The organism is Amycolatopsis ponsaeliensis (genome assembly GCF_030182635.1).
Taxonomy (GTDB): Bacteria; Actinomycetota; Actinomycetes; order Mycobacteriales; family Pseudonocardiaceae; genus Amycolatopsis; species Amycolatopsis ponsaeliensis.
This window is the reverse complement of record NZ_JAPZLD010000002.1, coordinates 1-223,350: the sequence shown is the minus strand read 5'-3', so window position 1 is coordinate 223,350 and position 223,350 is coordinate 1. Positions and strand designations below refer to the sequence as shown.

The following is a 223,350-nucleotide window of genomic DNA, read 5'->3' as shown; positions in this document are numbered from 1 at the left end:
CGTGGTCCGACAGCATCGCGCCGGCCGCGTCGAGGAACGCGCGGTGCTCGTTGTTGTAGTACGTCGCGTCGAGGGTGATCTGCTTGCTGCCGCGGTAGAGCACCTTGTCGACGACTTCGCATGCATTGGTGACCGCGTTTTCGTCGCACACCAGGGGATCGCTGCCCGCGGCGGGCGGGACGCCGCCGCGTTCGAGCCGGACCCACGCGTCGGTGAGGCCGTTGGCGGCCGCGAACGCCCGGATCGTGTCGGCCGCCCGGGTGTAGCGGGTGTTGGTGTCGCCCATGACGAGGACGGCGTTGCCCGCCGAGTGCGTGGCGATGTAGGCCGTGAGCTGCTCGAGGTTCGCGGCGCGCGAGACCTGGTCGCCGTCGTTCGTGCCCGCGTTCGTGTGGATGTTGTACGTGTCGACGTAGACGCCTTCGGCGAGCCGGAGCCGGGTGAAGGTGAAGCCCTTCGGCGTCAGGCAGTCGCCCGAGTCGAACTGGCACGAGGTCCAGCGGACTCGCTCCAGCTCGTCGACGGGCAGGCCGGACAGGCTGTTCAGGCCGCTCCCGATCCCGGCACCGCCGCTGGTCGGCGTCCGGTACGGGTGGGTGTCGGCCGCGTAGAGGTTGGCGTGGTAGTTGAAGTCCTCCTGGACGTGCACCAGGTCGTACGGGCCGAGGCGCTGCCCGATGGCCGTCGTGCTCGACGCGCGCGGGGTGGGGGCGCTGGAAATGCCCTCGGGCAGCCCGGCGACGTTGTAGGACAACACGCTGAAGGTGCCGCCGGCGGCGTGGGCGGCGGGAGCGGTGACGGCGAGCCCGGACGCGGCCAGCACGGCCGTCGCGAAGGCGGTGAACACTCTGCGCAAGGCGGTGTTCCTTCCGGAGCGGAGGAGCCGACTCTATCGTGAAGGATTCTCACGTTAGCCCGTTGTTCGCGCTCACACAACCGCCTCAGGCACCAGGGTGGCCGCAGGCGTAGACGTTCGCCGAAGCCAGCCGGACGCACGCCGGGCACGTGTTCACCGGCCGGTCGCGCCGGCCGTAGTACGAGTGCCGGGCGCCGCACAACGCGATGAGCACTTCGCCCGGCTGCGGGTCGGGGTGGCACCGCGGGCAGAAGGCGTGCGCGGCGCGTTCGACGTCGGTGCTCATGTCCGCTCGGGTACCCCCGGTTCCGGCGTGCCAACCCGCCGGAACCACGTGGTGACCGACCGGCCGCCGGTGAAGCACCAGATCGCGATCACCGGGTCGCAGAAGGCGCAGCCGAACGACGAGTCGTGCGCGAACGGCAGGATCGGCTGGCCCTTCAGGTGGTGGACGACGTCCCAGCCGGTGTGCAGGAGCCAGCCGATGCCGATGAACGTCCACGAGTCGAGCCCGCGGAACGCGACGTACGCCATCACGGCGCAGAACACCAGCTCCCACGGCCCGAGCGCGCCGCCGGAGAGGTAGGCCGCGCCGGCACCGCCGACCATGACGGCGTTGAACTTCCGCCGGTGGGGCTCGGCGATCAGGGACGCGAGCACGACGTAGAGGAGGCCGATCAGGATCGGCGCGAGCACTGCGATCATGATCGACCACGCTAGGAACGGCGGTCCCGGGTGGCCAGTGGCCGTTCTGCCAGGCTCCGCCGATTTCTCGCCAGCGCGGCGGCTCCGTAAGGTGGGGGGCCGGTGGATGATCAGGTGGTTGTGGACATGAACGTGAAGGCGGCCCGCGCGAGTGCGACGCGGGAAAGCATCCTGGTGACGGCGGAGCGGCTGTTCGCCGAGCACGGGGTGCAGGTGGTGTCCAACCGGCACATCAGCGAGGCCGCCGGGCAGGGCAACAACGCCGCCGTCAACTACCACTTCGGCACCAAGGTCGACCTGGTCCGCGCGATCGTCCGCAAGCACGTCGAGCCGATGGAGCGGCTGCGCGCGGAGCTGGTCGAGGGCATCGACGGGGACGCCGGCCTGCGCGACTGGGTGGCCTGCCTGGTCCGCCCGAGCACGACCTACCTGCGGGAGCTGGGCGCGCCGACGTGGTTCGCCCGGTTCAGCGCCCAGGTGATGACCGACCCGGCGCTGCGGGAGATCATCGCGGAGGAGTCGCTGGCGTCCCCGGCCCTCGCCCGCGCGGTCGAGGGGCTGAACCGCTGCCTGGACGGCCTGCCGCCGGACGTCCGCGCGGAACGCGGCGACATGGCCCGGCAGCTGATGATCCACATGACGGCGGAGCGCGAGCGGGCGCTGGCGGAGGGCACCCCGACACCACGGGCGACCTGGGACGACGCCGGGACGGGCCTGATCGACGCGATCACCGGCCTGTTCCTGGCACCCGTGACGCCGGCTTCCTGACCGGACTCGCGTTCGCCGCCCGGATAGCTTCGGCAGGCGCGGGTCGGCGGTCTCGTCGGCGGTGTCTTGAATGAGTCATTCAGGTCTTGCGAGGTCCTGAATGACTCATTCAAGACGTTTGCCGGGGCACCACGCCGGCCTGACGGGTTCGTCCGCGCGGATCAATCCCGCCGCCGCGGTTCGTCGGCGCGCACGAACGGCACCGCCCGGAATCCTCCTAACGTCAGCCCGATGCGGACACTCTTGCGGGCGGGCCGGGTCGTGGATCCCGGGAGCGGCTTCGACGGCATCGCCGACGTCCTCCTGAACGGCGCCCACGTCGAAGCCATCGGCCCCGATCTCGACGCCCCGGACGCCACCGAAGTCGACGTCGGCGGGCTCGTCGTCGGGCCCGGGTTCGTCGACCTGCACAGCCACGTGCACTCCATCGCCGGGCAGCGGCTGCAGGCCATGGACGGCGTCACCACCGCCCTCGACCTCGAAGCCGGCCTGATGCCCATCGACCGGGCCTACGCCGAGGCCGCCGCGGCCGGACGTCCGCTGCACTACGGCTTCTCCGCCTCCTGGGGCGCCGCCCGGGCGCAGGTCCTCGCGAACATCGCGCCCGACGCGAGCATCGACAGCGGGCTGGCGGTGCTCGGAAACCCTCAGTGGCAACGGAGTTCGTCGAAGCAGGAACTGACCGCGTGGCTATCCCTGCTCGAAGCCGAACTCGCGAAGGGTGCCTTGGGCATCGGCGTCCTCATGGGTTACGCGCCCGCGACCGAGCCCGGCGAGTTCCTGGCCGTCGCGCACCTCGCCGCGAAGGCCGGCGTGCCCACCTACACCCACGTCCGCGAACTGGTCGAGGTCGACCCCGCGATCCCGGTCGACGGCTCCGTGGAGGTCGTCGCCGCGGCGGGCGAGACCGGCGCCGCGATGCACCACTGCCACGTCAACAGCACCTCCGGCCACCACATCGACCGCGTTCTCGCCACCCTCGACACCGCCCGGCGCGAAGGCTCGCGCGTCACCGTGGAGGCCTACCCGTACGGCGCGGGCAGCACGGCCGTCGGTGCCGCCTTCATCGACCCGGATCGCTTGCGCCTGAAGGGGTTGAAGCCGTCGAGCGTCGTCATCCTCGAGACGGGGGAGCGGGTCCGCGACGAAGGACGCCTGCGCCAGTTGCGGCAGCAAGACCCCGGCGCGCCGTGCCTCCTCGAGTTCCTCGACGAGACCGACCCCCGCGACCGCGGCCTGCTGCACCAGGCGCTCGCCTTCCCCGACGCCGTCGTCGCCAGCGACGCCATGCCCGTCTACTGGACGGACGGCCGCACCGAGAGCACCGAGTGGCCGCTGCCCCCGGGCGGCACGACGCACCCGCGGACCGCGGGCACCTTCGCCAAGACCCTGCGCCTGATGGTCCGGGAAGCCGCCGAATGGACCTGGCTCGAAGCGTTCCGCCGCTGCTCGTACCTGCCGTCGCGGCTCCTCGACGACGTCGCGCCCGGCGCTCGCGGCAAGGGACACCTGGGCGTGGGCGCCGACGCCGACCTCGTCGTCCTCGACCCGGCCCGGATCACCGACAGCGCCACCTACACCGACTCGACCCGCCCGTCCGTCGGCGTCCGGCACCTGTACGTCGCCGGAGTTCCCGTGGTCAGCGAAGGAAACCTGGACACCGGCGCGCTGCCCGGCAAGCCGCTGCGAGGTGAGCCGCGATGATCGACGACATCGAGACGCTCGTCCGCTGCGAATCGCCGTCGCACGACCACGACGCCGTCGCGCGCAGCGCCGAAGCCGTCGCCGGGATCGGGCGGCGCCTGCTCGGCATCGAACCCGAACGCCTCGTCACCGACGGCTGCACCCACCTGCGCTGGCGGTTCGGCGACGGACCGCCGCGCGTCCTGCTGCTCGGCCACCACGACACCGTGTGGCCACTGGGTTCCCTGCGCACGCACCCCTTCGAAGTCCGCGACGGCGTCCTGCGCGGACCCGGCTGCTTCGACATGAAGGCCGGCGTCGTGATGGCCCTGCACGCCGCCGCGGCACTGCCGGACCGGGACGGGCTTTCGATCCTCGTCACCGGCGACGAGGAAATCGGCTCGCCGCTGTCCCGCACCCTGATCGAGGACGAAGCCAAGACGTGCGACGCGGTCTTCGTGCTCGAGGCCTCGGCCGACGGCGGCGCGCTCAAGACCCGCCGCAAAGGCGTTTCCCTGTACCGGATCGAGGTCGAAGGCCGCGCCGCGCACGCCGGGCTCGAACCGGAAAAGGGGGTCAACGCGGGGATCGAGGTCGCCCACCAGATCCTCGCGGTGGCGGCGCTCGCTGACCCGGCCCGGGGGACCACCGTCGTCCCGACCGCGCTGAGCGCCGGCACGACGACCAACACCGTGCCCGCCGCGGCGAGCGTCGCGGTCGACGTGCGGGCGTGGGACGCGGCCGAACAGCACCGCGTCGACGCGGCCGTGAGAAGCCTGACACCGGTGCTGGCCAACGCGCGGATCCGCATCGCCGGCGGCATCAACCGGCCGCCCCTGGAAGCGAAAGCGTCGTCGGACCTCTTCGCCCTCGCGAACGAACTCGCGGCCGGGACGCTCACGGAAGCGGCGGTCGGCGGCGCGTCCGACGGCAACATCACGGCCGGACTGGGCATTCCGACGCTCGACGGCCTCGGCGCGGTCGGCGGCGGCGCCCACGCCGACGACGAACACGTCCTCGTCGCTGAGCTGGCCAGCCGCACCGAACTCCTCGAGAAACTCACCGAAACCGTGCTGACGCACCGAAGTTCGTCCGCCCCGACGAACGCGCGGGGCGAATCCGGTGCGGGACAACGGTGACCCGCCGGCGGCGTCCGGACAGGATCGGAGGCGTGACAGAAGTCGTGACGAACACAGCCCCGCCGCTGCGGGACGAGGCGGCCGCCACGGCGACCGCCGCCGCCACGGCCTCGGGGGTCCAGGTCCGGACCCTGGCCGAGGTCGCCGACCTGACCGCCGTGACCCGGCTCTTCGAGTCGATCTGGCGCCCGGCTCCCGGCAACCAGCCCGTGACGTCGGAACTGTTGCGCGCCATGGTTTCGGCGGGCAACTACGTCGGGGGCGCGTTCGACGGGCCCGACCTGCTCGGCGCCTGCTTCGGGTTCTTCGGCGGTCCCGCGAAGGGGGGACTGCACAGCCACATCGCCGGGGTCGCCACCGCCGGGCACGGCCGCGGCATCGGCTTCGCGCTCAAGCTGCACCAGCGCGCGTGGGCGCTGAGCCAGGACGTCCCGGTGATCTCGTGGACGTTCGACCCGCTGGTGCGGCGCAACGCCCACTTCAACCTGACCAAGCTCGCCGCCCGCGCGGAGCAGTACCTGCCGGACTTCTACGGCCCGATGGAGGACGGCATCAACAGCGGGGGCGACACCGACCGGCTGATGGCCGTCTGGGACCTGGCGAGCCCGTCCGTGCGGGCGGCCGCCGAGGGCGAGCCGGCCCGGCTCGACGCGGCCGCGCTGCGAGCCCGGGGCGCCGCGGTCGCGCTGGCCGCCGGCGCCGACGGTGGCCCGGTCACCGGCCCCGCCGACGCGCCGATCGTGCTCGTCGCCGTGCCGCCGGACATCGAGGCGCTCCGCCGCGCCGACCCCGGCCGGGGCCGGGCGTGGCGGGTGGCGCTGCGAGAGGTGCTCGGCGGCCTGCTGGCCGGCGGCGCCTCGGTCGCCGGATTCGATCGTGCCGGCTGGTACGTGGTCACGAAGGAGGAGTCGTCGTGAAACTCACCGGGGTGGAGCTCCTGCGCGTCCGGATGCCGCTGGTCTCGCCGTTCCGGACGTCGTTCGGGACGCAGGCCGAACGCGAGCTGCTGCTCCTGCGCGCGGTGACGTCCGAAGGCGAAGGGTGGGGCGAGTGCGGCGCGATGGTCGACCCGCTCTACTCCTCGGAGTACGTCGACGGCGTCGAGCACGTGCTGCGGACCTTCCTCGTGCCCACCCTGCTGGCCGCCGGCGACCTCACCGCGAACAAGGTCGCGCCGCTGCTGGCGAAGTTCAAGGGCCACCGGATGGCCAAGGCCGCGCTGGAGATGGCGGTGCTCGACGCCGAGCTGCGCGCCCACGGCGTGTCCTTCGGCACGGCGCTCGGGTCCACCCGGGACTCGGTGCCGTGCGGGGTTTCGGTCGGGATCATGGACACCATCCCGAAGCTCGTGGACGTCGTCGGCGGCTACCTCGACGCCGGGTACCTGCGGATCAAGCTGAAGATCGAGCCCGGCTGGGACGTCGAGCCGGTGCGCGCGGTCCGGGAGCGCTTCGGCGACGACGTCCTGCTGCAGGTCGACGCGAACACGGCGTACACGCTCTCGGACGTGCCGCAGCTGCAGCGGCTCGACCCCTTCGAGCTGCTGCTGATCGAGCAGCCCCTCGAAGAGGAGGACGTGCTCGGCCACGCCGAGCTGGCCAAGCACATCCGGACGCCGATCTGCCTGGACGAGTCGGTCGTCTCCGCCCGCTCGGCGGCCGACGCGATCAAGCTCGGCGCGTGCCGGATCGTCAACATCAAGCCGAGCCGCGTCGGCGGGTACCTGGAGGCGCGGCGGGTGCACGACGTCTGCGCCGCGCACGGCGTCCCGGTGTGGTGCGGCGGGATGATCGAGACCGGGCTGGGCCGCGCGGCCAACGTCGCGCTCGCGTCGCTGCCCGGGTTCACCCTGCCCGGCGACACCTCGGCGTCGGACCGGTTCTACACCGAAGACATCACCGAACCGTTCGTGCTCGAAGACGGCCGGCTGCCGGTGCCGTCCGGGCCCGGCCTCGGCGTCACCCCGATCCCGGCACGGCTCGCCGAGGTGACCACCGCGAAGTCGTGGCTCACGTCATGACCACAGTGGACAGTCAGCGGGCCGGGGAGCTCCGGACGGCCCAGCGGGCCGAGCGGTTCACCTTCGCCTGAGCAGTCCACAACGGACGGAGTTCCCATGGAGACAGCCGAAGAAGCGATCACCCGCCGCGTCGCGGAGGCCCGCGTGTGGGTCCGGCAGTACGCGGTCCGGGCGGCGGTCACCACGTCGAAGGTCCGGATCCGGGTCGCGGTGGGGTACGCGGCGGCCCGGTCCGCCCTGCCCCGGCGGCTGCGGTGATTCGTCCGCCGCGATGAAAGTTTCGCCGGGTCTCGTCGGTTTCGACGAATCGGCCGCCCCGGTCCCGTCCTAGCATCCCCGCATCGCCGGTTCCCCAGCGTCGGACGAGAGGCAACCATGTCGAAGCTCACCGAACTCTCCGCCTGGCTCGAAAGCCGGCTCCCCGCCCTCTTGGCCGAGCACCACGTGCCCGGCGCGTCCGTGGCCGTGTACGCCGGCGGCGAGATCATCGACCACGCGGCCGGCGTGCTCAACAAGGGCACCGGCGTCGAGGCCGACGCCGCCTCGCTGTTCCAGATCGGCTCCATCACCAAGATCTGGACGACCACCCTGGCGCTGCAGCTCGTCGACGAAGGCACGCTCGACCTCGACGAGCCGGTGCGGACGCACCTGCCGGAATTCAAGCTGGGCGACGAAGACGCCGCCGCGCGGATCACCGTCCGGCAGCTCATGTGCCACACCGCCGGCTTCGAGGGCGACATCTTCACCGACACCGGCCGCGGCGACGACTGCGTCGAGAAGCTCGTCGCCACCCTCGGCGACGTGCCCCAGCTGTTCGCCCCCGGCGAGATGTTCTCCTACAACAACGCCGGGTTCTGCGTGCTCGGCCGCGTCGTGGAAGTGCTGCGCGGCAAGTCCTACAACGACTGCCTGGCCGAGCACCTGTTCGTCCCCTTGGGACTGACGCACGCCGCCGCGAGCCCGTACGAGGCGATCCGCTTCCGCGCCGCGCTGGGCCACGTGGCGCCGGAGCCCGGTGCCGAACCGGAACCCGCCGGCATCTGGGCACTGGCGCCGTCCAACGCCCCGGCGGGCTCGATGCTCGCGATGCGCCCGCGCGACCTCGTGACGTTCGCCGGCATGCACCTGCGCGACGGCGAAGGCCCGGACGGCACCCGCGTGCTGAGCGCGGAGAGCGCCCGCGCCATGCGGGCACGCGTGGTGGAGCTGCCCGACCTCGGCCTGATGGGCGACGCGTGGGGCCTCGGCTGGTCGCTGTTCGACTGGGCGGGCGGCGAGGTCGTCGGCCACGACGGCGGCACGATCGGCCAGTCGTCGTTCCTGCGCCTCGCGCCGGGGCACGACGTCGCCGTCGCGCTGCTGACCAACGGCGGCGACCCGGTCCCCGTCTACACCGAGATCGTCGGCCACCTGCTCAAGGAGCTGACCGGCATCGCGCTCGCCGTGCCGCCGGTGCCGGATCGGGCGGCGCCGCGCATCGACGCCACGCGGTACGTGGGGGAGTACGCGTCGTCGGTCGCGGACATCACGGTCAGCCAGGACGACGACGGCCGCGTCTGGGTCGAGCGCGTCCCGAAGGGGATCTTCGCGGAGCTGGCCAAGCCGGAGAAGACCGAGCTGGTCGCGATGAACGGCGACACGCTGATCCTGGCCGAGCCGATGCAGGGGATGTACCTGCCGCACGCCTTCGTCGGCGACGACGGCACCGGCCGCGCGCTCTACCTGCACACCGGCCGGGCCGATCGGCGGGTGAGCGTGTGAGCCTCGTCGAGACGGCGATCGCCGACATCTTCACCGAAGCCGGCGCGCGGGGTTTCTTGCACGCGCGGGAGGTCGGCGGCGGCCCGGAGATCGCCGTCGGCGCGGACGACCCGGTGGTGCTCGCGTCGGTGTTCAAGATCCCGGTCGCCCTCGCCTACGCCCGCGAGGTCGTCGCGGGCCGGCTGGACGAGACCGCCCGCACCCGCGTCGGGAAGCGCTACCGCATCGGCGGGATCGGCACGGCGGGGTGCGCCGACGACGTCGAGATGACGTGGCGCGACTTGGCGCTGTTCATGCTGACGATGAGCGACAACGCCGCCACCGACGTGCTCTTCCACCGCGTCGGGCAGGACGCCGTCGACCGCGTCCTCGCCGACCTCGACCTGCGCCGCACCCGGCTGATCGGCTGCTGCGAGGACCTCTTCGCTTCCGTGCTGGCCGACCTTGGCGCGGCCGAAGACGCCGATCTCGACGCCGTCTTCGCCGCCGCGACGCCCGAGCAGACCTGGAAGCTCGCGGTGCTCGACCCGGAGCGCACGTCGGCGTCGACACCCCGGGAGATCACCACCCTGCTCGACGCGATCTGGACCGACCGCGCCGGCGACCCGGCGGCGTGCGAACGGGTCCGGTCGATGATGGCACGCCAGATCTGGCCCCACCGGATCTCGTCCGGCTTCCCCTCCGACGTCGCGATCGCGGCCAAGACCGGCACGCTCCCGGCGGTCCGCAACGAAGCGGGCGTCGTGTCCTACCCGGACGGTCGCCGGTTCGCCGTCGCCGTCTTCACCCGCGCGGACTCCCTCGCCGAGCGGCAACCCGCCGTCGACGCCGCGATCGGCGAGGCCGCCCGCCTCGCCGTGGATCACCTGCGGAAGGAAACCCCATGACCAAGACAAGGACCGCGGCGGTCTTGCTCGGGGTGCTCGCCCTGACCGCGACCGCCTGCGGGGGATCGGGCAGCGGCTCGGGCTCCGGCGACGGCACCCCGGTGGACGGCAAGACGTTCAGCCTCGGCGTCGGCTCCGACCCCGGCAGCCTCGACCCGCACATGACCGTGCTGTCGGTGGCCATCCAGGTCGACCGGTTCCTCTACGACACGCTGCTGAACCTCGACGGCGACGGCAAGCCGGTCGCCGGGCTGGCCGCGAAGTGGGAGGCGTCGACGACGACCGCCTCCTTCACCCTGCGCCCGGGCCTCACGTGCGCGGACGGCAGCCCGCTGACCGCCGCCGACGTCGCGGCCAACCTGAACTTCATCGGCGACCCGGCGAACAAGTCGCCCATCGCCGGCCTCTACGTCGCCCCGGGCACCAAGGCGACCGCGGACGAGGCGACCCGCACGGTCAACGTCACCAGCGGGAATCCGGACGCGTTCCTCGCCCGCAACGTCGGCGGGGTGCCGATCGTCTGCGCCAAGGGGCTCGCGGACCGCAAGTTGCTCGCCAAGGGCGACAGCGGCACCGGGATGTTCACCGTCACCGAGTCCGTGCCCAACGACCACTACACGTTCACCCGCCGCAAGGACTACACGTGGGGTCCCGGCGACTGGAAGGCCGAGCCAGGTCTGCCGGACAAGGTCGTCGTCCGGGTCGTCCCGAACACCACGACCGCGACGAACCTGCTGCTGTCGGGCGAGCTCAGCGCGGCCCAGATCAACGGGCCGGACCGGCAGCGCCTGGAGGCGCGCAAGCTCTTCCACGGCGACTTCACCGCGCCGATGGGCGAGATCTTCTACAACCAGGCCTCCGGGCGGCCCGGGCAGGACGAAGCCGTCCGCCGCGCGCTCACCCAGGCACTCGACCTGCCCCAGCTCGGCAAGGTGCTGACCAGCGGGGCCGGCAAGCCGTCGCAGGGCATGATCACGAACGAGCCGAAGGTGTGCCCGGGCGACACCGTCGGCGGCAACCTGCCGGCGCACGACCCGGCCGCGGCGGCGGCCGCCCTGGACGCGGCGGGCTGGAAGGCGGGCCCGGACGGCGTGCGCGTGAAGGACGGGAAGAAGCTCGCGCTCACCGTCCTCTACGGCACCCAGCTCGGCCCGACGATGGCGCCGACCGCGGAGCTCGCGCAGCAGACGTGGAAGTCCCTCGGCGCCGACGTGACGCTCAAGGCGGTCGACAGCCCCGGCCTCAGCCAGGTCCTGTTCGGCACCGGCGAGTGGGAGGTGTCCCTCGGCCCGGTCGGGTTCTCGCTGCCGAGCCAGCTGGTCCCGTTCGTCTCCGGCCCGGCCGCGCCCGACGGCACGAACTTCGCCCACGTCGGCAACCCCGGCTACGACCAGGGGGTCCGGCAGGCGGCTTCCAAGGCCGGTGACGCCAGCTGCGCGGACTGGAACGCGGCGGAGACCGCGCTGGTCAAGCGGGTGGACGCGGTGCCCTACTTCGACTCCGTCGTGCCGACCTACGCCAGCGGCGCGAAGTTCGAGCTCAGCCAGGGCAGCGTGACGCCGGCGTCGATCCGGATGTACGCGAAATGACCACGGCGGCGGCGCCCGCCGGCCTGCGGGGCAGCCCGTGGCCGGCGTTCGCCGCGCGTCGGCTCGCCCGGTTCGCCGTCTCGCTGTGGGCGCTGCTGACCGCGGCGTTCCTGATGATCCACCTGGTCCCCGGCGACCCGGTGCGCGCCGCGCTCGGCCTCACCGCGCCCGCCGGCCTGGTGGCGGCCAAGCGGGCGGAGCTCGGCCTGGACGACCCGCTGTGGGTGCAGTACGGGCACTACCTGCGCGGCCTGGTCACCGGCGACTTCGGGACGTCGATGGCGAGCGGGCAGCCGGTGACGCAGGTGATCGGCGACCGGCTGCCCGCGACCCTCCAGCTGGCCCTGCTCGCCTTCGCCGTCGTGATCGTCGTCGCGGTCCCGGCCGGGGTCGGTTTCGCGGTGCTGACGCGCGGCGGCCGCCGCCGGGGCGCGGAACTGGGGTTCACGTCGGTGAGCGTGTTCGTCGCCGCCGTCCCGGAGTTCCTCGTGGCCGTCGGGCTGGTCGCGTTGCTCGCCGTCGGCCTCGGCTGGTTCCCGGTGGCGGGCAGCGACGACGCGAGCGCGTACGTGCTGCCGGTGGCCGCGCTGGCGGCCGGGCCCGCGGCGGTGCTCGCCCGGATGATCCGGGTGGAGCTGCTTTCGGTGCTGGGCGCCGACTTCGTGCGCACCGCGCGGGCGAAGCGGCTGCCCGCGCGGCTGGTCTACGTCCGGCACGCGCTGCCGAACGCGCTGACCGCGACGCTCACCCTGGGCGGGCTGATGCTGACCGGGATGGTCGCGGGCACGGTGCTGGTGGAGAACGTGTTCGCCTGGCCCGGCCTCGGCTCGACGATCGTCCAGTCGATCGTGCAGAAGGACTACCCGCTGGTGCAGGGGATCGTGCTGGTCTACGGCGTCGGCGTGCTGCTGGTGAACCTGCTGGTCGACGTCGTGCTCGGGCTGCTCGACCCGCGCTCGGCCATTCGGGAGGCGTGAGATGGCGCGACGACGCGGTGCGGTCTGGGTGGCGGCCGTGCGCACGCCGGTGGGCGCGTGTTCGGCGGTGCTGCTCGCGGTGGTCGTCGCGCTCGCGGTGCTGGCCCCGCTGTTCTGGGGCGACGCCGCCGCCGCGATCGACACCGACGCGATCGGGCAGGGCCCGTCCGGGGCGCACTGGTTCGGCACCGACTCCCTCGGCCGGGACCTCTTCTTCCGCACCCTGGTGGCGACCCGGCTCTCGATCGGGCTCGCGGTGCTCGCGACCGCGATCGGCGTCGGAGCCGGCGTCGTCCTCGGGACGCTGCCGTCGGTGCTGCCCCGGCGGGCGGGCCGGCTGGTCACCGCCGTGGTCGACATCGCGGTGGCGTTCCCCGGGCTGCTGCTGGCCCTGTTCTTCGCCGTGATCTTCGGCGTGGGCACGCAGGGCGCGGTGCTGGCGATCGCGTTCGCGATGGCGCCGGCGTTCGCCCGGCTGGTGCAGACGCTGTCCGCGTCGGTGGCCGGGCGGGACTTCATCGCCGCGGCCCGGGTGTCCGGCGTCGGGCGGATCCGGCTGCTGGCGCGGCACGTGCTGCCCAACATCGGGGAGCCGCTCGTCGTGAACGCGACCATCGGGGCCGGCTCGGCGCTGCTGGCCTTCGCCGGGCTGTCGTTCCTCGGGATCGGCGTGCAGGCACCGGACTACGACTGGGGCCGGCTGCTGCGCGAAGGCCTGGACGGCATCTACGTCAACCCGGTGGCCGCGCTCGGGCCGTGCGCGGCGGTGGTGCTGGCCGGGCTGGCGTTCAACCTGGTGGGGGAGACGGTCGCCGGTGTGGTCGGGGTCCGGACGCGCGCGTCGCGGCGGGCGGCGGGCCCGCTGCCGGCGCCGAAGCCCGCGGCCGCCGGTGCGGTCGCCGACGACGCCGTGCTCGTCGTCGAGAACCTCCAGGTGGCGTTCCCGGGCCCGGGTGGGTGGACCGTGCCGGTGCGCGGGGTGAGCTTCAGCGTCCGCGCCGGGGAGGCGATCGGCGTCGTCGGCGAGTCGGGCTCTGGCAAGAGCCTGACCGCGCTCGCGGTGTCCCGCCTGATCGAAGCGCCCGGCGTGGTGACCGCGGATCGCCTGGAGTTCGCCGGGACGCCGCTGGCGGCCGCGTCGGACCGCGAACTCGGCACGTCGCTCGCCATGGTCTTCCAGGACCCGATGACGTCGTTCAACCCGGCCCGCCGGGTCGGCGGGCAGCTCGCCGAGGTGTCCGAACAGCACCACGGCCTGTCGCGGCGCGCGGCGTTCGCCCGCGCGGTCGACCGGCTGGCCGCGGTGCGCGTCCCGGCCGCGGCCCGGCGGGCCCGGCAGTACCCGCACGAGTTCTCCGGCGGCATGCGGCAGCGGGCGATGATCGGGATGGGGCTGATGGGGCAGCCGAAGCTCGTCATCGCCGACGAGCCGACGACCGCGCTCGACGTCACCGTGCAGCGGCAGGTGCTGCGCCTGCTGGCCCGCACGCGCGAAGCCGAGGGCGCGGCGATCCTGCTGATCAGCCACGACATCGCGGTCGTTTCCCAGACGTGCGAACGGATGCTGGTGATGTACGCCGGGCGCGTGGTGGAGGACCTGCCGACCGGGAGCCCGCCGCGGCACCCGTACACGCGGGCGCTGCTGGCCACGACGGTGGACCTCGACACCGACCGCGACGAGCCGCTCGCCGTGATCCCCGGTCGCCCGCCGGAGCCCGACCAGGTGCCGCCCGGCTGTGCCTTCGCCGCCCGGTGCCCGCTGGCGACCGACCGCTGCCGGGACGAGGATCCGGTGCTGGAGCCGACCGCCGACGCGCACCGGGTCGCGTGCTGGCACCCGCAGGTCAGTGTCCTTTCCGGACAGTCACGGGAGGAAGGTGCCGCATGAGTGCGCTGGAGTTCGACTCGGTGCGGGTTCGCTACGGCAAGCTGACGGCGGTCGACGGCGTCAGCCTGACCGTCCCGTCCGGACAGGTCGTCGGCCTGGTCGGCGAGTCCGGCTCGGGCAAGTCGACGCTCGCCCGGGCGGCCGTCGGGCTCGCTCCGGTCAGCGCGGGCCGCGTGCGGCTCGACGGCGTCGACGTCCGGAAGCTGCCCCGGCGCCGCCCGCTGCAGATGGTGTTCCAGGACCCGTACTCGTCGCTGGACCCGCGGATGGCGATCGGCGAGTCGATCACCGAGGCCATGCCCAGGGACACCTCTCGCGGAGCCCGGCGCGAAGAAGTCGCGAGGCTGCTCGACCTGGTCCAGCTCGACCCGGAACGCGCCACGATGCTGCCCGGGCAGCTCTCCGGCGGGCAGCGCCAGCGCGTCGCGCTCGCCCGGGCGCTGGCCGGGAACCCGAAGGTGCTGATCGCCGACGAGATCACCTCGGCGCTCGACGTCTCGGTGCAGGGCGCGGTGCTCAACCTGGTCCGCGACGTGCAGCGGCGGCTGGCGCTGTCGATGCTGTTCATCTCCCACAACCTCGCCGTGGTCCGGTACGTCAGCGACGTCGTCGCGGTGATGTACCTCGGCCGGATCGTCGAGGCCGGGCCCGCCGAGCAGGTGCTGACCGACCCGCGGCACCCGTACACGCGGGACCTGCTGGCCGCCGCGCCCTCGGCGCACCGCGGCCTGCTCGACGACACCGCCGACGACCCGCTCGCCGACACCGAACCCGCCGACCCGCACCACCCGCCGCCCGGGTGCCGCTACCACCCGCGGTGCCCGATCGGCCCGCTCGTGCACACCGACCGCACGCTGTGCGTCAGTGCCGACCCGGCCGACGACGCCGCCCACCGGCCGCACCGCGCGGCCTGCCACTTCGCCGCGTGAGACCGTTATCCCACAAGGAGACCCGCATGACCCGCCGTATCGGCATCGACGACCTGTACGCCCTGGAGTTCCCCGAGCAGCCGGCGATTTCGCCGGACGGCACGCGGATCGTGTACGCGCTGCGCACCACCGACCGCGACAAGGACGAGGACACCCGGTCGCTCTGGCAGGTCGCCGTCGACGGCGGCGAGCCGCGCCGGCTGACCCGCGGCACCGCCGACGCGGCCCCGTCGTGGTCGCCGGACGGGACGCGGATCGCGTTCCTGCGCGCCCAGGACGGCCCGGCGCAGCTGTGGCTGCTGCCCGCCGACGGCGGCGAGCCCGAGCAGGTCACCCAGCTGCCGCTCGGCGCGGGGACGCCGGTGTGGCGCCCGGACGGCGCCGAGATCGCGTTCAGCGCCCCGATCGACCTCGACGCCGAGGAGGGCGAAGACGACGGCGCGCAGGGCCGCCGCGCGAGCGCCCCGGTGGTCGCCGACCGGCTGGACTTCAAGGCCGACGGCGCCGGGCTGCTGCGGACCCTGCGCAAGCACGTCCACGTCCTCGACGTCGCCACCGGCGAGGTCCGGCGGGTGACGTCGGGGGACTGGCACGCGGGCGACCCCGCCTGGTCGGCGGACGGCTCGAAGCTGGCCTTCCCGGGTGCCCTGGACGCCGATCCCGACCTGACTTTCCGTTCGGGCGTCTACGTTCTCGAGCCCGGTGACCGCACGGCGGAGCCACGCCTGGCCGGCTCGGCCGAAGGCATGAGCGGGACCGTCACGTGGACCGCGGACGGCGAAGCCCTGCTCGTCATCGGCCGCCGCGACACGGCGGCGGGCCACGCCGGGCTGCTGCGCGTCCCCCTGGACGGCGGCGAGACCACCGACCTCGCCGCGTCCCTCGACCGCAACGTGATGGCGGGCGGCCCGGGCTACCCCGGCGCAGTCCCGCTGCTCGTCGGCGACGGCTCGACGGTCCTGTTCTGCGTCCGCGACCGCGGCTGCACGCACCTGTACGCCGTCGACGTCACCGGTGGCGAGCCGCGGCGGGTCCTCGGCGAGGCCGGGACCGCCGTGGACGGCCTGAGCGTCGCCGGGACCACCGCGGCGGTCGTGCTGTCCACGCCCACGTCGTTCGGCGAGATCGCGACGGTCGACGTCACCGGGGGAGCGGCGCGGGTGCACACCGCGCACGGCCCCGGCGACGTCGAGCTGTTCACGCGTGAGGAGCGGGAGTTCACCGTCTCCGACGGCACGGTCGTGCAAGGGTGGCTGCTGCGCGACCCCGCCCGCACCGGCCCGCTCCCGCTGCTGCTGGACATCCACGGCGGCCCGCACAACGCGTGGAACGGCACCGCCGACGCCGTGCACCTCTACCACCAGCGGCTCGCCGCGCGCGGGTGGGCGGTCCTGCTGCTCAACCCGCGCGCCAGCGACGGCTACGGCGAAGCGTTCTACACCGCCGCGGTCGGCGCCTGGGGCGTGGCCGACGCCAAGGACTTCCTTGAGCCGCTGGACCAGCTCGTCGCGGAAGGCGTGGCGGATGCCGGACGGCTCGCGGTGACCGGCTACAGCTACGGCGGCTTCATGACCTGCTACCTGACCAGCCGCGACGACCGGTTCGCCGCCGCGGTCGCGGGCGGGGTCGTCAGCGACGTGGTCAGCATGGCCGGCACGTCCGACAGCGGCCACTACCTGGGCGTCGCCGAGCTCGGGGCCGTCCCGGCGGAGAACCGCGCGCACTACGCGGCGCTTTCCCCGCTGGCGCAGGTGGAAAAGGTGCGCACGCCGACGCTGGTCGTGCACGGCGCCGCCGACGACCGGTGCCCGGCCGGCCAGGCCGAGCAGTGGTTCACCGGCCTGCGCGAGCAGGGCGTGCCGACTCGGCTGGTGCTCTACCCGGGCGCGTCGCACCTGTTCATCCTCGAGGGACGCCCGTCGCACCGCGCCGACTTCAACCGCCGCATCGCCGACTGGGTGGAGCAGCACGCGGGCGAGCCGGGCCAGCCGGTCCGGGTGCCGATCGACGCCGCGCACTGGCGCCGCCGCCTCGCCGAGCTCGCGCGCAAGCACCGTGTTCCCGGTGCGGCGCTGGGCATCCTGCGGCTCGACGGCGACGAGGTCGTCCAGGTGAGCCACGGCGTGCTGAACAAGGCGACCGGCGTCGAGGTCACCGACGACTCGGTGTTCCAGATCGGCTCGATCACCAAGGTGTGGACGGCGACCGTCGCGATGCAGCTGGTCGACGAAGGGCTGCTGAAGCTCGACGCGCCGATCACCGACGTCCTGCCCGAGCTGCGCCTCGCCGACCCCGACGTCACGAAGAAGGTGACGCTGCGGCACCTGCTGACGCACACCAGCGGCATCGACGGCGACGTCTTCACCGACACCGGCCGCGGCGACGACTGCCTCGAGAAGTACGTGGCGGTGCTCGACCAGGCCGCGCAGAGCCATCCCCTCGGCGCGACGCTGTCCTACTGCAACTCGGGGTTCGTCCTCGTCGGCCGCGTGATCGAGAAGCTCACCGGCAAGACCTGGGACGCGGCCCTGCGCGAGCGGCTGTTCACCCCGCTCGGCCTTAAGCGCACGAGCACCCTGCCGGAGGAAGCGCTCCTGCAGCGCGCGGCGGTGGGGCACGTCGCGGCGGGCGACGCCGAGCCGCAGCCGGCGCCGGTGTGGGGGCTGCAGCGCTCGGCGGGCCCGGCCGGGCTCATCTCGGCGTCGACCGACGACGTCCTGGCGTTCGCCCGCCTGCACCTGACCGGCGGCCTCGGCCCGGACGGCTCGCGGGTGCTCTCGGCCGCGTCCGCGCAGGCGATGACCGAAGAGCAGTTCGAGATGCCGGACAAGGACACCCTCGGCGACTCCTGGGGCCTGGGCTGGATCCGCTTCGGCTGGGACGGCCGGCGTGTCTACGGCCACGACGGCAACACGATCGGGCAGGCGGCGTTCCTGCGGGTCCTGCCGGAGCGGGGGCTGGCGGTCACGCTGCTCACCAACGGCGGCAGCACCCACGACCTCTACGAGGAGCTCTACCGCGAGATCCTCGCCGAGCTGGCGGGCGTGGCGATGCCGCGTCCGCTCGAACCGGCCGTGCCGCCGCCCGCCGTCGACGCGTCGGAGTTCCTCGGCGTCTACGAACGGGAGTCGGTCCGGATCGACGTCCTGGAGCGTGACGGGAAGCTGCTGATGCGCCAGACCGTCACCGGTCCGCTCGCCGAGCTGGTGCCGGAGACGACGACCGAGGACGAGCTGGTGCCGGTCGGCCCGGCCCAGTTCGCCTTCAGTCCCGCGGGCATGCGGGGCTGGATTTCGGTGACGTTCTACTCGTTGCCGACGGGGGAGCGGTACCTGCACTCGGGCGTGCGGGCGACGCCGAAGGTCAAGGAGTGACGACGAGGCGCTGAGTGCTGCCGGTGTCCCTCCAGGCGGATTCGACGTCCTGAAGGGGCACCGCGCGTGCGTCGATCCGGAAGGTGCCGATCTCCTTCACCAAGGCGTGCAGCTCCGCGACGATTTCCTTGGTCGGTACCGAACCTTGGCCGCTGCCGACGAGCTGCAGGCGCGCCGCCCGGAGTGCGGCGGAGGGGAGCTCGATCGTCCGCCCGGCCACCGAGCCGATCTCGACCCAGGTCAGCGGGCGGCCGCGGTCGGAGCGTTCGGTGACGATGGTGCGCAGCGCCTCGGCGGTCGGCGGGCCCCAGACGTAGTCGAGGACGACGTCGACGTCGGCGGCCTTGCCGAGTTCGTCGAAGGTGAGGGCTTCGTCGGCCGGCACCTCGGCGAGCCGCCCGGCGTCGCGGCCGGCGGCGATCACCCGGCCCGCGCCGAGGTGCTTCGCGACCTGGACGGCGAGCCGGCCGGCGTTCCCGGTGGCGCCCAGGACAAGCACGTCCTGCCCGGCGGCGAACTCGATCCGCCGGCGCAGAGCGACCCAGGCCGACATCGCGGGGTTCATGCCGGCGGCGACGAGCACCGGGTCGGCGTCTTCGGGCAGGACGACGCTGCGCCTGGTGTCCACGACGGTGCGTTCGGCCATAGCGCCCATCGAGGTGTCGGGCAGGACGAAGTACCGCAGCGTGCCGTCGGGGCACCGGCCGACGCCGTCGATACCGGGGACGAGCGGAAGTTCACCCGATTCGGTGTAGTGCGAACCGTCGGCCTGCGAGCGGACGCGGGGGTGCAGGCCCGCGGCGACGACGTCGACGAGGACCTCGTCGCCGGTCCCGGGCTGCGGTTCGGCGAACTCCCGGCAGGTCGGCGGAGTCCCGAACTCGGTGACGACAGCGGCGCGCATGGTGGCTCCTTTTAGTTGGTAATGCCCACTACTTTAGATGGCATCACCAACTAGTTCAAGGTAGTCTCGGAGCATGACCGAACCCGACGACGTGCTGGACAACCTGGCCCAGGTGTCCTTCGCGGTGATGGCGCACCTGAGCCAGGTGGCGGCGGCGCACGAGCTTTCCCTGACACAGCTGCGGGTTCTGGGGATCCTGCGCGACCGCACGCCGAAGATGGCGGAGCTGGCGACCCACCTGGGCCTGGACCGGTCCTCGGTGAGCGGGCTGGTCGACCGAGCGGCCCGCCGCGGCCTGGTGTCGCGAGAGGCCAGCCGCGACGACGGGCGTTCGGTGCGCGTCAGCCTGACCCCGGAGGGGCATTCACTGGCCGCGGAGCTGACGGCGGAGGTGTCGCGGGCGATGGCCCCGCTGACGTCCGGACTGGGCGCGGCGGACCGCACCCGGCTGGGCGTCCTCCTGGGCCGCATGCTGGCATGAGCCCGGTCACGTCGGGAACACCGGCGGGCGCAGGACGTTGTAACGGGTGTCGGTACGGAGGAGTCCCCGGGCCTCACCCAATGCCTTCACGGAGTGCCAGTCCGGCTGGAGCCGTGTAGCGCCACTCGCCGCGAGGCGACCCCCGTACCGGCCTCGAACTCCCGCTTTCGCTCGCAGGTCTCCCCCCAGCCTTCGCTGAGCGGAAGCGGGACCTCATCCGTCCGAAGTGGACAGGGCTGCCGGCGGCCGCAATGTTGTGGACGAGTCGTCCCCTCGCCGGCGACAAGTGTGGTGCCCCGGCCCAACGTCTTGAATGAGTCATTCAGGACCTCGCACGCCCTGAATGACTCATTCAAGACAACAGCCCGCGAGGCCGCCGACCTGCGCCCGCCGAAGACATCCGCCGGTACCCGACTTTGCCGGGACGTCCGACGCGGTGAAAGAGTCGTTCATGACGTCGGGCTACCGTCCGGAGTGCGGCGGTCTCGCCGGAAGCAGCCTCGCCGTCAGTGCTTCGGCGCGGTCGCCGCTCCCGGCGTGGACTTCCGGAGCAGCCAGGTCGCCCCGAACGCCAGCAGCCCGATCACCCCGGCCACCACGAACGCGGCCCGCAGCCCCGAAGCGTCCGGCCCGGCTGCGGCGCCGTCCGCGCTCCACACTGTCGCCACGCTCACGAACAGCGCCGTCCCCAGCGCGCCCGCCACCTGCTGCAGCGTCGCCAGGATCGCGCTCCCGTGCGAGTACAGGTGATCCGGCAGCGAACCCAGCGACTCGGTGAACAGCGGCGTCATCATCAGCCCGAGCCCGGCCATCAGCAGCACGTGGATCCCGATCACCGCGATCAGCGGCGAGCCCGCCCCCAGTGTCGTGAACAGCCACAGTGACACCGCCATCGCCGCCGCGCCCGGGATCACCAGCGGGCGCGCACCCACCTTGTCGAACAGTGCCCCCACCGGCCGGCCCAGCAGGCCGAGCACCAGGCCGCCGGGCAGCACCGCCAGGCCGCTCACGAACGTGCTCGTGTGCAGGACCGTCTGCAGGTACAGCGGCAGCAGGATCGCCGCCGCGCCGATCAGGCACACGAACAGCAGCGCCGTCAGCACCAGCGCCACCACGAAACTCCGGTGCGTGAACGGCCGCAGGTCCAGCAACGCCCGGTCACGACGCTGCAGCCGCAGCTGCCGCCACGTGAACACCACCAGCGCGACCACGCCCACGACGATCGGCACCCACGCCGGCACCAGCGGCTCCGCACCGGCCTGCTCACCGGTCGACGACAGCCCGTACAACACACCGCCGAACCCGATCGCCGACAGCAGCACCGACGGCACGTCCAGCGGCACCCGCCGCGTCTCGCTCTCCAGGCGCAGCTGCAGCGCGCCGGTCACCAGCGCCGCGATCGACAGCGGCAGCACGATCCAGAACATCCACCGCCAGCCCAGCGACGACAGCACCGCGCCACCGATCGTCGGCCCGATCGCCGGCGCCACCGCGATGACGATCGTGATCGTGCCCATCGTCGCGCCACGCCGCTCCGGCGGCACCAGCCGCATCACCGTCGTCATCAGCAACGGCAGCATCACCGCCGTGCCGCACGCCTGCACCACCCGCCCGGCCATCAGCATCCCGAACCCGGGCGCGAGCGCGCACAAGAGCGTCCCGAGGCTGAACGCCGACAGCGAGAACAGGAAGACCGTCCGCGGCGAGAACCGCTCGAGCAGGAACCCGGTCGTCGGGATCACCACGGCCATCGTCAGCAGGAACCCGCTGGTCAGCCATTGCACGGTCGTCGTCGGCACCCGCAGGTCGACGGTCAGGTCACGCAACGCGACACTCAGGATCGTCTCGTTGAGGATCATCACGAACGCCGACAGCACCAGGACCCCGATGAGGAGCCCCGGGCGCGCCGGAGCGCGATCGACGTCGGCAGGCGGGGTGGACACGGTGTCGGTCACGGTGTGCGAGCTCTCCTGGGTTCGGCGCACCGGGCGTCCGGCACGCTGTCTTCTTGCAGTCTGCCCGTTTCGGAGCCTTCGTGTCACGGCGGTTTCCGCAGTGCCACCCGTCACAGGGGACCCCCTGCTGACGCTCCGAAACCGTCCGATATGCTTCAGCAAGTACGGAGTTCCGCAGCGCGCGATTAGCTCAGCGGGAGAGCGCTTCCCTGACACGGAAGAGGTCACTGGTTCAATCCCAGTATCGCGCACCACGAGCCCACCCCCGGGACCTCGTGGAAGTTCGTACGACGGGCGATTAGCTCAGGGGGAGAGCGCTTCGTTCACACCGAAGAGGTCACTGGTTCGATCCCAGTATCGCCCACGAGATTCGCGGGAGAGCCGTGCTTGCGGAATGCGCAAGCACGGCTCTTCTCGTTCGGTGTCTTGTGGGGGTCGAACCCCCACACCCCCGCCGGGGGCACGCCCCCGGACCCCCAGGCTGGTTGCGTTTCGTTGTTGGCCAGACTCTTGTCTACTTTGGACTTTTAGAGCAGCTTGCGCTGGAGCACGTCTGCCATGGTCGTTTGGACCAGCTTTTCCAGCTCTGTCTCGTCCGGGAGCGTGTGGCGGGGGCGGCCTGCGAAGTGCAAGTGGCTTGCTCCGATCAAGGACAGGGCCAGGGAATCCACCTTTGCGTCCGCCGCTATGCGGCCCTGGGCTCGCTCTGCTGTCAGGTAGGACGACAGCATCTCCCTTGCCTCCGCCAGGAACGGGAGGCCGTCGCCTGGGCGGCGTAGGCGGGTGCGGAGCTCGTCGCGGAAGAACACCAGGCTGGTCAATGCCACCGATACCGGGTCGAACAGCTCTGTCAGCGCGTCGACCACGTTCTCCGGCACTGTGCGGGTTCCTGCCGATGCTTCCAGGATTGCCGACTGGTCTTTCAGACGGGCGATGCGGTCCTGCACCAGCTCGGCCAGGAACGCGTCGAAGTCGGTGAAGTGGCGGTGGAGTACGCCCTTCGCCACGTCGGCTTCCGCGGTGACCGCCCGGCTCGTCAGGGCGTTCGGGCCGTCGCGGAGCAGGACTCGCTCCGCCGCCTGGAACAGCTGCTGGCGTACGTCGCGTAGGTGAACTCCGGTCGGCATGGCTTCATTCTCCGTTACGCCCGCCGCGAACGGCCATGTGGTTGTCCTAGTGGGCGGGTGCCCATTAGAGTGGGCGCATGCCCACTAAGCCTCATGAAGCTCGCTCCTTCGCTGAATCCTTCGGGATCGACGCCGAACGCTATGACCGTGCTCGGCCGGAGTATCCCGCCGAACTCGTCGATCGTGTCGTCGCCGCGAGTCCTGGTCCCGACTTCCTCGATGTCGGCTGCGGTACCGGGATCGAGGCTCGGCAGTTCCGCGCCGCCGGGTGCCGGGTGCTTGGCGTGGACCCCGATCCGCGGATGGCCGCCTTCGCCAGGAACACCGGTGTCGACGTCGAAGTCGCGAAGTTCGAAGACTGGGACAGTGCGGGGCGGACCTTCGACGCCGTCGTCGCCGGGCAGGCCTGGCACTGGGTCGATCCCGTCGCCGGTGCGGCCAAGGCGGCCGCGGTCCTGCGTCCCGGTGGTCTGCTCGCCGTGTTCGCGCACGTCTTCCAGCCGCCGGACCCGGTGGCGGACGCCCTTGCCGAAGGCATTCGGCGGGTGCTGCCGGACTCGCCGTTCGCGGGGGAGCGGAGAAGTGCCGCCGAACTCTACGAAGTCATGTTCACCAAGTTCGCCGACGGGATCCGGGAGTCGGGCTCCTTCGGTGAACCCGAGCGGTCGTCCTTCGCGTGGGAGCGGACCTACACCCGCGACGAGTGGCTGGATCTCCTGCCCACTACCGGCGGCCTGACCCGGCTCGCGCCGGACGCCCTGGCGGACGTCCTCGCCGGCGTCGGGGCCGCGATCGACGCGCTCGGTGGTGGCTTCACGCTGTCGTACACGACGCTGGCGGTCGTTGCGACGAAGTCTTGACAAAAAAAGTTGTCGGTGAGACCTTGGTGGCGAGCAGGACAGACCGTAGAATCGTCGGCCCGAACCGGGAGTCACCATGTCTTTTCAGGCCTACCTCGACAACGCCGAGAAGCAGACCGGCATCACGCCGCGCGCGTTCCTCGGCCTCGCCGCCGAGAAGAAGCTCACGAAGCACGGGGAGCTCGTCACGTGGCTGAAGACCGAGCACGGCCTCGGGCACGGCCACGCGACGGCGATCGCGCGGCTCGTCACCAAGGGCCCCGAGTTCGTCGCCGAGCACCACACCGGCGGCGTGCTCCACCTCGACGGCGTGGCCGCCCGGGCCTGACCCGGGCGGCCGGGCCCGCTCAGGCGATCGGGCCGAGGTACGTGCCACCGGAGACATCGAGGGTGCGGCCGGTGATCCAACGGCCGCCCGGTCCGGCCAGGAACCCGACGACGTCGGCGACGTCCTCCGGCTCGCCGATCCGGCCCAGCGCCGTCATCGCGGTCAGGCCGGCCGCCGCCTCGGGGATGGCCAGCAGCGGCTCGGTCAGGTCGGTCCGGATCGGGCCGGGCGCGACCGTGTTGACCGTGATCCCGCGGTGGCCGAGCTCGTTCGCCAGCGTCGGCGCGAGCGCCTCGACCGCGGCTTTGCTGACGGTGTAGGCGATCTGGCTCCGCACGGCGATCCGCGAGGCCATCGAGCCGACGGTGACGACCCGGCCGCCGTCGTTCAGCATCGGCACGAGCCGCTGGAGCAGCAGCATCGGCGTCTTGACGTTGACGGCCAGCAGCCGGTCCAGCTCTTCCTCGGTCACCTGGCCGAGGGTGCTGTGCGAGCCGATGCCCGCGTTGTTCACCAGGACGTCCAGCCCGGCGTCGCCGAAGGCCTCGGCGACGGCGTCGGCCAGCCGGTCCACGGCGCCGGCTTCGCCGAACCGGGCCGACACGGCGAATGCGCGCCCGCCGGCGTCTTCGATCAGCGCGACGGTCTCCTTGGCCGCGACCTCGTTGCCGCCGTGGTGCACCGCGACGACGGCCCCGTCGGCGGCCAAGCGGCGGGCGATCGCGCGGCCGATCCCTCGCGAAGCCCCGGTCACCAAAGCGTTCTTCGTCATTCCGGCTCCTCCGGGTCGGTGCCGGGCCGTGGTGGCCCGGCGACGACCCCGAGGTTCGCGCCCGGCGCTGACCGGACACGCACCGCGCGCGAACCGCCTCGCGAACCGTCGGTCAGCGACCCACCGCGGCGGCCGGTTTCGGGCTCTTCGCAGCCGGGGCCGAATGCCGGGGCAGGAAGGCGGCGACGGCCAGCGCGATGAGCGCCGCGGCCGCGCCCATCCCCAGCACGAGCCGGAAACCGTTCTGCGACGGCAGGTCCACCGGTCCGAACCGGACGGTCAGCCGCGCGAGGACCAGGCCGGCCGTGGCGCTCGACACCGACGTCCCGATCGAGCGCATCAGCGTGTTGAGGCTGTTCGCCGCCGCGGTCTCCGACACCGGCACGGCGCCCATCACCAGCGACGGCATCGCGCCGTACGCGAGCCCGATGCCGCCGCCGATGACGCTCGAGACCAGCACGAGCTGCCAGGTCGCGCTCATCAGGAAAATGCCGAGCGCGTACCCGGCCGCGACGACGACCGCGCCGAGCATCAGCGTCGTCTTCGGGCCGCGCGTGGCCGTGATGCGCGCGGACACCGGGGCCAACGCCATCATGACCAGCCCCGACGGCGCCATCACCAGGCCCACCACGAGCATCGACCGGCCGAGGCCGTACCCGGTGGCGGCGGGCAGCTGCAGCAGCTGCGGCAGCACCAGCGACATCGCGAACATCGCGAAGCCGAAGACCGCCGACGCGATGTTCGTCAGCAGCACCTGGCGCCGCGCGCTCGTCCTCAGGTCGACCAGCGGCCGCGGGGTGCGCAGCTCCCACCGGCCCCACAACACCAGGACCAGCGCCGCCGCGGCGACCAGGCCGAGCGTGGCCGCGCTGCCCCAGCCCCAGTCGGCGCCCTTCGAGATCGCCAGCAGCAGGCACACCAGGGCGATCGAGAGCCCGGCCGCGCCGAGGACGTCGAACCGGCCGCCGGTGCGCACCGGCGACTCCGGCACGAGCGCGACGACCAGCGCGGTGACCACCAGGCCGAGACCGGCCGCGGTCCAGAAGAGCACGTGCCAGTCGGCGTTTTCGGCCAGCAGTGCCGCCGCGGGCAGGCCCAGCGCGCCGCCGACGCCGAGGGACGCGCTCATCAGCGCCGTGGCCGAGCCGAGGCGCTCGGCGGGCAGCTCGTCGCGCATGATGCTGATCCCGAGCGGGATGACGCCGGCGGCCAGGCCCTGCAGCGTCCGGCCCGCGACCATCGGCACGAGGGTGTCGGAGAGCCCGCCGATCGCGGAGCCCACCACGAGCGCGCCGAGGCTGACCAGCAGCATCCGCCGTTTGCCGTACATGTCGCCGAGGCGGCCCATGGTCGGCGTCGCCACGGCGCCCGCGAGCAGGGTGGCGGTGATGGCCCAGGTGGCGTCGGCCGCGGAGGCGTGCAGCAGCCCGGGCAGGGCCGGGATCAGCGGGATGACCAGCGTCTGCATCAGCGAGACGGTGATGCCCGCGAGGGCGAGGACCGCGACGACGACGTTCGCGCGCGGCGACGTCTCTCTCGCGGGCGGGGATGGGTCGAGCACGGGGCGGTCCTCCGGATGTCCGAATTAAATCAGTCGCTTGACTTAGCGTAGCAGTCTTCGGTTGACTGATCACGAACTGACGGCCACCGCGGAGGAACGATGACGAGCACCGCCGAGATCCCGGAGTTCCCGATGACGCGCGCGGCGGGCTGCCCGTTCGACCCGCCGCCCGCGGCCCGCGCGCTGCAGGGGGAGACTCCGCTGTCCCGTGTGCGGCTGTGGGACGGCAGCACGCCGTGGCTGGTCACCCGCTACGCCGAGCAGCGCGCGCTGCTGGCCGATCCGCGCGTCAGCGCCGACATCACCCGCCCCGGCTACCCGAGCCCGGCGCCACTGCCCAAGGGCGGCACCGGCATCAGCTTCATCCTGATGGACAACCCGGAGCACGCGCGGCTGCGGAAGATGGTGACCGCGCCCTTCACGATCCGGCGCGTCGCCGCGATGCGCCCGGCGGTGCAGAAGATCGTCGACGATCTGGTCGACGAGCTGCTGGCCGGTCCGAAGCCGGTCGACCTCGTCGAGGCGTTCGCGCTGCCGGTGCCGTCACTGGTGATCTGCGAGCTGCTCGGCGTCCCCTACGCCGACCACGACTTCTTCCAGGAGAACAGCAAGCTCATCACCGGCGGGACGCGAAGCCCGAGGAGCGGGCGGCAGGGCACCAGGCGCTCGTCGGGTACCTCGACCGGCTGATGGGCAAGAAGCTCGAGGCGCCCGCCGACGACCTGCTCTCCGGGCTCGCCGCCCGCGTGAACGCGGGGGAGCTGTCGCGCACGGAGGCGGCGCAGATGGGCGTGCTGCTGCTCATCGCCGGCCACGAGACGACGGCGAACATGATCGCGCTCGGCACCCTGGCCCTGCTGGAGCACCCGGACCAGCTGGCGCTGCTGCGCGACGGCGACGACCCGGCGCTGGTGGCGTCGGCGGTCGAAGAGCTGTTGCGGTACCTCAACATCACGCACAACGGCCGCCGCCGCCTCGCGCTGGAGGACATCGAGATCGGCGGCGAGACCATCCGCGCGGGCGAGGGCATGATCATGGCCAACGACGTCGCCAACCGCGACCCGGCGGTGTTCCCGGACGGCGACCGGCTCGACCTCACCCGCGACGCGCACCGCCACGTCGCGTTCGGCTTCGGCGTCCACCAGTGCCTCGGCCAGCCGCTGGCCCGGCTGGAGCTGCAGGTCGTCTACAGCACGCTGTACCGGCGGATTCCGACGCTCGCGCTGGCCACCGACGTCGAGCGGATCCCGTTCAAGCACGACGGGTCGGTGTACGGCGTGTACGAGCTGCCGGTCACCTGGTGATGCGCGTCAGACGCTCCGCAGCACCGACACGACCACGCCCAGGATCGCCGCCCGGTCGCCGTCGATGACGTCGTAGGCGGGGTTGCGGGGCTCGAGGTACACGTGGCCGTCGCGGCGGCGGTAGACCTTGACCGTCGCCTCCTCGTCGATCATGGCCGCGACGATCTGCCCCGAGTGGGCCTCGCTCTGCTGCTTGACCACGACTATGTCGCCGTCGCAGATCGCGGCGTCGATCATCGAGTCGCCGCGCACGCGCAGGCCGAAGACGGTGCCCCGCCCGGTGAGGTCGCGCGGCAGCTTGAGGACGTCGTCGACGTGCTCCACGGCCGAGATCGGCGTGCCGGCGGCGATGTCGCCGACGACCGGCACCGGGACGGAGTCGCCGTCTTCGCGGGCTCCGCTGCCGTTCAGGAACGCGCGCACGTCCATCGGCCGCGACACGCCCGTGCCGCGACGCAGGAAGCCCTTGTCCTCCAGGCTCGCCAGGTGCTTCGACACCGACGACGTCGACTGCAGGCCGACGGCCTCGCCGATCTCGCGGGTGCTGGGGGAGTAGCCGTGGTGGACCACCCAGTCCCGGATGGCCACCAGGATCTTCTGCTGTCGTTCGGGCAGGGCCGCGGCGTCGAGGTGCTCGAACGTGTCGTCGTAGGTGGTCACCGGCGGAATCCTAGAGGCAGGCCCGGCGCGTGGTGCGCCCTGGTCGCCCCGGCGGGTCCCGCTGACCGGAACACCGGGTGACAGTTGGCGTCTTACCAACATGAGCCGAGAGTTCGCGATCTATTGACTCAGTGTCCGATTCGTCTTATGGTCTAGACCACAATTTCCTTCGCTCGAACAACTTCCCGACGCGGCGGGCGTGCTCGCCGCGACTTCGTCGTACCCGGCGGCGGGAAACCGAGCCTGTCCCCGAAGGAGCTGGTATGAACCGCAAACTGGTCGCGGCCGCGGCGGGTGCTGTCCTGGCCCCCGTCCTGGTGGTGGTGAGCCCCGCCGGAATCGCGAGCGCGCACGGCTACGTCAACTCCCCGGCGAGCCGGCAGGCGCAGTGCGCGCAGGGCACTGTGTCGTGCGGCGACATCACGTACGAACCCCAGAGCGTCGAGGGGCCCAAGGGCCTGAAGTCCTGCGACGGCGGCAACGCGAAGTTCGCCGAGCTCAACGACAACGGCAAGGGCTGGCAGGCGTCCCCGGTCGGCACGACGGCGACGTTCACGTGGACCTTCACGGCCCGCCACCGCACGACCGACTACGAGTACTGGATCGGCAACGAGAAGGTCGCCGACGTCAGCGGCAACAACGAGCAGCCGCCGGAAACCGTTTCGCACGAGGTGAACCTGAGCGGCCACCCGGGACGCCAGACGGTGCTGGCGGTGTGGAACATCGCCGACACGACGAACGCGTTCTACTCCTGCATCGACCTGCAGGTGGGTTGAGTCCCCGTCCACCCGGGAGCGCGCGGCTCCCGGGTGGACGGTCATCCCGCGGCGCTGACGAGCCCCGTCCGGTAGGCCAGCACCACGGCCTGGACCCGGTCCCGCAGGTCGAGCTTGGTGAGGATCCGCGAGACGTACGTCTTCACCGTCTCCACGCTCAGCACCAGTTCGGCCGCGATCTCGGCGTTCGACAGGCCGCCGGCGATCAGTTCCAGCACCTCCCGCTCCCGCGGCGCCAGCCGGTCCAGCGGACCGTCGGCGGGAGCGGCCGGCTGGATGCGGTCGGCGTAGCGGCCGATCAGCATCCGGGTCACCGCCGGGGAAAGCAGCGATTCGCCGCGCGCGACCGTGCGCACGCCTTCGGCGAGCTCGGCCAGGGGCGCGTCCTTGAGCAGGAACCCGCTCGCCCCGGCCCGCAGCGCGTCGTAGACGTACTGGCCGACGTTGAACGTCGTCACGATCAGGACCTTCGCCGGCACCTCGGCGTCGGGTCCGGCGACGCGGCGGGTCACCTCGATCCCGTCCAGGAACGGCATCTGGATGTCCATCACGACGACGTCCGGGCGCAGCCTGCCGATCTCGGCGAGCGCCTCGCGGCCGTTCGCGGCCTCTCCCACCACCTCGAGATCCGGCTGCGCGCCGAGCACGGCCACGTACCCCGCGCGGATGAGCTGCTGGTCCTCGCAGATCAGCACCCGGATCGGGCCGTCGGTCATCGGTCGCTCCTCAGCGGAAACTCGGCCGTGGGGAACGCGGCGCTGACGCGGAATCCGTCCGCCGACGGCCCGGCGGTGAACCGGCCGCCGAGCGCGTCGACGCGGTCGCGCAGCCCGGTCAGCCCGCGTCCGCCGGAGCCGAGAACGCCGGCGTCGGTCGCCGGACCCCGGGTGGTCACTTCGATTTCCAGGAGGTCGGCACCGTAGCCGACGCGCACCGTCGCGGGACGGCCGGCGGCGTACTTGGCCGCGTTGGTCAGCGCTTCCTGCACGATCCGGTACGCGGTGAGCTCGGTTTCCGCCGGCAATGCCGTGCGTTCGCCGGACTCGACCAGCTCGGCGTCCCGGCCCGGCTGTTCGACGAGGCCGCGCAGCGCGCCCAGGCCCGGGGTGCGCGCGCCGGTCGCTTCGAGGACGCCGAGCAGGAACCGCAGTTCGGTCAGGGCGTCGCGACCCGAGCCGGTGATGGTGGCGAGCACTTCGGGAAAGCGTTCTGGCGGAAGGTATTGGGCCGCGTCGGCTTGGACCACCATGGCCGTCACGTGGTGGGTGACGACGTCGTGCAGTTCGCGGGCGAGCCGCGCCCGTTCGTCCGCCGCCGCGGCCCGCGCGGTGAGCCGCCGCCGTTCGGCCTCCTGCCGCCGCCGTTGCCGCACCAGGGCGCCCAGCGACCAGAACAGGGCCAGCACCGCGTAGTAGACGACGTAGGTCAGCAGGTCCGACGGGGATCCGCGCAAGGTGACCAGGACCGCGAAGACGACGTACCCCGCCGACACCGTCGCGGGCAGCGCCCGGCGGAACCGCTCCTCGCGCGCTCCGGCCGAATAGAGCGCGAAGTACAGCGCCAGACTGCCGATCGTCGGGGGATAGGCGAGCACTTCGTGTGCCGCGAAACAGGTCGCGACGATCGCGAGGGTCAGCGCGGGCCATCGGCTGCGCACCGCCAGCGGGAGCGTCTGGCCGAGCACGAGCACGATCGCCGCGAAACCACCGGCGTGCCTCGGCAGATCGCCGAACTGGGCCCCGATCATGTCGAGTCCCGGCACGAACGCGGCGGCCGTGACGGCCGCGGCGAGGGCCCGGTCGCGGACGTCCGGAGTCACCCCGGCCCATCGGTTCCGGAGACGTCCCAGCGTCGGCATGCGCGGGAGCCTAGCGAGGCCGGGCCTTTCCCGGGGCGGTGGGCATCGCCGGACGTCGTGAAGGGCACCCTCATGGCCTTTACGGCCATGAGGGTGCCCTTCACGACATTCGGGCCGGAGCCGTCACTGCCGCGTGACGTCGGTGCAGTCGAGGTCCTTGTCCGGCAGCCGGCCGGTGTCGAGGAACGCCACGGTGGCGTTGTCGGCGCAGGCCGAACCCTCGTGGTAGACGTAGTGCCCGCCGTTGTCGACGCCGACGAACGCGGCGCGGTTGCCGAGTGCGTGGCGCAGGCCGATGCCGGAGTCCCACGGCGTGGCGTGGTCGCGGCGGTTCTGCAGGATCAGCGTGTTGCGCGTGCCTTCCGCGGTCACCGCGACCGGCTTCTCGGCCGGTTGCGGCCAGAACGCGCACGGCCAGATGTTCGCCGGCATGCCCGCGGTCAGGGGCCAGGTCTTCCGGTCCGCGGCGGTGCGCTGGGCGTAGCTGCCGACGTCGTGGGACCACTCGGCGTCACCGCAGGTGAGAGCCAGGAACATGGTCGCCTGGTTGTCCGCGGGAACGCCCGGGGTGGCCGGGGAGTCGGCGAACACCTGCGTGAGCACCTTGCCGTCGGCTTCGGTGACGTGACCGTCGGCCAGGTCCGTGGCGGCCTTCCAGACCTGGGCGAGCACCGGCAGGGTGTCGTTGTGGATCAGCAGCGCGTAGGTGACGCTGCGCAGCATCGCCCCGCTCAACGACTGCGGCGTGCCGGGAACCGGCGCCGGCCGCTGGTCGAGCCGATCGACGAGTGCGAGGTAGGCCTGGGTGACTTCGGCGGGGGTGGCGCCGAGCCCGAGAGCGCTGTTCTGCGAGGCGGCGACGGCGGCGGCGTCGGGGAACCGTTCGGCCATGCCCTTGCCCCAGCTCTCCGCTTCACCGGCCCAGACGTGGGCGGGATCGACGTTGCCCTCGAGGATCACGTGATCGGCCCGGTCCGGGTAGAGCGCGTTGTAGACGGCCCCGAGGTAGGTGCCGTAGGACTGGCCCCAGTACGAGATCTTGGCTTCACCGAGGGCATCGCGGACGCGGTCGAGGTCGCGGGCGGTGTTGGCGGTGGTGAAGAAGCGCAGGTTCTCCCCGGCCTGGGCGGCGCACTTCCCGGCCGTGGCGCGAGCGGCTTGGACGTTCGCGTCGATCGAGCCGTCGGCGGCGGGGTAGGGGAAGAGCGCGGCGACACTGGGGTTCTCGAGGCCGCAGCTCTGCGGGGTGCTGGTCCCGACACCGCGCGGGTCGAAGCCGATGAGGTCGTAGCCGTCCAGGACGGACTTCGGCAGCGTCGGGGCCATCGCGCCGGGCGTGTCGAGCCCCGCGAGCGCCGGGCCGCCGGGGTTCAGCAGCAGGACACCGTGGCGCTTCGCGGGATCGGCGGCACCCAGCCGGGAGATCCCGACCTCGATCGTCGTGCCGTCCGGACGGCCGTAGTCGAGGGGGACTTTCACTTTCGCGCAGGTGAGCCGCGGATCCCGGGTGACACCCGGCGCCGCCGCCGGGCACGGTCCCCACGCGAGCGCCGCGGCGGCCGGGGTGTCTTCGTCGTCCGCGCTGTCGCACGCGGCCACGCCGAGAACGGTCAGCGTGGTGACCGCCAGGGCCGCGGCGAACCGATGGCCCCGTAACCCGCGTGTCTTCCTCATGGTGCTCGCCCTCCGATTCCGGCGGCGGCGGCCCTGGTGGCTCCCCGCCTGCCTCGAGGCGACGAAGCTACCGAGATCAGGAGTGCGGAAACGTCACCCCGGAGCGAGCAGGCCGGGTAGCTCGCAAGGGGGACAAAAGCTCATGCGGGCAGCGGTGACCAGTGGCGTCCGACGTGGATGGGAGAGCCGGTACGAAGGGCTGGGGGCACCGATTCACCGGACAGATCGGCTGAATTCCGATGGTTTCGCGGTGTTCCGTCAAATGGATCTACTTTGGGGAATTGTGACCTGGTTCCTCGATCGGGGATTTGATCACGTTGAGGTGCTGAATGATCGGATTGGTGCTCGAAATTGAGTTATTATGGATGGCTTCAAGCAATCCTGGGGGCATCCGATGGCCAAGCGAACAGCCGGACATCCTCGCCGCTCGCCACGAGTGGCGGGGCGACGGGTGAGCACAGTGGTGCAAGCCAGGTCGAGGTGGCAATGGCTGAAAACCGTGAAGGTGGGGATCTTGGGTGCAGGGGCGATGGCTGCCGCCATCAGTGCCGTTGTTGCGTTGTGGCCGGCACGTGATGTAAACGACAGTGCGGCGGTGGCGGTTCGCGCGACATCGGGCATCCCGTTGAGTGAGTATCAGCATCGTAATGGGGGTGGTAGCCCTCAAGGAGCGGGAGTCGGTGGAACGGCTTCTCCAACGCCACAGACCAGCGCGAGCAGTAGTGATCCGCAGTCAACTGCCAGTCGGACGGAGCCGACGATGACCTCGCAGTCGGCGCACTCGTCGACCGTTCAGCCGTCGACAAGCGTGACTATCACGAGCGAGTCTGCCGGTCGGCCGCAAACACACCTGAAACTTCCGGGTGGGCTTGATGACAAGGCGGTTCGTTCTGCTGCAGATGAGGTCATGAAGGGCGCCGGTTCTGACGTGCCGGTCGATCTTGTGTTGTTGCCTGCAATCGTTGGCTACTCCACGGATCTGGCCGGAAACCGCGTGCCGCCCGACCAAGTGGCGGAGCGAGTACTCAAAGTGCTCTCGGACGCTCGGCACACGGATGATGCTCGAGAACCGGTTGGTGTTGCGCTCAGTGCCGATGTCGAATTGAGCGGGCTTCGCGGTAAGACGGTGGTGCTTACTTGGGAGATGTGGCAGGTCGACGGGAAGTTTCGGCTTCATGGTGACTGGCTGAACACGAACCTCGCTTATGAGCTGCGGCCGTCGACTGACCATGATACGACGTCGGTTGACCTTTGGGTGCCGCTCCCGAAGGATCCTGGGGAGTACAAGGTCCACGTCGATCTCACTCTCGACGGCCGGAACGTCGCAAGCAATGAGAGTCCGCCGTTCAAGTGATAATCGCACGCTTGCGGGTGCCGATCAGTCCGCTGATCGCGGTTTTTTGCCGTGGGTGGCGATGAAGCGGGCTTTCTTCTGGCGATTCCCGCACGTGTTCATGTCACACCATTTGCGGGTGCGGCTTTGGCTGGTGTCGAAGAAAGCGGCTTGGCAGGTCGGCGATGCGCACAAGGCCAGTTTCCCGTCGCGTTCGCCCGCGATGATGCTGATCGCGTCGGCGGCGATCACGCCCAGGGCGTCTTCCACGCGGGAAGCCGAACTGAGCTGCCAGCGACGCTCACCCTCGGGCGTCAGGACGGCCGCGGCCCGGCCTTGAGCGCTGCGGTCGTTGATGACTTGCACAGCGGACGCGGGGAGAGCGTCCTGGGTCGCGGCCGCTGTCGCGGCGGCGTGGATCGACTCCCTCAGTTCCCGGGCGAGGTCGAGCTGAGCCGGGGTGCAGGAGTCCACGGCGAGGCCGTACACCGCCAGCCAGTCGATGAGCCGGTGCGGTGTGGGAATGCGTTCCACGGCTTCGCCATGACGCTCCGACAGCGTCCCCGTGAAGCTGGTCGCCAGCACGGTACCGAGGCGAAATTCCGGGAACTCGACGCGCATGGAACCAGCTTAGCAGGTTGCCGGAAGGTAAGAAGGCATGTTAGAACCGTCTAAGCCGGTTCGCAGCAGGGCGTAGCCGGTTCCGCGACGGCCAGGAGGTCTCATGCCCCGTCCCACCAGCGACGTGCAAGCATTCGAAGCCCACGCGACCGACGCCGACCTCGACGATCTGCGTGCGCGGCTGGCCGCGGCGCGGCTGCCGGAGGCCGAGACGGTCCACCGCCCGGCGTCCGGCCCTCGGCGATGGGACCAGGGCGTTCCGCTCGCCGACCTCGTCGAGGTCGTGGACTACTGGCGCACCGGGTACGACTGGCGGCCGTTCGAAGCGCGCCTCGACCGGATCGGCCAGTTCCGCACGACCATCGACGACCTGGGCATCCACTTCCTGCACCGCCGATCCGCGCGCGCGGACGCCACCCCGCTGCTCCTGACGCACGGCTGGCCGGGCAGCATCGCCGAGTTCGTCGACGTGGTGGACGAGCTGGCCGATCCGGAAGACGCGGCCGCGCCGGCGTTCCACGTCGTCGTGCCGTCGTTGCCCGGCTTCGGTTACAGCGACAAGCCGGCCACCACCGGGTGGGGAACCGAAAAGATCGCGGCCGCCTGGGTCGAACTGATGGGCAGGCTCGGCTACCGCAGGTTCGCCGCGCACGGCGGCGACTGGGGAGGCAACATCACCACGGTGCTCGCCGGCCGGTTCCCGGCGCACGTTCTCGGCATCCACACGACGTTCGCGGAGGGCCCGCCCGGGCTGAGCACGGACAGGTTGACCGCGCTCGAGCGCAAGTGGACCGAGGAAACCCGCGACTTCTGGCACCACCGCGCGGCGTACGCGAAGCAGCAGGCCACCCGGCCGCAGACCATCGGCTATTCGCTCGTGGACTCCCCGGTCGGGCTGCTCGCCTGGATCCTCGACAAGTTCGCCGAGTGGTCGGACACCGAAGACAGCCCGTTCGAGCGGATCTCCCTGGATCGCATTCTCGACGACGTCACCCTGTATTGGCTGACGCGCAGTGGTGCGTCGGCGGCGCGCATCTACTACGAAAGCCACAACTCGCTCGACCCCGAACTCCGGGTCGACGTCCCGGCGGCCATCAGCATGTATCCCCGCGACATCGAGAAGTGCCCGCGCCCGTGGGCGCAGGAGCGGTACCGGCAGATCGTCCGGTGGAGGGCGCCCGAAGCCGGGGGACATTTCCCGTCGCTCGAGGTCCCCGGATATTTCGTCGAAGATCTGCGAGCGGGCCTCGCGGCGGTGCTGGCCGCCGGTCGGTGACCGGGCTCGGCGCTGTCGCCGGATTGTCGACGGGCCGTGTCACGGTGGCTTCCTGTTCCGGTCGACCGACATCGGCGACAGCCGGTTGGGGAGGACGAAAATGAGAGTTTTGCGCATGGGCGGGCTCGGATCGCGGGGCCTGCGGGTGGCCACGAGCCTGGTGGTGGCCGCGGGAACGTGCGTCGGGCTGCAGGTGGCGACGGCGGCGCCCGCGGCGGCGGTGGGCACGGTGCAAGTGGTCGTGGGGCCGCTGTCGGCAGGCAACTCGCAGTCGCCGAAGTTCGCGCCGTCGGCGGTGTGCCCGGCCGGTACCAAGGTCCTCGGTGGGGGTGGCTGGGCGCAGGTCCAGGCGACGACACCGGAGTCGGAGCGGGTGGTGCTGTCCGAGATGCGCCCGGCACCCTCGACGACCGGCGGCCGGGACAGCTACGAAGCGGGCGCGTTCGAGCTGTCGCCGGGGACGACCGCCGACTGGGCGGTGCAGGCGTTCGCGATCTGCGCGCCGCCGATCGCGGGGATGCACCTGGTCGTGGGCCGCTCGATTTCGTCGAACTCCACGCAGATCGCCCGGGCGGACTGCGGGTCGGACAACGAGGCGGTGCTCGGCCTCGGCTCGCAGATCCTGGGCGCCGACGGGCAGGCCACGCTGGTCTACGAGTTCGCCGAGACCTTCCGCGTGGCACAGGTGAAGGCACTGGAGGACGCCGACGGGTTCGGCGGCATCTGGGAGCTCGACGCGTTCGCGGTCTGTGCTCCCTTCCCCCGCAACTACGGGACCAGTTTCGGGCTTTCGTTGCCGACGACCCCGAACTCCGACCCGGTCCAGGTCGCTTTTTCCCGCTGTGGCAACGGGAACGGCAGCAAGACGCTGGGCATCGGTGCCGCGATCAACGTCCCGCTTCCCGGGACCGGCCTGCAGGTGGTCTTCCCGGGCAGCCAGCTGGAGTCGGCGGCGGTGGAGGCGACGCCGACCAACGCCACCTGGGGGCCGACGGCGGTACAAGGGATCTGCGGCGACTGATCCCCGGGCCGGCGCCACTTTCGGCGCCGGCCCGTCACGTCCGTCGCTCGGCGGTAACCCGCTCACGGAGCCCGGCGGCCAGGCCGGCGACGGTCAGCAGATCCAGGAGCCCGCCGCCGTACTCGGCCAAGCGCCGGCGGCGGACTCCGGCCAGGCGGAAGCGAAGGTGGACGCGGGTGCCGTCGCCGTCCGCGACGAGGTGGATGGCCCAGCTGAGCTCGAGCCGCCCGCGGGTGGAGCGGTGGACGAGGCTGTGCGGCGGGTCGTGGGTGACGATCTCGAAGGTCGCGTCGCGGCCGCCCCAGTCGTCGATCACGTCGCCGGGCCGCAGGTGCTGCAAGGTGGGGTCGATCCGGCGCAGGGCGCGGCGACGGCGGGGGAGGAGCGCTTCGACCCAGGTGGGCAGATACCAGCCGGCGCGGTTCTTGCCGAGCTGCGCGAACCACGGCCACACCCGCTCGGGCGGGGCGGGCAGGGTGAAGCCGCGGTCCATCACGACATCGGGGTGCGGCACGAGATCGTCACCGGCCGCGGCCGCGGAGATTTCCGTGGAGCGGGGTGCGACTCCGAGGCTGAACACCATGGTCCATTCTCACTCAGGACGGCGGCACCCGCCGCTCATGTCGTGGCTATGCGCGGCGATGCTTGCCCGGTGGTGTGGTCAATGTGGTGCGGACGGCTCGTTCGACCAGGATCGGGACGAACGCGTGGATGCGGGCGCCGGTGAACCGGGCGCGTTCCCGGCTGACGAGGTCGTGCAGCCGGGTCCGGGTCACGTCGGTGTAGTCGTGGCTGAGCCGGTCCTCGAGCTGGCCGAAGTGGATGTCGAGCTGTTCGGTGGCCAGTGTGTCCAGGGTCGGGGTGCGCATCGCGATCCTTCCTGCCGACTGGGGCCGTCTGCGGTGGGGTGCCCCGGGGAAGCGACCAGAGGGTGAACCTGAGGTGAATGCCGCATGGCGGGCGGTTTCGGTGCCGCGGTGCACGATCGGCAAGGCGGCGTCATCCGGTCTCGTGAGTCCTTTCCCTTTCGGGGCGCGCGGTCACGGAATGCCGCGCGCCTGCGGCTGCGGAGGGTGGCGATCACCGTTCTCGGCCGGGGACGGCAGGTCCTGGCTAGCGTGGCGCGCTCCGGCTCTTCCCGAACGAAAGGACTTCGATGTCCCAGGACCTCCTCGAACGCAAGTGGTCGAACTTCTTCCGGCACTTCGACGCCGATGGCAACGGCTTCATCGAGCACGACGACTTCGTGCTGCGGGGTGCTCAGGTGGCCGCCGCGTTCGGGTACGCCACCGAGACGCCCGCGGCGCAGGCGGTCACGTCGGGTTTCCAGCGCGTCTGGGAGTCGCTGGCCGGCAACCTCGACACCGATGGTGACGGCCGGGTGTCGCGCGAAGAGTTCACCGGTGGCATGACCGTCTTCGCCGACGGGGATCGCTACCAGGACCTGTTCCAGCCGGCCATCGACGCGCTGCTGGCGATGGGCGACGCCGACGGCGACGGGCAGCTCAGCCAGGCGGAGTGGGTGCGCCTGCAGATGGGTTACGGCACCTCGGAATCCGATGCCGAGTACACGTTCGGCCTGCTCGACGCCGACGGCAGCGGTTACCTGACCCGCGATGAAATTTCGGCTGCCACCCGGCAGTACTTCACCAGCACCGACCCGGAGGCTCCGGGCAACGGCCTGTACGGCCCGCTCGCTTGACGACCGCACCGCACCGGCCGCCGCGTGACGGTGGCCGGTGCGGTCGGTCGCGAACCGGCGGTGGTCAGGCAGGCGGCCAGTTCCGCAGGGCGACGTCGGCCACCTGCAGGAGTTCATCCCGTCCGGCGCCGCCCGCGGCTTGGACGGCGATGCCGTTCGCCACCGTCATGAGGTACCGGGCGAGCAGCCCCGGATCGGCTCCCTCGGGCAGGTCGCCTTCGTCGACGGCTCGCCGGAACCGGTCCTGGAGGTGCAGTCGGCCCTTGTCGCGCCAGTCGGTGAGGGTGTCGCGGGCGGTTCGCCCGGCCTCGCCCGCGGCCAGCGAGCCCTGGACGCCCAGGCATCCGGAAGGGCAGCCGGGGCGGGTGGTCGCCCCGACCGAGCCGGCGAGGAACGCCGTCGCGACCTCTCGCGCCGTCGGCTGCCGCAGCGCCCGGGCCACGTAGGCCGCTGGGCCTTCCTCGTAGCGCTCCAAGGCTTTGCGGAACAGGTCCTCTTTGTTGCCGAAGGCGGCGTACATGCTCGTCTTCGTGATGCCCATGGCGGCGGTCAGTTCGGTCAGGCTGGCGCCTTCGTACCCCTGCTCCCAGAAGACGACCATGGCCCGCTCGAGCGCCGCGTCGGCGTCGAACCCGCGTGGCCGGCCGATCGGTGTCTTCCCGGCGGTGTCCATGGCTCCGATCATACCCCTTCGGTACCGGTCGGTCTGGAAGTGCTACGGTCGAAATCTGTACCGATCGGTGCTGAAATCTGCGGAGGTTCGGACATGGGAAAGCTGCAAGGAAAGACCGCCGTCGTCACCGGCGGCGGCACGCGGGGGATCGGCCGGGCCACCGCCGCCCGGCTGGTCGCCGAAGGCGCGCACGTGTTCATCACCGGCCGGCGCAAGACCGAACTCGACGAGGCCGTCGAGATCATCGGCCGGGACGTCACGGCGGTGCCGGGGGACATCACGGACCCGGCCGACCTGGACCGCCTCTACGACGCGGTCCGCGATCGCGGTCAGGGCCTGGACGTGCTGTTCGCGAACGCGGCCACCGCCGCCTTCGCGACGCTCGAGCAGGTCACCGCGCAGGAGTACGACCGGATCTTCGACGTCAACGTCAAGGGCACGCTCCTCACCGTGCAGAAGGCGCTGCCCCTGCTCAACGACGGCGCCTCGGTGATCCTGAACGCCTCCACCGCCGCCGACAACGGCACCCCGGCCTTCGGCGTGTACGCGGCGTCCAAGGCCGCCGTCCGGTCGTTCGCGCGGACCTGGGCCCACGAGCTCACGGGCCGGGGCATCCGCGTCAACGCCGTCTCGCCGGGACCGATCGACACCAACGGGATCACCGAGCTGGTCGGCGAGGAGAACGAGGACGAGTTCAAGGCGAAACTGGCCGGCGACATCGCGATCGGCCGGATGGGCCACCCGGACGAGGCGGCCGCCGCGGTGGTCTTCCTCGCCTCCCCGGACAGCAGCTTCATCATCGGCAGCAACCTGTACGTCGACGGTGGCGAGAACCAGATCTGACGGCGTCGCGGCGCGGCTCCCGGCCACCGTCACTGTCCGAAGTGGACGAGCCTACGCTCGCGTGAACCCGTGGCTCCGCTCCACTTTGGCCACGTGCAGCGTGTAGCTCCGGTACCACTCGTCCCGCCTGCGCCGCGCGGTGCTCGGTGTCGGTCCGCCACCGCGTGAGGGCGTCGGCGTCGCGGAAGTACCCGACCGTGATCGACAGCCCGCCGGGAGTCTGCGCGTGGTCCATCCCCAGGTACCCGGGGACCTCCTGCACGAGCTCTTCCATGCGCGCGTTGGTCTCGCGGTAGCCGCTCTGCTCCTCGGTGCGCACCGTGGTGAAGACGGCCACGTAGTAAGGGGGTTCGAAAGCCTCGACGGGCGCCGCCGGGTGATCGCTCATTTCGTCACCGTAAGGTGGGATGCGCCGGACGAGCCAGCGCATTTCCCGGGCGGCGACCTCGGATCGGACGAAGGAGACCCAGACCTTGCCCTTGGTGCACGCTCTGTGGTCGCCGGGCCGGGGTCTGCTGCTCTGGGCCGAGCAAGACCGGCGCCCGGCCGGCACGTCGAGCCGTTCGGCGCGGATGGCGCTTCCACATCCGTTCGCCGTCTCCAGCGCGCGGCTGACCGCGCTGCACCCCGGCAAACCCACGTCGGCGACGTTGCTGCTGCCGTCGCGGGCGAACCGGCCGCTCGCCTCCACCGAGCCGGGCGGCAAGCGGCGTGGCCCGGCGCCGTCGTTGCGGCCCTGGTCGGTGCCCGCGTTGATCGTGGACGCCACCGAGCTGGACGACCTCGACGACTCGGCCTCCTACGGTGCTTCGGTCACCTACCTGCGGGCGGTGGCCCGCCTGGCCACGGATCTGGTGGGGCGTGGACGGGTCCTGCCGACGCTGGTCCGCCAGGGCGACGCGGCGGAGGCCCGGTGGCGCCCGGTGCTCCAAGGCGTGGACTTCGTCGCGTTCGACGCACTGGTCGCGGCCATGCCGCCGGTCGGGCGGGCCGAGCAGGTCGCGCCGCTCACCGGGGCCTCGCCGCGCGCGCTCGTCACCGATGCCCTGCACACCCTGGTCGACGCGACCGTCCGGGACCGGCTGGCGCGCGCGGATCCGCCCGTCGACCTGCGCGGAGGCCGGGGCACGGCCGGGGTGTGGCTGGCCGCTTTGCAGGGCGGTGCTCCCCGCGTCGAGCTGCCGCTGGCCGAGCTCGGTGTCCTGGCCGACGCCGTCGCCAAGTGGGACGAGGTCGCCGACACCGACGTCGTCGACGGCCGCGCGTGTTTCCGGCTGGCCGAAGTCGGCACCCTGCGGCCGCCGGACGCGGACGACCCCGACGACCAGACCGGCGACAGCACCAAGTGGCAGCTGCAGTTCCTCCTGCGGGCGACGGCCGATCCGAGCCTGCTGCTGTCGGCGGGGCAGATCTGGTCGGGCGAGGCGCACGGGCTGGTCAGGGACCCGAAGGGACTGTTCGTCGCCGAACTGGGCCGGGCCGCGCTGGTGGAACCGATGCTGGCGCCGGCGTTGCGCCGGACCCAGCCGTCCGAGTACGACCTGACCGTCGAGGAAGCCGAACAGTTCCTCACCTCGGGCGCGACCCGGCTGGTCGAGGCCGGGTTCGAAGTGCAGCTGCCGGCCACCTGGGACGGCCGGCGACGGCTCGGGCTGCGGCTCTCCGTCCACAGCACGCCGTCGGAGCAGGTCGTCACCCGCAGCCGGGTGGGCCGCGACGAGCTGGCCGCGTTCCGCTGGTCGATCGCGGTGGGCGACGTCGAAATCAGCGAAGAAGAGCTGCTCAGGCTCGTCGCGGCGAAGACGCCGCTGGTGCGGTTGCGGGGCCGGTGGATCAGTGTCGACGCCGACCGGCTCCGCGCCGGTCTCGAGTTCCTGCGCCGCGACCCGCACCGGCACGCCCAGGGCATCACCGCGGCCGAGCTGCTGGAGCTCGTCCACGTCGGGCAGGAGACGCCGCTCCCGGTCACCGGCGTCAGCGCCGGCGGCTGGGTCGGGGACGTCCTGGCCGAGCGGGTCCACCAGGAACTGCGGCCGGTCGCGCTGCCGCCGTCGTTCCGGGCCACGCTGCGCCCCTACCAGCAGCGGGGCGTTGCCTGGCTGGCTTTCATGTCATCGATGGGGCTCGGCGCGTGCCTGGCCGACGACATGGGCCTCGGCAAGACCGTCCAGACGCTGGCGCTCGAGGCCGTCGAGCGGGCGGACGACGATCGCGGGCCGACGTTGGTGCTGTGCCCGATGTCGCTGGTCGGCATGTGGCAGCGGGAGGCGGCGAACTTCGCCCCGGGCCTGCGGGTCCACGCCCACCACGGCAGTGCCCGCGCGCACGGGGACGCGCTCGCCGAGCAGGTCGCCGCGGCCGACCTCGTCGTCACGACCTACGCCACCGCCGCCCGTGACGCCGACGAGCTCGAGAAGTTCACCTGGCGACGCCTGGTGCTCGACGAAGCGCACGCCATCAAGAACGCCGACACCGCGACGGCCAAGGCGGTGCGGCGGTTCACGGCCGGGCACCGGCTCGCGCTGACCGGCACCCCGGTGGAAAACCGGCTGGCGGACCTGTGGTCCGTGCTGGACCTGCTCAACCCCGGGCTGCTCGGCAGCAGGTTCGAGTTCCGGCAGCGGTTCGCGGCCCCGATCGAGCGCGGCGGCGACACCGCGACGGCCGCCGAGCTGCGCCGGCTCACACAGCCGTACCTGCTGCGCCGGGTGAAGACGGACCCCGCGATCGTCCCCGAGCTCCCGGAAAAGCTCGAAATCCGGCAGGAGTACCGGCTCACCCGCGAACAGGGCACGCTCTACAGCGCGATCGTCGACGAGATGATGAAGAAGATCGAGAACAGCCAAGGCATCAAGCGCCGCGGCAACATCCTCGCCGCGATCACGAAACTCAAGCAGGTCTGCAACCACCCCGCGCACCTGCTGCACGACGGCTCCCCGATCGGGCAGCGCTCCGGCAAGGTCATCCGCCTCGAAGAGATCCTCGCGGAAATCCTGGCGTCGGGCGATCGGGTCCTGTGCTTCACGCAGTACACGGAATTCGGCCACCTGCTCGTGCCCCACCTGTCGGATCGGCTCGGCACCGAAGTCGCGTTTTTGCACGGTGGTCTGGCAAAGGGGGCGCGGGACGCGATCGTGGAACGTTTCCAGGCCGGCGACGGGCCGCGGATCCTCTTGCTCTCGCTCAAAGCAGGCGGCTCGGGGCTGACGCTGACCGCCGCCAGCCAGGTCCTGCACCTGGACCGCTGGTGGAACCCGGCCGTCGAGAACCAGGCCACCGACCGGGCGTTCCGGATCGGGCAGGGACGGACCGTCCAGGTCCGGAAGTTCGTCTGCCCGGGCACCATCGAGGACCGCATCGACACCCTGATCGCCAGGAAACGCGCGCTGGCGGGCATGGTCGTCGGCGAGGGCGAAAGCTGGCTCACCGAACTGTCCACGGACGCACTGCGCGGGGTGCTCACCCTGGGGGAGGACGCGATCGATGACTGAGCCACTCCCGTGGTGGGCGACCCGGTTCATCCGGGCGTTGACAGCGATCGGCGTGCTCCTGCCTGCGAAGGCCCAGGGGCGCGTCGTGTCGTTGGAGGTCGGCGCCGGGCGCGTCGACGCCGAGGTGCAGGACGATCGCCCTTACCAGGTGCGGATCGGGCTGACGGCGTTCGGGAAAGCGGACTGGGCGACGATCACCCATGCGCTCGCCGCGAAGGCGTCGGCCACGGTCCAGCTGCTCAGCGGCGAACTGCCCCGAGACGTCGAACAGATCTTCAAAGCGGTCCGGCTGCCCTTGTTCCCGTCGTCGGCGCGGGAGGTGTCACTGGACTGCACCTGCCCGGACATCGAGGTGCCGTGCGGCCACCTGAACGCCGTGTTCTCCGCGCTCGTGGCGCAGGTCGGCGACGATCCGTTCACGATCCTCGCGCTGCGCGGCCGGGACCGCGAAATGCTGCTCGAGGAGTTGAAGAACCGGCTCATCTCCGCCGAGCCGCTCGATCCCGAAGACCGGTCTCCGGCCCTGACCGAAGTCATGGACACTTTCTTCGACTGCGGCCAGGCGCCGGGCCTGGGCGGCGCGGCGCCGTTGCACGGGTCTCGGACGGCGTGCGACGCGCTGCTGGACCAGGCCCCGCCGTTCGCGATCACAGCGGGCGGCGAAGACGTCGCCGAGCTGCTCCGGCCGGTGTATCGGGCACTCGCCGGTGCGTCACTTCCCGGGCACGGGGTCCCGGGGTGCGCGCACGTGTGATCGGGCGTGCGTCACCGCTTCCTCGAAGCTGGTGAACAGGTGGTCGCCGTGGCGGAGCTTGCCGAGGGCGCCGGTGGCGGTCAGCAGGTGCCGGTGGTGCTGCCGGATGCCTTTGACCAGAACGGTGACACCGCGTGCCTCGAGCTCTTCGATGGTTTCGCCGAGGGCTCTGGCCCCGGTCGCGTCGAGGATGTGCAGCCCCGACAGCCGGAGCACGACGACGTCGACGCCGTCGGCGGTGCCGGAAAGCTCGGTGAGGACGCGTTCGGAGGCGCCCCAGAACATGGCGCCCTCGAACCGGAACACCGCGATGTGCTCGTCGCTGGCGGTGGCGGGTCCCGGCAGGGGTTCGCGCCGGGCCTGCGCGGCGCCGGCGAGGTGCCGCAGGGCGAAGAAGGCGGCGACGAGCAGGCCGATCTCGACGGCGAGGATCAGGTCGGCCGCGATGGTCACGAGCGCGGTCGCGCCGAAGGTCACGGCGCTGGACCGGCTCGCGCGGACGACTTCGCTGATCGCGGCGCGCGGCACCATCCGCAAGCTGGTGACCATGAGGACGCCGGCCAGCGCGGCCAGGGGAATCCTGGACACGAGCCCGGTCGCGGCGTAGATCACCGCGAGGATGACGAGGGCGTGGGTGATGGCCGAGAAACGGGTGCGGGCGCCGGAGCGGACGTTGACCGCGGTGCGGGCGATCGCGCCGGTGGCGGGCATGCCGCCGAAGAGGCCGCTGGCGATCGAGGCGAGTCCCTGCCCGACGAGTTCGCGGTCCGGGCGCGTCGGGCCGACCGGTGGGCCGCCGCGGGTCATCGTCGCGGCCACGCGGGCGGAGAGCAGGGATTCGATCGCCGCGAGGGCGGCGACCGCGACGACGGCTCCGGCGAGGTCGCGGACCGCGCCGGGGGTGAACGACGGCAACGCGGGGGTCAGCGCGCTCGGCAAGCCGCCGATCCGCGGGACGGGCGCGTGGAGGATCTCCGCGGCGACGGTCGCCACGGCGACCGCGATCAGCGACGCCGGTATTCCGCGGTGCAGCTTCGGCAGCGCGAGCATGAGCACCGCGACCAGCGCGACGGTGGTCGTCGTCCAGACGGCGGCGCCGTCCCCGGTCACCGCGTGCGCGACGGCCTTTCCCGCGGCCAGCAACGGGTTCTCGCCGGCTGGCGCGGTCGTGCCGACGGCGGAGGGGACTTGCTGGAGGAAGATGATGCAGGCGATCCCGAGCGTGAAGCCTTCGACGACCGGCCAGGGGAGGTAGCCGACCAGCCTGCCGAGCCGGGCGGTGCCGGCGACGAGCACGACCAGCCCGCCGAGGACCGCGACGAGGGCCACCGAGGACGCGCCGTGGGCCGCGACGATCGGGGCCAGCACGACGGCCATCGCGCCGGTCGGCCCGGACACCTGGACCGGGGAGCCGCCGAAGACCGCGGCCACGATCCCGGCCACGACGGCGGTGACGAGCCCGGCCGCGGGGCCGGCACCCGAGCTGACCCCGAACGCCAGTGCCAGCGGAAGGGCCACGACGCCGACGGTGACCCCGGCGAGGAGGTCCGCGCGCAGTACCGGGGGACGGAAGTCGTAGTCGTCCCGGCCGGGGAGCAGGTCCCGGGCCGCGGCGAGGACGCTCACGCCCGGTGCGCGATCGCGTCGAGCACGGCCTGGGGGCTCGCGCCGGGCAGCGGCGGCAGCTCGCGGGCGGCGGCCAGCTGGTCCGAACCGGGCCGCAGACTCGCCAGCAGGAACGCCCGCGCCACCACGAGGAGCTCGGCGACCAGCGGCTGCGCGAGCCAGTATTCGACGGCGTTCCCGCTGCGCGTGGACGTGACGACCCCGGTGCGGCGCAGGACCGCGAGGTGCTGGGACAGCTGCGAGGCTTCGCAGCCGGTCACATCGAGCAGCCGGGTCACCGGCGCGCCCTCCTCGCCGGCCGCGGCCAGCACCTCCAGGACCTGGATCCGGGTCGGGTGGGCCAGGCATTTGAACAGGTCGGCCTTGATCCGGTAGAGCGGCTCGGTCGTGCGGGACCTCGCGGGCATGGGCACCTCCTGGATTGATGATTCTATCAATCCATCAATCCGGTCTCCGACCGCACCTGCTCGCGGCCGCGTCGCGCTCGGCTCGATGTCTTAGGTCCCATCGCACGAGGTCCTCGGGCACTGCCCGCCTCCGACGGTGAAGGGCGAGAGTGGGCTGATCGAGCGGGGCGGCAAGTGCTGCCCGGACGGAGGCGTGTCGTGCGGTTGGGTGTGGCGGGTGCTCTGGTCGGTGGCGCGTACCGGCGCGGCGATGTCGAAGTGGACCGGGAAAGCGGTCTGGTGACCGCGATCGGCGTGGCCGGTCCCGGCTCGGGGATCGCCGTTCCCGGCCTGGTCGACCTTCAGGTCAACGGATTCGGCGGCGTCGACTTCCTCAACGCCGACGTCGATGGGTACGCCCACGCGAGCATGGCCCTGGCCCGCACGGGGGTGCTGGCCTACCAGCCCACGCTGATCACCAGCCGGCCCGAGCAGACCGTGGCCGCCATCGAGACCGCCGCCAAAGCACAGGCGGCGCCGGGCGGTGCGCGGATTCTCGGCGTGCACCTGGAGGGGCCGTTCCTCTCGCCCGCCCGGCCCGGGACCCATCCGGTCGCTCTGCTGCGGGCGCCGGACACCGCACTGCTGGGGCGGTTGCTGGCCGCCGGGCCGGTCACACAGGTGACCCTGGCCCCGGAACTGCCCGGCGCGCTCGACGTGGTCCGCGCCTGCGTCCGGGCCGGTGTGCTCGTGGCCTGCGGGCACAGCGATGCGACGGCGGCCGAGGCGCACGCCGCGTTCGACGTCGGCGCGCGGTCGGTGACGCATCTGTTCGACGCGATGCGCCCGTTCACCCATCGCGACCCGGGCATCGCCGGTGCGGCGCTGACTCGCGACGACGTCTTCGTCGGGGTGATCGCCGATCCCAGCCACCTCTCCCCGGAAGCGGTCCGGCTGGCCTTCCAGGCGGCGCGTGAGCGGGTCGTGCTCGTCACCGACGCGCTGGCCGCCGGTGGTTGCCTGGACGGCCATTACCGGCTCGGCGACGTGGAGTTCGACGTGTCCGGTGGCACGGCGCGGCGTGCTGACGGCACGCTGGTCGGCACCACGATCACGTTGCTCGACGCGGTCCGCGACGCCTGCGCGGCGGGGATATCACTGGAGATCGCGGTCAACGCGGCGACCCGCACCCCGGCCGAGCTGTTCTCGCGAGGCGACATCGGCTTGCTGCGTCCGGGAAACCGCGCGGACGTCCTCGTGCTCGACGACTCGCTGGCCCTGCGCACCGTCTTGCGCCAAGCGCGAGAGCTGTGAATCGCTAGCCCTTCAGCGGGAGGGCGATGGTGAATGTGCTGCCCCCACCCGGTTTTGAAGTCGCGGTGACCGTGCCGCCGTGGGCGGTGACGAGTTCCCGGACCACGGCCAGGCCGATGCCCGCCCCGGCGATCGACATCCCGGCGCGGCTGCGCCACAACCGCTCGAACACGTGCGGCAGTTCGTCGGCGGGGATTCCCGGGCCGGTGTCGGAGACTTCGATGGTCGCGTTGTCGCCGGTGGAGTGGGTCCGGATGGTGACGTTGTCGCCGGGCCGGGCGTAGCGGGCGGCGTTGCCGAGCAGGTTTCCGACCGCTTGGTGCAGCCGGTCGGGATCGGCCCGCACCGGGATGTGCCCGGCGAGCTCGGTGCGGACGTCGAGCCCGGCCGCGCGCAGCCGGGCGCTGTGGGCCGTCACCACTTCGCCGATCAATGCGGTGAGGTCGAGGTCGGTGAGCCGCAGCGAGACGGCGGCGTCTTCCGCGGCGGTCAGGTCGGCGAGGTCCTGCACGACCCGGCCGAGCCGCAGCGCCTGGTCGTGCAGGCTGGTCAGCCGTTCGACGTCGGGTGGTTCGAGCCCGTCGCGCAGCTCCTCCAGCCCGGCCTGCAGGGTGGCGAGCGGGGTCCGCAGTTCGTGGGCGACGTCGGCGGTGAGGTTCCGCCGGGCGCGGTCGGCGCGGGTGACCTGGTCGGCCATGTGGTCGAAGGCGTCCGCCAGTTCACCGAGTTCTCCGGGGGCCCGGAGCCGGGCGCGGGCCGAGCGGTCGCCGGCGGCGATGTCCTTCGCCGTGGTGGTGAGCCGGAGCAGGGGAGCGGCGATGCGCCGGCTGACGAACCAGCTTGCGGTCACCGCGAGCAGCAGCGCCACCGCGGCCGCGAGGACGATCCAGCCCCACGCGACGTCCTTGGCCGCGGACGCGGTGGACGTGCCGAACGCGAGTTGCACTGACCCGACGGTCTCGCCATCGACGACGACGGGTGCGTCGACGCGGCCACCGCCGAGCGCGCCGGCCATCGGGTTGCCCATCCCAGGCATGCCATGGCCTCTTCCGGTGACGGGCGACCCGCCGGTGTCGCGCACGACGAGCCGGGCCCCGGCACCGGTGGCGATCGCGGTGGCCGCGTCCAGGTCGGCGCCGGTCCAGCTGCCCGCGCGCGTGTAGGCGGCGCCCGCGGCGGCGGCCACCTGGCCCGCGGCCTGCTCGCGGCCGGCGCGTTCCGCGGCGGCCAGGCCCCGGTCGGTGCCGAGCAGCGCGGCACCGGTGAGCACCAGCACGGATGACAGTGCCACCAGGACGAAGGCCGCCAGCAGCCGCCAGGCCAGCGGTCCCCAGCGCGGGTGGCGGTCAGTGGTCACGGCGCAGCCCCAGCCGGTAGCCGACGCCGAGCACGGTCTGCACGACGTCCGCGCCCGCGGAGCCGAGCTTGTGGCGCAGGTTCTTCACGTGGGAGTCGATGGTGCGTTCGTAGCCTTCGAATTCGTAGCCGCGGACCCGGTTAATCAGTTCGTAGCGGGAGTACACCCGCCCGGGCACGGCCGCCAGGGTGGCCAGCACGCCCCATTCGGTGGGCGTGAGCTCCAGTGAGTCTCCGTGCCAGCGAACTTCGTGCCGTGACTCGTCCAGGCATAGCAGGCCGTCTCCGTACGACGTCGTGGCCGGGGCGGGGGAGCCGGTCGTGCGATTCAGCACGGCCTGGACCCGCAGCACCACTTCGGTCGGGCTGAACGGCTTGGTCACGTAGTCGTCCGCGCCCAGCTCGAGCCCGTGGATCCGGTCGTCGACGGAGCCGCGGGCGGTGAGCACCACGACCGGCACCCGGCTGTCGGTGCGGGCGGCGCGCAGCACCTCCAGGCCGTCGATGTCCGGCAACCCGAGGTCGAGTACGACGATCTCGGCGGCGTGGGCGGTGAGCATCGTGAGCGCCTGCGCACCGGATCCGGTGGTGACCACGGCGAAGCCGGCGCGTTCGAGGTACCGGCGCAGCAGTTCCCGGATCTCCTTCTCGTCCTCGACGACCAGCACGGTGGCACTCACACCGGCAGGTCTACCCGGGGCGGCACGGGCGGATCGAGGGTCCAAGGTCCCCGGTGCCCGTCTCCACGTCATCTCCACACCGATCACACGGGATCTCGCCGCGCGGGACCCACCCTGACGGTGTCCGAGGAAAACCGGAGAAGGAGGAGTCATGAGGACCCGCACACTGATCACCACGATCGCCGCGGGTGGCATCCTGAGCGTGGGCGCGCTCGTCGCGATCCCCGCGTTCGCCGGTGGACCGCAGACCGGTGCCGGACTCGGCGGTGCCCCTGGATCGGGCTTCATGGTCCGGGGCGGGATGAACCGGGGTGGCGGATGCCTCACCGGTGTCGCCGACCCGAGCGGCACGCTCAGCGAGGCGCAGCGCACGACGCTGGCGGCCAACGCGGAGGAGGAGAAGCTCGCGCACGACCTCTACACCGAGTTCGCCGGCCGCTACGACGTGGTGGTCTTCGACCGGATCGCCGGGGCGGAGACGGCTCACCTGGACGCCGTGCGGACGCTGATGACCCGCTACGGGGTCACCGATCCCACCGCCGGTCAGGCGCAGGGCCACTTCGTCACCCCGGCCGTGCAGGCCACTTACGACAAGCTGCTGGCCCAGGGCGCGAGCAGCGAGGTCGCGGCGCTCGAGGTGGGACGCACGGTGGAGACGACGGACATCGCCGACCTGCGCACGTCCCTCGACGGGCTCACCGCGCCGGACGTCCAGCGGATCTACCAGCACCTGCTGATGGCTTCGCAGCACCACCTTGCCGCGTTCGAGAACTGACCCGGGCGATGAGTAGCTAGCCCGTCCCGGCGATGGCGATGGCGGTGACGGCGAATCCGAAGTGGACCACCATCGCGGCGACGCGGATCCAGTCGGTGCGCAGCAGCCGCGCGATTTCCCGGCGGTCGGCGCTGTGCCGGATGCGCAGCTGGATCGGCACCTGGATCACGGCCGCCGAAACCCAGCCGGCGGTCAGCGCCGCCAACGCGGCCCAGACGGGCCAGCGCGGAAGGCCGTCCGGTGCGGCGACGAGGATGGCGATCACGAGCGCGGTCAGCACGGTCTTGGGGAGCACGTAGACGATGCCGCTGCCGTGGCCTTGAGCCGTTTGGACGGACTTGAACTCCGCGGAGCCGACGGCCGGCCAGCCGGAGAAGACCGCGAAGTGCTCCATGAGGCAGCCGGCCAGGCAGTAGGCGGAAAACATTCCGTAGAGCAGCACCCAGGTATCGGTGGACAAGGGAGATCTCTCCTCAGAAGACTGCGACGGTCCGGCCGGCGTGGGCCGGGTTCTCGATTTCGCCGACCATTGCCGCGGCGACGTCGGCACGAGCGATCCGGGGCGGCATGAATCGCCAGGAACGCTCGAGCGCGTCGAGGGCGACGACGCGTGTCGTGTTCGCCGCGGGTTTGCCGGTGAGCATGACGGGGTGGAACACCGTGCTGTGCGGGCCCGCGACAATTTCGTCCGCGGCTTCCTTGTCGGCGAAACCGTCGCCCAGTACGCGGCGGAGGGTGAAGTCGTACAACGGCCCGGCGCGGTGCCGGGAAGCTCCGGCGCCGAAGCTGCCCATCCAAGCGAGGCGGGGCGGCTTGGCGTCGGCCACGGCGCGGGCGCCGGCCGAAAGGGTGTCGGCCGGCCCGCCCTTGCTGATGCCGAGTGCGCTGATGACCGCGTCCACGTCGCGGCAGGCCGAGGTGATCGTGTCCGGGGCGCGCACGTCGGCCTTTTCGGTCGTCAGGCGGTCGTGCGCGAGGTCCGACAGCGCGTCCGGGCGCCGGGCGAGCGCGACGACTTCGTGGCCTCGTTCGAGCGCGATGGCCACCACGTGGCGGCCGGTGGCTCCGGTGGCGCCCAGTACGGCGATCCGCATGGTTCTCCTCGATGACATTCTCTGAGACTTCTGTCTCGCAGAATGCGAGATTGGCACAGAAGCACACTGTGAGTCAACTGTCTCAGAGAATGCCGGCGAACTATGCCGATCGCGTCAGACGCGCCAGGTCCCGATGCTGTCGACGAGCCGGTCGACGAGGTCGCCGGAGACCGCGTCCCGCTGCATGGCCGTGCGATAGACGATCGGCCCGATCAGCATGGCCGTCAGGTCCGCCGGTTCGACGTCGGACGCCAGTTCACCGGAGGTGACGGCCGAGCGGACCGCGGCGTGGATCCGTTCGGCGATCGTCTTGACCGACTCGTCCTGCCGGTGGGCGATCTCCGCGTCCCAGAGCGCCGACTGCGCCAAGGTGAGGGCGGCCGCGGCGACGGCCGGGATGGCGAGCTCGTCCGCCATCCGCCGAAGCTCCCGCCGCAGCCACGGGCGGATCGGCGCCTCGGGACTCTTGAAGAGCGGCAGGTCGGCGCCGCCCATCGCATCGAGCAGCAACTGATCCGGCTGTGGCCAGTGCCGGTAGACGGTGGCCCGGCCCACGCCGGCCCGCTGAGCGACTCGCCGATGGGTGACCGCGCCGGGCCCCTCGCCCGCCAGCAGCTGCCGAGCGGCGACGAGCATCGCCTCCCGGCTGCGTTCCGCCCGCGGATCGCTCGAGTAACTCACCGTCACATCCTACGAGACAACTGCCTCAGCGGCACCGGCGTGCTCCAGGCGGGCTCAGGCTGCTCGGGTGCGTCGCCGTGAGGGGTGTCGAGCGGAGTGCGCGCCCTCGATGCGATGAGCGATGGGGGTTGCGGCGTCGCGGTGACGCCGATCTGCCACGCCTGCCCGGCCTCGTCATCGCCTGGGCCGGTCCGTGCACGGGCGACCCGGCCGTCTCCGCGCTCATCGACTGTCTTCCCGGATCGGTGACGGACTGCCCGGGGAATCGGGACTTTGGACTCCTCACGGCGCGAGCCGGCCGGGGCAGGCTGGTGCTGCCGGAAAACCGGTAACCCGCCCGAGGTACCGGACTGGTGGCCAGGCCCGCAGGTCTGGATCCCGATGTCGCAAGACGGGGCGTTCCGCCCCCGGGCAGGCCTTCACACCTCGGGTGCTGCGTCGTCGGCGCGGCCCCGGTGGTGTTCGCGCGATGCGGGGTCGAGATGCGGTGTTTGGATTGTGCGGTGTCCGGTCTCGTGGCGGAGGCCTCAGCGGTCTGCGTGGATTGCGGCGCCGGGTTGTGCCGCAACCACCTGGTTCTCGGACATCGTGAGCGTGCGCAACGCTCGCCCGAGGGGTTCGAAACCAGGATGGACGAGCGTTGGAGCCGGGCCGCGCGCTGTAACGAGTGTGCGCGAACGTGCTCTGGGCAGGACGCCGTGCCCTGGCCGGCCGCCCACGAAGGCGAATCGGGGTAACGGCCGGCACCAGTGTGGTGCCCGTGCCGTTCGACTGCGGCGCTGCCTCCGAGCCACGCGAGCGAGATCCGTCAGTGACTGTGTGCCTCACGCGGCCGGCCGGCCGGAGTGATGATGGTGCCTTCGGCGCCGCGGAGCATCGCGGCGGGGGAGTCGAGTGCACCGATCGCTGCGACGTTGCCCGTGAGTTCGACGAAGCGGCAGGCGGCGTCGACCTTGGGACCCATCGAGCCGGCCGGAAAGTCCCGGGACCGCAGCTGCGCCGGTGTGGTGCGGTGGATGGGAGTGGCCTGAGAAGTGCCGTAGTGGTCGACGACCGCGGGTACGTCGGTGAGCAGCAGCAGGGCGTCGGCGTCGAGGGCTTCGGCGAGCAGCGCCGCAGTCTGGTCCTTGTCTACGACGGCTTCGACGCCGCGCAGCCGCCCGGTGTGTTCGTCGCGCACCACGGGAACGCCGCCCCCGCCGGCGCAGACCACGATCGTGCCCGCCTCGACGAGTGCGCGGATCACCCGGGTTTCCACGACGCGCTGCGGGCGGGGCGACGGGACGACCCGGCGCCACGCCGGGCCGTCCTGTCGCACCGTCCAGCCGCGTTCGGCGGCGAGCGAGGCCGCCTGGTCCTCGGTGTAGACGGGGCCGACGAACTTGGTGGGGTCGGCGAACGCGGGATCGGCGACGGAGACGAGCGTCTGCGTCAGCAGCGTCGCGACCTGTCTGCCGGGCACGACGTTCCGCAGGGCCTGGCCGAGCAGGTAGCCGATCATGCCCTGGGTCTGGGCGCCGAGGACGTCGAGGGGGTACGGCCGGGTCAGCGCGGGGTCCGCGGCACTTTCCAGGGCGAGCATCCCGACCTGGGGGCCGTTGCCATGGGTGAGCACGACCTCGTGCTCGGCGGCCAGCTCCGCGATCGCCTCGGCGGCGGCGAGCACGTTGACCTGCTGCAGGTCCGCGTCCGGCCGTTCGCCGCGGCGCAGCAGCGCGTTGCCGCCCAGGGCGACCAGGATCCGCACGGCTCAGCCGCCCAGGGTGGCGACCAGGATCGCCTTGATGGTGTGCATCCTGTTCTCCGCCTGCTCGAACACCAGCGACGCCGGTGACTCGAAGACCTCGTCGGTGACCTCGACGCCGTCGAGACCGAATTCCCGGAAGGCTTCGGCGCCGACCTCGGTGTCGCGGTCGTGCAGGGCCGGCAGGCAGTGCAGGAACCGGACGCCGGGATTGCCGGTGGCCGCCAGCGTCTTCGCCGTGACCTGGTAGGGCGCCAGCAGCTCGACCCGCTCGTGCCACGTTTCCGCGGGTTCGCCCATGGACACCCAGACGTCGGTGTAGAGGAAGTCCGCGCCCGCGACGGCCTCGTCGACGTTGTCGGTGACGGTGATCCGGGCGCCGCTGGTCGCGCCCACCCGCCGGCAGGCCGCCAGGTGCTCCTCATCGGGGTGCAGCGCGCGCGGTCCGGCCAGCCGGACGTCCATGCCGAGCTGCGCGCCCATCGCGAGCAGGGAGTTCGCGACGTTGTTCCGGGTGTCGCCGAGGTAGCAGAACGCGATGTCCCGCAAGGGTTTGCCGCTGTTCTCCCGCATGGTGAACACGTCGCACAGCGACTGGGTCGGATGACAGGTGTCGGTGAGTCCATTGTAGACGGGCACGCCGGAGAACTGCGCGAGCTGTTCGACGGTGCGCTGGTCGTGGCCGCGGTACTCGATCCCGTCGTACATCCGGCCGAGCACGCGGGCGGTGTCGCGGGCGGATTCCTTGTGCCCCAGGTGGGTGTCCTGCGGGCCGAGGTAGGTCGTGGTGGCGCCTTCGTCGGCCGCGGCGACTTCGAACGCGCAGCGGGTGCGCGTGGACGCCTTCTCGAAGATGAGCGCCAGGTGCTTGCCCGCCAGCCGGTGCCGGGTCGTTCCGGCGTAGGCGGCGGCCTTGAGCCGGCCCGCCATGTCCAGCAGGAAGACGAGTTCGTCGCGGGTGAAGTCCAGCTCGGTCAGGTAGCTGCGGTTGCGCAGGTTGAAGGCCATTCCGGTTTCCGTTCAGCTCGGGTCGCGGTCGATCGGGCAGGTCATGCAGCGCGGGCCGGAAAGGCTGACGTGTACGGCGAGCGTGCCGCGCCGGCGGTGGCGCCGATGCGGCCGATGGACCCTTCGGGGAAGGACTTCGGTGAGTCAGCGTGGTCGGGCGTGACGACATCCGCTGACCAGCGGGGCGGTGGTTGCTGATCGGCGTCGAGGCGGGAGTTGTCGTCGTGCCCGGGGCGACGTGGTGTGGTGAAGGTTCCTCGACGGTAGCCCTGTCGCTGTGGCGGGTCTACGCCCCTTGAGCGTGGTGTCGACGGGACTCGACCACCGTGGCCCGGCCTCGGCCGGAGGGCCTGAGGTCCTGGGAAACGGTGACTTCCGGCCATTGCTGTGCCAGTACCAGAGCGCTTGACTTGGATCACGGCCGCCGGACGGCGGCCGTCCGCCTGGACTCCGGGACGAGGACGCCGGCCCGCCGGCACGTCGTCACCGGGAACCGATCGGCCGAGCCAAGACCCCGCTCGGGCCGGCGCGCCGCGGGTGCGCCGACCGGTGCCGGTCGACGGCGGTGCCATCGGGCCACCGGGCGAATCCTCGGCTGGTGAGCCGGATGGACGTGGTGCGGCCCGCGGCGGCAGGCACGTCAGGAACCGCCGGAAGACTTCCGGCGGCCGGGTTACACCAGAGACGGGAAATTCGTCATGAATGGCTGGATCATCGCCGCGATCGTCGTGGCCGTGCTGCTCGTGCTGGCCTTGGCGATCAAGATCGTGAAGCAGTACGAGAAGGGTGTGTTGTTCCGGCTGGGCCGGGTCATCGGCGTGCGCGAGCCGGGGCTGCGGTTGATCATCCCGATCGTCGACGTGCTGCGGCAGGTGTCGCTGCGGATCGTGACGATGCCGATCCAGTCGCAGGGGATCATCACCCGCGACAACGTGAGCGTCGATGTGTCGGCCGTGGCGTACTTCCGGGTGGTCGACGCGACCAAGTCGGTCGTCGCGATCGAGAACGTGTACTCCGCGATCGACCAGATCGCGCAGACCACCCTGCGGAAGGTCGTCGGGCAGCACACCCTCGACGAGACCCTGTCGGAAACGGACGCCATCAACACCGACATCCGCCAGATCCTCGACGTCACCACAACCGAGTGGGGCGTGGAGGTAACGCTGGTGGAGCTGAAGGACATCCAGCTGCCGGAGTCGATGAAGCGGGCGATGGCGAGGCAGGCCGAGGCCGAGCGGGAGAAGCGAGCCAAGATCATCAACGCGGAGGGTGAGTCGCAGGCCGCGGCGGCGTTGGGTGACGCCTCGGACACGATGATGGCGCATCCGCTGGCGTTGCAGCTGCGGAACTTGCAGAGCCTGGTGGAGATCGGCGTGGACAAGAACACGACGGTCGTGTTCCCGGCGCCGTTGATGAGCACCATCGGGGAGCTGGGGACGTTCCTGGCGCGCGAGGCCGCTTCGGCTACTGCCGCGGTCCCGGCCCGGCCGGACGCCGTTGTCGTCCCGGCGCGGGAAACGCCGGCCAACGGCGGCGCACCGGCTCCGGCCTCGGCCTAGCGCACCGCACACCGGGTCATCAGGAGAAAGAAGAGGATGGACATGGAAACCGTTTATGTGTCCCGTTACGAGCAGCGCGTGAAGCTCGTCGAGGACGTGGTGAAGGACAATTCTTCGTTGTCCGGCGAAGAAGCGCGCGCGCTGGCCATCCGGCTGCTGCGGACGCTCGAGGAGATTCCCGAAAAGGTCCGCTGAGGCTGTCATGGGAAACGAGACACTCGTCGAGACGAGCTCGGAGCACCGGACGTCGCGGCTGTCGGTGAAGCCGGCCGGTTCGCCCGCCGGTTTCGTGGACGGCGCCTGGTGGCCGCGGACGGCCGGCCTGGCCGCCGAGCTGCCGGACCTGCTCGCCGCCCTGACCGGCCGGCTGGGGCTCGCCGAGCGGGTCACCTACCACCTGACGGCCTGGGATCCGCCGGGCCGCCGGCTGGTCATCGACGGCAGGGCGGTGCGGCCGGAAGGGTTCCGCTCGCAGCACCCGGACACGCTGACGGTGATCGGGGCCGGCGGCCGGCGCCGGCTCACGCTGTTGACGGTGCCGCCCGGGACGGAAGCCGCGATCGCCGGGCAGGTGCTGCGGACGGCCTCGGAGCCGGGCAACGTCGAGAGCCCCGAGGCGCTGCTGGGAGCCGACGGCACGGCATCGGCCCGGCAGCGGTGGGAAGCGGAAGGCGGCCGCCTTCGGGCGCCGGCCTGAATCACGATCGGGAGGTCGAACCATGGACTCTGTCGCGTCTTCGACTCAGCGGGAGTCGGGTCCGCGAGATCGGCGCACCCCTGCGCGCCGAAGACGCGCGGAAGAAGGGCCATGCGCCGAGCAGGTGAAGACCAGACGGGCGCGAGCCCGTTGACCGACAACACATGCGGCGGAAAGACTTCCGCCGCCGAGGAGGTCGTCATGATGATGCCGTTGACAGCAGCGCGGCACGAGCACTACCCGACATGGCCATCCCCCGGAAGGAAAGAACAGCGTGTCTTGGAGAGCACCTGACGACGAGAGCTGGCGGCGGAGCACCCTGATCACCCATCACATGGATCACCCGCCCCAGGTCAAAGCCCTCGTCGACGAGCTGTACGCGACGCTGTCCGAGAAGGGGCGCCGCGACTACGAGACCATGATCGCCGCTGAGTACGCCGGCCCCGGCGAGCAGGTCGAGCACTACTCCTACGGTAGCGGTGTGCTCAGCATGATCGCCCTGCCGTTGCCTGACGCGCATACGCTGCGGCTGACTCATCTGGTCTACGGCGGCTGCACCGCCCACGAGATCCGGCAGGACCTGGTGGCTCGTGGTCTGGGTTCGCTGGCCATCACCTGGGTGTACCCGCCGGACACCGCCCTGCCCGGGGACGACGACTAGGTCGGCGCGGGGGTTGTGACCACGCGCTTGGTTCCGCAACGAGGTGAAAGCTCGACACAGGGGCCTTCACCGACCGTGACCTGCAGTTCGGCGAGGAGGTCGGTCGCCCGGGCAAGCCGACCCGGCCAGAGCTGCTCGTCGATCCACGGGTTCCGGCCGCGGTCGGGGAGGAGGCGGAGGTGGTCGGAGCCGCAGACCGTCACCGGGCGCCGGCTGTCGCACCCCGGATCGAACGGGTCCACGAGGAAGCGCGCTTTCCTTGGCGGACCAGAAGAGGTTCGCCCGCAGGAAGCGCTCACGGGTCGTCTCCGCGGCGAAGACCGCATCCCGTTCGCGGTCGGTGAACCAGGTCCGCACGAAGGCGTCCGACCGCGGTTCCATCAGTTCGAGGTCGCAGCCCAGCCCAGTCCGCGCGATCGGTCAGCGACGCCGACACGGGCGCGGGCACTTCGCCGTGGAAGACGACGGGCGCGCCGTCCACCGCGACAACCGCAGCTCGGACCGCCGCTTCGGGTGGCGGAACTCGGCCAGCCGCATCGACTCGGCCGGCGACAGCCAGTCGCCGGCGTCGGAGACGCCGGGCATCCCGCACGCCAGCCAGCGCCGGGTGCCGGTCACGGGGAAAGCCTGCCGCGCATCGCCGACCTTTTCCGGGGTCACGGTCCTCGCGGCGCGCCGGTCCGTCCAGGGCCGGAAGGCACCAGCCGGCCCGGAGACGCGGCAGGAGCGGGGACTTCGGACTCTGGCCGGGCGCTCGCCGCGACCGGTCGACTGGAGCCATGCCCCGGAGCAGCCCGTCCCCGCCGCCGGTCGTCGACCGCGCGAGCTCCGCGGATCGCGCGTTCCTGGCCATGGACACCGGTGCCGTACCCGAGCAGTTCGGGGTGCTCCTGGACCTCGGCCCGGCCACCGCGTTCGACCTGGCGCGAGCCCGGCAGCTGGTCGCCGGGCGCGTCCCGGCCGTTCCCCGGTTGCGCCAGGTGCTCGTCCGGGCGCCGTTCGGCGGTGGCGGGCCGGTCTGGGTCGACGACGGGAGCTTCGACGTCCGCCGCCACGTCCGGGCCGTGGTGTGCCCGCCGCCGGGGGACCGGCGGGCGCTGCTGGACACCGCCGTGGACCTGGTCGAGACGCCATTGCCGCGGGATGCGGCGTTGTGGTCGATGGCGTTCGTGACCGGTCTCGCCGACGGCCGGGTCGCGCTGGTGATCGTGCTGCACCACGTCCTCGCGGACGGCGTCGGCGGTCTCGCGGTCCTGGCCGATCTGGTGGACCAGGGCACCGGGACGCCGGAGGTGTCCTTTCCCCGGCCGCGGCCCACGGCTGGAGCTTTGGCCCGGGACAACGTCCTCGCGCGGATGCGGGCGCTGCGCCGGTGCGGGCGGGCCGTCCGGGCGCTGCGTGCCTCCATGAGCGCGGCCGGGGGCCTGCGCCCGCCGCGGGCGGCTCCGTGCTCGCTGATCCGGCCCACCGGGCCGCGGCACCGGCTGGCGGTGGTCCGCACCGAGCGGCCGGCGCTCGCCGCGGCCGCGCACCGCCACGGCGCGTCGGTCAACGACGCCGTCCTGGTCGCCGTCGCCGGGGCGCTGCACCGGCTGCTGGTGACCCGCGGCGAGTCCGTCGGCACGTTCGCGGTCGCCGTACCGGTGTCCGGCCGGCGCGCGAGCCGCGGTGGCGCGCTGGGCAACATGGTCAGCCCGATGCTCGTCCAGGTCCCGGGGACCGGCGACGTCGCCGGGCGGCTCGAGCGGGTCGCGGCCGAGGTCCGGGCGGCCAAGGCCGCCGCGACCGGACCGCCCCCGATCGCCGTGCTGGGCGGGCTCTTCCGGCTGCTGGCCGCGGTCGGCGGCTACCGGTGGTACATGAGCCACCAGCGGCGGATGCACACGCTCGTCAGCCACGTGCGCGGCCCGGCCGAGCCGGTCACGTTCGGGGGGATGCCGGTCCGCTCGGCGATCCCGGTCGGCGTGGGCGACGGCGGGAACCTGACAGTGTTCTTCGAAGTGCTGTCCTACGCGGAAACGGTGACGATCTCGGTGGTCGCGGACCGCGACCGCTTCCCGGACCTCGGCACGCTCGCCGACGGCTTGCGCGCCGAACTCGGCCTCGTGCTCGGCTCGTGGCCGGGAAAGCCTTGCCCGACCAAGGAAAGGTGACGTCGTGACCACTTCCGCCGACCGCTCGGAGCGGTGGGGCGCGGCAAGCGGGTTCGCCGTGATCGTGGTGAGTGCCGCGGCGATGATCTTCGAACGCGGCGCGGTCCGCCCGGCCGATTCCGCCGAGGCGGTCGTGGCCCACTACACTGGTAACCAGGGCGCGATCTTCGCCCAGAGCATGCTGTTCCTCGCCGGCGCCGCGATCTACCTGTGGTTCCTGGGCAGCCTTCGCAGCTTTCTGCTCCGCGCCGAAGGCGGTACCGGCCGGGTGTCGGCGATCGCGTTCGGGGCCGGCGCGGTCTGGATCGGGCTCAGCATGATCGCCCAGGCTTTCCAGATCGGCCTCGCCGCCGCACCCGCCGCGGCGGCGCTCCCGGCCCTGATCGCCACGATGAACGCCGTGTTCACGATCTCCGCCCTCCCGCTGGCCGTGCTGCTGGCCGCGGTCGCGGTGGTGACGGTGCGGCACCACGCGTTCCCGGCCTGGCTGGGCTGGGTCGCGGTGGTGGCCGCGGGCGCGCAGCTCCTGCTGTGGGGCAGCACGGTCGTCAGCAGCGGGCCCCTGGCCTCGGACGGCTGGCTGAGCTACGCGCTCTACCCCACGTTCCTGTTCTGGCTGGTGCCGGCGACGATCGTGATGACGGGCCGCCGTCGCCGGGCGTGAGGCACCGGAGCCTCGTCGCGGTCAGTTCTCGCCGCTGCCGCGTTGCACGGCCCGGACGCTCAGCAGCCGCTGTCCCGGAATGACCTTGGCGCAGGCTTGGGCGTCGGCTTGGGGCAGCAGCACGGAAACCGTGTTGCCCGGCGGGTACACCCGCAGGCCGGTCACCGGCGTCGGGCCGCACTGCGCGGGGTCGAAGAGCCCGGGGTTGAGCTGGTCGACCCACGCCGAGGCGGACTGACCGCGCTGCAGCACCACCGCCGGTGTGGAACCCGCGTCCCGGGTCGCGGCTTCGCCCACCTGGTGGTGGTCGTCGCCGGCGTAGAAGGACACCCCCGGGTAGCCGGTGATCCGGCAGGAGCCGCCGGTGTTGGTGAAGACGATGGGGGTGTAGCGGTGCCCGGCGGCGCCTTCGCTCGTTCCGAGATTGACGGCGAGGGCGGCCGTCGTGCACTGCCCGACCGGCATCGCGGGGGTGGTGGTGCCCGGCTTCCCGGTCGTGGCCGGAGCTGGTGGCGCCGTCGTCGTCGGGGTCGGTGGTGGCGCTGTTCCCGTGGTGGGGCTCGGTCCGGGGGAACCGGGTCCCGAGCCGCATGCGGCCACGGCCAGGAGTGTCAGGGCGGTCAAGGCCGCCGGGCGGGTGCCGAATCCGAACTTGCCCACGATGTTCTCCTCCAAGGTGTGCGGGTACCGGGACCTCAGGCCCTCTTCGCCTGCGCCAGAAAGGTTTCGGCCGGTTCGCGGGCCAGCAGGCGGAGTGCTTCGGTGTCGTCCACCGGCTCGAAGTCGGTGTACCAGGCGCCGACGGAGTCCAGCCGGGCCAGCGGCAGGGCGCAGACGGTCTGGTCGACGGTCGCGGAGAGCGAACGCAGGACGGCGAGCGGCGCGACCGGCACGGCGAGGATGATCCGGCCCGCCTGCCGGGCCCGCAGCACCCGGATCGCGGCCCGCACGGTGGCGCCGGTCGTGATGCCGTCGTCGACCAGCACGACGGTCCGGCCGGTGATCCGCAGCGGGTGGTGGCCCTGCCGGTAGAGCGCCGCGTGGCACGCGAGATCGATCTTCGCCGACCGCGTCGCCCGGCCGAGCTCGCCCGGGGTGACCCGGAACGCCCGGATGGCCTTCGGGTTGTGCACGACGACTTCCCGCTCGCCGACCGCCCCGAAGACCGGTTCCGGCCGGCGGGGGATCCTGATCTGCAGCACCGGCAGCGCGTCCAAGGGGGCGTGCAGGGAGTTGGCGACCTCACGGGCGACGACCACGCCACCGCGGGGCAGCCCCAGCACGATCGGCTCGTGCCCGCGCAGGTAACGCAGACGTGCCGCCAGGATGCGGCCGGCTTCCCGCCGGTCCCGGAACCGCATGGGGCCCTCCCGTCGTCGGCTGTACCGCCACCCTGCCCGGACCGGTCGCCGGCGGACAGAGCTGGAAGTCACGGGCCCCGAGGACCTTCGGACGGTTCGGCGGAGCACGGGTGGAATCACTGCGGCCACAGGGGGAATGATCATGGCGAGCCGGACGCACCTCGCACTACGGGGTGGGCGGCACCGGGCCGCCGGTGCTTTTCCTGCACGGCTGGGGAATCGTGGAGCCGCCCTGACTGCGCTTTCCCGGCGCCGCTCGCGCCGGTCACAAAACGGTCAAATTACCGGGGCAAGTGCAACTGACGGCCTTCGGCGGGCGATACATGACCGGCTGGGAAGGGGGCCGTCATGGCCTTGGGAAAACTTCGAGCACTCCGCCACGCCTTGGTCGCAGCTGTGCTGACCGGGGCAATGCTGCCTGTCGTGTCCACGGGAGTGGCAGCGGCGGCGGCTCTCCCGCCGGGCTTCGTCCTGCGGGACACCGACACCGGGCTGGGGCAGTATCAGCTGACCGACTTCGCCTATCTGCCCGACGGTTCCGTCCTCGCCACGGCGAAGGACGGCCGGGTCCGCTGGCTGCCCGTGACCGGTACCGGCAAGACGATCGCGACGCTGCCGACCCGGTCCGTCAGCGACCTCGGTCTGGTCGGCGTCGCCGTGACGCCGGATTACCCGACGTCGCACGCGATTTACCTGACGCGCTCGCTGAACGTGGGCAGCGGCTGGGTGATGCGGCTGTCGAAGTTCACGGTGGGCCTGGACGCGGCCGGCGCGCCCGCGTCGCTCGTCGGTGAGCAGACGCTGTTCGAAGTGCCGGGCTTCTTCGATGTCCACGGCATCAACAGCGTGATTCCCGCCGCGGACGGGACATTGTGGTTGTCCATCGGAGACAGTGGCGATTTCACGAAGGTGGACGCGGGTGCACTGCGTTCGCAGGACATCAACCAGCCGTACGGCAAGATCTTCCACCTGGCCGCGGACGGCAAGGGTGTGCCGGGCAACCCGTATTACGACGCGGCCAACCCGGCTTCGAGTGCCAGCAAGGTTTTCGCGCGCGGGTTCCGCAACCCGTTCCGGATGACCATCGACCAGTACTCCGGCCTGCCGGTCGTGGGTGACGTCGGCTGGAACACCTGGGAAGAGGTCGACGTCGTGCAGAGGGGCTCCAACCAGGGCTGGCCGTGCTGGGAGGGCAACCACCCGACGCCGGGTTACAGCACGCTGGCGGGCTGTGCGGGTGTGGCGAACCAGGCTCCGATCTTCGAGTACCAGCACGGTAGTGGCCCGATGCAGGGCAACAGCGTCACCGGCGGGATCGTCTACAACGGATCCAGCTACCCGGCGGCCTACCGCGGCTCGTACTTCTTCGGCGACTACGTGACGCACAAACTCTGGACGATGAAGTACGACGACCAGGGCAGGCTCACGCAGGCCCCGCAGAACCCGCCGGTCTTCACCGACGTCGGCGGCCCGACGAAGTTCGCGGCCGCCGTCAACGGCGACATCGTCTACGCCGACATCCTGTCCGGGAAGCTGCGCCGGCTGAGCTACTCGGCCGGGAACACCGCGCCGGTGGCGAACGCTTCCTCGACCACGAACCCGGACACGCGGACGGTGTCGTTCGACGGCTCCACGTCGGTCGACTACGACGGCGATCTGCTGAAGTACGACTGGGACTTCGGCGACGGCGCCACGGTGGCCGACGCCGGTCCGAAGGTGAGCCACGCCTATGCGGCGGGCACCGGGTTGTTCACCGCGAAGCTGACGGTCCGGGACCCGTTGGGCGCCAGCGGTTCGACGACCATTGCGGTGGCGCCGGGCAACCACACCCCGCAGCTCGTCGTGACGACGCCCGGGGACACCGCGACGTTCGCGGTGAACCAGCAGGTCAGCCTGAGTGCCACCGTGACGGACGCCGAGGACGGCACGCTGCCGATTACGTGGACCACCGCGGTCCGGCACTGCCCGAGCGAGGCGACCTGCCACTCGCACCCCGGTATCGGCGGGACGGGGGCGAGCTTCGCGCAGCCGTTCACCGAGCACCCGGACTCCCGGATGGAGTTCACCGCGACGGTGACCGACAGCGCGGGCGTCACGACGTCCAAGACGTACACGGCGATGCCGCGCCAGCACCGGATCACCTTGCTCAGCACGCAGCCCGCGGCGCTGAGCATCCCGGTCGAGGGCGGCGTCAACACGGCGCTGGTGACCGAGGGCGCCAGCTTCGACGTCGAGGCCGCGCCGCTGGGCACCGACGGCGTTTCGAAGTTCGCCGGCTGGCAGGGCGGTCCGACGGACACGACGTGGGTCGTCACGGTCGGTACGAGTGACCTGACGTTGACGGCGAACTACGACACCCCGATCGACCAGCGCTACAACGCCGACCCGGCGTTGCGGACGATGCTCGGGGCCCCGACGGGCACCGAGGTCACCGACGGCATCGTCCACTACCGGGCCTACGCCAACGGGCGCCTGTACTGGAGTGTCGTGGGCGGGACGAAGTTCCTCACCGGCCCGGTGCTGGACAAGTACCTCGCCGTCGGCGGTCTCACCAAGCTCGGCCCGCCGGCCACCGACACCGCGACCACAACGGACGGTGCGCAGTTCAACGACTTCACCAACAACGGCAACCTGGGGTCGATCTACTACACGGCCGCGACGGGTGCGCACACGATCTACGGTGAGATCCGGAAGAAGTGGGCGGCGCTCGGCTACGGGCAGATCCTGGGCTACCCGACGAACGACGAGGACGGGACGCCCGACGGCGTCGGCCGCTTCAACCACTTCATCAAGGGCAACAACGTCGGTTCGATCTACTACACGCCCACGACGGGCGCGCACGCGATCTACGGCGAGATCCGGAAGAAGTGGGCCGCGTACGGGTACGAACGCGGTCTCGGCTACCCGACGAACGACGAGGACGGGACGCCGGACGGCATCGGCCGGTTCAACCACTTCAGCCTCGGCCACTCGATCTACTTCACGAACGCGACGGGCGCGCACGTGATCAAGGGCGAGATCCGCAAGCGCTGGGCGGCACTTCTCTGGGAGAAGTCGTACCTGCGGTACCCGACGACGGACGAGTACGTGACGAGCGGGGTGTACCGCAGCGACTTCCAGGGTGGCTACATCACGTACACGCCGGCGACGGGGGCGGTCGACCACCGCTGGTGACCGGGCGCCGAACGACGACGCGGGCCGTCTCTGGACCTCCGGAGACGGCCCGCCTCATGCCGGGCGCCGAAGCGGGGAGCCGGGAGCCGGGAGGGAGCGTGCGGCGCTGGGTTCGGCCGACGAAGCAGTTGACTTGCTTGTCGAGAGGATGCGTGACGTCCGTCATTGCCGACCCGTTCGGCCGGGCCGAAGCCACCGCCCACGAGTGGCTTGCCGTGGTGGGCCGGGAACTGGGGACCGCCGACCGGGTGCTGCGGGCGTGGCTGCACGCGGCCCGCGACCGGCTGCCGGTTGGGCTCGCCGTGCACTTCTCCGCTCAGTTGCCGACGCGATCGCTGCGGTCAGCACCGCCGTGGACACCTTGTGCTCCGCGGGGAACCTCGACCACGTGCCGGCGGCGCTGCCGCACCCCCTGCGGGCGTTGCTCACCCCGGTGGCGGTCGAGCCGAGCTGACTCGGTCAGCAGCGGATCAGCGGATCAGTTCCGCTGCGTTCCGCCGCGAACGGAGCGAGCAGTTCGACCAGCTCGGCGGCCGACAACGCGCCGTGCGGGCGGTGCGGCGCCGGCGGTGCGGCTTCGGCTTGGTCCAAGCCGAGCATCGCCAGCAGCTCGGCCTCGTCGTGCCCGTCGTGCGCGTGCCGCTCCACCACGCGGACGGCGCGGCGCCGCTCCTCCGCGGTCAGCGGCGTGACGTGTGTGATGCCGGGCATTTCGATCCCCTGTCGGTCACCGTACTTCCGAACCGATCGCCCTTCCACCATGCCGGTCCGCCGCCGGTTCCGCTCAGGGCATTTGGTCACCGGGGCTACGGACTTGTGGTCCCCTTCGGCGACGGCATCGCGGTCGGTGCCGACGGGGTGGACCGGCGTTGCGTGTGCGGAAGCTCGAGAGCGTGCTGGAAAGCAAGGCCCCGAGGCCGGGATCGGTCTCAGCCGGCCTGGTTCTCCGCGACGTCGAGCCGGTAGCCGGGCACCAGACGCGGGTGGCCGGGGTTGAACTCGACCCAGATCGAACCGGGCCGCAGGTCGGGGGTGCGGTCGACGACGACTCCGGTCCGGCCGGTGAACTGGCCGCCGTGCGCGCGTACGTGCAGGCCGGCGGGAAACCCGCCCTCCCTCGTGGGGCCGAGGTGCCGGGTGGCGTGGGCGAAGCGCATGTCAGCCTTCTTTCCGGAGGAAGGTGCCGGAGGTCCCTCTCGATGGTGCCGCCCGGCGGGCGGAGCCGGCAGAGGAGAAGGGCAAGTCCGGGACGGGCCGATCTTCCCGCCCGGCCGGGTAGTTGTGCCCACGACGAGCGGCCCGGACGTGTCGGGTTCGGGCCGTTGGACCCTGCTTCCGGATGCTTTACGCCCTCCCGCGCCCGGCCGCCGGAGCGCGACCATCGACCGGGAAGCCGGGATCGGCCCGGTTGTTCTCCGGACGGGCACGGGGGTACGGCGTGGCGAGCGCACAGACGGTGGGCCGGGCCTCCGGTCTCACGACCGCGGAAGCCGAACTGGCCTTGCGCCGTGACGGGCCCAACACGCTGCCGGCTCCGCGCGGGCGCAACCCGGTGTTCGTGCTGGCGGGCCAGATGGTCCACTTCTTCGCCCTCATGCTGTGGGCCGCCGCGGGGCTCGCGCTGCTCGCCGGCATGCCCGCGCTGGCGATCGCGATCGGGGTCGTCGTGGTCCTCAACGGCGCGTTCTCCTTCGCCCAGGAGTACCGCGCCGACCGGGCCGCCGAGCGGCTGCGGGACCTGCTGCCCGTCCGAGCCACCGTGCGCCGCGACGGCAGCGCGGTCGTCATCGACGCCGGCGAGCTCGTGGCCGGTGACCTGGTGCTGTTCGAAGCGGGCGACCGGGTGTGCGCGGACGCCACGCTCGTGGAGAGCGGGCGCCTGTCGGTCGACGAGTCCATGCTCACCGGTGAGAGCAAGCCCGTTCGCCCGGAGGAGGGCAAGCCCGTGTACGCGGGCACGTATGTGACCGAAGGTCACGGCGCCGCGGTCGTCACGGCGACCGGTGCCCGCACGCGGCTCGCGGGGATTTCCGAGATCACCGCGAGCGCGGTCCGCCCGCGCAGTCCGCTGGCCGCGCAGCTGCACCGCGTCGTGCGGGTCGTGGCGATGATCGCGGTCGCCGTCGGTGTCGTGTTCTTCCTCGCCGCGCTCGGTCTCGGGCGGACGAGCACCGACAGCCTGCTGTTCGCGATCGGCGTCACCGTCGCCCTGGTTCCCGAGGGCCTGCTGCCGACCGTCACGTTGTCGCTGGCCCGCGCCGCCCAGAAGATGGCGGGACGGCACGCGCTCGTCCGCCGGCTGGAGTCGGTCGAGACGCTGGGGGCGACCACCTTCATCTGCACGGACAAGACCGGCACGCTGACGCGCAACGAGATGTCGGTCGTGCGGGTCTGGACCCCGGCCGGTCCCGTCGAGGTGACCGGCGAGGGCTACGCGCCCACCGGTGAGCTGACCGGTTCCGCCGAAGCCGTCGCGGCCGCCGCAGTGCTCGCCGACAGCGCGGCGCGGTGTTCGCCGGACGCGCATGCCTTGGCGAAAGCCGGGAAGTGGCTCCCGGTCGGCGATCCGATGGAGGTCGCGCTGCACGTGCTCGCCGCGCGGGCGGCAGTCCCGGCGCCGCCCGAGCCGGCCGCCCGGTACCCCTTCGACCCGCACCGCCGGCGGTCGTCGCTGGTCGACGCGGACGGTCTGCACGTCACCGGCGCGCCGGACACGGTCCTGCCCCTGTGCCCGGGACAGAACGGTGAAGCCGACGCGGCCGTCACGGCGATGAGCGGCCGCGGCCTCCGCGTGCTCGCCGTGGCACGGCGCCGTGGCGCGCGGCCCGCCGACGGCAGCGCGGTGGAAGAGCAGGAGCTGGAGCTGCTGGGCCTGGTCGGCCTGCAGGATCCGCCGCGGCCGGACGTCGGCGCGGCCATCGCGGCGTGCCGGCAGGCCGGGATCAAGCTGGCCATGATCACCGGGGACCACCCCGGCACGGCCGCCGCGATCGCCGCGGAGGTCGGGCTGCTGGGCGAGCACCGGCTCGTCCTCGAAGGCAAGGACCTGCCCGAGTCGGACGAGGAACTGGGCGAGCTGCTCGATGCCGACGGGGTCGTCGTCGCCCGCGTCGCGCCGGAGGAGAAGCTCCGGATCGCCCGGGTGCTGCAGCAGCGCGGCCACGTCGTGGCCATGACCGGGGACGGGGTGAACGACGGCCCCGCGCTGCGGACGGCCGACATCGGGGTCGCGATGGGCGCCTCGGGCAGCGACGTCGCCCGCGAGGCCGCCGACCTGGTGCTGCTGGACGACCACTTCGGCACGATCGTCTCCGCGATCGAGCTCGGGCGCGCGACGTTCGCCAACATCCGCCGGTTCCTCACCTACCACCTCACCGACAACGTCGCCGAGCTCACGCCGTTCGTGGTGTGGGCACTCTCCGGCGGGCAGATCCCGCTGGCGATCACCGTGCTGCAGGTCCTCGCCCTCGACATCGGCACGGACCTGCTGCCGGCGCTCGCGCTCGGTGCCGAGCCGCCCAACCGCCGCACGATGTCGGGACCCGCGCACGGCGGAAACCTCATCGACGGCCGGGTGGTACGCCGGGCGTTCGGCATCCTCGGTCCGGCGGAGGCGGTGGCGGCGATGCTGGCGTTCCTGGCGGTCCTGCTCGGCGGCGGCTGGAAGTTCGGGGCGGTACCGGACGGACCGTTGCTGGCGATCGCCTCGGGCACGGCGTTCGCCGCGATCGTGCTGGGCCAGCTCGCCAACGCCTTCGCCTGCCGCAGCGAGTCCCGCTGGATCGGCCGGGTGGGCTTCGGTGGCAACCCGCTGCTCGGCTACGCGATCCTGTTCGAAGCGGCGATGCTGGCGGTGTTCCTGCTCGTGCCGCCGTTGCCCGCGCTGCTCGGCGGTACGCTGCCCGGGCTGTCGGGCTGGCTGTGGGCGCTGGTCTCGGTCCCGGTGGTGTGGCTCGCGGACACCGTCCACAAAGCACTGCGCGCCCGCCGGCGGCGGTGACGCCCGCCCGCCGGGGCGGCCGGAAGCCGCGCCCGGCCGCGCGGGTTCAGCCGTTCGGGGTGCGCGGCGCCGGCGTCGAGCTGAACTGGCCCTGCCAGCTCGCTTGCGCGCCGGAGTCGCCGATGCGGTAGATGTCGTAGAACGTCGCGCCCGCCGCGAGGACCGCCAGCACCGAGATCACCACGGTCACCGTGGTCGACGCGGGGGCGAGGAAGATCCGGCGGCGGGTGGCGACCGCGGTCGAGCCGGTGCCCGCGACGTCGGCCGCTTGGCTCCGAAGACTTTCGCGGCGCCGCCACCACACCACGACAGCGAGGACGGCGACGGGGATCGCGACGTAGAGGGCGGTGTCGCCGAGCTCGGTGTGGGTGCGCACCAGCGGGGTCCGGGCGACGCGGCGTTCGAGCCACTCGCCGGCTTCGGTCGTGACCGGCACCAGGGCCAGGACGAGCACAGACAGGATCGCGTTCGGCCCGGCGAGCTTGGCGCGGGCGGCGGGCCACAGCGCGCTGAGCACGAGAAGCAGCGCGGCGAGTGGCAGCAGGACGACGATGGCGTGCACGAGCAGGATGTGGGCGGGCAGGCCGTTGACGGTGGTCATGGTGTCCTTTGTGGAGTATCGGTCGAGGAGCCGGTGCGGAGCGGCACGTCAGGGAGCGCGGGCGAGGGCCGCGACCTCGTACCCCGGAGCCCGGGCGGCGACCCAGCGGGCGACGTCGCCGCCGCGGGCGAACGCGGCGGTGGCGAAGACGTCGGCCCACCGCAGGGTCGGGCCGGTGACCGTGACGGCCAGCAGGCCGCCGGGATGGCTGCCGGTGTGCGGATCGACGATGTGCGGGCCACGTGCGGCGGAGCCCGACGTCGCCAGGCCGCCGGTCCGCAGTTCGAGGACGGCGAGGAAGGCGGCCGGGTCGGCGGGGTCTTGGACGCCGACCCGCCACGCCGGGGCGCGGGAACCGTGGACGCGGGCGGTGATGTCGCCGCCGGCGTTGAGGTAGTGGTCGTATCCGCCCAGCCCCGCGAGCCGGGCCGCGGCCTTCTCGGTGGCCCAGCCCTTCACGAGCCCGGACGGGTCGAAGCCGCCGGGCAGGCGCCACGGGTCGAAGTAGCCGTCGGTGCGGTCCCGGGCTTCTTCGCACAGCGCCACGACTTCGGCCACCCAGGGGTGCCGGCGGTCGCGGGGGAGCTCCCCGCGGCGGATCGCGCTGACCTGGCTGCCGGGCCGGTAGGTGCTGAACAGCTCGTCGGCGGCGCGCAGGTCCCCGAACGCCGCCGCGACGGCCGGTTCCACCGCGGGATCGGTGTCCACGCGGTCGCCGCGCAGGTGGAGGCTGACCTGGGTGCCCATGACGGGCCGGGTCCAGGCCCGTCGTCGCCGGGACGCGGTCATCCGTGGGCCGCGTCGATCGCGGACTGGAGGGACTGCTGGTAGCCCTCGGAGGTGTAGGTCGCACCGCTGACGGTGTCGATCTGCGCGCTCTGGGCCTGCAGCGCCTCCTGGTTCAGTTCCGGCACGGCGGCGGAGTTGATCCGGACGTCCCGGCCGCTTTCCTGGGGGTACTGGACGGCCTGGGCGTCGGTGATCTTGCCGCCGCTGACGGTGATCCGGACCTGCACGGGGCCGTAGCGGGTGTCGGCGGCGTCGCCGGTGAACGTGCCGTCCCCGCCGCTCGAACCCGGCGTGGCGGGTGCGGCGGGGCTCGTCGTGCGAGTCGGCTGCGTGCCGCCGCCACCGAGGGGACGTCCGGTGGCGACCGGGGTCTCGTCGGTGCTGGTGCGGTAGCTGAACAGCAGCACCACGACCGAGACGGTCGCGGCGAAGGTGATGGCGATCCTGCGCATCGGAAGTCCTTTCCTACCAGCCGAACCGTTCGGAATGGACGCGACCGGCGGGGACACCCGCGCGGCTTGCGCTGTCGAGCACCGCTTCGGTCCAGGCGTCCGGGCCGCAGACGTACACGTCGTGGTCGGCGATGTCGGGCACCAGGTGGCGCAGCACCACGTCGTCCGGCACCGGCGCGTACCCCGCCGGCAGCCAGGACGAACGCTCGCGGGCGCGGCGGCCGAGCAGGTAGTGGATCCGGATTCCGCGCCGCGCCGCCAAGTCCTCGAGCTCGGCGCGGAACAGCAGGTCTCGCTGCCTCCCGGCGCGGAGGAACAGCACGGCTCCGCCCGGCCGGTAGGGCAGGTCCTCCAGCAGCGCGCGCAGGGGCGTGATCCCGATGCCGGAGGCGAACATCGCCAGCTTCGGTCCTTTTCGGACGGTTTCGGTGAGCGTGCCGTAGGGGCCTTCGAAGAGCGCGGGGGTGCCGGGTCGCAGGGTGGCGAGCCGACGGCTTCCCGGCCCGAGGTCCTTGGCCGTGATGCGGAGCCGGCGCCCGTCCGGTGCTGCCGACAGGGAGAACGGCTTGCCCCGCGTCCAGCCCGGGCCGGACCGGAACCGCCAGACGAAGAACTGGCCCGCCGCCACGGGCAGCCGCTCGAGCCACCGGCCGGTCAGGTACACCGAGACGACGCCCGGGCCCTCCCGGACCACCTGGTCGACGACGAGGCGGTGCCGCACGTTGAGCCACACCGGCAGCCCGACCCGGAAGACGAGCACCGCACCCGCCGCCGCGGCGTAAGCGCCCCACCAGAAGAAGGTCGCTACGGGCGAGGCGGTGAACTCGGCGCCGGTCCACAGCTGGTGCGGCAGGGCGAGACCGGCGCCGAGGTAGGCGTAGAGGTGCAGCAGGTGCCAGGACTCGTAGCGCAGCCGCCGCCGGGCCGCGCGCACCGACGTCACCACGACCATGCCCAGCGCGGCCGTCCCGGCGGTCGCCAGGAGCATGCCCGGGTAGGTCGTCACCAGCGCCCAGGCCTCGGCCAGGACGCCGGAGCGGTCGGTCGCGGCGTAGCCGAGGGTGATGAACACGAGGTGCGCGGCCAGCAGCGTGATCGAGGTGAACCCGGCCAGCCGGTGCCGGCGGGCCAGTTCGTCCTGCCCGTAGCTGCGCTCGACCCAGGGAATCCGCGCCATCAGCAGCACCTGCAGCAGCAGGAGGTCGGCCGACACCAGCCCGGTGAGCCGTCCGGCCGAGGTGAGGAACCCGGCGGGGGAGGCGAGGTCCTGCAGGCCGCGGCCCGACACCCACAGCGCGACCACGAACAGCACGCTCAGCCACGCGGTCAGGCCGGCGGCGTCCCGCCACCACGCGCGGACCGCGGGCCGCGCGACGCGGCGGACGGCGAGAGTGGTGGACATCGGGCTCCTCGGGGGTGATCGCTTCGGACCAACCCTTCCGGAGCCCGGTTAGCCGTCGACGTGACCAGGGTGAGAAATCGGTAAGAGAAGATCGGCGCCGACGGTGAACCCCACCACCGCGCCGCCGCCGGGCCGCGGCTCGGCGAACACGGAGCCGCCGTGGGCGAGCGCGATTTCCCGCACGATGGCCAGGCCCAGACCGGATCCGGGCAGGCCCCGGGCACCGTCCGCGCGGTGGAACCGGTCGAACACGCGGGCCGCGTCCTCGTCGCCGATGCCCGGTCCGCGGTCGAGCACCTGGACCCGGCCGTCCCGCACGACGACCTCGATCGGCCCGTCCGGGGCGAACTTCACGGCGTTCTCCAGCAGGTTGGACACCGCGCGCTCGAGTGCCTTCGGCTGGCCGGTCAGGGCGGACGCGTCGGCTTCGACGGTGATCGCGCGGGCCGACCGGCGCCGGACGCGGTCGGCGGCGCGCTCGGCCACGTCACCCAGTTCGACCGGCGTCGGTTCTTCGGCCTCGTAGCGGCGGGTGGCGAGCTCGACGAGCTCGTCGATCAGGTGCGTCAGCTCGCGGGCTTCGCCGTCGACGTCGTCGAGCAGCCGGACCCGGGCGTCGGGCTTGAGCTCGGCGAAGCGGCGCAGGACGCTGGCGTTGGTGCGCAGGCTGGTCAGCGGGGTCCGCAGCTCGTGGGCGGCGTCCTGGACGAGCCGCTCCTGGTCGGCGCGGGCGTCGGCGAGCCTGCCGAGCATCCGGTCGAACGACGTCGCGAGCCGGCCGACCTCGTCGCGCCCGCCGACCGGGACCGCCACGTCGGCGAGGCGGCCGTCGCCGACCTGTTCGGTCGCCTGGGTCAGCCGGACCAGCCTGCGGGTGATCTGCCGGGCCAGCAGCCAGCCGGCCAGGGCCGCCCCGGCGAGGACGAGCGCGCTGACACCGGTGATCCGGGCGGCCAGCTCGCCCAGGACGTGCCGGGACTCGTCGACGTCGATGCCGAGCTGGAGTGCGCCGCGATCGCCGCCGAGCGCGACGGTGATGACCCGGTAGTCGTCCGGCGCGACGGTGAAGTCCTGGTAGCGGCGGTTCCCGAACGAGCCGGTCGCGGCGAGCGCGCGGTCGGCGTCGTCGACGGCGAGCCGGACGTGCCGGCCGCCGACCGGCCGGACGCTGCCGTCCGGGGCGATCGCCTGGGCCACCATCGGCTGGGCCTCGTCGTGGTCGTCGTCGTCCGGGCCGCGGGTGACCGGGCTCGGGGCGAGCACCTGCGTCGCCCCGGCCGCGACTTCGGCCGACGTCGTCAGCAGGGACCGGTCGAGTTCGGCGCCGATCCGCTGGGAGGCGGCCTGGTAGCTGAACACCCCGACGAGGATCGCCGCCGCCGCGCCGACGCCGGCGAACGCGATCGAGAGCTTGCTGCGCAGGTTCACGCCGGCCGCACCGAGTAGCCCACGCCGCGCACGGTGTGGATCAGCTCCGCCGCGCCTGCCTGCTCCAGCTTGCGCCGCAGGTAGCCGATGTAGACGGCGAGGTTCTTCGACTCGGAACCGAACTCGTAGCCCCAGATGCGCTGGTAGATCGTGGTGCGGTCGAGCACGATCCCGGCGTTGCGCACCAGCAGTTCCAGCAGGTCGAACTCGGTCTTCGACAACGTGATCTCGGTGCCCTGCCACCACGTGCGGCGGCCCGCCGGGTCGACCGCGAGCTCGCCGAGGCGGAGCGTCCGCTGGGCGGCCGTCCCGGACTCGGCGGAGGTGCGGCGCAGCAGCGCGCGCAGCCGGGCGAGGAGCTCGTCGAGCTCGAACGGCTTGGGCAGGTAGTCGTCGGCCCCCGCGTCCAGCCCGGCCACCCGATCGGGGGTCTCCACCCGGGCGGTCAGCATGAGGATCGGCGTCTGGTCGCCCTCGGCGCGCAGGACGCGGCACACGCCGAGGCCGTCGACGCCGGGCATCATCACGTCGAGGATCAGCACGTCGAAAGCTTCGCGCCGGGCGGTGGCCAGCGCGCTGACGCCGTCGGTCACCTCGGTGACGTGGTAGCCCTCGAGGTCGAGGGCCCGGACGAGGGACTCGCGGATCGCGCGGTCGTCGTCGGCGAGCAGGACGCGGTGCGGCATGGCCGCCATCATGCCCGCGCGCGACCGCCGGGTCGCGTCGGGTTTTCGTGGTGCCCGTGGAGGGTTAGCGGAAGGCAAAACCGGCGGTCACCGCTTGCGCCGGGCACTTCGCCCGCGGGCGAAGCCCGGGCCGTGGAAGACACTGGCCGCGATCACGATGCCGAGCACGAAACCGAAGTCGTACCAGTGACCGTTGTTGCGCACGGCGTAGACCCCGACGTGGTCGTTGAACAGCGACACGAGGAAGCTGATCGGGCAGATGAACCCGTGCCACAGGCCGGGCCAGAAGCCGGGCTGGGCAACGCTTTCGGCGAAGGTGTTCGCGGCCGGAGCGCACGCCGCCAGCAGCAGGCCCAGCGCGGCGATGACACCCGCGAGGACGGTCCGGCGGCGGAGGTCGCGGTGCTCGTTCACGATTTCCCTCATTCGGTCGTTCCGCTCTCGCCGGGATGCGCGATCAGCCGCCCGTCGATCCGGCCGATGGCGATCCGCAGCAAGCGGTCCCGGGGTGGCGGGGCCCACGAGCGCAGGTCGTTACCCAACTGACCGGCCACCGTCTCGATGTCGGTGGCCAGGGTGGCGATCCCGGTGACGATCACGCTCCAGCCCGTCCGGTCCGCCCGGTCGTAGCCGTCGACCTCGAAGGTCACCGGCTGCCCGCTGATCCGGTCGGCCCACGAGTTGCGGCCCGCGCGCAGGTAGATCGCGTCCTCGGCGACGGTGAAGTTGACCGGCCTGATCACGGGCAGCCCGTCGTGGACGAAAGCCAGCCTCCCGAGCGGGACGGATTCGAGCAGCACGCGGCAGTTACCGGTGCTCACCTCGCGCAGTTCCGTTTTGCCCACTGGCCGTCCCGGTGCCGGATGCTTGCTGACCAAGGAATCCTCGGCCGGCGGTGCCCGTCCCGGCCAGGGGCCGAGGTCACTCGGCGGTGGGACCGAAGTCCGCTCTGCCGAGGTGCGTTCACCGGTCGAACGCGTGCGCGCCCGCGGTGGAGCGCCCATTGCGGCGGCTCTCTCGACAGCGACTATTTTCGTATTCCGAAAATCTCCGGCGAATCCTCCTCCGTTCGGCGGCTTCGTTCACCGGAATCCGGATGTCAGCCTGGACGGGTCGCCCGGGTTCGACCGCCCCCCGGCTCGGATGACACACCCGGGAAACTGCTGCCGGCGGCCTCGCCCCGCGGGTCGCCGGCAGCACCGTGGTCCGGACAGGTCGGTGCACGATCGCCGCCGGGGGCGACCATGTCGTGCGGCGGTTCCGCGACGAAACGCATCCCCTGCTCGCCACGCTGACCAGCTTTTCCCATCTCGACGACGATCCCGCGTGCGTGCCCCGGTCGTCTTCACCGGCGGCGGTGCGGCACGAGGTGCGGGCGGTTCCGGTCATCGCCGAGTCCCCGTCCCGCGCGGCCGACGACGACCAGAACGGAAACCGTTAACCCGGACCGGGGCTTCGCCGCGGCGGCGAAGTGGGAAATTCGCTTTCGTGCTTTCCTCCTCGACACGAACCGTTTCGCCGCGGAATATCACGGAAACGAAGAGGTACCGCTCGGCGCGGGCTATTGCTCCGCCGGGCCGCGGTCCACCAGAGTGGGCCGGGCGCACCGGACGGTGCGCAGGGGAGTGGCTGTGGTGCGCGAGAAGGGGACGCGGCGGCGTCCGGGCCGCATCGCTCTGTGGTGCGCGGTGGCCGGCGGCGGGTACGCGGCCGGTTCCCAGCTGGCGTTCACGGTGCTCGACGCCACGGGGGCGGGCCCGACCTTCTTCCCCTCGGCCGGGCTGAGCTTGGCGCTCCTGTGCCTGCTGCCTCGGCGGGCCTGGCCGTTCGTCGCCTCGAGCATCGCGGTGGCGGAGCTCGGGGTGGACCTGATCGAGGGCCTCGGCCCCTTCGCTGCCATCGGGTTCGCCGTCGCGAACACCGTCGAGCCGCTGCTGGGCGCGTTCCTGCTCACGGGCACCCGGCCGGGCAGCGTCCGGATCGGCACGTGGGGTGGTCTGACCAGGTTCCTGGCCGCGGCGGTGCTCGCCGCGCCGGCCGTCGGGGCGCTGCTCGGCGCGACGACCGTGGTGTCCGCCGGTACCGGCCGGACCGGCTGGTGGGAGATCGCCGGCCGGTGGTGGCTCGGGGACGGGCTGGGTGTCCTGGTGATCGGCACGACGCTGCTGGTGTGGGGAAGCCGTGGCGCCGGGAACGACCGGAGCCGATGGCCCGGGCCGGTCGCGGCGGCGGTCGTGATGAGTGGCTTCGCGGTCCTGGTGTTCTGGGCCGGCGTGGTCGAGGCCGGGTACGTCGGCGTGGTCGCGCTCGTCTGGGTGGCGTTGCGGTGGGGGCTGCGGGCCGTGACGGCGGGCGGGGTCGTGATCGCCTTCGCCGCGACCGCGGCGACCGCCACGGGCCACGGGCCGTGGGCCGGCGCCGAGGCCGCTCCGGAACGGGGCCTGGTCCACTTGCAGCTGGTGCTGGCCTTGGTCCTGGTGACCATGCTGGTGCTCGCGGTGACGGTGACCGAGCGGGACGCCGCGGTGCGGCACGCGGCCGCGGAGGTGGAGCGGCGGCAGCGCGCGCAGTCGGTGGCCGAGGCGCAGCACGCGGCACACGAACGAGCGCGGCTCTTGCGGGCCGTGGCCGACGCGCTCGGTGCCACGACCGACCTGGCCGAGATCGCTCCCGCGCTGGCGGACGTCCACGAAGGCGTGCTGGCCGCCGCGGCGGTCGGCGTCCTCGCCGAGGGCGACGTGCTGGAGGTGTGGACGTGGGCGGGCGACGGGCCGGGACGGGAACACACGGTGCCGGCCGCCGCCGCGGCACCCGAAGCGGGCGTCGTGCGAGACGGCGAGCCCCGCTACCTGGCCGCCGTGCCCGGTGGGCACGCCGCCGCGATTCTGCCGCTTCGCACTTCCGGGGACGTCTTCGGATTCCTGGAACTGCGGTTCCGTGAGCCTCGTGATTTCCCCCAGGCGCAGCGCACCGTCCTGTTGACGATGGCCGCGCAGGTCGCGCAGGCGGTGCACCGCGCGCACCTGTACGAGGCCGAGCAGCGCCTGCGCCGACGCGCGGAGGACGGCGAACGGCGGCAGCGGCTGATCGGCGACGTGATGGCCGCGATCAGCGCGCCGGGAACCATGGTCGAGCGCGCGCAGGGGCTCGTCGACACGCTCGTCCCGGTGTTCGCGGATTTCGCGGTCGTCGAGTTCGGCGGGGAGGGCGACGACACGCCCGCCGCCGTTTCCGCCCATCGCGACGAGGACGGCCGGGCGGCCTTCACCGCCTGGCGGACCGGAGGCCCGGGTGTTCCCGCCCTGACGACCGTGCTGGCGACCGGACAGGACTTGTTCGTCCCGGACATGGGCCGGGACCCGCTCGGACCGGCCGCGGAAGAGGGCCGGCCCCGCCCCGGTTCCCTGCTCGGAGTACCGATGACGGCGGAGGGCGGTGTGCAGGGAGCGCTGGTTCTCGGGCACGTGGCCTCCGGCCGGCGCTTCACAGCGGAGGATCTGGCGCTGGCCGGCGACATCGCCGCGCGCGCCGTGCTGGTCCTGCAGGCCGCGCACAGCGCCGATCGCGAGCGGTCCATCGCCTTGACGCTGCAGACCAGCCAGCTGCCGCACCACGTGCCCGTCACCGGCAGGGTGTCCACCGCCGCCCGGTACCGGCCCAGCGAGCGGAACCTGTCCATCGGTGGCGACTGGTACGACCTCGTCGCCCTCCCGGACGGGCGGGTCACGGTGACGGTCGGGGACGTCGTCGGGCACGGGCTGGCGGCCGCCGCCGCGATGGGGCAGATGCGCAGCGCGGCGACGGCGTTGATCCTGGCCGACCTCGGGCCGTCGGCGGTGCTGGATCGGCTGGACCTCGTCGCCGCCCGCACCGCCGGCGCCGAGCACGCCTCCGCGCTGGTGGCCGAGCTCGACCCGGCCGGCGGACGGCTCCGCTACGCGGTCGCCGGGCACCCGCCGCCGGTGCTCGTCGCTCCGGACGGCTCGGCCACGCTGCTCGACCAGGCCCGGTCGCCCCTGCTGTGCCTGCCGCCACGGCACGGGCGCCCGCAAGCCGAGTCGGCCGTCCTGCCCGGCTCGATGGTGATCTGCTACACCGACGGGCTGATCGAACAGAACCGCCTTCCGGCGAACGAGGCGTTCGCCGGGCTGCTCGCGGCGGCCACCCGGTACGCCCGGCAGGACCCGGGTGGACTGTGCGACGGCCTCCTCGACGCACTCGTCGGCTCCGCGGCGGCGCGGGACGACATCGCCGTCGTGTGCCTGCGGTGCCTGCCCGCGCCGGTGGCCCGCCGCGAACGCGCCGAGGTGCCGGAGCGGGGGTTCAGCCCTGACCGCGGCATTCCCGGGTGAGGTCGGCGAAGGAGCCGATGACCGCGGGCCGCTGCTCGATGACCGCGAGGGCGTAGGTGAGGACGAGGTGGGCGGTCCGGGCCTGCTGGGTCGCGGCCTCGTCGGTGGCGTCCCGGCCGAGCGCCAGGTTCGCTTCGCGGCGCAGCCAGCGGTTGCGCTCACGGCGGAGGGCGGTGACCTCCGGCTGGGGCGTGAGGGGGTCGGGAAACGGTTTGTCGCGCATCGGTGAATCTCCTCGAAACGACTTTCTGGTGACGATCGTATCCGGGAAATCGGAAATGTGCCGTTCGGTGGTCCCCTTGATGTTCGCCGAGATTTTCGGAAATCAAGGAATTCGGTGTGGAAACGTGGCGCGGGAATGCTTTGGTCGGAAATTGTCGACCGGTATTCCGTGGGGCGGTGGCCGCTCGCCGGCTCTTCGGCGCGCGGTGGCTGGAATCTCGCGCTCGGCAATTCTCGGAAACCGAGATTCTCCGCACTGCGGGGGCTATCCGCATCTTGCCGCCGCCGGCGCTACGTGAATTTCTTCATCAGCGTGGCGAGCTCGTCTAGTATCTAGATTAGCTAGCTTCTTGGTTTCCGATCTTTGTGGTGAGCGACATGGAACGACTGGCTGAGCAGCTGCGAGCGGTGATCGTGGCCACCGACGAATACCGGCGGGCGATGGCGTCCGCGCTCGGTGTGGGTGTGCACGAAGCCGCCGCGCTGGGCGAACTGCTGCACCAGGGGCCGATACCGCCGTCGGCGCTGGTGAAGCGGCTGGGCATCGCGTCGGCGAGCGTGACCGCTCTGCTCGATCGGCTGGAACTGGCCGGGCTGACCCGGCGCGAGCGTCACCCGAGCGACCGGCGCAGCGTCCTGGTGGTGCTGACTCCGGCCGGGCGCGTCGCCATCGAAGGGATGTTCGCCCTCTTCAGTGACGACGTCTACGCGTCCGTCCAGCGGTCGGAGCCCGCGCACGTGCGCGAGTTCACGGTCGTGCTGACCAAGATAGCCGAAGCACTCCGCGACCGGGCCCGGCAGCGGGCGGAGATCACGGCCGCGCTCACCGAGCGGGCCGGGGGTGCGGAGGCCACCCGGTCCTGCACACCGGACGCGGAACGCAGCGGGTAGCGGTTCACCCTATGTTTCGATCGTTGCCGGACGTGCCGTCGCGGCGGGATCGAGGGACTGGCCGCCGGGCAGGGAAGACGCCGAGCCGGGACGGGCCGAATTCCAGGCCAGCAGGCCCTGGAGCTGCTCCGCGGTGAGTGAAGCACGGCGGGCGACGGCGAGGAGGGGCGCGCGGCGCATTCCGGGTTGGGTGCTGGCCCGGGCGAGCCGGCCGAGCCAGAGCTGCTCGTCGATCCAGGCCTCCCGGCCGAGCCGCCTGAGCAGGTGGAGGTGCTCGGTCCCGCAGACCGTCACCGTGCGCTGCCCGTCGCAGGCCCGGTCGAACGCGTCGACGACGGAGGAATCCGGTACCAGCGAACGGATCACGCACTCCGGTGCGATCGCCTGTCCGCACGCGTCACAGTGTCTCGAGTCGCGTCGGGCCGGGGACGTCCCGGCGGCGGGGAGTACCGGTCCTTCGTCGTTCTGCCGTCGTGCTGGTTGCACAGCCGCCTCCACGGGGGGAAAAAGCGGTCCGAGCCCCCAACCGGGGTCCTGGGTGTGCAAGGCTCGAGTCGTTCTGGCCTGACTCGATGAGCATGGCACCTCCGGTGCCGGCCGGCGTTGCCGGTTGGTCACGGTTTTTCACCGGCCGGGATGTCACCGATCGTCGTCCGCCTGCGCCCGGTACTTGAGCTTCGCCAGCCGTGTGGCCGCGAAGAGCGCTGCCACCGCGATCGCGCCGGCCGTGGCCAGCAGCCGGTTGACGTCGACCGCCGGTTCCCAGCGGAGCTTGCCGTCCTTGATGACGTACGCGCCGACCGGTTTGGCCGACAGGCCGAAGCCGCCGCCTTCGCCCGAGCGGCCCTTCTCGTCGCGGCTGTCGCCGCCGCCACCGCCGGTGCCGACCGCGGCGGCCACGATCACCGTGACGCCGTCTTTCTCGTACGGCTCGCCGTAGACCATCTTGGTCTCCAGCCCGTTCTTGGCCTTGGCGAGCAGTTCGTCGACGTTCACGGGCGGCCTCCAGGTGGGTTCGTGGTCGGCCAAGTCTGACGGCGGGGCGGCCCCGGGTCGCTAGGGTCCTTGGTCACCGGAGTTCCGGACGGCCGCCTCGGGAGCCGGTGGCGTTCGGCTGCTGCGGCCGGGGGCCCTCGCGCGATCTGCTGGGCACACCAAGAAATCCGCGATCCCCGGAGGCCGTCATGGTCCACCGTCCGCCACTGGCCGAACTCGGGCTGAACACCGGCAAGAAGGCGCGCCTGCACCGCATCCTGCACGACCACGGCCTGCGCAACGGCACCGCGTTCTTCCTGCCCTACGACCAGGGTCTCGAACACGGCCCGCGCGACTTCTTCGCGAACCCGGCGGCGACCGACCCGAAGTACATCCTCAAGCTCGCCGTCGAGGGCGGCTTCAACGGGATCGCGATCCAGATCGGCCTGGCCGAGAAGTTCTACTGGGAGTACGCGGGTGAGCTGCCGCTGGTGCTTAAGCTCAACGGCAAGACCGAGATCCCCTCCGACGCCGAAGCGCTTTCTCCGCTGCACGGCAGCGTCGAGGACGCCGTCCGGCTCGGTGCCGACGCCGTCGGCTACACGCTCTACGTCGGGACACCGGCGCAGGAGCAGGACTTCGCGCAGCTGCGGCAGGTCCGCGCCGACGCGCACCGGCTCGGGATGCCGCTCATCGTCTGGGCCTACCCGCGCGGCTCGGCCATCGAGGCCAAGGGCGGGAAAGACTCGTTCTACGCGGTGGACTACGCCGCGCGGACCGCGTCCGAACTGGGCGCCGACGTCGTGAAGGTCAACTTCCCGCATCCCACGAAAATCGACAATGTCCCGGCCCCGTATGCGAAGGAGACCACCAGCCAGCAGGCGATCGACGCCGTCGTCCGGTCGGCCGGGCGGACGCTGCTGCTCGTCTCCGGTGGTGGCAAGGCCGGCGACGACGCGATGCTGGAGAAGGCGCGCGAGTCGATGGAGGCCGGTGCGACCGGGTTGATCTTCGGCCGCAACGTCTGGCAGCGCGACCACGACGAGTCCCTGCGGTTCGTCTCCGCGCTCCGGGACATCCTCGCCAAGTACCCCAGCGCATGAGCACGACCACCACATCCTTCGGGGGTCCGGGTGGCGAAGCCCCCGGCCCGGGGCGTAGCCCCGGCATGACGGAGGTCCGCATCCACGGCCGCGGCGGCCAGGGCGTGGTGACCGCGGCCGAGCTGCTGTCGGTCGCCGCGTTCACCGAGGGACGGCACGCGCAGGCGTTCCCCAGCTTCGGCTCCGAACGCACCGGTGCGCCGGTGGTGTCCTTCTGCCGGATCTCCGACCGGGTGATCCGCACGCGCGAGCCCATCGTGCGGCCGAGCGTGCTGATCATCCAGGACGCCACCCTGCTGCACCAGGTGAACGTCTTCGAGGGCTTGCGGCCCGAGGGCTACCTGCTGGTGAACTCGGCGCACAGCTTCGAGGAGCTGGGGCTCGCGGAGTTCGTCCGCGGGTTCCGGCGTGAGCGCCTGCTCGTCGTGCCTGCGAGCGAGCTGGCGAAGAAGCACCTGGGCCGGCCGATGCCCAATGCCGCGCTGCTCGGCGGGTTCGCCGCGTTGACCGGCGTCGTCGAGCTGCGTTCGGTGATCGCCGCGATCTCCGGGCGGTTCACCGGGGCCAAGGCCGACGGCAACATCGCCGCGGCCACCGCCGCTTACGGATTCGTCCGCGCCGAACGGGAGGAGCTGACCGGTGCTCAGGCAGATTGAGGGGTCCCGGGCCGTCGCCGACGCGGTCGCGTTGTGCCGCCCGGAGGTGATCTGCGCGTACCCGATCTCGCCGCAGACCCACATCGTCGAAGGCCTGGCGGAGCTGGTGAAGTCGGGCGCGCTCACGCCGTGCGAGTTCGTCAACGTCGAGTCGGAGTTCGCGGCGATGTCCGTCGCGATCGGCGCGTCCGCCGCGGGTGCGCGGGCCTACACCGCCACCGCCAGCCAGGGACTGCTCTACATGACCGAGGCGGTGTTCAACGCGTCCGGGCTCGGCCTGCCGATCGTGATGACGGTGGCCAACCGGGCGATCGGCGCGCCGATCAACATCTGGAACGACCACAGCGACAGCATGGCGCTGCGCGACGCCGGCTGGATCCAGCTCTACGCCGAGACCAACCAGGAGGCCGCGGACCTGCACGTCCAGGCGTTCCGGATCGCCGAAGCGCTGTCCACCCCGGTGATGGTGTGCATGGACGGCTTCGTCCTGACGCACGCGTGGGAGCAGGTCGACACGCCGGACCAGGGCCAGGTCGACGCCTTCCTGCCGCCGTACGAACCCCGGCAGGTGCTCGACCCGGCCGAGCCGTCGTCCATCGGGGCGATGGTCGGGCCCGAGGCCTTCACCGAAGTCCGCTACCTCGCCCACGCCCGGCTGATGGAGGCGCTCGACGTCGTCCCGGACGTCTCGGAGCGCTTCGCCGAGGTGTTCGGCCGCAACTCCGGCGGGCTGACGCGGTCGTACCGCACCGAGGACGCCGACACGATCGTGATCGCGCTCGGCTCGGTGCTGGGCACGCTCAAGGACACCGTGGACGACCTGCGCGAAGCCGGCCTGCGTGTCGGTGTGCTGGGCCTGACCTGCTTCCGGCCGTTCCCGGCCGACGCGGTCCGTGCGGCGATCGGGCACGCCCGGCGCGTCGTCGTCCTGGAACGGGCTTTCGAACCCGGGGTCGGCGGGATCGTGACGCAGAACGTCGTCTCGGCGGCACCGGCGGCCGAGATCCACACGGTGGTGGCGGGCCTGGGCGGCCGCGCGATCACCCAGGACTCGCTGACCCGGATGTTGCGTACGGACCGGTTGCCGCCGTTGACCTTCCTCGACCTCGACCACTCGCTGATCGACCGGGAGCTGGGCCGGTTCGCCGCCGCGCGGCGCTCGGGTCCGACGGCCGAAAACCTCCTGCGCGACCTCGGTGCGGTCGCCTCACGGATCGGGTGATGACATGGCGGTGACGCCCCTCAAGTTCTACCAGACCGGCAGTTTCGCGGTCGGTGGCCGGCTGCTCGGCGACGACCAGCGCAGTGTGCAGTCCGACCGGGAACGGATCAACTCGATCGACTGCGGGCACCGGGCGTGCCAGGGCTGCGGTGAGGCGCTGGGCGCGCGGTACGCCCTCGACGCGGCCATGCGCGCCACCGGGAACCAGATGGTGGCGGTCAACGCGACCGGCTGTCTCGAAGTCTTCTCGACGCCGTATCCGGAGACGTCGTGGCGGATCCCGTGGCTGCATTCGCTGTTCGGCAACGCGCCCGCGGTGGCCACCGGCGTCGCCGCGGCGATGAAGGCCAAGGGCCGCACCGACGTCCGCGTGGTCGGCCAGGGCGGTGACGGCGGAACGGTCGACATCGGGTTCGCCTGCCTGTCGGGGATGTTCGAGCGCAACGACGACGTCCTCTACATCTGCTACGACAACGAGGCCTACATGAACACCGGCGTCCAGCGGTCCGGCGCGACACCGGCCGCGGCCCGCACGGCGACGACGCCCGCGGTGGGATCGGAGCCCGGCGCGGTGTTCGGGCAGGGCAAGAACGTCCCGATGATCGCGCTGGCGCACGAAATCCCGTACGTGGCGACGGCGACCGTCGCGGACCTGCGCGACCTCGAAGCCAAGGTGACGCGGGCCATGGAGTTCCGCGGCGCCCGGTACCTGCACGTCCTGGTGCCGTGCCCGCTCGGCTGGGGCAGCGCGTCGCACGACACGATCCTGATCGCCCGCCTGGCCAAGGAAAGCGGGATGTTCCCGGTGTTCGAGGCCGAGCACGGGGAGATCGTCGCGACGGCGAAGATCCGGCGTCAGGTGCCGGTCGAGGACTACCTGCGGCGCCAGACCCGGTACGCGCACCTGTTCGGCGACGAACCCCGCACCGACGTGATCGCGCGGATCCAGGCGCAGGCCGACCGGAACATCCGCCGCTACGGCCTGCTCGGAGAGGACTGAGATGGAGCACGAGAAGCCGTTCGCGATCACGCTCGACGTCGGGTCCAGCCGGGCCAACAAAACCGGCGCGTGGCGGTCCGAGCGGCCGGTCTACGTCGACCTGCTGCCGCCGTGCAACCAGGCCTGCCCGGCCGGTCAGGACATCCAGAAGTGGCTGTACCACGCGGAATCGGGCAGCTACGAGGACGCGTGGCGGCGGATCATGGTCGACAGCCCGTTCCCGGCCGTGCTCGGCCGGATCTGCTACCGGCCGTGCGAGAGCGCGTGCAACCGCGGCCAGCTCGACGAGGCCGTCGGGATCAACTCCGTCGAGCGGTTCCTCGGTGACGAGGGGATCAAGCAGGGCTGGTCGATGCCGGTCTCCGCGCCGTCCGGAAAGCGGGTGCTGGTCGTCGGCGCCGGGCCCGCGGGCCTGTCCGCCGCCTACCACCTGGCCGGCCTCGGGCACGCGGTCACCGTCCGGGACGCGGAAGCCGCTCCCGGCGGGATGATGCGCTACGGCATCCCGCGCTACCGGCTGCCGCGCGAAGTCCTCGACGCGGAGATCGGCCGGATCCGGGACATGGGGGTCGCCTTCGAGCAGAACAGCCGGGTCACCGACGCCGCGAAGGCGATGGCCGAAGGCGGTTTCGACGCGGTCTTCCTGGCCGTCGGTGCCCAGCTCGGCAAGCGGGCCCACATCCCCGCGGGCGACTCGGCACGCGTGCTGGACGCCGTGTCGCTGCTGCACGACATGGAAAGCGGCGAGCGGCCGCTGCTCGGCCGCCGCGTCGCCGTCTACGGTGGCGGCAACACGGCGATGGACGCCGCCCGCACGGCGAAGCGGCTCGGCGCGACCGACGCCGTGGTCGTCTACCGCCGCACGCGCGACCGGATGCCCGCGCACGAATCCGAGGTGACCGAGGCGGTCGAAGAGGGCGTCGCGATGCGCTGGCTCTCGACGATCAGCGAGATCGACGGCGAGGGCATCACGGTCGAGAAGATGCGGCTCGACGAATCCGGGTTCCCGCAGCCGACCGGCGAGTTCGAGCGGCTGGCCGCCGACAGCGTCGTGCTGGCCCTCGGCCAGGACAGCGATCTGTCCCTGGTGGACAGCCTGCCGGACGTCGACCACACCGGCGGCGTCGTGCGGGTCGGCACGGGACTGATGACCGGGCACCCGGGCGTCTTCGCCGGCGGGGACATGGTGCCCTCCGGCCGCACCGCGACCGTCGCGGTGGGACACGGTGCCAAGGCCGCCCGCGAGATCGACGCCTGGCTGCGCGAAACCCACGTCCCGGCACCGCCGGACCCGCGCCCGGCGACCTTCGAAAACCTCAACACCTGGTACTACAGCGACGCCGACCGGACCGTCCGGCCGCACCTCGACCAGTCCCGCCGGGTGTCCACCTTCGACGAGATCAAGGGCGGGCTGGACGCGTCGACGGCGTTGTTCGAGGCCCGCCGCTGCCTGTCCTGCGGCAGCTGCTTCGAATGCGACAACTGCTACGGCGTCTGCCCGGACAACGCGGTCGTCAAGCTCGAACCGGGGGAGCGGTACGCGATCGACCTCGACTACTGCAAGGGCTGCGGGATCTGCGTGGCCGAATGCCCCAGCGGCGCCATCGAAATGGTGCCCGAGGAAACCTGAGGAGGAATCATGCGGGAGAAGCGCTGGAACATCGAAGTGATCATCGACGAAGACGAAGGGCGCACGCGGGCCACGGCCCGGCTGCACACCGCCGACGACACCCGGCTCTCCGGGACCGGGACCGCCCGGCTCAACCCGGTCGACCGGAACGTGCCCGAGGTCGGCGACGAGCTCGCCGTGTCACGCGCGCTGAGCGACCTGGCGCACAACTTGCTCGAGTGCGCCGCCGGGGACATCGAAGAGCTGACCCGCAAACCGGTCCGGCTCGAAACCTGAGGAGTGCAGGCATGCGTATCGTCATCGTCTTCGAGTCGATGTTCGGCGCGACGGAGAAGTTCGCCCGTGCCGTCGCCGACGGCATCGCCGTGTCGGCCGGGGCCGAAGTGCTGAACGTCGACGACGCACCCACCGATTTCACCGGCGTCGACCTGCTGGTCGTCGGCGGCCCCACCCACGTGCACGGGATGACCCGCGCCGCGACCCGCAAGTCGGCTGCGGACCAGGTGGCCTACGAGATGCGGTCGAAGACCGGGATCCGCGAATGGCTGGGCTCCCTCGGCCCGCTTCCGCACGACCTCGTCGTCGCGGCGTTCGACACCCGGATCGACAAGCCGCGCGTGTTCACCGGCGCCGCGTCGCTCGGCATCGCGAAGCGGCTGTCCCGGCTGGGAGGCCGCCTGGCGGCGCCCGCCGAGAGCTTCTTCGTCGGCACCGAACCGGTCGACGTCGGCCCGGAACCCGGTGAACTCGCCCGCGCCGAGGCGTGGGGCGCGGCGCTCGGAGCGGCCGTTCTCCGGACCGTGTCCTGAACGGCCGGTCACGTCGGCCGAGGAACGAAAGGCAGCACAGTGAAGACGACGGTCCACCCCGAGGCATGGCACGCCCAGCCGCCGGCCGCCGTGGCCGAACGGCTCGGCGTCGACCCGAGCCGGGGGCTCGGCGCGGACGAAGCGGCGGAGCGCCTGAACCGGTTCGGTGCCAACGCGGTGACCGCGCCGTCCGGGCCGGGGCTGCTGCTCCGGCTGCTCCGGCAGTTCCACGACCCGCTCATCTACGTCCTCCTGCTGGCCGGCGCGGTGACCGCGGCGTTCGGCGGGTACGTCGACGCCGGGGTGATCGGTGGGGTCGTGGTGCTCAACGCCGTGGTCGGCTTCGTGCAGGAGTCGCGGGCGCAACGTGCCCTCGAAGCGCTCTCGCGGATGGTTCCGCTGGAAGCCACCGTGCTCCGCGACGGCGTTCCCCGGCGGCTGCCGGCGGATCGGCTCGTGCCCGGGGACGTCGTCGAACTGGCCGCGGGGGACCGCGTTCCCGCCGACGCGCGGCTCACGGAAGTCCGCCTGGCGGAGATCGACGAGTCGGCCCTGACCGGGGAGTCGGTGCCGGTGCGCAAGACCGCCGACGCCGTCGCCGAGGCGGCCGTGGTCGCCGACCGGACCTGCTGCGCCTACTCGGGGACGCTGGTGACGCGGGGCTGGGCCCGCGCGGTCGTCACCGGGACCGGCGGCGGGACCGAGCTGGGCGGCATCCAGCACCTGGTGGCCACCGCGGAGGTGGTCGCCACTCCGCTGACCCGCAAGCTGGCGCGGTTTTCGCGGCAGCTGAGCGTGGCGATCGTCGCGGTCGCCGCGTTCGCGTTCGTGCTGGGCGTAGTCCGCGGCACTCCGGTACCGGAGATGTTCACCGCCGTCGTCGCCCTCGCCGTCGGCGCCATCCCGGAAGGCCTGCCGGCCGCGGTCGCGATCGTGCTGGCCATCGGCGTGGTGCGGATGTCGCGGCGCGGTGCGATCGTGCGGAACCTGCCCGCCGTCGAAACCCTGGGCGGCACCACGGTGATCTGCACCGACAAGACCGGGACGCTCACCCAGAACCGGATGACCGTGACGACGCTGGCCGTCGCCGGGCGGCCGGCTTCTCCGGACGAGGCCCGGGAGTGCCTGGTCGCCGGCGTCCTGTGCAACGACGCGGAGCTGGAGGAAGGCGACCCGACCGAGATCGCGCTGCTCGAATCGGCGCTCGCGGCCGGCCTGGATCCGCGGGCGCTCCGCGCCGCCGCACCGCGCACGGACACCGTCCCGTTCGAGTCGGAGACCCGCACGATGACGACGGTCCACGGCGACGTCGGGTACCTCAAGGGCGCGGTGGAGGAGGTCGTGGCCCGGTGCGCGGACGAGCTGCTTCCCGGTGGCGGTGTCCGGCCGCTCGACGCGGACGCGCTGGACCGGCTGCACCGGGAGCTGACCACGCGGGGGTTGCGGGTGCTCGCGTTCGCCCGGTTCACCCCGGGGTCCGCGCCGACGTTGGTGGGCCTGCAGGCGATGCACGACCCGCCGCGGCCGGAAGCGGTCGCCGCGGTCGCGGCGTGCCGGAGCGCGGGCATCGACGTCAAGATGATCACCGGCGACCACGCCGGCACGGCCCGGGCCATCGCGGCCGAGGTCGGGCTGGTCGACGACGCGGCGTCGGCGCGGGTCCTGACCGGCGCCGAGCTGACGGACCTGCCGGAGGCGGGTTTCGACGAGGCCGTGGCGGGGACGCAGGTGTTCGCGCGGGTGTCACCCGGGCAGAAGCTCGAGCTGGTGAAAGCGTTGCAGCGGCGCGGCCACGTCGTCGCCATGACCGGCGACGGCGTCAACGACGCACCGGCGCTGCGCCGCGCGGACATCGGTGTCGCGATGGGCCGCAACGGGACCGACGCCGCCCGGCAGGCCGCGGACATGGTGCTGACCGGCGACGACTTCGCGTCGATCGAGTCGGCGGTGCGGGAAGGCCGGAGCGTCTTCGACAACCTGCGGAAGTTCATCGCCTGGACGCTGCCGGCCAACATCGGCGAGGGCATGGTCGTGCTGGTCGCCATCCTGCTCGGCGCGACGCTGCCGATCGTGCCGGTGCAGATCCTGTGGATCAACATGACGACCGCGGTGTTCCTCGGCCTGACGATGGCTTTCGAGCCGATGGAGTCCGGCATCATGCTTCGGCCGCCGCGGCCGCCGAAGCGCCCGCTGTTCACGGCGGCGTTGCTCCGCCGGGTCGTCCTGGTGTCGCTCCTGCTGGTGGTGGCGGCGTTCGGCGCCTACCGCGCGCAGGTGGCGGCGGGCGTGTCGCTCGCGGAGGCGCGGACCACGGCGATCAACGTGTTCGTCGGGGTCCAGGCCGCGTACCTGCTCAGCTGCCGCTCGCTCGACCGGCCGGTCCTGCGCGCCTGGCCGGGCCGGAGCCGGATGTTCGCGCTCGGGATCGGGCTGACGGCCGTGCTCCAGCTGCTGCTGACCTATGTGCCCGTGATGAACACGTGGTTCCACACCGCGCCCGTGGGTGCGGCGTCCTGGTTGTGGGTGCTGGGCGCGGCAGTCGTGGCTTTCGTGGTGGTGGAGGGGGACAAGCTGCTGTGGCACCGGTTCAAGGGTGGCGTAGGGCGTCGCTGAAGGACGATGTCATCGCTCGCCGGCCTCCGGTTCGCGAAGGAGGAAGAAGTACGCGTAGCGCTCGTCGAGTTCGTTGCGGGGCACGAGGTTGACGGCTTTCGGGGTGAACCCGCACCGCTGGGCGAGCTGCCAGAACTCGTCGATCGGGTACGTGGTCATCTCGGCCAGGCCGCTGCGGTAGGCGCGGTGGCGGGACCGGGTGCGCCACCGGCGGTCGGCGTACTTGATCTGGATCAGGGCCAGCCCGCCCGGGGCCAGGAGCTCGAGGGCGATGCGCAGCAGGCGTTCCCCGTATTCGGGGGTGGGGATGAGCTCGAAGACGTAGAACGACAGGAAGACGTCGCACCAGCCTTCGACGCGCGACACGGCGGACTCGGGGTCCGCCACGTCGATCGCGACCGGCCGGAACGGGGTGTCGCACACCGCGCCGACTTGTCTCCGGCACTCGTCAAGGGTTTCGGCGGCGATGTCGACGCCGATGAACTCCCCGGCGCGCGGGGCGAAGTGGACCGCGTTGGCGCCACCGCCGCAACCCCATTCGAGCACCCGGTTCCACGGCCGGTCGAACCCGCACATGCGCGCCCCGGCGTCGAACAGTTCGAGGTGCTCTGCCCCGATCTTGTGCCACAGGCCGGTGTCGCCGAACACCGGAGCGTCTCGCCAGTGGGCGTTGCCGCGCCACTTCGCGTCCGCCTGGTGCTGCCAGTAGTCCTGGGAGTCGGCGGCGATCCGGGACTGGGACTGCCGGGCGCCGACGGTCGCGAGCGCGCGGTGGAACAGTTTCTCGGCTTCGATGGCCGCGCGTTTCGCGCGCTGTATCGCTTTCGGCAGCCGGGCGCGCGCGAGTCTGGCGGGTGTGCTGGTCATGGCGGTCAGCGTAGCCACGTTCGGTAGCCACCGGGTTAGGGTCTTCCGGCCCGGATTGTGGCCCACTTTTCCGCTGTCTACCTGGTGTTTTTCCAACTACGTGATCAAACTGCACTTCGCGGTCCGAAGTGGACGGCTACCGAGTGTGATCAGCGTGCCGGGAACGCGTGGCCAGGACGACCGCCCGGCCGCCGAGGCCGAGGGCGAACATCACCACCCCGGCCAGGACCGACTGCCACGGCAGCGTGGCGACCAGGGTCAGGCAGCCGGCCGCGCCGAGCACGGTGACCCAGCGGGGCCACCGGCGCTGCTCGGCGGGCAGGGTGAACGCCGCGGCGTTGGCGATCGCGTAGTAGATCAGCACGCCGAACGACGAAAAGCCGATCACGCCACGCAGGTCGACCGTGGCCACCAGGACGCTGACGACCACCGCCAGCGCGATTTCGGCGTGGTGCGGGACCTGGAAGCGAGGGTGGACGGCCGCGAGCCCGCCGGGCAGGTCGCGGTGGCGGGCCATGGCCAGGCTGGTGCGGCCGATGCCGGCGATCAGGGCGAGCAGTGCGCCGAGTGAGGCCACGGAACCGCCGACGCGGACGACCGGCGCCAGCCCGCCGGCCCCGGCTGCTTCCACGGCGGTGGTCAGCGGCGCGGCGGAAGTGGCCAGCCGGCTCGGCCCCGCCGCCAGCAACGCCGCGACACCCACCACCGCGTAGACGGCGACCGCGGCCGACAGGGCGATCGGGATGGCCCGGGGGATGGTGCGCCGCGGGTCCCGGACCTCCTCGCCCATGGTGGCGATGCGCGCGTAGCCGGCGAAGGCGAAGAACAGCAGCCCGGCGGATTGGAGGACGCCGTAAGCGCCGCCGGTGCCCGGCCACTCCGTCAGGTTCGCCGCGTCGGCGTGCCCGCCGGTGGCGATCCCGAGCACGACGATCGTCAGCGCCGTCAGGCTGAGGGCGACCAGCACGCGGGTCAGCTGGGCGGTCCTGGTGACCCCGCGGTAGTTCAGCGCGGTCAGGCCCAGCACGGCGGCCACCGCCACAGCCCGTTGTGCCCACCAGGGCCCGGGCACGGCGTAGGAGGCGAAGGTGAGTGCCATCGCCGCGCAGGAGGCCGTCTTGCCGGCGACGAAACCCCACCCCGCCGCGAATCCCCACCAGGGCCCGAGCCGTTCCCGTCCGTAGACGTAGGTGCCGCCCGAGGTGGGGTAGACCACCGCGAGCCGCGCCGACGCCATCGCGTTGCAGTAGGCGATCACCGCCGCGATCGCCAGGCCGATCAGCAGTCCGGCGCCGGCCGCGCGGGCGGCCGGGCCGAACGCGGCGAACACCCCGGCGCCGATCATCGAGCCCAGCCCGATCACCACGGCGTCGCCGGTGCCCAGCCGCCGCGCCAGCGCGCCGGTTCCCGATGCGGCCACGAAGCAGCTCCTTCTATTCCATCAAATCAGATTGATGTATCATCGGGGGCATGGTGCCGTCCGGTCAAGCCGCGCCGACGTTCGTGCGCATGGCAGCCCACCCGCTGCGGTGGCGGCTGCTGACCGAGCTGGCCGGCAGCGACCACCGGGTCCGCGAGCTCACCGAACGACTGGGGCAGCCGCAGAACCTGGTCTCCTACCACCTGCGGTTGCTGCGCGACGGCGGCCTGGTCACCGCGCGGCGCAGCAGTTTCGACGGCCGTGACAGCTACTACCACCTGGACCTGGACCGCTGCTCCGACGCGATGACGACCACCGGCACGGACCTGCACCCCGTGCTGCGCCTGCGTCCGCCTGCACCGCCGGCGCTGCCAGCCGGCGGCCGCGTCCGGGTGCTGTTCGCGTGCACCGGCAACAGCTCCCGCTCGCCGATGGCCGAAGCGCTGCTGCGCCACCGGGCCGGTGACCACGTCGACGTCACCAGCGCGGGCAGCCGGCCCAAGCCGCGCATCCACCCCGACGCGATCCGGGTGCTGCGGGAGAACTTCGGCATCGACCTCGACGACCGCCGCCCCCGGCACCTGGACACCCTCTCCGGTCGCCGGTTCGACTACGTGATCACCGTCTGCGACAAGGTCCGCGAGGTCTGTCCCGAGTTCGGCGACGACCCCCGGCCGGTGCACTGGAGCCTCCCCGACCCGGCGGCCGCCGAGGACACCTACCCGGCCTTCGCCGACGCCGCCCGGGAGCTCGACACCCGGATCGGCCACCTGCTTGCCGTGTTCGCCGCCACCGCACCCCCGGAGGTTCAGCCGTGACCGCACCCGACCAGCTCGCCGGCGTCCGCTACCTCGTCGACGACGTCCAGGCCGCCGTCGACTTCTACACGACCCACCTCGGCTTCACCCTGCGGATGAGCGCCGCCCCGGCCTTCGCGGACGTGGTCCGCGGCCCGCTGCGCCTGCTGCTGTCGGGCCCGGCCAGCTCCGGCGCCCGGGCCACGCCCGCGGACGCGACCGCCGCCGGCCGCAACCGCATCCACCTCATCGTCGACGACCTCGACGCCGAAATCGGCCGGTTGCGCGGTGCGGGGCTGTCGTTCCGAAGCGACCTGGTCGCCGGTCCGGGCGGCCGGCAGATCCTGCTCGCCGATCCGGCCGGCAACCTCGTCGAGCTGTTCCAGCCCGCCGGCTGATCGCTCACAGCCAATCGCGGCGCTTGAACAGGACGTACAGCGTCGTGGAGATGACCAGGATGGCGAGCGTCGACACCCACACGCCGGACGCCTGGCCGAAGCCGGGGTAGGGGATGTTCTGGCCGTAGAAGCCGGTGATCGCCGTCGGCACCGCGATGATCGCCGCCCAGCTGGTCACCTTCTTCATGATCGTGTTGAGCCGGTTGCCCTGGATGGTCAGCTGCGTCTCGCGGATCGTGGCGAGGAGATCGCGCAGCGACTCCGTCCACTCCGTCACGCGCAGGACGTGGTCGTAGACGTCCTGGAAGTAGGGCTGCAGCGAGTCGTCGACCGAGCGGATCTCCCGGCGCATCAAGGAACCGACGATCTCCCGCATCGGGACGGCCAGGTGCCGCAGCCGGCTGAGGCTCTTGCGCAGCCGCAGCGACCGGCGTTGCAGGTCGGTGTGGTCGACGTGGTCGGCGAAGACCAGGTCCTCGAGCTCCTCGATCCGCTCGTCCAGCAGCTGGATCGCGTCGAGGTGCCCGTCGACGAGGTGGTCGAGCAGGCCGTGCAGCAGGAACCCGGCGCCGCTCTTGGCCAGCTCGGGCGTGCTGTCCCAGCGTGCGGTGAGGGCGTCGATGTCGGCGGTGTTGTTGCGGTGCATGGTGATCAGCACGCGGTCGGTGACGAACGCGTCGATTTCGGAAGCGGTGAGCACGCCGTCGTCGGCGTTCACGCGCACGGCGTAGGCGGCGAGGAACGAGTGCCGGTCGTAGTGGACGAGCTTGGGCCGCTGGTGGTCGTCGTCCAGTACGGAGGCCACGGCCAGCGGGTGCAGTCCGAGTGCGGCGGCGAGCACGGCGAGGTCCTGGGGAGCCGGTGCGTCGAGGTCCAGCCAGAGCGTGACCGACGGGTCGCCGAGGTGGTGCGCGGCCTCGGCGGCGGGGAAGTCCTGCAGCTCGAGGACTCCGCTGCGGTACAGCCGGCTACGGGTCACGATCGGCTCAGCGGTCCGAGGCGATGGCCAGGCCGGCGCGGCACGCGCGGACCAGCTGGCGGGTCGCGCGGGTGGCGGGGGTCTCGTCGAAGGAGGGGCAGCGGACCGCGACGTCGCCGGCCGGCTGGTCGATCGCGACGTTCAGCGCGCACTCGCACTTCCGGCACCAGCGCGTCCCGGTGACGATGACGACGTGCAGCGGTGAGGAGACGCAGTCGTGCAGCCAGCGGCGGTGGGTCCGGCAGGTGACGCGCTCCAGCGGGTCCAGACCGTCCTCTTCGGACCGGTCCTCCGCCGTCAGTGCCGTCGCCAGGCGCTGGTCGGCGACGTCGGCGAAGCGGGGAGCCACGAAGTCGGCCGGCTGCAGCGCGAGCCGGTCCCGGCGGTTGCGGCGCGGGGCGATGGGCTCGGCTGTGGTCGCCGGGGCGAATCCGCGGGGGGAGTGCTGGCTTTCCATGGTGTGCCTCGCTTTCGTCTGGTCCCAGACTCCGCCGGGCGGGGCCGGGCGACGAGAGCCGTACCGTCCTCGGTCCCGAGGCCCACGGACACCGGTTCCGGTGGGTCGAAGGCCCACGGGCGCGAGGACTTTCGGTTCCTCAGGAGGTTCGCACGAGGTAGACCGGGCAGGCCGCGTTGTGCAGCAGGGCTTGGCCGGTGGAGCCGAGCAGCAGGCCCGGGAAGCCACCGCGGCCGCGGTCGCCGAGCACGACGAGCTGGGCGGCGCCACTGCGCTCGATCAGCTCGCGCCGCGGGTGGGTCCGGACGACGACGCGATCGATTTCGACGTCACCCGTGTCGTGGCCGGCGAGCCGGTCGGTCAGCAGCCGGTGGCCGGCGCCGGCCACCGATTCGTGGTGCTCGGGGTGGCCCGCTTCGTGCGGTGGCGGGTCGTCGGCCCACGCGTGCAGCACGACCAGCGGGGCGTGGCGGGCGGCGGCTTCGTCGAGGGCGGTGGCGAGAACGCGGCCGCTCGCTTCGCCACCGTCGATACCGGCGAGGATGGGCTGTTTCGCCTGTTCGGCTTCGTCCCAGGTGTCACCGCGGACGATGACCGTGTCGCACCGGGCGTGCGCGCTGACGGCCGAGGCGACCGATCCGGCGAGGAGCCCGGTGAGCCGGCCCTTGCCGGACGACCCGGCCACGAGCAGCGCGGCCGCTCCGGACGCGTCGACGAGGGCCTGGGCGGCGCGGTCGGGGTCGAGCCGGGTCGCGGCGTCCGGAACGCCTTGTGCGGACGCGAGTTCCGCGGCGGTGCGCAGATACCGGTGACCGCGCACGCGCAGCACGTCCTTCATCTCTTCGGGTGGCGGCACGACCCCGCCGGCGAGCAGCGCCGAGAAGTCGAGTGCGTAGACGATCTCCAGCGGCGCACCGCGCCGGCGAGCGGCGCGGGCCGCCCAGCGGACGGCATCGAGCGACTCCGCCGATCCATCCACCCCGACGACGATCGGCTGTGCGGCTGAGGCGGTCATCAGCGGCTCCTGACGTGGTTGTCGTGGTCCGACCGTAGGTGCGCCGCCGGGGGGTCCGCCGCGGCCGGAAGTCCCCGGCGGCGAGGACTTCCGGCATCCTGGAGTGCCGTGACCGAGGAGGCCGTCCGTGACGAACCCGCCGACGACGATGACCGCGTGGCGGGTCGCCCGGCCCGGGCCGATGGCTTCGGGTCCCCTGGACCGGGCGCGGGTGCCGGTGCCCCGGCCCGGGGCCGGCGAGCTGCTGGTGCGGGTGCTCGTGTGCGGCGTGTGCCGGACGGACCTGCACGTCGCCGAAGGTGACCTGCCGGTGCACCGGCCGGGGGTGACGCCGGGGCACGAGGTCGTCGGCGAGGTGGTCGCCGTCGGCGGCGAGGGCACGGGGTTCGCGACCGGCGACCGCGCCGGCATCGCTTGGCTGCGCGGGACCTGCGGGCGCTGCCGGTACTGCCTGCGCGGCCGGGAGAACCTGTGCCCCGAGTCGCGCTACACCGGCTGGGACGCCGACGGCGGATATGCGGAGTACGCCGTGGTCCCGGCGGCCTACGCGCTGCCGTTGCCCGGCGGCTACTCCGACGACGAACTCGCCCCGTTGCTGTGCGCCGGGCTGATCGGCTACCACGCCCTGGAGCGGGCCGAGGTGCCCGAAGGCGGGCGGCTGGGGATCTACGGCTTCGGCGGCAGCGCCCACCTGACCGCACAGGTGGCCATCGCCCGCGGGGCCACGGTCCACGTGATGACGCGCAGCGCCGAGGCCCGCGAGCTCGCGCTCGAGCTGGGTGCCGCGTCAGCCGGGGACGCCGCCGAGCCACCGCCGGAGCCCCTGGACTCGGCGATCCTCTTCGCGCCGGCCGGTGCGCTGGTCCTGCCGGCGCTGGAAGCGCTGGACCGCGGCGGGACGCTTGCCATCGCGGGCATCCACCTGTCCGACGTCCCGCCGCTGAACTACGACCAGCACCTCTTCCAGGAGCGTCAGGTGCGCAGTGTCACGGCGAACACCCGGGCCGGTGCGCGGGAGTTCCTGGCGTTCGCCGGTGAGCACCACCTGAGCGTCAGCACGGTGCCCTACCCGCTGGACCAGGCCGGCCACGCGCTCGCGGACCTGGCCGCGGACCGGGTGAACGGCGCGGCCGTGCTGCGGGTCCGCTGAGACGAGGACCAGCCGGACGGTCACGGCCGCCCCGCCGGTGTCCGCAGGTGCCGGACGGTCGAGATCAGCCACAGCGCCACGATCAGCCCGACCAGCACGGCGAGGGTGCCGCCGTCGCCGGTCACCAGCGTGAAGACCGCGAGCAGCAGGGCGGCCGCACCCAGCGGGGCACTGAGCCACTTCGCCGCGCCGGTCCACGTCCACGCGCCGAGCACGAAGGCGGCCAGGCCCAGTGCCAGCGCGCTCGCCGCCATCGCGCGGGACCCGTGTACCCACCAAGCGGTCCCGTCGTCCAGGTAGTCGACGTACAGGGCGGCGGTGAGCAGGACCGGGACGGTCGCCACCGCGTCTCGCCATTCCCGTTGCATCGCGGGGACACCTCCTCGAGGTCCACGATGCGCCGCCGGCCGGGCGGGCCGGAGCGGCCGAAAGTCACCGGGCCCGGGGACGAACGACCGCAGCGACGGCGCGGCCGCGCGCCCTACCGTCGGTTCGGATGCGCGGTGTGCGCACCGGAACCCGGAGGAAACAGGTCATGAGCGCAACCGGAAACCCGCCGATCGTCGTCGCCGTGGACGGTTCGGAAACCGCGGCGGCGGCCGCGTTGTGGGCGGCCGGGGAAGCAGCCCGCCGGCATGCGTCCCTGCTCGTCTTCACCGCGTACGGCTTCGAAGACGCCGCGTTCGGCGGCAAGATCTACCCGCCGTCGGACTGGCTCGCGGTCAAGGAGGCGGAAGCCGACCAGCTGCTGCGGCAGACCCGCACCACGCTCGAAGCCGCCGTCCCCGGGCTCGAAGTGGTCACCGAAACCAGCGACCGCGGACCCGTCCCGGCGCTGCTGGAGGTCTCGGAAAAGGCCCGGATCCTCGTCACCGGAGAGCCGGTCGGCGCGCTCGCGGGCCTGTTCAGCGGTTCGCCCGACGTCGACCTCGCCGCCAAGGCGCACTGCCCGGTGGTCGTCGTGCGCGGCACCGAGACGGTCGACGGCCCGGTGGTCGTCGGCGCCGACGGCAGCCCGCTCAGCGAGGCCGCGATCGCTTGGGCCTTCGAGGAAGCCTCGATCCGCCACGCCCCGCTCGTCGCGTTGTACACCTGGCACGACGGCGACACCGCCGGCCTGTTCAGCGACGGCAACGTCGCCTTCCAGGGCGAAGGCCTGCAGGACTCCGGTCGACGGCTGCTGGCCCAGCGGCTCGCCGGCTGGCAGGAGAAGTACCCCGACGTCCGCGTCGAGCGCCGCGTCGAACACGACAAGCCCCGCTCCCGCTTGCTCTCCGCGAGCCACGACGCGCAGCTGGTCGTCGTCGGCAGCCGGGGCCGCGGTGGCTTCACCGGGCTGGTGCTCGGCTCGACGAGCCAGGCTCTGCTGCACCACGCGAGCTGCCCGGTCATGGTCGTCCGCACCGAGAAGGAGAACTGAACATGAACGCCGGCAAGGTGTCCGCGGTGATGACCGCCGACCCGATCACCGTCTCCGCGCAGACGCCGTTCAAGGACATCGCCGAACTGCTCACCGGCAACGGGATCAGCGCGGTCGGCGTCGTCGACAAGACGGGCGCGCTCGTGGGCGTCGTCTCGGAGGCCGACCTGCTCCCGCACCTGTGGGAGGACCGCAAGCCCCGGTGGCGCGACCGCCGGCTGGCCCGCAAGGCGACCGCGTGCGTCGCGCAGGACCTGATGACCAGCCCGGCCGTCACCATCGACGCGGACGCGCCGCTCGCCGCCGCCGCGGCGGAGTTCGCGCACGCCGGCGTCCGGCGGTTGTTCGTGCTGCGGGCCGGAAAGGTGGCGGGCGTGCTGTCCCGCCGCGACCTGGTGCGCGTGTTCACCCGCGGGGACGCCGACCTCGAGCGCGAGGTCAGCGACCGCGTGCTGCGCGAGCGGCTGAACCTCGGGCCCGACCGGGTGCGCGTGGAGGTGCGGGCCGGGATCGTCACCGTCGTCGGGCGTGTGGAGCGCCGCAGCGACATCGACCCGGTGACGCGGCTCATCCAGGAGCTGTCCGGGGTGGTCGAGGTGCGCAACCGCCTGGACTTCGTCTGGGACGACGTCGCCTGAGATCTTGTCCCGATGCTTGTCCGGTCGGGTGTTGTGGCCTTCTCCGCGCTTGTGCGACCGTCGAAGCAGGCACAGTCGCCGCGGAAGGGATGGGGCCACGTGGTTCGCAGCGCCCGCGCGTTACTCGTCGTCGTCCTCGTGATCGCTTCGGCCCTCCTCGTGCCCGCCGTCCCCGCGACGGCGGGCACGGCGTGGGAGTACCCGGAGTTCCCCTACCCGGCGACGACGTACCAGGAGCCGTTCCGGGGCCAGTTCCACTTCAGCTCGCAGTCCGGCTGGACGAACGACCCCAACGGGCTGGTGTACGCCAATGGTCTCTACCACTTCTTCTACCAGCACAACCCGCACGGGCTCGAGTGGGACACCATGCACTGGGGCCACGCCACGAGCCCGGACCTGGTGCACTGGACGCAGAAACCGGTCGCGCTGGAGCCCGGCGTGCACCCCGGCATCCTGTTCTCCGGCGGCGGTGTCGTCGACCGGGACAACACTTCGGGGCTGAAGACCGGCCCACTCGACCCGATCGTGGTGTTCAGCAACACCGACGGCGTCAGCATCTTTTACAGCAACGACAACGGCCGCAGTTTCCAGGCCTACGACGGCGGACGCAAGCAGATCGAGATCCCGGCGGAGAGCCGGGACCCGAAGGTGGTCTGGGACGCCGCGCGCCACCAGTGGGCCATGGTCGTGTGGTCGAACCGGGGCGGCAACGGTGTCGACGTCTACACCTCGCCCGACCTGCTCCACTGGACCTTCGCCAGCCGGTACGCGGCGGACTGGCTCTTCGAGTGCCCCGACCTGTTCCCGCTGGACGGTGGCCGGTGGGTGCTCACGTCGGCGACGGGCGAATACGTCGTCGGCACCTTCGACGGCAAGGCCTTCCACACCGACCGGCCGCAGCCGAAGAAGATGAACCTCGGCACCACCTACGCCGGGGGTACTTTCTACGCCGCCGAGACGTTCACCGGCTCGCCGGACGGCCGCGTGGTGCAGATGGCGTGGCAGGGCGGCAACCGCGGCAGCTCCTGGACGGGCAACGCCACGTTCCCCGTCGCGCTCGGGCTGGTGGATTCCCCCGACGGCCCCCGGATCACCCGGACCCCGGTCGCCGAGCTGAGCTCGCTGCGCGCCGACGGCCGGACCTGGCGGAACGAGACGGTGCGCGCCGGCGGGCCGAATCCGTTCGCGGGGATCCTCGCCGACACCTACGAAATCACCGCGACCTTCGACGTCGCGAGTGCGACCGCCGGCCAGTTCGGGTTCGCGCTGCACAGCCGGTCCGACGGCAGCGCCGACCGGACCGTCGCGTACGACCGGGCGGCCGGAACGCTGGACGGCAAGCCGTTGCCGCCCACCGGCGGTGAGGTCACCATGCGGCTGCTGGTCGACCGCGGCCAGCTGGAGATCTTCGACGGCACCGGCCAGTTCTCCATCGCCGACAACGTGAACTTCGACTCCGCCGCGGTCAGCCAGGGCATCCGGCTCTTCGCGACCGGCGGGCAGGTGCGGCTGAAGAACGCGACGTTCACCCGGCTCAGCACGAGCTGGGGCACGGCACAGTCCACGCTGCAGAGCAACCTCGCCGGCCCGTGGCACGCGGCCGGCGGCTCGTGGACCGACGTCGGCGGCGGCAAGCAGGCACAGGTCACCGGCGACGGTTTCTACCTCAGCGCGAGCACCGCGGGCGACGCCGACTACCAGGGCGACGTCCGCCTGGGCACCGCCCGGGCGGCCGGGCTCACCTTCCGGGCGACCGCCGACGGCGCCGGCTACACGGTGAACGTCGACACGAGCGGCGTGGTCAAGCTCTGGCGGCCCGGGCGGGACATCGCGACGTACCCGACGGCCGTCTCCGCGGACGGCACCTACCACCTCCGGGTCCGGACCGCAGGCTCCCGCATCCAGGTCTGGCTGAACCACGGCACCACCCCGGTCATCGACGCGACCGACGACGCCTACGCGTCGGGCCGGTTCGGGGCGAACGCCTACCAGGGGTCGGCGACCGTGCAGAACCTGAACACGGGACCCGCGGGATTCACCGCGTTCACCTCCGGCCCGTGGACGGCGAAGGGCGGCACCTGGACCACGACTCCGGACGGGCTGCGCGCCAGTTCCAGCGGCGACGGCTTCTACCTCAGTGACCGCACCGGAAGCGACTTCACCTACGAAGGCGACGTGTCCGTGACCAACGGCGTGGCGGCCGGGCTGACGTTCCGGGCGATCGCCGACGGCGCCGGCTACACGGCGAACGTCGACACGGGTGGCGTGGTCAAGCTCTGGCGGCCCGGCCGCGACATCGCGACGTACCCCACGCCGATCGTCGAAGGCCGCACCTACCACCTGAAGGTGCAGACGGCAGGCACCCGCATCCGCGTCTGGCTCGGCGACGGCGCGACGCCGGTCATCGACGCGACCGACACCGCTTACGCCGCGGGAAGGTTCGGTCTCAACGCCTACGGCGGGAACACGACCGCCCAGCACCTCACGATCAGCTGAGCTCAGTGGCCGCGTAGCTGCGCCGGTATCGGAAGTCCGGCACCGTAAGGGTGAGGCACCGGCCGCAGGACTTCGCCGATCGGGCGTCGCGGCGTCGCCGGGAGCGGCTCCGCCCCCTCCGGGTGGTAGCCGATGCGCACGACGAGCTGCGGTTCGCCGTGGCCGTCGAGGACGCAGTCGCGGATCAGGCCGCGGGTGCTGGTGAGCTCGAGGGGTTCGGTGTACACGCACGACGCGAGGTTCAGCCGGGTCGCGGTCAGCAGGACCGCGCCGGCGGCTTCTCCCGCGCGGAGGCGATCGAGGGCGCTGTCACCGGTGGTGGACAGCACGGTCAGCACCGCGCCGTCACGGCCCTCGGTGTCGCTCAGCCCCGCGTCGGCGAAGTCGCGGACGCGCAGCTCCCGGGTAGCCGCGTGCGCGAGGACGGCGTTCTGCGCGGGCACACCGTCCGGGGCGTAGTGCCGTCCGCTCCAGGCGGCCAGCTCGATCGCGTAGTCCGGGTCGGCCCGGTGCAGTCCGCCGGCCTCGGCGGCGGCCCTGGTGAGCGCCGTCAGGTGCGGTGCGTCGGTGACGATGCGCAGCGCGGCGCCCTGGTCGGCGGCGCTCTTCCGGAGGAACACCTCGTCCCGCACGAGCAGCGGCCGCTCGGCGAACCGGCGCCGGTCGGACCGGCGGCGCGGGATGGCGGCGGCCAGTGCGATGTCGCCGTCCCGGGTGTCGTGCGGCACCAGGTCGATCCGGGCGAGCAGTCCCGGCTCCGGCAGCCGGTGGACCTGCGCGGCCCAGCCCATGGCCGCCGCGGCGACCGTGAAGTGGTGCAGGGCGCAGCCGCAGCTGACCAGCAGGTCGCGGCCGTCGGGGTCGGCGTTCCTCAGGTGCCGGCGGGGGTCGGCGCGCAGCTCGACCGTGCGGCCGGTGAACCGCCAGTCCCACGGCTGTGAGTTGTGCACCGACGGGGCCCGCACCGCGAGGGCGATGGCCGCCTTCACCGTGTACGCGTCGGGCAGGTTCCGGTTCATCGCTTCCTCCTCGCATCGGGCTGCCCTCATGCTCGTCGCGCCGGGCCGCCGAGCCCCAGGGCCGAAGGACTTCGCCGAGGTGACCCGGTCGAGGCCCTAAGGCCCTTTGCCGGGACGCGCGGGCGGCCGAACCTGGGGTCCCGGTCCGACCCTCGGAGGAGTCATGCAGCACGCGAACGATCCCTTCGCGCCCGCGGAAAGCACCGCCACCGCACCGGACAGGAGACACGAGGAGCGCTCTTCGCGGCTGCGGGAGGTCGCGCTGCTGGGTGTCGTGGTGGTGCTCGTGGCGGCCGGCGGGGTCGCGTGGTGGGCGGGGGCACCGACCGCGGCGGACGTCGTCTGGGCGGCCGCGGACGTGGTCGCACTGGGGCCGGCCGTGGTGTGGGTCGCCGCCGACCTGCGGGCGCGACGCTGGGGCGCGGACCTGCTGGCGGTGCTCGCGCTCGCGGCCACCCTCGCCGTGGGGGAGTTCCTCGCGGGCGCGATCGTCGCGGCGATGATCGCCACCGGGCGGGTCCTCGAAGCCGGCGCCCGGCGGCGGGCGAGCCGGAACCTGACCGCGTTGCTCGACCGGGCTCCGCGCGTGGCGCACCTGCGCACCGGAACCGGCCACGAGACCGTGCCGGTCGACGAGGTGCGGTCCGGCCAGCTGATCGTCGTGCTGCCGGGCGAGGTCGTGCCGGTGGACGGCGTGCTGCCGGACGGCGGGACCTTCGACGAGTCCGCGCTGACCGGCGAGCCCTTGCCCGTGTCCCGGCCCGCGGACGACACCGTCCACAGTGGAGTGGTGAACGCCGGCGCCGCGGTGGACGTGCGTGCAAGCGCGGCGGCCGCGGAGAGCGCCTACGCGGGAGTCGTGCGGCTGGCCGAACAGGCCGCGGCCCGCACCGCGCGGGTGGCCCGGATCGCCGACCGCGTCGCGCTCTGGTTCCTGCCCGCTTCCCTGCTGATCGCGGCTGTGGCCTGGGCCGTGAGCGGCGAGCCCGGCCGGGCGGTGGCGGTGCTGGTGACCGCGACGCCGTGCCCGCTGCTGCTGGCCGTCCCGATCGCCGTGACCGGTGGCATGTCGCGGGCGTCCAAGGCCGGGGTGGTCGTCAAGGACGGAGCCGCGCTCGAAGCGCTCGGCCGGGCCTCGGTGCTGCTGATGGACAAGACCGGCACCGTGACGCGGGGGCGCCCCGAAATCACCGACGTCGTCTGCGCGCCGGGGCACGACATCGCCGGGGTCCTCGAGCTCGCCGCCGGGGTGGAGCAGTACTCGCCGCACGTGCTGGCCGCGGCCGTGGTGCGGGCGGCGGCTTCGGCGGGAGTCACGCCGGCGCCCGCGGACGACGTCACCGAGGAGCCCGGTTTCGGCGTCGAGGGCCGGGTGCGCGGACTCCGAGTCCGGATCGGCCGCGCGTCCGGGACCGGGCGGCCGGCGTGGGCGGCCGGTGCGGCCCGTCGTGGCCGGCTGGACCTGGCTTCGGTGCTCTGGGTCGAGTTCGACAGTGAACCGGTGGCCGCGTTGCTCGCGAAGGACCCGATCCGGCCCGACGCCGCCCGGACGATGCGCCGGCTGCGCGCGGCGGGCATCGGTGAGGTCCGGCTCCTCACCGGCGACCGGGTCGGCAACGCGCGCGAAGTCGCCGCGATGCTCGGTCTCGACGACGTCGACGCCGAGGTGACGCCCGCGGAGAAGGTCCGCGCGGTCGAAGCCGCGAGCGCCCGCGGGGTGACGGTGATGACCGGCGACGGCGTCAACGACGCGCCCGCGCTGGCCGCCGCGGACGTCGGGGTCGCGCTCGGCTCGCGGGGCGCGACCGCGGCCGCGCAGGCCGCCGACGCGGTGATCCTCGACGACCGCCTGGACCGGCTCGCCGACGCCGCCGAGATCGCCCGCCGCTCACGCCGGCTCGCCGTGCAGAGCGCCGTGGCCGGAACCCTGCTGTCGCTGGTGGCGATGCTCGCCGCGGCCGGCGGGTTCCTGGTGCCGGTCGCCGGGGCCCTGGTGCAGGAGGCCATCGACGTCGCGGTGATCCTGAACGCCTTGCGCGCGCTGGGCGGTGCGAAGCGCGGCGGTCCGGCGCCCGCCGAGCTGGTGCGGCGGTTCGAGTCCGAGCACGAGCACCTGCTGCCCGCCCGAGCAGCGGTCCGGCACGCGGCGGACGCACTGGCCGAAGGGGCGACCACCACCGCGGACACCGCCGTCCGGACGGCGGCCCGGCTGGTGGCCGAGCAGCTGCTGCCGCACGAGCAGGCCGAGGAATCCGAGCTGTACCCGGCACTGGCCCCGGCATTGGGCGGCCCCGAAGGCACGGTGACGATGAGCCGCGAGCACGCGGAGATCGGCCGGCTCGCCCGCAGGCTCCAGCGGCACTTGGCGGAGGCGCCGGAGGGCATCCAGCCCGACCAGGTCGACGATCTCCGCGCGACGCTTTACGGGTTGGATGCGGTGTTGACCCTGCACTTCGCGCAGGAGGAGGAAGCGTATTTCACGCTGCCGTCGTCGTGAGGCCGGGAGCGCCGGGTACCGGACGGCTCGCGCCGCCCCTCACCGAGCCGGGCGGTGGGCTTCGGCGCCGAGCGCGGCCAGCTCGAGCGTGCGGGCGACGTCGCCGGGGCTGACGACCCCGGCCAGCACCCCGTTCTCGACCACCAGCACGAGATCCTGCCCGGGCCGGTTCCCGATCCGCCCGAGGACCGCCGGAAGCGGGGTGCCAGGGGAGCCGATCGCCACCGACGGCGGCCGCGTGCAGATGTCCTCGACGCGGGTCGAAGTGCGTGCGGCGTCGGGTACGCGGGCGAGTGCCGCCAGGCTCACCACGCCGACCGGGTGGCCGTCGAACGTCACCACCGGGTAGCTGCGGTAGCGCCCGGACGCGGCCTGCTCGACGAACCCCTGCACGGTGAACCAGCCGGGTGCGGTGACCGGGTCCGGCGTCATGATCTCGCCGAGCCGGATCCGCCCGAGGACCTCGCGCGCCGGGCCGGCCGCGAGCTCGGCCCGGGCGGTGAAGCCGAGGAACCAGCCGATGCCGAACAGCCACAGCCCGGCGATGCTGCCGAACCACAGCACCTCGACCAGCCCCGCCGACGCCAGGACCAAGCCCAGGACGCTGCCCGAGCGGGCCGCCACGGTCTGCGCGCGCCGCTTGTCGCCGGTGAACTTCCAGACGACGGCCTGCAGGACCCGGCCGCCGTCCAGCGGTGCGCCCGGCAACAGGTTGAACACCGCCAGGACCAGGTTCGTCCAGCCCAGCCAGACCAGGGTGACCTCCACGACGGGCGGCACGGCGACCGGGAGCACGACGGCGAGACCGAGGAACCCGGCCCCGGTCAGCAGGCTCGCCAGCGGACCGGCGACGGCGACCGCGAAGGCCGTACCGGGGCTGGGCGGCTCGTCGGGCATTTCCGTGCTGCCGCCGAGCAGCCACAGCGTGATGCGGTCGACGGCGAGCCCGCGGTGGCGCGCGACCAGCGCGTGACCCAGTTCGTGCACCAGCAACGACGCGAGGAACACCACGGACCCGGCCGCGCCGGCCACCCAGTAGGTGACCGGGGACAGCCCCGGCACGGATTCGGGCAGCAGCGACTGTGCCAGGAGCTCGGCCAGCAGGGCCATGATCAGGAGGACGGACCAGTGCGCGCCGACGCGGATACCGGCCGGGCGCCCGAGCGGGAACGTGGCATGCATTCCCGCACCGTGCTCCTCGCGGGCGCGCACGGGGAGGGCCGCACCGCCCCGGTGTGAAGGACCAAAGGCCCCGGCAACGCCGACGTCCGACCGCAGACCGCCTCCCCGGCGGCTTCGTAGCGTCAAGGGCATGGCGGGTAAGAAGAAAGCGCGGATCCCGCGCGAGGTCTACGAGCGGGAGCTGCTGCGGCTGCAAGCCGAACTGGTCAAGCTCCAGGAATGGGTGCGGGCCGAAGGCGCGCGCCTGGTCGTGGTGTTCGAAGGCCGGGACGCCGCCGGCAAGGGCAGCACCATCAAGCGCGTCACCGAGCACCTCAATCCCCGCGTGGTGCGGATCGCCGCGCTGCCCAGCCCGACCGAACGCGAACGCACGCAGTGGTACTTCCAGCGCTACATCGAGCACCTGCCCGCCGCCGGCGAGATCGTGCTGTTCGACCGCAGCTGGTACAACCGCGCCGGCGTGGAACGCGTGATGGGTTTCTGCACCCCCGAAGAGCACCGGCGGTTCCTCCAGCAGTGCCCGATCTTCGAGCGCCTGCTCGTCGACGACGGTGTCCTGCTGCGCAAGTACTGGTTCTCCGTCAGCCTCGACGAGCAGGAGCGCCGCTTCGCCGCGCGGATCGACGACCCGATGCGCCGCTGGAAGCTCTCGCCCATCGACCTGCAGTCGGTGACGCACTGGGAGGACTACTCGCGGGCGAAGGACGACATGTTCGTGCACACCGACACCGCCGACTCGCCGTGGCACGTGGTGGAAAGCGAAGAGAAGCGGCGCGGGCGGCTGAACATGATCGCGCACCTGCTCTCCACCGTCCCGTACTACGAGGTGTCCCGGCAGGCGGTTTCCCTGCCGCCGCGGCCCGAGCCGACCGGCTACTTCCGGCCCGACCGGCGGCTGCAGACCCACGTACCCGACCACGCGGCGACCCTGCTGCCGCACTGAACCGGAGGAGGAGAAACCATGGAAGACAAGGAAAAGGCCGCCATCGAAGCCGAGGCTCGCCGTGACATCGCGGAGCGCGGACATCGTGGCCCGAAGCTGGGCCGCTACCTGCACGCGGTCGAACACCACGCCGTCAAGGAGAACGAGGAAGACGTCGTCCCGGCCGCCGGGGACGCTCCCCGGGAGCCGGCGGGCGAACGTCAGGCCTGATCGGTACGCGCATAGGCCGCGAGTGCCCGCTTCCGGGCGTTCGCGGCCAACGTGCGGATGAGGGCGGTGTGCACCGAGCCGATGACCGGCCGGGCGGCGCGCCAGTGCCGGCGGAACTTCAGCCAGCTTTCCGGGTCGGTCATCCGGACCCGCGTGTGCACCGTCACCAGAGCACGGTGCGGGCCGTAGGGAACCACCGACACCGCGAGCACGAGCTTCCCGAAGCCGGGTTCCTCGAACGCGGTGAAGTCGTCGGCTTCCACCCGCCGCCAGGCGATCACCGGCTTCCAGAACTTGCCCGCGACGCCGAGCGCGAACTCGCTGCCCGGCCGGTCGCCGAGCAATGCCCACGCCGAGCCGGCGTCGAGGTCGTCGATCGTCAGCCGGGTGGGCCGCCGCGGTGGACCGTGCCGACGGCCGTGCCAACGCTCGGGCAGCATCCGCAGCCAGCCGGCCGCGGAAACGACGCCGCCGCGGACGTCGGTGCAGTCCAGTTCGCGCGCCGCGGCATAGGTCTCCTTCACGGGCGCGTCGACGATGGCGGAGCGCACCAGCTCGAAGTGCGGGTGCGGCAGGAAGTGGTCGATGAACAGGTCGGGTTCGGTCATCGTCCCAGCGTGGGTGACGACCCGCCGGGGGACAGGCGGATTTGGTCCCCGGTGAAAAGGACTTCGTGCCCTGACCGGTGAGTATGCGGCCGGTCATGCTGACTCCGAGACCCCCGCAGGAGGAAACTGATGACCGCAACCGCGAACCGGCCGGTGCTCGTCGGCGTGGACGCTTCGGCGGCCTCGTCCGCCGCCGTCCGCTGGGCGGCCAAGGAAGCACGGCGGCGCGACACGACGCTGCGGCTGCTGCACGCGTGCGTCTTCGAAGGCGCGCCCGAGCGAGTGACCGACGATTCCGAACTCCTGCTGGAACACGTCCAGGGGTGGCTTCGCCGCGCCGCCGACGTGGCCCGCGAATGGGCGCCCGGCGTGCGGGTCGAAACCTCGGTCGAGCTCGGCCTCGCCGTGGACATCCTGCTCGCCGAGTCGCCCGGCGCGGCGCTCGTGGTGCTCGGTTCCCACGGCCTCGGCGGCTTGCGCGGGGCGCTGATCGGCTCGGTGGCCCTGCGGGTCGCGGCCGGCGCGTCCGCTCCGGTTGTGGTCGTGCCCGCGCCCGCGCCCCGGCCGGACCGGACCGGGCCGGTCGTGGTCGGCCTCGACCTGTCGGACTCGAGCGAGCACGCCCTGCGGTTCGCCCTCGACGAGGCCGCCTCCCTCGGCGCTCCCGTGCACGTCGTGCACGCGTGGCACGGCGGTGACGGCGCCACCTGCCAACACGACCTGGAAACGCGCATCGCGAGCTGGGCCGGCAAGTACCCGGCGCTGGAGATCACCGCGCACGCCGTGGCGGACCGCAACCCGTCCCGCGCGCTGCTGCACGCCGTCCCCGACGCCCGGTTGATCGTCGTCGGCACCCGGGGCCGCGGCCCCGTGGCGGGCGGAGTCCTCGGCTCGACCGGCAACGCCCTGCTCGCACACGCGGCCTGCCCGGTCGCGGTCGTGCACTGAACCGAAGTGAGGTACCGCCGATGAAGGCACGCGACATCATGACGAGGCCGGTCGTGCGGGTCGGCCCGGGAACGCCGGTCCGCGAAGCCATCGTGCTGCTCACCGAGCACTGCGTCGCCGCATTGCCGGTGGTCGGCGCGGAGGACTCCGTGCTCGGCATGTTCACCGAAGCGGACGCTCTCCGCAGCGGCGTGGCGGGGACGGGACCGGCGCCGGACGTGCTGGTCGGTTCGATGATGACCACGCCGGCCGAAACGGTCGGGCTCGACACCGACGTCACCGAGATCGCCCGGCACATGCTGGGCGACCGGCTGCGCAGCATCCCGGTGGTCGACGACGACGGCGCGCTGCTCGGCATCGTCAGCCGCCGCGACATGCTCAGCCCGCTGGTGCGCCAGGACGACTCGGTCGCCTCGCACCTCCACGCGCTGCTGACCGACTACGCCGGCCACCGCGACCGGTGGTCGATCTCCGTCACCGGCGGGATGGTCACGATCCGCGGCGTCTTCACCGACGAGGCCGAGCGCCGCGTCGTGACCGCGCTGGCGAAGACGGTCTACGGCGTCATGGGCGTGGAGCTCTGGGAAGAGACCTCGGTGACTTTCGGCGAGCCGCGCGAGGTCGTCGGACCCTAAGCCGAGTGGCTCACCGGCGCGACGCTGGAGGAATGAACATCCTCGTCGCGGTGGCCACCCGGCACGGCGCCACCAGGGAAATCGCCGAGAACATCGGCACCGCGGTCGGCTCCGCGCTGACCGAGGCCGGGGTGTGGTCGCTGGTCGAGGTCCGCGACGCGGCCCTGGTGCACTCGGTCGAGGGCTTTGACGCGGTGGTGCTCGGCAGCGCCGTCTACCTGGGGCACTGGCTGGAGCCGGCGCGGAAGTTCGCCGAGTCCTTCGAGGAGGAACTCGGCCGGGTGCCGGTCTGGTTGTTCTCCAGCGGTCCCCTCGGTGAACAGGTCGAACCGGCCGAAGAACCGGTCGTGATCGAGGACCTCGTCCGGCTGCTCGGCGCCCGCGGCCACCGGTTGTTCGGCGGGAAGCTCGACCGCCGCGCCCTGCACTTCCCGGAACGCGCCGTCGTGGCGGCCCTGCGCGTCGCGGACGGCGACAACCGCGACTGGCCGTCGATCCGTGCCTGGGGCCGGGACATCGGCGCCAGTCTGGCCCAAGCCGCGAGGAGCGTGTCATGACGACCCCGAAGACCTATCCCGTCCGGGTCGAGGCGACCCTGGACGAACCGCTGTCGCGCGGGCTCTGGCTCGTGAAGTGGCTGCTGGCCGTGCCGCACTACGTCGTCCTGGCGTTCCTGTGGTTCGCCTACCCCTTCGTCACGATCGCGGCGTTCTTCGCCATCCTGGTGACCGGCCGCTACCCGCGGCCGCTCTTCGAGTTCACCTCCGGGGTGCTGCGCTGGAGCTGGCGGGTGCAGTACTACTCCTACGCCGCCCTCGGCACCGACCGGTACCCGCCGTTCACCTTCGCCGACGTCCCGGACTACCCGGCCCGGCTAGAAATCGCCTACCCCGAACGGCTTTCGCGCGGCCTGGTCCTCGTGAAGTGGTGGCTGCTGGCGATCCCGCACTTCGTGATCATCGGACTGTTCGCCGGCGGCGGGAGCTGGCTCGCGTTCCGCTCCGGGACGGACGACGGGTTCGACTGGGCCGCCGGCGGGCTCGTGGGCGTGCTGGTCGTGGTCGCCGGGGTCGTGCTGCTGTTCACCGGCCGCTACCCGCGGCCGATCTTCGACTTCGTGCTCGGCATGGACCGCTGGGTGCTGCGGGTCGCGGCGTACGTGTCGCTGATGACCGACGAGTACCCGCCGTTCCGCCTCGACATGGGCGGCTCCGAAGCCGGCCACGAACCACCGCACCCGCAGGCTCGCGCGGCCGGACCGGCGGGCTGGACCGGTGGGCGGATCGCCGCCGTGGTGACCGGCGCCGTGCTGGTGCTGGGCTCGATGGGGCTGCTGACCGGCGGCGGGGCCCTGCTCTGGGCCGACCGCACCCAGCGCGACGCCGACGGCTACCTCAGCGCGTCGACCACGCTGACGTCCGGCGGGTACGCGGTCACGACCGACCCCGTGCGGCTGCAGGGAGTGTCGGCGCCGGCGGTCGCCGGAACCGTCGGTGACGTCCGGATCCGGGCCACGGGCGCGGACAGCCGCCCGGTCTTCGTGGGCATCGGCCGCTCCGACGTCGTCGAGCGCTACCTGGCCACCGCCGAATACACGGCGCCGGGTGGCCGGACGCACCCGGGCGGCGCCCCGGCCGGCCAGCCCGGTGACGCCGGCGTGTGGGTCGCGAGCACGTCCGGCGCGGGCACGCAGACCCTTGCGTGGCCGGTGCTCGACGGGCAGTGGACCGCCGTCGTGATGAACGCCGACGCCTCGCGCGGGATCTCCGTGCGCGCCGAGGCCGGCGCGACCGCACCCGTGGTCGGCTGGATCGCGCTCGGCCTGCTGGCCGCCGGGCTCGCGGCGCTGGCCGGTGGCGCCGTCCTGATCGGCGTCGCGGCGCACCGGGCGTCGCGGCGGCCGGAGCAGCCCACCACTCCCGAGCCATCCACTGTGGACATTTGAGAAGGGAAGGACCATGCACGCGAAACCGGGCGACTGGCTCGTCATCAAGGGGCCGCGGGTCGACGCGCCGGACCAGCGCGGGCGGATCCTGGAGGTCCGCTCCGTGGACGGCACGCCGCCGTACGTCGTGCGCTGGACCGCCGACGACCACGTGTCGACGGTCTTCCCCGGCCCCGACGCGGTCGTGCTGACCGCCGCCGAGGAACTGGCCGCCGAAGAGCGGGCCCGCACCCGGTACGACCGGGTCCGGCACCTGATCCACGAGGAGGGCGGCCATGCACGGGTTCACTGACACGACGGTCGTCGCCGGGATCGACGGCTCGAGCTCGGCCGTGCAGGCCGCCGTCTGGGCCGGAGCCGAGGCCCGCCGCCGCGGCCGCCCGCTGCGGCTCGTGCAGGTCTACGCCCTGCCGCAGGTGAAGGCTCCGGTCGCGTTCGGCACCCACGAGCAGGTCCGGGCCGGCCTGGCCGAGCGGGCCGAAGGCTGGCTCGCCGACGCTCGGGACGCCGTGCTCGCCGCGCACCCCGGCCTCGAGATCAGCACGGCCGCGCGGGAATGGAGCCCGGTCACCGCGTTGATCCAGGAGTCCCAGCACGCCGATCTGGTCGTGCTGGGTTCCCGCGGCCTGGGTGGGTTCACCGGCCTGCTGGTCGGCTCCACCGCCGTCTCCGTGGTCGCGCACGCCCACTGCCCGATCGTGGTGGTCCGCGGCCGTACCGCGCACGACCCGCCGCCGGACGACGGCCCGGTGCTCGTCGGCGCGGACGGTTCGCCCGACAGCGACGCCGCACTGGCGTTCGCCTGCGAGGAGGCCCGGCTGCGCGGCACCGGGCTCGTCGCGGTCCACACCTGGAGCGACGTCCTCGCCGACGGGATGCTGCGCGCGCACCCGATGGAGGAGGACCCGGCCGCGATCGAAGGCGCCGAGCGGGACAAGCTCGCCCAGCAGGTGTCCGGCTGGCAGGCGAAGTACCCGGACCTGGCGATCGAGTTCGAGGTCACCCGCGGCCGGCCGGTGCGGACGCTGCTGGAACGCGGCGAGCGTGCGCAGCTGATCGTGGTCGGCTGCCGCGGCCGCGGCGGGTTCACCGGCATGCTGCTCGGGTCGACGAGCCAGGCGCTGATCGCGCACTCGCCGTGCCCGGTGGCGGTGGTACGGCCCCAGCGGACCGGGAGGGCGAGGTGACCACGCTCCGGACCCGCGCCACGATGCGGCTGCTGGCCACGTTCGAGACCCTGTTCGCCGTGAGCGCGGTCTACGGCGGGATCTCGCTGGTCGCCGGCGCACCGGGCTTCACGATGCCGGTCGAGTGGCTGGCCCCGCTCGGGCTGACCAGCTGGGTGCTGCCCGGGATCGCCTTGGCGCTCGGCATCGGCGGCACGCTGGCCTGGGCCTCGGTGTTCGCCTGGCGGATCGACTTCCGCGCCCCGATCGCGGCACTGGCGGCCTGCGCGGTGCTGACCGGCTGGCTGGCGATCCAGTTCGGCGTGATCGGCGTGCGCGCGCCCGTCCAGTGGGTGACTGCCGGCCTGGTGGTCGTCCTGCTCGGCCTGGCGTTGCTGGCCCGGCACCGGGTGGCGGCGCGATGACCACGACGATCACGGACACGCGGTTCTTCGACACGGATTCCCTGCGCCTGCTGAGGAACGGCCTGACGGTGGGCTTCCACGCCGGTGAGTGGCGGCTCGACACCCCGGACGGGCCGGTCCGCTTCGCCGGCTCCGACCACGGTGTCCCGCCGACCCTGGCCCGGCTCGTGCGCGCCTACACCCGGGACGACCGGCTGGTGCCGGTCGCGCAGCTCCACGACGGCGGCGTGGCGGAGCTGCACGCGGTGCTGGGCAGCCGGATCGTGACGCCGGCCCGGCCGCCCGACGACTCGGCGCGAGGCGTGGTCCTCCGGTACGTGCGCACGCAGATCGGCGCGCTCGCCATGGCCGACCTCGCGACCCGGCAGGGCGAGCCGGACGCGGTGCACCGGATGCGCGTGGCCGCGAGACGGCTGCGCGGCGTCTTCTCCGCGTACTCGAAGGTGCTGGGCGGGCGGAAACTCCTGCGGGAGATCAGCGGCTCGCTGCGCTGGCTCGGCGGCGAACTCGCCCCCGCCCGCGACACCGAGGTCCAATGGGCACGTTCGCGCCCCTGGGCGAACGAGCGTTCGGACGCCTACTTCGCGACTCTTACGGAGGAAGCCGAGGTCCTGGTCCGTCGTGCGCTCGACAGCCGTCGCTACGTCCAGCTGCTGAACGCGCTGGACGTGCTCGAGCTGGTGCTGGCCGAAGAGCCGCGGCGCAAGTGGCGGAAGGCGGCCCGCCGTCCCGCCGCGAAGGTACTGCCCCGCCTGGTCCACGTCGTGGCCGCGGACGTCGGCGAGCGGGTGGCCCGGGTGGCCGCGCTGCCCGCCGGGCCGGAGCGCGACCGCGCCGTCCACGACGTCCGGAAGGCCGCCAAACGGCTCCGGTACGCGCTGGAGGCCGCCGGCGCGAAGCCCGCGCCGCACGAGTTCCAGGACCTGCTCGGCGAGTTCCAGGACGCCGTCGTCGCGCGGGAGCACCTGCGCGCGCTGGAGGTCCGGGACGGCCCGGTCCACGACGGCGAGGTCGCCGCGGCCGCCCGGTGCGTCGAGGCCCTGCCGTCGGCGTGGCGCGGCCTCCGGCGGGACCTTCGTCCTTTGTGGACGTGATCCGGCGAAGGGACGTAAGTCCTCACGACCGGTGACCGACGCCAGCGGTGACCCGGGTCCGGCCTTCCTAGGTTGGGAGGTGACACGAAAGGAACTCCCGATGCGCGCACGCGACCTGATGACCACGCCGGTGATCACCGTGCAGCCGTGGACGTCCGCCAAGGAGGCGGCCGAGCTGCTGTCCATGCACGGCTTCACCGCACTCCCCGTGGTCGACGACGACGATGCCCTGATCGGCATCGTCACCGAGGCCGACCTGATCCGCGGCCGGATCCCGGCCGACCCCCGCCACGCCCACGAACACCGCGAAGCCGCGGTCGCGGGCAAGACGGTCGGGGACGTGATGACCAGCCCCGCCACCGCCATGAGCACCGGAACCGACGTCTCGGACCTGTGCCAGGCCTTGGTGGACGCCCGGATCCGCGCGATGCCGATCGTCGACGGCTCGGCCGTCGTCGGGATCGTCACCCGCGGCGACGTCGTCCGCATGCTCGCACGGGAAGACACCGACATCGCCCGGGACGTCCAGCACCGGCTGGAGATCTACGGCGGCAGCGGCCGCTGGAAGATCGACGTCCGCGACGGCTGCGTCCACATCACCGACCAGTACGACGACGACACCGACCGGCACGTCGCCCGGCTGCTGGCGCTCGCCGTGCCCGGCGTCATCGCCGCAGACACCGCCTACGCGGGTGAGGAGCAGAACCGATGACCACCACCGACCCGAGGATCACCGTCGGCGTGGACGGCTCCGCCGGTTCCACGGCCGCCGTCACCTGGGCCGCCGAGGTCGCTGCCCGGCGGCACCTCGAGCTCCGGATCGTGCACGGGCTGCAGCTCGCCGGCCTCTACTACGGCGGCGGCGTGTCCGGTGCGAGCGCCACGGCGCTGTTCGACGCGATCCGGGTCGACGGCGAGCGGGTCATCGCCGAGGCCCGCAGCCTCGCCGCGTCGATCGGCAAGGACCTCGTCATCACGACGGAGCTGCCGACCGAACCCCCGGTGCCGTTGCTGATCGACGAGTCCCGGCACGCCCGGATGCTCGTCGTGGGCCGGACCGGGACCGGCGGCTTCGCCGAGATGCTGGTGGGCGGGACCGCGGCCTCGGTCGCGAGCCACGCGCACTGCCCGGTCGCGATCGTCCGCGGCCGCCACGACACCACGGTCATCCCGGACGAGGGGCCGGTCGTCGTCGGCATCGACGGCAGCCCGAACAGCGAGCAGGCCATCGCCGTCGCGTTCGAGGAAGCGTCACTGCGCGGTGCTCCGCTGGTCGCGGTGCACGCCTGGAACGACGTCACCTACGAGGACACCCGCGCCACCGCCCGGATCCTCACCCAGCCGGAAGCGCTGGAAGAGGACGAGGAGCGGTTGCTCGGCCAGCGGCTCGCGGGCTGGCAGGAGAAGTGCCCCGACGTCGAGGTCCGCCGGCGGCTGGTCCGCGACCGGCCGCGGCACGCGCTGATCGAGGAGAGCGAGACGGCCCGGCTGGTCGTCGTCGGCAGCCGCGGCCGCGGCGGCTTCACCGGGATGCTGCTCGGCTCGACCAGCCAGGCGCTGGTCCAGCACGCCCGCTGCCCGGTGCTCGTCGTCCGCCCGGAGCGGACGAAGTGACCGCGCTCGGCACCCGGCCCGCGGTACTCGGCAGCACCGAGCTCGCCCAGGTGGACGCTCTCTGGCGGGCCGCGAACTATCTCGCGGCCGGCCAGATCTACCTGATGGCGAACCCGCTGCTGCGCGAACCGCTGCGCCCCGAGCACGTCAAGCCGAGACTGCTCGGGCACTGGGGGACCTCACCCGGCCTCAACTTCGTCTACGCGCACCTCAACCGCGCCATCCTCACCCACGACCTGAACGCCATGATCGTCACCGGCCCGGGCCACGGCGGCCCGGCGCTGCTGGCCAACACCTGGCTCGAAGGCAGCTACACCGAGGCGTGGCCGGAAGTCACTCAAGACGGCGGGGGCATGCGGGAGCTGTTCAAGCAGTTCTCGTTCCCCGGCGGCGTGCCCAGCCACGTCGCACCCCAGGTGCCCGGTTCCATCCACGAAGGCGGCGAGCTGGGCTATTCGCTCGCCCACGCCTTCGGCGCGGCGTTCGACAACCCCGGTCTCGTGGTCGCCTGCGTGGTGGGGGACGGCGAGGCCGAGACCGGCCCGCTCGCGACGTCCTGGCACGCCAACAAGTTCCTCGACCCGGTCCGCGACGGCGCCGTGCTGCCGATCCTGCACCTCAACGGGTACAAGATCGCCAACCCCACCGTGCTCTCGCGCATCGCGCCGGCCGAGCTCGACGCGCTGCTGCGCGGGTACGGGTACGAGCCGATCTACGTCGAGGGCAGCGATCCCGAAACGATGCACCAGGCGATGGCCGCCGCTCTCGACTCGGCGGTCGCCGACCTCGCGGTGATCCGGCGGAGCACCACCCGGCCGGCGTGGCCGATGATCGTGCTGCGCAGCCCCAAGGGCTGGACCGGCCCGTCCGTCGTGGACGGAAAGCCGGTCGAGGGCACCTGGCGTGCGCACCAGGTGCCGTTGTCGGAGGTCCGGCGCAACCCGGAGCACCTCCGGCAGCTGGAGGAGTGGATGCGCTCCTACCGCCCGGAAGAGCTGTTCGACGACCGCGGCCGCCCGGTCGCGGACGTCACGGCGATGATCCCGGCGGGGGAGCGGCGGATGGGGGCCAACCCGAACGCCAACGGCGGTGTCCTCCTGCGTCCGCTCACCCTGCCGGACGTCGCGGCCCACGCCGTCGCCGTCCCGGCTCCGGGCGCGACGGCGGCCGAGCCGACCCGGGCGCTGGGCCGGTTCCTGCGGGACGTCTTCGCGTTCAACGCCGACCGGGCGAACTTCCGCCTCTTCGGCCCCGACGAGACGGCGTCCAACCGGCTCGACGCGGTGTACGACGTCACCGCCAAGCAGTGGCAGGCCGCGACCGAACCCGTCGACGAGCACCTTTCCCACGACGGCCGCGTGTTGGAGGTGTTGTCCGAGCACCTGTGCCAGGGCTGGCTGGAGGGCTACCTGCTGTCGGGCCGGCACGGCCTGTTCAACTGCTACGAAGCGTTCGTGCACATCGTCGACTCGATGGTGAACCAGCACATCAAGTGGCTGCGGGTGCACCGGCAGATCCCGTGGCGGCGCCCGGTCGCGTCGCTGAACTACCTGCTGACCTCGCACGTCTGGCGGCAGGACCACAACGGCTTCTCCCACCAGGACCCGGGGTTCGTCGACCACGTCGCGAACAAGAGCTCGGAGGTCGTGCGGATCTACTTCCCGCCGGACACCAACACGCTGCTCGAAGTCGCGGCGCACTGCCTGCGCAGCCGGGACTACGTGAACGTCATCGTGGCGGGCAAGAACGACAGCCCGAACTGGCTCGACGCCGAGCAGGCCGCGCTGCACTGCGCGCGCGGGGTCAGTATCTGGGAGTGGGCGAGCACGCACACCGACCGCGAGCCGGACGTCGTCCTCGGCTGCGCGGGCGACGCCCCGACGCTGGAAGTGCTGGCGGCCGCGCAGATTCTGCGTTCGGCGCTGCCGGACCTGGCCGTGCGCGTGGTCAACGTCGTCGACCTGATGCGCCTGCAGCCGGCGGTCGAGCACCCGCACGGCCTCGGCGACCGTGAGTTCGACGCGCTGTTCACCCCGGACCGCCCGGTGATCTTCGCCTACCACGGTTACCCGTGGCTGATCCACCGGCTGGCCTACCGCCGCACCGGCCACCACGACATGCACGTGCGCGGCTACATCGAACACGGCACGACGACGACGCCGTTCGACATGCTGGTGCTCAACCACATGGACCGGTTCCAGCTGGTGATCGACGTGATCGACCGGGTGCCGGGCCTGGTCGCGACGGCGGGCGTGCTGCGGCAGCGGATGACCGAGGCCCAGGGGCGCCACCGCCGCTGGATCCTCGCGCACGGCGAGGACCTGCCCGAGATCCGCGACTGGGCCTGGGAGGGCTGAGTGTGACCGCCGCGCTCCCGCTGTGGAGGTGGTTCGTGTGAAGGCGTCGAAGACCTGGTTCCTGCCGCGCAACCCGGACGTGCTCGGGCGCCTCCGGGCGTGCCGACGCGGCGATGTCCTCTTTGGACACCGCCGCGTCGAGGACCTTGCATCGGCTGTGCAGCGATTGGGGCGCCGAACTTGGTACGCCGCCCGCGAAAACTCCTGAATGCCCGGCTCCGGTGAACAAGTCACCGCATTGGTGCGCATGACGGCTTGACCTTGCCCCCGGCCGGGGCGGGAGACTGGTTCGACACCACCGCATGGGGCGAACCGGAGTGGTCTATGTGAGCTGGGCAGGCGAAGACCGCGAGAAGCAGGCGGACCCGGAACGGCTGACGTTCCCGGATCTGCCGCGCATGGAGCTGGACCAGCTACTGGGCCAGCTGGTCGAACGCGCCCAGGAAGTGATGGGTACCCAGGGCCGGTTGCGCGGCCTGCTGCACGCGAGCCAGATGGTGACCGGGGACCTCGCGCTGCCGACGTTGCTGCGCCGGATCGTCGAGGCCGGGCGCGAACTGCTGGGTGCCCGGTACGCGGCGCTGGGCGTGATCGGGCCGGACGGCCAGCTCGCCGAGTTCATCCACGTGGGCATGGACGACGAAACCGTGGCGCGGGTCGGGCGGCTGCCCGAAGGCAAGGGCCTGCTGGGTGCCGTGGTGGAAGACCCGCGCCCGATCCGGCTGGCCGGCATCACCGACGACCCGCGCTCGTCCGGCTTCCCCGACGAGCACCCGCCCATGGGCAGCTTCCTCGGCGTGCCGATCCGCGTGCGCGGCGTCGTGTTCGGCAACCTGTACCTGACCGAATGCCGGCACGGCGAGTTCAGCGCGGAAGACGAACAGCTCGCCCTTGCCTTGGCCGCGACCGCGGGGCAGGCCATCGACAACGCCCGGCTCTACGAGAAGGCACGCAAGCAGCAGGAGTGGCTGGCCGCCTCCGGCGCGATCATGCGCGAACTGCTCTCCGCCCGGTCCGGGAGCGCGCTCGCGCTGATCGCCGAGCACACCCTCGATCTCGCGGACGCGGATCTGGTCACGGTGCTGCGCCCGGACGGCGATCGCCTCCGGATCGAGGTCGCCGTCGGGGCCGGTGCCGGCGAGCTGGAGGGGAGCCTGGTCGACGTCGAGGGCACCATGTCGGGGCAGGTCTTCACCAGCGGGGCGCCGGTGGTGGCGTCCTGGGTCGACCGGCAGGGTGAGCTGGAGGGCGCCGCCCCGCTCCGGGCCGATCTCGACGCCGTGCTGGTGGTGCCGCTGACCGGGGCCGGGCAGGTGAACGGTGTGCTCACGGCCGCCCGGAAGATCGGCAGGCCGGGCTTCACGTCCGACGACCTCGAGATGGCGGCCGGGTTCGCCGGCCAGGCGTCGGTGGCGATCGAACTGGCCGACGCCCGCGCCGAGCAGCAGCGCAGCGAGCTCTACGACGAGCGCGACCGGATCGCGGTCGAATTGCACAGCGACGTCGTGCAGCGGCTGTACGCGATCGGCCTGTCCCTGCAGACGACCGCCGGCGCGGCTCGCTCGGAGGTGGTCGGCCGCCGGATCCGGACGGCGATCGCCGACCTCGACACGGTCATCACCCAGATCCGCGAGACGGTGTTCCAGCTGGACGACGTGCTGCCCCGGCCTGCGACCGGCATGCGCGACCGGGTGCTGGAGGTGCTGGCGGAGGTCGGCGCCGAGCTGGGCCTCACCGCGTCGACGGAATTCTCGGGCAAGCTCGACGCGATCGAGTCGGAGGAGCTGGCGGACGAGCTGGTCACAGCGTTGCGCGAAGGCTTGAGACTGATCGCCCGGCACACCGGGGCCGGGGCGGTCGAGGTCTCGGTGCGTTCGGGTGCGGAGCGGCTGACCGTGGTCCTCGCCCACGACGGTGGCCCGCTCGCCGGGGCGCCGGGTGTGGAGCTGACCGGGCTCGCCGAGCTGGCGAGCCGCCGGGGCGGGGTATCGGAGGTGCGTGAGCGCGAGCTGACCTGGTGGGTGCCGTTCTCCTGATGGAGGCGTGCGCCACGGTGGGCGGGGCCGGGCTTTCGCGAACCGGGTCGATGCATCATGATGGCGCCGTCAACGCGGTGGGGCAGACCGCAAAGGATGCGCGTGGTAGTGGATTCGGGCCCTTGTCGTGGTGGGCAGCCGGTGGTGGACGGCGACCCGGCGGCGGTGCTCGGGAGAGCGCGGCGGGGTGACGAGGACGCTTTCCGTTCGTTGTACCGGTCGGTACATCCTGGGCTCTGCCGGTACCTGCGCGTCCTGGTCGGCCAGGATGCCGAGGACGTCGCCTCGGAGGCGTGGCTGCACATCACCCGGGACCTGGCGTCGTTCGAGGGCGACCTCGACGGGTTCCGTGCCTGGACCGCCACGATCGGCCGGAACCGGGCGCTGGACCACCTGCGGCGACAGCGCCGCCGCCCGGTCGCCGACGCGCCGGCCGAGTGGTTTCCCGATCGGCCGGCGCCCGACGACACCGCCGGCGCGGCGATCGAAGCGGCGGCGACCGACGCCGCTTTGGCGCTGATCGCGACCCTGCCCCGTGACCAGGCCGAGGCCGTGATGCTGCGGGCCGTGGTCGGCCTGGACGCGAAGGCCGCCGCGGCGGTGCTCGGGAAGCGCCCGGGCGCCGTGCGCACCGCCGCCTACCGGGGACTTCGCACGCTCGCCGACCGCCTCGGCGGGCAGGTGTGACACTTTCGAGCCGCCCGGCGCTGAAGGGTTTGTGATGGGCAAGCAGCAAGGGCGCCGGATCGATCGGCACACCGCGGAGCAGGCGCTCCGAGGTGCGCGGGTCGATGCCCCGGACGCGTTGACCGGCTTGCTCGCCGCCGCGGCCGCCCCACCGCGCGACGGCGAGCTCGGCGGGGAACGAGCGGCCGTGACGGCGTTCCGCGAGGCGGCCCAGCACGCCCACGCCCCTCGACCCCGGAGTCCCTCGATGACCAAGAGCAGGTGGGCGCGGCTGCTCACGGCCAAGGTCGCGGCCGCCGTGGCGGCGATCTTCGTCGTCGGCGGGGTCGCCACGGCCGCCGTCACCGGCGCGCTGCCGCTCCCGGCAGGCGGCTCGGCACCGGCTCCCTCCGCGTCCCGTCCCGCCGTACCCGCGGCCGGGCCGTCGACCACGCCCGCGACGACGCGGGCACCCGAGGAGAGCGGGCCCGGTCACTCGCCGGTGGCAGCGCCCTCGCTGGTGGGCCTGTGCCAGGCCTACCGGGCCGGCGACAAGGCCGACCACGGCCGGGCGCTGGAGAGCCCCGCGTTCGCGGCGCTCGTCACGGCCGCGGGGGACAAGACCCAGGTCGACGGCTACTGCGAGGGCCTGATCAACGGCAAGGCACCGGCCCACGTCACCGGCTCGCCCGGAGCACCTGCTTCTCCGGGCCGTTCGGAAAACGGTCAGAACCATTCGGCCGGTCCGCCGGCCACCCACCCGACCGGCCCGCCGCCCACCCGTTCGTCCGGACCGCCGGCGCACCCCACGCACTGAGTCCTCACCACCACGGACCGGCGGCGATCCCACCACCCCCATTCCGGGATCGTCGCTTCCGGACGGGCGGCGGCCACAGCCCCCAATCAGCTGGCCGCCGCCCGTTCAGCCACCGGGCCCGGGTCGAGCGCGACGGACGTCAGCGCGGAGAAGTCCGCGGGCCGGTGCGTGACCACGAGCGCCGACCGGCCTTCCGTCGCCGCCAGCACATCGGCCGCCAACGCCGCCGCCGTGGGCGCGTCCAGGTGCGCCGTCGGTTCGTCGAGCAGCAGGATCGGGCGGTCCGACAGCAGGGCCCGAGCCACGCCGATGCGCTGGCGCTCGCCGCCCGAGACCGGGGTTCCGTGGGCGCCCAGCGTCGTGTCGAGGCCGTCCGGCAGCCCGGAGAGCCACCGCCCCAGCTGAGCCAGATCGAGCGCGGCGCGCAGGTCGGCGTCGCCGGCGGACGGCCGGGCCACCCGGAGGTTCTCGCGCAGCGTGCTGTCGAACAGGTGCGTTTCCGGTCCGCACCAGGCGATCCGCTCCCGCACCGAGTCGCCGTCGCACGCCAGCGTGTCGGTGCCGTCCAGCAGGACCCGGCCCGCCGAGGGGTCCAGGTAGCGCATCAGCGCCGCGATCACCGTGCTCTTGCCCGCGCCCGATCGGCCCGTCAACGCGAGCCGGCGTCCCTGTCCGAGGTGGAGGTTCACGTCGTGGACCGCGTCGGTCGTGGCCTGCGGCCAGCGCACCGACAGGCGTTCGGCCGTCAGCTCGGCGGCGGCCGGGGCCGGGCCCGCGGAAACGGTGTGGGGCGTGGGAAGGGCGTCGAGCTCGGCGAGGCGTCGTGCGGAACCGGAGGCTCCGAGCAACCGCTGCGCCGCCTCCGGCAGCCCGGCCACCAGCTCGGCCGTCGCCAGCGGAACCAGGGCCAGCACGGCCAGCGCGGGGCCGGGGATCGTCCCCGCGCGCACCGCCAGGATGCCCAGCGCCAGGCACGCGACGGACGTCAGCCCGACGCCCAGGGTGGCGATCCCGCCGCCCAGCCCGCGCCACGCGGCGGACCGGCGCTGGAGGGACGTCACCGCGAAGTCGAGCTCGCGCAGCCGTGCGTGGCGGCGGGCCGCCGCGTCGTGGGAGATCAGGTCGGCCGACGCCTGGAGCAGTTCCACCGTGCCCGCCGTGAGGTCCGCCCGCAGACGCGCCGTCTCCTGCCGGTCCCGGCGGCCCGCCGCGGCCGCGACGACCGGCGCCAGCACTCCCGCGACCACCAACCCCGAGGCCGCCGCGATTCCGGCGCCGGGCAGGATCACGCCGAGGGTGACCGCCGTCGCCGAGAGGACCACGAACGTCGACACCCCCGGCACCAGGCCGCGCACCAGGACGTCCTGCTGGCTGTCCACATCGGACACGAGCCGGTGCAGCAGGTCGCCCCGGCGCAACCGCGCCGTGCCCGCCGGCCCGATCCGGACCAGCTGGGCCCACACCCGCACCCGCAGCTCCGCCAAGGCGCGCAGCGCGACGTCATGGGACAGCAGCCGCTCGATGTAGCGGAAGATCCCCTTCGCCAGGCCGAACGTCCGCACCGCGACGATCGCCACCATCAGGCTCAGCACCGGCGGGTGCAGTGCCGCGCTCGCGATCAGCCACGCCGATGTCGCGGTGAGCGCGACGCCGCAGCCCAGCGCGGCGGTTGCGGCGAGGCACGCCAGGGCCAGCCGCCACCGGTGAGGTCGGATCGCGTCGAGCAACGGCCGCCACTTCGGGCCGGCCGAGTCCACAATGGATGGCGTAGCGGTGGCCGGCAGGGCGGCGCGCACCGTCGGCCGGGAGACCGCGGACGGCGAACCCGCGGAGGCCGGCACCGAACCGCCCAGGGAGACGACCCGGTCGCAGCGCGCCAGCACCGCGGGGTGGTGGCTGACGATGACGGCGGTCCGCCCGGCGAGCACCTTCGGCAGCCGCTCCAGGATGGCGGCCTCGGTCTCCGCGTCGACGCCCTCGGTGGGTTCGTCGAGCAGGATCAGCGGCCGATCCAGCAGGACCGCGCGGGCCAGTGCGACGCGGCGGCGTTGCCCGGTCGAGAGCCCGGAGCCGAGTTCTCCGACCACAGTGGACAGCGGAACGTCGAGCGCCGCGGTGTCGGCGGCGGCGAATACCGCGTCATCGGTGGCGTCGGGGGAGCCGAGCCGGATGTTCCCGGCCACCGTCCCGGCGACGAGGTGCGGTTGTTGCGGCACCCAGGCGAGGTGCCGGTGCCAGGTGGCGCGGCCGATGTCGGCCAGGTCGGTGTCGCCCACGAGGATCCGGCCACCGTCGGGCCGGCGCCAGCCGAGCAGGAGGTCGAGCAGCGTCGACTTGCCCGCGCCGCTGGGGCCGGTCACCCCGACGATCTCGCCAGGGGGCAAGCGCAGGCCGAAGCCGTCGAGGATCGGGCCGGACCGGCCCTCGACCGTCACGTCCTCACAGCGCAGCGCGACCCGCGTGAGGTCGGGAACCGTACGGGTGCCGGTGTCACCCGCAGGCGTGTCGGCGAGCGCGATGATCTCCTCGGCCGCGGCCAGTCCTTCGGCGCTGTCGTGGAACCGGGCACCGACCGAGCGCAGCGGCAGGTAGACCTCGGGCGCGAGGATCAGCACGACCAGCGCGGTCTGCAGGTCCAGCTCGCCGGCCAGCAGCCGGAGCCCGATCGACACGGCGACGACCGCGACCGACAGCGTGGCCAGGAGTTCGAGCGCGAGCGCCGACAGGAACGCGACGCGCAACGTCCGCATGGTCTGTGTCCGGTACTTCTCGGTGATCTCCCGCAGCGACCGGATCTGCGCGCGGGCGCGGCCGAACGCGGTCAGCTCGGCCAGCCCGGCGACGAGGTCGAGGAAGTGGTTGCCCAGCACCGAAAGCGTCTTCCACTGACGCCGGACGTCGCGCTGGGTGTAGAGCCCGATCAGGATCATGAAGAGCGGGATCAGCGGCACGGTGAAGCCCACGATCACCGCGGCGACCCAGTCGGCGAGGAGGATCCGCACGCCGACCACCAGCGGCACGACCGAGGCGATCAGCAGCTGCGGCAGGTACCGCGCGAAATAGCCTTCGAGCCGGTCGACGCCGTGCGTCGCCAAGGAGGCGACTTCGGCGGGGGAGCGGTCCGCCTGCCGGGGGCCGATCCGCAGCGCCGCGGCGACGACCGTCTCCCGCAGCTGGGAGAGCGCCCGCGCGGCGGCGCGGTGCGCGGTCGTCTCCGCCAGCCAGGTGATCCCGGACCGGGCGAGCACCACCATCAGGAGCATCCCGACCGGGAGCAGGAGATGCTGAAGGGCAAAGCCGTCGAGGAAGGCCCAGGTGATCGTCTTCGCCAGCAGCTCCGCCTGGGCGAGCACCAGCATCGCGGTGAGCACGCCCAGCGCGGCGCAGGCGAGGACGAACGGCCGGACCGCGCTCGCGTGGCGCAGCAGCCGTGGGTCGAGGGGCCTCACGGGCGGCCCGCCGGCAGGCCGCCGCCGGCCGGGATCGAGGCCCGGCCGATCCGCTTGCGGAACACCCAGTACGTCCACGCCTGGTAGATCAGCACGATCGGGGTGAACGCGACGGCGACCCAGGTCATGATCTGCAATGTGTAGTGCGTGGACGAAGCGTTCGTGGTGGTCAGGCTGAACGCCGGGTCGGTCGTCGAGGGCAGCACGTTCGGGTACAGCGACCAGAACAGCGTGAAGGTGACGGCGATGATCGCGCCCGCCGTGCTCGCGAAGGCGAACCCCTCGCGCTGACCGGCGGCGAACAGCACGCCCGCGACCAGCAGTGCCGCGGCGACCAGCGCCGTCAGCCACGCCCAGCCGCCGTGCTCGATCGCGGTGTAGCCGAGGAACACGCCGCCGAACACGATCGCGGCGCCGCCGAGCGCGCGGCTCAGCGTCCGGGCCCGGTCGCGGAGGGCGTCGGTCGTCTTCAGGGTGAGGAAAACCGCGCCGTGGAAGGCGAACAGCGTCAAGGTGGCCAGGCCGCCGAGCAGCGCGTACGGGTTGAGCAGGGTGAAGAACGTGCCGGTGAAGTGGTGCTTCGCGTCGAGCGGGACGCCGTGGACGATGTTGCCGAAGGCGACCCCCCACAGCAACGCGGGGCCGGCCGAGGCGAAGACGATGATCCAGTCCCAGGTGTTCCGCCAGCGGGGACTGTCGATCTTGCCGCGGAACTCGAACGCCACCCCGCGCAGGATCAGCGCGACCAGCACCAGCAGCAGGGCGAGGTAGAAGCCGGAGAACAGGCTAGAGTACCAGAGCGGGAACGCGGCGAAGGTGGCGCCGCCGGCGACGAGCAGCCAGACCTCGTTGCCGTCCCAGACCGGGCCGATGGTGTTGATCAGCACGCGGCGGTCGGTGTCGTCGTGGCCGAGGACGCGCAGCAGCATGCCGACGCCGAAGTCGAAGCCTTCGAGGACGAAGTAGCCGGTCCAGAGGACCGCGATGAGCAGGAACCAGATGTCGGTGAGGGCCATGGCGGGTCTCCGGCGCTTAGTAGGCGAAGGCCGCGGGCCGCGGCTCGTCGGAATCGGTGTCTTCGCTGGGTGCTTCCGGTGGCGGGGGACCGGCCTTGGCGTAGCGGACCATCAGGACGCCGTCGACGACCGCGAGGACGCCGTAGAGCACGGTGAACACGATCAGCGAGGTGAGCACGGTGCCCGCGGGCACCGTGGGCGAGACCGAGTCGGCGGTCTTCAGCACGCCGAACACCGACCACGGCTGCCGGCCCATCTCGGTGAAGATCCAGCCGACGCTGTTCGCGAGGAACGGCAGGGCGATCCCGGCAGTGGCGACGGGGAAGAACCAGCGGGCGCGCGGGGTGCGCCCGCGGCGGAACAGCCACAGGCCGACCAGCGAGATCAGCAGGCAGAGGAAGCCGAAGCCGATCATCAGGCGGAACGTCCAGTAGGTGACGGGGACGTCCGGCCGGTACTCACCGGGGCCGTACGCCTGCTGTTCGGCGGCCTGGAGGTTGTTGATGCCCTCGACCTTGCCGTCGAAGGTGCCGGTGGCCATGAACGACAGCACGCCGGGGAGGCGGATGCTGAACTTCTCCTGGGAGCCGTCGAGCGAGCCGATGGTGAACAGCGAGAACGACGCGGGCGCGACGGTGTCGTAGAGCGCTTCGGCGGCGGCCATCTTCATCGGCTGCTGCTCGGTCATCAGGCGGGCCTGCAGGTCACCGGTGACGATGACGCCGAGGCTGGCGATCAGGACCGTGACGAGCGCGAGCTTCATCGACGGCCGGAACACGTCGGCGGAGCGGCTCTTGCGAAGGTGCCACGCGCTGATCCCGACGACGAACATGCCGGCGGTGAGGAAGCACGCGGTGATGGTGTGGGCGAACGCGCCGACGGCGGTGGAGTTCGTGAGCACGGCGCCGAAGTCCTTGAGCTCGGCGCGGCCGGTCGCCGGGTTCACGATCGAGCCGACCGGATGCTGCATCCAGGAGTTCGCGGCGAGGATGAAGTACGCCGAGAGCACGGTGCCGATCGAGGCGATCCAGATCGTCGCCAGGTGCAGCTTCTTCGGCAGCTTGTCCCAGCCGAAGATCCACAGGCCGAGGAACGTCGACTCGAGGAAGAACGCCAGCAGCCCTTCGATGGCCAGCGGCGCGCCGAAGATGTCGCCGACGAACGTGCTGTAGTCCGACCAGTTCATCCCGAACTGGAACTCCTGCACGATCCCGGTCGCCACGCCCATGGCGAAGTTGATGAGGAACAGCTTTCCCCAGAACTTCGTCATCCGGCGGTACTTGTCGTCGCCGGTGCGCACCCACGCCGTCTGCATCCCGGCGACCAGGAAGGACAGGCCGATGGTCAGCGGGACGAAGATGAAGTGGTAGACGGTGGTGATCCCGAACTGCCATCGGGCGAGGTCCAGGGGGCTCATCCGGTTCTCCTGATCGCGCGGACTTGATCCGCTTTCTGGGGGTCCGGGTGGCGGAGCCCCCGGCTCGGGGCGAAGCCCCGGTTGTCACTGTTGTCTCCGGCAGCATCCGGTTCGCGGGCCCTCGGGCGAGAGGGTCCTTGGTCACTTCCGCGACGGTCGCCGGTCCCTGCCATCCGGGGCCCTGTGGTCGTAGGCTGATCTCCGTCGAACCGTTTCCCGGGAGGTCGGAATGCTCCGCGTATTTCTCGTAGACGACCACGAGGTCGTCCGCCGTGGTGTCGCCGACCTGCTGGACGAGGACGAGAACCTCACCGTGGTCGGCCAGGCCGGCAGCGTCTCGCAGGCGCTGGCCCGCATCCCCGCGCTGAACCCGGACGTGGCGGTGCTCGACGTGCGGCTGCCCGACGGCAACGGCATCGAACTGGCCCGTGAGCTGCGGTCGAAGCTGCCGGAGCTCAAGTGCCTGATGCTGACCAGCTACACCGACGAGCAGGCGATGCTCGACGCGGTGATGGCCGGGGCGAGCGGGTTCGTCATCAAGGACATCAAGGGCATGGACCTGGTCTCGGCGGTCCAGGACGTCGGCGCGGGCAAATCCCTGCTCGACGCGCACGCGGCCGCGGCGCTGATGGCGAAGTTGCGCGACAGCCAGGCCAAGAAGGGCCCGCTCGCCGACCTCTCGGACCAGGAGAAGAAACTGCTGGAGCTGATCGGCGAGGGCCTGACCAACCGGCAGATCTCCGAGCGGATGTTCCTGGCCGAGAAGACGGTGAAGAACTACGTCTCGCGGCTGCTGACGAAGCTGGGGATGGAGCGGCGCACCCAGGCCGCGGTCCTCGCCACCGAGCTGCGCAACCAGAACGGTTAGCACGGTCCGGTATTTCGGGCGTAACAGCCGGTGATGAAATATCGACCTTGGATCCATGGCACCGCGTCCACGATTCATGCACATGGTCGGCGCGTCCCGCGATGAGGCGCAGCTGGCCGTGCGTCTCTACAACGACCCTTCGGAGATCCGTTCGTTCGAGGGCTTCGTCGTCCACATGCACCTAGCCTGGCTCTACCTGCTGCACGCCGAGCTCACGCGGGACGACGTCGACTTCCGATACTGGCGCACCCAGGGACGCGCTCGGCGCCTCGAACGCATCGACGGTGAGCCGAAGCGCTGGGACCTGGCCACCTGTGTGCGGCACCGCTGGTCCGGCGACGCGGACCCGGTTCGAGCCAACCTCGAGTTCTTCATAGCGCTGCGCAACAAGATCGAGCACCGGTACGCCCGCGAGCAGCAAGCTCTCACGGCCGCCGTGGGAGGCCAGAGCCAGGCCTTCCTGCTCAACTACGAAGAGGAGCTGACCGGCCAGTTCGGTCGCGGCTCGTCTCTCGCCACCCGCTTGCGCTTCCCGGTGTTCATCGGGAGTTTCACCGATGAAGGCGAGCGCACGCTGCGGCGGCTGCGCTCGCAGCTCCCGGCATCGCTGCGGACCTTCATCGCCGAATACGACGCCGGTCTCGACGAATCGGTCGGCCGGGATCCGCGTTACGACTTCCGGTTGCGGGTCCTCCAGGAACTCGCGCCCAAGGATCCGGACGCGCTCGCGGTCCAGTTCACCCGCTACGACGATTTGACGGACGAGCAACGTGAGGCCGTCGAAGCGATCGGCAGGAAAGGTTACGTCGTAGTCCGAGAGCGCAAGCGACCCGTCGTCGGACACGGGCTGCTGAAACCGACACAGGCCGCGCGGACGGTCCAGGACCGGATTCCGTTTGGGTTCACCACGGCGCTTTTCACCATCGCCTGGAAGAAGCTCGGTGTCCGGCCGCTGGTCGGCGATCCGCAGCCGGAGAGGACGGACGAGAGGTACTGCTTGTACGACGAGCGGCACGACGATTACGGCTACACCGAGGCCTACATCGCCAAACTGGTCCGGGAATGTGCGACCGAAGCAGGTTTCCGGGCCCTGCTCGGGACGGCGCCGAGGGACAAAGAGACCGGCGCCTGGGTGGGTCCGCCACCAGTCGGTGCAACGCCGCCTTGGAGGCGGTCGAGGCCGCCGGCGGAGCAGGCCGTCGAGGCGAACACGGTGCGCTCAGCCTGACTTGCCCGCCGTCTCACTGGCGGCTCAGGCACTCAGCCGGTCCGCATCCAGCAGGACGTCTTCCAACGACCGGCGCGGGGTCCACGGCACCGGGGCGCCGCGGCCGAGGCGCAGCACGATCTGCGGCCACAGACCACCACCGAGCAGGTGGCGGAGTTCGCCGCGCACGGACGGGACCTCGACCGGCTGCGAGATGAACGACGCGTCGAGCCCGGCGGCGGTGGCCGTCAGCAGGACCCGCTGCATCGCCTGGCCGGCGCGGATCCGGTCGGCGCGCGTGTCGTCGAACGAGCCGATGACCACGACCAGTGGCTCGGAGTGGTCGGTCCGGTCGCGGCGGCGCGAGCCGAAGTCCCGCAACACCCAGCCGCCGTTGTCCGAGGGCATGGCCCCGGCCGCGTACTCGGGGACGCCGTCGCGGCTGCTCCGGTCGCGCGCCGTCCAGCGCTGCCACTCGGCCAGGAAGGCCGGGTCGGCGATCTGGGCCTGGTGTCCCTTGTGCACCAGCTCCCGCAGGTGCTCCCGCTGCTGCGCGTCCAGCCGGGGCAGCCAGGCCTGCTCGACCTCGGCCGCGTGCCGCAGCTCGGCGACCACCGCGGGCGGGATGGCGGCCGCTTCGAACGGCGTGCGGTTGGTGTGACGGCGCGGGATCGCGTCGGCCAGCTCGACCAGCCGGGGATCGGGTTTGCGGACCGCGAACGGCCGGACCACCGCGAGCAACGTGGGATCGTCACGCCGGGGCAGCAGGGTCGTCGCCGGGTGCGCGCCGAGAGCGTGGATCGCGGTGCGCAGGTTGAACAAGGCGGCCCCGCACGAGAGCAGCAGCTCCCGCTGGTCCGCGTCGGCCACCGGCAGCGCGCGGTCCGGATCGGCGTGCAGCTCGAGGCCCGCCGGAGTGCAGCGGAACCGCCAGGGCTGCGTATTGTGCGTCGACGGCGCGAGCACCGCAGCACCGATCACGGACTTCACCTGATCGGAGTCCAGCAAGCCGATCGAGGTGATGGGTAGTGTCATGGTTTCCCCTTGGTGCCGGGGAGCGGCACACTGTCGTTCCGGAAGGCTTCCCGCGACGGTCTCTCGTACCGCAGTAGTGCGGAAAGGGGAGAAAGTCACCAGTGGGGCAGACGATGTGGAGGTCATGATCAGCGAGCCGGGACAGCAGTCGGACACAGGGCAGCGGCGGATGTCGGGCACGCTGTCGGGCCTGCGGCTGCGCGAACTGCTGCGCGACCTCCAGGACCGGATCGAGCTGCTGATCGGCACGCGCGACAAGATGGACGGCCTGCTCGACGCGGTCCTGGCCGTCGCGTCCGGGCTGGAGCTGGACACCACGCTGCGCCGCATCGTGGACGCCGCGATCGAGCTCGGCGAAGCGAAGTACGGCGCGCTCGGGGTGCTGGCCGAGGACGGCTCGCTGTCCGAGTTCATCTACGTCGGCATCGACGACGAGGCCCGCCGGCTGATCGGTGACCTGCCCGAAGGCCACGGCGTGCTCGGGGTGGTCATCGACGAGGCGAAACCGTTGCGGCTGGAGGAGATCTCCGCCCACCCGGCCTCGGTCGGGTTCCCCGCCCACCACCCGCCGATGCACACCTTCCTGGGCGTCCCGGTGCGCGTCCGCGACGAGGTGTTCGGCCGGCTGTACCTCACGGAGAAGAAGAACGGGGAGCCGTTCACCGACGACGACGAGGTCGTCGTCCAGGCCCTGGCCGCCGCGGCCGGCATCGCGATCGAGAACGCGCACCTCTACGAGCAGGCTCAGGTGCGCCAGCAGTGGCTGGCGGCCACGAGCGAGGTGACCACCGAACTGCTCGGCGGCACGGACCCGGCCGAGGCACTGAACACCATCGCGACCCGGGCCCTGGAACTGACCGGCTCCGACGTCACGATGCTCGCGCTGCCGAACTCCGGACGGCTCGACGTCGACGAGGACTGGGGCGACGAAGTCGACGACCTGACGGTCACGGTCTGCGCCGGGACCCGGGCGGCGGAGCTGTCGGGCACCCACATCGACCTCGAAGACAGCGTTCCCGGCGCGGTCTACCGGGACCGGACGCCCCGCAGCGTCGGCGAGCTCGGGCTGCGTGACCACCGCTTCGGTCCCGCACTGGTGGTTCCGCTGCGCGCGGGGGACCGGACGACCGGGGTGCTCATCGCGGCCCGGGAGCCCGGGGCCGGGTCGTTCGAGTCGGCCCAGCTGTCGGTCGTGGCGTCCTTCGCCGACCAGGCGGCGCTGGCCCTACAGCTGGCGGCGCAGCAGCGGGCCGCGCGCGAGCTGGACGTGCTCGGCGATCGCGACCGGATCGCCCGAGACCTGCACGACCACGTGATCCAGCGGCTGTTCGCCGTCGGCTTGTCGATGCAGAGCACGCAGCGCCGGACGAAGTCGCCGGAGCTGCAGAAGCGGCTCGGGGACAGCATCGAGCAGATGCACGAGATCGTGCAGGAGATCCGCACGGCGATCTTCGACCTGCACGGCGGCGCGGCGGGGGAGACGGGGCTGAGGCTGCGGCACCGGCTGCACGACGCGGTCGCCGAGCTGACCGATGACGCGCCGGTGCACCCGACGGTCAGCATGTCCGGGTCGATCGACACGCTGCCCACGCAGCTGGCCGAGCACGTCGAGGCGGTGGTGCGGGAGGCGGTCAGCAACGCCGTCCGGCACGCGGAAGCCTCGACGCTGTCGGTTTCGGTCGCGGTGAAGGACGACGTGATCCGCGTCGTGGTGCTCGACGACGGCCGTGGGCTGCCCGCGGACGTCTCGCCGAGCGGGCTGGGCAACCTTGGTGACCGCGCCGAAGCCTCCGGCGGCTCGTTCTCGCTGGGAACCGGTCCCGAGGGTGGCCTGAAGGTGGAGTGGTCGGCGCCCGTCGGCTGAACGCGCTCCGGGTTGCGGTGAATCGAACAGGTGTTCTAGTCTGGCGTGAGTGCCGGGCGAGGTGGGGAAGACCTCGCCCGGCACCCACCGCCGTGGCACGGATGATGCCTCGCGTAGCGTCGGGCCCGCGGGCCGGTGCGCTCCCTCCCCCCTCGGCGCGCTGCCCCGCGCCCGTCCGTAGCCCTCAGGTGCTCCACGCCCGGCCGGCTTCGTCCTCCAGCTCCGTCGTCGCGGCCTCGACCAGCTCTTCGGTGAGGTCGGACATGGCGCGGCCCAGCGCGAGGTAACCCGCGATCCGGGCGTGCGCGGCCCGGTGGGCGAGGCCCACCCCGGAGAACTCGTGTCCCTCCGGCGTGTGCAGCACGATCTGCGCGCGGGTCCGGTTCGGCCCGTGCTCGACCGCGACGTCGAAACTCCAGGTTTTCGCTGGCTGGTCCATCTCCTGCTCCGTTCTCCCCGGACCGCCGACGGTGACAGCGGGGCCGGAACGAGTACCAGAGCCGTTGGTCCCCGAGCGGGCTTCGGTGACGAAGGTCCTCGCGGTTCGGGCAGTCCGGCCGCGTCGCCGCACCCGTCCCGCGAGGTCTCCTTGTCCTGCGACGCCCGTCGTCGCGAGAAAGGAGAAACACGATGACTGCCCTGGTGCCGGGTTCACGCCTGGCGTTGCCGAGCATCGCGGCATGGCTGGAGAACCCCTGGCCGTTCGCCGAGCACAACCCCGTGCGGATCGAGGAGTCGACCGCGGACGGCAAGTTCCTCGTGCGTGCGGAACTGCCCGGCTTCGACCCGGAGAAGCACATCTCCGTGACGACCCACAACGGGCTGCTGACCATCTCCGCCGAACGTGAGGCGAAGGAAAACGCCGAAGGCCGTAGCGAGTTCTTCTACGGCACCTTCAGCCGCACGGTCAGCTTGCCCGCCGGCGCCGACCCGGCGAAGGTCAAGGCGACCTACACCGACGGCATCCTCGAGATCACGATGCCGGTCTCGGAGCACCCGCGCGACAAGCACGTCAAGATCCAGGTCACCAAGGACTAGGTGGCCACCGCGGTGGGCGCGGCCCCTTGGCCGGTCGCGCCCACCCCCCGTGCCCTGAGGAGAACAGATGAGCGTGGTGGCGGGCTCCCGGGCCCTGCTCTCCGGCGGCGACGTGGTGCTCGTGCGCCCGTTGCACCCGGCCGACACCGCCGAGGTGCTCGGCCTGCACACCCGGCTCACCCAGCAGGACACCTACTTCCGCTTCTTCGGCGCACCGTCCGGTTTGGACAAACTGGCGGCGGAGATGACGGCCGACCCCGGTCCGGACCACTACGCAGTGGGGTGTTACCGGCGTGGCGAGCTCGTCGGCGTCGCGAACTACGAAGTCCTGAAGGAATCCACGGACGCCGAAGTCGCCCTCGTCGTCGACGCGGCCGTACGCACCCAGGGCGTCGCGACGCTGCTGATGGAACACCTCGTTTCCCACGCGCGGAAAGCGGGGCTGAAGCGGTTCCTCGCCGAGGTGCTCGCCGAGAACGCCAAGGTGCTGCACGTCTTCTCCGACCTCGGCCTGCGGTTCGAAGCCAGCATCGGCGGGCCCGAGCGCGACGTCGTCATGATCCTGGACGAGGATGCCGCCTACCTCGACGCCGTGCTGGAGCGCGATTCGGTCGCCGACGCGGCCAGCCTGAAGCACCTCTTCGAGCCGTCCTCGATCGCCGTGATCGGCGCGGGACGCCGGCCGGGCTCGGTCGGCCACGCGGTCCTGGCCAATCTCGTCGCCTCCGGTTACCCGGGTCCGGTCGAGGTCGTGAACCCGCACGCGCGCGAGATCCTTGCCGTGCCGAGCGTCCCGTCCGTGGCCGCGCTGAGCCGCACCCCCGAGCTCGCCGTGGTCTGCCTGCCCGCGCCGGCCGCCGCGGACGCGGTCGAAGAATGCGGCAAGCGCGGCGTCCGCGCGGTCGTCATCATCTCCTCCGGACTGACCGGCACCGAGGCGGGGGACCGGGTCCACGCGGCGGTGCGCGAGCACGGCATGCGGCTGGTCGGCCCGAACTGCCTCGGCGTCGTGTCCACCGACCCGGACCGCCCCTACGACCTGACCTTCCTGGGCACCCGCGTGAAGCCCGGCAACATCGGCGTCGTCACCCAGTCCGGCGGAGTCGGCATCGCGCTCGCGGAGTCCCTCGGAGATCTCGGTCTCGGCATGTCGACGCTGGTCTCCACCGGCGACAAGTACGACGTCAGCGCCAACGACCTGCTGATGTGGTGGACCGCCGACCGCCGGACCGAACTGGCCGTGCTCTACCTCGAGTCCTTCGGCAACCCGCGCAAGTTCGGCCGCCTGGCGCGGCAGCTGGCCCGTACCCGCCCGGTGCTCGCCGTCCGCTCCGGCAGCGGCGACACCGCGCAGCGCGCCGCCGCCTCGCACACGGCGGCCGCCGCCACTCCGGCGGTCACGCGTGACGCGCTGTTCGACCAGGCCGGCGTCATCGCCGTGGACACCGTCGCCGAGCTGGTCGACGTCATCGCCGGACTGTCCTGGCAGCTGCTGCCGGGCGGGCGGCGCGTGGCCGTCGTCAGCAACGCCGGCGGTGCCGGGGTGCTGGCCGCCGACGCCTGCGAGCGGGAAGGCCTGGTCATGGCGGAGCTGTCCGACGAGACGCGTGAGCGGCTCGCCGAGGTCCTGCCGGCCGAAGCGGCGGTGCGGAACCCGGTCGACACGACCGCGGCCGTCTCACCGGAGGTGTTCGCCGGAGCCCTGCGTGCCGTGCTCGCCGACGACGGCGTCGACGCGGTGATCGCCGCGACCGTCCCGACCGCGGTCGGCGATCCGGGTTCGTCGCTGGCCGAGGTGCTGCCACCCGAGTACAAGACCGTCTTCGCGGTCCGGCCCGGGCAGCGCGCCCGCGTCGCGCCGCTCGTCCCGGACGGCCGCAGCGGTGTGACCGCTTGCTACGACGATCCGGCCGCGGCCGCCGCGGTCCTGGCCCGGCTGGTCCGCTACGAAGAGTGGCTGAACCGGCCCGAGAGCGACGAAACCGTTGCGCCGCTGGAAGATCCCGATGCGCTGCGGGCGTTCGCCGCCGGGCGCGAAGGCTGGCTGCCGCCCCGGGACGCCGTCGAGCTGCTGCGCCTGGCCGACCTCCCGATGGTGGAAACCCGCTACGTCGAAGCCGACGATTCAATGGCCGCCGCGGCCGCCGACCTGGACTCGCCGGTCGTGCTCAAGGCCGACGCCGACGGGTTGCTGCACAAGACCGCGGGTGGGGGCGTGCTCCTCGACGTGCACGGCGCCGACCGCATCCTGGAGGCGTTCCGCACGCTGCGTTCCCGGTTCGGCTCCGCCCTGCGCGGGGTCACCGTGCAGCCGATGGCCGAACCTGGTCGTGAGCTGCTGGTCGGCGTGCGGTCGGACCCGACGTTCGGGCCGCTGGTCGTGTTCGGCCTCGGCGGCGTCGACACGGACCTGATCGCCGACCACGCCGCCCGGCTCGCCCCGCTCACCGGCGCCGACGCCGACCTGCTGCTCGACGGACTGCGGGCGTCGAAGGCGCTCTGGTCGTCCGGGCAGCTCGATCGGGCGGCCGTGAAGGAACTGCTGCTGAAGGTCAGCCGCCTGGCCGAGCTCGTCCCCGAGCTGGCCGAGCTGGACCTCAACCCGGTGCGGGCCCGTTCTGACGGCTGCGTGGCGCTCGACGTCCGCGCCCGGCTCGAACGGTCCACGTCCGCCGACCCGTTCCTGCGCCGCTTGCGGGACTGAAACCGGAGGAAAACCGTGCGTGTGCTGACCCTCAACCCCGGTTCGTCGAGCTTGAAGGTGTCGCTGGTCGCCGACGGTGTGGCGGTCGGCTGGGCCGCTGGGGACCTGGCCGTTCCCGGCGTGGTCGCCCAGGCGATCAGCCGCTGGTCCGAGGTGGACGCGGTCGCCGTCCGCTTCGTCCACGGCGGCTCGCAGAAGGCCCCGGAGGTGGTCGACGACGCCCTCTTCGCGAACCTCGAGCGGCTCACGTCGCTGGCGCCGAACCACCAGCCGCTCTCGCTGACGGTGACCCGCGAGGTCCGGCGGCTCCTGCCGGACGTCCCGGTCATCGCCTGCTTCGACACCGCTTTTCACGCCCGGATGCCGGAAGCCGCGGCCCGCTACCCACTGCCGAAGTCGTGGACCACGCAGAACCGCTTGCGCCGCTACGGTTTCCACGGCCTCTCCTGCCAGTACGCCTTGCGGCGCACCGCGGAGCTGCTCGGCCGGCCGCCGGAAGAACTCCAGCTCGTCTGCGCCCACGTGGGCGCCGGAGTGTCGGTGACCGCGATCCGCGAGGGCCACGGCGTCGACACGAGCATGGGGTTCACCCCGCTCGAAGGCGCGATGATGGCCACCCGGTCCGGCTCGGTCGACCCCGGCCTGCTGCTGCACGTGATGCAGACGGTGCCGATGACCGCGGCCGAGATGGCCGACGCGTTGTTCCACCGCTCGGGGCTGGCCGGGATGACCGGGACGAACGGCGATCTGCGCCGGGTGCTGGCCGCCGCGGCCCACGGCGAGCAGGACGCCGAGGTCGCCCTCGACGTCTACCGGCACCGGCTCCGCCGGGAGATCGGCGCGGCCGCGACGAGCCTGTCGCGGCTGGACGCGGTGGTCTTCACCGGCGGTGTCGCCGAGCACCAGCCCGAGGTGATCACATCGGTCGTCGGCGGGCTCGGCGTCCTCGGTCTGCGTGCCGGAGACGTCCCGCACACCGAAATCGACCGGGTCATCACCGCACCGGACTCCCCGGTGCCCGCCCTGATCGTCCTGCCCCGGGAAGACCTGGAGCTGGCCCGCGGCGCCGAAGAGGCGCTCGCCCGAGTGTCCGTGAGGTGAAACCATGCACGTCCTTCTCACCGAATCTTCCTTCGGCGACTCCGACTTCCTGCTCCAGCCCCTGCGTGACACGGGCTGCCTGGTCAGCCGGTGCCACAGCCGCGCCGGGCTCTGCCGCGCCCTCGCGGTCGGGGGCCACTGCCCGCTCGACGAACCGTTCGCCCAGCCCGACCTCGTCGTCGACGTCCGCGGCCAGGCCGCCGAGCTGACCGCCCGCGAGTTCGGCGTCGTCTGCGCGATCCGGGACCACGTGCCGGTCGCGCTCGTCTCGCCGGATCCCGACGTCCGGGCCGGAGTGCCGCCCGGCCTGGAGAACCGCGTCACCGTGATCGACGTCGACGGCCTGCTGGCCACGTGCCGTGCCGCGTCGAGACACCTCGGTGTCGCCGGCGTCGGCGGATGATCTCGCCCGCGTTCCGGTGGGACCGTTCATCGCGAGCCGTCCTCGGCGACGCGCTGATGCGGCTCGGCCCGACCCGGTGCGTCGCGGAGGTCCGGCCCGACGAGATCGTGCTGACCGAGCCGCCCGGCCGCCGCGACCGGGCCGGGGGGACCGTGCTGCTGGAATGCGGCGCGGTGCTGTCGACGATCTGGACGGTCGTGCGGGTGCTGGGTCGCGAGCCCGCGGCGACCTTCCCGTACGACCCGGCCCGCCCCGACGTCGTGGCGGTCGTCCGGGTCGGCGCCGCGCGCGGTTCGACCAGCGGCGAATGGGCGCGGTACGCGGCGTTGCGCACGGTGGGCGAGACCCACCACGACGGCCCCTTGCGGCCGGTCAGCCTGGCCGTGCTGGGGGCACTGGCCGGCGACGACTTCTGGCCGGAGACGGATGTCCGGATAGTCCGCCCCGAGTGGGTACCGACGCTCAGGCGGCTCGGCGCCGACCTCGCGGGGCAGTCACCGCTCTTGATCACGACGCCAGGCGACAGCCGCCGCCACCACGTCCTCGCCGGCGCGGCCCTGCACGCGACCCGGCTGGCCGCGGCGGTCCGCAGTTTCACCTCCCGGGAGATCCCGCTGCCGGTCCAGGGGGCCGCGGAACGGGCCCGCAACACCGAACTGCTACCCGGCATCCCACAGGGGCTGCTGGTGGTCGGCCTTGCCGGGGCGAGGCGAAGAAAGACACGGTGAATCCGGGACAGCGGCTTGTTACGAATCGGCGTTCCGGAGCGACTCAGAGGTGACACGACTGTTTCGTTCGAGGCTGGTGGTGTCCGATGTGGTTGGTCTTGTGCGATGACTCCGAACAACTGAATCCCAGCAGGGCGGGACTGGGCCACCTGGTGGGCCTGGGAGCAGTTCTGTTCCCCGAGGAAACCGTGGCCCTGTACAGCACTCGGATCAAGGCTGCCCGGGCGGAACTCGGCGTGCCGCCGATTGCGGAAATCAAGTGGAGTCCCAAGAGCGGCAGCTGGTTCAAGACGGCCGAAGGCCGACCGGTGCGCGCCGAGCTGCAGCGCAGGATGATCGACGCGGCGGTCGAGGCCGGGGCGAGGTCGATTTCGGTGGTGTGGGCTCGCGGCCGTCTTGAGTGGGAGATCCCCCGGGTGCGCGCGATGGTGCTGGGTTTTCTCTACGACAAGGTGTCCAATTTTCTGAGGAACCAGGATCCACAGGGTCGCGGAATCGTCGTGGCCGACGAACCAGGCGGCAACTCGGCGGAACAGCACGCTTGGCTTGCGGACACACTTCCCCTCACGACGAAGGGGACGAAGTTCAATGCGCCCACGCGGATCGTGATGCCGATCTTGATGGCGCCGTCTCATCACGTTCCGCAGTTGCAGCTTGCCGATCTGGTTGCCGGTGTGACTGTCGGGGCAGTTGCGGGCAGCCCTTATGCCACGGCATTGATGCCCAACCTGCTGCGCATCGCGTCGCGGGACGAAGGTGGGCGGGTCGGAGGAACGGGTCTCACGCTTTGGCCGCCGGACCTCGCGAACCTCTACTGGCACGTTTGCCGCGATACGACCCGCCGAGACAGGGGCGGTGAATACGTGCTGCCGCACTCGGGCTGGGACTACCACATCGACGCCGGGACTCCTGCGGCTTGAGGAATCCCGGCGTTCGAACTCGGGCGATCACGCCGGAGCGAGCCGATGGGCTGCTTCCGGGGTGATGACCACCACCGGGCACCGCGAAAAGCGCACGCACTCCCGCCCTACGCTGCCCAGCACCACATCCGTGAGCGCTCCGCCGCGGTGGGTGCCGACGATCAGGAGGTCCGCGTCCGCCGAGGCCGTCACCAGCTCCGTTGCCGGGTCGCCGTGGACCGTGCGGGTCTCCAGCTCCGCCGTCGTGTCGAACGCCAGCCCGGCGACGTGCTCGTCCAGGGAGTAGCCGGCCTCCGGCACGCGCCCGTGGGGGTGGATGGCGAACGACGTCCCGGGCAGCAGTGCGTCGCGGGGCCGGACGAGGATCGCGCGGACCGTGTCTCCGTTGTGCGCACCGACTTCCAGCGCCCACTGCAGTGCCGCGTCGCCGCGGGGCGTGCCGTCCATGCCGACGACGATCACACGACCAGTACGCGAAACCATGGCGAGCCTCTCTTCCTCTTCGATGTCACCGCGATCGTGCGCCGCTCGCGGGGAGGCCGGTAGGGGCCGAATTACGCCGGAGCAGAGGACTTTGTGCTCCGGTGCCCGTACCCACCGCGGACTCACGATGACTTCGGCGGAGCGCCCGGCTCCGCGTACGGGAGTGACCGCGATGACCGCCGCAGCACCGGCAGCCCTGACCTCCGAACAGATCGGCGTGCTCGCCCGCGCGGTGAGCCGCGCGCCTTCGGTGCACAACAGCCAGCCGTGGCAGCTGCTCGTCCGCGGCACCGAGGTGGACCTGCTCGAGCGCCGGGACGTCGGGCTGCGCCGGCACGATCCGTCCGGCCGGGACCGGCTGCTGTCCTGCGGCGCCGCCGTCGCCAACCTGGAGCTCGCGGTGCGCGCTCTCGGCCGGGACTGCCACGTCGGGTTCCGGGACGACGACGTCGTCGCCACCGTGACGATCGGCCGCCCGCGGACGCCTTCCGCCCGCGACTTCGCGCTGTACCAGGCGATCAACCGCCGGCGCAGCCACCGGCGCCACTTCTACCACAACCGGGTGCCGGCGGCCGTCCACACCGCGGTGGTCGCCGCGGGCGAGACGACCGGCATCCACCTCGTCGTGCCCGGCCGGCTGGACAAGCTGGCCGAGCTGCTCGGCTTCGCCACGCGCGTGCTCCGCGAAGACCGCGGTTACCAGCGCGAGCTGGAGCTGTGGACCGCGCACACCCACGGCTGGGAGGCGATCGGTGACGGCGTCCCCGAGGACGCGCTGAGCCCCGAAGCCCTGCCGGTGGCGGGACTCGTCCGCACCGGCACCCCCGTGCCCGACGACGTCGTGCTCACCGAACGGCTGGCCGCGGAGAACCTGCTGGTCGTCTGCACCGACGGCGACACCCGGACCGATCACCTCGCCGCCGGTGCGGCCCTGCAGCGCGCCTGGCTGACCGCGACGGCGAAGGCCCTCGTCGGCTCGGTGCTCACCCAGCCCCTGCACCTGACCGGCCTCCGGTCGCGGCTGGTCTCGGAGCTGGCCCTGCCGGGTGTGCCGCAGGCGATCTTCCGTTACGGATACCCGGCCGTTCCCAGCGCCCCCTCACCACGACTCCCGCTCGGCGAGATGTTCCCACCACCAGGAGGACTCCGATGACCTACGTACGCGATCTGGCCGAGATCCGGCTCACCGACGACGAGACCGTCGGCGGCAAGGGCGCCAACCTCGGCGAGCTGATCTCCGCGGGCTTCACCGTCCCGGGCGGCTTCGTCATCTCCCGCGACGGCTACTGGGCCGCGCTGGAGCACGCCGGCGTCCGCGCCGAGCTGGCCGACCTGCACGCCAAGGCGGTGGCCAATGTGGACGACACGACGGCACTGTCCGAGGCCTGCGACCGGATGCGCGACCTCGTCCGCCTCGCCGGGCTCACCGGCGACCTGCGTGCCGAGATCGCCGCGGCCTACCACGGCCTGGGCGGGTCCACGCCGGTCGCGATCCGGTCGTCGGCCACGGGGGAGGACGGCGCCGAGGCCTCCTTCGCCGGGATGAACGCCACCTACACCAACATCTGGGGCGACAACGCGGTGGCCGAGCGCGTCATCGACTGCTGGACGTCGCTGTTCAGCCCGCGCGTGGTCAGCTACCGCGCAAGCCGGGGGTTCACCGGCGAGCCGGCGATCGCGGTCGTCGTCCAGCGCATGATCCAGTCCGAGCTCTCCGGGGTGATCTTCACCGCCGACCCGCGCACCGGCGACCGCGACCGCGTGGTCGTCGAAGCCGTGTTCGGCCAAGGCGAAGCGATCGTCAGCGGTGCCGTCGAGCCCGACACCTATGTCGTCGGCAAGAAGGACCTGCTGGTCCTCTCGGTCCGGGTCGGCAAGCAGAGCCACAAGATCATCGCCGAAGCCGGCGGCGGCGACGTCCGGATCGAGCTGCCCGGGCCCGCGGGCGGCCGCCGCGTCCTGAGCGACACCCTGGTGCTGGAGCTGGCCCGGATGGCTTCGCGGGTCGAGGAACACTACGCCGTACCGCAGGACATCGAGTTCGCGATCGCCGACGACGAGATCTTCCTGGTCCAGTCGCGCCCGATCACCACGCTGCCGCCGCTGACGGCGGTGACGACCGAAGCGCTCGTCACCGGGCTCGCCGCGTCGCCGGGCGAGGGCAGCGGCGCGGTGCGCGTGTTGCACGACCCGGCCGAGGCGAAACACCTGCGGGACGGCGAGGTCCTCGTCGCGCCGATGACGAACCCGGACTGGGTGCCGGCGATGCGCCGGGCCGCCGCCGTGGTCACCGACGGCGGCGGGATGACCTGCCACGCCGCCGTGGTCGCCCGCGAGCTGGGCGTGCCGTGCGTCGTCGGAACCGGCGACGCCACCCGCGTGCTGGCCGACCGCACGCTGGTCACCGTCGACGGCACGAAGGGCGAGGTCCGGGCCGGTGCGGCCAAGAAGGCGCCGGCGCGCACCGAACCGGTCGCCGGGCCGGTGGCGCCGGAAGCCATCGGCACCAAGCTGTACGTCAACCTCGCCATGCCCGACCACGCCGAAGAGGTCGCCGCCCAGGCGGTCGACGGCGTCGGCCTGCTGCGCGCGGAGTTCCTGCTGACCGAGGCCCTGGACGGCCGGCACCCGCGCGACCTGCTCGCCAAGGGCGAAGAGCGATCCTTCGTGGACAAGATGACGGAGTCGCTGCTGAAGATCACCCGGCCGTTCGGCACCCGCCCGGTGGTCTACCGCGCGACCGACCTGCGGACCAACGAGTTCCGCGGCCTGGCCGGCGGCGACGCCTTCGAGCCGGTCGAGAGCAACCCGATGATCGGGTACCGCGGCTGCTACCGGTACGTCCGCGAGCGCGACCTGTTCGCCCTTGAGCTGGAGACCCTCGCGAGGGTGCGCGAGCAGACGCCGAACCTGCACCTGATGATCCCGTTCGTGCGCACCAAGTGGGAGCTGGAGGAGTGCCTCGAGCTGGTCGACGCCAGCCCGCTCGGGCGGCAGCGTGGGCTGCACCGCTGGATCATGGCCGAGGTCCCGTCGGTCGTGTACTGGCTGGGCGAGTACGCCGGGATGGGCATCGACGGCGTCTCGATCGGCAGCAACGACCTCACGCAGCTGGTGCTGGGCGTCGACCGCGACTCGGCGCAGTGCGCGGAGCTGTTCGACGAGGCCGACCCTGCGGTGCTGGACGCGATCGAGAAGATCGTCCGCATCGCCCGGCACCGCAACATCACCTCGTCGCTGTGCGGCCAGGCGCCCTCGACCAAGCCCGGCTTCGCGGAGCACCTCGTCCGCTTCGGCATCACGTCGATCTCGGTCAACCCGGACGTCCTGGGCGAGTCCCGCGCCGCCATCGCCTCGGCCGAGCGGCGGATCCTGCTGGAGAGCACCCGATGACCAGCGCCATCGAAATCACCGGGCTGCGCAAGCGGTTCGGCCGGACGACGGCGCTCGACGGGCTCGACCTGACCGTCGAAACCGGGGAGGTGCACGGCTTCCTCGGCCCGAACGGCGCCGGGAAGACCACCACGCTGCGGGTGCTGCTGGGCCTGCTGCGCGCCGACGCCGGCGAGCTGCGGCTGCTCGGCGGCGATCCGTGGCGGGACGCCGTGGCGCTGCACCGCCGTCTCGCGTACGTGCCGGGTGAGGTCTCGCTGTGGCCGAACCTCACCGGCGGCGAGGTCATCGACCTGCTCGGGCGGCTGCGCGGCGGCCTGGACCCGGTGCGTCGCAAGCGCTACCTCGACCGGTTCGAGCTCGACCCCCGGGTCAAGGGCCGCGCGTACTCGAAGGGCAACCGCCAGAAGGTCGCCGTGGTCGCCGCGCTCGCGTCGGACGTCGAACTGCTGGTGCTCGACGAGCCGACCAGCGGGCTCGACCCGTTGATGGAGCAGATCTTCCGCGAGTGCGTCCGCGAGGAACGGGAGCGAGGCCGGACGATCCTGCTGTCCAGCCACATCCTGTCCGAAGCGGAAGCCCTGTGCGATCGGGTCAGCATCATCCGGGCCGGCCGCCTGGTCGACTCGGGCAGCCTCGACGAACTGCGGCACCTCGCCCGGACCACCGTCACCGCGCGGCTTTCCGGCACCGCGGACGGCCTGGCGCACCTGCCGGGGGTGCACGACTTCAGCGCCGAGGGCGGCCAGGTGCGGCTCACCGTCGACAACGCCGAGCTGGCGTCGGTGCTCGGACTGCTGAGCCAGTGCGGGGTCCGGAGCCTGACCAGCAACCCGCCGACCCTGGAAGAGCTGTTCCTGCGCCACTACCGCACCGAAGCGGGCCGGACGGCGGTGCCGGCATGAGCTCGCTGACCGGCACCGGCACGCTGGTCCGGCTGGCGCTGCGCCGGGACCGGGTCCGCCTGCCGGTGTGGACGGCGGTGTTCACCGCGGTGGCGGCGTCGTCGGCCGCGGCGACCGCGGCGGTCTACCCGGCCGCGGGAGACCAGCGGGGCGCGGCCGACAGCATCAACTCGGTCCCGGCCCTGGTCGCGCTGTACGGCCCGGTGTACGAGCCGACGCTGGGCGCCACGTCGGTGTTCAAGCTGACGGCGTTCGGCGCGGCCCTGATCGCCCTGCTGATGATCTTCACCGCGGTCCGGCACACCCGGGCCGAGGAGGAGGCCGGCCGGCGGGAGCTGCTCGGCTCCGCGGTGGTCGGCCGGTTCGCGGGCCTGGCGGCGGGCGTCGTCGTCACGGCGGTGTCGAGCCTGGTCCTCGGCCTCTTCAGCGGGCTGGGGCTCGCGGCGGCGGGGCTGCCGGTGGCCGGCTCGCTGGCGTTCGGCCTCGGCTGGGCGGCCGCCGGTCTCGTCTTCGGCGGGGTCGCGGCGGTGACCGCCCAGCTGACCAAGAGCGCGAGAGCCGCTTCGGGCCTCGCCGTCGTCGCGCTGCTCGCGGCGTACTTCCTGCGGGCGGTGGGTGACTCCGCCGGCCCGCGCTGGTTGTCGTGGGCGTCGCCGATCGGGTGGACCCGGCAGGTCCGGCCGTACGCCGGTGACGTGTGGTGGGTCTTGGCCGTTCCGCTGCTCGTCACCGCGGCACTGCTCGCCGCGGCGGCCGCGCTGGCCCGCGTCCGCGACATCGACGCCGGGCTGCTGCCGGATCGTGCGGGCGCGGCGCACGCCGCTCGTTCCCTGGGCGGGGCGTGGGGCCTGACCTGGCGGCTCAACCGCGCGAACCTGGCCGCCTGGCTGGCCGGGTACGTCCTGATCGGACTGGTGCTGGGCGGCCTGGCGGGCAACGTCGGGAAGATGCTCGACAGCGACGGTGCCCGGGCGCTGATCACGGCGCTCGGCGGGGAACAGGCGCTCGAAAACGCGTTCCTCGCGGCCGAGTTCTCGATGGCGGGGGTGATCACCGCCGGCTACGCGATCACCGTCCTGGTCCACCTGCGGGGCGAGGAGCGAGCGCTGCGCGTCGAACCGCTGCTGGCCACCGCGCTCGACCGCCGCCGCCTGCTGGCGGGGTACCTCCTGCTCGCGGTGGCCGCACCGGTGCTGCTGCTCACGGCGCTCGGGCTCACGGCCGGGCTGGCGTACGGGATCCGTACCGGCTCGCCCGGCGCCGAGGCGGTCCGGCTGGTCGGCGCGGCACTGGCCCAGCTGCCCGCGGCCTGGGTGCTCGCCGGGCTCGCGACGGCACTGTTCGGCTTCGTGGCGTGCGCGGTCACCGTGGCTTGGGTCGCGCTGACGACGTTCCTGCTGCTGGGCGAGTTCGGGGTGCTGCTGAAACTCGACCAGTGGGTGCTCGACCTGTCGCCGTTCACCCACTCGCCGAAGCTGCCCGGTGCCGTCGTGCACCTCGCTCCGTTGCTCTGGCTCACCGCACTGGGCGGCGCGCTGGTCGTGGCGGGGATAGCCGGGTTCCGCCGGCGCGACATCGCGGGTTGACACACGAAGGGATGAGCCGATGTCCGAGGGTTCCCGCGCCGCCGCGCTCAGCGCCGCCCGCCGAGCGTCCGCGCGCTACCGCACCAGCCCGTGGCCGGGCGGGCTCCACGTGACCGGCCACCGGGCGGCGGCCGGCCCCGATCCGGTGCTGAGCTTCCTCGGCGGGGCCGGGTGCGCCCGGTACCTGCTCGAGACCCCGGACGCGAAGCTGCTTGTCGGGTGCGGGCTGTTCGCCGGGCCGGACGCGTTGTGGCGCCGCAACTTCTCACCCTGCCCGGACGAGCTGCACGCGGTCGACGCGGTGATCCTGCCGAGCGCCGGCCTCGGGCACGCGGGATTCCTGCCGCAGCTGGTCGCCGAGGGCTGGCACGGGCCGGTGTTCGCGACGCCCGGGACCGCCGCGCTGCTCCCGGTCGCCTTGGGCGACGCCGCGAAACAGTTCGAGGAAGACGCGGACCGGTGGTGCCCGCCCGGCCCGGCCGTCCCGCCGTTCCGCGCCGAGGACGTCAGCCGGGCCGTGGACCTGGTGCGGCCGGTCGAATTCGGCACGCTCCGGCAGCTCGACGGCGCGGAGCTGGAGTTCGGCCGCTCGGGCGGGCGGCTCGGGGCGGCGTGGGTGCGGATCCGCGCGGGTGGCCGCTCGGTCGTGTTCGCCGGGCCGCTGGGCGCGGCCGGTCATCCGCTGCTGCGCCGGCCGGACCCGCGGCCCCGCTCGGACGTCCTGGTGCTCGCCGCTCCCCAGGAGCCCGGCGACCGCCACCTGCCGGGGCGGTTCGCCGCGGCGGTGCACCGTGCGGTCCGGCGGGGCGGGAGCGTCGTCGTCCCCGCGGCCGCGGTGGGCACCGAGCTGCTGCTGACGATGGTGCGGGACCTCATGGACGCCCAGGAGATCCCGCGGCTGCCGGTCCTGCTCGACAGCCCGGCGGGCCTGGCCGGAATCGACGTCCACCGCCTGGCGATGGCCGAGCGGTGGCCCGAGCTGCGCCGCGACGGCCGGGTGGCGGTGCCCGATCGGCCGGCCGGGCAGGTCACGGACCGGCCGTCGATCATCGTGGCCGGGCTCGAAACGGCGGACTCGGGACGGGTGCTGCGGCACCTCGCCGCGGCGCTGCCGGATCCGCGCAACGGCGTCGTCCTGCTGGGACACCCCGCGCCGGGAACGCGTGCCGCGCAGCTCGCGGACGGCGCCCGGCACCTCAAGATCCGCGGGCGCTACGTGTCGGTCCGGGCCGAGGTGACCGCGCTGGGCGGCACCGGCGAGTTCGCCGGCCCGGCGGAGGTACAGGCGTGGGCGACCGCGACACCGGCGCCGGAAACGGCCTTCGTCGTCGAGGGCGAGCCGGCGCCGTCGTACGCGTTGGCGAAGGCGCTGCACGCCGAGGCGGGGTGGTGCGCGGTCGTCCCGGAGGAAGCGGAACGTGTGCTGTGCTGACTACTCGTCGAGGGTGAGCTGTTCGAGGTGGAAGGCGAAGTGCCGGGCCGGGTAGCGGTAGACGTCGGCCAGCGTCATGTACGGCCGGAAGAAGGGGTCCCACCGGGTCGGGTAGTGCATCCCGCGCTCGAGGTCGGCTTCGCCGGCCCGGTCGAGGCTGCGGTGGAGTGACGCGATGATGCGGTCGAGCCACGCGGCCGCGAGCCGCGGGCCGATCAGGCCGCCACCGCAGGACCCGAGGTAGTTGATCACGTGGAAGGGGGGTGTGGCCGCGTTCAGCACGGCGGCGAACCCGCGGCTCACGGGGTCCGGCAGCCGGCCGAAGACGCGGATCAGCACCAGCAGGGCACGCACGATCTGGTAGCCGAACACGAGGTGGAACAGCAGCTGCCCGTTGGTCCACCGGGTGCCCCGCGACCGACGGCGCAGATCGGCGGCCGTCGCGGCGGCCACCAGCTCGTGGAGGGTGGCGCGGTCGCGCTCCCACTGCTCGTGCACTGCTCGCCGGTCCATGGTTCGGCCTCCGCTCGCGCCGCTGGAGCATCCCACGGGCCGCCTGAAGCCGGTCTCAGCGCGGGTTCGCACGGGAGGTCTTTGGTCCTTCGGGGTCGTGACGCGTTGCCGTCGCGGGGGAGCGTCGCCGCCGGTGATGCTGGGTGGGTTCGTACCCCAGCGACCCGGAGCCCGACGATGAGCCGACCACTGCCCGACGTGCTCGACCAGGCCCTCGCCTCGGCCGTGCGCGCGCCTTCGCCGCACAACACCCAGCCCTGGCGGTTCACCGTCGAGCACGACGTGATCGAGGTGTGGCTGGACCGCGAGCGGCTGCTCACCGTGGCCGACCCGCACGCGCGGGAGGCGCGGCTCGCCTGTGGCGCGGCCGCCTTCAACCTGGTCATCTGCCTGCGCGCCAACGGGCTCGCCGCGACCGTGCGGATGCTGCCCGACCGGACCCGGCCCGACCTGGCCGCGGTGATCCGGCTCGACGGCAACCAGAAGGCCACCGCCGTCGAGCGCAAGCTCGCCGACGCCGTCTTCCGCCGGCACACCAACCGCCGTCCGCTGCTGGACAAGGAAGTGCCGCCCGCGTTGCGCGCGGCACTGAAATCCGCGGCGCTGAGCGAGGGCGGGCAGATCGAGTACCTCGACGCTTCCGGCCGGTACACGCCGGTGGCCTCGCTGGTCCGGCAGGCCGAGGCGCTGCAGACCGGTGACCTCGACTTCGCGGCGGAAGCCGCGTTCTGGACCCACCGCGAGCTCGACAGCCCCGACGGCGTCCCGAAGATCGCGTCCGGCCCGCCGCCGCACAGCCCCGGCATCGTCTCGCTGCGCGCGTCGCACGAGAACAGTGAGCTGCCCGAGCGCGAATACGAACAAGAGCCGCTGCTGGGCGCGCTGCTGACCCGGGACAAGGGGCCGCACGCGGAAGTCCGCGCCGGGATGGCGATGCAGCGGGTGCTGCTCACCGCGACCGCCGAGGGCCTGGCGACGTCGTTCCTGTCCCAGCCGTTCGAAACGCCGCGGACGCGGGAGTCGATCGACCGGCTCTTCGCCGGGATCGGGCAGCCGCACACCCTGCTGCGCATCGGTTACGGCTACCCGACCCGGCTGACGGGCCGGCGGCCGGTGGCGGACGTCCTGACCCAGCGCACCGGCCCGGACGTCCCGGCGAGCTGACGTCTCAAGCGTGCCCGGCCGTGGCGCGCAGCACGTCCTGGAAGGTCACCATGCCGACCACGTGCCCGTCTTCGACGACCGGCGCCGAGCGCACCCCGGCGTCGGTCATCAGCCGCGCCAGCTCACGCACCTCGGTGCCGGCCGGCACGGCCAAACCCGACTGGCGCATGACCGAGCCGGCCGTGCGCGGGCCGCCGTCGAGCATCACGCCGGTGTCCGGGTCACCCGGCGAGGCGGGGACCCGCAGGATGTCGGCTTCGGACAGCAGGCCGAGCAGCCGCCCGTCGGCGTCGACCACCGGCATCGTGGTGAACCCGTGGCGGGTCATCACCTCGGCGGCTTCGGCGAGCGTCGCGGACGGCGTCAACGCGAACGTCGGGGTGGTCATGATCTCGCGTGCGCGCATGGTCCGGGCTCCGTTTCGGTCGGGTTTTCCCGACCATTCCCGGTGCTCTCCCGGCAGCACAGGGTCCTAAGTCCTCAGCGGGCTGTCGGAGGGCCTCCGAAGCGGGGCGGATCAGTCCCGGGGTACCGGGGCCCAAGGCCTCTTCGGAGGACGGGAGAAATCGATGATCCTGTTCCTACCAAGCACTTCCGACGCGGAGAGGGCAGCGATCATGAGCACGTCGTCGAACGCGGTGGCGCGGATGTGGCGCACCGTTCTGCCCCGCCGTGGGTCGGTGGCGCGGGCCTCGGACCGGTTCCAGGCCGGGCTGCTGGTGTCCGTGGTGCTGCTCGCGCTCGCCGCGCTGCCGGTCGCCGCCAGCATCGGCTCGGAAACCTACGTGCGGCAGCAAGGGGAGTCCGCGCAGCAGCTCGGCGAGCGCACCCGGGTGACCGCGACCCTGCTCGCCGACGGCCCGGCCATCACGGTGAACTCGCGGGCCGGCGTCGTCGGCACCGGTGCACCCACCGACGCGGCGTGGACGCTCCCGGACGGGGCCCGGCACGTCGGCAAGGTGATCGCCGACCGGGGCACGCTCAAGGGCGAAACGCTGACCGTCTGGGTGGATCGCTCGGGTGACCCGGTGGATCCCCCGCTCAGCGGCGCGGGTGTCGTCATCGACGCCGTGGTCATCGGGCTGGGCCTGTGGCTGGCCGCGCTGGCGCTGCTCGCGGCCTGCTACCGGCTGACCGTGTTTTCCCTCGACCGCTTCCGTCTCGCCCGCTGGCAGCAGGAGTGGCTCCAGGAGCAGGACCGCAAGACCCATTCCTGACAACGAAGAAAAGGTGAAGTCCCATGACCACGGCAAACCAGGGCGACATCGTCGTCGGCGTGGACCATTCGGCGGTCAGCGTGGCCGCCCTGCGCTGGGCGGTGTCGGAAGCGGCGGTGAGCGGCCGGCAGGTCGTCGCACTGCGCGCGTGGACGTTCGAACCGGTCTACGACCTCGGCGCGGCGGTCGCCGGCACGCCGGAGACGGTCGCGGACCGGGAGCGGCGGCAGCTCGACGAGGTCGTCGGCGAAGTGCGGGCCGAGCACCCCGGTGCCGCCGTCCGGGCCGAGCTGGTCGAGCACTCGGCCACGGTGGCCCTGGAGGAGGCGTCGAAGACGGCGGCGATGCTCGTGCTCGGCAGCCACGGCCACGGCCGCCTGCTGAAGCTGCTCGTCGGCTCGGTCGCCGAGCACTGCCTGCGCGAGGCGAGCTGCCCCGTGGTGGTCATCCCCGCCCGGACCGTCCCGGAACCGGAGAAGGACGCGAAGCCGGAGCCGGAGCCCGCGGCCACGTACTACCCCGGCCCGCTGCTGTGAAGGAGATCGTGATGTCCAGTCGCCGCAAGGTGGGTTCGGTCATGAAGATCGACGTCGCGACCGTCGCGCCGGACACGCCGTTCAAGGCCGTCGCGGTCCTGCTGGCCTCGTGGAACATCAGCGGGGCGCCGGTGGTGGACGAGGACGGGCAGGTGCTCGGCGTCGTCTCGCAGGGTGACCTGCTCGAGCACGAGGCGCCGCACGGCCTGCTCAAGCCCGGTTCACGGCAGGCGAAGCGGAAGGCCGGCGCGGCGTTCGTCGCCGACCTGATGACCAGCCCGGCGGTGACCGTCCGCGCGGAGGACGACGTCACCGTCGCCGCGAAGCTGCTGGAGCAGAACCACTTCCACCGCCTGCCGGTGGTGGACGACGCGGGCAAGCTCGCCGGCATCGTGTCCCGCTCGGACCTGCTGCGGGTCTTCCTGCGCACCGACCAGGAGATTCGCGCCGAGGTCAGTGACGAAGTGCTCGAGCGCGAGATGACGCTGGACCCCGCATCGCTGTACGTCGCGGTGCACAACGGCATCGTCACGCTCAACGGCACGGTCGAGCGGACGAGCATGATCCCGGTGATCGTGGCGCTGATCCGCCGGGTCGACGGCGTCGTCGAGGTGCGGCAGACCCTGAAGGGCCAGTTCGACGACCGGGGCGTGTCCCCGGTCCCGCCGGGCCCGGTCGGGATCCTGAGCCCGCACAAACCGCACAACTGAACCGGGTGCGGAAAGCGGCCACCGTCCGATCCGGACGGTGGCCGCTTCGTCGTGCTGGAGGTGTCGACCAGCCCGGTGGTGATGGTGACGTTCTTGATCCACAGCTCTCGAGGTGCAGCGCCGCCGGAATGCCGACCGCTTCGATCGCGACGTCGGCGCCCAGACCACCGCTGGCTTCGGCCGCCGCCTCGCCGGGCTGCACGAGGACGTCGGCACCGAAGGACTTCGCCGCGTCGAGGCGCGCCGGTTCCTTGTCGACCACGATGATCGTGCCGGGCGAGAACGGCGGAAGCGGTCTCCACGATCGTAGAGACCGCTTCGTGACCGAGGATCCGGCCGCGCTCGACCTCGGGGACATCATCCTTGAGGATGTGCAGGTCGGTGCCGCAGATGGTGACCGCGTCGATCCGCGCCGGCCGGGGCCGTCGTACACGAGTGCCTTCATTCGTCGCCGGGACAGCGGAACGGGCGCCCGCCTGCCGGCGGGCGCCCGTGGTACCGATCGCGTTCAGCGCAGCCACTGGCGGTCGCCGACGGCGTCCGCCCAGCGACGGCCGAGTCCCCACGTGTGCCCGGCCGAAGCGGCGGCCAGCGCGATGAGGATCAGCGCGTAGATGATGTGGTAGTCGATGATCGGGTTGGTGGAGTGCGTTGCCTCACCGGTGCTCATGCTCTGCGCGAACGGCCATTCGGCGGTCCACATCATGAGCATCATCAGCGAGCCGGCGACCGCGCTCAGCCGCAGGGTGACCCCGGCGATCACGGCGACGCCGATGGCGCCCAGGCCGAGCATGAACAGCCAGTCGGCCCACCAGGTGCCCGCCCAGGAGTGGAACATCGACTCGAACGGGCCGACGTGGACGCTGCTCAGGAAGCCCTTGGTCGGCGAACCGCCGCTGATCCAGGCGCCCTTCGCCGGGGTGGCGTAACCCAGGCCGAACAGCTTGTCCAGGAACGCCCACAGGAACACGAACCCGGTGACGACCCGCAGGACCGCCAGGGTCTTCCCGGCGATCGTGGACTCGGTGACGAAGCCGGCGACCGGCGCCGGTTCGGTGGCCCGGTGGCCCGAGGTGGTCTTCTTCTCTTCCGGTCGGATGGACATGGGGAAACCTCCGTTCTTTTCGGTGCTGCGGTCAGTTTCTTCCGGTACCGCGGGAGTTTCTGGGGTCGAAGGTCCCCGGCCGGGAGGTCCTTGGGCGCCGGTTCACGAGGACCGGGCCGAACGGACCAAAGTCCGCACGAACCAGGGCGGAAGCCTCGCGCCGCCGGCGTCGTCCGGCGGTTGACTGGCGGAAAACCGGAAGGGGAAGTGGATGAACGGCTCGGTACTCGTGGCCGGCGTCGACGGATCGGCCGGATCACTCATGGCGGTCCGATGGGCCGCGCGCGCGGCACGCGAACGGGGTCACGGCCTGCGCCTCGTGCACGCGCTCCCGACGCTTCCCGCGCCCTACCCACGCGGGGACCCGACTTACGACCAGCTGCTGGAAGTGGCCGCGGAGCAGGGAAGCGCCATGCTGGCCGAAGCGCGGGAGGCCGCGGCGGAGGTGGCGCCCGGCCTCACGGTGGAGACGGCGCTCCGGCCCGAGCGGCCCGCCGAGGCACTGGTCGACGAGTCGGGTGGCGCGGTGCTGCTCGTGCTCGGTACCCCGGGCCTGCGGCCGTTCGGCCGCATCCTGTTCGGGTCGGTCACGGTGGCCTTGGCCGCGCACGCGAAGTGCCCGGTCGCGCTGATCCGTCCGCACGTAGGCGAGAATCGGCCGCCGGCCGAGGGACCGGTGGTGGTCGGCGTCGACGGCGGCCCGGCGAGCGAGGAGGCCATCGCGGCCGCGTTCGAAGAAGCGTCTTGGCGCGCCACCCGGCTGGTCGCGGTGCACTGCCGGCCCGACAACCACTGGACGAGCGACAGCGCGGCGGTGGCGGAGCACGAACACGAGCTGCTGGCCCAGCGGCTGGCCGGTTGGCAGGAGAAGTACCCGGACGTCACCGTCGACCGGGTCGTGCCGGTCGGGCGGCCCGCCGAGCAGCTGCTGGACTTCGCCGACCGCGCGCAGCTGCTCGTCGTCGGCAGCCGCGGGCGGGGTGGGGTGTGCGGCCTGGCTCTCGGGTCGACGAGCCAGGCCCTGATGTCCTACGCGCTCTGCCCGGTGCTGGTCGCCCGCGGCGGGATGCGCCCGCAGGAGAAGTAGAGCACCGGGCCGGCGAAGTTCACCGCGATCACCGGGGCCCACAACCACTTCGGGCCGCGGACGCGGTCGGCCGGACGGCGGGCCAGGTCCCACCAGGCACCCGCGGCGAGCAGCGCCTGCACGCTCGCCGCGGTGCCGATCACCGTGCGCCGGGTGGCAGTCAGGTCACGCCACCGCTTGCGGTCTCCCATGCCGTTCTCCTTCCGTCCGGTCCAGGCAAGGGCATCGGCCGCCCCGAGCAAAAGGGCCAAAGGCCCCTCGCCTGGGGACCGTCGCCCGCCGCGCGGAGCACGCCAAGGCTCCTAATTTGATCGCACAACGGTTTCCGACGGAGGTGGAGTCATGCGTGGTCCGCTGGTGTGCGACCTGATGAGCCGGCCGGTCGTGTCGGCAGGCCCGGGGACATCCTTCAAGGAACTGGCCACCCTGCTGGCCGGGAACGGCATCGCGGCGATCCCGGTGGTCGACGAGCACCGCCGCCCGATCGGCGTCGTCGGCGAGGCCGACCTGCTGGCCCGCCACGGCCGGGACGCCCGGCGCGAGCGCGGGCTCCGGCGGCTGCGGGTGTGGACCAAGGCGCAGGGCCTGACCGCGCGCGAGCTGATGACGCGGCGCGTGCCCACCGTCGCGAAGGACGAACCCCTGGCGGGCGCGGCCCGGCGGCTGGTGGAGACCGGCCTGCGCTGCCTCTACGTCGTCAACGCCGCGGGCCACCTCGTGGGTGTCCTCGCCCGCCGCGACGTCCTGCGCGCGTTCCTGCGGCCGGACGAGGAGCTCAAGGAGACCGTGGAGCGTGAGGTCCTGCAGCGGTCGATCCGGGCGGACCTTTCGACGGTCGAGGTCCGGGTCGACGAGGGTGTCGTGACGTTGAGCGGGGTGATCGACCGGCGCAGCGAGGTCGAACGCGCGGAGTGGCTCACCGAGTCGGTTCCCGGCGTGGTCGCCGTGCGGAACCGGTTGAAGTACACCCAGGACGACGGCGCCGCCACGGAACTGCGCTGAGCGGCCGGGCCTTCACCGGAGTGCGACCGTGAGGAGCACGACGACATCGTCGAGCGCGGTGAGCCCGTGGCGCTCCGGCGGGATCGTCGCCAAGTGCCCGCGCTCGAGTGTCCATTCGGCACTGTGGCTGTGCAGCCGCACGGTGCCCGACACGACGTAGAGCGTGGCCGCCGGCGGTGAGTCGTGCTCGGCCAGTTCCGCGCCCTCGGCGAGGGCGATCAGGGTCGCGCGCTGCGAAGTTCCGGAAACCAGCGTCCGGGCGGCCCGCCGGGAAGCGTGGCTGCGTGCTTCGGCGAGCAGGTCCGGGGCGAGTGCGTCGATCGAGGTGACAGCGGGGTGGCCGGTCATCGGGGGCGCTCCCATCGTCGGCGGGAAGTTCCGCTCTGCCGGCCACGGTAGCCGAGAACGCGGCGAGCGGGACCGTGAAGGACGGATGCCCGCCGGGCCAGGTCACCGGCGGGCACCCGAGGCAGTGTCGTCAGGACAAGGACCGCCCGATCAGTTCCACCAGCTCCACCGTGCGGGTCGCGTAGGCCCATTCGTTGTCGTACCAGCCGAACACCTTCGCCAGGTGCGAGTCGGCCTTCGTCAGCTGGGAGTCGAACACGCACGAGGCCGGGTCGCCGATGATGTCGCGGGACACGACCGGCGCCTCGGTGTAGCGGAGGATGCCCTTCAGGTCACCATCGGAGGCTTCGGCGAACGCGTGGTTGACCTGCTCCGCCGTGACCGGGCGCTCGAGCTCCACCGTCAGGTCGGTCAGCGAGCCGTCCTCGACCGGGACGCGCACCGCGACGCCGTCGAGCTTGCCGGCCAGCTCCGGGATCACCAGCCCGATCGCCTTGGCCGCACCGGTGCTGGTGGGCACCATGTTGACCGCGGCCGAGCGGGCGCGGCGCGGGTCCTTGTGCGGCCGGTCCAGCAGCGCCTGGTCGCCGGTGTAGCTGTGGATCGTGGTGAGCAGCCCGCGCCGGATGCCGAACGCGGAGTGCAGCACCTTCACCATCGGGGCGAGGCAGTTCGTCGTGCACGAGGCGTTCGAGATGATGTGGTGCTTCGCGGGGTCGTAGTCGCTTTCGTTGACCCCGAGCACGATCGTCGCGTCGACGTCCTTGCCGGGGGCGGAGATCACGACCTTCTTCGCGCCCGCGGCCAGGTGGACGCCCGCGGCTTCGCGGGTGCGGAACTTGCCGGTCGACTCGACGACGACGTCCACGCCGTACTCGCCCCAGGGCAGCTCCGCCGGGTCGGCCTTCGCGGTCACCTGGATCAGGTGGTCGCCGACGCGCAGCGCCTCGCCGTCGACCACCTCGACGGGGATGCGCAGCCTGCCGTAGGTGGAGTCGTGGACGAGCAGGTGCGCCAGCATCTCCGGCGACGTGATGTCGTTGACCGCGACCACCTCGATCGGGCTGTCCGGGGTTTCCAGCACGCACCGGAGGATGTCGCGCCCGATCCGGCCGAAGCCGTTGATCCCGAGCCGTACTGTCATCTGCTTCTCCCTGTCGTCGTCCGTTCCTCCTCGATGGTTCGGCACCCGCGGACGCGCCCGTAGGGCCCAAGTTCCCCGGGGCGAGGGCCGAACGCCCCCGGGCCCGGCGGAACCGGTGACCTTCGGCTCTAGGGGACGGCGCACGTGAGCCGCTTCCCTGGACACGGCGAAAGGGGAGCCGATGGCCACCGACATCCGCGTGCTCGACCGGGCCGGGCTCGACCGGCTGGTCGAGGTGCTGCTCGGCGAGGGCTACCGGGTCGTGGGCCCGACGGTCCGCGACGACGCGATCGTGCTGGCCGAGCTGGACTCGGGAGCCGAGCTGCCCGCGGGCTGGGGTGTGGAGACCGCGCCCGGCCGGTACCGGCTGCGCCGTCGGACGGACGCGGCCGTGTTCGGCCATTCGGCGGGACCCCAGTCGTGGAAACGCTTCCTGCACCCGCCGCACCGGGCCCTCTGGCACACCGGTCCCGATGGCGAGTTCGTCGCGGCGGCCGAAGCTGTGCAACGCTACGCATTCCTCGGGGTCCGGGCGTGCGACCTGGCGGCGATCTCCGTGCTCGGCACCGTGCTCGCCGCGAGCGGCTCGTTCACCCGGCGCCGGCAAGGGCTGTTCACGATCGCCGCGAACTGCACCGAACCCGGTGAAGTGTGCTTCTGCGCTTCGATGCGCACCGGGCCCGGCGTGTCCGGGGGCTACGACCTCGGCCTCACCGAGCTGATCGACGACGACGGCCACCGGTTCGTGGTCGACGTCGGGTCCGCCGAAGGCGAGCGCGTCCTCGGGCTGGTCGCCACCCGCGACGCCGCGGACAGAGAGGTCGCCGAAGCGCGAGCAGGCGTCGAAGCCGCGGCGGCGAAGATGGGCCGCGCGATGCCGCCAGGGGACCTTCGGACCCTGATGCGCGAGTCGCGCGAGTCACCCGTCTGGTCTGAGATCGCCAGCCGGTGCCTGACTTGCGGCAACTGCACCATGGTCTGCCCGACGTGCTTCTGCACCACCACCGAGGACGTCACGGACGTGACCGGCGAGCACGTCGGGCGCGCCGAACGCTGGGCGTCCTGCTTCGAACTCGACTTCTCCTACGTGCACGGCGGAAGCGTGCGCGAGTCGGGAGACAGCCGCTACCGGCAGTGGATGAGCCACAAGCTGAGCACCTGGTACGACCAGTTCGGCACGTCCGGGTGCGTCGGCTGCGGGCGCTGCATCGCCTGGTGCCCGGCCGGTATCGACATCACCGTGGAAGCGGCCCGGCTCGCCGCGGAAGGAGCCGGCCATGTCGGCGGTTGACCGCTTCACCGCGTTGCCTCCGTTCTCCCGGCTCACGCCGTCGGAGACCGCGTTGCTGACCCGCGCGAAGCGTGAGGTCGCCTTCGCCGCGGGGGAGCGGTTGTGCGAGGAAGGCCGTCCGGCCGACCGGCTCTGGGTGCTCGAAAGCGGCCGGGTCGAGGTGGACACCGCGGTCCCCGGCCGCGGCGACGTCGTCGTGCAGACGCTCGGGCCGGGGGAGCTGCTCGGCTGGTCGTGGCTCGTCCCGCCGCACCGCTGGGACTTCGGTGCCCGCGCGCTCACCACGGTGACCGCGGCCGAGCTGGACGGGCAGCTCCTGCGCGACCTCGCCGACGCGGACCCGGCGTTCGGGTACGCCCTGACCCGCGCCCTGTTCGAAGTGCTGGCCCACCGCCTGCGGGGCACCCGGGCCCGGCTGCTCGACCTCTACCGGAGCGGCTCGTGACCGAGCCGATGCTGCCGGTGCCGTACCGGGTCGAGCGGCGGAAGACCCAGACGCGGGACACGGCGACGCTGCGGCTCGTCCCGGCCGGCCACGCCCTGCCGCGGTTCCGGCCCGGTCAGTTCACGATGCTCTACGCGCGGGGGATCGGCGAGGTCGCCATCTCGATCAGCGGTGATCCGTCCACTGAGGACGGTGTGCTCGAGCAGACGGTCCGGGACGTCGGCGCGGTCAGCCACGCCCTCCACGACGCCGAACCCGGCATCGTGCTCGGCGTGCGCGGGCCGTACGGGCGCGGCTGGGACGTCGAATCGGCTCGCGGCGGCGACGTCGTGATCGTCGCCGGCGGGGTGGGCCTGGCGCCGTTGCGGCCGGTCGTCCTCGCGGTGCTCGCCGACCGGGCCGCCTACGGCCGCGTCGTCCTGGTCGCCGGGGCGCGCACACCCGCCGACTTCCTCTACCGCGACGAGTTCGCCGCGTGGGAGACCTCGATCGAGGTGCGCCGCACGGTCGACCAGCCGGCCGCCGGCTGGACCGGCGAGGTCGGCTTCGTCACCGAGCCCCTGGCCCAGGTGGGCCCCTTCACCGGCCGGGCCACCGCGTTCCTCTGCGGCCCGGAACCGATGATGCGCTTCAGCGCGCAGGTGCTGCTGCGGGCCGGAATGGCGCCGGACGACATCCGCGTCTCCCTGGAACGGAACATGCAGTGCGGCACGGCGCTGTGCGGGCACTGCCAGCTCGGCCCGCTGCTGCTCTGCCGAGACGGCCCGGTCGTGACGTACGCCGAGGCCGAACCCCTCCTCCTGGTCCGGGAGCTGTGACATGAGCCTGCCCACCCTCGCCGTCTGGAAGTTCGCCTCCTGCGACGGCTGCCAGCTCACCCTGCTCGACTGCGAGGACGAGCTCCTGGACCTCGCCGGCCGCATCAAGATCGCGTACTTCACCGAAGCGACCAGTGCGGTGCTGCCCGGCCCCTACGACGTCTCGCTCGTCGAAGGCTCCATCACGACGGAGGCGGACGAACGGCGGATCCGCGAAGTGCGCGAGCAGTCGCGGGTGCTGGTCACCATCGGCGCGTGCGCCACCAGCGGCGGAATCCAGGCCCTGCGCAACTTCGGCGACGTCGCCGAGTTCGCCGCCTCGATCTACGCGAGCCCGCAGTTCATCAGCACCCTCGCCACGTCGACGCCGATCAGCGCCCACGTGCCGGTGGACTTCGAACTGCGCGGCTGTCCCATCGACCGGAACCAGCTGCTCGAGACGCTCGGCGCGTTCCTCGCCGGGCGCAAACCGGATCTGCCCGACACCAGCGTCTGCACCGAATGCAAGCGCCGCGGCCTCACCTGCGTGACGGTCGCCGACGGCACCCCGTGCCTCGGCCCGGTGACGCACGCCGGCTGCGGAGCGCTCTGCCCGGCCCACCGCCGCGGCTGCTTCGGGTGTTTCGGGCCGATGGCGAAACCCAACACCGCGGCACTGCTGCCGATCCTGCGTACCTGCGGGATGGACGAGCCCGCGATCGGCCGCGTCTTCGCCACGTTCAACGCGGCCGCGCCGGACTTCGCCGCCGTGTCACGGGAGCGACGGCCGTGACCACCCGCCGGCTGGCCGTCAACGCCATCGCGCGCGTCGAAGGGGAAGGCGCGCTGCGGCTGGTCGTCGAGGACGGCCGGATCCACACCGCCGAGCTGAACATCTACGAGCCGCCGCGGTTCTTCGAAGCGCTGCTGCGCGGCCGGGACTGGACCGAGCCGCCCGACATCACGTCCCGCATCTGCGGCATCTGCCCGGTGGCCTACCAGACCAGCGCGTGCAACGCCCTGGAAGCGGCGTGCGGCGTCGAGCTCGACGGGCCGCTCGCCGCCCTGCGCCGGCTGGTGTACTGCGGCGAATGGATCTCGAGCCACGCCCTGCACATCCACCTGCTGCACGCACCCGACTTCCTCGGGTACCCGGACGGCATCGCGATGGCGGCCGGGAACCGCGGCGCCCTCGAACGCGGTCTCGCGCTCAAGAAGACCGGCAACGCGCTGATGGAACTGCTCGGCGGAAGGGCCATCCACCCGGTGAACGTCCGCGTCGGCGGGTTCTACTCGGTACCGTCGAGGGCCGAGCTCGCCCCGATGCGCGAACGGCTGCTGGGCGCGCTGGAGCAGGCGCGCGAGGTCGTGCGCTGGGTGTCCGGGTTCGACTTCCCCGACTTCGAGACCGGCCACGACCTGCTCTCGGCGCGCGAGCCGGGGTGGTACCCGATCGAACGGGGAAGCGTCGTCGCGAGCACCGGCGCCGCGTTCCCGGCCGCGGAGTTCCCCGACCACGTCGTCGAGCGGCAGGTCCCGCATTCCACGGCGTTGCACGCGAGTCTCGACGGCCGCCGGTACCTGACCGGTCCGCTCGCCCGGTACTCGCTCAACTCGGCCCTGCTCGGCCCGGCGGCCCGCGAGGCCGCAGCGGAGGCGGGACTGGGACCGGAGTGCCGGAACCCGTTCCGGTCCATCGTGGTCCGCGCGGTCGAAGTGGTGTACGCGGTCGAGGAGGCGCTACGCCTGATCGAGGGCTACGAGCGGCCCGACCGGCCGTGCGTCGACGTCGTCCCGCGCGCGGGCACCGGGCACGGGGTGAGCGAAGCACCCCGCGGGCTGCTCTACCACCGCTACACCCTCGACGAAGCGGGACTGGTCACCGCGGCGACGATCGTCCCGCCGACGTCGCAGAACCAGGCGGCGATCGAGGACGACCTGTGCCGGCTGGCCGGCACGCGGCTCGGTCTCGGCGACGACGCGCTGGCCCTGTTCTGCGAGCGGATCATCCGCAACCACGACCCCTGCATCTCGTGCGCGACGCACTTCCTCGACCTGACCGTGGTCCGCCGGTGACGGCCGTGGTGGCCGGCCTGGGCAATGCGCTGTGCGGCGACGACGGGATCGGCCCGGCCGTCGTGGCCGCGCTCCCGGCGCTGCCCGGGGTCCGGGTGGTCCCGCGGATCGCCGATCCCCTGACGCTGATCGACACCTGGGCGGAGGCCGGGCTCGCGGTGCTCGTCGATGCGGTGCGGGGCCCGCTGCGACCCGGTGAGGTCGTGCGGTTCACCGGCGAAGACGGCTGGCCCGGTCGCGCCGGGCGGGGTGGGCACACCCTCGACATCGCGGCGGCGGTCGACCTCGGACAGGCCTTGGGCCGGTCGCCGCGGCGGCTGGTCGTGATCGGCGTCGCGGGCGTCGATTTCGAGCCGGGGCAAGGGCTTTCGGCGCCGGTCGCCGCGGCGGTCCCGGCCGCGGTGCGGGCCGTGCTCGCGGAAGGCCTTTGGTCCTCGCCGGTCGGGTAGAATGCCCGCTTCGCCGCGCGGCCCCTCGGAGTTGGCTGGAAACCGGAGGGGACTGCGACACAAGAGGAGCGGTGATGACGGAAGCAACCGTGAAGGGCCGGATCGTGGTCGGCGTCGACGGTTCGGACGCCGGTACGGCCGCACTGGTCTGGGCGGCCGCGCAGGCCGAGGCGATCGGCGCCGAGCTGGACGTCGTGACGGTGTGGCTGCACGACGAGATGCTCGACGACGCCTCGGTGAACCGGAACCTCGAAGAGGCCAGGCGGGTGCACTTCCACGAGCTGCAGAAGCTCGTCACCGCGGTGACGAAGGACCACGCCGGGGTGGTCGCGCGGTGCTCGGCCCCGGACGGCGATCCCGCAGGCGTCCTGACCGAACGGGCGAAGGACGCGACCATGCTGGTCGTCGGCAGCCACGGCAAGGGCAAGCTGCGCGAGGTGCTCGCCGGCTCGGTCAGCAGCGCCTGCCTGCGGCACGCGACCTGCCCGGTCGCGGTGATCCCGCCGCCCGCCCGCACCCCGGAAAGCCCGCTGGGCCGCCGGCTGGCCGACGTGACCCCGGCGAAGTCCTGAGGCCGTCATGACCGCGACCGACGAATCGGACGGGGCGCCGCTGCTGCGCGTCCGGGGCGTCACCAAGAGGTTCGGTCCGGTGCAGGCCCTGGGCGGGGTCGACCTCGACATCCCGGCCGGGCAGGTGACCGCGCTGGTCGGCGACAACGGCGCGGGCAAGTCCGTGCTGATCAAGTGCATCGCCGGCATCCACGTCCCGGACACCGGCGAGTTGACGTGGCAGGGCGAGCGGGTGCGCATCCGCAGCCCCCGCGACGCCGCCGCGCTCGGCATCCAGACCGTCTACCAGGACCTCGCGCTCTGCGACAACCTCGACGTCGTGCAGAACATGTTCCTGGGCCGCGAACACCTGCGCCTCGGGGTGCTCGACGAGGACCGGATGGAGCGGGCCGCGAAGAACACGCTGCACAGCCTCGGCGTCACGACGGTGACGTCGGTCCGGCAGGCGGTCGGTTCGCTGTCCGGCGGCCAGCGGCAGGCGGTGGCGATCGCGAAAGCCGTGCTGTGGGACTCGAAGCTCGTCATCATGGACGAGCCGACCGCGGCCCTGGGTGTCCAGCAGACGGAGGCCGTCTTGAGGCTGGTGGAGCGGCTGGCCGACCGCGGCCTGGGCGTGCTCGTGGTGTCGCACAACATGAACGACGTCTTCGACGTCGCCGACCGCATCGCGGTGCTCTACCTGGGCCGGCTGGCGGGGGTGTTCACCACCGGTGAGCTCACCAAGGAAACGGTCGTCGACCTGATGACCGCGGGCCGGTCCGACCGGATGGGCGGATCGAGCCGGGTGAAGGGAATCGCATGATGATCGTGTGGTTGATAGTCGCCGCGGTCGTCCTCGCCGTGCTGGCCCTCTCGATCCGGATCGTCAAGCAGTACGACGCGCTGACCCGAAGTCCGTGATGCCCCCTTACCGGCCATGAAAAGCGGGTAAGGGGGCATTCACGGCCTTCAGCGCGTCAGCCAGCGGGTCGCGCCGCGCAGGCCCAGGGCCATGGCGTCCCAGCCGGTCCCGGCGTGGACCGGGAGCCCGGCGCGGAACCGGCCCGGCACGTACGTGCCCAGCGCCTTCTTGCCCAGCCGCCAGGCGGCCGAGGTGCCGACGCGGTAGGCGTCACCGGCCGCGGGGTCGACGACCACCGGCTGCGCGGGGTCGCCGGTGACCGACAGCGGAACCTGCGCGAAGGTCGCCTTGTCGAACATCTCCAGCACGCACATGCTCACCGGTTCGAAGCCGGCCCCCGGCAGGTGCGCGCCCGCGTCGGCGGCGATCTGGCCCGCGACGGCCTGTGCCTGCAGCAGGGCGAGGAACGCCTGCTTGACCGGGAAGTCGCCGGCGTCGCCGGGTGCGTAGACGCCGGGATGCCCGAGCACCTCGCGCGTGCTCGCCTCGCAGGTGAGGAATCCGCGGTCGTCGGTGGGCAGCCCTTCGAACCGCTGTGCCGCGACGTACGGCGGGAACGCGACGAGGAGGTCGAAGTCCTGGGTGGTGCCGTCGGTGTAGGCGACTTCGAGCTCGCTGACCTTGTCGGGGGCCGCGCCGGTGCGGCCTTCGATGCCACGCTCGGCGAACTCCGCGGCCACGACGTCGTGCAGCTTGGGGCCGAACGCCTGGACGTAGCTCCGCTCGGACGTTGTGAACGCGAGCTGGACGTTGTCGCGGACCTCGCGGCGGCGCAGCCAGGTGTCGAGCATCAGGGCGATCTCGTACAGCGGCCCGGCGCACTTGTTGTTCGGCGGCACCAGGAACAGCACCCGTTGCAGCTGGGCGTGCGCGGCGTGCTGGACCACCCACTGCAGCTGCTCGCCCAGCGCGTGCAGCCGGCCGGGGGACCAGACCGTGTGGGCGTGCTCGGCGAGACCGGGCACCTCCTCGGGACGCATGGCGGCGCCGGTGGCGATGACCAGCTGGTCGTAGGGGACCGGGCCGCGAGACGTGTGCACGACGCCCCGCTCGGTGTCGATGCCTTCGGCGTGCGCGATGTGGGAGTCGATTTCCTTCCTTCTCAACGCTTTCGCCAGCGGCACGTGCAGTGGCGCCTCGGCCGCTCCGAAGGGCAGGTAGATGCTGTTGGGCCGGAAGAGGAAGTCGTCCCGGTCGGAGACCAGGCTGAGCCGGACCTGATCGGGGTTCGCCAGTGCGCGCAGCGCGAACGCGGTTTCCAGACCGGCGAACCCGCTGCCCAGCACGACGACGTGGTTGGGGGACATGTGCGTCTCCGATACTCGAGTTTCGGCAGAGAACCCCACAGTGCCCAGCGGCGTGGTGCTGCTGTCAGGGCACTCGGCCGTGCGCGGCGGTGACTTCCGGCCCTTTTCCCGGCTTCGGGCCGGGACGCAGAGTGGAGAGTGGGGCAGTGCGACGGGAGTGGTGGCGATGACGGCGCGGAAACTGGTCGGACCGCATCGGCGGATGCCGGCGCAGGACAGCCTGTGGCTGCACCTGGACCGGCCGGAGAACCTGATGGTCGTCACCTCGGTGCTGTGGACCAGGACGCCGGTGGACGCGGCCCGGCTGCGCTCGCTCGTGTCGGACCGGCTGCTCGCGCGGTACCCGGTGTACCTGCAGCGAGCCGTGCGTCACGACGGCCCGGCGCGCTCGATCACCTGGGAGACCGATCCCGGCTTCGACCTCGGCGAGCACCTGGTCGAGCAGGATCTTCCCGCGCCCGCGGACCAGGCGGCGCTGGAGGAGTTCGTCGCCGCCCGCCGGAGCACCCCGCTCGACCCAGGTCATCCACTGTGGACCATCGATCTGCTGCAGGGCTACCGCGGCGGCAGTGCGCTCGTCTGCCGCACCCACCACGCGATGGCCGACGGGATCCGGCTGACGCAGGTGCTGTTCAGCCTCCTCGACCCGGCCGACGGTGATGGTGCCGCTCCGCACGCGAAGGTCGGCGGCTCCGCGCCGCACCGGGAGGCCGTGGCCCAGCCGGTGGTCCGGCTCGGGGCGACCGTCCTGCGCGCGCTCGGTGACACCGGGGCGATGGCGCAGCACCAGGCGGCCCGTGTGCACCCCGTGCTGGAGACCGCCGTGGCCATGCCGGTGCTCGGCGCGACCGCGGCGGTGGGCGCCACGGGAGCCGTCGCGGGCTTCCTGGCGGCGGCACTCGACGGCGGGCCGCGCCGCGCGGTCGACACGGTCGCCGGCGCGGCGACGACGGTCTGGCACAGTGCGACCGGGGCCGCGGGCCTGCTGGCGCCGTCCACCGCCACCGGGCTGTGGGACGGCGACCCGGGGGTCGAGAAGACCGCCGCCTGGGGCGAGCCGATCCCGCTGGCCGAGCTGGCTCGGATCGGCCACGAGACCGGAACGACGGTCAACGACGTCTGCACGGCGCTGGTCGCCGGCGCGCTCGACCGGTACTTCACCGCGGACGGCACCGCCCGGCCCGGCCCGTCCGACCTCGGCTGGCTGATCCCGGTGAGCCTGTCCTCGTTCGACGACGGGCTGCCGGCCACCCTGGGCAACCACTTCTCGCTCGTGCTGGCCCAGCTGCCGCTCGGGCGCCGGACGTTCGCCGAGCGCCTCGCCGAAGTGCACCGCCGGGTCGCCCGGATCCGCGACTCGTACGAGCCGGTGCTGACGTTCGGGGTGCAGTACGCGATCGCGCAGAGCCCGGCCCCGCTGGGCCTGGCGATGAGCCGGTTCTTCGCGGGCAAGGCCGTGGGGGTCCTGACGAACGTCCCCGGCCCGCGCGCCCCGATGACACTGGCCGGCGCGGAGGTCGAGGGCATCGTGGGCTGGGCACCGTGCAGCGGCCGCCAGGCGATCACGATCTGCGTGTTCAGCTACGCCGGGCAGGTGCGGATCGGGTTCGGCACGGACCGGAAGCTGATCCCGGACCCGGAGGCGCTGGTCGCGGGGCTGGCCGCGGAGTTCGCCACGGTGAGCAACGGCGGGGGTGCCGCGAAGACTCGGGGATAGCGGCGGTGCTCCGCTGGTCATGAGCGGGTGGTTCCCGGTGCACCTCGCGGGTTCGGTGACGCACGCCCGTTCAGCGGACCGTGGCGCGCAGAGCTTCGACTTCCCGCTCGATCGCCTTGGCGAGCACATCCGTCTCCGGGACCGTGTCAGCGTCGGAAGTGATCCCGAACGTGACCTGCCCGGCGTAGCTGAGCATCGCCACCCCGGTCCGCACCCGCAACGCGATCGGGACGTACGGATAGATCTCGACGATCGGCCGCCCGAGCGCGGACAGCGGCTTCGCCGGGCCGCGCACGTTGGTCGTCACCGTGACGATGTTGCGCTGCGGCAGGTGCGCGGCGGCCCGGATCGCCCAGGCGACCGGCGCGAACGGCTCGTGCGCGGCCGTCGCGGTGACCAGGGCGCCGGCGTCGGCCTCCTTGCCCTCCTTGAGCGCGCCCAGGCGGCGGTGCACGCGGATGAGACGCTGCACCGGGCCGGCCAGGTCGACCGGCAGCAGCGGCAGCAGGAGCGAGACTTCGTTGTCCACCGCCGTACCGGTCCGCACGGACACCGGCACCAGCGACCGCACGCTGTCCGCGGCCGGGGTTTCGCCGCGGTGCAGCAGCAGCTCACGGAACCCGCCGGCGACGGCGGCCAGCAGGACGTCGTTCACCGTGACGTCGTGCGCCTTGGCCACCTTCTTGACGTCGGCCAGTGCCACCGACGCGGTGGCGTACCGGCGCTCGCGCCCGAGTGGTCCGGTCAGCGGGGTCGGCGACGCGGGCAGCAGCGCCGAGGTCAGCGCGGCGAGGCCACGGGCGGCGTCGCTCACGCGGCGGGCCAGCCGGTTCGGGTGCAGCAGTTCCCGGGCCAGCAGGCGGGTCTGGTCCCACGGAGTGCGCAGCAGCGAGCCCGCGGCGTCGAGCAGCAGCTTGGCCGCGCCGGGATCGGGCGACGCCTCACCGACGGCGGGGGCGGGGACGTCGCCGAAGAGGATCGTCTGCAGCCGGGTCGCCGCGAGCCCGTCGGCCAGCGCGTGGTGCAGCTTGGACAGGATCGCCCAGCGCCCCTCCGGCAGGCCTTCGATGACCCAGAACTCCCACAGCGGCCGGTCGCGCTCGAGCCGTTCGCCCATCAGCAGGGCGACCAGGTCGCACAGCGCCGACTCGTCGTGCGGTGCCGGGAGCGCCATCCGCCCGAAGTGCGCCGAGGCGTCGAACGCCGGGTCGTCCACCCACGCTGGCGGGCCCAGGTCGAACGGCACCGTGCGGACCTTCTGGTGATAACGCGGGATCCCGGACAGCCGCGCGAGGACGGCGGCGACGAACTCGTCCTGGCCCGGAGCGGGCCCTTCGGCGATCGCGACCGAGGCGATGGCGAGGGACGAGCTGGGGTCTTCGTCCTCGATTTCGAGGAAGGCCGCGTCGAGCGGGCTCAGGCGGTCCATGACGTCCTCTCAGTGGGCGATGTCGACGACCACCCGGCGGACCTGGTCCTGCGGTCCGGCCTGGGTGATGACGCGGAAGGGCAGCTTCGCGCGGACGCCGGCCGCGAAGGTGCTCTGGCCTTCGAACGAACCGGCGTAACGCACGGCCCGCAGGGACGGCCAGCCAGGCGTGGTCACGAGGGTGTCGCCGGTCGCGGCCAGCACCCGGCCGGGCTGGTGCCCGGCGTCGTCCGTGCCCAGCGCGGGCGCCCGGATGACGATCTCGAGGGTCGCGCCGCCGGGAACCGGCAGCGGGTCGCCTTTCGGATCGGCGGCGACCACGGGGACGTAGCTCACGACGTACCCGGCTTCCGCCGGGCCGTTGATGTCGAAGACCACCCGGTCGAAGCACGCGTGCCGGCCGGCCCGCACGAGGTACAGCGCGTCCCGGCTCATCGTGTCCGGCCCGCGCGCGTCCGTGCGCCAGCCGGAGGTCTCCGCGCACGACGGGGTCGCCGGTGGCGGTGTCGCCGTGCGCGAAGGGAGCGTCGTCGCCGTCGTGGTGATCGCCGGCGCCGAAGCCGGGGGAGGCGTGCTCGATACCGGTCGCGCGCCTTGGTCGCTCCCGCAGCCGGCGAGCGCCGGCCCGCACAGCAGGGCCACGAGAACCACCTTGGCGCGCAACGTCATTTCGTTCGCATCAGTGCGTCACGGCGGTGTTCGTACTCTTCCTGGTCGATCTCGCCGCGGGCGAACCGCTCGTCGAGGATCCGCCGGGCGGTGTCGGCCGATGTCGGGGGCTGCGGCCCCCGGCGTGCCAGGACGACCGCGAGGCTGACTAGCGCGCCCAGCACCAGCACCATCAGCACGAGCATGCCGATGCCGCCGGCCCAGCCCATCGTTCCGGGGTAGTGCCAATAAGGCATGACCGGCTCCTTTCTAGTGGTTCTGGAAGTGCTTGGGGGGAGCTTCGAGCGGCTGCAGCACGTCGGCGAGGTCGCGGCGCGGGGTCGCGACCAGCGGGTCGGCGTTGGCCGGGGCCCAGCCGATGCGCAGCACCATCTGCGGGAACGAGCCGCCGGTCACCCGCTCGGTGACGTTCTCGCGGACGTCGGGGAGCTCCAGCGGTTCGGTCAGCGGGCAGGACGACAGGCCGAAGGCGTTCGCGGTGAGCAGCACCGCGCTCGTCGCTTCGCCGGCCCGGAGCCGCGACATCCGGTCGTCCGACGCGGTGCTCAGGATCAGCAGCACCGTTTCGTCGTCCTCGGCCTTGGCCCCGGGGGGCTGGGCGAGGAGCGGGTCGGCGAACGCGCGAGCCCGCAGCGCACCCGGGGTGTCGTCCGGCGCCGGGGTGTTGCGGGCCGGGACACCGTCGGGCGAGACGTGGCGGCCGCTCCAAGCGGCCAGTTCGGTGCGGTAGGCCGGGTCGGCGGCGTGGCGCCGCGAGGCTTCTTCGATGGCGGTGGCCAAGTGGTAGCGCGTCGAGTTCTCGGCGACCTGCAGCACGATGCCTTCCAGCGCCGCGGCCTTGGCGAGTGCTTCGACGTGCCCGCGCGGCACGGTCCACGAGCTGTGCCGGCGCCGGTCGGTGCGCCGCCGGGGGATCGCCGCCGCCATCGCGATTTCGTCCTGGGTGGGCTCGTGCCGGTGCAGGGTGATCGCCGCGAGGTGGCCGGGCTCGTCCGGGTTCGGCAGCCGGTGCACTTCCGCGGTCCAGCCGAGCGCGGCGAAGCCGATCCGGAGGTGGTGCAGGGCGGCGCCGCAGCTGAGGATCAGGTCGCGGCCGTCCGGGTCGGTCTCGTGCAGCAGCCGGTCCTGGTCGGCGTAGAGGTGCAGCGAGCTGTGCCCGATCCGCCAGTACCAGGGCTGGGAGTTGTGCACCGACGGCGCGCGGACGGCCATCGCGACCGCGGTCCTGACGGTGTACTCGTCCGGAAATGCTCGCTCCATCATCGGCCTGCCTCGGGATCGGGTTCGTCTGTCGGGTCGACCCTCGCACCGGCGGCCCTGCCGGCGGGAGGGCCGGAATGCCTCTGGCCGGGGGACTTTGGGTGCTCCGGCACCAAGCACGCCAGCGCGCGGGCGAACGACTCCGCCGGCGTGCCCGTGGTCGGCAGCGGGTGTGCTTCGGGCCAGGGATCGGCGTCCGCGGCCATGCGGTGCGCGATGTCGGGGGTGGCGTCGGACAGGGTGCCTGCCCGGCCGGCGATCCGGCGCGCCGCGGTCTCTTCCGGTACCTGGCAGCGGACAGCGGCCAACGGGGTGCACGTCCGCTCGGCGGCCTCGGCGGCGAGCGCGCGGTGCCGGGCGGAGTTCCAGGACGCGTCCAGCACGACGGTTTCGCCGAGCGCGAGCAGCTCACCGGCACGGCGCGCGAGTTCCGCGTAGGTCGCGTCGGTGTGGCGGGTGTCGTAGAGGCCTTCCCGGTAGTCCTCCGGGGCCCGCGGGACCGGTTCGAGCCCGGCCAGCTCCTTGCGCAGCCGGTCCGACTGGAGCAGCGTCGCGCCCAGCCGGTCGGCGAGGTCGCCGGCGATCGTCGACTTGCCGGTGCCCGGCTCCCCGCCGACGAGGATCAGGCGCACCTGACCCAGCCGGAGGTGCCGCAGCGTGAGCTCGGTGTACTCGCGGGCGAGCGCGGCCGCGGCGGAGTCGCCCTGGGCGTGCCGGAGGCACGCCACCTTGACCCGGACGAACGCGCGGTAGGCCAGGTAGTGGTGGACCAGCGCCGGGGGAGCGGGGTCGCCGGCGAACTCGCGGTAGCCGGCGAGCAGCTGCTCCGCGAGCTCCGGGGCGTCGAGCCGTTCGAGGTCCATGGCCAGGAAGGCGACGTCGTCGAGGACGTCGACGTGCCGGAGGTGGTCGTCGAACTCGAGGCAGTCCAGCACGCGCGGACCGTCGTCGAGGCAGAAGACGTCGTCGGCGAGCAGGTCACCGTGGCCGTCGACGACGTGGCCGTCGGCGATCCGGCGGTCGAACAGCGCTTCGCGGCCGGTGAGGAAGTCCTCGGCGAGTGCTTCGATCTCGATCGCGGTGGCCGGGTCCAGGACTTCACCGTGGAAGGGCCGGACCTGGTCGAAGCTGGCGCGCCACCGGGCGCGGACCGCGTCCCGGGTCTCGTCGGCGTCGATCGCGGGGCCACGCTCGGCCCGCGCGTGGAAGACGGCGAGCTGCCGGGCCAGCCGCCGGACCATCACGTGCAGCGGCGAGCCCCGGCGGACCAGGGTGGACAGGCGGCGGTCCTCGGGCATGCGGCGCATGACGACGAGGTGGTCGCACACGGCGCCGTCCGGCCCGGTGACGTCGGCGACGCCGAGGTAGACGTCGGGGGCCAGCCGCCGGTTCAGCTCGACCTCCCGGTGGCACACCCGTTCCCGGGTCTCGCGGGCGGAGAAGTCGAGGAAGCCGAGATCGACCGGCTTCTTCAGCTTGTAGGCGAGGTCTCCGACGAGGAAGACCGCGCCGATGTGGGTTTCGTGCACATCGGCCCAAGGCGCGTTCATACCCCTGAGGATCGATGCCCGCTGCGCGCCGGCGAAGGGCGTTAGGTCACCGGCTCGTCGCCGGAAGTCCCGGTCCGAGGACGAAAGTCACCGAAACCCCGGCGGCGAAACGGCCGCATGACCCGCAGCCGGGGGACCGTGTGCCCTGCGGTGCGGTCGTCGTCCCCGGCCATGCTTGTCACACCACGGAATCCGGTGATCCGAAAGGCAGGAGCGATGTCCACGTCGATGTGGTTGACCCGGCTGCGGCGCAGCCTCCTGCCCGGGCGCGACACGGTGGCACGCCCGTCGGACCGGATCCAGGCAGCCGTGCTGACGGTCGTGATCTTGTCCTCGCTCGTCGCGGCGGCGGGTGCGGTCCTGCTCGGGATCGGGATCCACGCCGGTGAAGCGGACGATTCCCGCGAACAGATCGCGTCCCGCTATGTCGCGACCGCCGTGCTGGTGGGTGACGGGCCCGCTCCCGGCACGGTCGGCCGCAGCGGCACCCCGGGCGAATCCGGCCCGGCCCCGGCGTTCTGGATCACCCGGGACGGTCAGCGGCGCACCGGCGAGGTCGACGCCCCGGCCGGCACGGTCGCCGGCAACGAGGTCGCGATCTGGCTCGACGCCACGGGCACGCCGACCGATCACCCGCTCGCCCCGGCCGCGGCGACGATCGACGCGGTCGTCATCGCCACGGGCTTGTGGGCGGGCGTGGTGTTCCTGCTCGCGGGGCTCTACTTCGGCGTGGTCATGGTGCTGGACCGGTTCCGCTTCGCCGACTGGCAGCGGGAGTGGGCCGCCCTGCAGACGCCGCGAGCCCGGCGGGATGACCAAAGTCCCGCGGGCTCGTGACCGTCGGCCACAGCACGTGCCCGGGCGGATCCGCGATCGTCGGTCCCACCGTCCGAAGAGGAGCGAAACATGAAGGCCGCCGTCGTCACGGATTTCTCGTCCCCGCTCGAACTGCGTGAGGTTCCGATCCCGGAGCCCGGCCCGCGGCAGCTGCTCGTGCGGCTGGAAACCTGCGGGATCTGCCACACCGACATCCACGCCGCCCACGGGGACTGGCCGGTCAAGCCGGCGCTGCCGCTGATCCCGGGCCACGAGGGTGTCGGCATCGTCGACCGCGTCGGTGCCGACGTGCCGGAGAGCCGGATCGGGCAGCGGGTCGCGCTGCCGTGGCTCGGCTCGGCCTGTGGCGAGTGCGGCTTCTGCGTCTCCGGCTGGGAAACGCTGTGTGAGACACAGCAGAACACCGGCTACTCGATCGACGGCGGCTACGCCGAGTACGCCGTGGCGGACGCGCGCTTCGCGGTCCCGGTGCCGGACGGTGTCCCGCCGCTCGAAGCGGCTCCGCTGACGTGCGCCGGCGTGACGACGTACAAGGCGGTCAAGGTCGGCAACGTCCGGCCGGCGGACCGGGTCGCGATCTTCGGCGTCGGCGGCCTCGGCCACCTCGCCATCCAGTACGCCCGCATCGCCGGCGGCTTCGTCACGGCCGTCGACATCGAGCCCGGGAAACTCGACCTCGCCCGCGAACTCGGCGCCGACCGCGTGGTCGACGCGAGTGCCGTCGACCCGGTCGAAGCCATCCAAGCGCAGGGCGGCGCCGACGTCGCGATCGTGCTCGCCGCGGCCCCGAGCGCGTTCGAACAGGCCCTGCACTCCCTGCGCCGGGGTGGCCGCCTGGTGTGCGTCGGCATCCCGGCGGGCGGCGTCCTCCCGGTCCCGATCTTCGAGGCGGTGATCAAGGGCATCTCGGTGATCGGCTCGATCGTCGGCACCCGCAAGGACCTGGCGGAGGTCTTCGCCCTGCACGCCGCCGGCCGCACGACGGTGACCGCGGAGGCCCGCAAGCTGGAGGACGTCAACGACGCGTTCGAGGAGGTCCTGGCCAACCGCGTCCCGGCGCGCCTGGTGATCGAGTTCTGACCACCTGTCTCCCCGGCCGCGCTCTTGCGCACGCGGCCGGGGAGACCTACTCGGCCCTCCTCGCGGCCGGCGGGTTCTTCGCGATGTTCGCCTGCCTCGCCGTGCTCAGCGTGGCGGGCGCGGTGAGCGTGCTCCGGGTACCCGACATCGGCCAGGAAGGCCAGCCGCGTTTCGCGGCGATCACCCGTGCCTCGAGCCGTCCGGCTTGAGGCGGTTCACCGGCAGCTGCACCGGGCGATCGGGTTCCAGGACGCGGTCGAGGCGGATCGGGAGGGCACGCTGACGAGTGCCCGTCGCGTGCCACACGGCGTTGGCGATCGCTGCCGCGGTGCCGGACGTGCCGATCTCGCCGAGACCGTTGAACCCCGACGGGTCCAGCGGCTCGTAGTCCGGCACGAAGCCGGCCTCGATGTCGGGCACGTCGGCGTGCGCGGCGATGTGGTAGCCGGCGAAGTCGGCGTTGACGTGTCTGCCAGTCAGCGGGTCTCGCACGCTTTCTTCGTGCAGGGCCATGGAAAGCCCCATGATCATCCCGCCGACCACCTGGCTGCGTGCCAGCAGTGGGTTGATCACCCGGCCCACGGCGAACATGCCGAGCAACCGGCGTACTCGCACCTCGCCGGTCGCCGGGTCGACGGCGACCTCCGCGAACACGGCGCTGAAGGTCTGGCGCTCCCGGTCCGGCTGGAAGTCGATCATCGTGCTGGTGTCCACGGTCGCGGTGACCGGCCGGACGGGGGTGTCCAAGTTCTCCCGCAGCTTCTTCGCGGCCTCGGTGATGGCGAAGGACCACGACGTCGTCCCGCGGGAACCGCCCGCACCCCACGCCATGCCGAGGTCGCTGTCGCCGAGCCGGATCGTGACCTGTTCCGCGGCGACGCCGAGCGCGTCGGCGGCGACGGCGGTCAGTGCGGTGCGGGCGCCGGTGCCGATGTCGCTCGCCCCGATCGCCACCGTGAACGTCCCGTCCGCCTCCGCGGTGATCGAGGCCGTCGACGGGAACACCCCGGCACTGAACGACGTGGTGGCCAGGCCGGTGCCGATCAGCAGCGGGCCTTCGCGGCGGGAGCGGGGCCGCCGGTCGCGGGCCGCCCAGCCGAACCGCCGGGCGCCCTCGCGCAGGCAGGAGACCAGGCGGCGGGTGCTGAAGGGCCGCCCGGACACCGGAGCGACGTCGGGCTGGTTCCGCAGGCGCAGCTCCAGCGGGTCCATGTCCAGCCGTTCCGCCACTTCGTCGATCGCCGACTCCAGGGCGAACGAGCCGGGCGTCGCACCCGGCCCGCGCATCGAAGCGGGTGGCAGAACGTCGAGCGGCACGGCGGTCAGCCGCGTGCGGATCGCCGGCGCCGCGTACAGGATCTTGGCCTGCTCGGTGCACCACTCGATGTACTCGACGAGGGGGGAGAGGGCATAGGCGGCCCGGTGGTGGATGGCCCGCAGGCGGCCGTCCGCGTCGGCGCCGACGGTGACCAGCTGGTCGGTCCGGGGCCGGGCACCCGTCGTCTCGAAGACTTGGGCCCGGGTCATGGCGATCCGCACCGGACGCCCGAACACCTTGGCCGCCATGGACCCGAGGATCACCTGCGGGCCGCAGGCGCTCTTGCCGCCGAAACCACCGCCGACGTGCTCGGAGCGCACGTGCACCCGCTCCCGGTCGATGGACCACAACGCGGCCAGGACCTCGGACACGCTGAACGCGCCCTGGTTGGAGTCCACGACGTGCACGTCGTCGCCGTCCCACCACGCGGTCGCGGCGTGCGGCTCCATCGCGCAGTGGCTCTCCTCCGGGGTGCGGTACCGCTCCTCGACCACGACCGCGGACGCCGCCAGCTCCGCCTCCAGGTCACCGGTGTCCGCTTCCGGCCCGAAGGCGGTCGACGCCGGGCGCGCCGCGGGGTGCTCCGGGGTGAGGTCCAGGTCGTGCGGCTCGACGTCATAGGTGACCTGCAGAGCGTTCGCCGCGGCCCTGGCCTGCTCGGGCGTTTCGGCGACCACGAGGGCGACCGGTCGGCCCGCGTACGGGATCACGTCGTCCTGGAGCAGCAGCACGCTGCCGTCCGGGCCGAAGTAGTTGCGGACGCCGGGGTCGAGCCGGGGCGCGGTGCGGTGGTCGAGCACCCCCAGGACGCCCGGCATGCCGAGCACGGCCGAGGTGTCGAGGTCGCGGATCCGGCCGCGGGAGACGGTGGCGGTCACCATCCAGCCGTGGGCCAGGCCGGGCATCGGCAAGTCCGCGGCGTAGCGGGCGGCGCCGGTGACCTTGAGCCGGCCTTCGAGCCGGGGGCGTGGCGCGCCGACCGCACCGAGGTCCGGGCTCATCGGTCCATCTCCGTTCCGGTGAGTTCACTGAGCACGGCCTGGATCAGGTTGCGTGCGAGGGTCACTTTGTATGCGTTGTCGCGCAACGGCTTCGCGTCGCTCAACGCCTCCTCGGCGCAAATCCGGAGCCGTTCGGCGGTCGGTCGGGTGCCGCGGAGCCCGGCCTCGGCGGCTTCGGCTCGCCAGGGGTGGGATGCCACACCGCCGAGGGCGATGCGCGCGTGAGTGACGATGCCGTCGTGGATGTCGAGCGCGGCGGCGACGGAGACGGTCGCGAAGGCGTAGGACGCGCGCTCGCGCACCTTGCGGTAGCGCGACCGCGGGCTCACCGCGGCCCCCGGGAGGACGACGGCGGTGATCAGCGCGCCGGGCGGCAACGCGGTCTCCCGGTCGGGACGGTCACCGACCGGCGGGTAGAACCGCGACAGCGGGATCTCGCCGGCGCCGTCGAGGGTCTGGTAGCGCACGACCGCGTCGAACGCGGCGAGGGCCACCGCCATGTCCGAGGGGTGGGTCGCCGCGCAGTGCTCGGAGTGGCCGAGCACCGCGTGGTTGTGGTGGGCACCCGTGATCGCGGCGCACCCGCTGCCGGGAACGCGTTTGTTGCACGGCCGGGAGAGGTCGGTGAAGTAGCCGCAGCGGGTGCGCTGCAGCAGGTTGCCGCCCACAGTGGCCATGTTCCGCAGCTGGCCGGACGCGCCCGCGAGCACGGCCTGCGACAGTGCCGGAAACCGCCGGCGCACCTCGGGGTGCGCGGCCGCGTCGCTGTTGGTGGTGGTCGCGCCGATGACCAGGCCGCCGTCCGGTGCGTCGCGGACGCCGTCGAGTGGCAGCCGCCGCACGTCCACCAGCCGGGTCGGCTCCTCGACGCCGTTCTTCATGAGGTCGACCAGGTTCGTGCCCCCGCCGAGGTACCGGGCGCCGGTGTCGGCGGCGACGGCGCTGAGCGCGTCGTGGACCGCGGTCGCGCGCTGGTAGGCGAACTCCTTCATCGCGTCGCCCCGTCTTGAACCGCGGTCTCGAGCACCGCGCGCACGATCGACGGATACGCCCCGCAGCGGCAGAGGTTCCCGCTCATCCGTTCGCGCACTTCGGTTTCGTCCAGTTCCGGTGCCTGGTCCGGTGCGGTGACGGCGCTGGGCCAGCCGGCGGCGTGTTCGGTGAGCATCCCGACGGCCGAGCAGAGCTGCCCCGGAGTGCAGTAGCCGCACTGGAAACCGTCCAGGCGCACGAACGCCTCCTGGAGCAGCTCGCCCGCGGCGGCCAGTCCTTCGACGGTGGTCACCGTGGTGGTGTCGGCGGCGACGGCGAGGGTCAGGCAGGAGACGACTCGCCGGTCGTCGCAGAGCACCGTGCACGCGCCGCACTGGCCGTGGTCGCAGCCCTTCTTCGGCCCGGTGAGACCCAGGTCCTCCCGGAGCAGGTCGAGCAGCGTCCGCCGGTTGTCCACCGCCAGGCGGTGCGTCACCTCGTTGACCCGCAACGAAATCTCGCTGCGCGTGTGATCGGTCATCGTGTTCCTCTCGACCCGACAGCAGTGCGTGCGGGTACCCCGACGACCGCATCGCTTCCGAGCGGCAGGCTATTGCGGGTGGCTCGCCGTCCGGGCCGGCTGCGTGGCAAGTCGGGAGGATCGAGCAAAACATCGCGAGTTCTGATCAACTGCCAAGGGTGGCTCGACATCGCCCAGCGCAGGTGACGGCCGGGTCCCCGGCGCGCTCACCGGACGGCGAACGTGCCGGAAACCCGCCCCCTCCGCGCTAGTTCGCGCAGACCGTCACCCAGCCATCGACGGTCGGGAGCCGGTGGGCGACCCCGTTCACGGTGACCTCTCCGTAGACGCGCGAACAGTGGGTGTTCGCACCGGAAACGTAGATGCCGCCCGCGTAGGTCGAGTACGTTCCCGAGTCGTACCAGCGGGTCTGCCAGTCCGCGCGCTGGAGGATGATCTCGGTGTGGTGGTCGCCTGCGAGGTTGTCGAAGGTTTTCGCGCAGAAGGTGCCGCTGCCGGACCGGTCGAGCCAGAGCTGGACGTAGCCGGGCGTCCCGGACAGCTGGAGGGGCGGGAGCGCCACACCGTTGCACGTCGCGTACGGCCCGGCGTACCCGGCTGGGGCATCGGCCGGGTCGGTCGCGGACGCGGTGGCCGCACCGCCGAGCACCGCGGTCGCCACGATCCCGGAGACCGCGACCGCCGACGCGAGCCGTCGCTTCAGTCTGTTCATCGTCATTCTCCCCTTCCGTGCCGGCTTGGGCCGACATCACCGGTGATCGTGCCCGGCCGTTCGTCGGGATTTCTGCAGGCGAGCTGGAAACGCCTGCTCAGCGGCCGTCGACGGCCCTGGCGCGGAGTCGCACCGGCTACCCTGGGACGTGGTCTCGTGGAGGGGGACGGTCCGTGGGCACGGTGGTGCGGTTGCTGGGCGAGGTCGACGTGCTCGTGAACGGGCGTCCGGTCGACCTCGGCACCCCGCGGCAGCGGTGCGTCCTGGCGGTGCTGGCGCTCGAAGCGGGTCAGGTGGTGCGCGCAGACCGGCTGATCGAGCGCGTGTGGGGTGCCGACGCGACGCCGCGGACACGGACCACCCTGCACGGCTACATCTCGCGGTTGCGGGCGGCGCTGGCGCCCGCCGACGGAGTCACCCTCGCCCGCCGCTCCGGCGGCTACGTCCTGGTGACCGAGCCCGAAGTGTCCACAGTGGACCTATTTCGGTATCGCGAGCTGCGAGCGGACGCCCGCGCCGACGAGGAGCGCGCGACGGCGCTGCTGACCGAAGCGGTGGGCCTGTGGCAGGGAGAAGCACTGATCGGGCTCGTCGGCGAATGGGTCGAAGCCGAACGCGAGCGCCTGGAGCGGGAACGGCTGGCCACGGCGCAGGATCTCGCCGATGCCCGGCTCCGGCTCGGGCTCGGGGAGGACGTCGTGGACGAGCTGGCGGGGCGAGCCGAGGCGCACCCGCTGGACGAACGCACGGCGGGCCAGTTCCTGCTGGCGCTGCACCAGGCCGGGCGGACCGCCGAGGCGCTGGACCACTACCGGCGGGTTCGCGCCCGGCTCGTCGAGGAGCTGGGCACCGACCCCGGCCCCGCGCTGCAGGAACTGCACCGCCGGCTCCTGACCACCGGAACCGGCCGGCCAGGCCGACCACCGCGATCGGCGGTGCCGCGTGAGCTTCGCGCCGCGCCCGCATCGTTCGTGGGCCGCGCCGACGACGTACACCGGCTCGACGCCACACTGGACGCCGCGAGGGCGGGCGGCACGATGATGCTCGCCGTCGTCCGGGGCACCGGTGGGCTCGGCAAGACCTGGCTGGTCCTGCACTGGGCGCACCGCCGGCTCGGCCGGTTCCCGGATGGCCAGCTCTTCGCCGACCTCGGCGGCTTCGGCGCCGGCGCACCGATGACGCCGGCCGCGGCGCTCTTCGGTTTCCTCACCGCGCTCGGCGTCGAGCCGGGTTCGATTCCGCCGGACCTGCATGGCCGGTCCGCGCTGTTCCGCACCTTGACCGCGGGCCGGCGGCTGCTGGTGGTGCTGGACAACGCCGCCGGCACCGATCAGGTCGTGCCGCTGCTGCCCGGGGGTGCGTCCTGCGCCGTGGTCGTGACCAGCCGCAACGGGCTTGCGGGCCTGGTCGCGGCGCATGACGCCCGCAGCGTTGCGCTGGGTGTGCTCCCGGCGGCGGACGCCCGGGAGCTGCTGGCTGCCCGGCTCGGTGCTGCCCGGGTCGACGCCGAGCGCGAGACGGTCGACGAGCTGGTCGGCCTCTGCGGTGGCTTGCCGCTGGCGTTGAGTGTGCTCGCCAGCCGGGCCGGGGCGCGACTGTCCGTCCTGGCCGGGGAACTGCGGGAGTCGGGCCTGGACAGCCTGGCCGACGACGACCCGGCCGCGAGCCTGCCCGCGGTGCTGTCCTCGTCGTACGACGCGCTGACCGAGGACGAGGCCACCGTGTTCGGTTTGCTGGCCCTCGCGCCGGGACCGGACGCCGCCCTGGCCACCGCGGCGAACCTGACCGGGCTGCCGCCGGCACGCGCCCGGGCCGTGCTGCGCGGCCTCGAGCAGATGTCGCTGCTCGAGCACGACCCCGACGGCCGCTACCGGATGCACGACCTGGTCCGCGCCTACGCGGCCGAAACCGCACGGACGCTGCCCGGCGGCGTCCGGGACGCGGCCGTGCGCCGGGCCCTCGATTTCTGCGCCCACACCGCCTACCACGCCGGTCTGCTGCTGGACACCCATCGCGGACCGGTCGACCTCACTCCGCCCGAACCCGGTCCGTACGTCCTCGAGCTGTCCGGCGCCGAGGCCGCCATGGTCTGGTTCGAAGCCGAGCGCGCCACCCTGCTCGCCGTCCAGGACGCCGCCGCGAGCCGGGACGAGCACGAGACTGTGTGGTGGCTGGCCCTGTCGACCGACACGGCTCGCCAGCGGCGAGGCCATCGCGACGACCGTCTCGCGGGATGGCGGGCCGCGGTCCACGCGGCGACCTCGCTGCCGGGCCCGGTTCCCGCGCTCGTCGCCCATCGGCACCTCGGGCGCGCATGCGCCGCGTCGGGACTGCGCGAGGAGTCGGCCCGGCAGCTGCGGCACGCCATCGGTCTCGCCGGAGACCACGACGACCGCTACGAACTGGGCCACGCCCACCAGGCACTCGCCCGGACGCTGGAGCGGCACGACGACGAGCTGGCGCTGACCCACGCCATCCGCGCGTTGCGCCTGTTCGAGGATCTCGGCCTGCCAGTGTGCACGGCCCACGGACACAACGCGGTGGGCTGGCACGCTGCCCGGCTCGGCGACCACGACACCGCCCGCGGCCACTTCGACGCTGCCCTGACTCTGCACCGCGAGAACGGCAACGCCGCGGGGGAGGCCGACAGCCTCGACCGGCTCGCCCGCCTCGAACACGACGCGGGCAACCACGACGAGGCCATCGGCCTCCACCGACGGGCGCTCACCCTCCGACGCGGTCTCGGGCACCTCCCGGCGTCCGCCGAAACGCTCGACCATCTCGGCCTTTCACACGCCGCCCTCGGCCGGACCGGCGAAGCGCGCGAAGCGTGGCAAGAAGCTCTGGAGCTGTACCGGTGTCAGGGCCGGGCCGAAGAGGGCGAACGGGTGGAGCACCAGCTCGGCGGGTTGGCGGCCGCTCGGCCCGGGCATACTCGAGCTTCCGCTGTTCACCAAAAGGGGGAGAAATGAAGAAGATCCTCACGCTCGCCGGGCTCGTGGCCGCGGCGGCGGTCCTGGTGGTCGCCCCGGCGGCCGCGGCACAGCCGGTCGGGCCGGTGTCCCGGCCCGACTGCATCGGGTGCTGGGAGTAGCCCGGCCGGAGCCGGCGCCGCCGCGAGAAGCGACGGTACCGGCTCATCGGATCACGCCGCGGCGGGTGGGCCGGGATCGCCGAATCCGATCGTGCCGCCCGCGTTCTGGCCCGCCACCAACGCCGCCGACCACCCGGCCTGCCTACCCGGCGCGGTCCTGCGTATCGGCGCCCGCACCCACCAGGCCGACGCCACCGGCATCCACGCGTCCATCACGCGCCACGGCTGGGCCCTGGTCGACGGCATCGGCGACAGCGCTCGCCGCACACGCGGTCGGCAGCGCTGCGGCGACCGCCGATCGTGTGGTCAGCGCCGTGGGCCAACCCGGGGGCCTGGTGTCCGCTGGCCGCTGCTCAGCGCTGGTGAGTCGCAAGGCGCGCAGTCGCCACCTTCGACACGCTCGACCGAACCGACGCCACCCGGCTCCGCGTCACCGCGCACCTCTGAACACCGGAGACCACGCTTGTAGCTGCGGGGCGCAGCGACCCATCCGGCGCGGGAACCTGCCGTGGTGGGGCACCGAGTCAGCTGAGGCAGGATCGGCGAGGCGCCCCACAGGTCGACGACGGGGCGGCCGCCGGGTCAGCCACGGCCTAGGAAATCTTGCGGCGGTAGGCGGCCGAGGCGAACACGTACGCGACGACGAGGATGCCGGCGCACCAGGCGAGGGCGATCCAGATGTCGGTGCCGGCCGGCTGCTGGGTGAACAGGGCGCGGATGGTGTTGACGATGGACGTCACCGGCTGGTGCTCGGCGAACCAGCGCACCGGGCCGGGCATCGTCGCGGTCGGCACGAACGCCGAGCTGAGGAACGGCAGGAAGATCAACGGGTAGGAGAACGCCCCGCCGCCTTCCGCCGTCTTCGCGGTGAGGCCGGCGATCACGGCGATCCACGTCAGCGCCAGGGTGAACAGGAGCAGGATGCCGGTGACCGCGAGCCAGGCCGGTATTCCCGCGCCCGAGCGGAACCCCATGAGCAGGGCCACGCCCGTGACGATCACGAGGGAGATGAGATTGGCGACCAGCGAGGTCAGCACGTGCGCCCACAACACGGCCGACCGCGCGATCGGCATGGAGTGGAAGCGCTCGAAGATCCCGCTCTTCAGGTCGGTGAACAGCCGCAGCGCGGTGTAGGCGATGCCGGACGCGACCGTGATCAGCAGGATTCCGGGCAGCATGTAGTCGACGTAGGAGCCCGATCCGGTGTCGATCGCGCCGCCGAACACGTAGACGAACATCAGCATCATGGCGATCGGCATGATCGCGGTCGTGATGACGGTGTCCAGGCTGCGCGTGACGTGTTTCAGTGACCGTCCCAACAGGACAGTGGTGTCACCGAGGACGTGCGTGGTCATCGTTACGGCCTTTCCGTGTGTGAGCCGACGACGGCGAGGAAGACGTCCTCGAGGGTCGGCTGCTTCTCGACGTATTCGACCTCGGCCGGCGGGAGCAGCCGCTTGAGCTCGGCGAGGGTGCCGTTGACGATGATGCGGCCCTCGTGCAGGATCGCGATCCGGTCGGCGAGCTGCTCGGCCTCGTCCAGGTACTGCGTGGTGAGCAGCACGGTCGTACCGCTCGCGGCGAGGTCCTTCACCGCGGCCCACACCTCGAGGCGCGCTTCGGGGTCGAGCCCGGTGGTGGGCTCGTCGAGGAAGATCACCGGCGGGTTCCCGATGAGGCTCATGGCGATGTCCAGGCGCCGGCGCATGCCGCCGGAGTACGTCGCCACCTTTCGCGTGGCCGCGTCGGTCAGCGAGAACCGCCGCAGCAGGTCGTCCGCGATCTTGCCGGGATTCTTCAGGTGCCGCAGCCGGGCGACGAGCACGAGGTTTTCGCGCCCGCTGAGGATTTCGTCGACGGCGGCGAACTGGCCGGTGAGGCTGATGACCGAGCGGACGTCGTCGGCGTGGGTGACGACGTCGAAGCCGTTGACACCGGCCGTCCCGCCGTCCGGCTTGAGCAGGGTGGCCAGGATGCGCACGGCCGTGGTCTTGCCCGCGCCGTTGGAGCCGAGCAGGGCGAAGATGCTGCCGCGGGCCACGTCGAAGTCGACTCCGCGCAGCACGTGGAGGTCTTTGTACGACTTGTGCAGGCCGCGCACGTGGATCGCCGGTGTAGTCATCGGGCTGTCCCGTCTTCTCCGGCGGCCTGGTCGATGGCGTTGATCAGGCGTTGCCGTTCGCGGGCGACGTAGCCGCCCTTGGAGTAGTTCCGGATCAGCTCGTCCACGAACTCGACGGGGTCCGTCCCGACGATCTCGCGGATGGGCGTCCCGTCCGCCGCGGCCCGCTCGAACAGGTCCGCGACGTCCTCGAACAACGAGGCCGCGTTGTCGCTGTCCATCGACCCGAAGTGCATCAGGTACCGCTCGATCCCCTCGACCGCCGTGCGGTAGTTCGGGGGTAGCTGCTTGACGCGCGCCTTGTACTGCCGCCACCGCCGTTTGTCGCCGATGACCAGCGTGATGAACTTCGAGATGAAGCCGCCGTCTTCCGTTTCGGACATGGTCATTTCCCTCCTTGGTGGAGCTGCTCGAGCCGTTCGGCGAGGAAGCCCCAGGTCTTCCAGAACTCGTCGAGGTACTGCCGTCCCTGGTCGTTGAGCGAGAACACCTTGCGTGGCGGTCCTTTCTCGGACGGGACCTTCTCGACGTCGACCAGCCCGCGCTGCTCGACCCTGATCAGCAGCGCGTAGACGGTGCCCTCGGCGATGTCGGCGAAGCCCTGTTCCCGCAGCCACGCGGTGATCTCGTAGCCGTACGCGGACCGGCCGGCCAGGATCGCCAGGACGATGCCTTCCAGCACGCCCTTGAGCATCTCCGTCATCTGCTTGCCCATGAACCGCCTCCTCGTGCTACTCAGTCATGCTGAGTACCAGTACATAGTAACGCTGAATAGTGGCCACTTGTCCAGTACTCTGTGATACTTTGTAGTGGTACCTAGTACTACGAGGTAGCTCGGAGGGTCCTCGATGGACGACCTGCGGGAGATGCTGAAGGGCACGCTCGAGGGCTGCGTGCTGGAGATCATCGGCGGCGAGGAGACCTACGGGTACGCCATCACCCGCCGGCTGAACGACCTCGGCTTCGACGACGTCGTCGAGGGCACGGTCTACACGATCTTGCTGCGGCTGGAGAAGAACGGGCTCGTCCGGGTGACGAAACGACCGTCCGAGGTGGGGCCGCCGCGCAAGTTCTACGCCCTCAACGACGCGGGGCGTGAAGAACTCGGGAAGTTCTGGGCGAAATGGGAGTACCTCTCGTCCCGGATCGACAAGCTCAAGGAGGGCGGGAGATGAACCTCTGGGAAACCGTGACCGGCAGTGATCTCACCAGGGACTGCAAGGCGTTCGAGGCCCGGGCCGAGGTGCTGCCGGCCGACTACCGGGCGGCGTGGGAACAGATCAAGGCGCACCTTTTCCCGTACGGGGACTTCAGCGGCCGCAACCTGATGCCGATCCTCGACGGAGCGCTGGGGCTGCTCGAGGAGACCGCGGCGGACGGACAGAGCATCGACGACGTCCTGGGTGCCGACATCGCGGGCTTCTGCGCGGCGCTGGCCGGCGGGGAAGGGGCCCGGAGCTATCGCGATCGGTGGCGTGCGCAGGTGAACAGGAACGTCGCCAGGAAATTGGGCCGGTTGGGAGGCTGACGTGGGTATTCAGGACATCGTCGAGGGCAAGAAGCAATGGCGGGCGCACCTGGCGCGGGTCAAGGCGCTGCCGCCGGACTACCAGATCGTCTACAAGGAGATGCAGAAGTACTTCTTCAAGGTCGGGCCGGTCGACTTGACCGACGGGCAGCTGCTCTCGGGGATCGTCGATTTCTTCGAGGAGGGCGTCGCGGCCGGAAAGGGAGTCCTGGAACTCATCGGCACCGACGTCGCCGCCTTCTGCGACGACCTGATCAAGGATTCGCGCACCTACGCCGACGTCTACCAGGAGTCCATCGGCGGGAAGCCCGGGAGCAGCTGAGTGCCGGGTCGATGGGGTCGCCCGGGAACTCAAGCCTGCCAAGGGGATTTGCCGTCGGGGTGGGGGTACTCGTGGACGAGGCTGCGGATGTCCTCCACCGGCTCGTCGGTCGCCGCCCACTTGGCGCGGATGCGGTCGAGGTAGGAGCGGACGGTGGGAATGGCGATGCCGAGGCGGCGGGCGGTGGCGGCGAGGGTGCTGCCGGTGCCGTAGAGGTAGAGGACCTGGAGCTCCTGCCGGGACAGTTCGGGCGGGTCGTCGTTGATGAGGGTCATGAGCTCGGCGGTGAGCGCCAGCTGTCCGGTGTGGACGGTGCGGACGGCCTCGGTGAGCTTGGCGGCGTCGTCGTTCTTGATGAGGTAACCGGAAGCGCCCGCGCGGATGGTGGCGCGGACGTGGCGGCGGTCGCCGTGCACGGAGATCACCAGGACGGCGGCGCCGGTCGCGTGCAGGACGGCGACGTTGGCGGCGGGGTCGCTGCCGTCCTCCAACCTCAGGTCCAGCAGCACCACATCGGCGGCGGTGCCGGTCCGGGCGGCCAGGTAACCGTCGACCGTGGTGGCGGTGTGGACGATGACGATGTCGGCGGTGCCGGCGAGCAGGGCCCGCAGGCCCGCGGGGACGAGCTTGTCGTTGTCGATCACGGCGATGCGGATCATGCGGGCCACCGCAGGTCGATCCGGGTGCCCTCGCCGACATGACTGTCCACTGTGGCCGTGCCGTCGACCTCGGCCATGCGCTCGACGATCGAATGCCGGATGCCGTACCCGAACTCGGTGGCGTCCGGGTCGAATCCGTCGCCCTGGTCGACGACGGCCACGGTCACCGCCTCTCCGACGGCCAGCGCGGTGAGGCGGGCACGGGTGGTTCCCGCGTGTGCGGCGACGTTGCTGAGCGCCTCCGCACTGGCCCGGCACAGTGCGTCGACCACGTCGTTGGGGAGCGAGTCGGGCAAGTTGGCGAAGTGGTACTCCACGCGCAACCCGAGTGCGGCACTGGCACCGCCGGCCTCCAGCAGTGCCAGGGACAGGTCGGTGAGGTTGCCCGCGGGGTCGTCCGGTGCCGCACCGCGCAGGACGTCGACGTTGACCGCGCACTGCCTGCGCACGACGGGGTCGGGATGGGCGGCGGGGCCGGGGCCCGCGATCGCGGTCAAGATCCGGAGCGGGCCGTCGTGCAGGGCGCGGTACCGGCGGATCTGCTCGCGGAAGTGACGGGTGCGCTCCTCGGTGTGCGCGCGCTGGGTGGCGAGCCGCTCCCGCGCGGAGATCACTTGCTGGGTCGCGACGGTCAGGTGGTGGACCACCCGCCGCAACCGCCGGATGAACACCAGGCAGCAGACGGCGGCACCGACCTGCCAGCCGATCGTGTTGGCCATCGAGGCGATGTCGGCGCCCCGGTCCAGCAGCTGCGCCTGTCCCACCACGTTCGCCGCGGCGAGCACCGCGCAGCCGGCCGCCGTGGCCCAAGGGGAACCGCTGACCAGCGCGAGAGCCACCGCGACGCTGACCGTGACCGGCTCCAGGTACGGGTTGGCCAGCGTGTCGAAAAGCGGGTTGGACACCGCCAGCGGCAGCACGACCACGCCGGTGGCGGTGACCGCGACGTCGACCGCCAGCACCCAGCCGGGAAGCGCATCGCGGGTTAGCACCAGCGTGATCAGCACCGCGCTCCACCCGACCAGCGCCGCGTACACGGACGCCGCCAGCGGAACGCTGGTGTAGGCGTGGATCTGCACGGCTCCGACCACGCTCAGGGCGACCATGCCCAGGGTGGCCAGCCGGAAGAACACCACCGATGCCGCCACGATCCCGCGCACCTGGCGATGCAGACCCATCACTGCCGCCACCTCGGTCTTCCGTCCTGGGCGTGCACCCGGCCCCAAGCCTGGCACCGAACCCCGCCCGGGTCCACGCCGCACCTGTGCGGCATGGACCGCACGGAACGGCCCGCGCCACGATCTGTGGGAAACCGACGCCCCCGCAACCGCTCTAAGAGCCGGGCGGTCGTGACCGAGAACGAGCTTGGCACACAGGAGGAATAGCGATGTTCATCCCCGCCCGCAAGGTGCGTGGTGCCGGCCCGGCGTGCACGCGGCTGCCGCGGCTGCTGTCGGTCGCCACCACCGGGGCCGTCTTCATCGGCGCCGGTCTCGTTGTGCCGCCCGCGTCCGCGGAGGCCCGGCCTGCCCACGAGCAGTCCGTGACCGTGGACGTCGTCGGCGACTCGTACATGGCGGGCGACGGCCTTTCGGGCACCTACTCCGATCCCGCGGACCCGAGACACCGGTCCGCGACCGCGCCGGCCTTGCAGGCGCTGGCCCGCGTCCGGAGCGACGACTCGGCGCTGCAGGTGGACGCGAACCTCGTCGCCGCCGCCGGCGCGCGGACCGCGGACTTCTTCTTCGCCCAGACCGGGCAGGACAACCGGGTCGTCAACCCGCCGCAGCGCGACCAGGTCCGCCCGGACGCCCAACTGGTCATCGTCGGCTTCGGCGGTGACGACGCCCGGCTGACCACGGTGCTCACCGAAGCCAAGCGGACCACCGGCGGGCCGAACACGGCCCTGGACAAAGAGATCCGGGCACTCGGCCCGCTGCTGGACTGGACGGCGTCGGACGAGGAGTACCTCGACCAGGCCAAGTCGTCGCCACCCGGCCAAGCACCCACGCTGGTCGCGCGGATGCTCCAGGTGCTGGCCGGGATCGCCACCCGTGCACCGCACGCCGAGATCGTGGTCACCACCTACCCGCTGGCCGCGGACCCGCAGAACGCGCACGCCGCGAGCGTGGTCGGCGAGGACGATCTGACCAGCGTGCGGAAGTTCGGCTACGACCTGAACAAGGCGATCGACCGCGCGGTGACGCTCTGCGGGTGCGGCTCCCTCGCCGACCTCGCCGAAGCGATCGCGGGTCACGAGATCTACACCCCCGACTCGGCGTTCACCGAGCAGGGCGACCGGCAAGAGCCGTTCCGGCCCGACGACAAGGGCGCGTCGCTGATCGCCAACCCGATCGCCGACAGCATCGCGAAGGTGCTCCGGATCCCCCCGCCCCGGCACAGCGACGGGCAGGTCACCACCGCGGAGAACATCCACGTCCGTTACGGCGTGTCGGATCGCGACGGCGACACGGTCGCCGACTTCCAGGACGTCGCGCCCGACGACCCTGCCCGCTCGACCGACGTCGTCCGCCCTGACCGCGACACCGGGAACCGGGGCGCGCGGTCGAAGCGGTCGGACGGCGCACGCCCACCGTCGAGGCTCCGCCCGGTCATCCAGGTGGCCGACGGTCTGGCCCCGGGCCTGAGCCTGATCGGCCCGCACGATCGGCCGCCGGGCGAGCAGCACGAGGTGACGGTCGGGAGCCGGCCTCCCGGACGCGAGCAGGCCGTCCCGGTGGAACACGCGGCCCCGGCATCCGAACCCGCCGCGGCGCCACCGGTGCCCGGTACGGACGCCCCTCCGTTGTCGCAGGCGCAGATCGCCGCGATGCGGGACGTGGTCTCCAAGGCCGAGCCCGCGGGCTACGTCAGCCGGTACTCGGCGCAGGCCTTGCGCGCCTCGACCGTGCCCGCGGACGTGCGCGGCTCGCTGGACAGGCAGGCGGTCGACCGGCAGATGAGCGGGTCGCTGCTGAGCGAGCTGCCCGACCCGAACGTCAAGAACGGCTTCCGGGACCGGTTCGGCGAAGACATCGGCGCCATCCACAACGCGACGACGGTCGCCGAACAGGACGCCGCGATCGCGCGGTTCAACGAGACCGCCACGCAGTACAACGCCACCGAGCTGGCCGCACGGGACGCCTACGACGCCCACCCCGTCGACGCGCTGGGTGTCACCGTCCGGACGACTCCGAGCTCCCTGGCGGAGGTGACCTCGGAAACCGCGGCCTACGGCCAAGTCGACGTGGGCACCCTGACGACCGTCAGCGACCAGCAGACCGCCGAGTCGGCGCAGGCACAGGCCGGCACCACGGACTACGGCTCGAACCTGCCCACGGCGGCCACCGGCGTCAAGGTGGGGCCCGCGGCCGAGGTGGGCGTGGAGGGACGGACGGAAGTCGGCGGTGTCGCGGTCTCCGGTGAGGCCGAAGCCAAGGCCCTGGGTGGAGAGGCCAACGCGAGCGCGGGCGCCTCGAAGGACGGCGTCAACGCGAAGATCGGCGCGAGCGGCTACCTCGGCGAGGCGACCGCCGAGGGCTCGGCGACGTACGGCCCGGCCGAGGTGGGCGTCAAGGGCAAGGCCAACGTCGGTGCCGAAGCCGGGGCGAATGCCGCCCTCGGGGCCGAAGGCGTCGACGTCGGCGCGAAGGGGTTCGTCGGTGCGAAGGCAGGCGTCGACGGACACGCCGACGTGGCGGGGCTGCGGGTCGGTGGCGCGGCCGAGGGCTGGTACGGCCTCGGCGTCGAAGGACGGGCGCGGTTCGGCTGGGGCCCGGACGGCTCGTTCACCATCGGCGCCGACGCCGGAGTGGCTGTCGGTGTCGGGGGCAAGATCGGGTTCAGCGTCACGGTGAGCCCGGCCAAGCCCCAGAAGGCGGTGTCGGACGACATGGACGCCCCGAACCCGGGAGAACCGGCGGAGGACACCCAGCAGCCGCAGAGTCCGACCAGCGAGCTGGAGTCCCCCCAGCCGGACCCGGCGGCCGAGCAGCCGGCTTCGCTGAATCAGGCTCCGCCGTCGGACTTCGACGCGGACTACTCCGGCCCCACCCCCGGAACGACGGGTGAGAACGATGATCCCGATCCTGGTCCGGCTCCGGGTGAGGCTGCCGCGGACGACTCCCAGCCCGCCGGCCCGGCTCCTGGGACGAACGACGATCCCGGCGATGGTCCGGCTCCGGCGGCCGGCGAGGTCGCCGCGTCCGCGGACGACTCCGGTGCCACTCCGGGAACCACGGGCGAAAATGACAGTCCCGGCTCCTCCGCCGATCCGGCGACCGGCTCCCCGGCGAACCCGGACGCCGCGACCAGCAGCAACACGAGCGAAACTCCCGGTGACAACGGCGCCGACTCCGCGGGCGGTTTCGGCGACGGTGGCTCCGAGGGTGGGATCGGCAGCGGTGACGCGGGCGGAACAGGCGACTCCGGCACGGGGGATGCCGGCGGTGACTCCTCTGCTGGTGACTCTTCGGGCGGAGACTCCAGCGGTGGTGACTCCGGCGGTGGTGACTCAGGCGGTGGTGACTCAGGCGGTGGTGACTCAGGCGGAGGTACCGGTGGTGGAGACTCCGGCGGTGGCATGGGTGGCGGGTCCGGCGGTGGCGACGGCGGCGGCTTCTGACCGTGGCGGTTCCGACGGACGCGACCCGGCGGTCGTGCCGGACCTCCGATGAGCACTGACGCGAATATCCGGATCAGCACCAGGCGCGGCGCCAAGGTGACCTGCGTGCTGATCCGGTCAACCGAGGACTGCCGACAGGAGCACGGTTCGATGGTCACAGAGCTGCCCGTACGCATCGAATTCGCGCTGCCGGACGGCTGGCAGGCGGCTCCGCCGGACGAGGTCGGCGCACCGGAGGTCGCGTTCGTCGCGGTACGTCCGGTCTCTCCCCGGAGTGGAGCCGGCGGATTCGTCACCAACCTGACGATCGCGGGAGAGATCCGCGACCCGGCGGTGCGGATGGCGACGATCGCCGACGAGTCGGTGCACCGCGTCGAGAACGTCGCCGAGTCGGTGCGTGTTCGCGACCGTGCGGATTTCGGCCAGGGCGACGCGCCGGGTCTGACCCAGTTGCTGGACATCGAACTGGACGAGGGCAAGCGGCTCGTGCAATGCCAGGTCTACCTGCCCATCGACGACGTCCACGACCAGCGCACGGTGCTCGAACTGGTACTCACCTGCACACCCGAACAGTTCGACGACGTCGCATCCGACTTCCAGCGGTTCGTGGGAACGGTACGACCCGCACCGGCGCGCTCGTGACAAGCAGCGGGCGCACCAGGTCGTAGCCACCGGGCACCGGATCCGCATCCTGGGTGCCACAGAGCAGCAGACCACCTCCTGGGTCGTCCGGACCGCGACCGCCCGCGACGAACTGGCGGCTGCCGCGGCCTGCGTCACCGCGATCGCCGACCGGGCCGTGCTCGACGGTGCGATCGCGATGGCCTGGACCGCCGCCGACCTCGCGACCACCCCGGCGGCCTCGTGAGCGGCGCAGGCACACTCGCAGTTGATCGCTACGGCTTCGGGACCGGCAGATCGACCGCGGGGCGCCGGGGGTCGCGATGCGCGGGGAGGACGTCGGCCGTGGTGGCCAGCCACGTGAGGACCGCCTCGCGCATCCGGTCCTCGACGGACGCGGATTCCGCCCGTCCGGCGAGGTTCCGCGTCTCGGCCGGGTCGGTCCGGCGGTCGTAGAGCTCGGGTGGTTCGTAGAGCCGCCAGACGTAGGTCCAGTCGCGGTCGCGGGCCGCGAACGCCTTGCCGACGAGCCGCGGGTTTTCGTGCTGCAGCTCGCCCTTGAGGTCGTACGGGAAGGCGCCACGCTCCAGTCGTGGTTCCTCTTCGGCCAGGAAGCCGCCTTCGGTGAACGCGTACTGCCGGTGCTCGCCCTCCGGGTTGCCGAACAGGTGCCGCAAGCTTTGTCCATAGTGGACGTGGTCGGGCTCGATCCCCGCGAGGTCGAGCAACGTGGGGAAGACGTCGACGAGTTCGACGAGCGCGTCGCTGCGGTGACCGGCCGGAACCGGGCCGCCGCTGAGGATGAGCGGGTCGCGGGTGATGCACGCGTGCATCGCCGACGGCCACTTCTCGATCACGCCGAAGTCGCCGAGGTATTCGCCGTGGTCGGCGAAGAAGGCGACGACGGTTTCGGGGGCGAGCGCGGCGACGATCCGGCCGACGTGGGCGTCCAGTCGCGACACCATGCCTTGGTAGACGGCGGCGACCTCTTGCCACACTGCCGGTGTCGCGCGGTCGAGGCCGTATTTCTCGCGGATGGCGGCGAGGTACGCGGGGCCGGCCGACGGGGGCAGGGGAGCGGGCTGGGTGTCGCGGTCGTGGAGGGAAAACCACGGCTCGGCGGCTTCGAACGGGCAGTGCGGCGCGATCAAGGGGACGAAGAGAATCCAAGGTTGCTCCGGCGGATCGGCGAGCCACGATTCGGCGGTGCGGACCGCGGCTTCGTCGAAGTCGAGGGCGTCGTCGAGGACTTCGCCGCCGTAGAAAAGCCGGTCCCACAACGAGTCTTCGGGTTCGATGCCGGAAACGGCGGGACGGCGGCGCCGTCGTTCGGCGGGTTCGCCGCCCCAGCGGGGCCCGGCCGGCACCTCGGTGAACCCGTGCTCGTGCACGCTGAGTTCGGTGGCTCTCCGGGCGAACGTGTCGCCTCGGTCGCCCGCCCACGCGACGTGGTACCCGTGGTCGCGGAAGGTCCGCAGGAAGTTCGGCTCGTCCGGCCGCAGGAGCCCGTCCAGGGTGCGGTGCCCGGCGGTGTGCGGGTACCAGCCGGTGAGGAACGACGCCCGGCTCGGCGAGCACACCGGGTGCTGGACGAAGGCGTTGGTGAACGTCATCCCCGCCGCGGCGAGCCCGTCCAGGTTCGGGGTGCGGGCGTGCTCGGCGCCGAACGCGCCGACCGCGTCCGCGCGCAGCTGGTCCGCGACGATCACGACGAAGTCAGGTGGGGCCACGACGCCTCCAGGGTTGCCTGCGTGCCGGATCCGGGCTTGGATGGAGGCAGGCTACCTACCGAGTACTCGGTAAGTAAAGGAGTGCCACGTGAAGGCGATCGTCGTCATGTTCGACAGCCTCAACCGCCGCCACCTGCCTGCCTACGGGGCCAACGGCGTGCACGCGCCGAACTTCGCGCGGCTCGCCGAGCGGGCGACGGTGTTCGACAACTGCTACGCCGGCAGCATGCCGTGCATGCCGGCCCGCCGGGAAATGCACACCGGCCGCCACAACTTCCTGCACCGCGGCTGGGGACCGCTGGAACCGTTCGACGATTCGGCCCCGCAGCTGCTCACCGACGCCGGCGTGCACACGCACCTGGTCACCGACCACGCCCACTACTGGGAGGACGGCGGCGCGACCTACCACAACCGGTTCCGCACCTACGAGTTCTTCCGCGGCCAGGAAGGGGACTTCTGGCAAGGGCAGGTCGCCGATCCGGAGCCGGTGGCCGATCTCAAACGCGTCCGGCGGCCGGCTTACCGCCAGGACCAGGTGAACCGGCGGTACCTCGCCGACGAGGCCGACCACCCGCAGACGCGGACTTTCGACGCGGGCCTGCACTTCCTGGACGTCAACCACGGCGAGGACGGCTGGTTCCTGCAGATCGAGACGTTCGACCCGCACGAGCCGTTCTTCAGCTACCCGCGCTGGCACGACCTCTACCCCGAAGACTACGAGGGGCCGGAGCTCGACTGGCCCGACTACGCCCAGGTGCTGGAGACCCCGGAGCAAGTCACCCACGTGCGCAACCGGTACGCGGCGCTGCTGTCGATGTGCGACCGCTCGCTGGGCCGCGTGCTCGACCGCATGGACGAATTCGACCTGTGGCGGGACACCCTGCTGATGGTCGTGACCGATCACGGCTTCCTGCTGGGGGAGCACGGCTGGTGGGGCAAGAACGTGCCTCCCTGGTACGACGAAACGATCCACACGCCCTTGTTCGTCCGGGACCCGCGGGCAGGGGCCGCCGGCGAGCGCAGATCGGCTCTGGTGCAGACGATCGACTTCGGCCCCACCCTGCTCGAATGGTTCGGCCTGCCCCGGCCGCCGGACATGCAGGGCCGGCCGCTGCGGGACGTCGTCGCCGCCGATGAACCGGTCCGGGAAGCGGCGCTCTTCGGCGGGTTCGGCGGGCATGTGAGCGTCACGGACGGCCGGTACGTCTACATGCGAGCGCCGGCCACCGAAGCCAACGCGCCGCTGGCGGAGTACACGCTGATGCCGACGCACATGGCGGCCCGCTTCGCACCCGAAGAGCTTCGTGGCGCCGAACTCGCGCCCCCGTTCGCGTTCACCAAGGGCGTTCCCGTGCTGCGCACGCCGGGGCAGGCGATGTCCAACCCGTACGCGTTCGGCACGCTCCTGTTCGACCTCCACGAGGACCCCGCCCAGGAACGGCCGCTGGTCGACGACGAGCTCGAGCTGCGGATGATCCGGCTCCTGCTCGGGCTGATGCGGGAGACCGACGCGCCGGCCGAGCAGTACGAGCGGCTCGGCCTGCCCGCACACGGAGATCCCGGCGAAGGTCACCTGCAGGTGCGGCGGCAGTGGACGCAGGTCGAGACGGCCCGCGAACCGATCCGCCGTGACGACTACCCGGACGGGCCGCTGAGCGCGCACTCCCCGCTGCGCGAGCTGCTCGCCGATCCCGGCGCCCGTGCGGTGCTCCAGGTGTGGGTGCCCGGGCTGCTCGAGGGCCCGCTCGCCGCCATGGCCGGTGGGTTGAGCCTGGTGGAGATCGCCGCGGCGGCGGTCGGCCTGCTGCCCCGGGCAAAGCTGACCGCGGTGAGCGACGCTCTGATCAGCGACGATCAGAAGTTACCCGACGGTAGGACTTCCTAACTTACCGAGTACTCGGTAAGTTAGCCGCATCACTGGAAGGAGCCGCATGACACGAGCACAGTCCGGCCGGGTCCGCTTCCCGGCCGCCGAGCGGCGGGAGCAGATCCTCGCCGTCGCCGCGGACGCGTTCGCCGTCGCCGGCTTCCACGGCACCAGCATCGCCGAGGTCGCGGCGAAGGTCGGGGTCTCGCAACCCGGGCTGCTGCACCACTTCCCGAGCAAAGAGGCGCTCATCCTCGCCTTGCTGCGACAGCGCGACCTCCAGGACGAGCAAGCCGTCGAGGCCGAGTTCGCCGGCGCCGAGGCCTCCACGCGGGAATGGCTGGTGGCGCACTGCCGCCGCAACGAGACGCAACCCGGTCTCGTGCGGCTGTTCACCGTCCAAGCGGCCGAGAGCCTCGACCCGGCGCACCCGGCCCACGAATTCTTCCTCGAACGCAACCGCCGCGTCCGCGGCCACATCGCCCGGCTCATCGAACGCGACCAGGAGAAGGGCCGGCTGCCCGCCTCGCTCGACCCGGCGGACACCGCCGCCGAACTGGTCTCGCTGATGAACGGCCTGCAGCTGCAATGGCTTCGCGACCCGTCGGTCGCCATGTGCACGATCTTCGAAGCGGCCATGCGCCGCCTCGAAGCGCACTGACGACGGCTCCGCGAAGCGCTGTCGCTGCGGCGACAGCCTGAACTTTTCCCCACACAACGGCCGTCCACGGCCGCACACCCTCGGCGACGTGCCTGCGAAGCATGCGCTCGGCGAGGTCGGTCCCGACTCAACGAGGAGTCCTCCATGCGCTCAGGCGTATCCAGAATTCGTGGTGCTCTTCTGCTGACCCTGTCCGCCGTCCTGGTCGCCGGCTGCCAGTCCGCCGTGGACCTGCAGCAGCAGGCGGCGTCCGGTGGGTCGACGGCCTGCCGCGCCGGCGGCACCCTCGTCGTGGCGAGTGCCCAGCCCCCGCTCCCCGCCCGGGTCCTCGCGCAGAGCGCGGCGAACACGCTGTGGGCCAGGGGCGTCTTCGAACCACTGCTCGCCGTGAAGAACGGCGACGTCAAGAACCCGGAACCCCTGCTGGCGACCGCGTGGAAGCTCGGCGCCGACGACCGGAGCGCCGTCCTCACCCTGCGCCAGGGCGTCACGTTCCACACCGGACGGCCGTTCACCGCCGCCGACGTGCTGTTCACGTTCAAGCAGGCGCTCGCCCCGGCGAGCCCGTCGAACGACAAGCAGATCATCGCCGGCTGGCAGCTCGAGGCGACCGGCGACCACGACGTGACGATCCGGTCGAAGACACCGCTGTCGCCCGTGCTCGCCAGCGTCCTCGACGACACCCCGATCGTCGATTCGCAGACCTACGCCGGGCTCGCGGACGGCAGTAAGATCGTCGGGACCGGCCCGTTCGAGGTCGAGAAGTACCAGCCGGGGTCGCAGATCGTGCTGGTCCGCAACGACAAGTACTGGCAGCCGGGCCTGCCGCACCTGGACCGGATCGAGAACGTGGTCATCCCGGACTCGACCGCGCAGCTGGCGGCCCTGCGGTCCGCGCGGACCCAGCTCGCCTCGGGCCTGACGACGCAGGACGCGCAGACGGTGACCCGGCAAGGCGGCCAGTTCCAGCTCCAGGACAGCCTGCAGGCGGTTTATTCGCTCGTCCTCGACACGACGAGCGGGGTGTTCGCGGACAAGGCCGCCCGCCAGGCCGTGGGCTACGCGATCGACCGCGACCGGATCAAGCAGCAGGTCTTCGGCGGCCTGGGCACCACCGCGGGGGTGGTCTGGCCGGAGGGCGGCACCTACCCGAAGGACCTCGAGAACACCTACCGGTACGACCCGGCCAAGGCGCGGCAACTGATCCAGCAGGCGGGCGCCGCCGGAGCCGCGGTGCCGATCACCATCATCAACAACCCGCAGCTGCAGGCCGAGTACCAGATCATCGCCAACAACCTGACCGACGTCGGCCTCAAGCCCTCGCTCGTCGCCTTGCCGGCACCGGACTACCAGGCGCGGCTGTCGGCGCAGAAGGGCGGCAACTACCTGTCGTTCCGCGGGCTCGTCGATACCCCGTCGCTGCTCGCGCAGACGAACCCGGACGTGCGGCTGCAGGGTGCCCACCGGCAGTTCACCAGTCCCGAGTACACCGCGCTGGTGCAGAGCGTCATCCAGGCGGGCAGCGGCCCGGGCGCGGCCAAGGCGGTGCACGACCTGACCGCGTACATGCTCGACCAGGCCGTCCAGCACGTCGTCGTGACGACGCCGGGGATCATGGTCCGGTCCACCGCGGTCGGCGGGGTCGCGGTCACCTCCGGCGGGCTGCTGGCCCGGGAAACGTGCCTGGTCCGATGAGCAGGTTCCTGGTCCGCCGCCTCCCGTCGATCGTCCTGGTGCTGCTGGCCACCAGCGTGATCGCCTTCCTGCTGCCCCGCCTGGCCCCGGGCGACCCGGCCGCGGTGATCGCCGGCCCGGACGCGTCCGCGCAGACGATCGCCGCGATCCGCGCGCAGCTCGGGCTCGACCAGCCGTGGGTGACGCAGTACCTGCACTGGATCGGCGGCCTCTTCACCGGCGACCTCGGGCAGTCGTTCCAGTACGGCAGGCCGGTGGCCGAGCTCATCGGCGACCGGCTCGAGAGCACCGTCGAGCTGGCGGTGCTGGCCGGCGTCTTCCTGGTCGTGTTCGGCATCGGCCTCGGCGTCCTCGCCGGATCGGCCCGCAGCCGATGGGCGCGCACGCTCGTCGGCGCGGCCAACACCGGCCTGCTGGCCGCGCCGCCGTTCCTGGTCGGCCTGCTGCTGATCCTCGTCTTCGGCGTGGCGGTCCGGCTGCTGCCGATCAGCGGCGAGACGTCGGTGCTCGACAACCCGTCCATCGGGCTGCAGTACCTGCTGCTGCCGGCGCTGGCGCTCGCGCTGCCCATGTCGGCCGGCGTGGCCCGCCTGGTCCAGACGTCGATGCTCGGCGTGCGGCAGGAGGACTTCGTCGACCTGGCGGTCGCGAAGGGCGTCCCGTCGCGGCGGATCAGCGTGCGGCACGTGCTGCGCAACAGCCTCGGCCCGGCCGTGGTGGCGATCGGCATCCGGTTCGGCGACCTGCTCGCCGGCGCGGTCGTCATCGAGGCGATCTTCGCCCGCAACGGGCTCGGGCAGCTGGCCGTGTCCGGTGCCCAGAACGCCGACTACGCGGTCGTCCAGGTGCTCATCGTCGGCACGGTGTGCATCGCGGTGCTCGCCCAGCTGCTCACCGAGATCGCGCTCGCCGCTCTCGACCCCCGCATCCGATTGGGACAGTAACATGAGGGGACAGTGACCATGGTCATTCCGAAAAGGACGGTCGCCGCCCCCGTGGCGGCGGCGGTGGCCACCCCGAAGGCCGCGCGCAAACCCGAGCGGGGCGGCTCGTTCGCCCGGTACGCGAAGGCGTTCCGCACCCCGAAGGGAATCGCGGCCGCGGTGCTGCTGGCGCTGCTGGTGGCGGTCGCGGTGCTCGCCCCGGTCCTCGCGCCCGGCGGCTACGACCTGCAGGCCCAGGGCGCGCTCACCGGGCCGTCCGCGGCCCACCTGCTCGGCACCGACGAGTTCGGCCGGGACATCCTGGTGCGCACGATCTACGGGCTGCGCACCGACCTGAGCCTCATCCTCACCGCGGTCCCGGTGAGCGTGGTGCTGGGCACCCTGCTCGGTCTCACCGGCTACCTGTCCAAGCTCCTCGGCTCGGCCACGCAGCGCCTGCTCGACATCGTCCTCGGCTTTCCGGGCCTGATCCTCGGCATCATGATCGTGCTGATGATCGGGGCCGGCTGGACGTCCCTGTTCGTCGCGATCGTGATCGCCGGCCTGCCCGGGTTCGGGCGGCTCGCGCGGGCGGGCCTGCTGGCCCAGCAGCAGCGGGAGTACGTGCTGGCGGCCCGGGTACTCGGGGTGTCGCGGCCGAAGGTGCTCGTGCGCCACATCCTCCCCAACGTGGCCGACCCGATCCTGGTGCAGGCCACGGTGTTCATGGTGGTGGCCATCTTCATCGAGGCCGGGCTGAGCATCGTCGGGCTCGGGATCAACCCGCCGAACCCGTCGCTCGGCGCGATGCTCAACGTCGGCGCGCGCTACGTCAGCTCGCTGCCGACCTACGTGCTCGGGCCGGGCCTCGTGCTCCTGCTGCTCGCGCTCGCCTTCACCCTCCTGTCCGACGCGCTCAACGAGGCGGCGACCCGGCGATGACCGAGGAAATCCTGCTGGACGTGCGCGGCCTGCGCACCCACTTCGACACCCCGGCCGGCGTCGTGCACGCCGTCAACGACGTGACGTTCTCGGTCCGCCCCGGTCAGGTCGTCGGCATCGTCGGCGAGTCCGGGTCCGGGAAGTCCGTGACCGCCCGCTCGATCCTGCGGATGGTCCGCCCGCCGGGGCGGATCGCCGGTGGCGAAGTGCGCTACCGCGGCACGGATCTGCTGACGCTCCCGGAGAAGCGGATGCGCGAGCTGCGCGGCCGCGAGATCGCGATGGTGTTCCAGGACCCGCAGTCGGCGCTCAACCCGGCGATGACCGTCGGCGACCAGATCGCCGAGGCGATGATCGTGCACGGCACCGCCAAGCGACCCGCGCGGGAACGCGCCCGGGAGCTGTTGAACCAGGTCGGGATCCCGGACGCCGACCGGCGGATCGACGACTACCCGCACCAGTTCTCCGGCGGCATGCGCCAGCGCGTCGTGATCGCCGTGGCGCTGGCGAGCTCACCGTCGCTGCTGATCGCGGACGAACCGACGACGGCGCTCGACGTCACCGTCCAGGCCCAGATCCTGCGGCTGCTGGGCAAGCTGCGCGACGAGCTGGGCATCGCCGTCCTGATGATCACCCACGACATGGGGGTGGTCGCGGAGATGTGCGACGAAGTCGTCGTCATGTACGGCGGCCGGGTCATGGAACGCGGGCCGGTGACGGCGATCTTCGACCACCCCGAGCTGCCCTACACCGCCGACCTGCTCGCCGCGATGCCCCGGATCGACGAGGTGTCCACCGGACGCCGGCTACCGTCGATCCCGGGCGCCCCGCCCGACCCGGCCCGCCTGCCGGAGGGCTGCGCCTTCCACCCGCGGTGCCGGCTGAAGGAGGACGTCTGCATGCGCGAGGTGCCCGAGCTGGTGCCGCGGCGGGGCGACGGGCACTCGGCCGCTTGTCACGTGACGCAGGCGGGCACGGCGATCCCGCCGATGCGCCCGCCCGCCGCGGCCGCCGCCCGGCGTGCACGGATTCCGGTGCCACTGCTGGACATCACCGGCCTGCGCGTGGACGTCAACGCCGAAAGCACCGGCCTGTTCCGGCGGCATCAGCCCGTGTACGCCGTCGACGGGGTCAGCCTCGCCGTCTCCAGCGGCGAAACCCTCGGGCTCGTCGGTGAGTCCGGGTGCGGGAAGTCGACGCTGGCGCGCACCATCGTCGGCATCAACCCGGCCGCGGCCGGCACCGTCCGCGTCGGCGAGCACACCGTCGGCCCCAAGGAACCCGCGGGCTCACCGCACCTGCGCGACACCGTGCAGTACGTGTTCCAGGACCCGTACGCCTCGCTGAACCCGCGCCGCACCATCCGCCAGTCCCTGGACGAGGCGCTCGCCGTCCGCGGCACCCCCGCGACGGAACGCGCGACGGAAGTGGTGCGGCTGGTGGAGCGGGTCGGGCTCGACGAACGGCACCTCGACCGCTACCCGCACGCGTTCTCCGGTGGCCAGCGCCAGCGCGTCGGCATCGCCCGCGCTTTGGCGGCCCGGCCGAAGCTGCTGGTCCTCGACGAGCCGGTGTCCGCATTGGACGTGTCCATCCAGGCCCAGATCATCAACCTGCTGGAGTCGCTGCGCGACGAGTTCGACCTCGGGTACCTGTTCATCGCCCACGACCTGTCGGTGGTGCGGCACCTGTCGGACCGGGTCGCGGTCATGTACCTCGGCCGGTTCGTCGAAATCGGGGACGCCGAAGCCGTCTACTCGTCGCCGCAGCACCCGTACACGGCGGCGCTGCTGGCGTCCTCGCCCGTCCCGGACACCGGCGGGTGCACTCGCGAGCGGATCGTCCTGGGCGGTGACCTGCCGAGCCCGAAGGAGCCGCCGAGCGGCTGCCGGTTCCGCACCCGGTGCCCGATCGGCCCGCTGCACCGTCCGGAAAGGACGGTCTGCACCGAGGAGGAGCCGGTGCTGTCGGCGACGGACGGCGGTCAGCTGGCCGCCTGCCACTTCGCCGGCGAGCTGGCCCGGACGGGGGCGGTGGCATGAGCTGCTGCGCCCCGGGCCGGCCGCCGGGCGATGCCGTGACGCCCGAGTCGCCGGTGGCCACGCGGCCGGGGTCCGGCGCCGGGATGGTGGCCCTGCCGGGCGGGGAGTTCCGGATGGGCACCGACGACGCCGAGGGCTTCCCAGCCGACGGCGAGGGCCCGGTCCGAACCGTCGAGCTGTCCCCGTTCCTCATCGACCGGTACGCGGTGTCGAACGACGACTTCGCCGCCTTCGTCGACGACACCGGCTATGTGACGGAGGCCGAGAGCCTCGGCTGGTCCTACGTGTTCGTCCGGTTCCTGAACCGGGAACTCCGCCGCATCTCGCCCCGCCCGGACGTCACCCCGTGGTGGGCCGCGGTCGACGGCGCGGACTGGCGGCGTCCCGAGGGGCCCGGCAGTGACCTGGCGGGCCGCGCGGACCATCCGGTCGTCCACGTCTCGTGGCACGACGCCGGCGCGTACGCCGGGTGGGCGGGCAAGCGGCTGCCGACCGAGGCGGAATGGGAGTACGCCGCCCGCGGCGGCCACGACCAGCGCCGCTACCCCTGGGGCGACGAGCTGACGCCGGGCGGCCGCCACCTGGCGAACATCTGGCAGGGCCGCTTCCCGATCACCGACACCGCGGAAGACGGCTACGCCGGTACCGCACCGGTGGACGCGTTCCCGCCCAACGACTTCGGTCTGCACAACATGGCCGGCAACGTCTGGGAGTGGTGCGCCGACCGGTGGGGGACCGACCACCCGGCGCGGGCGCGGAACCCGGCCGGACCGGCCACCGGGATGGACCGGGTGACCCGCGGCGGCTCCTACCTGTGCCACGTCTCCTACTGCAACCGCTACCGCGTCGCCGCCCGCTCCCACAACACCCCCGACAGCTCCGGTGGCAACACCGGGTTCCGCTGTGCCCGCGACTCCGGCTGACCGCCGCCACGAGAAGGGTTCACATGCGCGTCATCTACGTCGACGTCGACACGCTCCGCGCCGACCACACGCAGCCGTACGGCTACCAGCGACCCACCACGCCGAACCTGCAGGCCTTGGCGGACAAGGGTGTGGTGTTCGACCGGTACTACTGCTCCGATTCGCCGTGCCTGCCCTCCCGCACCGCCATGACGAGCGGGCAGTTCGGCATCACCAACGGCGTCATCGGCCACTTCGGCGAAGCCGCCCGCTTCCGGCTCGACTCCGGCCACGCCCCGCACCCGGACCGCCCGCTGCTCGGCCAGCGCTTGGGACAGCACGGCCACTACACCGCCGCCGTCTCGATGTTCGCCGAACGCCATCGCGCCTACCACTTCCTCGGCAACTTCCGCGAGTCGATCCGGGCCACCGACGAGATCAACGACGAGGACGGCCGGGAGATCAACCGCGTAGGACTGGACTGGATCCGCCGGCACGCGCACGAAGACGACTGGTACCTGCACCTGACCTACTGGGAACCGCACACCCCGTACCTCACCGGGAAGGAGTGGACCGAGCGGGCGGCCGCCTCCGGCCCGGCCCCGGCCTGGCCGGACCAAGAGGCCATCGACGGGCACGCCGAGGTCTACGGTCCCCGCAGCGCGCTGGACCTGCACTACTCGGTGGGGCCGCGGAAGTCGCCGTACCCGGAGAACATGCCGGAGGCGATCCGCACCCGGGCCGACTTCGAGCACCTGATCAACGGGTTCGACGGCACGATCATGTACTGGGACAGCCTGTTCGGCGAGCTGCTGGCCACTTTGGACGAACTGGGCATCGCCGACGAGACGGCGATCATCGTCAGCGCCGACCACGGTGAGTCCTTCGGCGAGAACGGCTCCTACGCCGAGCACGGGCTGGCCAACGAGCCGGTCCACCGGCTGCCGCTGGTCGTCTACTGGCCCGGTGTCACCGACCGGCTGCCCGAGGAAGCCCGGCACTGCGACGCACTGCTGTACAACATCGACTTCGCGCCCACCATCTGCGACCTGCTCGGGGTGCCGGTGCCCCGCGGCTGGCAGGGCACGTCGTTCGCCGACGCCGTCCGCGGCTCCGAAATCCCGTCCCGGGAGTACCTCGTGCTCGGCCACGGGGCCCACACCTACCAGCGGTCCGTGCGCACCCGGGACCACCTCTACATCCGCACGTACCACCCCGGCGCGTTCCGCGCGGAGTGGGAGCAGCTGTTCGACGTCACCGCCGACCCGCACCTCACGACCGACCTGCTCGACAAGGAACCGGAGCTGGCCGACCGGATGCGCACGCACCTGGCGGAGTGGCTGCACACCTACGCCGGCCGTCCGGGCGCGCTGCCCGACCCGATGCAGACGACGCTGCAGGTCGGGCCCGTCTACTACAACGACCCCGTCCGCTACCAGGAACACCTGCGCGCCACCGGCCGCGGCCACCTCGCCGACGACCTCGCCGGACGGCTGTCCGCGGCGACCGGAGCCACGCCGGTGTCCTGGCACGCCCCGGACGTCGCCTGGACGCCCGAGCGGCACGCGGCCTGGGACCGGATGATCGCGGCCGCCGCCGATTCCGCCTGACCGAAAGGCTTTCGATGAGTTCCTTTGTGGACAGTGCGCTGGACCTGCCGGCCAAGGTCGCGCTGCTGACCGGCGCGAGCATGTTCACGCTGCGCCCGGAGCCCGCGATCGGGCTGGCCGAGCTGCGGCTGTCGGACGGGCCCACCGGGGTCCGCGGCCTGACGTTCTCCGGCGGCCCCGCGGTCACGCTGTTCCCCAATGCCACGCTGCTGGCGTCGGCGTGGAACACCGGTACCGCTTACGAAGTGGGCCGGTTGCTGGCGGAGGAGGCGGCGGCCCAGGGTATCCACGTCGTGCTCGGGCCGACGATCAACCTGCACCGCAGCCCGCTCGGCGGCCGGCTGTTCGAGGCGTACTCGGAGGACCCGCTGCTCTCCGGCGCGCTCGCCGCCGCCTACGTCCGCGGGTTGCAGGACAACGGTGTCGGCGCGTGCCTGAAGCACCTGGTGGCCAACGAATCCGAGACCGAGCGGCACGCCGTCGACTGCGTGGTGGACGAAGCGACGCTGCGCGAGGTGTATCTGCTGCCGTTCGAGATCGCGGTCGCCGACGCGGACGCGTGGTCGATCATGGCCGCCTACAACCGCGTCAACGGCACCCCGGCCACCGAACAGGCGCACGTCATCACCGACATCGTGAAGGGGGAGTGGGGTTACCGCGGGCTGGTCGTCTCCGACTGGTGGGCCACGACCAGTACGGCACCCTCGGCCAACGCCGGACTCGACCTGGTGATGCCCGGCCCGGCCGGCCCGTGGGGTCGGCAGCTCGTCGACGCCGTGAAAGCCGGTGAGGTCGACGAGGCGGTGATCGACGACCACCTCGGCCGCCTGCTGCTGCTTGCCGAACGTGTCGGGGCCCCGCAGCCGTCTCGCGAGGTGCCTGCGCCGGACAGCCCGGTCCGGCGCGCCCAGCTGACCCGGCTCGCCGCCGAAGGCATGACGGTGCTGACCAACGAAGGCGGAGTCCTGCCGCTGCGGCGGGACACCACCGTGGCGCTGATCGGCCGGCACGCCGTCGACACGATCGACATGGGCGGTGGCTCGGCGCAGGTGAACCCGCCGTACCAGGTGAGCGTCGCCGAGGGGCTGACCGAGTTGCTCGCGGTCACGGTCGTCGACGGCGTGGAGGTCCGGGAGCGTCCGGTCCCGGCCGGGCCGGAGTTCGCCGTGCACCCGGACACCGGGGAGCCCGGCATGCGGGTGACGCTGCACGCGGCCGACGGCTCCCAGCTCGAAGAACGCGACTGCCCGGCAGCGAGCACCATGATCGGTATCGACGACGACCTGCCCGAGCCCCCGCGGGTCGTCCGCCTGTCCGCGCGGCTGCCGCGCGGCGGGCGAATGCTGGTCGGCGGCATCGGCATCGGCACGTGGGAAGTGCGCGCCGGCGGCCAGACCGTGCGGTTCGAGCTGGGGCTCACCAGTGGCGACGTGGGCGAAGCGGTCCTGCGCCCGCCGGGTGGCACGGTGCTCGTGGACGTCGAGCCCGGCGAATTGTTCGAAGCTGACGTCGCCCTCGACGCCGGGAGGGGCCTGTACGGCTTGGTGGCGCGACCGGCCCCGGACGACGTTGCCGATGTGGTGGGCCGGGCAGTCGCGGCGGCGCGGTCCGTGGACGTGGCCGTGGTCGTCGTCGGGTTGACCGAGGAGCAGGAGACCGAGGCGGTCGACAAGACGACGTTGCGGCTGCCCGGCGCCCAGGACGACCTCGTCGCCGCGGTCGCGGCCGTGGCACCCCACACGGTGGTCGTCGTGAACGCGGCGACCCCAGTGCTGATGCCGTGGCTCGACCAGGTCGACGCCGTGCTCTGGGCGGGGCTGCCCGGGCAGGAGGGCGGCCACGCCGTCGCGGCCGCGTTGCTCGGCGACATCGAGCCCGCCGGCCGCCTGGTCACGACCTTCCCCGCGGCGGATGGCGCGAGTCCCGCGTGGTCGGTGACGCCGGTGGCCGGCCGCCTCGAATACGCCGAAGGCCCCTTCGTCGGCTACCGCGGCCATGCGGCGGACAAGGCGCCCGCACCCGCGTTCTGGCTGGGGCACGGGCTCGGCTACTCGACCTGGGCGTACTCCGACGCCGCGGCGCTGGACGACGTGGGTCACCGGGTCGCGGTCACCGTGACCAACACGGGCGGCCGCACCAGCCGCGAGGTCGTCCAGGTGTACTTCCGCCCGGCCGATGAAGACCAGCCCGTGCGGCTCGTCGGGTGGGGCGCCGCGACCGTCGAACCGGGGCAGAGCGCGCGGGTCGAAGTGACCGGTGATCCCCGGCTGCGGCGCCGTTGGGACACCGCTCAGGGAAGCTGGGCGGACTTGCCGCGGGAAGGGGAACTGCTGCTCGCCCGCGGCCTCGGCGACGTCCGTGCCACCCTGCGGCTCGGGAGCGCGTGATGCCGCCGAACATCCTGCTGATCACCGCCGACGACATGGGCGGCGACACCCCCGGCTGCTTCGGCGGCCCGGCCGGTGTCACGCCGGCGCTCGAGCGGCTCGCCACCGAAGGCACGACGTTCGGGCGGGCGCACGTCGCCGTCGCGGTGTGCCAGCCGAGCCGGTCGGCGATCATGACCGGCCGGTGGCCGCACCGCAACGGCGCGCAGGGCTTCGAACCGATCGCCGACGGCGTCCCGGTGCTCACCGAGGTGCTGCGCGAAGCCGGGTACTTCTCCGGGATCCTCGGCAAGGTCGAGCACCTCCAACCGATCGAGCGGTTCGGCTGGGACTTCGTCCGGGGCATGCGCGAGCTGGGCATGGGCCGCAGCCCCGCGGCCTACGGCGAGGCATCGGCGGCCTTCTGCGCCGAGGCGGCCGCGCAGGGCAGGCCGTGGTTCCTGATGGCGAACGCGCACGACCCGCACCGGCCGTTCTCCGGCAGCCAGGCCGAACAGGAGCGGTTTCCCGCCGAAGCACGGGCGACCTACCCGGCGCCGTCCCGGGTGTTCGGTTCGGAGGATGAGGTCGGAGTGCCCGGCTTCCTGCCGGACCTGCCCGGCGTGCGGCAGGAGTACCGCGAGTACCTGAGCTCGTCGCGGCGCTGCGACGACGTCGTCGCCGCGGTCCTCGGGGCCGTGGATGCCGCGGACACGCTCGTCGTTTTCCTTTCGGACAACGGGATCGCGGTGCCCTTCGCCAAGGCCAACTGCTATCTGCAGAGCAGCCGGACGCCGTTGATCGTGCGCTGGCCGGGCGTCACCCGGCCCGGCACGGCGGAGGACACGGCGTTCGTGTCGGCGCTGGATCTCTTCCCGACCTTCTGCGCGGCCGCCGGCGTGCCGGTGCCGTCCGGACTGGACGGGCAGAGCCTGCTTCCGCTGCTGCGCGGGGAACCGCAGGACGGCCGCGACGCGGTGCACACGGTGTTCCACGAGACGGCCATGAAAGGCCGGTTCGAGATGCGCTGCCGCCAGGACGCCCGGTTCGGCTACATCTGGAACGCCTGGTCGGACGGCGTCACGGAGTACCGCGCCGAGAACATGCTGGGCTTGACCTGGCCGGCGATGGTCGAAGCGGGCGGCGACCGGGTCGGGTTCTACCGGCACCGCGCCCCGGAGGAGCTCTACGACCTGCAGGCCGACCCGCACTCGTTGACCAACCTGGCCACGGACCCGGCGCACCGCGAGGACCTGGCCGCGGCGCGGCGGCAGCTGCTCACCTGGCTGGACCGGACCGGTGATCCGCTGCGGGGCACCTACCGGGATTTCCTGGCCGGCTCATGAAACCCCGGTGGTACGAGGCGGGGGAGGAGCCGGACTACCGGTTCACCCTCGCCAACGAGCGGACCTTCCTGGCCTGGCTGCGCACCGCACTCGCGCTGATCGCCGGCGCGGTCGCACTGGCGCAGCTCGTACCGTCGTTCTCGGTCGCCGGGCTGCGCACCGGGCTGGCGGTGCTGCTGGCGGCGGCGGGCACGGTGCTGGCGGCCTTCGCCTACCGGCGGTGGGCGCGGGTCCAGCGGGCGATGCGCCACAAGCGACCGCTGCCGATGGACTGGCTCCCCGCGGCGATGGGCACGATCGCGGCGGTGACCGGACTCGTCGTGGTGGTCGTCGTGCTGACCAACCGGCCGTGAGCGAGCGGGACCCGGGGCTGCAGCCGGAGCGCACCGCGCTGGCCTGGCGCCGCACGGCGCTGTCCGCCGCGGTGACGGCGGCCGTGCTGTTGAGAGCTGGGCTGTTCGGAGCTTCGTTGCCGGGCCTGCTGGCCGGGTTCGGCGCGCTGGGGCTGACGGTGGTCGCGGGATGGGCCGGGCTGTTCCCGCGCCCGGCTGTGGCACCGAGGGTGCTGCTCGCCATCACGGTGGCGACCAGCGTGACCGGACTGTTCGCCGCCGGACACTTGCTGTGGAGCTAGGGAGTCCACGGTGGACAGTTAGGGTTCCCCGGCTCGGCACGCCCTCGTCTGTGGGTTGCCGCCGGTCAGCTGGGCCGCAAGACCGGCCACGGCTTCCACCGCTGGGCGTGACCCCTCAGGTCTTCCAAGCTTGCTTCTGGCTCTCCACATACCGGCGGAACTCCTCGGCCATGTCGAAGCCTTCGCTCGTGGCGAGCCATTGCTGCTGCAGGCCGTCCATCGTGGCGATGGTGAGGCGGACCAGGGCGCCGACCGGGGTGTCCGGCCGGAACTCGCCCTGGTCGCGGCCGAACTCGACCGCGGCGGTGAGCCAGGTGGTGAGGCTGTCGTAGTGGTTGAGGATCCACTCGTGCGCCGGATGGGCGGCGTCCAGGGCCTCCGCCGACAAGGTGACGAAGAGCCGCACGATGGACGGGCGGGCGGCGTTGCGGTCGACGAGGCCGGTCAGCGCGTCGAACGCCGCCCAGCCGAGCGGGGCCACGCCGTCGACCTCGAGCCGGGTGCCTTCGGTCTCCTCGCGGTATTCCAGGGCGGCGGTGAGCAGGGCGACCTTGGACGGGAAGTGGTGCAGCAGGCCGGCCTGGCTGAGGCCGGCGTGCTGGGCGACCTGGGCCACCGAGGTGCCGCGGTACCCGGACGCCGCGAACAGGTCCAGCGCGACTTCGAGGACACGCGTCCGCGCTTCGTCACCGGCCGCGCTGGCGCGGCCGGTGAGCGTGTGGCGGTACTGGCGGGGGAACGACACGGTGACGAGGTTACCTATCCGCCGGCGCCGGCCGGGCCACGTCGAGCCGCACGTCGCCCAGGCCGCGGGCGACCACCAGCCGGCCACCGTCGAGCGGGCCCCAGCCGCCGGACGTCCATCGGCGCAGGACCCTCGGGTCGAGCGTCACCCGGACAGCGCGACGCTCGCCGGGGGCGACGGCGTCGGCCACCGCCCAGCCGGCCAGCCGGACCGGGTCGTCGTCCGGGCGCAGGTAAACCTGCACGACCTCGCGGCCGGTGCGGGTTCCGGTGTTCTCGATCGTGACGACGAGCGCGTCGGGGCCCTCCGGTTCGGCACCGTGATAGGTCCACGTGGTCCAGCCGAGACCGTGGCCGAACCAGAACAGCGGAGTGTCCGACGTCCAGCCGCGGTAACCGACGCCCAGGCCCTCGGCGTAGTCGAGGACGCCGTCGACCGGGACAGGTGACCACGCCGGACCGTCGCCGTCCGCGGCGGGGAAGGTGGTGACCAGCCGGCCGGTGGCTTCGCACCGGCCGAGCAGCACGTCGGCCACGGCATGACCGCCTTCCTGGCCCGGCAGACCGGCCCACAGCACACCGTCGACGTCGTCGAGCCACGGCATCAGCATCGGCGTCGCGGCGTTGACGACGACGACCGTGCTGCGTGCGGCGGCCGCGACCGCGCGGACGAGGTCGTCCTGACGGCCGGGCAACGCGAGCGTCGTCTTGTCCTTGGCCTCCATCTCCTGTTCCGGGGTCAGGCCGACCACGACCACGGCCCGTGCGGCACCGGTGGCGGCCGCCGCGGCCGCGGCGATGAGGTCTTCGTCATCAGCGGGCGCGGGGCGGGCGACCAAGGCCGCGACGCCGACGGGCGCGCCCTCGTCCGGCGGACGGCGGGTGGCGACGAGCCGGCTGCCGGGCGCCGCGGGCAGCCGGACGGTCCAGTGTGGAGGGTCGAGGACCGCCAGGCCGACGTCCGTCGCGTCCAGGGCGATCTCGTGGCTGTGGTCGCCGAGGCGCACGGTCCACCGGCCGGTGCCGATCACGCCGACCTCGACGTCGCCGGTGTGGGTCAGGGGCAGGTCGGCCGACAGGACCACGCTCGCGGCGCCGTCGTGCGGCCCGCCTTCCAGATCCAGGAGCAGCGACGGCACCGGTTGGTGAGTGGAGGCCTGTTCGCTGCTGTCGGCCTGGTGGCTGGTGACCCGGATGCCGGGCGCGCCGGTTTCGGGGTCGGAGACGAACGCCGGGTCCGCGGGCTCGGGCGTCGCGCGCACCTCGACACCGTCCAGCACGGTGAGCCGGTCACCGAGAGCGGCACGCAGGCCGTCCGCGATGCTCACGACGTGCGGCGGCCGGACCTGCGCGGACCCGCCGCCTTGGGCGACGGTCCGCAGAGCGTGCCGCCCGATCAGCAGCACCGGGGTGTCCTCGAAGGGGATCACGTCGCCGCCGGTCAGCACCGTCATGCCGGCGGCCGCGATCGTGCGGAGGTGTTCGCGGCGTGCGGGATCGGCCGGGTCGACGGCGGGACCCGGCGCAGATTTGCCGACCCGGTCGGCGAGCCGCAGCAGCCGGCGGACGTGGTCGCGGACGGCATCTTCGCCGACCTCACCGGCGCGGACCGCCTCGACCAGCGCGTCACCCCACGGCCCGGCCGGGCCCGGCATCACCAGGTCGAGCCCGTTGGCGGCGGCCCGGGTGCTCTTGGTGGCGAACCAGTCGGACATCACCAGGCCGTCGAACGCCCACTCGCCCTTCAGGACGCCGTCGAGCAGCTCGCCGTGCTCGGTCGCCGGCACGCCATTGACGTCGTTGTAGGCGGCCATGATCGCCCACGGCTTCGCGTCGGCCACGAGCATCTCGAACGGCAGCAGGTACACCTCCCGCAGCACCCGTTCGGCCACGCGGGAGTCCACGCTCATCCGGTCGGTCTCGGACTCGTTCGCCACGAAGTGCTTGGGGCATGCACCGACGCCGTTCTCCTGCAGGCCGCGGACGTAGGCGACGGCCAGCGCGCCGGTCAGCAGCGGGTCTTCGGAGAACGCCTCGAACAACCGGCCGCCCAGTGGCGTGCGGTGCAGGTTGACGGTCGGGCCGAGCACGACGTGGACGTTCTGGGCATGGGCTTCCTCGGCGAGCAGGGCGCCCACGTCGTGCGCGACCCGGGTGTCCCATGTGGACGCGATCAATGTCGCGTTGGGCAGCAACGCGACCGGTCGGCCACCGGAGAACACCGGGCCGCGGACCCCGGAGGGCCCGTCGGAGAACGCCAGCGGCTCCAGGCCGATGGCCGGTTCGCCGTGCAGCTCGAACATCGCCGCGCCGGTCAGCAACCGGACCATCGCCGGGAGATCCATCTTGTCCAGCAAGGTTTCCACAGATTTCCTATCGCACCGAACGGATGGGCAGGATGGCGAGCGCGCCGAGCACGCCGATGACACCGGCGCCGACGAACAGCGCCGTGTAGTTCGTCGCGGGGCCGCCGGTTCCGATCACCAGGAGGATGCCACCCAGCGCGGCGGCCAGCGACTGCGGCAACGCGTTCGCGATGTTCATGACTCCCAGGTCCTTCGCGGTGTTCTCCCGGTCCGGCAGGACGTCCACGGTGAGCGCGGTGTCCACCGACCAGTACACGCCGTACCCGATCCCCATGACCGCCTCGACCAGCAGGAACCCGGGAATCGTCGTCACCACTCCGAGCAGGGCGAACGCGATGGCCAGCAGCAGGATCGACACCACGACGAACACCTTGCGCCGCCCGGTCCGGTCGGACAACCAGCCACCGGCCTTCGCCGTGATCACCAGCCCGATCGTGAACACCAGCGCGCCGAGGCCGAGGGTGCTCGCGGCGTGGGCGGGCTCGAGGCCGATCCGCTCCTGCAGGTAGAAGATGCGGAAGCTGATGAACAGGAAGTAGGCGAGGAACACCAGGAACCGGGACAGCCACGCCCACCCGAAGTCCGGGTACCGCACCGGGTTGACCCAGAACGTGCGCAGCAGGGCCAGCCAGCCACCGGTCTCGGGCCGCTCGGTGATGGGCTTGTCCGGCACCACGGCGCAGAACACGCCGACGAGAACGAGGGCGAGGACGCCGGGCACCACGAACAGCGCGACCATGTTGTCGACGAACCAGGCGGCGATGTAGGCGGCGGCGAGGATGCCGACGTTCTGCATCACGCCGACGTTGGCCGACACCGACGCGCGCTGCTGCGGCGGCACCTGGTCCGCGATGGTCGCCAGCAGCGGGGCGAGGATGGCGTTGCCCGCCAGCTGGGCCAGGCACCAGCCAATCAGCATGACGGGCACTGAGCCGGCCAGCGCGACGATGAGCATCGCCCCGACGAACACGACCGCGCCCCCGGCCATCCACGGCCGCCGCCGCCCGTACCGCGAGGTCGTCAGGTCGGAGAGCCGCCCGAACACGGGGTTGCCCACGAGCGCGAACAGCGCGGCGGCGGCCAGGACGTTGCCGTTGACGGCGGCCGCGTCGTCGCCCGGCACAAGCGTCTGGGTCTTGAGCGCCAGGCTCACGGTCACCGGGGCGAGCAGCCCCACGAACAGCCCGAACTGGGCGATCGCCATGGTCACGACGACCACGGGCCGGGCCCGGCCGGCCGGTGCGGACGGGGGTGCGGAGGCTACTGCTGGATCGGGGCTGGTCATGGCGTCTCCCTTGACGACCGTCTTCCGCCAACCGAGTACTCGGTCGGGGGAAGCGTACGACGGGAACCGCCGTGACACCAGACCGTCGTGAGACGGCGCCTTCCGGTCAGTCGCTGGTGACGTCGAGCCGGGGGTTGTGCCGCCGGGTGGCGACCACGCAGATCGCCGCCATGGCCGCGGCGGCGAGACCCAGCACGCCGATGGCCGGACGCAGGCCGCCGGCGCCCGCACCGATCGCGGCGATCAGCAGCGGGCACAAGAACTCGCCGATGAACAGCGCGGCGGTCCACACGCCGGTACCCCGGCCGCGCTGCTCGAAGTCCAGCCCGTTCACCGCCCAGGTCAGCAGCGTGGGCAGGAGCATGCCGGTGCCGAACCCGGCGACGGCGGCACCGGCGGAGATCACCGGGACCGAACCGGTCGCGAACACGAGCGCGAAGCCGATCGCCGACAGCCCGAACCCCACCGGCAGCAGCGTGCGCGGTGTCCGGTGGGACAGCCGGGCGAAGGCGACGCACCCGGCGGCGGTGGCCACGGACATCAGGGCGCTGATGCCGCCGATCGCCGCCGTCGAGCCGAGTCCGGCTTCGGTGAGCACAAAGGACAGTTCCACGATCAGGGTGTAGAACACGATGCCGCCGATGAAAGTGACCAGGCACGGCGTCAGCAGGGCACGCCACGGCAGCGGCGCCAACCGCCGGCCGGCGGCGGCCTTCCCGTCCGGCTGCCAGATGAGCTTGGCGGTCAGCGGGACCAGCACGAGCGCGACCGCGTACACCCAGAACGGCGTCCGCCAGCTGTGCGCGCCCAGCGCGCCGCCGAGGGCCAGGAACACCGTCGCGGACAACGACGCGACGAGCGTCTGCAGGCTCAGGTAGCGGCTGCGGCGCGCCCCGGACCAGTAGTCGCCGATCAGCGTCGTCGCGCAGGTCATGATCGCCGCTTCGCACACGCCGACCAGGACGCGGCTGGCCAGGATGGCCGGCAGGGAAGGCAGATACAGCGGCGCGGTGCCGGTGATCGCGTAGCACACCAAAGCGATCAGCAGCAGCCGCTTGCGGTCGACCTTGTCGACGATCAGGCCCGCGAACGGCGCGGTGAGCCCGATCAGCAGTGCGGGAACCGTGAGCACCACCGGCGCGAGGACGTCGGCGCCGGGCACGCCGGCGAAAGCCTCCTGCAGCTGGGGCAGCACCGGCGCGATGAGCACGGCGCCGAGCACGGACAAGCAGCTGGCGGACAACAGGATCAGCAGCTGAGCCGTTCCCGGCCGGCGGCCGCCCGGCGAAGGGGCCGTGGCCGGCTGGGGACTCGCGAGTTGATCGGACATGGCGCCTCCGGCCTGCGGGCGGCCGGTCTCCGCTGATCGGCATCGCTTCCGCAAAAGTGTCGGGAACGCGGCGCCGGAGCGGAAATCACTTCTTCCGAAGGCCGGTATCAGCCGGGGTGATGCCGATCATCGCGGCGACGGCCCGCTGGACGACGTCGCGCAGGTACCGGTGCTCGGGGTCGTCGTCGTACATCGGGTGCCACCACATCGCCTCCACGAGCGGGGCCGCGTCGAAGGGGCACGGAAGCGCCCGCACGCCGAGTTCGGCCGGGATCCCGTCCGCGAGCCGGCGCTGCACCAGCGCCACGCGACCGGAGCCCGCGATGAGCCCGGGCACGGTCAGGAACGTCTCGGTGACCACCTGGATGTGCGGTTCGATCCCGAGCATGCGCATCTGCCGCGCGGCCGGGGTCGACGCCGTCGGCCCGTGGTAGGTCACGACCCACGGCATGGTCTCCAGCTGCTCGACGGTCAGGGCGTCCCCGACGGCGGTGTTGCCCGCGGCCACCAGGCACACCCATTCGTCGCGGTAGAGGTCCTGGTGCGGCAGGTCGTCGACGAACCCGTGCGGGATCACCAGCAGGTCGGCGTGGACCAGCTCCTGGGCGGCCGCGTCGACCATCCTCGGCGTGTTCGCGGGGAACCGCAGCCGGGTGCCCGGTGCCTCGTCGGCGAGGCGGGCCGCGATGCCGGGGCCGAGCATGGCCACCCCGTAGTCGCTCATGAGCATCGAGAACTCGCGCGCCGAGGAGGCCGGGTCGAAGTCGGGCTCGGCGGCGAACACCCGCTCGGCACCGGACAGGGCCACGCGCACGCGTTCCTTGAGCTGCACGGCCAGCGGGGTGAGCCGGTACTGGTTCCCGGACCGGGTGAGCAGGTCGTCGTGGAAGTGCCGGCGCAGCCGGGCGAGCTGGGCCGACACCGCCGGCTGGCCGAGCCCCATCCGCGCCGCCGCGCGCGTGACGCTGCGTTCTTGCAGCAGTGCGTCCAACGCCACCAGCAGGTTCAGGTCCAGTCGAGCCAGGTTCACAGCGAGCGACGGTATCAACGTTGTCGATACTCCGCATCACCGATCTGTTCTTCCCTGATACCGCGTCCGGCCCGAGAGTGAAGGGGTGGACCGAACCGATCCCGAAGGCGCGATCGCAGCAGCCGCCCAGCGCTGCTCCAACTGGGGCCGCTGGGGCAACGACGACGTACTGGGCACGCTGAACTTCCTGGACGGGGCCAAACGCCGGGAAGGCGCAGCGCTCGTCCGGCGCGGGGTGAGCTTCTCGCTGGCGCAGCGCTTCGACGCGGACGGCCCGCAGAAGGGCTGGCGACGGCGCACCAACCCGATCCACACGATGCTCGACACCGGCCTCGACGCCGAGCGCGGGCAAGGGTTCCCGCACGGGCTGGGCGGCGCCGACGACGTCGTCTTCATGCCGTTGCAGGCCTCGACGCAGTGGGACGGTCTCGGCCACATCTTCGACCACGGCGTCGCGTGGAACGGCCGGCGCGCCGGAGACGTCGTGACCAGCGAAGGCGACCAGGTCACCGGGATCGAGACCACGGCCGGACGGATCGCGGGCCGCGGCGTGCTCCTCGACGTCGGCCGCGTGATCGGCGACGACGGCGAACTGCCGGACGGGTTCGCGATCACCACCGAGCACCTCGAGGCCACCATCGCCGCCCACGGCGAGAGCGCGCGCGTCGGCCGTGGTGACCTGCTGCTGGTGCGGACCGGCCGGCTTACCCGCGCCCGGCGCGAAGGCTGGGGCGACTACGCGGGCGGCCCGGCCCCGGGCCTGTCGTTCACCACGGCGGACTGGCTGCACCGCAAGGAAATCGCCGCCATCGCCACGGACACCTGGGGCTTCGAGGTCCGGCCCAACGAGTTCGACGACGCCTTCCAGCCGCTGCACCAGGTCGCCATTCCCCACATCGGGCTGTTCCTCGGCGAGATGTGGGACCTCGACGCCCTCGCGGCCGACTGCGCCGCCGACGGGACGTACGAGTTCTGGCTGACCGCCGACCCGCTGCCCGTGACCGGCGCCGTCGGCGCCCCGGTCGCCCCGATCGCCGTCAAGTGAGGACCGCCATGCCCGCCGTCACCACCGTCCTCGTCGTCGGCAGCGGTCTCGCCGGCACGGCCACCGCGATCCACCTCGCCAACGGGGGAGTCGCGGTCGACCTCGTCGAAGCCGAGCCCGGCGTCGCCGCCATCGGGTCCGGGATCACGTTGCAGGGCAACGCGTTGCGCGAGCTGCGCGCTCTCGGCGTGTGGGAGGAGGTCCGGGCGAAGGGGTACGGGTTCGACAGCCTGGGGCTGCGCGCGCCCGATCCCGCCGGAACCCTGCTGGCCGAAATCCCGGACGCCCGCACCGGCGGCCCGGATCTGCCCGCCACCCTGGGCATGCCGCGTCCCGACCTCGCCCGCATCCTGCACGACCGCGCCGCCGCGACCGGCGCGAAGATCCGGTTCGGGCTCACCGCCGCAGCGCTGGTCCAGCACGCCGATCACGTCGAAGTCACCTTCACCGACGGCACCGCCTGCCGTTACGACCTGGTCGTCGGCGCCGACGGGATCCGCTCGGCGATCCGCCGGCTCCTGGGCATCGAGCTGGAGACGCGTCCCACCGGGATGGGCATCTGGCGTGCTTTCGGTCCTCGCCCGGCGTCGGTCACGCGCACGGACCTCTTCTACGGCGGCCCCTGCTACATCGCGGGTTACTGCCCGACCGGGGAGAACTCGCTCTACGCCTACGTCGTCGAAGACGCGCAGGACCGCAGTGCCCTGAGCCCCTCAGAGCGGCTCGCCGTCATGCGCGAACTCGCCTCGGCCTACCACGGGCCGTGGGACGACATCCTCGCCACACTCGACGATCCCTCCCGCGTCAACTACACCCGGTTCGAGACGCACGTGCTGCCCGCGCCGTGGCACCGCGGGCGCGTGGTGCTGATCGGCGACGCCGCGCACGCGTGCCCGCCCACCCTGGCCCAGGGCGGCGCGCAAGCGCTCGAGGACGCGACTGTCCTCAGTGAACTCCTGCTCGGCGCCGAAACCCTCGACGACGCGGTGTGGAGCGCCTTCACCGAACGGCGCGTCGCCCGGGCGACGGCCGTGGTCGAAGCGTCGAACCAGCTCGGCCAGTGGCTCCTCGACCACGAACAGGGCGACGTACCCGGCTTGATGGGCCGCGTCGCCGCCCTCGTCGCCCAGCCCGCCTGAACCCTTCCGGAGGAACGCCATGACCGATGGCCTGATCACGCACCTGCGGCACGTCGACCTCGCCGCGCCCGACCTCGCCCGCCAGCAGGACTTCTACACCGGCGCGTGGGGACTGACGACCGAGCACACCGACACCGGGATCGCCTTCCTCGCCGCGGAAGGCTCGCCCGAGCACTACATCGTCCGGCTGCGTCAGGCGACGGACAAACGTATCGACCTGATCGCCTTCGGCGTGGCCACCGCGGCCGACGTCGACACCCTGGCCGCCCGCCTGGCGACCGCCGGCGTCACACTGGTCCACGAGCCCCGCACCCTGCAGACTCCCGGTGGTGGTTACGGGTTCCGGTTCTTCGACAACGAAGGCCGCACCATCGAGATCAGTGCCGACGTCGGGGTCCGCGCCCACCGGAAGATCGAGGCCGGCGAATCGGTCCCGGTCCGCCTCTCCCACGCGGTGATCAACTCGGCCGACCCCGAGGGCACGCGGCGGTTCTACGAGCGGCACCTCGGGTTCAAGCTGTCCGACACCCTTACCCATCCGCGGATGGGCGGGATGATGTGGTTCCTGCGCATCAACGCCTGGCACCACAGCCTGGCCATCGCCCGCGGCCCGCACCCGTCGCTGCACCACGCGTCGTTCGAGATGCGCGGGATCGACGAGTACATGCGGGGGACCGGACGGCTGCTGCGGGCCGGCGTCGAGAAGATCTGGGGCCCCGGACGGCACCTGGCCGGCAACAACACCTTCAGCTACTTCCTCGACCCGCACGGCAACACCGTCGAGTACACCACCGAACTCGAACTGATCGACGAGGACACCTGGCACCCGCACCTCTACGACTTCACCCGGCCCGAGGTGTCCGACCAGTGGGGGACGGCCAACGCGATGAACGAGTTCGTCGCCTCCCGCTCCTTCAACGACCCCGACAAGGGCCTGTTCGTGGCCCCGCCGGTCTGATGCGCCTCGCCACCTACGAGCACGGCGGAACCGTGCACACGGGCGTGGTCTCCGGCGACTGCGTCCACGCCTTCGCGGCCGGGGTCACCGCGCTCGACCTGGTCCGCGGAGGCCTGCCCGCCGCCCTCGACACCGGGGCGGCGGCTCTTCGCGGGCCGGCCGTGCCCCTGGCCGAGGTGCGGCTGCTGCCGCCCCTCGAACCACCGAGCGTCCGTGACTTCGTCGCCTTCGAAGAGCACGTCGAGGGCATGGTCGCCCCGGGATCGGTGCCGCCGGAATGGTACGAGGCACCGACGTTCTACTTCACCAACCCCGCCGCCCTGATCGGCGCGCACGACGACGTGCCGGTCCCGCCGGGCTCGCGGTCGTTCGACTTCGAGCTGGAGGTCGCCGCGGTGCTGGGGCCGGATGCCATCTTCGGCTACACGATCATGAACGACTGGTCGGCCCGCGACCTGCAACGCCGCGAGATGCGCGTCAACCTCGGCCCGGCCAAGGGCAAGGACTCCGCCACCACCCTGGGACCGTGGCTGGTGACCGCCGACGAGCTGGAGCCGTACCGGGACGCGGACGGCTTCCTCGCGCTGGACATGCGCGTCACGGTCAACGGCGTCGAAGTGGGCCAGGACCTGCTGTCCAGCATGGGCTGGCCGTTCGAGGAACTGGTCGCCTACGCCGCTCGCGGCACCCGGGTACGCGCCGGGGACGTCCTCGGCTCGGGAACGTGCGGCAACGGCGGGTGCCTGGCCGAGCTGTGGGGACGGCGCGGCGACCAGCAGCCACCACCGCTGAAGCCTGGCGACGTCGTCGAGATGACCGTCGAAGGCATCGGGACGATCCGCAACACCGTCGTGACCGGGACGATCCTCCCGCCGGTACGCCCGGCACGCTCGCGATCCCGGGCGCGGAAACGTCCGGCATGAGCGGGCGGGTCGTCGGCAAAGTCGTCGTCGTGACCGGCGCCGCCCAGGGCCAGGGTGCCGCCGAGGCCCGGCTGCTCGCCGCCGAGGGCGCGACCGTCGTCGGCATCGACGTGCGCCCGGAGCCCGCCGAGGACCTGCCCGGGGTCGGCTACCGGCAGCTCGACGTGACCGACGCCCACGGCTGGGACACCTTGGCGGCTGAGCTCGGGCGGGTGGACGGTCTCGTCGCCAACGCCGGGATCACCTGGCGTGCCCGGCTGGCCGACGTGACGCCCGCGGACTTCCTGCACGTCACCGAGGTCGACGTCGTCGGCGTGCTGCTTGGCATCCAGGCTCTGGTGCCTCGGATGAGAGCCGGGTCTTCGATCGTCGTGGTCGGTTCGGTAGCCGCCCTGACCGGCCACTACCCGGTTGCCTACACCGCCGCGAAGTGGGCGTTGCGCGGGCTGGCGAAGACGGCGTGCCTCGAGCTCGGCCCGCGCGGCATCCGCGTCAACACCGTCCATCCCGGCTACATCGAGACGCCGATGACGGCGTCCGGTGCGTCCGCGTTCCGCACAGCCAACGTCGCCGAGACACCACTCGGCCGTACCGGCACAGCCGACGAGGTCGCTCCGCTCGTCGCCTTCCTGCTCAGCGACGAGGCGTCGTTCATCACCGGTGCGGAAATCCCCGTCGACGGCGGCCTGACCGCCCACGGCGGCGTCAAGTCGATCAGCGACGCCGTGCGGCCCGCTGCCCCTCCTGAAAGGACCTGACCGTGTTCGAGTACTTCCCCGGCAACTACGTCTGGAACCTCGGCGTGGTCGCCGCGCTCAACTCCGGCGGTCTGATCGACGAGATCGACCGCGCCTGCCGCCCCATCCGCGAGACCGCCGCGCAGGGATCCGACGCCGGCACCCCGGACTTCCTGCGAGCCTGGACCGCCCTGACCGACCAGCTGGTCACCCAGGCCGAAGCCGCGGAGAAAGCCGGGCACGAGCGCACCGCCGGCCAGCTGTACTTCCGCGCCACCAACTACTTGTGCCAGGCCGAGCGCATGCTCGCGCACTCGAACCCCGATCGGCTGCCCACCTACCGCCGCGTCCTGACCCTGGCGCAGAAGGCGTTCGACCTGCGCGACCCGCGCATCTCCCGGGTCGCGATTCCCTACGAGGGGACGACTTTGCCCGCATACTTCAGTGCGGCCACGAGCGACGGTCCGGCGCCGGTCATAGTGCTGGTCAACGGCCTGGACTCGACCAAGGAGCACATGTACGGGTCGGCGCACTGGGAGGAGCTGGCGGCCCGCGGCATCTCGTGCCTCATGCTCGACCAGCCCGGCACCGGCGAAGCGTTGCGGCTCCAGGGGATCACAGCCCGGATCGACAGCGAGGTGTGGGCCGGCGCCGCCGTGGACTGGCTCGAGCAGCGGACCGACGTCGATCCGGCGCGGATCGGGATCGTCGGCTGGTCACTCGGAGGCTACTTCGCCCCGAGGGCCGCGGCGTTCGAGAAGCGGTTCGCGTTGTGCGTCGCCTGGGGCGCCAACCACAACTGGGGCGCGGTCCAGCGCCGCCGCCTCGAACGCGAGGGCGAGCGCCCGGTGCCGCACTACTGGGAGCACGTCCTCTGGGTCTGGGGACACGACGACCTCGACTCGTTCATCGCCTTCGCCGACGATGTCCACCTCGACGGCGTGGTCGAAAGGATCACCGTGCCGTTCCTCATCGCCCACGGTGAAAAGGACCGCCAAATCCCGCTCGAGTACGCGCACCGCTCCTACGACCAGGCAGTCAACTCGCCCCAGCGCGAACTGCGCGTATTCACCCCGGAAGAAGGGGCGACCGAGCACATCGGGCTCGATCATCTCCCGCACGTGAGCACCTATATCGCCGACTGGGTGGCCGATGCCTTCGCCGCCATTCGGCAGTGAAGAGCTGAACGTGCGAGCCGGCCGCAAACGCTGGACGATGCGATGGAAACCCGTGCGACCCGTCGGATCGCGTCCAGCAGGGAGGGCTCGCGGGCCCCGTTGCTCAGGAGCGGGCAGGATGTGGTGCAGGGGAGTCGTGCTTGTCGGACGCGCGATCCCTTTCCGGCTCGAGGATTGGACGCGCAATGGGACGCTCGTCGGTGTTCACCTTCCAGTACATCGCCATCGACACAGAGGCTGGTGTCACGCCGGAAGAGTTCGAGACCTTCGTGCGCGGTGAAGGTGTTCACCTGCCCTTGTACCCGGGGTGGCGGTGGACTCTGCTGCGCGGGTTGCGCGGCGAGCGGACCGGGCAGTACCTGATGTTGTACGAGATCGAGAGCGCCGAGCAGCGCGACCGCTACGTCACGGCCCGGGGTGAGCAGACCGAGCTGGCCCGGCTGTTCTGGGCGCAGCACCCCGAGGCGGAGGCGGTGCTGGCGCGGTGGCGGCGGCTGGGCACGTTCGGTGAGCTGCCGACGTTGTTCACCGACTACCGGCTGCTGGCCGACAATCCGCGGAGCACGGTCACGCCCGGCCCCCGCTACCGCGACCGCCCGGGGGAGGAGCCCGTCGCCCGGGTCGTCGGGATCCACAACCTGGCGTTGCGCGCCGGTGTGACCGAGGAGGTGTTCGACCGCTTCATCGCCGAGAACCACCACCGGATCGACGACTACCCGGACTGGCGGTTCCACGTGCTCAAGGGCGAGCGGGGCAATCGCCTCGACCAGTACGTGATGATGATGGAGATCGCGAGCCTGGACGCGCTGGACGTCTTCTACCCCGAGCCCGACATCGCCACCGGCGAGGCCGCGGAGTTCGCGTCCGCCCACCGCGACACCAAGCAGATGTACGAGGAGTGGAAGCAGCTGGCCTCGTTCTCTGGCTCACCGCAGATCTACACGGACTACCTCGCCGTCGCGGAGAACCCGGCGTAGTCCCGCACGACCGGGACGGGCCCGGGATCAGGTGGTAAGTGACGACGGTGAGTTCGGTCAGATGGTTCAGGCGAAGGCGGTGCGCAGGGCCGCGGTGGCCAGCGGCAGCGCGTGCTTGGCTGCCTCGGTGTCGTGCAGGGAATTCACCATGACGAAGTCGTGCATCACGATCCTCAACGGCGCCGTCCGGGCCCGCATGATCCCGGCCAACCCCTGCAATGGTGTCCGGGTCGGCAACGGCGGCACAGGCGCTGCGGGCTGCGGGCTGCGATGCGGCTTTACGAGCTGGGTCTTGGGAAGTTCGGGTTCGTGTTGTGCCTGATGGATGTGTATACCGGCGCCCGATGGGGTGAACTTGTGGGTCAGCAGCGGCACGAGTATGACTCCGAGCGCCGCGGCATCGAGATCCGCAGCCCGCTGAAAGAGATCGGTGGGAAGGTCTACAAAGGAGGCCGGATGAGTGATGATCATCACTCGGATGGCCGTCAGTGGTCGCCGACCCGGCACGGGAACTCCCGGCCGAAGAAGGGCCGGACGAAAACCCCTGCAGGGACTCGGTTCGTGGCGTTGCCGCCAGGGATCGCGGTGCTCTACGAAGAGCTGATGGACAGCCACCGGGAGCCGTTCGTGATGTGCACACCGGAGGGTCATCCGTGGCGGCGTTCGAATTTCCGGATCCGGTTCTGGCGGCCGGCGTGGGATGGGGTTGAGCTCGATGATGCGGGGGCAGGGGAGCGGCGTCCGCCGATCCTGCCGACCTTCACCTTCCACGAAGGACGGCACACGCACAGCCCGTGGCTGACCGAGGACGGGATTCCTGAGGTTGTGCGACGGGCACGGCTGGGTCAGAAGATGAAGGGCATCACCCGGGTCTACGACCACGTGACGCCCGCGATGGTGAACCAAATCCTGGACGCCTTGGAGGAGCGCTGGCCGCGGTCGCTGGCGTCGTTGTATCCGGGGGAGCGGGCGAAGCTGGTTCCTGCACCTGCGGTCCCGGGGGCGATCGGGCCGGGGTCTGAGGCCATCGCCGGATCGTCGCCGACTGACGACTGAAGCCCTGCCCCTCCAAGGAGGGACAGGGCTTCTGACCTGCAGTTTCAGGTGGTGCGCGATACTGGGATTGAACCAGTGACCTCTTCCGTGTCAGGGAAGCGCTCTCCCGCTGAGCTAATCGCGCGAGGTGGAGACGGGATTCGAACCCGTGTACACGGCTTTGCAGGCCGTTGCCTCGCCTCTCGGCCACTCCACCGTGACAGGCTCGAGAGCCTACCGAGCGGATGACGGGATTCGAACCCGCGACCCTCACCTTGGCAAGGTGATGCGCTACCAGCTGCGCTACATCCGCACTCGACCACTCGACGAGCCGCTCCGGAAGGCCGGGAACCCGTCGCCGTGGTGTGAGAAAACCATATCGGACCCCGAAAACGGCGGCGACACCGGGGTGTCACTCCGCCGTTGCAAGCCCGTCATCAGGCCAGATCGTGGGGGATGAGGTGGGTGAGCGCGTCGTCGACGTCGACCCACAAGTGCTCGTTGCCCGGCAGCACCACGTCGTACGTGCGGTCGAGGAAGTCGGCCAGCTCCTGGGCGGACGCCTCGAACATCGCGTGCCCGGACGGCGAGTTCAGCTCGATCAGCACCGACTCGGGGTCCTCGACGGACGGGCGGATCCGGACGTCGCCGTCACCCGCGTCGGCCAGCAGGCCGTCCGCGAGGAGGTCACGCGCGTACACCCATTCGACCCAGCCGGCGCGGCCGGTGCGGAAGGCGGCGACGACCGCATACGGGTCGCGTGTGTCGTAGCGCAGCTCCACCTTCACCGGAACCGCGGGCGTCCGCGGCGCCAGCAGGTCGAAGACCGCCGTCGAGCGGAGCGTCACGTGATCGTTGCGCATCGTCCTACCCTTCGTCTCCCTTCCCGGCCCGGCCGGCCGAGGGCGTCACCACTGGGACGCATCGGGAGGCCGATTCCGTCGCAGGTGCGCCGCATATCACCCGGACGGGCCCATGAGCCCCCGTTTGCGCCCGTGGAACACCCCACAGCGCGCGATCGACCGGCGCGCCCCGTGTGGGCCCACTCCTCCATACTGCGCGGTTTAGTCGCCGGGCGATAGCACCGTCGCACGGATGTCGAACGTGGCGTCGGGCGGCCCCCACCTGCCACAACCCCGGCTAGCTCGGGGTTGTTCGTTCCGTACTCGCCGGTAAGCGGAGTGTGGTCGCCGGAGACCACCCGTTTGCAGGCGCCCGGAAGTCGTACGCTAGTGTTCAGCACAACACCGCGAGCGGGCGATTAGCTCAGCGGGAGAGCGCTTCGTTCACACCGAAGAGGTCACTGGTTCGATCCCAGTATCGCCCACGCGAGAGCTGGATGAGCCCTGTCTGCGGAATGCGCAGACGGGGCTCTCGCTTTTGTGTCCTGTGGGGGCCGAGCCCCCACGCCCCCGGGGGGGGGGGGGGGCGCGGGCCGCGCGGGCCGGCGGGGGGGGGGGGGGGGGGGGCGGCGGAGGTGTGGGGGGTGGCGGGGGTGGCGCT

At 72.2% G+C, this 223,350-nt stretch carries 214 protein-coding genes, 6 tRNA genes and 4 pseudogenes (1 of these 224 only partly in view); 131 read left to right on the top strand and 93 right to left on the bottom strand.

All coding sequences use genetic code 11. The features are described 5' to 3' along the window. The 3 genes from QQ657_RS03930 to QQ657_RS03920 form a co-directional block, all read right to left on the bottom strand. Window positions 1-847, bottom strand: partial view of a jacalin-like lectin gene (locus QQ657_RS03930; RefSeq protein WP_284740903.1) — the 5' portion only. Its footprint begins 467 nt before the window's first position; the window shows 847 of its 1,314 coding nt (coding positions 1-847); its start codon is at window positions 845-847; its stop codon lies beyond the left edge, outside the window. 94 nt (window positions 848-941) lie between these two features. Further along, window positions 942-1,142, bottom strand: a complete 201-nt coding sequence (locus QQ657_RS03925; protein WP_284740643.1) for a hypothetical protein — start codon at window positions 1,140-1,142, stop codon at window positions 942-944. Next, window positions 1,139-1,561, bottom strand: a complete 423-nt coding sequence (locus QQ657_RS03920) for a DUF6010 family protein (protein ID WP_284740642.1) — start codon at window positions 1,559-1,561, stop codon at window positions 1,139-1,141. Before QQ657_RS03920 ends, QQ657_RS03925 begins: the two co-directional genes overlap by 4 nt. 126 nt (window positions 1,562-1,687) lie before the next feature. Between QQ657_RS03920 and QQ657_RS03915 the strand changes: the two genes are divergently transcribed. From QQ657_RS03915 to QQ657_RS03855, 13 genes are all read left to right on the top strand, one after another. Further along, window positions 1,688-2,329: a TetR/AcrR family transcriptional regulator gene (locus QQ657_RS03915; RefSeq protein ID WP_284740902.1), complete on the top strand. Its 642-nt coding sequence runs from the start codon at window positions 1,688-1,690 to the stop codon at window positions 2,327-2,329. 66 nt (window positions 2,330-2,395) lie between these two features. Next, window positions 2,396-4,033: an amidohydrolase family protein gene (locus QQ657_RS03910; RefSeq protein WP_434056715.1), complete on the top strand. Its 1,638-nt coding sequence runs from the start codon at window positions 2,396-2,398 to the stop codon at window positions 4,031-4,033. After that, the gene (locus tag QQ657_RS03905; RefSeq protein WP_284740640.1) at window positions 4,030-5,151 is read left to right on the top strand and encodes a M20 family metallopeptidase; all 1,122 of its coding nucleotides are present in this window, start codon (window positions 4,030-4,032) and stop codon (window positions 5,149-5,151) included. Before QQ657_RS03910 ends, QQ657_RS03905 begins: the two co-directional genes overlap by 4 nt. A gap of 32 nt (window positions 5,152-5,183) precedes the next feature. Beyond that, window positions 5,184-6,068, top strand: coding sequence for a GNAT family N-acetyltransferase (locus tag QQ657_RS03900; protein WP_284740639.1), 885 nt, complete (start codon window positions 5,184-5,186; stop codon window positions 6,066-6,068). Then, window positions 6,065-7,171 carry an o-succinylbenzoate synthase gene (gene menC / locus QQ657_RS03895; protein ID WP_284740638.1) on the top strand — a complete coding sequence of 369 codons (1,107 nt, stop codon included), beginning with the start codon at window positions 6,065-6,067 and terminating at the stop codon, window positions 7,169-7,171. Before QQ657_RS03900 ends, menC begins: the two co-directional genes overlap by 4 nt. A gap of 96 nt (window positions 7,172-7,267) precedes the next feature. Then, the gene (locus tag QQ657_RS03890; RefSeq protein ID WP_284740637.1) at window positions 7,268-7,429 is read left to right on the top strand and encodes a hypothetical protein; all 162 of its coding nucleotides are present in this window, start codon (window positions 7,268-7,270) and stop codon (window positions 7,427-7,429) included. A gap of 117 nt (window positions 7,430-7,546) precedes the next feature. Further along, a complete protein-coding gene (locus tag QQ657_RS03885) occupies window positions 7,547-8,932 on the top strand; it encodes a serine hydrolase domain-containing protein (RefSeq protein ID WP_284740636.1) in 1,386 nt (461 codons plus the stop codon). After that, the gene (locus QQ657_RS03880) at window positions 8,929-9,819 is read left to right on the top strand and encodes a serine hydrolase (RefSeq protein WP_284740635.1); all 891 of its coding nucleotides are present in this window, start codon (window positions 8,929-8,931) and stop codon (window positions 9,817-9,819) included. The genes QQ657_RS03885 and QQ657_RS03880 overlap by 4 nt, the downstream gene beginning before the upstream one ends. After that, window positions 9,816-11,408, top strand: a complete 1,593-nt coding sequence (locus tag QQ657_RS03875) for an ABC transporter substrate-binding protein (RefSeq protein WP_284740634.1) — start codon at window positions 9,816-9,818, stop codon at window positions 11,406-11,408. The genes QQ657_RS03880 and QQ657_RS03875 overlap by 4 nt, the downstream gene beginning before the upstream one ends. Further along, window positions 11,405-12,385, top strand: a complete 981-nt coding sequence (locus tag QQ657_RS03870; protein ID WP_284740633.1) for an ABC transporter permease — start codon at window positions 11,405-11,407, stop codon at window positions 12,383-12,385. Before QQ657_RS03875 ends, QQ657_RS03870 begins: the two co-directional genes overlap by 4 nt. Window position 12,386: 1 nt before the next feature. Next, entirely contained in the window at window positions 12,387-14,273 is a 1,887-nt protein-coding gene (locus tag QQ657_RS03865; protein ID WP_284740632.1) for a dipeptide/oligopeptide/nickel ABC transporter permease/ATP-binding protein, read from the top strand. Continuing rightward, window positions 14,270-15,202, top strand: a complete 933-nt coding sequence (locus QQ657_RS03860; RefSeq protein ID WP_284740631.1) for an ABC transporter ATP-binding protein — start codon at window positions 14,270-14,272, stop codon at window positions 15,200-15,202. The genes QQ657_RS03865 and QQ657_RS03860 overlap by 4 nt, the downstream gene beginning before the upstream one ends. Window positions 15,203-15,228: 26 nt before the next feature. Further along, the gene (locus QQ657_RS03855) at window positions 15,229-18,576 is read left to right on the top strand and encodes a serine hydrolase (RefSeq protein WP_284740630.1); all 3,348 of its coding nucleotides are present in this window, start codon (window positions 15,229-15,231) and stop codon (window positions 18,574-18,576) included. Here the strand turns inward: QQ657_RS03855 and QQ657_RS03850 are convergent. Further along, complete coding sequence (locus QQ657_RS03850) at window positions 18,566-19,480, bottom strand: quinone oxidoreductase family protein (RefSeq protein ID WP_284740629.1); 915 nt, start codon at window positions 19,478-19,480, stop codon at window positions 18,566-18,568. The two genes, QQ657_RS03855 and QQ657_RS03850, sit on opposite strands and share 11 nt — an antisense overlap. Before the next feature lie 73 nt (window positions 19,481-19,553). Between QQ657_RS03850 and QQ657_RS03845 the strand changes: the two genes are divergently transcribed. Continuing rightward, on the top strand, window positions 19,554-19,961 hold the full coding sequence (locus QQ657_RS03845) for a MarR family winged helix-turn-helix transcriptional regulator (protein ID WP_284740628.1): 408 nt from the start codon (window positions 19,554-19,556) through the stop codon (window positions 19,959-19,961). Window positions 19,962-20,467: 506 nt separating this feature from the next. On the opposite strand, the gene QQ657_RS03840 is transcribed toward QQ657_RS03845, so the two are convergent. Continuing rightward, window positions 20,468-21,916: a DHA2 family efflux MFS transporter permease subunit gene (locus QQ657_RS03840; protein ID WP_284740627.1), complete on the bottom strand. Its 1,449-nt coding sequence runs from the start codon at window positions 21,914-21,916 to the stop codon at window positions 20,468-20,470. A 179-nt stretch (window positions 21,917-22,095) separates the two neighbouring features. Between QQ657_RS03840 and QQ657_RS03835 the strand changes: the two genes are divergently transcribed. Together QQ657_RS03835 and QQ657_RS03830 are read left to right on the top strand one after the other, a co-directional pair. Further along, window positions 22,096-22,170, top strand: a tRNA-Val gene (locus QQ657_RS03835). A gap of 38 nt (window positions 22,171-22,208) precedes the next feature. Further along, window positions 22,209-22,280, top strand: a tRNA-Val gene (locus tag QQ657_RS03830). 163 nt (window positions 22,281-22,443) lie between these two features. Here QQ657_RS03830 and QQ657_RS03825 read toward each other — a convergent pair. Next, window positions 22,444-23,043 (bottom strand): TetR/AcrR family transcriptional regulator, encoded by a 600-nt coding sequence (locus tag QQ657_RS03825; protein WP_284740626.1) that lies wholly within the window; start codon window positions 23,041-23,043, stop codon window positions 22,444-22,446. 77 nt (window positions 23,044-23,120) lie between these two features. Between QQ657_RS03825 and QQ657_RS03820 the strand changes: the two genes are divergently transcribed. Continuing rightward, window positions 23,121-23,903, top strand: coding sequence for a class I SAM-dependent methyltransferase (locus QQ657_RS03820; protein ID WP_284740625.1), 783 nt, complete (start codon window positions 23,121-23,123; stop codon window positions 23,901-23,903). Window positions 23,904-23,979: 76 nt separating this feature from the next. Beyond that, window positions 23,980-24,231 carry a DUF4287 domain-containing protein gene (locus tag QQ657_RS03815; RefSeq protein WP_284740624.1) on the top strand — a complete coding sequence of 84 codons (252 nt, stop codon included), beginning with the start codon at window positions 23,980-23,982 and terminating at the stop codon, window positions 24,229-24,231. 19 nt (window positions 24,232-24,250) lie between these two features. Here QQ657_RS03815 and QQ657_RS03810 read toward each other — a convergent pair whose 3' ends face one another. After that, on the bottom strand, window positions 24,251-25,003 hold the full coding sequence (locus QQ657_RS03810; RefSeq protein WP_284740623.1) for an SDR family oxidoreductase: 753 nt from the start codon (window positions 25,001-25,003) through the stop codon (window positions 24,251-24,253). A 112-nt stretch (window positions 25,004-25,115) separates the two neighbouring features. Further along, a complete protein-coding gene (locus QQ657_RS03805) occupies window positions 25,116-26,564 on the bottom strand; it encodes an MFS transporter (protein ID WP_284740622.1) in 1,449 nt (482 codons plus the stop codon). A gap of 99 nt (window positions 26,565-26,663) precedes the next feature. Here QQ657_RS03805 and QQ657_RS03800 point away from each other — a divergent pair. Further along, window positions 26,664-27,868, top strand: a pseudogene (locus QQ657_RS03800) (cytochrome P450). 6 nt (window positions 27,869-27,874) lie between these two features. On the opposite strand, the gene lexA reads toward QQ657_RS03800, so the two are convergent. Continuing rightward, window positions 27,875-28,528: a transcriptional repressor LexA gene (gene lexA, locus QQ657_RS03795; protein WP_284740621.1), complete on the bottom strand. Its 654-nt coding sequence runs from the start codon at window positions 28,526-28,528 to the stop codon at window positions 27,875-27,877. A 263-nt stretch (window positions 28,529-28,791) separates the two neighbouring features. Between lexA and QQ657_RS03790 the strand changes: the two genes are divergently transcribed. After that, window positions 28,792-29,304 (top strand): lytic polysaccharide monooxygenase auxiliary activity family 9 protein, encoded by a 513-nt coding sequence (locus QQ657_RS03790; protein ID WP_284740620.1) that lies wholly within the window; start codon window positions 28,792-28,794, stop codon window positions 29,302-29,304. A gap of 41 nt (window positions 29,305-29,345) precedes the next feature. Here QQ657_RS03790 and QQ657_RS03785 read toward each other — a convergent pair whose 3' ends face one another. The 3 genes from QQ657_RS03785 to QQ657_RS03775 all read right to left on the bottom strand — a co-directional run bounded on the left by QQ657_RS03785 (window position 29,346) and on the right by QQ657_RS03775 (window position 32,836). Further along, window positions 29,346-30,020, bottom strand: a complete 675-nt coding sequence (locus QQ657_RS03785) for a response regulator (protein WP_284740619.1) — start codon at window positions 30,018-30,020, stop codon at window positions 29,346-29,348. Then, complete coding sequence (locus QQ657_RS03780) at window positions 30,017-31,162, bottom strand: sensor histidine kinase (protein ID WP_284740618.1); 1,146 nt, start codon at window positions 31,160-31,162, stop codon at window positions 30,017-30,019. The genes QQ657_RS03785 and QQ657_RS03780 overlap by 4 nt, the downstream gene beginning before the upstream one ends. 123 nt (window positions 31,163-31,285) lie before the next feature. After that, window positions 31,286-32,836 carry an alpha/beta fold hydrolase gene (locus tag QQ657_RS03775; protein ID WP_284740617.1) on the bottom strand — a complete coding sequence of 517 codons (1,551 nt, stop codon included), beginning with the start codon at window positions 32,834-32,836 and terminating at the stop codon, window positions 31,286-31,288. A 760-nt stretch (window positions 32,837-33,596) separates the two neighbouring features. Here QQ657_RS03775 and QQ657_RS03770 point away from each other — a divergent pair. Next, a complete protein-coding gene (locus tag QQ657_RS03770) occupies window positions 33,597-34,190 on the top strand; it encodes a hypothetical protein (RefSeq protein ID WP_284740616.1) in 594 nt (197 codons plus the stop codon). Between the two features lie 24 nt (window positions 34,191-34,214). Here QQ657_RS03770 and QQ657_RS03765 read toward each other — a convergent pair whose 3' ends face one another. After that, entirely contained in the window at window positions 34,215-34,790 is a 576-nt protein-coding gene (locus QQ657_RS03765) for a CGNR zinc finger domain-containing protein (RefSeq protein WP_284740615.1), read from the bottom strand. Window positions 34,791-34,893: 103 nt separating this feature from the next. Here QQ657_RS03765 and QQ657_RS03760 point away from each other — a divergent pair, with 103 nt between their 5' ends. Both QQ657_RS03760 and QQ657_RS03755 read left to right on the top strand, forming a co-directional pair. Then, window positions 34,894-36,066: an epoxide hydrolase family protein gene (locus QQ657_RS03760; protein WP_284740614.1), complete on the top strand. Its 1,173-nt coding sequence runs from the start codon at window positions 34,894-34,896 to the stop codon at window positions 36,064-36,066. A 100-nt stretch (window positions 36,067-36,166) separates the two neighbouring features. Then, window positions 36,167-37,087: a hypothetical protein gene (locus tag QQ657_RS03755; RefSeq protein ID WP_284740613.1), complete on the top strand. Its 921-nt coding sequence runs from the start codon at window positions 36,167-36,169 to the stop codon at window positions 37,085-37,087. Window positions 37,088-37,121: 34 nt separating this feature from the next. Here the strand turns inward: QQ657_RS03755 and QQ657_RS03750 are convergent, their stop codons facing one another. Further along, a complete protein-coding gene (locus QQ657_RS03750) occupies window positions 37,122-37,670 on the bottom strand; it encodes an SRPBCC family protein (RefSeq protein WP_284740612.1) in 549 nt (182 codons plus the stop codon). Between the two features lie 46 nt (window positions 37,671-37,716). Further along, window positions 37,717-37,956 carry a three-helix bundle dimerization domain-containing protein gene (locus QQ657_RS03745; RefSeq protein ID WP_284740611.1) on the bottom strand — a complete coding sequence of 80 codons (240 nt, stop codon included), beginning with the start codon at window positions 37,954-37,956 and terminating at the stop codon, window positions 37,717-37,719. Window positions 37,957-38,243: 287 nt separating this feature from the next. Between QQ657_RS03745 and QQ657_RS03740 the strand changes: the two genes are divergently transcribed. Continuing rightward, window positions 38,244-38,789 (top strand): EF-hand domain-containing protein, encoded by a 546-nt coding sequence (locus tag QQ657_RS03740; protein ID WP_284740610.1) that lies wholly within the window; start codon window positions 38,244-38,246, stop codon window positions 38,787-38,789. A gap of 64 nt (window positions 38,790-38,853) precedes the next feature. Here QQ657_RS03740 and QQ657_RS03735 read toward each other — a convergent pair whose 3' ends face one another. After that, window positions 38,854-39,462 carry a TetR/AcrR family transcriptional regulator gene (locus QQ657_RS03735; RefSeq protein WP_284740609.1) on the bottom strand — a complete coding sequence of 203 codons (609 nt, stop codon included), beginning with the start codon at window positions 39,460-39,462 and terminating at the stop codon, window positions 38,854-38,856. 93 nt (window positions 39,463-39,555) lie between these two features. On the opposite strand from QQ657_RS03735, the gene QQ657_RS03730 reads away from it, so the two are divergent. Further along, on the top strand, window positions 39,556-40,305 hold the full coding sequence (locus tag QQ657_RS03730) for an SDR family NAD(P)-dependent oxidoreductase (protein WP_284740608.1): 750 nt from the start codon (window positions 39,556-39,558) through the stop codon (window positions 40,303-40,305). On the opposite strand, the gene QQ657_RS56635 is transcribed toward QQ657_RS03730, so the two are convergent. Then, window positions 40,259-40,693: an antibiotic biosynthesis monooxygenase family protein gene (locus tag QQ657_RS56635; RefSeq protein ID WP_350310633.1), complete on the bottom strand. Its 435-nt coding sequence runs from the start codon at window positions 40,691-40,693 to the stop codon at window positions 40,259-40,261. The two genes, QQ657_RS03730 and QQ657_RS56635, sit on opposite strands and share 47 nt — an antisense overlap. 85 nt (window positions 40,694-40,778) lie before the next feature. Here QQ657_RS56635 and QQ657_RS03725 point away from each other — a divergent pair, with 85 nt between their 5' ends. Together QQ657_RS03725 and QQ657_RS03720 are read left to right on the top strand one after the other, a co-directional pair. Further along, the gene (locus tag QQ657_RS03725) at window positions 40,779-43,796 is read left to right on the top strand and encodes a DEAD/DEAH box helicase (protein WP_284740901.1); all 3,018 of its coding nucleotides are present in this window, start codon (window positions 40,779-40,781) and stop codon (window positions 43,794-43,796) included. Next, the gene (locus QQ657_RS03720; protein ID WP_284740607.1) at window positions 43,789-44,550 is read left to right on the top strand and encodes an SWIM zinc finger family protein; all 762 of its coding nucleotides are present in this window, start codon (window positions 43,789-43,791) and stop codon (window positions 44,548-44,550) included. The genes QQ657_RS03725 and QQ657_RS03720 overlap by 8 nt, the downstream gene beginning before the upstream one ends. On the opposite strand, the gene QQ657_RS03715 is transcribed toward QQ657_RS03720, so the two are convergent. Then, window positions 44,509-46,176: a SulP family inorganic anion transporter gene (locus tag QQ657_RS03715; protein ID WP_284740606.1), complete on the bottom strand. Its 1,668-nt coding sequence runs from the start codon at window positions 46,174-46,176 to the stop codon at window positions 44,509-44,511. The two genes, QQ657_RS03720 and QQ657_RS03715, sit on opposite strands and share 42 nt — an antisense overlap. After that, on the bottom strand, window positions 46,173-46,583 hold the full coding sequence (locus tag QQ657_RS03710; protein WP_284740605.1) for an ArsR/SmtB family transcription factor: 411 nt from the start codon (window positions 46,581-46,583) through the stop codon (window positions 46,173-46,175). Before QQ657_RS03710 ends, QQ657_RS03715 begins: the two co-directional genes overlap by 4 nt. Before the next feature lie 198 nt (window positions 46,584-46,781). On the opposite strand from QQ657_RS03710, the gene nagA reads away from it, so the two are divergent. After that, entirely contained in the window at window positions 46,782-47,876 is a 1,095-nt protein-coding gene (nagA, locus tag QQ657_RS03705) for an N-acetylglucosamine-6-phosphate deacetylase (RefSeq protein WP_284740604.1), read from the top strand. 4 nt (window positions 47,877-47,880) lie between these two features. Here the strand turns inward: nagA and QQ657_RS03700 are convergent, their stop codons facing one another. Together QQ657_RS03700 and QQ657_RS03695 are read right to left on the bottom strand one after the other, a co-directional pair. Then, on the bottom strand, window positions 47,881-49,233 hold the full coding sequence (locus QQ657_RS03700; protein WP_284740603.1) for a sensor histidine kinase: 1,353 nt from the start codon (window positions 49,231-49,233) through the stop codon (window positions 47,881-47,883). Beyond that, entirely contained in the window at window positions 49,223-49,912 is a 690-nt protein-coding gene (locus tag QQ657_RS03695; RefSeq protein ID WP_284740602.1) for a response regulator transcription factor, read from the bottom strand. Before QQ657_RS03695 ends, QQ657_RS03700 begins: the two co-directional genes overlap by 11 nt. Before the next feature lie 151 nt (window positions 49,913-50,063). Between QQ657_RS03695 and QQ657_RS03690 the strand changes: the two genes are divergently transcribed. Further along, a complete protein-coding gene (locus tag QQ657_RS03690; RefSeq protein ID WP_284740601.1) occupies window positions 50,064-50,687 on the top strand; it encodes a ferritin-like domain-containing protein in 624 nt (207 codons plus the stop codon). Window positions 50,688-50,703: 16 nt separating this feature from the next. Here the strand turns inward: QQ657_RS03690 and QQ657_RS03685 are convergent, their stop codons facing one another. From QQ657_RS03685 to QQ657_RS03675, 3 genes are all read right to left on the bottom strand, one after another. Next, on the bottom strand, window positions 50,704-51,147 hold the full coding sequence (locus tag QQ657_RS03685) for a hypothetical protein (protein ID WP_284740600.1): 444 nt from the start codon (window positions 51,145-51,147) through the stop codon (window positions 50,704-50,706). A gap of 13 nt (window positions 51,148-51,160) precedes the next feature. Continuing rightward, window positions 51,161-51,781 carry an NAD(P)-dependent oxidoreductase gene (locus QQ657_RS03680; RefSeq protein ID WP_284740599.1) on the bottom strand — a complete coding sequence of 207 codons (621 nt, stop codon included), beginning with the start codon at window positions 51,779-51,781 and terminating at the stop codon, window positions 51,161-51,163. Between the two features lie 114 nt (window positions 51,782-51,895). Beyond that, window positions 51,896-52,462: a TetR/AcrR family transcriptional regulator gene (locus QQ657_RS03675; RefSeq protein ID WP_284740598.1), complete on the bottom strand. Its 567-nt coding sequence runs from the start codon at window positions 52,460-52,462 to the stop codon at window positions 51,896-51,898. Between the two features lie 482 nt (window positions 52,463-52,944). Here QQ657_RS03675 and QQ657_RS56630 point away from each other — a divergent pair, with 482 nt between their 5' ends. Next, window positions 52,945-53,199, top strand: a complete 255-nt coding sequence (locus QQ657_RS56630; RefSeq protein ID WP_350310638.1) for a DUF2180 family protein — start codon at window positions 52,945-52,947, stop codon at window positions 53,197-53,199. Window positions 53,200-53,270: 71 nt separating this feature from the next. Here QQ657_RS56630 and QQ657_RS03670 read toward each other — a convergent pair whose 3' ends face one another. Further along, a complete protein-coding gene (locus QQ657_RS03670; protein WP_284740597.1) occupies window positions 53,271-54,209 on the bottom strand; it encodes a carbamate kinase in 939 nt (312 codons plus the stop codon). Window positions 54,210-54,212: 3 nt separating this feature from the next. After that, window positions 54,213-55,214, bottom strand: a complete 1,002-nt coding sequence (gene argF / locus QQ657_RS03665; protein ID WP_284740596.1) for an ornithine carbamoyltransferase — start codon at window positions 55,212-55,214, stop codon at window positions 54,213-54,215. A gap of 698 nt (window positions 55,215-55,912) precedes the next feature. On the opposite strand from argF, the gene QQ657_RS03660 reads away from it, so the two are divergent. The 4 genes from QQ657_RS03660 (at window position 55,913) to QQ657_RS03645 (ending at window position 58,131) form a co-directional block, all read left to right on the top strand. Then, entirely contained in the window at window positions 55,913-56,773 is an 861-nt protein-coding gene (locus QQ657_RS03660) for a slipin family protein (protein WP_284740595.1), read from the top strand. A 42-nt stretch (window positions 56,774-56,815) separates the two neighbouring features. Continuing rightward, window positions 56,816-56,968: a DUF6307 family protein gene (locus tag QQ657_RS03655; RefSeq protein ID WP_284740594.1), complete on the top strand. Its 153-nt coding sequence runs from the start codon at window positions 56,816-56,818 to the stop codon at window positions 56,966-56,968. Between the two features lie 7 nt (window positions 56,969-56,975). Beyond that, on the top strand, window positions 56,976-57,470 hold the full coding sequence (locus QQ657_RS03650; protein ID WP_284740593.1) for a DUF5994 family protein: 495 nt from the start codon (window positions 56,976-56,978) through the stop codon (window positions 57,468-57,470). 334 nt (window positions 57,471-57,804) lie between these two features. After that, entirely contained in the window at window positions 57,805-58,131 is a 327-nt protein-coding gene (locus tag QQ657_RS03645; RefSeq protein WP_284740592.1) for a hypothetical protein, read from the top strand. A 66-nt stretch (window positions 58,132-58,197) separates the two neighbouring features. On the opposite strand, the gene QQ657_RS56625 is transcribed toward QQ657_RS03645, so the two are convergent. Both QQ657_RS56625 and QQ657_RS03640 read right to left on the bottom strand, forming a co-directional pair. Further along, the gene (locus QQ657_RS56625) at window positions 58,198-58,533 is read right to left on the bottom strand and encodes a 4'-phosphopantetheinyl transferase family protein (protein WP_350310637.1); all 336 of its coding nucleotides are present in this window, start codon (window positions 58,531-58,533) and stop codon (window positions 58,198-58,200) included. Window positions 58,534-58,551: 18 nt separating this feature from the next. Then, entirely contained in the window at window positions 58,552-58,749 is a 198-nt protein-coding gene (locus QQ657_RS03640; RefSeq protein WP_284740591.1) for a hypothetical protein, read from the bottom strand. A 161-nt stretch (window positions 58,750-58,910) separates the two neighbouring features. On the opposite strand from QQ657_RS03640, the gene QQ657_RS03635 reads away from it, so the two are divergent. Next, window positions 58,911-60,284: a wax ester/triacylglycerol synthase domain-containing protein gene (locus QQ657_RS03635; protein WP_284740590.1), complete on the top strand. Its 1,374-nt coding sequence runs from the start codon at window positions 58,911-58,913 to the stop codon at window positions 60,282-60,284. Window positions 60,285-60,288: 4 nt separating this feature from the next. Further along, window positions 60,289-60,948: a hypothetical protein gene (locus QQ657_RS03630; protein WP_284740589.1), complete on the top strand. Its 660-nt coding sequence runs from the start codon at window positions 60,289-60,291 to the stop codon at window positions 60,946-60,948. Window positions 60,949-60,969: 21 nt separating this feature from the next. Here the strand turns inward: QQ657_RS03630 and QQ657_RS03625 are convergent, their stop codons facing one another. Next, window positions 60,970-61,608, bottom strand: a complete 639-nt coding sequence (locus tag QQ657_RS03625) for a DUF4232 domain-containing protein (RefSeq protein WP_284740588.1) — start codon at window positions 61,606-61,608, stop codon at window positions 60,970-60,972. Window positions 61,609-61,643: 35 nt separating this feature from the next. Then, window positions 61,644-62,309 (bottom strand): phosphoribosyltransferase, encoded by a 666-nt coding sequence (locus tag QQ657_RS03620; protein WP_284740587.1) that lies wholly within the window; start codon window positions 62,307-62,309, stop codon window positions 61,644-61,646. A 348-nt stretch (window positions 62,310-62,657) separates the two neighbouring features. On the opposite strand from QQ657_RS03620, the gene QQ657_RS03615 reads away from it, so the two are divergent. Further along, window positions 62,658-65,483, top strand: coding sequence for a PQQ-dependent sugar dehydrogenase (locus QQ657_RS03615; RefSeq protein ID WP_284740586.1), 2,826 nt, complete (start codon window positions 62,658-62,660; stop codon window positions 65,481-65,483). Window positions 65,484-65,942: 459 nt separating this feature from the next. Here the strand turns inward: QQ657_RS03615 and QQ657_RS03605 are convergent, their stop codons facing one another. Further along, on the bottom strand, window positions 65,943-66,194 hold the full coding sequence (locus tag QQ657_RS03605; RefSeq protein ID WP_284740910.1) for a hypothetical protein: 252 nt from the start codon (window positions 66,192-66,194) through the stop codon (window positions 65,943-65,945). Between the two features lie 218 nt (window positions 66,195-66,412). Then, window positions 66,413-66,640, bottom strand: a complete 228-nt coding sequence (locus tag QQ657_RS03600) for a hypothetical protein (protein ID WP_284740585.1) — start codon at window positions 66,638-66,640, stop codon at window positions 66,413-66,415. Between the two features lie 281 nt (window positions 66,641-66,921). Between QQ657_RS03600 and QQ657_RS03595 the strand changes: the two genes are divergently transcribed. After that, window positions 66,922-69,483: a cation-translocating P-type ATPase gene (locus QQ657_RS03595; RefSeq protein WP_284740584.1), complete on the top strand. Its 2,562-nt coding sequence runs from the start codon at window positions 66,922-66,924 to the stop codon at window positions 69,481-69,483. A 46-nt stretch (window positions 69,484-69,529) separates the two neighbouring features. Here the strand turns inward: QQ657_RS03595 and QQ657_RS03590 are convergent, their stop codons facing one another. The 8 genes from QQ657_RS03590 to QQ657_RS03555 all read right to left on the bottom strand — a co-directional run bounded on the left by QQ657_RS03590 (window position 69,530) and on the right by QQ657_RS03555 (window position 75,686). Beyond that, window positions 69,530-70,084, bottom strand: a complete 555-nt coding sequence (locus QQ657_RS03590) for a DUF2231 domain-containing protein (RefSeq protein WP_284740583.1) — start codon at window positions 70,082-70,084, stop codon at window positions 69,530-69,532. A 48-nt stretch (window positions 70,085-70,132) separates the two neighbouring features. After that, entirely contained in the window at window positions 70,133-70,831 is a 699-nt protein-coding gene (locus tag QQ657_RS03585; RefSeq protein ID WP_284740582.1) for an FAD:protein FMN transferase, read from the bottom strand. Between the two features lie 38 nt (window positions 70,832-70,869). Then, window positions 70,870-71,325 (bottom strand): FMN-binding protein, encoded by a 456-nt coding sequence (locus QQ657_RS03580; protein WP_284740581.1) that lies wholly within the window; start codon window positions 71,323-71,325, stop codon window positions 70,870-70,872. A 13-nt stretch (window positions 71,326-71,338) separates the two neighbouring features. After that, a complete protein-coding gene (locus QQ657_RS03575) occupies window positions 71,339-72,727 on the bottom strand; it encodes a ferredoxin reductase family protein (RefSeq protein WP_284740580.1) in 1,389 nt (462 codons plus the stop codon). Between the two features lie 48 nt (window positions 72,728-72,775). Beyond that, window positions 72,776-74,155 carry a HAMP domain-containing sensor histidine kinase gene (locus QQ657_RS03570; protein ID WP_284740579.1) on the bottom strand — a complete coding sequence of 460 codons (1,380 nt, stop codon included), beginning with the start codon at window positions 74,153-74,155 and terminating at the stop codon, window positions 72,776-72,778. Continuing rightward, entirely contained in the window at window positions 74,152-74,850 is a 699-nt protein-coding gene (locus QQ657_RS03565; RefSeq protein WP_284740900.1) for a response regulator transcription factor, read from the bottom strand. The genes QQ657_RS03570 and QQ657_RS03565 overlap by 4 nt, the downstream gene beginning before the upstream one ends. 78 nt (window positions 74,851-74,928) lie before the next feature. Next, on the bottom strand, window positions 74,929-75,267 hold the full coding sequence (locus tag QQ657_RS03560) for a hypothetical protein (RefSeq protein ID WP_284740578.1): 339 nt from the start codon (window positions 75,265-75,267) through the stop codon (window positions 74,929-74,931). Further along, window positions 75,264-75,686, bottom strand: a complete 423-nt coding sequence (locus QQ657_RS03555) for a pyridoxamine 5'-phosphate oxidase family protein (RefSeq protein ID WP_284740577.1) — start codon at window positions 75,684-75,686, stop codon at window positions 75,264-75,266. Before QQ657_RS03555 ends, QQ657_RS03560 begins: the two co-directional genes overlap by 4 nt. A gap of 404 nt (window positions 75,687-76,090) precedes the next feature. On the opposite strand from QQ657_RS03555, the gene QQ657_RS03550 reads away from it, so the two are divergent. After that, complete coding sequence (locus QQ657_RS03550; RefSeq protein ID WP_284740576.1) at window positions 76,091-76,282, top strand: hypothetical protein; 192 nt, start codon at window positions 76,091-76,093, stop codon at window positions 76,280-76,282. A gap of 193 nt (window positions 76,283-76,475) precedes the next feature. Next, window positions 76,476-79,193 carry a SpoIIE family protein phosphatase gene (locus tag QQ657_RS03545; RefSeq protein ID WP_284740575.1) on the top strand — a complete coding sequence of 906 codons (2,718 nt, stop codon included), beginning with the start codon at window positions 76,476-76,478 and terminating at the stop codon, window positions 79,191-79,193. Here QQ657_RS03545 and QQ657_RS03540 read toward each other — a convergent pair. Further along, a complete protein-coding gene (locus tag QQ657_RS03540) occupies window positions 79,165-79,416 on the bottom strand; it encodes a hypothetical protein (RefSeq protein ID WP_284740574.1) in 252 nt (83 codons plus the stop codon). The genes QQ657_RS03545 and QQ657_RS03540 overlap by 29 nt on opposite strands. A 377-nt stretch (window positions 79,417-79,793) precedes the next feature. On the opposite strand from QQ657_RS03540, the gene QQ657_RS03535 reads away from it, so the two are divergent. Continuing rightward, complete coding sequence (locus QQ657_RS03535; RefSeq protein ID WP_284740573.1) at window positions 79,794-80,306, top strand: MarR family winged helix-turn-helix transcriptional regulator; 513 nt, start codon at window positions 79,794-79,796, stop codon at window positions 80,304-80,306. Between the two features lie 9 nt (window positions 80,307-80,315). On the opposite strand, the gene QQ657_RS03530 is transcribed toward QQ657_RS03535, so the two are convergent. Beyond that, window positions 80,316-80,672 carry a hypothetical protein gene (locus tag QQ657_RS03530; RefSeq protein ID WP_284740572.1) on the bottom strand — a complete coding sequence of 119 codons (357 nt, stop codon included), beginning with the start codon at window positions 80,670-80,672 and terminating at the stop codon, window positions 80,316-80,318. A gap of 273 nt (window positions 80,673-80,945) precedes the next feature. Then, window positions 80,946-81,302, bottom strand: coding sequence for a spore germination protein GerW family protein (locus QQ657_RS03525; RefSeq protein ID WP_284740571.1), 357 nt, complete (start codon window positions 81,300-81,302; stop codon window positions 80,946-80,948). Between the two features lie 188 nt (window positions 81,303-81,490). Here QQ657_RS03525 and QQ657_RS03520 point away from each other — a divergent pair, with 188 nt between their 5' ends. From QQ657_RS03520 to QQ657_RS03485, 8 genes are all read left to right on the top strand, one after another. Further along, window positions 81,491-82,384, top strand: a complete 894-nt coding sequence (locus QQ657_RS03520; protein ID WP_284740570.1) for a class I fructose-bisphosphate aldolase — start codon at window positions 81,491-81,493, stop codon at window positions 82,382-82,384. A gap of 65 nt (window positions 82,385-82,449) precedes the next feature. Beyond that, window positions 82,450-83,040 carry a 2-oxoacid:acceptor oxidoreductase family protein gene (locus QQ657_RS03515; protein ID WP_284740569.1) on the top strand — a complete coding sequence of 197 codons (591 nt, stop codon included), beginning with the start codon at window positions 82,450-82,452 and terminating at the stop codon, window positions 83,038-83,040. After that, entirely contained in the window at window positions 83,024-84,262 is a 1,239-nt protein-coding gene (locus QQ657_RS03510) for a transketolase C-terminal domain-containing protein (protein ID WP_284740568.1), read from the top strand. Before QQ657_RS03515 ends, QQ657_RS03510 begins: the two co-directional genes overlap by 17 nt. 4 nt (window positions 84,263-84,266) lie before the next feature. Next, window positions 84,267-85,262, top strand: a complete 996-nt coding sequence (locus QQ657_RS03505; RefSeq protein ID WP_284740567.1) for a thiamine pyrophosphate-dependent enzyme — start codon at window positions 84,267-84,269, stop codon at window positions 85,260-85,262. Between the two features lies 1 nt (window position 85,263). Next, window positions 85,264-86,892, top strand: a complete 1,629-nt coding sequence (locus QQ657_RS03500; RefSeq protein WP_284740566.1) for an NAD(P)-binding protein — start codon at window positions 85,264-85,266, stop codon at window positions 86,890-86,892. 9 nt (window positions 86,893-86,901) lie between these two features. Further along, window positions 86,902-87,168: a DUF1876 domain-containing protein gene (locus tag QQ657_RS03495; protein ID WP_284740565.1), complete on the top strand. Its 267-nt coding sequence runs from the start codon at window positions 86,902-86,904 to the stop codon at window positions 87,166-87,168. A gap of 11 nt (window positions 87,169-87,179) precedes the next feature. Next, on the top strand, window positions 87,180-87,701 hold the full coding sequence (locus QQ657_RS03490; protein ID WP_284740564.1) for a flavodoxin family protein: 522 nt from the start codon (window positions 87,180-87,182) through the stop codon (window positions 87,699-87,701). A 39-nt stretch (window positions 87,702-87,740) separates the two neighbouring features. Next, window positions 87,741-90,314 carry a cation-translocating P-type ATPase gene (locus QQ657_RS03485; protein WP_284740563.1) on the top strand — a complete coding sequence of 858 codons (2,574 nt, stop codon included), beginning with the start codon at window positions 87,741-87,743 and terminating at the stop codon, window positions 90,312-90,314. A 9-nt stretch (window positions 90,315-90,323) separates the two neighbouring features. Here the strand turns inward: QQ657_RS03485 and QQ657_RS03480 are convergent, their stop codons facing one another. Together QQ657_RS03480 and QQ657_RS03475 are read right to left on the bottom strand one after the other, a co-directional pair. After that, a complete protein-coding gene (locus QQ657_RS03480; RefSeq protein WP_284740562.1) occupies window positions 90,324-91,181 on the bottom strand; it encodes a class I SAM-dependent methyltransferase in 858 nt (285 codons plus the stop codon). A 136-nt stretch (window positions 91,182-91,317) separates the two neighbouring features. Next, window positions 91,318-92,601 carry an APC family permease gene (locus tag QQ657_RS03475; protein ID WP_284740561.1) on the bottom strand — a complete coding sequence of 428 codons (1,284 nt, stop codon included), beginning with the start codon at window positions 92,599-92,601 and terminating at the stop codon, window positions 91,318-91,320. Window positions 92,602-92,651: 50 nt separating this feature from the next. Between QQ657_RS03475 and QQ657_RS03470 the strand changes: the two genes are divergently transcribed. Both QQ657_RS03470 and QQ657_RS03465 read left to right on the top strand, forming a co-directional pair. Then, entirely contained in the window at window positions 92,652-93,419 is a 768-nt protein-coding gene (locus QQ657_RS03470) for an arsenate reductase/protein-tyrosine-phosphatase family protein (RefSeq protein WP_284740560.1), read from the top strand. Next, window positions 93,416-93,796 (top strand): VOC family protein, encoded by a 381-nt coding sequence (locus QQ657_RS03465; protein ID WP_284740559.1) that lies wholly within the window; start codon window positions 93,416-93,418, stop codon window positions 93,794-93,796. Before QQ657_RS03470 ends, QQ657_RS03465 begins: the two co-directional genes overlap by 4 nt. Window positions 93,797-93,800: 4 nt before the next feature. On the opposite strand, the gene QQ657_RS03460 is transcribed toward QQ657_RS03465, so the two are convergent. The 3 genes from QQ657_RS03460 to QQ657_RS03450 all read right to left on the bottom strand — a co-directional run bounded on the left by QQ657_RS03460 (window position 93,801) and on the right by QQ657_RS03450 (window position 96,247). After that, entirely contained in the window at window positions 93,801-94,775 is a 975-nt protein-coding gene (locus QQ657_RS03460; protein WP_284740558.1) for a magnesium transporter CorA family protein, read from the bottom strand. A gap of 7 nt (window positions 94,776-94,782) precedes the next feature. Continuing rightward, window positions 94,783-95,232 carry a hypothetical protein gene (locus tag QQ657_RS03455; protein WP_284740557.1) on the bottom strand — a complete coding sequence of 150 codons (450 nt, stop codon included), beginning with the start codon at window positions 95,230-95,232 and terminating at the stop codon, window positions 94,783-94,785. A 139-nt stretch (window positions 95,233-95,371) separates the two neighbouring features. Next, a complete protein-coding gene (locus QQ657_RS03450) occupies window positions 95,372-96,247 on the bottom strand; it encodes a universal stress protein (RefSeq protein WP_284740556.1) in 876 nt (291 codons plus the stop codon). Between the two features lie 148 nt (window positions 96,248-96,395). Here QQ657_RS03450 and QQ657_RS03445 point away from each other — a divergent pair, with 148 nt between their 5' ends. After that, complete coding sequence (locus QQ657_RS03445) at window positions 96,396-97,397, top strand: zinc-binding alcohol dehydrogenase family protein (protein WP_284740899.1); 1,002 nt, start codon at window positions 96,396-96,398, stop codon at window positions 97,395-97,397. 20 nt (window positions 97,398-97,417) lie between these two features. On the opposite strand, the gene QQ657_RS03440 is transcribed toward QQ657_RS03445, so the two are convergent. Continuing rightward, entirely contained in the window at window positions 97,418-97,765 is a 348-nt protein-coding gene (locus QQ657_RS03440) for a hypothetical protein (protein WP_284740555.1), read from the bottom strand. 167 nt (window positions 97,766-97,932) lie between these two features. On the opposite strand from QQ657_RS03440, the gene QQ657_RS03435 reads away from it, so the two are divergent. From QQ657_RS03435 to QQ657_RS03425, 3 genes are all read left to right on the top strand, one after another. Continuing rightward, on the top strand, window positions 97,933-98,817 hold the full coding sequence (locus tag QQ657_RS03435) for a universal stress protein (RefSeq protein ID WP_284740554.1): 885 nt from the start codon (window positions 97,933-97,935) through the stop codon (window positions 98,815-98,817). Window positions 98,818-98,819: 2 nt separating this feature from the next. Next, window positions 98,820-99,455 (top strand): CBS domain-containing protein, encoded by a 636-nt coding sequence (locus QQ657_RS03430; RefSeq protein ID WP_284740553.1) that lies wholly within the window; start codon window positions 98,820-98,822, stop codon window positions 99,453-99,455. Between the two features lie 99 nt (window positions 99,456-99,554). Further along, on the top strand, window positions 99,555-101,951 hold the full coding sequence (locus QQ657_RS03425) for a glycoside hydrolase family 32 protein (RefSeq protein WP_284740552.1): 2,397 nt from the start codon (window positions 99,555-99,557) through the stop codon (window positions 101,949-101,951). Window positions 101,952-101,953: 2 nt separating this feature from the next. Here QQ657_RS03425 and QQ657_RS03420 read toward each other — a convergent pair whose 3' ends face one another. Further along, the gene (locus QQ657_RS03420) at window positions 101,954-102,970 is read right to left on the bottom strand and encodes an Acg family FMN-binding oxidoreductase (protein WP_284740551.1); all 1,017 of its coding nucleotides are present in this window, start codon (window positions 102,968-102,970) and stop codon (window positions 101,954-101,956) included. Window positions 102,971-103,133: 163 nt separating this feature from the next. Here QQ657_RS03420 and QQ657_RS03415 point away from each other — a divergent pair, with 163 nt between their 5' ends. Then, window positions 103,134-105,467: a heavy metal translocating P-type ATPase gene (locus QQ657_RS03415; protein WP_284740550.1), complete on the top strand. Its 2,334-nt coding sequence runs from the start codon at window positions 103,134-103,136 to the stop codon at window positions 105,465-105,467. 39 nt (window positions 105,468-105,506) lie between these two features. Here the strand turns inward: QQ657_RS03415 and QQ657_RS03410 are convergent, their stop codons facing one another. Further along, on the bottom strand, window positions 105,507-106,649 hold the full coding sequence (locus tag QQ657_RS03410; protein ID WP_284740549.1) for a site-2 protease family protein: 1,143 nt from the start codon (window positions 106,647-106,649) through the stop codon (window positions 105,507-105,509). A gap of 130 nt (window positions 106,650-106,779) precedes the next feature. On the opposite strand from QQ657_RS03410, the gene ppk2 reads away from it, so the two are divergent. Together ppk2 and QQ657_RS03400 are read left to right on the top strand one after the other, a co-directional pair. Beyond that, a complete protein-coding gene (gene ppk2 / locus QQ657_RS03405) occupies window positions 106,780-107,592 on the top strand; it encodes a polyphosphate kinase 2 (RefSeq protein WP_284740548.1) in 813 nt (270 codons plus the stop codon). Between the two features lie 18 nt (window positions 107,593-107,610). Then, a complete protein-coding gene (locus QQ657_RS03400; RefSeq protein WP_284740547.1) occupies window positions 107,611-107,802 on the top strand; it encodes a hypothetical protein in 192 nt (63 codons plus the stop codon). Here QQ657_RS03400 and QQ657_RS03395 read toward each other — a convergent pair. Further along, entirely contained in the window at window positions 107,793-108,410 is a 618-nt protein-coding gene (locus QQ657_RS03395) for a hypothetical protein (RefSeq protein ID WP_284740546.1), read from the bottom strand. The two genes, QQ657_RS03400 and QQ657_RS03395, sit on opposite strands and share 10 nt — an antisense overlap. Before the next feature lie 129 nt (window positions 108,411-108,539). On the opposite strand from QQ657_RS03395, the gene QQ657_RS03390 reads away from it, so the two are divergent. The 14 genes from QQ657_RS03390 to QQ657_RS03325 all read left to right on the top strand — a co-directional run bounded on the left by QQ657_RS03390 (window position 108,540) and on the right by QQ657_RS03325 (window position 122,113). Next, entirely contained in the window at window positions 108,540-109,358 is an 819-nt protein-coding gene (locus tag QQ657_RS03390; protein ID WP_284740545.1) for a universal stress protein, read from the top strand. A 20-nt stretch (window positions 109,359-109,378) separates the two neighbouring features. Next, entirely contained in the window at window positions 109,379-109,993 is a 615-nt protein-coding gene (locus QQ657_RS03385) for a CBS domain-containing protein (protein WP_284740544.1), read from the top strand. Between the two features lie 32 nt (window positions 109,994-110,025). Then, window positions 110,026-110,550 (top strand): flavodoxin domain-containing protein, encoded by a 525-nt coding sequence (locus QQ657_RS03380; RefSeq protein ID WP_284740543.1) that lies wholly within the window; start codon window positions 110,026-110,028, stop codon window positions 110,548-110,550. After that, a complete protein-coding gene (locus tag QQ657_RS03375) occupies window positions 110,547-111,938 on the top strand; it encodes a DUF4389 domain-containing protein (protein WP_284740542.1) in 1,392 nt (463 codons plus the stop codon). The genes QQ657_RS03380 and QQ657_RS03375 overlap by 4 nt, the downstream gene beginning before the upstream one ends. Window positions 111,939-111,951: 13 nt before the next feature. Further along, window positions 111,952-112,230 carry a DUF1918 domain-containing protein gene (locus QQ657_RS03370; protein ID WP_284740541.1) on the top strand — a complete coding sequence of 93 codons (279 nt, stop codon included), beginning with the start codon at window positions 111,952-111,954 and terminating at the stop codon, window positions 112,228-112,230. Continuing rightward, on the top strand, window positions 112,214-113,125 hold the full coding sequence (locus QQ657_RS03365) for a universal stress protein (protein ID WP_284740540.1): 912 nt from the start codon (window positions 112,214-112,216) through the stop codon (window positions 113,123-113,125). The genes QQ657_RS03370 and QQ657_RS03365 overlap by 17 nt, the downstream gene beginning before the upstream one ends. After that, entirely contained in the window at window positions 113,122-113,529 is a 408-nt protein-coding gene (locus QQ657_RS03360) for a hypothetical protein (protein ID WP_284740539.1), read from the top strand. Before QQ657_RS03365 ends, QQ657_RS03360 begins: the two co-directional genes overlap by 4 nt. Then, the gene (locus QQ657_RS03355; RefSeq protein ID WP_284740538.1) at window positions 113,526-114,623 is read left to right on the top strand and encodes a CHAD domain-containing protein; all 1,098 of its coding nucleotides are present in this window, start codon (window positions 113,526-113,528) and stop codon (window positions 114,621-114,623) included. The genes QQ657_RS03360 and QQ657_RS03355 overlap by 4 nt, the downstream gene beginning before the upstream one ends. Window positions 114,624-114,723: 100 nt before the next feature. After that, window positions 114,724-115,335: a CBS domain-containing protein gene (locus QQ657_RS03350; protein ID WP_284740537.1), complete on the top strand. Its 612-nt coding sequence runs from the start codon at window positions 114,724-114,726 to the stop codon at window positions 115,333-115,335. Beyond that, complete coding sequence (locus QQ657_RS03345) at window positions 115,332-116,237, top strand: universal stress protein (RefSeq protein ID WP_284740536.1); 906 nt, start codon at window positions 115,332-115,334, stop codon at window positions 116,235-116,237. The genes QQ657_RS03350 and QQ657_RS03345 overlap by 4 nt, the downstream gene beginning before the upstream one ends. Continuing rightward, window positions 116,234-118,594 carry a phosphoketolase family protein gene (locus QQ657_RS03340; protein ID WP_284740535.1) on the top strand — a complete coding sequence of 787 codons (2,361 nt, stop codon included), beginning with the start codon at window positions 116,234-116,236 and terminating at the stop codon, window positions 118,592-118,594. The genes QQ657_RS03345 and QQ657_RS03340 overlap by 4 nt, the downstream gene beginning before the upstream one ends. A gap of 326 nt (window positions 118,595-118,920) precedes the next feature. Further along, a complete protein-coding gene (locus QQ657_RS03335) occupies window positions 118,921-120,630 on the top strand; it encodes a sensor histidine kinase (protein ID WP_284740534.1) in 1,710 nt (569 codons plus the stop codon). Between the two features lie 102 nt (window positions 120,631-120,732). Then, complete coding sequence (locus QQ657_RS03330; RefSeq protein ID WP_284740533.1) at window positions 120,733-121,317, top strand: RNA polymerase sigma factor; 585 nt, start codon at window positions 120,733-120,735, stop codon at window positions 121,315-121,317. Between the two features lie 34 nt (window positions 121,318-121,351). Next, on the top strand, window positions 121,352-122,113 hold the full coding sequence (locus QQ657_RS03325) for a hypothetical protein (RefSeq protein WP_284740532.1): 762 nt from the start codon (window positions 121,352-121,354) through the stop codon (window positions 122,111-122,113). An 86-nt stretch (window positions 122,114-122,199) separates the two neighbouring features. On the opposite strand, the gene cydD is transcribed toward QQ657_RS03325, so the two are convergent. The 3 genes from cydD to QQ657_RS03310 are packed head-to-tail and all read right to left on the bottom strand — an operon-like array spanning window position 122,200 to window position 127,995. Continuing rightward, complete coding sequence (cydD, locus tag QQ657_RS03320; RefSeq protein ID WP_284740531.1) at window positions 122,200-125,562, bottom strand: thiol reductant ABC exporter subunit CydD; 3,363 nt, start codon at window positions 125,560-125,562, stop codon at window positions 122,200-122,202. Further along, window positions 125,559-126,578 (bottom strand): cytochrome d ubiquinol oxidase subunit II, encoded by a 1,020-nt coding sequence (cydB, locus tag QQ657_RS03315; RefSeq protein WP_284740530.1) that lies wholly within the window; start codon window positions 126,576-126,578, stop codon window positions 125,559-125,561. The genes cydD and cydB overlap by 4 nt, the downstream gene beginning before the upstream one ends. A 16-nt stretch (window positions 126,579-126,594) precedes the next feature. Continuing rightward, window positions 126,595-127,995, bottom strand: a complete 1,401-nt coding sequence (locus QQ657_RS03310; protein ID WP_284740529.1) for a cytochrome ubiquinol oxidase subunit I — start codon at window positions 127,993-127,995, stop codon at window positions 126,595-126,597. Window positions 127,996-128,224: 229 nt separating this feature from the next. Here QQ657_RS03310 and QQ657_RS03305 point away from each other — a divergent pair, with 229 nt between their 5' ends. Beyond that, window positions 128,225-128,863: a response regulator transcription factor gene (locus QQ657_RS03305; RefSeq protein WP_284740528.1), complete on the top strand. Its 639-nt coding sequence runs from the start codon at window positions 128,225-128,227 to the stop codon at window positions 128,861-128,863. An 82-nt stretch (window positions 128,864-128,945) separates the two neighbouring features. Beyond that, a complete protein-coding gene (locus QQ657_RS03300; RefSeq protein ID WP_284740527.1) occupies window positions 128,946-130,091 on the top strand; it encodes a DUF3644 domain-containing protein in 1,146 nt (381 codons plus the stop codon). 24 nt (window positions 130,092-130,115) lie between these two features. On the opposite strand, the gene QQ657_RS03295 is transcribed toward QQ657_RS03300, so the two are convergent. Continuing rightward, window positions 130,116-131,105, bottom strand: coding sequence for an Acg family FMN-binding oxidoreductase (locus tag QQ657_RS03295; RefSeq protein WP_284740526.1), 990 nt, complete (start codon window positions 131,103-131,105; stop codon window positions 130,116-130,118). A 124-nt stretch (window positions 131,106-131,229) separates the two neighbouring features. On the opposite strand from QQ657_RS03295, the gene QQ657_RS03290 reads away from it, so the two are divergent. Then, window positions 131,230-132,969 (top strand): sensor histidine kinase, encoded by a 1,740-nt coding sequence (locus QQ657_RS03290; RefSeq protein ID WP_284740525.1) that lies wholly within the window; start codon window positions 131,230-131,232, stop codon window positions 132,967-132,969. A gap of 184 nt (window positions 132,970-133,153) precedes the next feature. On the opposite strand, the gene QQ657_RS03285 is transcribed toward QQ657_RS03290, so the two are convergent. Further along, window positions 133,154-133,408, bottom strand: a complete 255-nt coding sequence (locus QQ657_RS03285; protein ID WP_284740524.1) for a dsRBD fold-containing protein — start codon at window positions 133,406-133,408, stop codon at window positions 133,154-133,156. Window positions 133,409-133,599: 191 nt separating this feature from the next. On the opposite strand from QQ657_RS03285, the gene QQ657_RS03280 reads away from it, so the two are divergent. The 6 genes from QQ657_RS03280 (at window position 133,600) to QQ657_RS03255 (ending at window position 139,863) form a co-directional block, all read left to right on the top strand. Then, window positions 133,600-134,007, top strand: a complete 408-nt coding sequence (locus tag QQ657_RS03280; RefSeq protein ID WP_284740523.1) for an Hsp20/alpha crystallin family protein — start codon at window positions 133,600-133,602, stop codon at window positions 134,005-134,007. Between the two features lie 67 nt (window positions 134,008-134,074). Beyond that, window positions 134,075-136,711, top strand: coding sequence for a bifunctional acetate--CoA ligase family protein/GNAT family N-acetyltransferase (locus tag QQ657_RS03275; RefSeq protein WP_284740522.1), 2,637 nt, complete (start codon window positions 134,075-134,077; stop codon window positions 136,709-136,711). 15 nt (window positions 136,712-136,726) lie between these two features. After that, window positions 136,727-137,812, top strand: coding sequence for an acetate/propionate family kinase (locus tag QQ657_RS03270; RefSeq protein ID WP_284740521.1), 1,086 nt, complete (start codon window positions 136,727-136,729; stop codon window positions 137,810-137,812). A gap of 4 nt (window positions 137,813-137,816) precedes the next feature. Further along, window positions 137,817-138,215, top strand: coding sequence for a hypothetical protein (locus QQ657_RS03265; RefSeq protein ID WP_284740520.1), 399 nt, complete (start codon window positions 137,817-137,819; stop codon window positions 138,213-138,215). Further along, entirely contained in the window at window positions 138,212-138,943 is a 732-nt protein-coding gene (locus QQ657_RS03260; RefSeq protein WP_284740519.1) for a hypothetical protein, read from the top strand. The genes QQ657_RS03265 and QQ657_RS03260 overlap by 4 nt, the downstream gene beginning before the upstream one ends. Window positions 138,944-139,029: 86 nt before the next feature. Beyond that, window positions 139,030-139,863 (top strand): DUF3800 domain-containing protein, encoded by an 834-nt coding sequence (locus QQ657_RS03255; protein WP_284740518.1) that lies wholly within the window; start codon window positions 139,030-139,032, stop codon window positions 139,861-139,863. A gap of 27 nt (window positions 139,864-139,890) precedes the next feature. Here QQ657_RS03255 and QQ657_RS03250 read toward each other — a convergent pair whose 3' ends face one another. Continuing rightward, the gene (locus QQ657_RS03250) at window positions 139,891-140,310 is read right to left on the bottom strand and encodes a universal stress protein (RefSeq protein ID WP_434056714.1); all 420 of its coding nucleotides are present in this window, start codon (window positions 140,308-140,310) and stop codon (window positions 139,891-139,893) included. Window positions 140,311-140,518: 208 nt separating this feature from the next. Between QQ657_RS03250 and QQ657_RS03245 the strand changes: the two genes are divergently transcribed. The 5 genes from QQ657_RS03245 to QQ657_RS03225 are packed head-to-tail and all read left to right on the top strand — an operon-like array spanning window position 140,519 to window position 147,662. Then, window positions 140,519-141,499 carry an Acg family FMN-binding oxidoreductase gene (locus QQ657_RS03245; protein ID WP_284740516.1) on the top strand — a complete coding sequence of 327 codons (981 nt, stop codon included), beginning with the start codon at window positions 140,519-140,521 and terminating at the stop codon, window positions 141,497-141,499. After that, entirely contained in the window at window positions 141,496-143,739 is a 2,244-nt protein-coding gene (ppsA, locus tag QQ657_RS03240) for a phosphoenolpyruvate synthase (protein WP_284740515.1), read from the top strand. The genes QQ657_RS03245 and ppsA overlap by 4 nt, the downstream gene beginning before the upstream one ends. After that, entirely contained in the window at window positions 143,736-144,644 is a 909-nt protein-coding gene (locus QQ657_RS03235; protein WP_284740514.1) for an ABC transporter ATP-binding protein, read from the top strand. The genes ppsA and QQ657_RS03235 overlap by 4 nt, the downstream gene beginning before the upstream one ends. Next, window positions 144,641-146,230 (top strand): ABC transporter permease, encoded by a 1,590-nt coding sequence (locus QQ657_RS03230; protein WP_284740513.1) that lies wholly within the window; start codon window positions 144,641-144,643, stop codon window positions 146,228-146,230. Before QQ657_RS03235 ends, QQ657_RS03230 begins: the two co-directional genes overlap by 4 nt. Window positions 146,231-146,249: 19 nt before the next feature. After that, window positions 146,250-147,662 (top strand): MBL fold metallo-hydrolase, encoded by a 1,413-nt coding sequence (locus tag QQ657_RS03225; protein WP_284740512.1) that lies wholly within the window; start codon window positions 146,250-146,252, stop codon window positions 147,660-147,662. On the opposite strand, the gene QQ657_RS03220 is transcribed toward QQ657_RS03225, so the two are convergent. Beyond that, window positions 147,663-148,175 (bottom strand): DinB family protein, encoded by a 513-nt coding sequence (locus QQ657_RS03220; protein ID WP_284740511.1) that lies wholly within the window; start codon window positions 148,173-148,175, stop codon window positions 147,663-147,665. It abuts the gene before it with no gap. 177 nt (window positions 148,176-148,352) lie between these two features. On the opposite strand from QQ657_RS03220, the gene QQ657_RS03215 reads away from it, so the two are divergent. Next, a complete protein-coding gene (locus QQ657_RS03215) occupies window positions 148,353-149,339 on the top strand; it encodes an Acg family FMN-binding oxidoreductase (RefSeq protein WP_284740510.1) in 987 nt (328 codons plus the stop codon). Between the two features lie 4 nt (window positions 149,340-149,343). Here QQ657_RS03215 and QQ657_RS03210 read toward each other — a convergent pair whose 3' ends face one another. After that, window positions 149,344-149,745, bottom strand: a complete 402-nt coding sequence (locus QQ657_RS03210) for a CBS domain-containing protein (protein ID WP_284740509.1) — start codon at window positions 149,743-149,745, stop codon at window positions 149,344-149,346. Window positions 149,746-149,956: 211 nt separating this feature from the next. Between QQ657_RS03210 and QQ657_RS03205 the strand changes: the two genes are divergently transcribed. Genes QQ657_RS03205 through QQ657_RS03195 form a run of 3 tightly spaced genes read left to right on the top strand, consistent with a single transcriptional unit; the run spans window position 149,957 to window position 151,802 of the window. After that, entirely contained in the window at window positions 149,957-150,556 is a 600-nt protein-coding gene (locus QQ657_RS03205; protein WP_284740508.1) for an Rv1733c family protein, read from the top strand. 23 nt (window positions 150,557-150,579) lie between these two features. Further along, a complete protein-coding gene (locus tag QQ657_RS03200; RefSeq protein ID WP_284740507.1) occupies window positions 150,580-151,092 on the top strand; it encodes a universal stress protein in 513 nt (170 codons plus the stop codon). Between the two features lie 11 nt (window positions 151,093-151,103). Continuing rightward, window positions 151,104-151,802: a CBS domain-containing protein gene (locus tag QQ657_RS03195; protein WP_284740506.1), complete on the top strand. Its 699-nt coding sequence runs from the start codon at window positions 151,104-151,106 to the stop codon at window positions 151,800-151,802. 175 nt (window positions 151,803-151,977) lie between these two features. Here QQ657_RS03195 and QQ657_RS03190 read toward each other — a convergent pair. The 3 genes and pseudogenes from QQ657_RS03190 to QQ657_RS03180 all read right to left on the bottom strand — a co-directional run. Next, window positions 151,978-152,160: pseudogene (locus QQ657_RS03190) on the bottom strand (hypothetical protein); the annotation flags it as partial. Further along, window positions 152,144-152,323 (bottom strand): annotated as a pseudogene (locus QQ657_RS03185) (hypothetical protein); the annotation flags it as partial. The pseudogenes QQ657_RS03185 and QQ657_RS03190, both read right to left, overlap by 17 nt. Beyond that, window positions 152,311-152,907 (bottom strand): DoxX family membrane protein, encoded by a 597-nt coding sequence (locus QQ657_RS03180; protein WP_284740505.1) that lies wholly within the window; start codon window positions 152,905-152,907, stop codon window positions 152,311-152,313. The gene QQ657_RS03180 and the pseudogene QQ657_RS03185, both read right to left, overlap by 13 nt. 211 nt (window positions 152,908-153,118) lie before the next feature. On the opposite strand from QQ657_RS03180, the gene QQ657_RS03175 reads away from it, so the two are divergent. Continuing rightward, window positions 153,119-153,994 carry a universal stress protein gene (locus QQ657_RS03175; RefSeq protein ID WP_284740504.1) on the top strand — a complete coding sequence of 292 codons (876 nt, stop codon included), beginning with the start codon at window positions 153,119-153,121 and terminating at the stop codon, window positions 153,992-153,994. Here QQ657_RS03175 and QQ657_RS03170 read toward each other — a convergent pair. Then, a complete protein-coding gene (locus QQ657_RS03170; RefSeq protein WP_284740503.1) occupies window positions 153,937-154,185 on the bottom strand; it encodes a PLDc N-terminal domain-containing protein in 249 nt (82 codons plus the stop codon). The two genes, QQ657_RS03175 and QQ657_RS03170, sit on opposite strands and share 58 nt — an antisense overlap. Window positions 154,186-154,336: 151 nt before the next feature. Here QQ657_RS03170 and QQ657_RS03165 point away from each other — a divergent pair, with 151 nt between their 5' ends. Then, window positions 154,337-154,996, top strand: coding sequence for a CBS domain-containing protein (locus tag QQ657_RS03165; protein WP_284740502.1), 660 nt, complete (start codon window positions 154,337-154,339; stop codon window positions 154,994-154,996). A 12-nt stretch (window positions 154,997-155,008) separates the two neighbouring features. Here the strand turns inward: QQ657_RS03165 and QQ657_RS03160 are convergent, their stop codons facing one another. Beyond that, complete coding sequence (locus tag QQ657_RS03160; RefSeq protein ID WP_284740501.1) at window positions 155,009-155,344, bottom strand: cupin domain-containing protein; 336 nt, start codon at window positions 155,342-155,344, stop codon at window positions 155,009-155,011. Between the two features lie 130 nt (window positions 155,345-155,474). Then, the gene (gene gap, locus QQ657_RS03155; protein WP_284740500.1) at window positions 155,475-156,488 is read right to left on the bottom strand and encodes a type I glyceraldehyde-3-phosphate dehydrogenase; all 1,014 of its coding nucleotides are present in this window, start codon (window positions 156,486-156,488) and stop codon (window positions 155,475-155,477) included. 181 nt (window positions 156,489-156,669) lie between these two features. Between gap and QQ657_RS03150 the strand changes: the two genes are divergently transcribed. The 8 genes from QQ657_RS03150 (at window position 156,670) to QQ657_RS03115 (ending at window position 162,920) form a co-directional block, all read left to right on the top strand. Then, complete coding sequence (locus QQ657_RS03150; protein ID WP_284740499.1) at window positions 156,670-157,779, top strand: 4Fe-4S dicluster domain-containing protein; 1,110 nt, start codon at window positions 156,670-156,672, stop codon at window positions 157,777-157,779. Beyond that, entirely contained in the window at window positions 157,766-158,224 is a 459-nt protein-coding gene (locus tag QQ657_RS03145) for a Crp/Fnr family transcriptional regulator (RefSeq protein ID WP_284740498.1), read from the top strand. The genes QQ657_RS03150 and QQ657_RS03145 overlap by 14 nt, the downstream gene beginning before the upstream one ends. Next, window positions 158,221-159,042 (top strand): FAD/NAD(P)-binding protein, encoded by an 822-nt coding sequence (locus tag QQ657_RS03140; RefSeq protein ID WP_284740497.1) that lies wholly within the window; start codon window positions 158,221-158,223, stop codon window positions 159,040-159,042. Before QQ657_RS03145 ends, QQ657_RS03140 begins: the two co-directional genes overlap by 4 nt. Window position 159,043: 1 nt before the next feature. Beyond that, a complete protein-coding gene (locus QQ657_RS03135) occupies window positions 159,044-159,814 on the top strand; it encodes an NADH-quinone oxidoreductase subunit B family protein (RefSeq protein WP_284740496.1) in 771 nt (256 codons plus the stop codon). Then, on the top strand, window positions 159,811-161,097 hold the full coding sequence (locus QQ657_RS03130) for a Ni/Fe hydrogenase subunit alpha (protein WP_284740495.1): 1,287 nt from the start codon (window positions 159,811-159,813) through the stop codon (window positions 161,095-161,097). Before QQ657_RS03135 ends, QQ657_RS03130 begins: the two co-directional genes overlap by 4 nt. Next, complete coding sequence (locus tag QQ657_RS03125) at window positions 161,094-161,546, top strand: hydrogenase maturation protease (protein ID WP_284740494.1); 453 nt, start codon at window positions 161,094-161,096, stop codon at window positions 161,544-161,546. The genes QQ657_RS03130 and QQ657_RS03125 overlap by 4 nt, the downstream gene beginning before the upstream one ends. A 74-nt stretch (window positions 161,547-161,620) precedes the next feature. Beyond that, entirely contained in the window at window positions 161,621-162,118 is a 498-nt protein-coding gene (locus tag QQ657_RS03120) for a universal stress protein (protein WP_284740493.1), read from the top strand. 7 nt (window positions 162,119-162,125) lie between these two features. Then, window positions 162,126-162,920: an ATP-binding cassette domain-containing protein gene (locus tag QQ657_RS03115; RefSeq protein WP_284740492.1), complete on the top strand. Its 795-nt coding sequence runs from the start codon at window positions 162,126-162,128 to the stop codon at window positions 162,918-162,920. Between the two features lie 146 nt (window positions 162,921-163,066). On the opposite strand, the gene QQ657_RS03110 is transcribed toward QQ657_RS03115, so the two are convergent. After that, window positions 163,067-164,326, bottom strand: coding sequence for an NAD(P)/FAD-dependent oxidoreductase (locus QQ657_RS03110; protein WP_284740491.1), 1,260 nt, complete (start codon window positions 164,324-164,326; stop codon window positions 163,067-163,069). Window positions 164,327-164,492: 166 nt separating this feature from the next. Between QQ657_RS03110 and QQ657_RS03105 the strand changes: the two genes are divergently transcribed. Next, entirely contained in the window at window positions 164,493-166,043 is a 1,551-nt protein-coding gene (locus tag QQ657_RS03105) for a WS/DGAT domain-containing protein (RefSeq protein ID WP_284740490.1), read from the top strand. Between the two features lie 70 nt (window positions 166,044-166,113). Here QQ657_RS03105 and QQ657_RS03100 read toward each other — a convergent pair whose 3' ends face one another. Genes QQ657_RS03100 through QQ657_RS03080 form a run of 5 tightly spaced genes read right to left on the bottom strand, consistent with a single transcriptional unit; the run spans window position 166,114 to window position 170,951 of the window. Continuing rightward, a complete protein-coding gene (locus QQ657_RS03100; RefSeq protein ID WP_284740489.1) occupies window positions 166,114-167,472 on the bottom strand; it encodes a wax ester/triacylglycerol synthase family O-acyltransferase in 1,359 nt (452 codons plus the stop codon). Between the two features lie 9 nt (window positions 167,473-167,481). Then, window positions 167,482-168,141 carry an AMIN-like domain-containing (lipo)protein gene (locus QQ657_RS03095; RefSeq protein WP_284740488.1) on the bottom strand — a complete coding sequence of 220 codons (660 nt, stop codon included), beginning with the start codon at window positions 168,139-168,141 and terminating at the stop codon, window positions 167,482-167,484. Further along, window positions 168,138-168,377, bottom strand: a complete 240-nt coding sequence (locus QQ657_RS03090) for an SHOCT domain-containing protein (RefSeq protein ID WP_284740487.1) — start codon at window positions 168,375-168,377, stop codon at window positions 168,138-168,140. Before QQ657_RS03090 ends, QQ657_RS03095 begins: the two co-directional genes overlap by 4 nt. Before the next feature lie 13 nt (window positions 168,378-168,390). Next, window positions 168,391-169,401, bottom strand: a complete 1,011-nt coding sequence (locus tag QQ657_RS03085) for an Acg family FMN-binding oxidoreductase (protein WP_284740898.1) — start codon at window positions 169,399-169,401, stop codon at window positions 168,391-168,393. Beyond that, on the bottom strand, window positions 169,401-170,951 hold the full coding sequence (locus QQ657_RS03080; protein WP_284740486.1) for a bifunctional aminoglycoside phosphotransferase/ATP-binding protein: 1,551 nt from the start codon (window positions 170,949-170,951) through the stop codon (window positions 169,401-169,403). The genes QQ657_RS03085 and QQ657_RS03080 overlap by 1 nt, the downstream gene beginning before the upstream one ends. A gap of 216 nt (window positions 170,952-171,167) precedes the next feature. On the opposite strand from QQ657_RS03080, the gene QQ657_RS03075 reads away from it, so the two are divergent. Further along, window positions 171,168-171,788: an Rv1733c family protein gene (locus tag QQ657_RS03075; RefSeq protein ID WP_284740485.1), complete on the top strand. Its 621-nt coding sequence runs from the start codon at window positions 171,168-171,170 to the stop codon at window positions 171,786-171,788. Window positions 171,789-171,857: 69 nt separating this feature from the next. Next, window positions 171,858-172,868 (top strand): zinc-dependent alcohol dehydrogenase, encoded by a 1,011-nt coding sequence (locus QQ657_RS03070; RefSeq protein WP_284740484.1) that lies wholly within the window; start codon window positions 171,858-171,860, stop codon window positions 172,866-172,868. Window positions 172,869-173,048: 180 nt separating this feature from the next. On the opposite strand, the gene QQ657_RS03065 is transcribed toward QQ657_RS03070, so the two are convergent. From QQ657_RS03065 to QQ657_RS03050, 4 genes are all read right to left on the bottom strand, one after another. Then, the gene (locus QQ657_RS03065; protein WP_284740483.1) at window positions 173,049-175,187 is read right to left on the bottom strand and encodes a xanthine dehydrogenase family protein molybdopterin-binding subunit; all 2,139 of its coding nucleotides are present in this window, start codon (window positions 175,185-175,187) and stop codon (window positions 173,049-173,051) included. Continuing rightward, entirely contained in the window at window positions 175,184-176,179 is a 996-nt protein-coding gene (locus QQ657_RS03060) for an FAD binding domain-containing protein (RefSeq protein WP_284740482.1), read from the bottom strand. The genes QQ657_RS03065 and QQ657_RS03060 overlap by 4 nt, the downstream gene beginning before the upstream one ends. Beyond that, on the bottom strand, window positions 176,176-176,700 hold the full coding sequence (locus tag QQ657_RS03055; protein WP_284740481.1) for a 2Fe-2S iron-sulfur cluster-binding protein: 525 nt from the start codon (window positions 176,698-176,700) through the stop codon (window positions 176,176-176,178). Before QQ657_RS03055 ends, QQ657_RS03060 begins: the two co-directional genes overlap by 4 nt. A 247-nt stretch (window positions 176,701-176,947) precedes the next feature. Then, window positions 176,948-177,412 (bottom strand): hypothetical protein, encoded by a 465-nt coding sequence (locus QQ657_RS03050; protein ID WP_284740480.1) that lies wholly within the window; start codon window positions 177,410-177,412, stop codon window positions 176,948-176,950. 173 nt (window positions 177,413-177,585) lie between these two features. On the opposite strand from QQ657_RS03050, the gene QQ657_RS03045 reads away from it, so the two are divergent. Beyond that, window positions 177,586-180,384: an AfsR/SARP family transcriptional regulator gene (locus tag QQ657_RS03045; protein ID WP_284740479.1), complete on the top strand. Its 2,799-nt coding sequence runs from the start codon at window positions 177,586-177,588 to the stop codon at window positions 180,382-180,384. Beyond that, window positions 180,381-180,506, top strand: coding sequence for a hypothetical protein (locus tag QQ657_RS03040; protein WP_284740478.1), 126 nt, complete (start codon window positions 180,381-180,383; stop codon window positions 180,504-180,506). The genes QQ657_RS03045 and QQ657_RS03040 overlap by 4 nt, the downstream gene beginning before the upstream one ends. A 51-nt stretch (window positions 180,507-180,557) precedes the next feature. Here the strand turns inward: QQ657_RS03040 and QQ657_RS03035 are convergent, their stop codons facing one another. From QQ657_RS03035 to QQ657_RS03015, 5 genes are all read right to left on the bottom strand, one after another. After that, entirely contained in the window at window positions 180,558-180,752 is a 195-nt protein-coding gene (locus QQ657_RS03035; protein ID WP_284740477.1) for a hypothetical protein, read from the bottom strand. A gap of 347 nt (window positions 180,753-181,099) precedes the next feature. Further along, window positions 181,100-181,861 (bottom strand): ABC transporter permease, encoded by a 762-nt coding sequence (locus QQ657_RS03030; protein ID WP_284740476.1) that lies wholly within the window; start codon window positions 181,859-181,861, stop codon window positions 181,100-181,102. 2 nt (window positions 181,862-181,863) lie between these two features. Next, window positions 181,864-182,628: an ABC transporter ATP-binding protein gene (locus tag QQ657_RS03025; RefSeq protein ID WP_284740475.1), complete on the bottom strand. Its 765-nt coding sequence runs from the start codon at window positions 182,626-182,628 to the stop codon at window positions 181,864-181,866. After that, on the bottom strand, window positions 182,625-183,011 hold the full coding sequence (locus QQ657_RS03020; RefSeq protein WP_284740474.1) for a DUF1048 domain-containing protein: 387 nt from the start codon (window positions 183,009-183,011) through the stop codon (window positions 182,625-182,627). Before QQ657_RS03020 ends, QQ657_RS03025 begins: the two co-directional genes overlap by 4 nt. A 2-nt stretch (window positions 183,012-183,013) precedes the next feature. After that, window positions 183,014-183,343: a PadR family transcriptional regulator gene (locus QQ657_RS03015; RefSeq protein ID WP_284740473.1), complete on the bottom strand. Its 330-nt coding sequence runs from the start codon at window positions 183,341-183,343 to the stop codon at window positions 183,014-183,016. Between the two features lie 133 nt (window positions 183,344-183,476). Between QQ657_RS03015 and QQ657_RS03010 the strand changes: the two genes are divergently transcribed. Genes QQ657_RS03010 through QQ657_RS03000 form a run of 3 tightly spaced genes read left to right on the top strand, consistent with a single transcriptional unit; the run spans window position 183,477 to window position 184,478 of the window. Next, window positions 183,477-183,803 (top strand): PadR family transcriptional regulator, encoded by a 327-nt coding sequence (locus tag QQ657_RS03010; protein WP_284740472.1) that lies wholly within the window; start codon window positions 183,477-183,479, stop codon window positions 183,801-183,803. After that, on the top strand, window positions 183,800-184,156 hold the full coding sequence (locus QQ657_RS03005) for a DUF1048 domain-containing protein (protein ID WP_284740471.1): 357 nt from the start codon (window positions 183,800-183,802) through the stop codon (window positions 184,154-184,156). The genes QQ657_RS03010 and QQ657_RS03005 overlap by 4 nt, the downstream gene beginning before the upstream one ends. Window position 184,157: 1 nt before the next feature. Next, window positions 184,158-184,478, top strand: coding sequence for a DUF1048 domain-containing protein (locus QQ657_RS03000; RefSeq protein ID WP_284740470.1), 321 nt, complete (start codon window positions 184,158-184,160; stop codon window positions 184,476-184,478). Between the two features lie 29 nt (window positions 184,479-184,507). Here the strand turns inward: QQ657_RS03000 and QQ657_RS02995 are convergent, their stop codons facing one another. Then, window positions 184,508-185,137 carry a response regulator transcription factor gene (locus QQ657_RS02995; RefSeq protein WP_284740469.1) on the bottom strand — a complete coding sequence of 210 codons (630 nt, stop codon included), beginning with the start codon at window positions 185,135-185,137 and terminating at the stop codon, window positions 184,508-184,510. Then, window positions 185,134-186,315, bottom strand: a complete 1,182-nt coding sequence (locus QQ657_RS02990; RefSeq protein WP_284740468.1) for a sensor histidine kinase — start codon at window positions 186,313-186,315, stop codon at window positions 185,134-185,136. Before QQ657_RS02990 ends, QQ657_RS02995 begins: the two co-directional genes overlap by 4 nt. A 209-nt stretch (window positions 186,316-186,524) precedes the next feature. Here QQ657_RS02990 and QQ657_RS02985 point away from each other — a divergent pair, with 209 nt between their 5' ends. Together QQ657_RS02985 and QQ657_RS02980 are read left to right on the top strand one after the other, a co-directional pair. Beyond that, a complete protein-coding gene (locus tag QQ657_RS02985; RefSeq protein WP_284740467.1) occupies window positions 186,525-189,761 on the top strand; it encodes a hypothetical protein in 3,237 nt (1,078 codons plus the stop codon). Between the two features lie 48 nt (window positions 189,762-189,809). Beyond that, window positions 189,810-190,403 carry a hypothetical protein gene (locus QQ657_RS02980; RefSeq protein WP_284740466.1) on the top strand — a complete coding sequence of 198 codons (594 nt, stop codon included), beginning with the start codon at window positions 189,810-189,812 and terminating at the stop codon, window positions 190,401-190,403. A gap of 254 nt (window positions 190,404-190,657) precedes the next feature. Here the strand turns inward: QQ657_RS02980 and QQ657_RS02975 are convergent, their stop codons facing one another. After that, window positions 190,658-192,112: a sulfatase family protein gene (locus QQ657_RS02975; protein ID WP_284740465.1), complete on the bottom strand. Its 1,455-nt coding sequence runs from the start codon at window positions 192,110-192,112 to the stop codon at window positions 190,658-190,660. An 88-nt stretch (window positions 192,113-192,200) separates the two neighbouring features. On the opposite strand from QQ657_RS02975, the gene QQ657_RS02970 reads away from it, so the two are divergent. From QQ657_RS02970 to QQ657_RS02915, 12 genes are all read left to right on the top strand, one after another. Continuing rightward, on the top strand, window positions 192,201-193,997 hold the full coding sequence (locus QQ657_RS02970; protein WP_284740464.1) for a sulfatase: 1,797 nt from the start codon (window positions 192,201-192,203) through the stop codon (window positions 193,995-193,997). Window positions 193,998-194,043: 46 nt separating this feature from the next. Then, window positions 194,044-194,640, top strand: a complete 597-nt coding sequence (locus tag QQ657_RS02965) for a TetR/AcrR family transcriptional regulator (protein WP_284740463.1) — start codon at window positions 194,044-194,046, stop codon at window positions 194,638-194,640. A 144-nt stretch (window positions 194,641-194,784) separates the two neighbouring features. Then, entirely contained in the window at window positions 194,785-196,335 is a 1,551-nt protein-coding gene (locus QQ657_RS02960) for an ABC transporter substrate-binding protein (protein ID WP_284740462.1), read from the top strand. Continuing rightward, the gene (locus QQ657_RS02955) at window positions 196,332-197,279 is read left to right on the top strand and encodes an ABC transporter permease (protein WP_284740461.1); all 948 of its coding nucleotides are present in this window, start codon (window positions 196,332-196,334) and stop codon (window positions 197,277-197,279) included. Before QQ657_RS02960 ends, QQ657_RS02955 begins: the two co-directional genes overlap by 4 nt. Window positions 197,280-197,297: 18 nt before the next feature. Further along, complete coding sequence (locus tag QQ657_RS02950; protein WP_284740460.1) at window positions 197,298-198,200, top strand: ABC transporter permease; 903 nt, start codon at window positions 197,298-197,300, stop codon at window positions 198,198-198,200. Beyond that, window positions 198,197-200,242, top strand: coding sequence for a dipeptide ABC transporter ATP-binding protein (locus QQ657_RS02945; RefSeq protein WP_284740459.1), 2,046 nt, complete (start codon window positions 198,197-198,199; stop codon window positions 200,240-200,242). Before QQ657_RS02950 ends, QQ657_RS02945 begins: the two co-directional genes overlap by 4 nt. Further along, window positions 200,239-201,165, top strand: a complete 927-nt coding sequence (locus QQ657_RS02940; protein WP_284740458.1) for a formylglycine-generating enzyme family protein — start codon at window positions 200,239-200,241, stop codon at window positions 201,163-201,165. Before QQ657_RS02945 ends, QQ657_RS02940 begins: the two co-directional genes overlap by 4 nt. Window positions 201,166-201,188: 23 nt before the next feature. Further along, window positions 201,189-202,754 (top strand): sulfatase family protein, encoded by a 1,566-nt coding sequence (locus tag QQ657_RS02935; RefSeq protein ID WP_284740457.1) that lies wholly within the window; start codon window positions 201,189-201,191, stop codon window positions 202,752-202,754. A 14-nt stretch (window positions 202,755-202,768) separates the two neighbouring features. Next, window positions 202,769-205,141 (top strand): beta-glucosidase, encoded by a 2,373-nt coding sequence (locus QQ657_RS02930; RefSeq protein ID WP_284740456.1) that lies wholly within the window; start codon window positions 202,769-202,771, stop codon window positions 205,139-205,141. Then, window positions 205,141-206,466: a sulfatase family protein gene (locus tag QQ657_RS02925; RefSeq protein ID WP_284740455.1), complete on the top strand. Its 1,326-nt coding sequence runs from the start codon at window positions 205,141-205,143 to the stop codon at window positions 206,464-206,466. Before QQ657_RS02930 ends, QQ657_RS02925 begins: the two co-directional genes overlap by 1 nt. After that, a complete protein-coding gene (locus tag QQ657_RS02920) occupies window positions 206,463-206,819 on the top strand; it encodes a YidH family protein (protein ID WP_284740454.1) in 357 nt (118 codons plus the stop codon). Before QQ657_RS02925 ends, QQ657_RS02920 begins: the two co-directional genes overlap by 4 nt. Beyond that, window positions 206,816-207,100 (top strand): DUF202 domain-containing protein, encoded by a 285-nt coding sequence (locus QQ657_RS02915; RefSeq protein WP_284740453.1) that lies wholly within the window; start codon window positions 206,816-206,818, stop codon window positions 207,098-207,100. The genes QQ657_RS02920 and QQ657_RS02915 overlap by 4 nt, the downstream gene beginning before the upstream one ends. A 115-nt stretch (window positions 207,101-207,215) precedes the next feature. On the opposite strand, the gene QQ657_RS02910 is transcribed toward QQ657_RS02915, so the two are convergent. The 5 genes from QQ657_RS02910 to QQ657_RS02890 form a co-directional block, all read right to left on the bottom strand. Beyond that, the gene (locus QQ657_RS02910; RefSeq protein WP_284740452.1) at window positions 207,216-207,845 is read right to left on the bottom strand and encodes a TetR/AcrR family transcriptional regulator; all 630 of its coding nucleotides are present in this window, start codon (window positions 207,843-207,845) and stop codon (window positions 207,216-207,218) included. Window positions 207,846-207,855: 10 nt separating this feature from the next. Then, window positions 207,856-210,210 (bottom strand): glycoside hydrolase family 3 protein, encoded by a 2,355-nt coding sequence (locus QQ657_RS02905; RefSeq protein WP_284740451.1) that lies wholly within the window; start codon window positions 210,208-210,210, stop codon window positions 207,856-207,858. A 7-nt stretch (window positions 210,211-210,217) separates the two neighbouring features. Further along, complete coding sequence (locus tag QQ657_RS02900) at window positions 210,218-211,495, bottom strand: MFS transporter (RefSeq protein ID WP_284740450.1); 1,278 nt, start codon at window positions 211,493-211,495, stop codon at window positions 210,218-210,220. 106 nt (window positions 211,496-211,601) lie between these two features. Further along, window positions 211,602-212,825: an MFS transporter gene (locus QQ657_RS02895; RefSeq protein WP_284740449.1), complete on the bottom strand. Its 1,224-nt coding sequence runs from the start codon at window positions 212,823-212,825 to the stop codon at window positions 211,602-211,604. A gap of 85 nt (window positions 212,826-212,910) precedes the next feature. Further along, window positions 212,911-213,855: a LysR family transcriptional regulator gene (locus QQ657_RS02890; protein ID WP_284740448.1), complete on the bottom strand. Its 945-nt coding sequence runs from the start codon at window positions 213,853-213,855 to the stop codon at window positions 212,911-212,913. Between the two features lie 85 nt (window positions 213,856-213,940). Here QQ657_RS02890 and QQ657_RS02885 point away from each other — a divergent pair, with 85 nt between their 5' ends. The 8 genes and pseudogenes from QQ657_RS02885 to QQ657_RS02850 form a co-directional block, all read left to right on the top strand. Beyond that, entirely contained in the window at window positions 213,941-214,900 is a 960-nt protein-coding gene (locus QQ657_RS02885; RefSeq protein WP_284740447.1) for a cyclase family protein, read from the top strand. Window positions 214,901-214,908: 8 nt separating this feature from the next. Beyond that, complete coding sequence (locus QQ657_RS02880; protein WP_284740446.1) at window positions 214,909-216,039, top strand: FAD-dependent oxidoreductase; 1,131 nt, start codon at window positions 214,909-214,911, stop codon at window positions 216,037-216,039. A 19-nt stretch (window positions 216,040-216,058) separates the two neighbouring features. Beyond that, window positions 216,059-216,997: a VOC family protein gene (locus tag QQ657_RS02875; RefSeq protein ID WP_284740445.1), complete on the top strand. Its 939-nt coding sequence runs from the start codon at window positions 216,059-216,061 to the stop codon at window positions 216,995-216,997. Continuing rightward, a complete protein-coding gene (locus QQ657_RS02870) occupies window positions 216,997-217,920 on the top strand; it encodes a fumarylacetoacetate hydrolase family protein (protein ID WP_284740444.1) in 924 nt (307 codons plus the stop codon). Before QQ657_RS02875 ends, QQ657_RS02870 begins: the two co-directional genes overlap by 1 nt. Next, window positions 217,917-218,678, top strand: a complete 762-nt coding sequence (locus tag QQ657_RS02865) for an SDR family NAD(P)-dependent oxidoreductase (protein WP_284740443.1) — start codon at window positions 217,917-217,919, stop codon at window positions 218,676-218,678. The genes QQ657_RS02870 and QQ657_RS02865 overlap by 4 nt, the downstream gene beginning before the upstream one ends. Before the next feature lie 2 nt (window positions 218,679-218,680). Further along, window positions 218,681-219,835 (top strand): alpha/beta hydrolase family protein, encoded by a 1,155-nt coding sequence (locus QQ657_RS02860; RefSeq protein ID WP_284740442.1) that lies wholly within the window; start codon window positions 218,681-218,683, stop codon window positions 219,833-219,835. Between the two features lie 185 nt (window positions 219,836-220,020). After that, window positions 220,021-220,812, top strand: coding sequence for a hypothetical protein (locus tag QQ657_RS02855; protein ID WP_284740441.1), 792 nt, complete (start codon window positions 220,021-220,023; stop codon window positions 220,810-220,812). Between the two features lie 166 nt (window positions 220,813-220,978). Continuing rightward, window positions 220,979-221,868 (top strand): annotated as a pseudogene (locus tag QQ657_RS02850) (site-specific integrase); the annotation flags it as partial. A 49-nt stretch (window positions 221,869-221,917) separates the two neighbouring features. Here QQ657_RS02850 and QQ657_RS02845 read toward each other — a convergent pair. The 4 genes from QQ657_RS02845 to QQ657_RS02830 all read right to left on the bottom strand — a co-directional run bounded on the left by QQ657_RS02845 (window position 221,918) and on the right by QQ657_RS02830 (window position 222,710). Then, window positions 221,918-221,992: transfer RNA gene (locus QQ657_RS02845), tRNA-Val, on the bottom strand. A gap of 1 nt (window position 221,993) precedes the next feature. Continuing rightward, window positions 221,994-222,064 (bottom strand) — tRNA-Cys (locus tag QQ657_RS02840). Window positions 222,065-222,087: 23 nt separating this feature from the next. Then, window positions 222,088-222,160, bottom strand: a tRNA-Gly gene (locus QQ657_RS02835). 124 nt (window positions 222,161-222,284) lie between these two features. Next, window positions 222,285-222,710, bottom strand: a complete 426-nt coding sequence (locus QQ657_RS02830; RefSeq protein ID WP_033293569.1) for an SsgA family sporulation/cell division regulator — start codon at window positions 222,708-222,710, stop codon at window positions 222,285-222,287. Between the two features lie 392 nt (window positions 222,711-223,102). Between QQ657_RS02830 and QQ657_RS02825 the strand changes: the two genes are divergently transcribed. Continuing rightward, window positions 223,103-223,174: transfer RNA gene (locus QQ657_RS02825), tRNA-Val, on the top strand. The last annotated feature ends 176 nt before the right edge of the window (window positions 223,175-223,350 follow it).

Bases quoted from the DNA above. Each gene is read 5' to 3' on its own strand.
- QQ657_RS02930 (WP_284740456.1), top strand. From the start codon at position 202,769: ATGAGTTCCTTTGTGGACAGTGCGCTGGACCTGCCGGCCAAGGTCGCG.
- QQ657_RS03275 (WP_284740522.1), top strand. From the start codon at position 134,075: ATGAGCGTGGTGGCGGGCTCCCGGGCCCTGCTCTCCGGCGGCGACGTG.
- QQ657_RS03920 (WP_284740642.1), bottom strand. From the start codon at position 1,561: ATGATCGCAGTGCTCGCGCCGATCCTGATCGGCCTCCTCTACGTCGTG.
- QQ657_RS02945 (WP_284740459.1), top strand. From the start codon at position 198,197: ATGACCGAGGAAATCCTGCTGGACGTGCGCGGCCTGCGCACCCACTTC.
- ppk2 (WP_284740548.1), top strand. From the start codon at position 106,780: ATGGCGGGTAAGAAGAAAGCGCGGATCCCGCGCGAGGTCTACGAGCGG.
- QQ657_RS03770 (WP_284740616.1), top strand. From the start codon at position 33,597: ATGACCTCGCAGTCGGCGCACTCGTCGACCGTTCAGCCGTCGACAAGC.
- QQ657_RS03415 (WP_284740550.1), top strand. From the start codon at position 103,134: ATGCAGCACGCGAACGATCCCTTCGCGCCCGCGGAAAGCACCGCCACC.
- QQ657_RS03260 (WP_284740519.1), top strand. From the start codon at position 138,212: ATGATCTCGCCCGCGTTCCGGTGGGACCGTTCATCGCGAGCCGTCCTC.
- QQ657_RS03370 (WP_284740541.1), top strand. From the start codon at position 111,952: ATGCACGCGAAACCGGGCGACTGGCTCGTCATCAAGGGGCCGCGGGTC.
- QQ657_RS03285 (WP_284740524.1), bottom strand. From the start codon at position 133,408: ATGGACCAGCCAGCGAAAACCTGGAGTTTCGACGTCGCGGTCGAGCAC.
- QQ657_RS03855 (WP_284740630.1), top strand. From the start codon at position 15,229: ATGACCCGCCGTATCGGCATCGACGACCTGTACGCCCTGGAGTTCCCC.
- gap (WP_284740500.1), bottom strand. From the start codon at position 156,488: ATGACAGTACGGCTCGGGATCAACGGCTTCGGCCGGATCGGGCGCGAC.
- QQ657_RS03310 (WP_284740529.1), bottom strand. From the start codon at position 127,995: ATGAGCCCCCTGGACCTCGCCCGATGGCAGTTCGGGATCACCACCGTC.
- QQ657_RS02830 (WP_033293569.1), bottom strand. From the start codon at position 222,710: ATGCGCAACGATCACGTGACGCTCCGCTCGACGGCGGTCTTCGACCTG.
- cydB (WP_284740530.1), bottom strand. From the start codon at position 126,578: ATGGCCCTCACCGACATCTGGTTCCTGCTCATCGCGGTCCTCTGGACC.
- QQ657_RS02875 (WP_284740445.1), top strand. From the start codon at position 216,059: ATGACCGATGGCCTGATCACGCACCTGCGGCACGTCGACCTCGCCGCG.
- QQ657_RS03015 (WP_284740473.1), bottom strand. From the start codon at position 183,343: ATGGGCAAGCAGATGACGGAGATGCTCAAGGGCGTGCTGGAAGGCATC.
- QQ657_RS03195 (WP_284740506.1), top strand. From the start codon at position 151,104: ATGTCCAGTCGCCGCAAGGTGGGTTCGGTCATGAAGATCGACGTCGCG.
- QQ657_RS02895 (WP_284740449.1), bottom strand. From the start codon at position 212,825: ATGTCCGATCAACTCGCGAGTCCCCAGCCGGCCACGGCCCCTTCGCCG.
- QQ657_RS03635 (WP_284740590.1), top strand. From the start codon at position 58,911: ATGCCCCGGAGCAGCCCGTCCCCGCCGCCGGTCGTCGACCGCGCGAGC.
- QQ657_RS03175 (WP_284740504.1), top strand. From the start codon at position 153,119: ATGAACGGCTCGGTACTCGTGGCCGGCGTCGACGGATCGGCCGGATCA.
- QQ657_RS03080 (WP_284740486.1), bottom strand. From the start codon at position 170,951: ATGAACGCGCCTTGGGCCGATGTGCACGAAACCCACATCGGCGCGGTC.
- QQ657_RS03115 (WP_284740492.1), top strand. From the start codon at position 162,126: ATGACCGCGACCGACGAATCGGACGGGGCGCCGCTGCTGCGCGTCCGG.
- QQ657_RS03815 (WP_284740624.1), top strand. From the start codon at position 23,980: ATGTCTTTTCAGGCCTACCTCGACAACGCCGAGAAGCAGACCGGCATC.
- QQ657_RS03005 (WP_284740471.1), top strand. From the start codon at position 183,800: ATGAACCTCTGGGAAACCGTGACCGGCAGTGATCTCACCAGGGACTGC.
- QQ657_RS56630 (WP_350310638.1), top strand. From the start codon at position 52,945: ATGCGGTGTTTGGATTGTGCGGTGTCCGGTCTCGTGGCGGAGGCCTCA.
- QQ657_RS03790 (WP_284740620.1), top strand. From the start codon at position 28,792: ATGAACCGCAAACTGGTCGCGGCCGCGGCGGGTGCTGTCCTGGCCCCC.
- QQ657_RS03575 (WP_284740580.1), bottom strand. From the start codon at position 72,727: ATGTCCACCACTCTCGCCGTCCGCCGCGTCGCGCGGCCCGCGGTCCGC.
- QQ657_RS03215 (WP_284740510.1), top strand. From the start codon at position 148,353: ATGAGCCGACCACTGCCCGACGTGCTCGACCAGGCCCTCGCCTCGGCC.
- QQ657_RS03660 (WP_284740595.1), top strand. From the start codon at position 55,913: ATGAATGGCTGGATCATCGCCGCGATCGTCGTGGCCGTGCTGCTCGTG.
- QQ657_RS03385 (WP_284740544.1), top strand. From the start codon at position 109,379: ATGAAGGCACGCGACATCATGACGAGGCCGGTCGTGCGGGTCGGCCCG.
- QQ657_RS03600 (WP_284740585.1), bottom strand. From the start codon at position 66,640: ATGCGCTTCGCCCACGCCACCCGGCACCTCGGCCCCACGAGGGAGGGC.
- QQ657_RS03070 (WP_284740484.1), top strand. From the start codon at position 171,858: ATGAAGGCCGCCGTCGTCACGGATTTCTCGTCCCCGCTCGAACTGCGT.
- QQ657_RS03810 (WP_284740623.1), bottom strand. From the start codon at position 25,003: ATGACGAAGAACGCTTTGGTGACCGGGGCTTCGCGAGGGATCGGCCGC.
- QQ657_RS03505 (WP_284740567.1), top strand. From the start codon at position 84,267: ATGGCGGTGACGCCCCTCAAGTTCTACCAGACCGGCAGTTTCGCGGTC.
- QQ657_RS02990 (WP_284740468.1), bottom strand. From the start codon at position 186,315: ATGGGTCTGCATCGCCAGGTGCGCGGGATCGTGGCGGCATCGGTGGTG.
- QQ657_RS03030 (WP_284740476.1), bottom strand. From the start codon at position 181,861: ATGACCACGCACGTCCTCGGTGACACCACTGTCCTGTTGGGACGGTCA.
- QQ657_RS03495 (WP_284740565.1), top strand. From the start codon at position 86,902: ATGCGGGAGAAGCGCTGGAACATCGAAGTGATCATCGACGAAGACGAA.
- QQ657_RS03585 (WP_284740582.1), bottom strand. From the start codon at position 70,831: ATGGGCACCCAGGTCAGCCTCCACCTGCGCGGCGACCGCGTGGACACC.
- QQ657_RS03890 (WP_284740637.1), top strand. From the start codon at position 7,268: ATGGAGACAGCCGAAGAAGCGATCACCCGCCGCGTCGCGGAGGCCCGC.
- QQ657_RS03010 (WP_284740472.1), top strand. From the start codon at position 183,477: ATGGACGACCTGCGGGAGATGCTGAAGGGCACGCTCGAGGGCTGCGTG.
- QQ657_RS03645 (WP_284740592.1), top strand. From the start codon at position 57,805: ATGGATCACCCGCCCCAGGTCAAAGCCCTCGTCGACGAGCTGTACGCG.
- QQ657_RS03055 (WP_284740481.1), bottom strand. From the start codon at position 176,700: ATGACCGATCACACGCGCAGCGAGATTTCGTTGCGGGTCAACGAGGTG.
- QQ657_RS03520 (WP_284740570.1), top strand. From the start codon at position 81,491: ATGGTCCACCGTCCGCCACTGGCCGAACTCGGGCTGAACACCGGCAAG.
- QQ657_RS02965 (WP_284740463.1), top strand. From the start codon at position 194,044: ATGACACGAGCACAGTCCGGCCGGGTCCGCTTCCCGGCCGCCGAGCGG.
- QQ657_RS03065 (WP_284740483.1), bottom strand. From the start codon at position 175,187: ATGAGCCCGGACCTCGGTGCGGTCGGCGCGCCACGCCCCCGGCTCGAA.
- QQ657_RS03265 (WP_284740520.1), top strand. From the start codon at position 137,817: ATGCACGTCCTTCTCACCGAATCTTCCTTCGGCGACTCCGACTTCCTG.
- QQ657_RS02995 (WP_284740469.1), bottom strand. From the start codon at position 185,137: ATGATCCGCATCGCCGTGATCGACAACGACAAGCTCGTCCCCGCGGGC.
- QQ657_RS03850 (WP_284740629.1), bottom strand. From the start codon at position 19,480: ATGCGCGCCGCTGTCGTCACCGAGTTCGGGACTCCGCCGACCTGCCGG.
- QQ657_RS03565 (WP_284740900.1), bottom strand. From the start codon at position 74,850: ATGGCGGCCATGCCGCACCGCGTCCTGCTCGCCGACGACGACCGCGCG.
- QQ657_RS03450 (WP_284740556.1), bottom strand. From the start codon at position 96,247: ATGACCGCCTCAGCCGCACAGCCGATCGTCGTCGGGGTGGATGGATCG.
- QQ657_RS03280 (WP_284740523.1), top strand. From the start codon at position 133,600: ATGACTGCCCTGGTGCCGGGTTCACGCCTGGCGTTGCCGAGCATCGCG.
- QQ657_RS03760 (WP_284740614.1), top strand. From the start codon at position 34,894: ATGCCCCGTCCCACCAGCGACGTGCAAGCATTCGAAGCCCACGCGACC.
- QQ657_RS03355 (WP_284740538.1), top strand. From the start codon at position 113,526: ATGACCACGACGATCACGGACACGCGGTTCTTCGACACGGATTCCCTG.
- QQ657_RS02865 (WP_284740443.1), top strand. From the start codon at position 217,917: ATGAGCGGGCGGGTCGTCGGCAAAGTCGTCGTCGTGACCGGCGCCGCC.
- QQ657_RS03680 (WP_284740599.1), bottom strand. From the start codon at position 51,781: ATGCGGATCGCCGTACTGGGCGCCACCGGAGCCACCGGCCGCCACGTG.
- QQ657_RS03750 (WP_284740612.1), bottom strand. From the start codon at position 37,670: ATGGTGTTCAGCCTCGGAGTCGCACCCCGCTCCACGGAAATCTCCGCG.
- QQ657_RS03445 (WP_284740899.1), top strand. From the start codon at position 96,396: ATGACCGCGTGGCGGGTCGCCCGGCCCGGGCCGATGGCTTCGGGTCCC.
- QQ657_RS03435 (WP_284740554.1), top strand. From the start codon at position 97,933: ATGAGCGCAACCGGAAACCCGCCGATCGTCGTCGCCGTGGACGGTTCG.
- QQ657_RS03250 (WP_434056714.1), bottom strand. From the start codon at position 140,310: ATGGACGGCACGCCCCGCGGCGACGCGGCACTGCAGTGGGCGCTGGAA.
- QQ657_RS03035 (WP_284740477.1), bottom strand. From the start codon at position 180,752: ATGCCGTCGACCAGGGCCCAGCCGTGGCGCGTGATGGACGCGTGGATG.
- QQ657_RS03300 (WP_284740527.1), top strand. From the start codon at position 128,946: ATGGTCGGCGCGTCCCGCGATGAGGCGCAGCTGGCCGTGCGTCTCTAC.
- QQ657_RS03100 (WP_284740489.1), bottom strand. From the start codon at position 167,472: ATGGACCGCCTGAGCCCGCTCGACGCGGCCTTCCTCGAAATCGAGGAC.
- QQ657_RS03050 (WP_284740480.1), bottom strand. From the start codon at position 177,412: ATGAACAGACTGAAGCGACGGCTCGCGTCGGCGGTCGCGGTCTCCGGG.
- QQ657_RS03105 (WP_284740490.1), top strand. From the start codon at position 164,493: ATGACGGCGCGGAAACTGGTCGGACCGCATCGGCGGATGCCGGCGCAG.
- QQ657_RS03870 (WP_284740633.1), top strand. From the start codon at position 11,405: ATGACCACGGCGGCGGCGCCCGCCGGCCTGCGGGGCAGCCCGTGGCCG.
- QQ657_RS03775 (WP_284740617.1), bottom strand. From the start codon at position 32,836: ATGAGGAAGACACGCGGGTTACGGGGCCATCGGTTCGCCGCGGCCCTG.
- QQ657_RS03860 (WP_284740631.1), top strand. From the start codon at position 14,270: ATGAGTGCGCTGGAGTTCGACTCGGTGCGGGTTCGCTACGGCAAGCTG.
- QQ657_RS03740 (WP_284740610.1), top strand. From the start codon at position 38,244: ATGTCCCAGGACCTCCTCGAACGCAAGTGGTCGAACTTCTTCCGGCAC.
- QQ657_RS03500 (WP_284740566.1), top strand. From the start codon at position 85,264: ATGGAGCACGAGAAGCCGTTCGCGATCACGCTCGACGTCGGGTCCAGC.
- QQ657_RS03440 (WP_284740555.1), bottom strand. From the start codon at position 97,765: ATGCAACGGGAATGGCGAGACGCGGTGGCGACCGTCCCGGTCCTGCTC.
- QQ657_RS03210 (WP_284740509.1), bottom strand. From the start codon at position 149,745: ATGCGCGCACGCGAGATCATGACCACCCCGACGTTCGCGTTGACGCCG.
- QQ657_RS03345 (WP_284740536.1), top strand. From the start codon at position 115,332: ATGACCACCACCGACCCGAGGATCACCGTCGGCGTGGACGGCTCCGCC.
- QQ657_RS03865 (WP_284740632.1), top strand. From the start codon at position 12,387: ATGGCGCGACGACGCGGTGCGGTCTGGGTGGCGGCCGTGCGCACGCCG.
- QQ657_RS02925 (WP_284740455.1), top strand. From the start codon at position 205,141: ATGCCGCCGAACATCCTGCTGATCACCGCCGACGACATGGGCGGCGAC.
- QQ657_RS03420 (WP_284740551.1), bottom strand. From the start codon at position 102,970: ATGAACCGGAACCTGCCCGACGCGTACACGGTGAAGGCGGCCATCGCC.
- QQ657_RS03245 (WP_284740516.1), top strand. From the start codon at position 140,519: ATGACCGCCGCAGCACCGGCAGCCCTGACCTCCGAACAGATCGGCGTG.
- QQ657_RS03755 (WP_284740613.1), top strand. From the start codon at position 36,167: ATGAGAGTTTTGCGCATGGGCGGGCTCGGATCGCGGGGCCTGCGGGTG.
- QQ657_RS03235 (WP_284740514.1), top strand. From the start codon at position 143,736: ATGACCAGCGCCATCGAAATCACCGGGCTGCGCAAGCGGTTCGGCCGG.
- QQ657_RS02940 (WP_284740458.1), top strand. From the start codon at position 200,239: ATGAGCTGCTGCGCCCCGGGCCGGCCGCCGGGCGATGCCGTGACGCCC.
- QQ657_RS03170 (WP_284740503.1), bottom strand. From the start codon at position 154,185: ATGGGAGACCGCAAGCGGTGGCGTGACCTGACTGCCACCCGGCGCACG.
- argF (WP_284740596.1), bottom strand. From the start codon at position 55,214: ATGGCCTTCAACCTGCGCAACCGCAGCTACCTGACCGAGCTGGACTTC.
- QQ657_RS03400 (WP_284740547.1), top strand. From the start codon at position 107,611: ATGGAAGACAAGGAAAAGGCCGCCATCGAAGCCGAGGCTCGCCGTGAC.
- QQ657_RS03720 (WP_284740607.1), top strand. From the start codon at position 43,789: ATGACTGAGCCACTCCCGTGGTGGGCGACCCGGTTCATCCGGGCGTTG.
- QQ657_RS02980 (WP_284740466.1), top strand. From the start codon at position 189,810: ATGAGCACTGACGCGAATATCCGGATCAGCACCAGGCGCGGCGCCAAG.
- QQ657_RS03915 (WP_284740902.1), top strand. From the start codon at position 1,688: ATGAACGTGAAGGCGGCCCGCGCGAGTGCGACGCGGGAAAGCATCCTG.
- QQ657_RS03040 (WP_284740478.1), top strand. From the start codon at position 180,381: ATGAAGAAGATCCTCACGCTCGCCGGGCTCGTGGCCGCGGCGGCGGTC.
- QQ657_RS03820 (WP_284740625.1), top strand. From the start codon at position 23,121: ATGCCCACTAAGCCTCATGAAGCTCGCTCCTTCGCTGAATCCTTCGGG.
- QQ657_RS03350 (WP_284740537.1), top strand. From the start codon at position 114,724: ATGCGCGCACGCGACCTGATGACCACGCCGGTGATCACCGTGCAGCCG.
- QQ657_RS02935 (WP_284740457.1), top strand. From the start codon at position 201,189: ATGCGCGTCATCTACGTCGACGTCGACACGCTCCGCGCCGACCACACG.
- QQ657_RS03205 (WP_284740508.1), top strand. From the start codon at position 149,957: ATGAGCACGTCGTCGAACGCGGTGGCGCGGATGTGGCGCACCGTTCTG.
- QQ657_RS02900 (WP_284740450.1), bottom strand. From the start codon at position 211,495: ATGACCAGCCCCGATCCAGCAGTAGCCTCCGCACCCCCGTCCGCACCG.
- QQ657_RS03410 (WP_284740549.1), bottom strand. From the start codon at position 106,649: ATGCATGCCACGTTCCCGCTCGGGCGCCCGGCCGGTATCCGCGTCGGC.
- QQ657_RS03590 (WP_284740583.1), bottom strand. From the start codon at position 70,084: ATGACCACCGTCAACGGCCTGCCCGCCCACATCCTGCTCGTGCACGCC.
- QQ657_RS03730 (WP_284740608.1), top strand. From the start codon at position 39,556: ATGGGAAAGCTGCAAGGAAAGACCGCCGTCGTCACCGGCGGCGGCACG.
- QQ657_RS03220 (WP_284740511.1), bottom strand. From the start codon at position 148,175: ATGGACCGGCGAGCAGTGCACGAGCAGTGGGAGCGCGACCGCGCCACC.
- QQ657_RS02880 (WP_284740446.1), top strand. From the start codon at position 214,909: ATGCCCGCCGTCACCACCGTCCTCGTCGTCGGCAGCGGTCTCGCCGGC.
- QQ657_RS03690 (WP_284740601.1), top strand. From the start codon at position 50,064: ATGAGGACCCGCACACTGATCACCACGATCGCCGCGGGTGGCATCCTG.
- QQ657_RS03875 (WP_284740634.1), top strand. From the start codon at position 9,816: ATGACCAAGACAAGGACCGCGGCGGTCTTGCTCGGGGTGCTCGCCCTG.
- QQ657_RS03095 (WP_284740488.1), bottom strand. From the start codon at position 168,141: ATGACGTTGCGCGCCAAGGTGGTTCTCGTGGCCCTGCTGTGCGGGCCG.
- QQ657_RS03390 (WP_284740545.1), top strand. From the start codon at position 108,540: ATGACCGCAACCGCGAACCGGCCGGTGCTCGTCGGCGTGGACGCTTCG.
- QQ657_RS03455 (WP_284740557.1), bottom strand. From the start codon at position 95,232: ATGGAAAGCCAGCACTCCCCCCGCGGATTCGCCCCGGCGACCACAGCC.
- QQ657_RS03060 (WP_284740482.1), bottom strand. From the start codon at position 176,179: ATGAAGGAGTTCGCCTACCAGCGCGCGACCGCGGTCCACGACGCGCTC.
- QQ657_RS03615 (WP_284740586.1), top strand. From the start codon at position 62,658: ATGGCCTTGGGAAAACTTCGAGCACTCCGCCACGCCTTGGTCGCAGCT.
- QQ657_RS03745 (WP_284740611.1), bottom strand. From the start codon at position 37,956: ATGCGCACCCCGACCCTGGACACACTGGCCACCGAACAGCTCGACATC.
- QQ657_RS03620 (WP_284740587.1), bottom strand. From the start codon at position 62,309: ATGCGGTTCCGGGACCGGCGGGAAGCCGGCCGCATCCTGGCGGCACGT.
- QQ657_RS03535 (WP_284740573.1), top strand. From the start codon at position 79,794: ATGGAACGACTGGCTGAGCAGCTGCGAGCGGTGATCGTGGCCACCGAC.
- QQ657_RS03085 (WP_284740898.1), bottom strand. From the start codon at position 169,401: ATGGAGCGAGCATTTCCGGACGAGTACACCGTCAGGACCGCGGTCGCG.
- ppsA (WP_284740515.1), top strand. From the start codon at position 141,496: ATGACCTACGTACGCGATCTGGCCGAGATCCGGCTCACCGACGACGAG.
- QQ657_RS03785 (WP_284740619.1), bottom strand. From the start codon at position 30,020: ATGACCGACGGCCCGATCCGGGTGCTGATCTGCGAGGACCAGCAGCTC.
- QQ657_RS03200 (WP_284740507.1), top strand. From the start codon at position 150,580: ATGACCACGGCAAACCAGGGCGACATCGTCGTCGGCGTGGACCATTCG.
- QQ657_RS03490 (WP_284740564.1), top strand. From the start codon at position 87,180: ATGCGTATCGTCATCGTCTTCGAGTCGATGTTCGGCGCGACGGAGAAG.
- QQ657_RS02950 (WP_284740460.1), top strand. From the start codon at position 197,298: ATGGTCATTCCGAAAAGGACGGTCGCCGCCCCCGTGGCGGCGGCGGTG.
- QQ657_RS03825 (WP_284740626.1), bottom strand. From the start codon at position 23,043: ATGCCGACCGGAGTTCACCTACGCGACGTACGCCAGCAGCTGTTCCAG.
- QQ657_RS03470 (WP_284740560.1), top strand. From the start codon at position 92,652: ATGGTGCCGTCCGGTCAAGCCGCGCCGACGTTCGTGCGCATGGCAGCC.
- QQ657_RS03380 (WP_284740543.1), top strand. From the start codon at position 110,026: ATGAACATCCTCGTCGCGGTGGCCACCCGGCACGGCGCCACCAGGGAA.
- QQ657_RS02855 (WP_284740441.1), top strand. From the start codon at position 220,021: ATGGGACGCTCGTCGGTGTTCACCTTCCAGTACATCGCCATCGACACA.
- QQ657_RS03110 (WP_284740491.1), bottom strand. From the start codon at position 164,326: ATGTCCCCCAACCACGTCGTCGTGCTGGGCAGCGGGTTCGCCGGTCTG.
- QQ657_RS03885 (WP_284740636.1), top strand. From the start codon at position 7,547: ATGTCGAAGCTCACCGAACTCTCCGCCTGGCTCGAAAGCCGGCTCCCC.
- QQ657_RS03090 (WP_284740487.1), bottom strand. From the start codon at position 168,377: ATGCCTTATTGGCACTACCCCGGAACGATGGGCTGGGCCGGCGGCATC.
- QQ657_RS03655 (WP_284740594.1), top strand. From the start codon at position 56,816: ATGGAAACCGTTTATGTGTCCCGTTACGAGCAGCGCGTGAAGCTCGTC.
- QQ657_RS02920 (WP_284740454.1), top strand. From the start codon at position 206,463: ATGAAACCCCGGTGGTACGAGGCGGGGGAGGAGCCGGACTACCGGTTC.
- QQ657_RS02985 (WP_284740467.1), top strand. From the start codon at position 186,525: ATGTTCATCCCCGCCCGCAAGGTGCGTGGTGCCGGCCCGGCGTGCACG.
- QQ657_RS03165 (WP_284740502.1), top strand. From the start codon at position 154,337: ATGCGTGGTCCGCTGGTGTGCGACCTGATGAGCCGGCCGGTCGTGTCG.
- QQ657_RS03395 (WP_284740546.1), bottom strand. From the start codon at position 108,410: ATGACCGAACCCGACCTGTTCATCGACCACTTCCTGCCGCACCCGCAC.
- QQ657_RS03710 (WP_284740605.1), bottom strand. From the start codon at position 46,583: ATGCCCGCGAGGTCCCGCACGACCGAGCCGCTCTACCGGATCAAGGCC.
- QQ657_RS03580 (WP_284740581.1), bottom strand. From the start codon at position 71,325: ATGCGCAGGATCGCCATCACCTTCGCCGCGACCGTCTCGGTCGTGGTG.
- QQ657_RS03160 (WP_284740501.1), bottom strand. From the start codon at position 155,344: ATGACCGGCCACCCCGCTGTCACCTCGATCGACGCACTCGCCCCGGAC.
- QQ657_RS03025 (WP_284740475.1), bottom strand. From the start codon at position 182,628: ATGACTACACCGGCGATCCACGTGCGCGGCCTGCACAAGTCGTACAAA.
- QQ657_RS03150 (WP_284740499.1), top strand. From the start codon at position 156,670: ATGGCCACCGACATCCGCGTGCTCGACCGGGCCGGGCTCGACCGGCTG.
- QQ657_RS03375 (WP_284740542.1), top strand. From the start codon at position 110,547: ATGACGACCCCGAAGACCTATCCCGTCCGGGTCGAGGCGACCCTGGAC.
- QQ657_RS03845 (WP_284740628.1), top strand. From the start codon at position 19,554: ATGACCGAACCCGACGACGTGCTGGACAACCTGGCCCAGGTGTCCTTC.
- QQ657_RS03120 (WP_284740493.1), top strand. From the start codon at position 161,621: ATGACGGAAGCAACCGTGAAGGGCCGGATCGTGGTCGGCGTCGACGGT.
- QQ657_RS03075 (WP_284740485.1), top strand. From the start codon at position 171,168: ATGTCCACGTCGATGTGGTTGACCCGGCTGCGGCGCAGCCTCCTGCCC.
- QQ657_RS56635 (WP_350310633.1), bottom strand. From the start codon at position 40,693: ATGAGCGATCACCCGGCGGCGCCCGTCGAGGCTTTCGAACCCCCTTAC.
- QQ657_RS03180 (WP_284740505.1), bottom strand. From the start codon at position 152,907: ATGTCCATCCGACCGGAAGAGAAGAAGACCACCTCGGGCCACCGGGCC.
- QQ657_RS03560 (WP_284740578.1), bottom strand. From the start codon at position 75,267: ATGAGGGAAATCGTGAACGAGCACCGCGACCTCCGCCGCCGGACCGTC.
- QQ657_RS03290 (WP_284740525.1), top strand. From the start codon at position 131,230: ATGATCAGCGAGCCGGGACAGCAGTCGGACACAGGGCAGCGGCGGATG.
- QQ657_RS03230 (WP_284740513.1), top strand. From the start codon at position 144,641: ATGAGCTCGCTGACCGGCACCGGCACGCTGGTCCGGCTGGCGCTGCGC.
- QQ657_RS02955 (WP_284740461.1), top strand. From the start codon at position 196,332: ATGAGCAGGTTCCTGGTCCGCCGCCTCCCGTCGATCGTCCTGGTGCTG.
- QQ657_RS03515 (WP_284740569.1), top strand. From the start codon at position 82,450: ATGACGGAGGTCCGCATCCACGGCCGCGGCGGCCAGGGCGTGGTGACC.
- QQ657_RS03925 (WP_284740643.1), bottom strand. From the start codon at position 1,142: ATGAGCACCGACGTCGAACGCGCCGCGCACGCCTTCTGCCCGCGGTGC.
- QQ657_RS03765 (WP_284740615.1), bottom strand. From the start codon at position 34,790: ATGCGCGTCGAGTTCCCGGAATTTCGCCTCGGTACCGTGCTGGCGACC.
- QQ657_RS03480 (WP_284740562.1), bottom strand. From the start codon at position 91,181: ATGACCAGCACACCCGCCAGACTCGCGCGCGCCCGGCTGCCGAAAGCG.
- QQ657_RS03305 (WP_284740528.1), top strand. From the start codon at position 128,225: ATGCTCCGCGTATTTCTCGTAGACGACCACGAGGTCGTCCGCCGTGGT.
- QQ657_RS03605 (WP_284740910.1), bottom strand. From the start codon at position 66,194: ATGCCCGGCATCACACACGTCACGCCGCTGACCGCGGAGGAGCGGCGC.
- QQ657_RS02870 (WP_284740444.1), top strand. From the start codon at position 216,997: ATGCGCCTCGCCACCTACGAGCACGGCGGAACCGTGCACACGGGCGTG.
- QQ657_RS03540 (WP_284740574.1), bottom strand. From the start codon at position 79,416: ATGCGCGACAAACCGTTTCCCGACCCCCTCACGCCCCAGCCGGAGGTC.
- QQ657_RS02960 (WP_284740462.1), top strand. From the start codon at position 194,785: ATGCGCTCAGGCGTATCCAGAATTCGTGGTGCTCTTCTGCTGACCCTG.
- QQ657_RS03780 (WP_284740618.1), bottom strand. From the start codon at position 31,162: ATGCCGACGCTGGGACGTCTCCGGAACCGATGGGCCGGGGTGACTCCG.
- QQ657_RS03020 (WP_284740474.1), bottom strand. From the start codon at position 183,011: ATGTCCGAAACGGAAGACGGCGGCTTCATCTCGAAGTTCATCACGCTG.
- QQ657_RS03365 (WP_284740540.1), top strand. From the start codon at position 112,214: ATGCACGGGTTCACTGACACGACGGTCGTCGCCGGGATCGACGGCTCG.
- QQ657_RS03735 (WP_284740609.1), bottom strand. From the start codon at position 39,462: ATGGACACCGCCGGGAAGACACCGATCGGCCGGCCACGCGGGTTCGAC.
- QQ657_RS03430 (WP_284740553.1), top strand. From the start codon at position 98,820: ATGAACGCCGGCAAGGTGTCCGCGGTGATGACCGCCGACCCGATCACC.
- QQ657_RS03325 (WP_284740532.1), top strand. From the start codon at position 121,352: ATGGGCAAGCAGCAAGGGCGCCGGATCGATCGGCACACCGCGGAGCAG.
- QQ657_RS03225 (WP_284740512.1), top strand. From the start codon at position 146,250: ATGTCCGAGGGTTCCCGCGCCGCCGCGCTCAGCGCCGCCCGCCGAGCG.
- QQ657_RS03905 (WP_284740640.1), top strand. From the start codon at position 4,030: ATGATCGACGACATCGAGACGCTCGTCCGCTGCGAATCGCCGTCGCAC.
- QQ657_RS03295 (WP_284740526.1), bottom strand. From the start codon at position 131,105: ATGACACTACCCATCACCTCGATCGGCTTGCTGGACTCCGATCAGGTG.
- QQ657_RS03135 (WP_284740496.1), top strand. From the start codon at position 159,044: ATGAGCCTGCCCACCCTCGCCGTCTGGAAGTTCGCCTCCTGCGACGGC.
- QQ657_RS03255 (WP_284740518.1), top strand. From the start codon at position 139,030: ATGTGGTTGGTCTTGTGCGATGACTCCGAACAACTGAATCCCAGCAGG.
- QQ657_RS03145 (WP_284740498.1), top strand. From the start codon at position 157,766: ATGTCGGCGGTTGACCGCTTCACCGCGTTGCCTCCGTTCTCCCGGCTC.
- QQ657_RS03650 (WP_284740593.1), top strand. From the start codon at position 56,976: ATGGGAAACGAGACACTCGTCGAGACGAGCTCGGAGCACCGGACGTCG.